204 protein-coding genes, 10 tRNA genes, 9 pseudogenes and 1 riboswitch (1 of these 224 cut by a window edge) are annotated in these 230,686 nt (G+C 62.7%); of the genes and pseudogenes, 106 read left to right on the top strand and 117 right to left on the bottom strand.

The annotated features are described in order from the left end of the window. From VXJ37_RS07140 to VXJ37_RS07115, 6 genes are all read right to left on the bottom strand, one after another. Window positions 1-1,342, bottom strand: the 5' portion of a protein-coding gene (locus VXJ37_RS07140; protein ID WP_331322351.1) for a dihydroxyacetone kinase family protein. Its footprint begins 401 nt before the window's first position; only the first 1,342 of its 1,743 coding nucleotides appear in the window; its start codon is at window positions 1,340-1,342; its stop codon lies off the left edge, out of view. Window positions 1,343-1,722: 380 nt separating this feature from the next. Next, window positions 1,723-2,799 carry a substrate-binding domain-containing protein gene (locus VXJ37_RS07135; protein ID WP_331322350.1) on the bottom strand — a complete coding sequence of 359 codons (1,077 nt, stop codon included), beginning with the start codon at window positions 2,797-2,799 and terminating at the stop codon, window positions 1,723-1,725. A 45-nt stretch (window positions 2,800-2,844) separates the two neighbouring features. Then, a complete protein-coding gene (locus VXJ37_RS07130) occupies window positions 2,845-3,693 on the bottom strand; it encodes an ABC transporter permease (protein WP_331322349.1) in 849 nt (282 codons plus the stop codon). A gap of 158 nt (window positions 3,694-3,851) precedes the next feature. Beyond that, the gene (locus VXJ37_RS07125; protein ID WP_331322348.1) at window positions 3,852-5,387 is read right to left on the bottom strand and encodes a sugar ABC transporter ATP-binding protein; all 1,536 of its coding nucleotides are present in this window, start codon (window positions 5,385-5,387) and stop codon (window positions 3,852-3,854) included. Continuing rightward, a complete protein-coding gene (locus tag VXJ37_RS07120; protein WP_331322347.1) occupies window positions 5,374-6,381 on the bottom strand; it encodes a Gfo/Idh/MocA family protein in 1,008 nt (335 codons plus the stop codon). Before VXJ37_RS07120 ends, VXJ37_RS07125 begins: the two co-directional genes overlap by 14 nt. A 222-nt stretch (window positions 6,382-6,603) precedes the next feature. Continuing rightward, window positions 6,604-7,026 (bottom strand): helix-turn-helix transcriptional regulator, encoded by a 423-nt coding sequence (locus VXJ37_RS07115; protein WP_331322490.1) that lies wholly within the window; start codon window positions 7,024-7,026, stop codon window positions 6,604-6,606. A 620-nt stretch (window positions 7,027-7,646) separates the two neighbouring features. Here VXJ37_RS07115 and VXJ37_RS07110 point away from each other — a divergent pair. The 5 genes and pseudogenes from VXJ37_RS07110 to VXJ37_RS21185 form a co-directional block, all read left to right on the top strand. Beyond that, window positions 7,647-8,621, top strand: a complete 975-nt coding sequence (locus VXJ37_RS07110) for a LacI family DNA-binding transcriptional regulator (protein WP_331322346.1) — start codon at window positions 7,647-7,649, stop codon at window positions 8,619-8,621. A 449-nt stretch (window positions 8,622-9,070) separates the two neighbouring features. After that, entirely contained in the window at window positions 9,071-10,219 is a 1,149-nt protein-coding gene (locus tag VXJ37_RS07105) for a Gfo/Idh/MocA family protein (RefSeq protein ID WP_331322345.1), read from the top strand. Continuing rightward, a complete protein-coding gene (locus tag VXJ37_RS07100; RefSeq protein ID WP_331322344.1) occupies window positions 10,219-11,193 on the top strand; it encodes a sugar phosphate isomerase/epimerase family protein in 975 nt (324 codons plus the stop codon). Before VXJ37_RS07105 ends, VXJ37_RS07100 begins: the two co-directional genes overlap by 1 nt. Before the next feature lie 7 nt (window positions 11,194-11,200). Continuing rightward, on the top strand, window positions 11,201-12,310 hold the full coding sequence (locus tag VXJ37_RS07095) for a serine hydrolase domain-containing protein (protein WP_331322343.1): 1,110 nt from the start codon (window positions 11,201-11,203) through the stop codon (window positions 12,308-12,310). Window positions 12,311-12,463: 153 nt separating this feature from the next. After that, a pseudogene (locus VXJ37_RS21185) lies at window positions 12,464-12,729 on the top strand (IS1380 family transposase); the annotation flags it as partial. On the opposite strand, the pseudogene VXJ37_RS21180 reads toward VXJ37_RS21185, so the two are convergent. From VXJ37_RS21180 to VXJ37_RS07070, 5 genes and pseudogenes are all read right to left on the bottom strand, one after another. Beyond that, window positions 12,730-12,987 (bottom strand): annotated as a pseudogene (locus VXJ37_RS21180) (IS1380 family transposase); the annotation flags it as partial. It abuts the pseudogene before it with no gap. Between the two features lie 410 nt (window positions 12,988-13,397). Then, window positions 13,398-14,648 (bottom strand): fumarylacetoacetate hydrolase family protein, encoded by a 1,251-nt coding sequence (locus tag VXJ37_RS07085; RefSeq protein ID WP_331322341.1) that lies wholly within the window; start codon window positions 14,646-14,648, stop codon window positions 13,398-13,400. Further along, a complete protein-coding gene (locus VXJ37_RS07080) occupies window positions 14,645-15,529 on the bottom strand; it encodes a hypothetical protein (RefSeq protein ID WP_331322340.1) in 885 nt (294 codons plus the stop codon). The genes VXJ37_RS07085 and VXJ37_RS07080 overlap by 4 nt, the downstream gene beginning before the upstream one ends. Then, window positions 15,522-16,730, bottom strand: coding sequence for a homogentisate 1,2-dioxygenase (locus tag VXJ37_RS07075; RefSeq protein WP_331322339.1), 1,209 nt, complete (start codon window positions 16,728-16,730; stop codon window positions 15,522-15,524). The genes VXJ37_RS07080 and VXJ37_RS07075 overlap by 8 nt, the downstream gene beginning before the upstream one ends. Window positions 16,731-16,766: 36 nt before the next feature. Then, the gene (locus VXJ37_RS07070; RefSeq protein ID WP_331322338.1) at window positions 16,767-19,073 is read right to left on the bottom strand and encodes a cytochrome P450/oxidoreductase; all 2,307 of its coding nucleotides are present in this window, start codon (window positions 19,071-19,073) and stop codon (window positions 16,767-16,769) included. 206 nt (window positions 19,074-19,279) lie between these two features. On the opposite strand from VXJ37_RS07070, the gene VXJ37_RS07065 reads away from it, so the two are divergent. The 8 genes from VXJ37_RS07065 to VXJ37_RS07030 all read left to right on the top strand — a co-directional run bounded on the left by VXJ37_RS07065 (window position 19,280) and on the right by VXJ37_RS07030 (window position 27,986). Next, entirely contained in the window at window positions 19,280-19,951 is a 672-nt protein-coding gene (locus VXJ37_RS07065; RefSeq protein ID WP_331322337.1) for an IclR family transcriptional regulator, read from the top strand. Window positions 19,952-20,772: 821 nt separating this feature from the next. Further along, window positions 20,773-22,551 carry an FAD-dependent monooxygenase gene (locus tag VXJ37_RS07060; RefSeq protein WP_331322336.1) on the top strand — a complete coding sequence of 593 codons (1,779 nt, stop codon included), beginning with the start codon at window positions 20,773-20,775 and terminating at the stop codon, window positions 22,549-22,551. 111 nt (window positions 22,552-22,662) lie between these two features. After that, window positions 22,663-23,790, top strand: a complete 1,128-nt coding sequence (locus VXJ37_RS07055; RefSeq protein WP_331322335.1) for an LLM class flavin-dependent oxidoreductase — start codon at window positions 22,663-22,665, stop codon at window positions 23,788-23,790. A gap of 135 nt (window positions 23,791-23,925) precedes the next feature. Then, window positions 23,926-24,918, top strand: coding sequence for a VOC family protein (locus tag VXJ37_RS07050; protein ID WP_331322334.1), 993 nt, complete (start codon window positions 23,926-23,928; stop codon window positions 24,916-24,918). A 49-nt stretch (window positions 24,919-24,967) separates the two neighbouring features. After that, the gene (locus VXJ37_RS07045) at window positions 24,968-25,717 is read left to right on the top strand and encodes a 3-oxoacid CoA-transferase subunit A (protein WP_331322333.1); all 750 of its coding nucleotides are present in this window, start codon (window positions 24,968-24,970) and stop codon (window positions 25,715-25,717) included. Next, window positions 25,711-26,352, top strand: coding sequence for a 3-oxoacid CoA-transferase subunit B (locus VXJ37_RS07040; protein WP_331322332.1), 642 nt, complete (start codon window positions 25,711-25,713; stop codon window positions 26,350-26,352). The genes VXJ37_RS07045 and VXJ37_RS07040 overlap by 7 nt, the downstream gene beginning before the upstream one ends. Window positions 26,353-26,453: 101 nt before the next feature. After that, window positions 26,454-26,933: an NUDIX domain-containing protein gene (locus VXJ37_RS07035; protein ID WP_331322331.1), complete on the top strand. Its 480-nt coding sequence runs from the start codon at window positions 26,454-26,456 to the stop codon at window positions 26,931-26,933. A gap of 129 nt (window positions 26,934-27,062) precedes the next feature. After that, on the top strand, window positions 27,063-27,986 hold the full coding sequence (locus VXJ37_RS07030; RefSeq protein WP_331322330.1) for a LysR family transcriptional regulator: 924 nt from the start codon (window positions 27,063-27,065) through the stop codon (window positions 27,984-27,986). A gap of 27 nt (window positions 27,987-28,013) precedes the next feature. Here the strand turns inward: VXJ37_RS07030 and VXJ37_RS07025 are convergent, their stop codons facing one another. After that, on the bottom strand, window positions 28,014-29,024 hold the full coding sequence (locus tag VXJ37_RS07025; protein ID WP_331322329.1) for an NADP-dependent oxidoreductase: 1,011 nt from the start codon (window positions 29,022-29,024) through the stop codon (window positions 28,014-28,016). A 267-nt stretch (window positions 29,025-29,291) separates the two neighbouring features. Here VXJ37_RS07025 and VXJ37_RS07020 point away from each other — a divergent pair, with 267 nt between their 5' ends. From VXJ37_RS07020 to VXJ37_RS06975, 10 genes and pseudogenes are all read left to right on the top strand, one after another. After that, window positions 29,292-29,837 carry a flavin reductase family protein gene (locus VXJ37_RS07020; RefSeq protein WP_331322328.1) on the top strand — a complete coding sequence of 182 codons (546 nt, stop codon included), beginning with the start codon at window positions 29,292-29,294 and terminating at the stop codon, window positions 29,835-29,837. Window positions 29,838-29,926: 89 nt separating this feature from the next. Further along, the gene (locus tag VXJ37_RS07015; protein WP_331322327.1) at window positions 29,927-31,069 is read left to right on the top strand and encodes an LLM class flavin-dependent oxidoreductase; all 1,143 of its coding nucleotides are present in this window, start codon (window positions 29,927-29,929) and stop codon (window positions 31,067-31,069) included. 146 nt (window positions 31,070-31,215) lie between these two features. Next, window positions 31,216-31,977, top strand: a complete 762-nt coding sequence (locus VXJ37_RS07010) for an alpha/beta fold hydrolase (protein ID WP_331322326.1) — start codon at window positions 31,216-31,218, stop codon at window positions 31,975-31,977. 86 nt (window positions 31,978-32,063) lie between these two features. Next, window positions 32,064-32,864 carry a 2-keto-4-pentenoate hydratase gene (locus VXJ37_RS07005; protein WP_331322325.1) on the top strand — a complete coding sequence of 267 codons (801 nt, stop codon included), beginning with the start codon at window positions 32,064-32,066 and terminating at the stop codon, window positions 32,862-32,864. Window positions 32,865-32,894: 30 nt separating this feature from the next. Next, a complete protein-coding gene (locus VXJ37_RS07000; RefSeq protein WP_331322324.1) occupies window positions 32,895-33,833 on the top strand; it encodes an acetaldehyde dehydrogenase (acetylating) in 939 nt (312 codons plus the stop codon). Window positions 33,834-33,835: 2 nt separating this feature from the next. Then, window positions 33,836-34,867: a 4-hydroxy-2-oxovalerate aldolase gene (gene dmpG / locus VXJ37_RS06995; protein ID WP_331322323.1), complete on the top strand. Its 1,032-nt coding sequence runs from the start codon at window positions 33,836-33,838 to the stop codon at window positions 34,865-34,867. Window positions 34,868-35,101: 234 nt separating this feature from the next. Then, complete coding sequence (locus VXJ37_RS06990) at window positions 35,102-35,416, top strand: hypothetical protein (protein ID WP_331322322.1); 315 nt, start codon at window positions 35,102-35,104, stop codon at window positions 35,414-35,416. After that, complete coding sequence (locus tag VXJ37_RS06985; RefSeq protein ID WP_331322489.1) at window positions 35,410-35,841, top strand: hypothetical protein; 432 nt, start codon at window positions 35,410-35,412, stop codon at window positions 35,839-35,841. Before VXJ37_RS06990 ends, VXJ37_RS06985 begins: the two co-directional genes overlap by 7 nt. A gap of 26 nt (window positions 35,842-35,867) precedes the next feature. Further along, window positions 35,868-35,990: a hypothetical protein gene (locus VXJ37_RS06980; RefSeq protein ID WP_331322321.1), complete on the top strand. Its 123-nt coding sequence runs from the start codon at window positions 35,868-35,870 to the stop codon at window positions 35,988-35,990. 210 nt (window positions 35,991-36,200) lie between these two features. Beyond that, window positions 36,201-36,637 (top strand): annotated as a pseudogene (locus VXJ37_RS06975) (3-oxoadipyl-CoA thiolase); the annotation flags it as partial. Between the two features lie 164 nt (window positions 36,638-36,801). Here VXJ37_RS06975 and VXJ37_RS06970 read toward each other — a convergent pair. Together VXJ37_RS06970 and VXJ37_RS06965 are read right to left on the bottom strand one after the other, a co-directional pair. Further along, window positions 36,802-37,128: a branched-chain amino acid transporter permease gene (locus VXJ37_RS06970; RefSeq protein ID WP_331322320.1), complete on the bottom strand. Its 327-nt coding sequence runs from the start codon at window positions 37,126-37,128 to the stop codon at window positions 36,802-36,804. Beyond that, window positions 37,121-37,858 carry an AzlC family ABC transporter permease gene (locus VXJ37_RS06965; RefSeq protein ID WP_331322319.1) on the bottom strand — a complete coding sequence of 246 codons (738 nt, stop codon included), beginning with the start codon at window positions 37,856-37,858 and terminating at the stop codon, window positions 37,121-37,123. Before VXJ37_RS06965 ends, VXJ37_RS06970 begins: the two co-directional genes overlap by 8 nt. 80 nt (window positions 37,859-37,938) lie before the next feature. Here VXJ37_RS06965 and VXJ37_RS06960 point away from each other — a divergent pair, with 80 nt between their 5' ends. Further along, window positions 37,939-38,379: an Lrp/AsnC family transcriptional regulator gene (locus VXJ37_RS06960; protein ID WP_331322318.1), complete on the top strand. Its 441-nt coding sequence runs from the start codon at window positions 37,939-37,941 to the stop codon at window positions 38,377-38,379. A 383-nt stretch (window positions 38,380-38,762) separates the two neighbouring features. Here VXJ37_RS06960 and VXJ37_RS06955 read toward each other — a convergent pair. Next, window positions 38,763-38,912, bottom strand: a pseudogene (locus tag VXJ37_RS06955) (3-methyl-2-oxobutanoate hydroxymethyltransferase); the annotation flags it as partial. 331 nt (window positions 38,913-39,243) lie between these two features. On the opposite strand from VXJ37_RS06955, the gene VXJ37_RS06950 reads away from it, so the two are divergent. After that, window positions 39,244-39,672: a nuclear transport factor 2 family protein gene (locus VXJ37_RS06950; RefSeq protein WP_331322317.1), complete on the top strand. Its 429-nt coding sequence runs from the start codon at window positions 39,244-39,246 to the stop codon at window positions 39,670-39,672. A gap of 95 nt (window positions 39,673-39,767) precedes the next feature. After that, a complete protein-coding gene (locus tag VXJ37_RS06945; protein ID WP_331322316.1) occupies window positions 39,768-40,118 on the top strand; it encodes a hypothetical protein in 351 nt (116 codons plus the stop codon). A 37-nt stretch (window positions 40,119-40,155) separates the two neighbouring features. Here VXJ37_RS06945 and VXJ37_RS06940 read toward each other — a convergent pair whose 3' ends face one another. The 3 genes from VXJ37_RS06940 to VXJ37_RS06930 form a co-directional block, all read right to left on the bottom strand. Continuing rightward, entirely contained in the window at window positions 40,156-41,670 is a 1,515-nt protein-coding gene (locus tag VXJ37_RS06940; protein ID WP_331322315.1) for a carboxyl transferase domain-containing protein, read from the bottom strand. 2 nt (window positions 41,671-41,672) lie between these two features. After that, entirely contained in the window at window positions 41,673-42,881 is a 1,209-nt protein-coding gene (locus VXJ37_RS06935) for a CaiB/BaiF CoA transferase family protein (protein WP_331322314.1), read from the bottom strand. 82 nt (window positions 42,882-42,963) lie between these two features. Beyond that, on the bottom strand, window positions 42,964-43,842 hold the full coding sequence (locus tag VXJ37_RS06930) for a fumarylacetoacetate hydrolase family protein (protein WP_331322313.1): 879 nt from the start codon (window positions 43,840-43,842) through the stop codon (window positions 42,964-42,966). A 77-nt stretch (window positions 43,843-43,919) separates the two neighbouring features. On the opposite strand from VXJ37_RS06930, the gene VXJ37_RS06925 reads away from it, so the two are divergent. Genes VXJ37_RS06925 through VXJ37_RS06910 form a run of 4 tightly spaced genes read left to right on the top strand, consistent with a single transcriptional unit; the run spans window position 43,920 to window position 47,151 of the window. After that, window positions 43,920-44,669 (top strand): FadR/GntR family transcriptional regulator, encoded by a 750-nt coding sequence (locus VXJ37_RS06925; RefSeq protein ID WP_331322312.1) that lies wholly within the window; start codon window positions 43,920-43,922, stop codon window positions 44,667-44,669. 31 nt (window positions 44,670-44,700) lie between these two features. Beyond that, entirely contained in the window at window positions 44,701-45,960 is a 1,260-nt protein-coding gene (locus VXJ37_RS06920) for a DUF3500 domain-containing protein (RefSeq protein ID WP_331322311.1), read from the top strand. Next, window positions 45,957-46,358: a nuclear transport factor 2 family protein gene (locus tag VXJ37_RS06915; RefSeq protein WP_331322310.1), complete on the top strand. Its 402-nt coding sequence runs from the start codon at window positions 45,957-45,959 to the stop codon at window positions 46,356-46,358. Before VXJ37_RS06920 ends, VXJ37_RS06915 begins: the two co-directional genes overlap by 4 nt. A gap of 28 nt (window positions 46,359-46,386) precedes the next feature. Beyond that, window positions 46,387-47,151, top strand: coding sequence for an IclR family transcriptional regulator (locus tag VXJ37_RS06910; protein ID WP_331322309.1), 765 nt, complete (start codon window positions 46,387-46,389; stop codon window positions 47,149-47,151). Between the two features lie 39 nt (window positions 47,152-47,190). On the opposite strand, the gene VXJ37_RS06905 is transcribed toward VXJ37_RS06910, so the two are convergent. From VXJ37_RS06905 to VXJ37_RS06895, 4 genes are all read right to left on the bottom strand, one after another. Continuing rightward, a complete protein-coding gene (locus VXJ37_RS06905; protein ID WP_331322308.1) occupies window positions 47,191-47,499 on the bottom strand; it encodes a hypothetical protein in 309 nt (102 codons plus the stop codon). A gap of 76 nt (window positions 47,500-47,575) precedes the next feature. Continuing rightward, window positions 47,576-47,683, bottom strand: coding sequence for a DAPG hydrolase family protein (locus VXJ37_RS21120; protein WP_369605606.1), 108 nt, complete (start codon window positions 47,681-47,683; stop codon window positions 47,576-47,578). Between the two features lie 72 nt (window positions 47,684-47,755). Next, the gene (locus VXJ37_RS06900; RefSeq protein ID WP_331322307.1) at window positions 47,756-48,151 is read right to left on the bottom strand and encodes an MFS transporter; all 396 of its coding nucleotides are present in this window, start codon (window positions 48,149-48,151) and stop codon (window positions 47,756-47,758) included. A gap of 256 nt (window positions 48,152-48,407) precedes the next feature. Further along, window positions 48,408-48,746, bottom strand: coding sequence for an MFS transporter (locus VXJ37_RS06895; protein ID WP_331322488.1), 339 nt, complete (start codon window positions 48,744-48,746; stop codon window positions 48,408-48,410). 248 nt (window positions 48,747-48,994) lie between these two features. Here VXJ37_RS06895 and mhpA (VXJ37_RS06890) point away from each other — a divergent pair, with 248 nt between their 5' ends. Then, window positions 48,995-50,614, top strand: a complete 1,620-nt coding sequence (gene mhpA, locus VXJ37_RS06890; RefSeq protein WP_331322306.1) for a bifunctional 3-(3-hydroxy-phenyl)propionate/3-hydroxycinnamic acid hydroxylase MhpA — start codon at window positions 48,995-48,997, stop codon at window positions 50,612-50,614. A 458-nt stretch (window positions 50,615-51,072) separates the two neighbouring features. Here mhpA (VXJ37_RS06890) and VXJ37_RS06885 read toward each other — a convergent pair. After that, window positions 51,073-51,765 (bottom strand): annotated as a pseudogene (locus VXJ37_RS06885) (transposase); the annotation flags it as partial. Window positions 51,766-51,989: 224 nt separating this feature from the next. Between VXJ37_RS06885 and VXJ37_RS06880 the strand changes: the two are divergent. From VXJ37_RS06880 to VXJ37_RS06805, 16 genes and pseudogenes are all read left to right on the top strand, one after another. After that, window positions 51,990-52,937 (top strand): LysR family transcriptional regulator, encoded by a 948-nt coding sequence (locus VXJ37_RS06880; RefSeq protein WP_331322304.1) that lies wholly within the window; start codon window positions 51,990-51,992, stop codon window positions 52,935-52,937. A 186-nt stretch (window positions 52,938-53,123) separates the two neighbouring features. After that, on the top strand, window positions 53,124-53,999 hold the full coding sequence (locus VXJ37_RS06875; protein ID WP_331322303.1) for an EthD domain-containing protein: 876 nt from the start codon (window positions 53,124-53,126) through the stop codon (window positions 53,997-53,999). A 167-nt stretch (window positions 54,000-54,166) separates the two neighbouring features. Next, entirely contained in the window at window positions 54,167-55,711 is a 1,545-nt protein-coding gene (locus tag VXJ37_RS06870; RefSeq protein WP_331322302.1) for a CocE/NonD family hydrolase, read from the top strand. Window positions 55,712-56,140: 429 nt separating this feature from the next. Continuing rightward, the gene (locus VXJ37_RS06865; RefSeq protein ID WP_331322301.1) at window positions 56,141-57,367 is read left to right on the top strand and encodes a substrate-binding domain-containing protein; all 1,227 of its coding nucleotides are present in this window, start codon (window positions 56,141-56,143) and stop codon (window positions 57,365-57,367) included. Between the two features lie 5 nt (window positions 57,368-57,372). Continuing rightward, the gene (locus VXJ37_RS06860) at window positions 57,373-58,965 is read left to right on the top strand and encodes a sugar ABC transporter ATP-binding protein (RefSeq protein ID WP_331322487.1); all 1,593 of its coding nucleotides are present in this window, start codon (window positions 57,373-57,375) and stop codon (window positions 58,963-58,965) included. Beyond that, complete coding sequence (locus VXJ37_RS06855; RefSeq protein ID WP_331322300.1) at window positions 58,962-59,939, top strand: ABC transporter permease; 978 nt, start codon at window positions 58,962-58,964, stop codon at window positions 59,937-59,939. The genes VXJ37_RS06860 and VXJ37_RS06855 overlap by 4 nt, the downstream gene beginning before the upstream one ends. Further along, entirely contained in the window at window positions 59,936-60,958 is a 1,023-nt protein-coding gene (locus VXJ37_RS06850) for an ABC transporter permease (protein WP_331322299.1), read from the top strand. The genes VXJ37_RS06855 and VXJ37_RS06850 overlap by 4 nt, the downstream gene beginning before the upstream one ends. Before the next feature lie 235 nt (window positions 60,959-61,193). Continuing rightward, window positions 61,194-62,696, top strand: coding sequence for a carboxylesterase/lipase family protein (locus VXJ37_RS06845; RefSeq protein WP_331322298.1), 1,503 nt, complete (start codon window positions 61,194-61,196; stop codon window positions 62,694-62,696). Between the two features lie 254 nt (window positions 62,697-62,950). Next, window positions 62,951-64,642, top strand: a complete 1,692-nt coding sequence (locus VXJ37_RS06840; RefSeq protein ID WP_331322297.1) for a thiamine pyrophosphate-dependent enzyme — start codon at window positions 62,951-62,953, stop codon at window positions 64,640-64,642. A gap of 81 nt (window positions 64,643-64,723) precedes the next feature. Beyond that, complete coding sequence (locus tag VXJ37_RS06835; RefSeq protein ID WP_331322296.1) at window positions 64,724-66,199, top strand: NAD-dependent succinate-semialdehyde dehydrogenase; 1,476 nt, start codon at window positions 64,724-64,726, stop codon at window positions 66,197-66,199. 603 nt (window positions 66,200-66,802) lie between these two features. Continuing rightward, window positions 66,803-67,054: a hypothetical protein gene (locus VXJ37_RS06830; RefSeq protein ID WP_440589781.1), complete on the top strand. Its 252-nt coding sequence runs from the start codon at window positions 66,803-66,805 to the stop codon at window positions 67,052-67,054. A gap of 383 nt (window positions 67,055-67,437) precedes the next feature. Further along, window positions 67,438-67,707 (top strand): transposase, encoded by a 270-nt coding sequence (locus VXJ37_RS06825; RefSeq protein WP_331322295.1) that lies wholly within the window; start codon window positions 67,438-67,440, stop codon window positions 67,705-67,707. A gap of 589 nt (window positions 67,708-68,296) precedes the next feature. Continuing rightward, window positions 68,297-69,158: pseudogene (locus VXJ37_RS06820) on the top strand (3-hydroxyacyl-CoA dehydrogenase family protein). 356 nt (window positions 69,159-69,514) lie between these two features. Then, window positions 69,515-70,720 carry a pyruvate dehydrogenase (acetyl-transferring) E1 component subunit alpha gene (gene pdhA, locus VXJ37_RS06815; protein ID WP_331322294.1) on the top strand — a complete coding sequence of 402 codons (1,206 nt, stop codon included), beginning with the start codon at window positions 69,515-69,517 and terminating at the stop codon, window positions 70,718-70,720. Further along, entirely contained in the window at window positions 70,717-71,826 is a 1,110-nt protein-coding gene (locus VXJ37_RS06810) for an alpha-ketoacid dehydrogenase subunit beta (RefSeq protein WP_331322293.1), read from the top strand. The genes pdhA and VXJ37_RS06810 overlap by 4 nt, the downstream gene beginning before the upstream one ends. A gap of 2 nt (window positions 71,827-71,828) precedes the next feature. Further along, complete coding sequence (locus tag VXJ37_RS06805) at window positions 71,829-73,283, top strand: dihydrolipoamide acetyltransferase family protein (protein WP_331322292.1); 1,455 nt, start codon at window positions 71,829-71,831, stop codon at window positions 73,281-73,283. A gap of 717 nt (window positions 73,284-74,000) precedes the next feature. Here the strand turns inward: VXJ37_RS06805 and VXJ37_RS06800 are convergent. From VXJ37_RS06800 to VXJ37_RS06775, 6 genes and pseudogenes are all read right to left on the bottom strand, one after another. Then, window positions 74,001-74,621: pseudogene (locus VXJ37_RS06800) on the bottom strand (3-isopropylmalate dehydratase small subunit); the annotation flags it as partial. Between the two features lie 765 nt (window positions 74,622-75,386). After that, the gene (locus tag VXJ37_RS06795) at window positions 75,387-75,590 is read right to left on the bottom strand and encodes a DDE-type integrase/transposase/recombinase (protein WP_331322291.1); all 204 of its coding nucleotides are present in this window, start codon (window positions 75,588-75,590) and stop codon (window positions 75,387-75,389) included. A gap of 196 nt (window positions 75,591-75,786) precedes the next feature. Next, the gene (locus VXJ37_RS06790; protein ID WP_331322290.1) at window positions 75,787-76,512 is read right to left on the bottom strand and encodes an MFS transporter; all 726 of its coding nucleotides are present in this window, start codon (window positions 76,510-76,512) and stop codon (window positions 75,787-75,789) included. A 95-nt stretch (window positions 76,513-76,607) separates the two neighbouring features. Next, on the bottom strand, window positions 76,608-77,015 hold the full coding sequence (locus VXJ37_RS06785) for a nuclear transport factor 2 family protein (protein ID WP_331322289.1): 408 nt from the start codon (window positions 77,013-77,015) through the stop codon (window positions 76,608-76,610). Then, window positions 77,012-78,649, bottom strand: a complete 1,638-nt coding sequence (mhpA, locus tag VXJ37_RS06780) for a bifunctional 3-(3-hydroxy-phenyl)propionate/3-hydroxycinnamic acid hydroxylase MhpA (RefSeq protein WP_331322288.1) — start codon at window positions 78,647-78,649, stop codon at window positions 77,012-77,014. Before mhpA (VXJ37_RS06780) ends, VXJ37_RS06785 begins: the two co-directional genes overlap by 4 nt. Window positions 78,650-78,770: 121 nt before the next feature. Continuing rightward, window positions 78,771-79,574, bottom strand: coding sequence for an IclR family transcriptional regulator domain-containing protein (locus tag VXJ37_RS06775; protein WP_331322287.1), 804 nt, complete (start codon window positions 79,572-79,574; stop codon window positions 78,771-78,773). A gap of 133 nt (window positions 79,575-79,707) precedes the next feature. Here VXJ37_RS06775 and VXJ37_RS06770 point away from each other — a divergent pair, with 133 nt between their 5' ends. The 4 genes from VXJ37_RS06770 to VXJ37_RS06755 all read left to right on the top strand — a co-directional run bounded on the left by VXJ37_RS06770 (window position 79,708) and on the right by VXJ37_RS06755 (window position 83,120). Next, window positions 79,708-80,916, top strand: coding sequence for a CaiB/BaiF CoA transferase family protein (locus VXJ37_RS06770; protein ID WP_331322286.1), 1,209 nt, complete (start codon window positions 79,708-79,710; stop codon window positions 80,914-80,916). Beyond that, window positions 80,916-81,743: a citryl-CoA lyase gene (locus tag VXJ37_RS06765; RefSeq protein ID WP_331322285.1), complete on the top strand. Its 828-nt coding sequence runs from the start codon at window positions 80,916-80,918 to the stop codon at window positions 81,741-81,743. Before VXJ37_RS06770 ends, VXJ37_RS06765 begins: the two co-directional genes overlap by 1 nt. A gap of 73 nt (window positions 81,744-81,816) precedes the next feature. Continuing rightward, window positions 81,817-82,758: a hypothetical protein gene (locus tag VXJ37_RS06760; RefSeq protein WP_331322284.1), complete on the top strand. Its 942-nt coding sequence runs from the start codon at window positions 81,817-81,819 to the stop codon at window positions 82,756-82,758. Then, the gene (locus VXJ37_RS06755) at window positions 82,755-83,120 is read left to right on the top strand and encodes a hypothetical protein (RefSeq protein WP_331322283.1); all 366 of its coding nucleotides are present in this window, start codon (window positions 82,755-82,757) and stop codon (window positions 83,118-83,120) included. The genes VXJ37_RS06760 and VXJ37_RS06755 overlap by 4 nt, the downstream gene beginning before the upstream one ends. Window positions 83,121-83,844: 724 nt before the next feature. Here the strand turns inward: VXJ37_RS06755 and VXJ37_RS06750 are convergent. The 5 genes from VXJ37_RS06750 to VXJ37_RS06730 form a co-directional block, all read right to left on the bottom strand. Continuing rightward, entirely contained in the window at window positions 83,845-84,822 is a 978-nt protein-coding gene (locus VXJ37_RS06750; protein WP_331322282.1) for a DUF4862 family protein, read from the bottom strand. Next, the gene (locus VXJ37_RS06745; RefSeq protein WP_331322281.1) at window positions 84,819-86,015 is read right to left on the bottom strand and encodes an enolase C-terminal domain-like protein; all 1,197 of its coding nucleotides are present in this window, start codon (window positions 86,013-86,015) and stop codon (window positions 84,819-84,821) included. Before VXJ37_RS06745 ends, VXJ37_RS06750 begins: the two co-directional genes overlap by 4 nt. 69 nt (window positions 86,016-86,084) lie before the next feature. Beyond that, window positions 86,085-87,512, bottom strand: coding sequence for an NAD-dependent succinate-semialdehyde dehydrogenase (locus VXJ37_RS06740; RefSeq protein WP_331322280.1), 1,428 nt, complete (start codon window positions 87,510-87,512; stop codon window positions 86,085-86,087). After that, a complete protein-coding gene (locus VXJ37_RS06735) occupies window positions 87,509-88,777 on the bottom strand; it encodes an iron-containing alcohol dehydrogenase (protein WP_331322279.1) in 1,269 nt (422 codons plus the stop codon). Before VXJ37_RS06735 ends, VXJ37_RS06740 begins: the two co-directional genes overlap by 4 nt. Next, window positions 88,770-89,819, bottom strand: a complete 1,050-nt coding sequence (locus VXJ37_RS06730) for an Ldh family oxidoreductase (RefSeq protein ID WP_331322278.1) — start codon at window positions 89,817-89,819, stop codon at window positions 88,770-88,772. The genes VXJ37_RS06735 and VXJ37_RS06730 overlap by 8 nt, the downstream gene beginning before the upstream one ends. Window positions 89,820-89,874: 55 nt before the next feature. Here VXJ37_RS06730 and VXJ37_RS06725 point away from each other — a divergent pair, with 55 nt between their 5' ends. The 12 genes and pseudogenes from VXJ37_RS06725 (at window position 89,875) to VXJ37_RS06670 (ending at window position 101,960) form a co-directional block, all read left to right on the top strand. Next, window positions 89,875-90,666 carry an IclR family transcriptional regulator gene (locus VXJ37_RS06725; RefSeq protein WP_331322277.1) on the top strand — a complete coding sequence of 264 codons (792 nt, stop codon included), beginning with the start codon at window positions 89,875-89,877 and terminating at the stop codon, window positions 90,664-90,666. A 170-nt stretch (window positions 90,667-90,836) separates the two neighbouring features. Continuing rightward, window positions 90,837-92,228, top strand: a complete 1,392-nt coding sequence (locus VXJ37_RS06720) for an MFS transporter (protein WP_331322276.1) — start codon at window positions 90,837-90,839, stop codon at window positions 92,226-92,228. A 376-nt stretch (window positions 92,229-92,604) separates the two neighbouring features. Next, window positions 92,605-93,564 (top strand): LacI family DNA-binding transcriptional regulator, encoded by a 960-nt coding sequence (locus VXJ37_RS06715; RefSeq protein WP_331322275.1) that lies wholly within the window; start codon window positions 92,605-92,607, stop codon window positions 93,562-93,564. A 91-nt stretch (window positions 93,565-93,655) separates the two neighbouring features. Next, window positions 93,656-94,588, top strand: a complete 933-nt coding sequence (locus VXJ37_RS06710; protein WP_331322274.1) for a ribokinase — start codon at window positions 93,656-93,658, stop codon at window positions 94,586-94,588. A 62-nt stretch (window positions 94,589-94,650) separates the two neighbouring features. After that, entirely contained in the window at window positions 94,651-95,985 is a 1,335-nt protein-coding gene (locus VXJ37_RS06705) for an ABC transporter substrate-binding protein (protein ID WP_331322273.1), read from the top strand. 9 nt (window positions 95,986-95,994) lie between these two features. Beyond that, window positions 95,995-96,951, top strand: coding sequence for a carbohydrate ABC transporter permease (locus VXJ37_RS06700; RefSeq protein WP_331322272.1), 957 nt, complete (start codon window positions 95,995-95,997; stop codon window positions 96,949-96,951). Further along, window positions 96,948-97,853 (top strand): carbohydrate ABC transporter permease, encoded by a 906-nt coding sequence (locus tag VXJ37_RS06695; protein WP_331322271.1) that lies wholly within the window; start codon window positions 96,948-96,950, stop codon window positions 97,851-97,853. Before VXJ37_RS06700 ends, VXJ37_RS06695 begins: the two co-directional genes overlap by 4 nt. 1 nt (window position 97,854) lies before the next feature. Continuing rightward, entirely contained in the window at window positions 97,855-98,352 is a 498-nt protein-coding gene (locus tag VXJ37_RS06690; protein ID WP_331322270.1) for an RpiB/LacA/LacB family sugar-phosphate isomerase, read from the top strand. Window positions 98,353-98,412: 60 nt separating this feature from the next. Further along, on the top strand, window positions 98,413-99,192 hold the full coding sequence (locus VXJ37_RS06685; protein ID WP_331322269.1) for an RraA family protein: 780 nt from the start codon (window positions 98,413-98,415) through the stop codon (window positions 99,190-99,192). A 61-nt stretch (window positions 99,193-99,253) separates the two neighbouring features. After that, the gene (locus VXJ37_RS06680; protein ID WP_331322268.1) at window positions 99,254-100,243 is read left to right on the top strand and encodes a LacI family DNA-binding transcriptional regulator; all 990 of its coding nucleotides are present in this window, start codon (window positions 99,254-99,256) and stop codon (window positions 100,241-100,243) included. Between the two features lie 73 nt (window positions 100,244-100,316). Next, complete coding sequence (locus VXJ37_RS06675; protein WP_331322267.1) at window positions 100,317-101,162, top strand: amidohydrolase family protein; 846 nt, start codon at window positions 100,317-100,319, stop codon at window positions 101,160-101,162. A 232-nt stretch (window positions 101,163-101,394) separates the two neighbouring features. Further along, a pseudogene (locus VXJ37_RS06670) lies at window positions 101,395-101,960 on the top strand (recombinase family protein). A gap of 213 nt (window positions 101,961-102,173) precedes the next feature. Here the strand turns inward: VXJ37_RS06670 and VXJ37_RS06665 are convergent. The 8 genes from VXJ37_RS06665 to VXJ37_RS06630 all read right to left on the bottom strand — a co-directional run bounded on the left by VXJ37_RS06665 (window position 102,174) and on the right by VXJ37_RS06630 (window position 113,750). Next, a complete protein-coding gene (locus VXJ37_RS06665) occupies window positions 102,174-104,150 on the bottom strand; it encodes an RICIN domain-containing protein (protein ID WP_331322266.1) in 1,977 nt (658 codons plus the stop codon). Between the two features lie 477 nt (window positions 104,151-104,627). Then, the gene (locus VXJ37_RS06660; protein WP_331322265.1) at window positions 104,628-107,000 is read right to left on the bottom strand and encodes a glycoside hydrolase family 95 protein; all 2,373 of its coding nucleotides are present in this window, start codon (window positions 106,998-107,000) and stop codon (window positions 104,628-104,630) included. Between the two features lie 9 nt (window positions 107,001-107,009). Next, on the bottom strand, window positions 107,010-107,918 hold the full coding sequence (locus VXJ37_RS06655) for an amidohydrolase family protein (protein ID WP_331322264.1): 909 nt from the start codon (window positions 107,916-107,918) through the stop codon (window positions 107,010-107,012). 46 nt (window positions 107,919-107,964) lie between these two features. Then, window positions 107,965-109,275: an L-fuconate dehydratase gene (locus VXJ37_RS06650; RefSeq protein WP_331322263.1), complete on the bottom strand. Its 1,311-nt coding sequence runs from the start codon at window positions 109,273-109,275 to the stop codon at window positions 107,965-107,967. Then, window positions 109,272-110,315, bottom strand: coding sequence for an aldo/keto reductase (locus tag VXJ37_RS06645; RefSeq protein ID WP_331322262.1), 1,044 nt, complete (start codon window positions 110,313-110,315; stop codon window positions 109,272-109,274). Before VXJ37_RS06645 ends, VXJ37_RS06650 begins: the two co-directional genes overlap by 4 nt. A gap of 261 nt (window positions 110,316-110,576) precedes the next feature. Then, entirely contained in the window at window positions 110,577-111,395 is an 819-nt protein-coding gene (locus VXJ37_RS06640; protein ID WP_331322261.1) for a carbohydrate ABC transporter permease, read from the bottom strand. Continuing rightward, window positions 111,395-112,357 carry a carbohydrate ABC transporter permease gene (locus tag VXJ37_RS06635; RefSeq protein ID WP_331322260.1) on the bottom strand — a complete coding sequence of 321 codons (963 nt, stop codon included), beginning with the start codon at window positions 112,355-112,357 and terminating at the stop codon, window positions 111,395-111,397. The genes VXJ37_RS06640 and VXJ37_RS06635 overlap by 1 nt, the downstream gene beginning before the upstream one ends. Window positions 112,358-112,406: 49 nt before the next feature. Next, entirely contained in the window at window positions 112,407-113,750 is a 1,344-nt protein-coding gene (locus VXJ37_RS06630; RefSeq protein ID WP_331322259.1) for an ABC transporter substrate-binding protein, read from the bottom strand. 446 nt (window positions 113,751-114,196) lie between these two features. Between VXJ37_RS06630 and VXJ37_RS06625 the strand changes: the two genes are divergently transcribed. Then, window positions 114,197-115,261 carry a LacI family DNA-binding transcriptional regulator gene (locus VXJ37_RS06625; RefSeq protein ID WP_331322258.1) on the top strand — a complete coding sequence of 355 codons (1,065 nt, stop codon included), beginning with the start codon at window positions 114,197-114,199 and terminating at the stop codon, window positions 115,259-115,261. Between the two features lie 342 nt (window positions 115,262-115,603). Here the strand turns inward: VXJ37_RS06625 and VXJ37_RS06620 are convergent, their stop codons facing one another. The 5 genes from VXJ37_RS06620 to VXJ37_RS06600 form a co-directional block, all read right to left on the bottom strand. Further along, on the bottom strand, window positions 115,604-117,898 hold the full coding sequence (locus tag VXJ37_RS06620; RefSeq protein WP_331322486.1) for a beta-glucosidase family protein: 2,295 nt from the start codon (window positions 117,896-117,898) through the stop codon (window positions 115,604-115,606). Between the two features lie 26 nt (window positions 117,899-117,924). Continuing rightward, window positions 117,925-119,010, bottom strand: coding sequence for a LacI family DNA-binding transcriptional regulator (locus VXJ37_RS06615; RefSeq protein WP_331322257.1), 1,086 nt, complete (start codon window positions 119,008-119,010; stop codon window positions 117,925-117,927). A gap of 1,710 nt (window positions 119,011-120,720) precedes the next feature. Then, entirely contained in the window at window positions 120,721-121,395 is a 675-nt protein-coding gene (locus VXJ37_RS06610; protein ID WP_331322256.1) for a FadR/GntR family transcriptional regulator, read from the bottom strand. A gap of 77 nt (window positions 121,396-121,472) precedes the next feature. After that, window positions 121,473-122,225, bottom strand: a complete 753-nt coding sequence (locus tag VXJ37_RS06605; RefSeq protein ID WP_331322255.1) for an SDR family NAD(P)-dependent oxidoreductase — start codon at window positions 122,223-122,225, stop codon at window positions 121,473-121,475. Then, complete coding sequence (locus tag VXJ37_RS06600; RefSeq protein ID WP_331322254.1) at window positions 122,222-123,142, bottom strand: fumarylacetoacetate hydrolase family protein; 921 nt, start codon at window positions 123,140-123,142, stop codon at window positions 122,222-122,224. Before VXJ37_RS06600 ends, VXJ37_RS06605 begins: the two co-directional genes overlap by 4 nt. 411 nt (window positions 123,143-123,553) lie before the next feature. On the opposite strand from VXJ37_RS06600, the gene VXJ37_RS06595 reads away from it, so the two are divergent. The 8 genes from VXJ37_RS06595 (at window position 123,554) to VXJ37_RS06560 (ending at window position 132,159) form a co-directional block, all read left to right on the top strand. After that, window positions 123,554-123,760, top strand: a complete 207-nt coding sequence (locus tag VXJ37_RS06595; protein ID WP_331322253.1) for a hypothetical protein — start codon at window positions 123,554-123,556, stop codon at window positions 123,758-123,760. A gap of 207 nt (window positions 123,761-123,967) precedes the next feature. After that, complete coding sequence (locus VXJ37_RS06590) at window positions 123,968-124,498, top strand: SRPBCC family protein (protein WP_331322252.1); 531 nt, start codon at window positions 123,968-123,970, stop codon at window positions 124,496-124,498. A gap of 104 nt (window positions 124,499-124,602) precedes the next feature. Then, window positions 124,603-125,493 (top strand): oxygenase MpaB family protein, encoded by an 891-nt coding sequence (locus VXJ37_RS06585; protein ID WP_331322251.1) that lies wholly within the window; start codon window positions 124,603-124,605, stop codon window positions 125,491-125,493. Beyond that, window positions 125,480-125,962, top strand: a complete 483-nt coding sequence (locus VXJ37_RS06580; RefSeq protein WP_331322250.1) for a hypothetical protein — start codon at window positions 125,480-125,482, stop codon at window positions 125,960-125,962. Before VXJ37_RS06585 ends, VXJ37_RS06580 begins: the two co-directional genes overlap by 14 nt. Continuing rightward, a complete protein-coding gene (locus tag VXJ37_RS06575; RefSeq protein WP_331322249.1) occupies window positions 125,962-126,966 on the top strand; it encodes a hypothetical protein in 1,005 nt (334 codons plus the stop codon). Before VXJ37_RS06580 ends, VXJ37_RS06575 begins: the two co-directional genes overlap by 1 nt. A 731-nt stretch (window positions 126,967-127,697) precedes the next feature. Then, window positions 127,698-131,258: a MobF family relaxase gene (gene mobF / locus VXJ37_RS06570; protein WP_331322485.1), complete on the top strand. Its 3,561-nt coding sequence runs from the start codon at window positions 127,698-127,700 to the stop codon at window positions 131,256-131,258. A gap of 20 nt (window positions 131,259-131,278) precedes the next feature. Then, window positions 131,279-131,821, top strand: coding sequence for a hypothetical protein (locus tag VXJ37_RS06565; protein WP_331322248.1), 543 nt, complete (start codon window positions 131,279-131,281; stop codon window positions 131,819-131,821). A gap of 53 nt (window positions 131,822-131,874) precedes the next feature. Continuing rightward, complete coding sequence (locus VXJ37_RS06560; RefSeq protein WP_331322247.1) at window positions 131,875-132,159, top strand: hypothetical protein; 285 nt, start codon at window positions 131,875-131,877, stop codon at window positions 132,157-132,159. Window positions 132,160-132,267: 108 nt separating this feature from the next. Here VXJ37_RS06560 and VXJ37_RS06555 read toward each other — a convergent pair whose 3' ends face one another. The 8 genes from VXJ37_RS06555 to VXJ37_RS06520 all read right to left on the bottom strand — a co-directional run bounded on the left by VXJ37_RS06555 (window position 132,268) and on the right by VXJ37_RS06520 (window position 140,982). Next, the gene (locus tag VXJ37_RS06555) at window positions 132,268-132,771 is read right to left on the bottom strand and encodes a single-stranded DNA-binding protein (protein ID WP_331322246.1); all 504 of its coding nucleotides are present in this window, start codon (window positions 132,769-132,771) and stop codon (window positions 132,268-132,270) included. Between the two features lie 56 nt (window positions 132,772-132,827). After that, the gene (locus tag VXJ37_RS06550; protein ID WP_331322245.1) at window positions 132,828-133,907 is read right to left on the bottom strand and encodes an ArdC-like ssDNA-binding domain-containing protein; all 1,080 of its coding nucleotides are present in this window, start codon (window positions 133,905-133,907) and stop codon (window positions 132,828-132,830) included. A 163-nt stretch (window positions 133,908-134,070) separates the two neighbouring features. Next, window positions 134,071-134,583 carry a hypothetical protein gene (locus tag VXJ37_RS06545; protein ID WP_331322244.1) on the bottom strand — a complete coding sequence of 171 codons (513 nt, stop codon included), beginning with the start codon at window positions 134,581-134,583 and terminating at the stop codon, window positions 134,071-134,073. Then, window positions 134,570-136,114: a type IV secretory system conjugative DNA transfer family protein gene (locus tag VXJ37_RS06540; protein WP_331322243.1), complete on the bottom strand. Its 1,545-nt coding sequence runs from the start codon at window positions 136,112-136,114 to the stop codon at window positions 134,570-134,572. The genes VXJ37_RS06545 and VXJ37_RS06540 overlap by 14 nt, the downstream gene beginning before the upstream one ends. A 275-nt stretch (window positions 136,115-136,389) precedes the next feature. Further along, a complete protein-coding gene (locus tag VXJ37_RS06535) occupies window positions 136,390-137,748 on the bottom strand; it encodes an ATP-binding protein (RefSeq protein ID WP_331322242.1) in 1,359 nt (452 codons plus the stop codon). An 83-nt stretch (window positions 137,749-137,831) separates the two neighbouring features. Beyond that, window positions 137,832-139,331: an SCO6880 family protein gene (locus tag VXJ37_RS06530; RefSeq protein ID WP_331322241.1), complete on the bottom strand. Its 1,500-nt coding sequence runs from the start codon at window positions 139,329-139,331 to the stop codon at window positions 137,832-137,834. Continuing rightward, on the bottom strand, window positions 139,324-140,640 hold the full coding sequence (locus VXJ37_RS06525; protein ID WP_331322240.1) for a type IV secretion system protein: 1,317 nt from the start codon (window positions 140,638-140,640) through the stop codon (window positions 139,324-139,326). The genes VXJ37_RS06530 and VXJ37_RS06525 overlap by 8 nt, the downstream gene beginning before the upstream one ends. Before the next feature lie 54 nt (window positions 140,641-140,694). Continuing rightward, entirely contained in the window at window positions 140,695-140,982 is a 288-nt protein-coding gene (locus VXJ37_RS06520; protein WP_331322239.1) for a hypothetical protein, read from the bottom strand. Window positions 140,983-141,511: 529 nt separating this feature from the next. Here VXJ37_RS06520 and VXJ37_RS06515 point away from each other — a divergent pair. The 3 genes from VXJ37_RS06515 (at window position 141,512) to VXJ37_RS06505 (ending at window position 144,328) form a co-directional block, all read left to right on the top strand. Continuing rightward, complete coding sequence (locus VXJ37_RS06515; RefSeq protein WP_331322238.1) at window positions 141,512-141,922, top strand: hypothetical protein; 411 nt, start codon at window positions 141,512-141,514, stop codon at window positions 141,920-141,922. 289 nt (window positions 141,923-142,211) lie between these two features. Next, window positions 142,212-143,102 carry a hypothetical protein gene (locus VXJ37_RS06510; protein ID WP_331322237.1) on the top strand — a complete coding sequence of 297 codons (891 nt, stop codon included), beginning with the start codon at window positions 142,212-142,214 and terminating at the stop codon, window positions 143,100-143,102. A 221-nt stretch (window positions 143,103-143,323) separates the two neighbouring features. Beyond that, on the top strand, window positions 143,324-144,328 hold the full coding sequence (locus VXJ37_RS06505) for an HNH endonuclease (protein WP_331322236.1): 1,005 nt from the start codon (window positions 143,324-143,326) through the stop codon (window positions 144,326-144,328). A 422-nt stretch (window positions 144,329-144,750) separates the two neighbouring features. On the opposite strand, the gene VXJ37_RS06500 is transcribed toward VXJ37_RS06505, so the two are convergent. From VXJ37_RS06500 to VXJ37_RS06485, 4 genes are all read right to left on the bottom strand, one after another. After that, entirely contained in the window at window positions 144,751-145,005 is a 255-nt protein-coding gene (locus tag VXJ37_RS06500) for a hypothetical protein (RefSeq protein ID WP_331322235.1), read from the bottom strand. Between the two features lie 195 nt (window positions 145,006-145,200). After that, on the bottom strand, window positions 145,201-145,602 hold the full coding sequence (locus VXJ37_RS06495) for a hypothetical protein (protein ID WP_331322234.1): 402 nt from the start codon (window positions 145,600-145,602) through the stop codon (window positions 145,201-145,203). 93 nt (window positions 145,603-145,695) lie between these two features. Then, entirely contained in the window at window positions 145,696-146,106 is a 411-nt protein-coding gene (locus VXJ37_RS06490; RefSeq protein ID WP_331322233.1) for a hypothetical protein, read from the bottom strand. Further along, a complete protein-coding gene (locus VXJ37_RS06485) occupies window positions 146,103-146,612 on the bottom strand; it encodes a DUF433 domain-containing protein (RefSeq protein WP_331322232.1) in 510 nt (169 codons plus the stop codon). Before VXJ37_RS06485 ends, VXJ37_RS06490 begins: the two co-directional genes overlap by 4 nt. A 259-nt stretch (window positions 146,613-146,871) precedes the next feature. On the opposite strand from VXJ37_RS06485, the gene VXJ37_RS06480 reads away from it, so the two are divergent. Together VXJ37_RS06480 and VXJ37_RS06475 are read left to right on the top strand one after the other, a co-directional pair. Then, window positions 146,872-147,300, top strand: coding sequence for a YDG/SRA domain-containing protein (locus VXJ37_RS06480; RefSeq protein WP_331322484.1), 429 nt, complete (start codon window positions 146,872-146,874; stop codon window positions 147,298-147,300). A gap of 108 nt (window positions 147,301-147,408) precedes the next feature. Continuing rightward, the gene (locus VXJ37_RS06475; RefSeq protein ID WP_331322231.1) at window positions 147,409-147,801 is read left to right on the top strand and encodes an HNH endonuclease; all 393 of its coding nucleotides are present in this window, start codon (window positions 147,409-147,411) and stop codon (window positions 147,799-147,801) included. Window positions 147,802-147,828: 27 nt separating this feature from the next. Here VXJ37_RS06475 and VXJ37_RS06470 read toward each other — a convergent pair whose 3' ends face one another. Then, window positions 147,829-148,662 (bottom strand): hypothetical protein, encoded by an 834-nt coding sequence (locus tag VXJ37_RS06470; RefSeq protein WP_331322230.1) that lies wholly within the window; start codon window positions 148,660-148,662, stop codon window positions 147,829-147,831. Window positions 148,663-149,781: 1,119 nt separating this feature from the next. On the opposite strand from VXJ37_RS06470, the gene VXJ37_RS06465 reads away from it, so the two are divergent. After that, window positions 149,782-150,237 carry a hypothetical protein gene (locus VXJ37_RS06465; protein WP_331322229.1) on the top strand — a complete coding sequence of 152 codons (456 nt, stop codon included), beginning with the start codon at window positions 149,782-149,784 and terminating at the stop codon, window positions 150,235-150,237. 789 nt (window positions 150,238-151,026) lie between these two features. On the opposite strand, the gene VXJ37_RS06460 is transcribed toward VXJ37_RS06465, so the two are convergent. The 4 genes from VXJ37_RS06460 to VXJ37_RS06445 all read right to left on the bottom strand — a co-directional run bounded on the left by VXJ37_RS06460 (window position 151,027) and on the right by VXJ37_RS06445 (window position 154,977). Further along, on the bottom strand, window positions 151,027-151,956 hold the full coding sequence (locus tag VXJ37_RS06460; RefSeq protein WP_331322228.1) for a Shedu anti-phage system protein SduA domain-containing protein: 930 nt from the start codon (window positions 151,954-151,956) through the stop codon (window positions 151,027-151,029). 257 nt (window positions 151,957-152,213) lie between these two features. Further along, window positions 152,214-153,335, bottom strand: coding sequence for a C40 family peptidase (locus tag VXJ37_RS06455; RefSeq protein ID WP_331322227.1), 1,122 nt, complete (start codon window positions 153,333-153,335; stop codon window positions 152,214-152,216). Continuing rightward, window positions 153,335-153,607: a hypothetical protein gene (locus tag VXJ37_RS06450; RefSeq protein WP_331322226.1), complete on the bottom strand. Its 273-nt coding sequence runs from the start codon at window positions 153,605-153,607 to the stop codon at window positions 153,335-153,337. The genes VXJ37_RS06455 and VXJ37_RS06450 overlap by 1 nt, the downstream gene beginning before the upstream one ends. Window positions 153,608-154,077: 470 nt before the next feature. After that, window positions 154,078-154,977, bottom strand: a complete 900-nt coding sequence (locus VXJ37_RS06445) for a hypothetical protein (RefSeq protein ID WP_331322225.1) — start codon at window positions 154,975-154,977, stop codon at window positions 154,078-154,080. 181 nt (window positions 154,978-155,158) lie between these two features. Here VXJ37_RS06445 and VXJ37_RS06440 point away from each other — a divergent pair, with 181 nt between their 5' ends. Next, window positions 155,159-155,488 (top strand): ArsR/SmtB family transcription factor, encoded by a 330-nt coding sequence (locus VXJ37_RS06440; RefSeq protein ID WP_331322224.1) that lies wholly within the window; start codon window positions 155,159-155,161, stop codon window positions 155,486-155,488. An 11-nt stretch (window positions 155,489-155,499) separates the two neighbouring features. On the opposite strand, the gene VXJ37_RS06435 is transcribed toward VXJ37_RS06440, so the two are convergent. Then, window positions 155,500-156,009 carry a hypothetical protein gene (locus VXJ37_RS06435; RefSeq protein ID WP_331322223.1) on the bottom strand — a complete coding sequence of 170 codons (510 nt, stop codon included), beginning with the start codon at window positions 156,007-156,009 and terminating at the stop codon, window positions 155,500-155,502. 193 nt (window positions 156,010-156,202) lie between these two features. Between VXJ37_RS06435 and VXJ37_RS06430 the strand changes: the two genes are divergently transcribed. After that, window positions 156,203-156,532, top strand: a complete 330-nt coding sequence (locus VXJ37_RS06430; protein WP_331322222.1) for an ArsR/SmtB family transcription factor — start codon at window positions 156,203-156,205, stop codon at window positions 156,530-156,532. Window positions 156,533-156,726: 194 nt separating this feature from the next. On the opposite strand, the gene VXJ37_RS06425 is transcribed toward VXJ37_RS06430, so the two are convergent. The 4 genes from VXJ37_RS06425 to VXJ37_RS06410 form a co-directional block, all read right to left on the bottom strand. Continuing rightward, window positions 156,727-157,449 (bottom strand): HNH endonuclease family protein, encoded by a 723-nt coding sequence (locus VXJ37_RS06425; protein WP_331322221.1) that lies wholly within the window; start codon window positions 157,447-157,449, stop codon window positions 156,727-156,729. A gap of 162 nt (window positions 157,450-157,611) precedes the next feature. Next, window positions 157,612-157,881, bottom strand: coding sequence for a hypothetical protein (locus tag VXJ37_RS06420; RefSeq protein ID WP_331322220.1), 270 nt, complete (start codon window positions 157,879-157,881; stop codon window positions 157,612-157,614). Window positions 157,882-157,958: 77 nt separating this feature from the next. Then, entirely contained in the window at window positions 157,959-159,089 is a 1,131-nt protein-coding gene (locus VXJ37_RS06415) for a tyrosine-type recombinase/integrase (protein ID WP_331322219.1), read from the bottom strand. An 87-nt stretch (window positions 159,090-159,176) separates the two neighbouring features. After that, window positions 159,177-159,258 (bottom strand) — tRNA-Leu (locus tag VXJ37_RS06410). Between the two features lie 206 nt (window positions 159,259-159,464). Between VXJ37_RS06410 and VXJ37_RS06405 the strand changes: the two genes are divergently transcribed. Continuing rightward, window positions 159,465-160,070, top strand: a complete 606-nt coding sequence (locus tag VXJ37_RS06405; protein WP_141940978.1) for an ANTAR domain-containing response regulator — start codon at window positions 159,465-159,467, stop codon at window positions 160,068-160,070. Window positions 160,071-160,201: 131 nt separating this feature from the next. On the opposite strand, the gene pyk is transcribed toward VXJ37_RS06405, so the two are convergent. From pyk to hisI, 11 genes are all read right to left on the bottom strand, one after another. Next, complete coding sequence (gene pyk / locus VXJ37_RS06400; protein WP_331322218.1) at window positions 160,202-161,704, bottom strand: pyruvate kinase; 1,503 nt, start codon at window positions 161,702-161,704, stop codon at window positions 160,202-160,204. 64 nt (window positions 161,705-161,768) lie between these two features. Beyond that, window positions 161,769-163,226, bottom strand: coding sequence for a glutamate synthase subunit beta (locus VXJ37_RS06395; RefSeq protein WP_331322217.1), 1,458 nt, complete (start codon window positions 163,224-163,226; stop codon window positions 161,769-161,771). After that, window positions 163,219-167,832, bottom strand: a complete 4,614-nt coding sequence (gene gltB, locus VXJ37_RS06390; protein WP_331322216.1) for a glutamate synthase large subunit — start codon at window positions 167,830-167,832, stop codon at window positions 163,219-163,221. Before gltB ends, VXJ37_RS06395 begins: the two co-directional genes overlap by 8 nt. A gap of 261 nt (window positions 167,833-168,093) precedes the next feature. After that, the gene (gene lgt / locus VXJ37_RS06385; RefSeq protein ID WP_331322215.1) at window positions 168,094-169,260 is read right to left on the bottom strand and encodes a prolipoprotein diacylglyceryl transferase; all 1,167 of its coding nucleotides are present in this window, start codon (window positions 169,258-169,260) and stop codon (window positions 168,094-168,096) included. Between the two features lie 3 nt (window positions 169,261-169,263). Further along, on the bottom strand, window positions 169,264-170,097 hold the full coding sequence (trpA, locus tag VXJ37_RS06380; RefSeq protein ID WP_331322483.1) for a tryptophan synthase subunit alpha: 834 nt from the start codon (window positions 170,095-170,097) through the stop codon (window positions 169,264-169,266). 11 nt (window positions 170,098-170,108) lie between these two features. Continuing rightward, on the bottom strand, window positions 170,109-171,428 hold the full coding sequence (gene trpB / locus VXJ37_RS06375) for a tryptophan synthase subunit beta (RefSeq protein WP_331322214.1): 1,320 nt from the start codon (window positions 171,426-171,428) through the stop codon (window positions 170,109-170,111). A gap of 125 nt (window positions 171,429-171,553) precedes the next feature. After that, complete coding sequence (gene trpC, locus VXJ37_RS06370) at window positions 171,554-172,375, bottom strand: indole-3-glycerol phosphate synthase TrpC (protein WP_331322213.1); 822 nt, start codon at window positions 172,373-172,375, stop codon at window positions 171,554-171,556. Next, window positions 172,375-172,662 carry an HGxxPAAW family protein gene (locus VXJ37_RS06365; RefSeq protein WP_056333411.1) on the bottom strand — a complete coding sequence of 96 codons (288 nt, stop codon included), beginning with the start codon at window positions 172,660-172,662 and terminating at the stop codon, window positions 172,375-172,377. Before VXJ37_RS06365 ends, trpC begins: the two co-directional genes overlap by 1 nt. 105 nt (window positions 172,663-172,767) lie before the next feature. After that, window positions 172,768-173,451, bottom strand: a complete 684-nt coding sequence (locus VXJ37_RS06360) for a Trp biosynthesis-associated membrane protein (RefSeq protein ID WP_331322212.1) — start codon at window positions 173,449-173,451, stop codon at window positions 172,768-172,770. Next, complete coding sequence (locus VXJ37_RS06355) at window positions 173,451-175,013, bottom strand: anthranilate synthase component I (protein ID WP_331322211.1); 1,563 nt, start codon at window positions 175,011-175,013, stop codon at window positions 173,451-173,453. Before VXJ37_RS06355 ends, VXJ37_RS06360 begins: the two co-directional genes overlap by 1 nt. A 108-nt stretch (window positions 175,014-175,121) precedes the next feature. Then, window positions 175,122-175,586, bottom strand: coding sequence for a phosphoribosyl-AMP cyclohydrolase (hisI, locus tag VXJ37_RS06350; protein WP_331322210.1), 465 nt, complete (start codon window positions 175,584-175,586; stop codon window positions 175,122-175,124). Between the two features lie 112 nt (window positions 175,587-175,698). Here hisI and VXJ37_RS06345 point away from each other — a divergent pair, with 112 nt between their 5' ends. Next, window positions 175,699-176,343, top strand: coding sequence for a TIGR03085 family metal-binding protein (locus VXJ37_RS06345; RefSeq protein ID WP_141940969.1), 645 nt, complete (start codon window positions 175,699-175,701; stop codon window positions 176,341-176,343). 126 nt (window positions 176,344-176,469) lie between these two features. Here VXJ37_RS06345 and hisF read toward each other — a convergent pair whose 3' ends face one another. The 14 genes from hisF to VXJ37_RS06275 all read right to left on the bottom strand — a co-directional run bounded on the left by hisF (window position 176,470) and on the right by VXJ37_RS06275 (window position 187,775). Next, complete coding sequence (hisF, locus tag VXJ37_RS06340; RefSeq protein WP_331322209.1) at window positions 176,470-177,246, bottom strand: imidazole glycerol phosphate synthase subunit HisF; 777 nt, start codon at window positions 177,244-177,246, stop codon at window positions 176,470-176,472. A gap of 43 nt (window positions 177,247-177,289) precedes the next feature. After that, window positions 177,290-178,150, bottom strand: a complete 861-nt coding sequence (hisG, locus tag VXJ37_RS06335) for an ATP phosphoribosyltransferase (RefSeq protein ID WP_331322208.1) — start codon at window positions 178,148-178,150, stop codon at window positions 177,290-177,292. 84 nt (window positions 178,151-178,234) lie between these two features. After that, the gene (locus VXJ37_RS06330) at window positions 178,235-178,498 is read right to left on the bottom strand and encodes a phosphoribosyl-ATP diphosphatase (protein WP_009358176.1); all 264 of its coding nucleotides are present in this window, start codon (window positions 178,496-178,498) and stop codon (window positions 178,235-178,237) included. A 102-nt stretch (window positions 178,499-178,600) separates the two neighbouring features. Next, on the bottom strand, window positions 178,601-179,089 hold the full coding sequence (gene ribH / locus VXJ37_RS06325) for a 6,7-dimethyl-8-ribityllumazine synthase (RefSeq protein WP_331322207.1): 489 nt from the start codon (window positions 179,087-179,089) through the stop codon (window positions 178,601-178,603). Window positions 179,090-179,121: 32 nt separating this feature from the next. After that, complete coding sequence (gene ribA, locus VXJ37_RS06320) at window positions 179,122-179,856, bottom strand: GTP cyclohydrolase II (RefSeq protein ID WP_331322206.1); 735 nt, start codon at window positions 179,854-179,856, stop codon at window positions 179,122-179,124. Further along, the gene (gene ribB, locus VXJ37_RS06315; protein ID WP_331322205.1) at window positions 179,853-180,608 is read right to left on the bottom strand and encodes a 3,4-dihydroxy-2-butanone-4-phosphate synthase; all 756 of its coding nucleotides are present in this window, start codon (window positions 180,606-180,608) and stop codon (window positions 179,853-179,855) included. The genes ribA and ribB overlap by 4 nt, the downstream gene beginning before the upstream one ends. Beyond that, the gene (locus VXJ37_RS06310) at window positions 180,605-181,279 is read right to left on the bottom strand and encodes a riboflavin synthase (protein ID WP_331322204.1); all 675 of its coding nucleotides are present in this window, start codon (window positions 181,277-181,279) and stop codon (window positions 180,605-180,607) included. Before VXJ37_RS06310 ends, ribB begins: the two co-directional genes overlap by 4 nt. Beyond that, window positions 181,279-182,418: a bifunctional diaminohydroxyphosphoribosylaminopyrimidine deaminase/5-amino-6-(5-phosphoribosylamino)uracil reductase RibD gene (gene ribD, locus VXJ37_RS06305; RefSeq protein ID WP_331322203.1), complete on the bottom strand. Its 1,140-nt coding sequence runs from the start codon at window positions 182,416-182,418 to the stop codon at window positions 181,279-181,281. Before ribD ends, VXJ37_RS06310 begins: the two co-directional genes overlap by 1 nt. Before the next feature lie 171 nt (window positions 182,419-182,589). After that, window positions 182,590-182,739: riboswitch (FMN riboswitch) on the bottom strand. Between the two features lie 41 nt (window positions 182,740-182,780). Next, complete coding sequence (rpe, locus tag VXJ37_RS06300) at window positions 182,781-183,458, bottom strand: ribulose-phosphate 3-epimerase (protein ID WP_331322202.1); 678 nt, start codon at window positions 183,456-183,458, stop codon at window positions 182,781-182,783. Window positions 183,459-183,527: 69 nt separating this feature from the next. Next, window positions 183,528-185,147: an RsmB/NOP family class I SAM-dependent RNA methyltransferase gene (locus VXJ37_RS06295; protein ID WP_331322201.1), complete on the bottom strand. Its 1,620-nt coding sequence runs from the start codon at window positions 185,145-185,147 to the stop codon at window positions 183,528-183,530. Then, window positions 185,144-186,064, bottom strand: coding sequence for a methionyl-tRNA formyltransferase (fmt, locus tag VXJ37_RS06290; RefSeq protein WP_331322200.1), 921 nt, complete (start codon window positions 186,062-186,064; stop codon window positions 185,144-185,146). The genes VXJ37_RS06295 and fmt overlap by 4 nt, the downstream gene beginning before the upstream one ends. Next, window positions 186,061-186,663, bottom strand: coding sequence for a peptide deformylase (gene def / locus VXJ37_RS06285; RefSeq protein ID WP_331322199.1), 603 nt, complete (start codon window positions 186,661-186,663; stop codon window positions 186,061-186,063). Before def ends, fmt begins: the two co-directional genes overlap by 4 nt. A 74-nt stretch (window positions 186,664-186,737) precedes the next feature. Further along, window positions 186,738-187,598 (bottom strand): cytochrome, encoded by an 861-nt coding sequence (locus VXJ37_RS06280; RefSeq protein ID WP_331322198.1) that lies wholly within the window; start codon window positions 187,596-187,598, stop codon window positions 186,738-186,740. Between the two features lie 105 nt (window positions 187,599-187,703). After that, a tRNA-Val gene (locus VXJ37_RS06275) sits at window positions 187,704-187,775 on the bottom strand. 307 nt (window positions 187,776-188,082) lie between these two features. Here VXJ37_RS06275 and VXJ37_RS06270 point away from each other — a divergent pair. The 4 genes from VXJ37_RS06270 to VXJ37_RS06255 all read left to right on the top strand — a co-directional run bounded on the left by VXJ37_RS06270 (window position 188,083) and on the right by VXJ37_RS06255 (window position 188,612). Continuing rightward, a tRNA-Gly gene (locus tag VXJ37_RS06270) sits at window positions 188,083-188,155 on the top strand. 47 nt (window positions 188,156-188,202) lie between these two features. After that, window positions 188,203-188,273: transfer RNA gene (locus tag VXJ37_RS06265), tRNA-Cys, on the top strand. Window positions 188,274-188,311: 38 nt separating this feature from the next. Beyond that, window positions 188,312-188,383: transfer RNA gene (locus tag VXJ37_RS06260), tRNA-Val, on the top strand. 157 nt (window positions 188,384-188,540) lie between these two features. Then, window positions 188,541-188,612 (top strand) — tRNA-Val (locus tag VXJ37_RS06255). A gap of 50 nt (window positions 188,613-188,662) precedes the next feature. Here the strand turns inward: VXJ37_RS06255 and VXJ37_RS06250 are convergent. The 3 genes from VXJ37_RS06250 to VXJ37_RS06240 all read right to left on the bottom strand — a co-directional run bounded on the left by VXJ37_RS06250 (window position 188,663) and on the right by VXJ37_RS06240 (window position 188,964). After that, a tRNA-Ala gene (locus tag VXJ37_RS06250) sits at window positions 188,663-188,732 on the bottom strand. 51 nt (window positions 188,733-188,783) lie between these two features. After that, a tRNA-Val gene (locus VXJ37_RS06245) sits at window positions 188,784-188,855 on the bottom strand. Window positions 188,856-188,888: 33 nt separating this feature from the next. Next, a tRNA-OTHER gene (locus VXJ37_RS06240) sits at window positions 188,889-188,964 on the bottom strand. Window positions 188,965-188,998: 34 nt separating this feature from the next. On the opposite strand from VXJ37_RS06240, the gene VXJ37_RS06235 reads away from it, so the two are divergent. The 3 genes from VXJ37_RS06235 to VXJ37_RS06225 all read left to right on the top strand — a co-directional run bounded on the left by VXJ37_RS06235 (window position 188,999) and on the right by VXJ37_RS06225 (window position 190,842). After that, window positions 188,999-189,070 (top strand) — tRNA-Val (locus tag VXJ37_RS06235). A gap of 145 nt (window positions 189,071-189,215) precedes the next feature. Further along, window positions 189,216-189,479, top strand: a complete 264-nt coding sequence (locus VXJ37_RS06230; protein ID WP_331322197.1) for an antitoxin — start codon at window positions 189,216-189,218, stop codon at window positions 189,477-189,479. Window positions 189,480-189,633: 154 nt separating this feature from the next. After that, window positions 189,634-190,842 carry a benzoate/H(+) symporter BenE family transporter gene (locus VXJ37_RS06225; protein WP_331322195.1) on the top strand — a complete coding sequence of 403 codons (1,209 nt, stop codon included), beginning with the start codon at window positions 189,634-189,636 and terminating at the stop codon, window positions 190,840-190,842. A 15-nt stretch (window positions 190,843-190,857) separates the two neighbouring features. Here VXJ37_RS06225 and zapE read toward each other — a convergent pair whose 3' ends face one another. Then, on the bottom strand, window positions 190,858-191,895 hold the full coding sequence (zapE, locus tag VXJ37_RS06220; protein ID WP_331322194.1) for a cell division protein ZapE: 1,038 nt from the start codon (window positions 191,893-191,895) through the stop codon (window positions 190,858-190,860). A 214-nt stretch (window positions 191,896-192,109) separates the two neighbouring features. Here zapE and VXJ37_RS06215 point away from each other — a divergent pair, with 214 nt between their 5' ends. The 3 genes from VXJ37_RS06215 to ybaK are packed head-to-tail and all read left to right on the top strand — an operon-like array spanning window position 192,110 to window position 194,024. Further along, a complete protein-coding gene (locus VXJ37_RS06215; RefSeq protein ID WP_331322192.1) occupies window positions 192,110-193,033 on the top strand; it encodes a sulfurtransferase in 924 nt (307 codons plus the stop codon). A gap of 30 nt (window positions 193,034-193,063) precedes the next feature. Further along, complete coding sequence (locus VXJ37_RS06210; protein WP_331322191.1) at window positions 193,064-193,513, top strand: SufE family protein; 450 nt, start codon at window positions 193,064-193,066, stop codon at window positions 193,511-193,513. Between the two features lie 10 nt (window positions 193,514-193,523). Then, a complete protein-coding gene (gene ybaK, locus VXJ37_RS06205; RefSeq protein ID WP_331322190.1) occupies window positions 193,524-194,024 on the top strand; it encodes a Cys-tRNA(Pro) deacylase in 501 nt (166 codons plus the stop codon). Here ybaK and VXJ37_RS06200 read toward each other — a convergent pair. The 3 genes from VXJ37_RS06200 to VXJ37_RS06190 are packed head-to-tail and all read right to left on the bottom strand — an operon-like array spanning window position 194,007 to window position 197,746. After that, window positions 194,007-194,861, bottom strand: coding sequence for an SDR family oxidoreductase (locus VXJ37_RS06200; RefSeq protein WP_331322189.1), 855 nt, complete (start codon window positions 194,859-194,861; stop codon window positions 194,007-194,009). The genes ybaK and VXJ37_RS06200 overlap by 18 nt on opposite strands. Before the next feature lie 40 nt (window positions 194,862-194,901). Further along, complete coding sequence (locus tag VXJ37_RS06195) at window positions 194,902-196,473, bottom strand: succinic semialdehyde dehydrogenase (RefSeq protein ID WP_331322188.1); 1,572 nt, start codon at window positions 196,471-196,473, stop codon at window positions 194,902-194,904. Between the two features lies 1 nt (window position 196,474). Then, window positions 196,475-197,746, bottom strand: a complete 1,272-nt coding sequence (locus VXJ37_RS06190; RefSeq protein WP_331322187.1) for an alpha/beta hydrolase family protein — start codon at window positions 197,744-197,746, stop codon at window positions 196,475-196,477. A 157-nt stretch (window positions 197,747-197,903) separates the two neighbouring features. Between VXJ37_RS06190 and VXJ37_RS06185 the strand changes: the two genes are divergently transcribed. The 9 genes from VXJ37_RS06185 to VXJ37_RS06145 all read left to right on the top strand — a co-directional run bounded on the left by VXJ37_RS06185 (window position 197,904) and on the right by VXJ37_RS06145 (window position 208,016). Then, on the top strand, window positions 197,904-198,395 hold the full coding sequence (locus VXJ37_RS06185; protein WP_331322186.1) for a hypothetical protein: 492 nt from the start codon (window positions 197,904-197,906) through the stop codon (window positions 198,393-198,395). Between the two features lie 59 nt (window positions 198,396-198,454). Then, window positions 198,455-198,916, top strand: a complete 462-nt coding sequence (msrB, locus tag VXJ37_RS06180) for a peptide-methionine (R)-S-oxide reductase MsrB (protein WP_331322482.1) — start codon at window positions 198,455-198,457, stop codon at window positions 198,914-198,916. Between the two features lie 199 nt (window positions 198,917-199,115). Further along, on the top strand, window positions 199,116-200,483 hold the full coding sequence (locus tag VXJ37_RS06175) for a DUF6421 family protein (protein ID WP_331322185.1): 1,368 nt from the start codon (window positions 199,116-199,118) through the stop codon (window positions 200,481-200,483). Continuing rightward, entirely contained in the window at window positions 200,480-201,223 is a 744-nt protein-coding gene (locus VXJ37_RS06170) for an SDR family NAD(P)-dependent oxidoreductase (protein ID WP_331322184.1), read from the top strand. The genes VXJ37_RS06175 and VXJ37_RS06170 overlap by 4 nt, the downstream gene beginning before the upstream one ends. 42 nt (window positions 201,224-201,265) lie before the next feature. Continuing rightward, window positions 201,266-202,363 carry a threonine aldolase family protein gene (locus tag VXJ37_RS06165; protein ID WP_331322481.1) on the top strand — a complete coding sequence of 366 codons (1,098 nt, stop codon included), beginning with the start codon at window positions 201,266-201,268 and terminating at the stop codon, window positions 202,361-202,363. Between the two features lie 58 nt (window positions 202,364-202,421). Further along, complete coding sequence (locus tag VXJ37_RS06160) at window positions 202,422-203,108, top strand: DUF3000 domain-containing protein (RefSeq protein WP_331322183.1); 687 nt, start codon at window positions 202,422-202,424, stop codon at window positions 203,106-203,108. A 12-nt stretch (window positions 203,109-203,120) separates the two neighbouring features. After that, window positions 203,121-204,455: an HRDC domain-containing protein gene (locus tag VXJ37_RS06155; protein ID WP_331322182.1), complete on the top strand. Its 1,335-nt coding sequence runs from the start codon at window positions 203,121-203,123 to the stop codon at window positions 204,453-204,455. A 121-nt stretch (window positions 204,456-204,576) separates the two neighbouring features. Beyond that, window positions 204,577-205,857: a thiolase family protein gene (locus VXJ37_RS06150; RefSeq protein WP_331322181.1), complete on the top strand. Its 1,281-nt coding sequence runs from the start codon at window positions 204,577-204,579 to the stop codon at window positions 205,855-205,857. Next, window positions 205,854-208,016 (top strand): 3-hydroxyacyl-CoA dehydrogenase NAD-binding domain-containing protein, encoded by a 2,163-nt coding sequence (locus tag VXJ37_RS06145; RefSeq protein ID WP_331322180.1) that lies wholly within the window; start codon window positions 205,854-205,856, stop codon window positions 208,014-208,016. Before VXJ37_RS06150 ends, VXJ37_RS06145 begins: the two co-directional genes overlap by 4 nt. A gap of 4 nt (window positions 208,017-208,020) precedes the next feature. Here VXJ37_RS06145 and VXJ37_RS06140 read toward each other — a convergent pair whose 3' ends face one another. The 11 genes from VXJ37_RS06140 to VXJ37_RS06090 all read right to left on the bottom strand — a co-directional run bounded on the left by VXJ37_RS06140 (window position 208,021) and on the right by VXJ37_RS06090 (window position 223,128). Next, window positions 208,021-209,637, bottom strand: a complete 1,617-nt coding sequence (locus VXJ37_RS06140; RefSeq protein WP_331322179.1) for an ABC transporter ATP-binding protein — start codon at window positions 209,635-209,637, stop codon at window positions 208,021-208,023. Then, window positions 209,630-210,418 (bottom strand): energy-coupling factor transporter transmembrane component T, encoded by a 789-nt coding sequence (locus VXJ37_RS06135; RefSeq protein WP_331322178.1) that lies wholly within the window; start codon window positions 210,416-210,418, stop codon window positions 209,630-209,632. Before VXJ37_RS06135 ends, VXJ37_RS06140 begins: the two co-directional genes overlap by 8 nt. Before the next feature lie 11 nt (window positions 210,419-210,429). Further along, window positions 210,430-211,320 carry an ECF transporter S component gene (locus tag VXJ37_RS06130; RefSeq protein ID WP_331322177.1) on the bottom strand — a complete coding sequence of 297 codons (891 nt, stop codon included), beginning with the start codon at window positions 211,318-211,320 and terminating at the stop codon, window positions 210,430-210,432. A 145-nt stretch (window positions 211,321-211,465) separates the two neighbouring features. Further along, window positions 211,466-212,491 carry a nucleoside hydrolase gene (locus VXJ37_RS06125; RefSeq protein ID WP_331322176.1) on the bottom strand — a complete coding sequence of 342 codons (1,026 nt, stop codon included), beginning with the start codon at window positions 212,489-212,491 and terminating at the stop codon, window positions 211,466-211,468. Between the two features lie 6 nt (window positions 212,492-212,497). Continuing rightward, entirely contained in the window at window positions 212,498-213,475 is a 978-nt protein-coding gene (locus VXJ37_RS06120; protein ID WP_331322175.1) for an aldo/keto reductase, read from the bottom strand. Between the two features lie 9 nt (window positions 213,476-213,484). Beyond that, window positions 213,485-214,045, bottom strand: a complete 561-nt coding sequence (locus tag VXJ37_RS06115; protein ID WP_331322174.1) for a hypothetical protein — start codon at window positions 214,043-214,045, stop codon at window positions 213,485-213,487. Beyond that, complete coding sequence (locus VXJ37_RS06110; RefSeq protein WP_331322173.1) at window positions 214,042-214,662, bottom strand: DUF402 domain-containing protein; 621 nt, start codon at window positions 214,660-214,662, stop codon at window positions 214,042-214,044. Before VXJ37_RS06110 ends, VXJ37_RS06115 begins: the two co-directional genes overlap by 4 nt. Next, window positions 214,659-216,632 carry a 1-deoxy-D-xylulose-5-phosphate synthase gene (gene dxs, locus VXJ37_RS06105; RefSeq protein WP_331322172.1) on the bottom strand — a complete coding sequence of 658 codons (1,974 nt, stop codon included), beginning with the start codon at window positions 216,630-216,632 and terminating at the stop codon, window positions 214,659-214,661. The genes VXJ37_RS06110 and dxs overlap by 4 nt, the downstream gene beginning before the upstream one ends. Window positions 216,633-216,774: 142 nt before the next feature. Further along, a complete protein-coding gene (locus tag VXJ37_RS06100) occupies window positions 216,775-219,600 on the bottom strand; it encodes an aconitate hydratase (protein WP_331322171.1) in 2,826 nt (941 codons plus the stop codon). Window positions 219,601-219,766: 166 nt separating this feature from the next. Beyond that, a complete protein-coding gene (locus VXJ37_RS06095) occupies window positions 219,767-221,155 on the bottom strand; it encodes a class I SAM-dependent RNA methyltransferase (protein ID WP_331322170.1) in 1,389 nt (462 codons plus the stop codon). Continuing rightward, window positions 221,152-223,128, bottom strand: coding sequence for an APC family permease (locus tag VXJ37_RS06090; protein WP_331322169.1), 1,977 nt, complete (start codon window positions 223,126-223,128; stop codon window positions 221,152-221,154). Before VXJ37_RS06090 ends, VXJ37_RS06095 begins: the two co-directional genes overlap by 4 nt. A 119-nt stretch (window positions 223,129-223,247) precedes the next feature. Between VXJ37_RS06090 and VXJ37_RS06085 the strand changes: the two genes are divergently transcribed. Both VXJ37_RS06085 and VXJ37_RS06080 read left to right on the top strand, forming a co-directional pair. Continuing rightward, the gene (locus VXJ37_RS06085; RefSeq protein WP_331322168.1) at window positions 223,248-223,922 is read left to right on the top strand and encodes a potassium channel family protein; all 675 of its coding nucleotides are present in this window, start codon (window positions 223,248-223,250) and stop codon (window positions 223,920-223,922) included. Beyond that, on the top strand, window positions 223,919-224,677 hold the full coding sequence (locus tag VXJ37_RS06080; protein ID WP_331322167.1) for a potassium channel family protein: 759 nt from the start codon (window positions 223,919-223,921) through the stop codon (window positions 224,675-224,677). The genes VXJ37_RS06085 and VXJ37_RS06080 overlap by 4 nt, the downstream gene beginning before the upstream one ends. A gap of 95 nt (window positions 224,678-224,772) precedes the next feature. Here the strand turns inward: VXJ37_RS06080 and VXJ37_RS06075 are convergent, their stop codons facing one another. From VXJ37_RS06075 to dut, 4 genes are all read right to left on the bottom strand, one after another. Next, the gene (locus VXJ37_RS06075; protein WP_331322166.1) at window positions 224,773-225,540 is read right to left on the bottom strand and encodes a DUF3159 domain-containing protein; all 768 of its coding nucleotides are present in this window, start codon (window positions 225,538-225,540) and stop codon (window positions 224,773-224,775) included. After that, a complete protein-coding gene (locus VXJ37_RS06070; protein WP_331322165.1) occupies window positions 225,537-225,920 on the bottom strand; it encodes a hypothetical protein in 384 nt (127 codons plus the stop codon). The genes VXJ37_RS06075 and VXJ37_RS06070 overlap by 4 nt, the downstream gene beginning before the upstream one ends. After that, window positions 225,892-226,608 (bottom strand): DUF3710 domain-containing protein, encoded by a 717-nt coding sequence (locus VXJ37_RS06065; RefSeq protein WP_331322164.1) that lies wholly within the window; start codon window positions 226,606-226,608, stop codon window positions 225,892-225,894. Before VXJ37_RS06065 ends, VXJ37_RS06070 begins: the two co-directional genes overlap by 29 nt. A 110-nt stretch (window positions 226,609-226,718) precedes the next feature. Continuing rightward, window positions 226,719-227,234 carry a dUTP diphosphatase gene (dut, locus tag VXJ37_RS06060; RefSeq protein WP_331322163.1) on the bottom strand — a complete coding sequence of 172 codons (516 nt, stop codon included), beginning with the start codon at window positions 227,232-227,234 and terminating at the stop codon, window positions 226,719-226,721. Window positions 227,235-227,349: 115 nt separating this feature from the next. Between dut and VXJ37_RS06055 the strand changes: the two genes are divergently transcribed. The 3 genes from VXJ37_RS06055 to VXJ37_RS06045 all read left to right on the top strand — a co-directional run bounded on the left by VXJ37_RS06055 (window position 227,350) and on the right by VXJ37_RS06045 (window position 230,040). Further along, the gene (locus VXJ37_RS06055) at window positions 227,350-227,838 is read left to right on the top strand and encodes a DUF3093 domain-containing protein (RefSeq protein WP_331322162.1); all 489 of its coding nucleotides are present in this window, start codon (window positions 227,350-227,352) and stop codon (window positions 227,836-227,838) included. Between the two features lie 152 nt (window positions 227,839-227,990). Beyond that, on the top strand, window positions 227,991-229,316 hold the full coding sequence (gene sepH, locus VXJ37_RS06050; RefSeq protein WP_331322161.1) for a septation protein SepH: 1,326 nt from the start codon (window positions 227,991-227,993) through the stop codon (window positions 229,314-229,316). 118 nt (window positions 229,317-229,434) lie between these two features. Beyond that, window positions 229,435-230,040: a dihydrofolate reductase family protein gene (locus VXJ37_RS06045; RefSeq protein WP_331322160.1), complete on the top strand. Its 606-nt coding sequence runs from the start codon at window positions 229,435-229,437 to the stop codon at window positions 230,038-230,040. 171 nt (window positions 230,041-230,211) lie between these two features. On the opposite strand, the pseudogene VXJ37_RS06040 reads toward VXJ37_RS06045, so the two are convergent. Further along, window positions 230,212-230,686, bottom strand: a pseudogene (locus tag VXJ37_RS06040) (HNH endonuclease signature motif containing protein); the annotation flags it as partial.

Genomic DNA, 230,686 nt, shown 5'->3' with positions numbered 1-230,686 from the left:
TGCCCCACAGGGCGCCGGACGTACCGCCGGCCTTGTCCGCCCAGGCGTCTGCGGCGAAGTAGAGGGTGGTGGCTGCCCCGGCGCCGCGGGCGACGGCGTCTGCCGCGGCCTTCACGGCGGCCCCGACGCCCCGTTCCATGCCGATGCCGTGGTCGCCGTCGCCGGCGACCGCATCGATGCGGCCCAGTTCAGCCGCGTTGGCGTCCACCACGTCCTTGGCCGCGCCGAGCGCTGCGAGGACGCGGGCGGCACCGGCGCGGGACGCGGCAGTCGCCTCGGGAATGGGAAGTTCGACGTCGGCCACCTCATCGACCGTCTCTTCCAGCGCTTCGGCCGTCACGGCACCGCGGCGGAAGGCCGGGGAGTCGGCAGGGGCGTTCCAGAGGGCCTCGAGTTCGTCGTCGAGCCAGAAGAGGGTCAGGGACGTGCCGGCCATGTCGAAGCTGGTGACCAGCTCGCCCACCTGCGGATCCACCGCCTGCAGGCCGGCCTCGGCGAGGAGCTGCGCCACGCGGCGGTAGACCACGAACAGCTCTTCGTACTTCACGCTGCCCAGGCCGTTAAGGATGGGAACCACCCGTGCACCGCGCACCTCAACGCCGGCCGGCACCTCGGTCAGGAGCTTGGCGACGAGCAGCCCGGCGAGCTCATCCGCCGTCGGAATTGCCGTTTCGCCGATGCCGGGTTCTCCGTGAATGCCCATGCCGACCGCCATCCGGCCCTCGGGAACAGAGAACAGCGGCTGGGGGGCTCCCGGCAGGGTGCACCCGCTGAAGGCCACCCCGAAGGAACGGGTGCGGTGGTTGGCGCGTTCGGCGATCTCCACCACCGCGTCCATTCCGTAGCCCGCTTCCGCGGCGGCAGCCGCCACCTTGAACACGGTCAGGTCCCCGGCGATGCCGCGGCGCTTGGTGTGCTCTTCGATCGGGGCGGAGGAGACGTCGTCGGTGACGGCGATGCTGCGGCAGTCGATGCCTTCCCTGCGCAGCTTCTCCTGGGCCTGGGTGAAGTGCAGGACGTCGCCGGCGTAGTTGCCGTAGCCCAAGAGCACCCCGGCGCCGTTGTTGGCCGCCTTGGCCACGTTGTAAACCTGCTGCGCCGACGGCGACGCGAACAGGTTGCCCATCGCGGCACCGTGCGCCAGGCCCTGGCCCACCAGGCCGGCGAACGCAGGATAGTGCCCGGAGCCCCCGCCGATCACCAGTGCCACCGTGTCCGGGGTGCTCTTGGTGCTGCGGACCACGCCGCCCGGAACGCGTTTGACCCAGCGTCCATGGCAGGCGACGAAGCCCTCGATCATTTCGTCAGCGAAGGCTGAAGGTTCGTTGAACAGGCGGGTCATGGGGAAAACTCCTGGACTTTATTGGGGACGTTCGCCATATGGATCCTGGCTGCGCCAAGAAATGTGCGGACTGTACTGGTTCGGAAGTCAACGACGTCCGGATGTAAACGCCAGCCGTAAAGCGGCATCTGATGAGACTTCACCGATCTGGAACCTATCCGTGACAGCGGCGCCAGGCACATCATAATGAAGTTGGTCAAAACCACGTCGGCTTCTGTACCCGGGGTCCAACTGGTGCTGAAGATTCAGTGCCGACATTTTTTGTACCGGGTCATCTGTGGAACTGACCTCGGCAAAAGGACTGCCGAGGTCTATTTGCCGATAAAGGATCGTGCGTGGGGAGGTGGGGTGAAGCAGTACTTAACCCCACCTCCCCAGCATTACTTTGCAGGCGGCAGGATGGGCGTCTCTTTGAAGTCATAGCTCTTCCACAACGCGTCCATCTCATCTGGTGTGAACCGACCTTCGCCGCCATTCTTGGTGACGAGGTCGAATCCCGTGGCGGTGACGCTGTCGAATTTTGCACCGTGACGTACGATCTGGTCCAGTACCTGCGCTCCCTGGTATCCCCAGCCGTAGTACTTTTGACCGACGAGGCCCTGAGCGAGGCCGTTACGCACGGCTTGCATTTCCGGCTGGATAGTGTCGAAGGCCACGACGGTCATGCCACCGTTCTTGGTTCGGTCGACCAAGGTGGGCAAGTTTGAGTCTTCAACGAGGAAGGGCCAAGGTCCGTCGAAGAAGAATCCGTTGATACTTGCATCACCCCTCAGGGTCGATTCCACGGCATCTACTGACTTGGGCACGTCGTCATTGCCCGGAACTGTCTTCACGATCTCGAAATCGACTCCTGCTTTCTTGAGTCCTTCTTCAAAGCCCTGATCCCGTTCGGTGAGGTTTTGAGAGCCAAGTACTCCGGTCAGGATGGCGATGCGCTGCTTGCCTTTTCCTTTTACCGCTTCTGCATACAGCTGCCCTGCTGTCTGTCCTCCGGCTTTGTTGTCGGATCCTACGTAAGTGAGGCGCTTGCTGTCGGGGCAGTCTGAATCAAAGGTGATCACTGGAATTCCGCGGGCTATCGCTGAATTGATTGCTTCGCAAACAGAGGGGCCGAGGCTCGATACCATCAGGCCATCTACTCCGCGTTGAACGTACGATTCGATGAGCTGTACTTGCGCTGCCGCGTCGGGCGCCGAGGGCGCCGTTACTTCGACTTTGATGTTGCCGATCTCCTTGGCGCGGTCCTCCATTCCCTTTTTGGCCGCTGTGACGCCGGCGTTGCCCAGCGCTTTGAAGATTGCGACGAAAGTTAGTTGGTCGTTCGGGCCCTTGGATTGGCTGCTGGCGGCTGGTGAACCGGAGCTGCATCCGGCCAGGACGAGCATGACAGCGACAGCGAGGGCAACTATGCCCCCATGCAGTTTGCGCCTTGACGTTGCGGGGTTTCTTTTCTGCATGGCTATTCTCCTTCGGATAGCGGTGATTTTTTCGGTGTGAACGGGTCAGCGAAGGGCGGTTCGTGTGCGGACCCGGTCGATGATGACGGCGATTACGATGACGGCGCCGATGACAATCTGCTGCCAATAACTGTCGACACCCAGAAGGGCCATGCCGTTGCGGACAATGCCCAGTAGCGCGGCCCCCCAGATGACTCCCGTTACGTTCCCGATCCCGCCGGCAAAGCTTGCTCCGCCGATGACTGCAGCGGCAATGATGTCCAGCTCGTATCCTGTACCGATGGTGGATTCGGCCACGCCAAGCCTGGCGGTGAGGAGTATCCCGGCAATCCCCGCGAAGAGCCCGGAAATGACGTATGCGAAGGCGGTGACGGTCTTGACTTTGACTCCAGATAGCCGCGCGGCCTCTTCATTTCCTCCGATGGCGTACAACTGCCGCCCGAAGACGGTCCGTGTCATGACCCACCACATGATTCCGGCCAGGACAAGCATGATGATGACAGGCATCGGTATGCCCAGGATAAAGCCCTGTCCGAGGGACTTAATGAATGGGTCCAGGCCCGTTACGGGGTAGCCCCCGGTGAGAGCCACGTCCGCTCCTCGGACAACGTTCAGCATGCCGAGCGTCACCATGAAAGAGACCAAACCAAGTCCGGCGATAAGTGATCCATTGAAGACCCCGACGGCCATTGCCGCGGCGATGCCGCCAAGGAGGGCCAGCCAAGTGGGCATTCCGGCACCTGACATCAGGGCGGTGACGATGCCGGAGAGTCCGATAACCGAGCCGGAAGAGATATCGATGCCGCGGGTCAGGATGACTACGAATTGCCCGATGGCCGCAATGGCGATGAAAGAGAAGGCCCGGGCGACGAGACTCAGGTTATCCAGCGTCAAAAATTGAGGAGTCGTGATGGACAAGAAAACCGAGACCAGGATTACCGATACGACAGCACCGGATGAGGGCGATGACAGAAACCCATTGGTTATTCTTTTGGCGCCGGCACCCGCGCTTGAAGAAGTGCCCTCGGTGATCGGGGGGGTTTTTACAATGCTCATGACACGCTCTCCAATTGGCTCGCCAGCTTGAAAATGTAGGCCTGCGAGACTTCTTCTTTTTCCAGGACGCCTTGAAGACGTCCTTCCGCCATAACTGCGATTCGGTCGCTCATTCCGATCAGCTCCTCCATATCGGAGGAAATGAGCAGGACCGCAACCCCTGATCGTGCGATTTCGTCGATCGTTGTATAGATTTCCTGCCTGGCGCCGACATCGACGCCACGGGTGGGCTCGTCAAGGATGAGCACCCGCCGCGGCACAGCCATCCACTTGGCCAGAACAACCTTCTGCTGGTTTCCACCGGAGAGCGTTCCAACCGCCTGACGATAGGACCTGGTCCGAACCCGAAACGAGCCGATAGCGTCTTCGGCCTTTCGCGCGAGCTGGCGCAGCGACAGGACACCCCCGGTGCTCCACTTTCCGAGATTGGGTAGTGACAAGTTCATTTCGATGTCCTGTCCGAGGACGAGCCCGTCACGCTTCCGGTCTTCAGGGATCAACCCGAGCCCGTACTTCACTGCGTCGCGCGGGCCGCGAATTTTGCATTCCCGCCCGTCAACTCGTATACGTCCGCGTTCGAGGGGGTCGCAACCGAAGACGAGGCGGGCCAGTTCCGTGCGTCCTGCTCCAACCAACCCCCCCAGACCGAGGATCTCGCCTTCACGGACTACGAGGTCGATGTCCTGGACTATTCCCCCGGAGATACCTTGCAGCTCAAGCGCAACTGCCCCAACGTCGGTTCGTTTGGTCGGGAAAAGGGTCGTCAGTTCGCGGCCGATCAGACTGTTGACGATCTCTTCCTTGGAAGTTTTCCCATCGTTTGGGTCATACTCAGCCACTTTGTTGCCGTCGCGCATCACAACGATGCGGTCGGCAACAGCGAAGGCTTCTGGGATCCGGTGTGTCGTAATCACGACAGCGAGCCCGGCATCGCGCAGTTTGTGGATCAAAGTCATCAGGTCTTGCGCCTGCTCTTCCGGCAGCGAACTGGTGGGCTCGTCCATGAGAACGACGCGGACTTCGTCCTGAGCCAGGGCCTTGGCGATTTCGACCTGTTGTTGCTGGGCGAGGGACAGGCGGCCCACGAGGGTGCGGGCATCGACCTTTGAACCAACCTGTTGAAGTGCGTCCTGCGCTTGGCGTGCACTGGCCTTGCGGTCCACGACAGCGGCAAGTCCTGGGCCTCTCGCCGGTTCCCGCCCCAGGGCGATGTTTTCCGCAACGGACAGATTATCGACCAAGTTGAGCTCTTGGTGCACCATGGCAATACCATGGGACCTTGCCTGACTGACAGAACCAATGCTTACCGGCTCGCCGCCAACGGTGATGTTCGCCGAGTCGGGACTGTAGACGCCGGCGAGTACCTTCATCAGGGACGATTTTCCTGCTCCGTTTTCCCCGAGGAGTGCCACAACCTCGCCCGGATACAGCTCCAAATCAACGTTTTTTACGACGGCGACGCCGCCGAACGAAACACGCACATCAGTCGCCGAGAGTACCGGGACTTTGCGGAGATCTTCAGTCCGCGGCATAACGTACCCCCATCTGCCGGCGAATCTCGTCCATGATCCGGAGAGTTTTCAACGTAAGCGCATGCGGAACAACGGGGCTTTCGCCTAGGCCCGCACGGACGCAGCGCGCCACTTCAAGGGCTTCGAATCGCCATCCCATCCCGCCTTCTACCGCCCCAATGAAGTCCTCAACCTTTTCGCCGTGGGCGGGATTGCCTTCTCCAAAAGTGACGATCCGTAGATCCGAGGGAATCATATAGTTGTAGCCGAGTTCGATTCGCCCGCGCGTGCCATTCACACTGGCGCGGTTCGATGATTCAGTGGACAGCGAAGTGTTGATGATCCCGTGTCGTCCCGCCGCGTCGCGCAGGATTGCAGAGGACTCGGCGTCGACCCCTGTGCCAGTGAGTGTCCCGAAGGCACTGATGTCTGTGATGTCACCCAAGAGGCTAGCGACCAAGGACACCGGATAAACTCCCAGGTCCAGGAGCGCTCCTCCGCCCAGGGCCGGGTCGAACAGGCGATGCTCGGGGTGGTCGGGGTCAAAGCGCAGCCCATGATCGGCGGACACGGAGACGATTTCTCCGATCGCCCCGGATTCCACTACGTCCCGAAGCTTCACCATGTGCGGAAGGAACCTCGACCACATGCCTTCCATCACGAACACGTTTTCCCGCATGGCGAGTTCGAAAATGGACTCGGCCTGCTGTGCATTCAGTGCAAACGGCTTTTCGACAAGGACAGGTTTGCCCGCACGAATCGCCAGTTCCGCCACTCGCGCGTGTTCGCTGTGCGGCACAGCTACGTAAACAAAGTCGACCTCCGGATCCGCCATCAGGTCCTCATACGAGCCATGGGCTCGCATCGGGCCCCGCTCGCTAGCAAAGCGTTCCGCCTTCGCGAGATCCCTTGAGCCGACTGCCGTGACGGTCGCTTCATCAGTGAATCCAAGGTCCCAGGCAAACATTCCGGCAATAAATCCTGCACCGGCGATGCCCCAGCGATTTTGCGTCATTGCAATTTCCTTTCGATGTCTTACCGACCGGGCGGCTGTCCCGGCGACATTAGTTTCAATTGTGTGGCCTTTGGCAACTGGATACTTGTCCGTCAAGGACTCGATTTTGACTGCCCGAGACAAGCGGCGTCGTGGCCTACGCGGGTTGATGACGCTGTCCCGTGCAGGTCAATCATCGCGCGCCTACCGTCTTTGCGGGGGCCTGACGGAGGAGCAGGAATTTCAGGCGAAAACGCGGCTACCGGCCTCAAGCTGGTGCGTGAAGTCCTCCACGCGACGGGGTTCACCTGCCCTGAACTTTCGGGGGGACTCACCGAAGCGAGCCTTGAATAAGCGACTGAAATGGGCCGCGTCTTTCAGGCCCCATTGCGCTGCAATGGCGCCCACCGATAGGTGGTGGAAGTTAGGGTCCTGAAGATCCCGCCTGCAGCGGTCTAGCCGTCTCTCGCGTATCCACAGGCTCACCGTGGCGCCTTGAGCCCGGAATGCACGATGGAGCGTCCGGGTTGAGACGTTTAGCCGCGTCGCCAGGTCCTCAGCGTCCAAGGTTTCATCCCATAACCTATTTTCAATAACTTCGGTAGAAGCCGTGAACAGGGCATGCACATCGCTGCGTCCCGTTGAGGCTTGCTCAGCACAAGCCATGCGAACGATCGCGGTGACGTGATCACAAACTCGCCGTCCATGTTCGCTGAACCCGTTATGGTCATCTTCAGCCAGTCCGCGGAGGACGTGGGCCAAAATGCCGGATGTCGATCCGCGACGGACACTAATGAGGAGCCTGCCAAGTGATCCCGTTGGAAAGGAAAGGTCCCCGGCTCCACCCGGCAGCAACACGGCAATGGTCCGTGAGACATCCGGGACCGTGATGGTTAGGGATCCGGAACTACCAACCACGAGCATGCGGTGTTCTTCCAGGAATTCGGCAGAAGAGCCGACACTCGCGGTTGCTGTTCCGCGGTCCGTCAAAATGACCCAGACTCCGTCCGGCCAGTCCGATCTTTCATCCAGCAACCATCTTCCCCGGCCCAGCCGGTGGATGCTGATGGTGCCCGACGCGCGCTCCATCACTACCTCCTCGTAGTTTGGTTACAGGTGTAAACACGAATATAATTACACGTGTAACTAGGTAGGTCAAGGGATAGGTTGATAGCCAACTGTCGTCCCCAAGCAAATTTCTGACACAAAATTCACAGAGCCCGGAGCCGTGTACTAAGTAGTCTTAGGGGATGCCCTGCTCACGGGGGACGGAGGTGAGGAGAACGGTGAAAGACGAACGCGAGGGCCGCCGTCGAGCCACGAGCACCGATGTTGCCCGCGAGTCGGGGGTTTCCAGGGCCACCGTCAGCTACGTGCTTAACGACACACCGAATAAGCACATATCGCCGGCCACGCGCGAACTCGTTATACGGACCGCCCGCCGCTTGGGCCATGTCCCCAACCCTCAGGCGAGAGCTCTAAAGACCGGAAACAGCAACATTGTTCTGTGCCTCGTACCAGCGCTGACGCTGGGATTCGTGTTTGATCACGCCCTTGATGCTCTTACGAGAGAGCTAGCGCGCCGAGGGTACGTCCTATTAGTTCATCGCATTTCTCAACGGGTGGATTCCCGGGCTGTTCGCGACATTTGGAAATACCTGACTCCGACCCTGATTGTTACCATCGGCGGGCTGCCGCCTGCAGAGACAGCGGCTCTTGAGGAGCACGCCCCTGCCCCGGTGGTGAGCGATTACGGAATTGTGGAGCATGGGCGCATCGGTCAACTACAAGCAGACTATTTGATTGACCGGGGTCACCGCCGTATCGGCTTTGTCATGCCTAGCGACCCAGCGCTACACGCCTACGCGATGGATCGGGCGGCGGGCGTAATGCGGGCATGCGAAAAGGCCTCCCTTGCTCCCCCTGTTGTCACGACCGTTGAAGAATCGTTGAAGAGCTACGCCACTTGCCTTGACGTATTCGAGCGTTCAGGCGTAACCGCGGCGTGCGGGCACAACGACGACGTGGCGCTAATGCTCATTGAAGCCCTGCGAGCTCGTCGGCAATCCGCGCCCGAAGACCTGGCTGTTATCGGATCAGACGACATTCCGCTTGCCGAACGGGAACTCACCACAGTTGCCTTGAACGCGGAGGTGTGTGCTGCCAGTATCACCTACAAAGTACTTGTCGCTCTGGAAGCCGCCAACAACGTATCCGTCAATGGCCAAATGCTCACCTTAATCCGTCGAACGTCCGCCTGAGAACTCTTGCCTCCTGTTCGGGCTCTTTCGGCTCTATGGCCCGCAGATCTTCGCCCTCTCGTAGAAATCTGTCAACGCTGAACAAGAAGAGGTCCCCGGCGTACAAGTATGGCTTCCCACAAGTAGCGACCATTGAGGTGTGTCAGCAGTAACAGCGCCCGCCGGCACTTCGTCCAGCGACCGTCACCCAGGGCAGCCATGCGTTCGAAAGCGAGGCGAGTTCAATTCGTCTGCCGCAGAAGCGGCGTTCGACCCCTTAGGCAGCAGCTCACCCAGACGCAGACGGCATTCTTCTGAGGGGCTAGAGCCTGCTTCGGGCGACTGTCGTTTAGGCAGTTGACGAAGCAGAAAGGAGTCTTGTTGCTCCAACCATTCGGGATGACGGCCGGCGGCACCGAAATTTTAAGAAGCAGATTACCCAGATCAATAGATATTGGAAGGACAGTTTAATGAAGGAAATTAGAGTCGCACTTATTGGTGGTGGCGGATTCATGGGTCGCGCGCATAGTTTGGGCTATTCCGTCGCCACTCAACTTTCGGACGTAAATTTCCGCGTGAAAAAGGCGATGCTTGTCGACGTCAATGCGGACACCGCAGCGCTGGCGGCCAGTGCTCTGGGGTGGGAGGCCAGCTCGACGGACTGGAGGTCAGTAGTGGCCTCCCCTGATATCGACGCAGTAGATATCGTTACGCCGCCAGGACTCCATAAAGAGATCGCTCTGGCGGCCATTGCGCACGGCAAGCACGTCTTTTGCGAGAAGCCGATTACCAATGACGTCCCGGGGGCTCTTGAGATGTGGGATGCTGCCCGCGAGGGAGGGGTAATCAACCAAGTAGGCTTCAATTACCGCCACATTCCCGCAATCTCCCAAGCCAAAGAACTTCTGTCGTCCGAACGGCTGGGAACGCCGCTCCAGTTCCGCGGAACCTATCTTCACGACGCACTCTTCTTTATAAGTGACTTCGGATGGAGGGGCAGTAAGGCAACAGGCGGCTCCGGAGCGACAGGTGACATCGGTTCGCACCTTATTGACATCGCCGAATACCTCTGCGGTCCCATTGCACGGGTTTCTGCGCTGCAGGTCAGCCGCGACCGGTCCGACGCCGACGGTGGCTGGCTCGACAGCAAGGACAGCGCCGCACAAAATAGTCTCGACGAAGCCGCGACATGGATCGCTGAGTTCGAGAACGGCACTATCGGCACTTTCTCGGCCGGCTTCTATTCGCCAGGAAAGAAGAACGCACTTACGTTTGAGGTTGACGCTACACGGGGCGGCGTCGCCTTCGACTGGAACAACCCCGATCAACTTGTGGTCGATATGCTCGATGATCCCGCAGACATCGCAGGACCGCGTACCGTCGAGGTGGCACAGAACGTTCAAAAAGACGTCTGGTACCCCGTGCCAGGCCTTGGCCAGGGCTACATCGACGGAATGGCCCTCCAGCTACGTCGATTCCTCCAAGCCATTGCAGACGAAACACCTGCGCACCCGAACTTTGGGGAAGCGGTCCGCATCCAGCAGATCATCGATGCGATTGAACAGTCAGCCACCACAAACGCCTGGGTCACCATGCCCGACCGTCCTAAGGGAATCTGATGAGCACCAACCGCCGCATCAGACTTGGGACAGACCTGATCACATTCTTCGACCTTTCATACTGGGGCATTGCCAAAGAGACCTCATATGAGGAATGGGTCCGCATCGTTGAGGCCGACCCCCACCGCTATTTTGAAGGAATGTTCGACGGATGCGTCGAGGCGGGTGTGGAAGGCATCGAATTTGCACCGCCACCTGGCGGACTCACTACAGCACTGGCGGCGTATGGATCAGCCGCCAGACTCGCGACGGCGCTTCGTTCGCGGAAACTCACGGTCAGCTCAAGTTTTACCTTCGGTGCGCCTCTGATTCTCGGCGCGATCGAAGATGAGGGGTACCGGTCCACGGCTGACGACGAGATCCGCAGACACGCAGATTCATTGGCTGAACTCGGATGCGGGCTCATCGTCATGGGGGCTGTACCACGTTCATCCCTCACCGGAGGTGATCCAAATGGCGTTGTAGACCGATCAGACCTCTCCCGGGTAGCCGAGCAACTAGACCTGCTTGGCGCCGCCGCCGCACCAGCGGGCGTACGCCTTGCACTACACACCGACGCCTACTCCGTCTGCTCGCGGTTGGAAGACATTTCGGAAATCCTCGCGCAGACATCTGCGGACACCGTCTCACTCTGCCTTGACGCAGGACACGTCACTCTCGACGGCGGTGACGCTGTGGAAATGCTGCGTGTCCATGTTGATCGGGTTCCGATAATGCACTGGAAAGACTGCATCGGCCCCCTCGACGGGGCCAGGCTAAAAGGTCCAATCATGGAACGCCATGCCGAAATGTTGACCTACTTTCGCGTTCTGGGAACCGGGATCGTCGACTGGATGGAGTGGCAGCGTGTCCTGAAGGAAGCTAGGTGGTCTGGCTGGGCAATCGCTGAAATCGATATGTCCCCCGATCCCATCGGTGAGATCCGTTCTGGCATCGACTTCTTCGAGCGCAAACTTGCGCCCATCCACAAGTGAGCCCGTGATGCGTCGCGTCGTCGTCAATGGGTACACGACCCAGGGGTTTGAATCACTCGCAGACGTTTTCGGAAGGCTGGGATCAACTCAGCCAGCGGGTGGAGCAGCCCTGTGCGTCTATCAAAACGGGAAATGCGTGGCGGACTTGTCTTTCGGAGACTACTCAACTTCCTCACGCCAAGTCGTCTTCTCTGTCTCCAAATTATTGATTGCAATTGCGATCCACAGGGTCGCGGAGCGAGGTTCCCTGAATCTGGAAACTCAACTGGCCAAGGCCTGGCCGGACTTCGGCTCGGCCGGCGGGGCGAACATTCTTATACGCGACGTTATGGCCCACCGGACCTCGCTGGCCGCACTCAACATTGCCATAACGGCCGAAGATGTTCTGAACGGCGGCGACCGACGCGCTGTCCTCAACGCCGCACCTGGCGCCCACCGGACGGAGAGCCACGGCTACCATGCGGTGACCTACGGGACCATCCTCGAAGCAGTCATCGAAGAATCTCTCGGGATCAGTGTCTCCCAGCTCCTTAGGGATGAAATTGCTGCGCCACTCGGTGCAGACGTGAATCTCGGCGCCGGGGTGTCCGACGTTCATCCCCTGTTGTTCTCGGAACCAGCCGAGGTCCTCATCCCGGGCCTTCCCGCCCAGCGACGGGACGGTCTCCTCGCGGCCCTCGTGAATGACCCTGAACTCTTCAATTCAGCTGCCTTTCTGACGGCAGGACTTGCATCTATGGGAGTCGTCACAACCGCGGCGGCGCTGGCACAGGTGATGGCATCCACAGTGGGTGATGTGGGTGGCGTCCGGCTTCTGGCCCCAACGACGCTCGACGGGATGATTCAAGTACGCTCGGCCGGTGTAGATAAAGTGCTAGGGGTTTCGACAAGTTTCGGATCTGGTCCGCAGCTCGCCTTTCCTCGCCTGCCGATTGGTTCCAGGGCCTTTGGACACGAAGGAGCCGGAGGCTCTGTGGCTTTTGCCGATCCAGGGCTAGCCCTGGGAGTGGGATTTTCAACAGACCTGTTCCCATCCGCCCCGGGGGCAAGTCCCCTTTTCCTAGGGCTCCTTCCAACGCTGAAACAAGTTGCGCGCGCGAATATCGAAGGGTCCTGAATTGTCCGAACGGAAGGGCTGGCACGCGCGAGTCACTACCGCCAGAGTCCGCTGTCGCACGACCAACCCACCGGCTCCAAAGCTCAACAGAGCCGCCAACCAACCCAACATTCGCCCTTCGGCAGGCCGAGCCGATACTTCGTTTTCCCGTCCCTGCTGGTCAGTTTCATCGGCCAGTCGCTGATCTCCCACGCCGGTGTTTCGGTGCTCACCGGCTCCTGGACGTCCTAAGCTCCGGCAGGCTGTGCGAGGACAGGCTTGGGCAGTTTGTCGGCTCTTCGTGGAGTGAAGCACCGGCCTGGACGACTGGTTGGATCTCTGACCGCGATGCTCGCCGCCGGCGCGGTGAAAATGCCTCGGATCTGGACATCCTGCGGTCCTCGCCCAGGTTCTTCGGTCAGCTTCCCTCGAACGCGACGCGGGGCGAACCCGTGACCGTGTTTGTAGGTGCCAGCGACGTCTTTCTTATCGGAAGCGACGTTTTCCCTATCGGAGTGGGTCACCAGGGTCGCGTCGATGTCGATAACGAGCGGGACGGCGGCGGTTACGGCCAGCGCCGGGCTTCTTGCCCCGGCGGCCTTCCAGACCCGGGTGCGCAGTTCCCGGGCGATGGTCTCAAACCCGTAGCCGAACAGCTTCGGGTTCATGGCGGTGCGTTCGAAGAACCGGGACACCGTCGGCTCTTCGCGACCGCAGGGAAAATCATCACCCGCGGCCGCCGCAACCAGCTCTTCCTTCCGGAATCAGCGCAGGAGAAGACCTTCAGAAACTGCTCCTGCAGAACACCCGTCATCTGAGACAGCTTCTCCCTGCCAGCTCAGGCTGAGCAGGCACCGACCCAGTCCCGACGACCAGCCTCATCGCTGGAAGTGGAACCGGCGCCGAAACCAGGCGACCCGACAGGCCACAGCCAACTGCCCGAAAACAGAAAACAGAAAACAACCGCAGTTCAACAGCCGCCACCAACCTGTCGCCGTTCCCGCCTGCCATGAAAAATTGAGGCCAGCTCGGCCGTTTATTGTGCCGCAGCCATCCATCGGAGCCCTCTTGCCTGGCCTTGTGGGCACACGAACCGTGGATCTTCGGGTTATGTAGCTGTCGCTGGACGGATGCGTCCGCTTACTTCGCCGAATTCGATAGGGGTTCCGGAAGGGCCGGGGGCTGTTGCGCGGATGACGATCTCATTACCGTCTTCGAGGAACCGGAAGTCGCGGCCACCTGGAAGGAGCAGTGGTTCGGTCCCGTTCCAGCTCAGTTCGAGGAATGATCCACGCTGGTGTTTTTCGGGCCCGGAGACTGTCCCGGAAGCGAAGAAGTCTCCAGAACGCAAGCTCGCACCGTTGACGGTCATATGGGCGAGCATCTGTGCTGGAGTCCAGTACATCGAGGCAAACGGGGGGGTGGACACCAGATCCCCGTCTACGAAAACCTCAAGGGAGATGTCCAGCCCAAATGGGGGGCTTGAATCGTCGTTCAAGTACTTTGCCAGGCCTTGTTCTCGTTTTGGAGGCTTTACAAATGCCGAGGCAAGGGCGGCCATCGGCATGACCCACGCGGAAATTGAAGTGGCAAAGGATTTCCCGAGGAAGGGACCCAAAGGTACGTATTCGTAGGCTTGAATGTCGCGGGCGGACCAGTCGTTAACGATGACGGCCCCGAAAATGTGCCGTCCGGCGTCTTCGATCTTCACTTCGCCGGCCGGAGCGCCGCCGCCAATGACGAATCCGATTTCTGCTTCAATGTCCAGCTTTCTGCTGGGCCCAAAACTCGGTTGCCCGCCGGGCTCCGGTCGCAGACCTTTAGGACGAAGAATTTCAGTACCGGAGGGGACGATCGTCCCGGCACGGCCATGGTAGCCGATGGGCAGATGCTTCCAGTTCGGCGTCAGTGGCGCCTGATCGGGCCGAAAGATCCGTCCCACGTTGGTCGCGTGATGTTCTGAGGCGTAGAAATCCACGTAGTCGGCCACGGTGAATGGCATGAAGAGCTTAACGTCGTCGAGACTATAGATCTCAAGGCCTGCGGCGACCCCCGCTGAAGTGACTTGCCGGGTAATCAGCAGGCGCAACTCGTCCCAAACTTCCCGGTCAGCCTCAAGGAGGGCATCCAGGTTAGGCCCCCCTACAACGCGCAAGAGTTCCGGCGACCCGCCGCGGTCGATCTGGACCAGGGCGGCAACATCCAGCACCTTCTCGCCGATCCTCACCCCCAACCTTGGGCCGGCACCATTGGGCGCGAACGATGCGTAGGGAAGGTTCTCGACGCCGAAGCCAGGGCTGGAGTATTTGTAGGCAATACTTCCCGGCTCCACCAAATGGGAAGCAGGTCTAGAGATCATGACTGGACCGCTTTCTGTAAGGAAATTGCCAATGCGCTGGCTCCGGGTGACAGTATGTCCATCTCTTCCAACGTCTGAAGGGGCTCTGTGATACTGCAGGTGCCAAAGGAAATGAAGCTCTGGCGCCAGTCCGGGGAGACGCTGGCGAACATCTCCGCGAGAACAGCCTCGTTTGTCTGTTGCAGCACGGATTGGAGGGTGGCCTCCGTTGCCCCGGACCGTGCCAGGGCCGTGGCTATGCTGATGTTTAAGAAGCCATGATGGGTGAAGCCCGTTTCTGGGTCCGTGTACCGCGCTGCCCGGTGAAGACCGGCGGTGAGTTTGAAGGGAACTTGTTCCTCCGTAGCCGCGGCGAGAACGAAAGCTACCTGCGCGGGGGTCGGAAAGAGGTCCGGTTCGATGCCGCCTGTGCGATATTTCAGCCGGACACCGGTTCCCACGAGCATTTGCAGCGCACCCCTCTCGATTTGGTCTGCTGCGAGCTCGACGTAGAGCTGACACGGTTCTGTAGTCGAGGCAGCACTCAGGAGTTCCCCAGCCCAGTCCTCGTCTAGTGGGCTGGTCTTAAGTTCGATTGAAACGATGTCGATGAAAGGTCGGGCTGAGGTGACAGCCGCAAGGGCATCTTTTAAATGTCCTGCAGGAGTGACGATGCTCGCTGTTATGGGCCCGGCTGCGAGGTCGAGCCCAGTTGCTAACTGTCTGGCCTCGGAAAGGTCCTTCAGTGGTAACACCAGAGGCCCGACCGCTGCTGCAAGCGCGGTCTGGCGGCGGGAGATGTAGCCTCTCAAGGCCGCTTCCAGTGGTGCGCGACCCGGCGGGAATACGGCTGCGTCATCGAAGAAGTGGAAAAACGATTCTGGCAAGGCGTAGTCAGTCATTGTTCCAGCGTCCACCCGCCCATGAGCTTGCGTAGTGGCCATCGTCGGATTTTACGGCTGCCTCACCCAAATCAAGGGGCCGGAAAGTATCGACCATGACGGCAAGTTCGTCAAAGTACTCCATGCCGAGGCTCGCCTCTACTGCTCCAGGCTGAGGGCCGTGCGCGTGGCCACCAGGATGAATCGAAATTGACCCCTTGTTTATGCCTGAGCCCTTTCTGGCCTCGTAGTCTCCATCGACGTAGAACATGATTTCATCCGAGTCGACATTGGAATGGTAGTAAGGCACCGGGACGGATTCCGGGTGGTAGTCCACCTTTCGTGGCACGAAGTTGCACACCACAAAGTTGGCGCCTTCGAACACCTGATGCACGGGCGGCGGCTGGTGAACCTTCCCGGTGATCGGCATGAAGTCGTTGATATTAAACACATACGGGTAAAGACAGCCGTCCCACCCAACTACATCGAACGGGTGCTCAGGGAGTATATGGACAGTACCCGCGAGGCCGTTGGGACCATGGCCCCGATGCTTGATGTAGACCTCGACGTTCTGGCCTTCCGCCAACAATGGCTCCTGGGGGGCGCGGAGGTCACGCTCACAATACGGTGCGTGTTCCAAGAGCTGGCCATGCTTTGAGAGATACTGCTTCGCGGGACCGATATGGCTGTTGGCCTCAATGAAGTAGAGCTTCGCCACTTCGCCGGCTTGGATCACCCAGCGGTGAGTCGTTGCACGCGGGATGATGATGTAATCACCTTTAGTCACGGGCAGGACGCCAAAGACGGTCTCGACAACGGCGGAGCCGTCTTCAACGTAGACACATTCGTCACCGGTGGAGTTCCGGTAAAGAGGCGACGTCTGACCGGCCCAAGCGTAGTTGATGCGGACGTCGTTGTTCCCTAGAACCAGCCGACGTCCGGTGACCGCGTCTACAGTGCGGGCCTGATCGTCTGCGAAGAGGCCGTGGAGCTTCAAGTGACGTGGCAGCAGTGGCGCGTTCGCCGTCAGGGACTGATCCGGCAGTTCCCATACCCGCGCTCCTACGAGCGCAGAGGGAATATTGCGGTGATACAAGAGTGAAGAATCTGAGGAGAATCCTTCCTCACCCATTAGCTCTTCGTAGTAAATAGCTCCCGAATCAGCCCGGAACAGTGTGTGTCGGGTCTTCGGAATTTTTCCTAGTTGGCGGTAGTAGGCCACGTGAGATTCCTTCGATTATGGTTCGTGCGGTGGAGGTTATAGGTCAAGCGTCAGTCGGTCGCCACAGGAGCGGGAGCAGCAGGTGAGCATCAGGTTGCCTTCCTCCCGCTCGGTTGCGGTGAGAACTGCATCGCGATGGTCGATGTCTCCGCTGACTACGCCCACCTGGCAGGTACCGCAGAGGCCCTCTTCGCAGTCGCTGGGCACGTTGATTTTGGCTGCTCGCAGGGCCTGCAAGACGGTTTGTGTGGCCTCAACCCGCACGGTGATCCCTGAATTGTTCAGTTCGAGGTCAAAGGCGCGCTCGATCGCGGGGTCCAAATCTACGAGTCTGGAGGTGAAGTGCTCGATATGCAGCGTATTGTCAGGCCAGTCAGCGGAAATGCACTCCAGGTCAGCGATCATCCGTTCCGGACCGCAGCAGTAGACTTGAACGCCTTCCGGGACATGGGCCAGGAGTGCGGCCATGTGGGCCCGTCGTCCTTCATCGCTGACCCACAAGTGAAGCCGGTCGCCATGAATTGCCTCCAGCTCTTCGACCATGGCCATGGAAGTCCGGGACCGGCCGACATAATGAAAATCGTAGGCCGCTCCACGCCGCTGGGCATCGCGTGCCATGGCGCTGATTGCGGTAACTCCAATCCCCCCGGCGATAAAGATGTACCGCATGGCGTTTGTATCAAGGCGGAAGTGGTTCCGCGGGCCGCGGATTTCCAGGCGGGAGCCAATAATTGCCTCGTCGTGAACCCACGCCGAGCCGCCACGGCCATCGGGTTCGCGCAGCACTGCCACTTCCAGACTCATCCGGTCCGTGGGGTCCCCGCATAGCGAGTACTGACGGGATTGGCCAGTGTCACCGCAGACGACATCGATGTGCGAGCCTGGGCTCCACGCTGGAAAGGGTTTGCCGTGAATGGACTCAAGCCGAAGCCGGACGACACCTTTGGTGAGTTGCGTGCGGCGTGTGACCACTACCGGACGGGTGATCTGCTTCGTGGCGCCCGGCTCGATGCTGACCGGGGCGGAAACCGTGAGGATGGAGGGGTCTGCGCGTTCGGGATTCAGCTCCGGGTCCCAGGAAACTAGGAGGTGCTCCGGGCCGCGGAAGGAGGTATTGCGGACGTAAGAAAAATTCTGCGGGCTGAGCTGCAGATGCGGGATCCGACGCGTCAGCTCCTCAAGGATGATCTGCAGTTCCATCCTGGCAAGGTTCTTACCCATGCACTGGTGGGCACCGTATCCGAAAGTGAGGTGCTCGGAAGCGCCCACCCTGCGGATGTCCACCATCTCTGGATCTTCGAAGTATCGCTCGTCGTGGTTTGCCGAAGACTGCATAATGAGGAGCTTGGCGCCCTTCGGGATCTGGACACCGCCCACAGTCGCGTCCTCTGTCGCGATGCGCCTCCAGGCAGAAACGGACCCGTCAACCCGCAGACATTCCTCCACTGCGTTGGGGATGAGGGTCGGGTCAGCGCAGATCTCCTCCCAGACCTCGCGGTTTTCCAGCAGCAGCTTGACCGCGTTGGTTGCCGCGATGGCTGTGGTCTCGTGCGCCGCTACGATGCCCGCCATCATCATCGAATGAAGAAACGAATCCGTGACGATTTCAGGGTGCTCGGGCTGCATCCGGAGGGCGAACTTCATCCAACCCGGGCCGTCCGGGTTACGGCGCATCTTATCCAGCACTTTGCCGGAGTACTGCCAGAACTTGCCCACCGCCTCAGCCACCGCCACCTGCTCTGCAGGACGCGGGCGGCCCCAGATATTCACTGTATGAGCAACGGAGTACTGCCGCAGCACGTCCATGTCGTCCTCAGGAACGCCTAGGAAATTAAGGGCAACGGTAAGTGGCAGCTCGAAGAGCATCTCATCAACCAGGTCCGCTGCCCCTTTGTCGATAAATTGGTCGACGAACTCGCGGGCCAAGCGACGGACCATCGGCTCATGATGTGCCAGGTGTCCGGGTTCGAACGGCTCGATGAGCAAACGACGACGTGGCATATGCGCTGGCTCATCCTCGTTGACCAGCGTGCGCTTCAACCCAAAATCGTAGGAGCTGAGTACGGCCTTGGCCTCATCGCTGGCCGGGGTAATGTTCTCCAGCGCCACGGACGGGCTGAAAGTGATGTTGTCGCGGAAGATCGCCTGCACATCGTGGTACCGCGTAACCACCCAATAGCCAAGCTTTGGACTATAGAAGATTGGCTCCTCTGACCGCGCCCAGGCGACGTAGGCGGCCGGATTCTGTTGGTACCCGTCACTGAAGGGGTCAAATTCCGCTGCTCTCCCCGTGACTGGGCATCCGCTCGAGCCAGAGTCCTTTATTGAGGTTGCGCCCGTCATCGGGCACCTTTCCATTTCCTGGACCACCATCGCTCCATATTTACTAATAACGAACAAGTTGTTCTATTTATCGGACAACTATAATGTAAGGGTTGTTCGAACATGCCGTCAAGGTTTTGCCTCCACGTACCGCAGAGAGTCAGTTGGTCCCGTCCGTATCTCGCGGTGAGCCTTAGCTCCCGATCTATGAAAGGAAAGGACTGCCCGTGACCACGCTTCAGACACTCGACCGCGGGATTCGCGCCCTGTCGGTCGTCGCTGCCAAATCGGGGGGCATCTCGGTTGCAGACCTGTCCGCCGAGATAGGTGTGGCCCGCGCTATCGGCTATCGACTAGTGGCCACGCTTGAGGAGCACGGGCTCCTGACCCGGGATCCGGGCGGACGGATCTACCTTGGCGCTGCCATTCCCGCGCTTGCTTCAAGATACTGGCCAGGCTTGTTCTCCTTGGCCACCCCGATCCTGCAAGAGCTTGCCGACCAGACGAACGCAACCGCGTTCCTGTCTGTAGCGGAACACGACGAAGCTGTCGCAGTACTATCCCTGGACTCCTCCGCAACTTCCGTTCTCCGGATTGGATATAGGGTTGGTAGCCGACACCCCCTGACTCGAGCTGCGGCAGGTATCGCCATACTCGCTGCACGTCCTCCCGCGCCCGATGATTCGCCCGAGGTGGTCACTGCCCGAGCGCAGGGCTACTGCATTACTCACGGTCAACTACAGCCGGGTGCCGTTGGAATTGCCGCTCCCCTGCGGCTCGCTGGATCGCTCATCGGCGGACCCGAAGCGTCCATCGGTCTCGTTGCCCTACAGGACTTCAACGCGGAGGCCGCCAGCAGTTCACTCTTGGAAGCAGCACGCAAGATCAGCGCTAAGTAGCTGACGACCCGGTCGACGCTTCACGGAGTTGCAGGCCTTCCAGTCGATCCATTCTCTGCCTGGCCATTCAGATCTCCAGTCGGTTGCGTCAGACCCCAACCTGACACGTCCAAGACTACTTACAACCGCAGAAAGCAGTTGCTGTCTACTCTGGCCGCCAGAACAATCGGAATCGGTTCCTGACTCCAGCGCGAAGAGGTAATGCTGCCCCCGCCCTCAACCCGGGACAATTCTCAATCATGGTTTATCCACCGCTACTGCTGCTGCCAGGGAGCTACTCCAACGGCTCCCAATCCCCGGTCGTGGATAGGGCAATTGCATTCCGCCAACGTCGGCTCAAAGTCACCCGGGTGCGCATCGTTCGACAGGCACGGCAGTGTCCGAGCCTAGAAAAATTGACGGACCGTCCATTATCGACGATAAATGCGGGAGTAGAGAAGTAGCTGCGAAAGTCCCCTAGCGCTGGGTCCCTGGCGCGCGCACCGCGTGGGCTCCCGACGCAGACCGTCAAACGGCGATGTCAGTTGCTAGAGCGATTCCACGGATTCCCGCGGTGCCAGTATCGCCCCGACCTTGGGCTGCTCAGCGCGGCCGCAGATACTACCAAGTGCGGTATCCGTAACGTGTTGGTGGCAACATGCTTTGGTCGCATGTGATTCCAAAATCTGTGCACTGGTGATCTGAATTCAGCGTCTAGCCACCTCCGGGCTGTCATGTGAATCTTCTAACAGTGGTACCGACAGCCCCACCCGCACGACGGGCCGGCTGCTGTTGTTAGCCGCTCTCTGAGCTTACGCGCACGAAAATTTGGAGTGACCCTGATGCAAGAAATCGATGTTCCTGTCTTGATTGTCGGTGCGGGACCCGCGGGTCTGACCACCGCGCTTGCGCTGCGTCAGTATGGGATCCAGTGCCTGCTCGTGGAAAAGTATTCAGGTACCGCTCACACGCCACGCGCGCACATCATCAACCAGAGGACCGTCGAAATCATGCGGCACTTGGGCGTGGATAAGAAGCTCATGGCGGTAGCGACGCCTCCCGAGCTGATGCGCAATAACCTATGGATCACGACGTTGGCGGACCCTGAAGTCGGACGTCTGGAAGCGTGGGGCACCGGGCATGACCGTGCGGGCGACTACGCTGCAGCAAGCCCGAGTCCCATGCTCAACTGCCCACAAACAGTCCTCGAACCACTGCTGATGGACGCAGTACGGGAAGCTGGCTGCGACGTGAGAATGCGGCACGAATTCGAGTTACATGAGGAAGCAGCGGACGGGGTCATCAGCATTGTCAAAGACCTTGAAAACCGAAAAGTTCTCCGAATTCACTCGAAATATTTGGTAGGTGCTGACGGGGCCCGCGCAACGGTCCTGTCCCAAGCCGGACTCACAATTACGGGGGAAACCGCCATTGCGCACGCTCTCAACATCTGGTTCCGCGCGGACCTTACGAAGTACCTCGCACATCGACCTGGCGTTCTTGCCTGGAACCTGGCTCCCGGCCCGCTCCCCACTGGCCGTCTTGGAACACTGATATGCCACCGCCCCTTTACAGAATTTGTACTTGCCATCAACTACGATCCGGCAAACGAAGACCCTACGGCATTCGATAACGAAGCACTCATCGCCCGTGTCCACGCCGTCATTGGCGACAATGACGTAGAAGTTGAAATTTTGGGGAGCGCTCCGTGGATCGTGAATGCCCAGGTCGCCCCCAAATACTCGACTGACCGTGTTTTCTGCATGGGTGACTCTGTACACCGCCACCCGCCAGCCAACGGACTAGGACTCAACATGTCCGTGGCAGATGCCTACAACCTGTCGTGGAAGCTGGCGTTGGTCCTGAAGGGCAAAGCCGGGCCTGGCGTACTGACCACATACTCCGCAGAGCGTCAGCCAATTGGTGCGGTTGGGGTAGCACGGGCCCTGCAAAGCCGAAAGGAATTCGCAGCCGTGTCTGATGCGCTCGGTTATGAACAGGGGCAAAGCGTTGCGGAGGGACAGCGACGGCTCGACGAACTCACCCAACCCGGACCGGTCGGTGACCGGCGGCGCAGATTAATCCGCGAAGCCATTTCGCTGACAAACTACCAGTTCAATGCCCACGGCATAGAACTGGGATATCGCTACCGCGCTGGAGCACTCATCAATGATGACTTCCCTCAGGCGCCTCAATCCGATGATTCGCAACTCTACTATCGGCCCACGACTGCACCGGGAGCCCGCGTGCCCCACGCCCGGTTAAGTCATGGCGGTTCGGAATGTTCAACGCTTGACCTGGTCGAGGGAACGCGCTTTTGCCTGCTTACCGGCTTCGGAGGTGAAGGCTGGCGTGAAGCAGCCTCAGTAGCAAGCGCCACAACCGGCATAGACATTGATGTTCACCTCATCGGCGATCCCGAAGGATTCCGGGACATTTACGGAGAATGGGCACTGCGGCGCGAAATTGGTGAGAGCGGTTGCGTTCTGGTGCGCCCGGACCGTCATGTTGCCTGGCGCTCTGAACTGTACATGGCTGAGGCTTCCGATGTCCTAACACGTGCGCTCAATCAGATACTTGCCCGGACTGCCGTTCCACAACTCATCGGCGACCCGCACTGAACACGAGGGCGGCAACCAACTCAGGCGACTTGACTGCGGGGCCCGTGCGCCAGGCGCACATCCGCCGACTGTAGAACCCAAAGCAACACCACCAAATCAAAGGAGATTGACGTGAAAATTGGACTGTTCTTTGCACCAGCACACCCGCCGGAGCGTACCCTGGAGCTCGGTGGCTATAAGCGCATGTTCGACTGGGATCTCTCAGTTATCAAGCACGCCGATATGTTGGGCTTTGAAGAAGTATGGTACGGAGAGCACTACACCCACATCTGGGAACCAGTCCCTTCGCCAGATCTCATCCTGCAAACGGCCGCGCGTGAAACCACCAACATCAAGCTTGGCGCTGGCACGTTCCTCCCGCCCTTCCATCACCCAGCCGAACTAGCTTCGCGTATCTCCTACCAGGATCAGCTCCTTGAGGGGCGCTACATGGTGGGATTTGGTGCAGGGTCCGTACCAAGCGACCTCAAGATGTTCGGCATCGACGGCTCCACTGGCGAGCATCGGGACATGAACCGCGAGGCGGTTGAAATCATCGTCAAGTACTGGACGGAAAACGGGCCCTGGCGCTACGAAGGCAAGTACTGGACATGTGAGAAAGTCGCTCCGGATGCTTTCAGCATCGTGCCCGGCACGCTCGGGGATCACCTCCACCCGTTTCAGAGTCCACACCCGCCCATCGCAGTGTCGGGACTCAGCCCGAACTCCCCGTCGCTGGAATGGGCCGGTGAGATGGGCTACCTCCCTATCTCGCTCAACATGAATAACCGCTTTATGGCCGGGCACTGGGAGACTGTCGAGCGCGGTGCGACGAAGGCCGGCCGGGTGGCGAATCGGGACGACTGGCGCATCGCACGGGAGGTGTTCGTCGCCGACACGGACGAAGACGCGCTTGAGAACGTACGCAACGGTTTTTACGGCAGGTTCTACCGCGACCAGTTGCTGCCCGTGTTCAAAAACCTCGGAGGATACGCAGACAACTGGAAGCATGACGACTCAGTAACCGATGACGAGCTGACGCTCGACTACCTTATCGAGCATATGTTCATCGTTGGTTCTGTCGAGACGGTCACCAAGAAGTTGGAGGACATGCAAAGGGAGTCCGGCGGATTCGGCACGCTTCTCGTGGAAGCCATGGATTACGAAGACCGGAAGGACGCCTGGTTCCACTCGCTGGAACTTTTGGCCACCAAGGTTCTGCCCCGCGTGAACGCCGCTGAACTCGCAACGGCTCGGTAGGACGCCAACCTTGAAGAATCCTGGTGGCTGCATTTACTTCCATGAGTGCAGCCACCTGAAGCGGCGCTCCTACACGCCCGTTTCCCCTTCCACAGCCCGCCCCACCGAAGTCCTTGTCCAGAATTGAGAAAGACCATGACTATCAACTATCAGATCGATGCTGCCTATCCGGAACCAAACTTCGATATCGCACAGCTTGCCAGTGTCGAGATGTTCTCCCCACGAGTCGATGAGAGCGTTTGGTTCTTCACGGAACTTCTCGGCATGTCGGTGTCCGGCCGCGACGGTGATTCGGTTTATCTCCGGGCTTACGAGGACTGGTATCACCATTCACTCAAGATCACCTATCGTCGCGAGCCTGGCATGGGCAGAACCACGTGGCGCAGCAGTTCCCCGCAGGCTCTTGGCCGCCGCATTGATGCGCTGGCAACCAGTGGAGTTGCCGTCAACTGGCGGGAGGGCGATCTTGGACAAGGTCCTACCGTCGACTTCGTATCACCATCCGGACATTCCCATTCCATCCTTTGGGAGGTCGACTACTTCAAGGCATCCGAAGAACAGTCCTCACAACTACTCAGCCGGCCGCAGAAGCGTCCGCTCAAGGGTGTCCCCGTTCGACGGCTCGACCACGTCAACCATTTGGTCGACGACGTCACAGAGAACCGCCGGTTCCTGCAGGATACGCTCGGTTTTCGTCTCCGTGAGAACATCGTGGTTCACGGGCGAGAGGCCGCCGCGTGGATGAGCGTGAGCCCCCTGGTGCACGAGATCGCCAACCTTGCCGACCGCACTGGCCACTCGGCAAACGGGCAGGGCGGCCTCCACCACCTCGCGTTTTGGTACGGCTTCCCGCAGCACCTGCTCGACGCTGCAGATATGTTCACCGATTACGGCCTGACCATCGACCTTGGCCCTGGAAAGCACGGAGCGACACAGGCGCAGTTCCTCTACGTATTCGAGCCAGGCGGCAACCGAATCGAGCTGTTTGGCGACACGGGTTACCTGATCTTCGACCCCGCGTGGAAGCCACTCACGTGGACAGAGGACAACTTGGATAGATCGCTCATTTGGTACGGGTCACCCCTCGCACGCGAATTCACCATTTTCAACGACCCTGTAGCTGGCTGATGCGGCGCGCTCATCAGGCGGGACGGCCCGAGATCATGCTGGCTCTGCCATGATCTCGAAGATCAGGACAGATGTAAGGGACGCGGTTGCCGGTATCCCTATGGGAGCAACAATCATGATTGGCGGTTTTGGCCGCGCCGGGCAGCCCATCGAGCTAATCGACGCACTCATTGAGCAGGGCGCCGGTGATTTGACCATTGTGAGCAACAACGCCGGAAGCGGTGACACCGGTATCGCCGCGCTCCTTGCTGCGGGACGGGTGCGAAAAGTTGTCTGCTCGTTCCCGAGGCAAAGCGACTCTTGGGTATTCGACAGGTTGTACCGGGCAGGCGAGGTCGAGCTCGAACTCGTACCTCAAGGCAATCTGGCGGAGCGTATCCGTGCCGCGGGCGCCGGCATCGGCGCGTTCTTCAGCCCGACGGGCGTAGGCACGGAGCTTGCAGCCGGGAAGGAGCACAGGGCGATCGGCGGACGTGAGTACGTGCTGGAATACCCTATCCATGCTGATGCCGCCCTGATCAGTGCATTGCATGCTGACCGTCATGGCAATTTGGTCTACCGCAAGACGGGTCGAAACTTCGGTCCGATCATGGCGACCGCCGCAACCACCACAATCGCCCAAGTGGACACCTGTGTTGAATTGGGTGCGCTGGATCCTGAAACCATTGTCACCGCCGGGATCTTCGTCGATCACGTTGTGGCTGTCGGCGAGCGGTCCTGGCTCGCCGACGGCCGCTTCGTCGGAGGGACTGACCCGACCGGGATACCCCTGCCTCCGAGCACAAAGGAGATATGTTGAGACGCCTGCCCACCCGCAAGGAACTCGCAGCTCGCATCGCTGAGGACATTCCCGAAGGCGCCGTCGTCAATCTCGGCATAGGGGCACCCACCCTTGTGGCGAATTTCATCCCTGAGGGTCGGGAAATCATTTTTCATAGCGAAAATGGGATGCTCGGCATGGGACCGGCGCCGTCAGCCCGGCGGCTGGATCCCGACCTTATCAACGCCGGAAAGCAGCCAGTCACGGAGAAGGCCGGCGCGGCCTATTTCCATCATGCCGACTCTTTCGCCATGATGCGCGGAGGGCATCTGGATTTATGTGTCTTAGGCGCGTTCCAAGTCTCCGAGAACGGCGACCTCGCTAACTGGTCGACCGGGCAGCCCGGCGCTGTCCCTGCCGTCGGTGGGGCCATGGACCTGGCTGTGGGCGCGAAAGAGGTCTACGTCATGACCGACCTCTTTGCCAAATCTGGTGAACCGAAGCTCGTCGACAAGTGCTCCTACCCGCTGACGGCCCCCCGCTGCGTCAAGCGTATCTATACCGACCACGCCATTTTTGATGTGACACCGCACGGCTTCCGTGTGCGTGAGATATTCGGGAGGCTAAGCCCACTTGACCTTGAGGCCAGGACTGGGCTGAACTTGCACGATTGACAACTCAAGGCCGCCTCTATGGAGCAGGATGACACCTGCGTCCGGACAGCTGTGCCGCACTCAACGTCCCATGTGATCCACCCTGGCCTAGGGGAAACTGTATGAGCAATACCGCGACTATTTCGGGCGATGCGACGGCCATCCCGCACTCCCGAACCGTCATAGCCGTTGTCGTTGAATGGCGGGGAAAGCTCGCCCTGTTCAAGAGAAGCCAACGCGTTGATCACGACCAAGGCCTTTGGCACTGTATTACTGGGTTCATGGAAGAAGGAGCATCTCCGAATCAGCAGGCTGCGCAGGAACTCCAGGAAGAAACGGGTCTCCGAACGGAAGACTTGCTCGGCTTCCGTCAAGGCCAGAATGTCGTTGTCATTGATAGTCAGCAATTGCCCTGGATGATCCACACCTTCGTGGCGATCTCGAGCACACGCCGAATAACGATTGACTGGGAGCATGACGCCTACCGGTGGACTTCGGTGGGGAGAATCAAACGCTTCGCGAACCGGGTGTCCTGGCTTGACTCGGTACTCAGTGCGACGGGATATGTATCGGACAATGCCAGCCCGCCCCAACTACGCTAAGAGTTGATAACTCCCTGCGGGCCCACGAAAAGTGCGGCACTGTCTGTGATATCATTCCGCAACGTCTAGGACCTCGATGAGGAGGTCATATCGGTTGCCGATCAGACGTTCGTAAAGAAGGAATCAAACATGGACCTACGGCAGCTCCGATATGTGATTGCTGTGGCCGAGGAGGGCGGCTTCCGCCCAGCCGCACGCCGGCTCTATACGGCCCAACCGCCCCTCTCCACCGCTGTCCAGCAGTTGGAGTCCGAGCTGGGCGTGAAGCTTTTCGAACGAAGCACCCGAGGAGTCATCCCTACGCAGGCGGGGTGGGCGTTTGTCGATCGCGCCCGCGAGATTCTCGCGCAGGTCGATTCAGTGCGCGACGCCGTGCGGAGCAGCGTTGGCGTTCAAAAGACCATACTTAGAGTGGCCGTGCTGAACGGGGAACTTGCTGCCGGCGAGCTCACCTCGCCGATCATCCAAGCCCTTCGCAACGGATTCGAAGGCGCGGAAGTCGTCCTTCACGAAACGACATTTGTCGACCAAGTAGAGGCATTGCGCACCGGCGAGGTTGATATTGCCTTCGTCCGTCCCCCAATTTCCGGCACAGAATTTGCGGTCCTTCCCATCGCCCAGGAGCCCCGGTGCCTGATAGTCGGCAGCCAGCACCCCTTGGCTGAGGCCGGGCAACTGACTGCAGACGAGGTACTACGATTACCGATGCTCGGCCTGTCTGCTCCGCCCGAGTGGGCCAAGACATGGCAGCTGGACGACCTCAGGGGCGGTTCGCTTCTCGACGCCTCCACTGGACCGGTGCGCACCGTGTCCGGCGCCCAGCTCGCGCTGACAACCAGCAATGCTGCCATAACCATGTCGAAGTCGACGACACGGCTCTCGCCATCGGCGGGCGTCCGCTCTCTCGACGTTGATGGCCTGTCGCCATCGGTATTCTCTGTCGCCTACCGCCGTTCAGACACCCGTCGGATAACTCAGAAAATGATCGACGTCGTTGCAGCAGCCGCGAGGCAGCATATAGACCTGCTCCCCGAGGGGAAACTCCTGGTCTAGGGATTGCCCCTTGGGGCGCCCATGCGGCTAGTCCGGGAGCCGGATGATCATTTTTCCGATGTTGCCGCCGGCGTAAAGCAGACTTACCGCCTCCGGGGCACTGTCCAGCCCGTCGAGCACATGTTCGTGGTATCGAATCGCGCCACTGGCCAGGAGAGGGACGAGGCGGGCGAGGACTTCCTCAGACTCATGGGCATGGTCCTGCAGGAGGAATCCCGTCATGCTGGCACCCTTCGTGAGGAGGTGCCGGTGAACGCGCGGGCCGGAAGGCCATGAATCCCAGGACTCGATAGCAGCCGTTCCGCAGACCACTACACGGGCGCCACGTGCCAAGTGCTGCATGACCGAATCACTGATAGGCCCGCTCGTGTTGTCGAAATACACGCCGACGCCATGCCCGCATGCATCTTCAAGTTCCGTTTGGAACTCAGGTGCCCGGTAGTTCAACGCCACGTCGAAGCCGTAGTCGTCGACGCAGACATCCACTTTTCGCTGGCTGCCTGTAATGCCGACGGTGCGGCACCCCGCCAGCCGGGCCAGTTGCCCGACGACAGAACCCACCGCCCCGGCCGCCGTAGAGACAACGACGAGTTCACCCGGAAGCGGACAGCCAACACCAAACAACCCTAGCCATGCGGTAATGCCATTGGCACCGAGCACGCCCAGTGCAAGTGACGCTGGCAGGGATGTGTTGACCCTGCGCACATCTGCCGTTTCGGAAACGAGCGAATACTCCTGCCAGCCGAATCGGCCGACCACTTGGTCACCGGGCTGCAGACGGGTCTGATTGCTCGCGACGACGGTGCCGACGGCTGATGCTCTCATCACACCTCCGATGGGGACAGGCGCCGCGTAATTTTTCTCATCGCTGACCCAGCCCCGCATGGCAGGGTCCACCGACAAGTATTGGTTTCTGACGAGGAGTTGGCCCGGCTCCGGATCGTCGATAGTCGAATGCCTAATGGCGAAGTGTTCCGGACGGGGTATTCCGCTCGGTCGCTTTGCCAGGATGATTTGACGATTTTGTCGGCGCGCCATGATCCACGTCCTCACACATTGAATATGGCCAGCGGCAATGCTGGCCTTTAGTTGATTCTCTGGTGGGAGGCAGAGCGCGTCCAATACTTCTAGCGGATCAGCCGGGATATCAGAACGGTGGCACCACAGCGATACGCGCGCGGTTGCAGGGCGATACGGAATCGCCGTCTAGTCGGCTTTCCTTGGCCGTGCGAGCCTGAACGTGTCGACACGCCCGTCGACGGACGGCCAAGCCTTCCACTGTTGCGGGACTCAAAGGAGAGAACAATGACGATGACCAAGTCCAGGACAACGACGTCGAAATTGCACACCGTTGACGGTGATCCAATGTTCGTACGCAAGACCTTTGCGCAGTTCCCATCAGGCGTGGTTGTGCTTGCAACTGAACAGGAGGGCCAGAAGCATGCCCTTGTCGCGTCTTCGTTCATGGTGGGGGTTTCACTGGAACCCTGTTTGGTGGCCGTCGCTGTGCAAAAGTCGTCCGAGACGTGGGCTTGGATCAAGAACTGTCAGTCTGTCGGCGCCTCCGTCTTCAGCCAGGGCCAAGGAAACCTCACGCGTCAGCTCGCAAGCAAGGACCGGGCTGCCCGCTTCGAAGAAGTTGCCGTCGAGGTCGACGACTCCGGCGCGGTGTTCGTCGAGGACGCTTCGCTTTGGTTCGAATGCGTGCTCTACAACGAACTGGACGCGGGCGACCACTGGATAGCCCTCCTCGAAGTTAAACAGATGGGGGTCTCGGACAATGAGCCGCTCATCTGGCATGGCGCCGGTTTCAGGGGCCTTGCAAAGCCAGGCTCAATCGCCTCGTCGTAGCTTCCAGCTCACGCCGATTGCTTCGCTGCGGCCTTGAGCGCCAGCACACCGAAGAGCAAACCCAGCAGCAACACTCAAAGGAGAGAATCATGAAGCTCGGACTATTCCTCATGACTGGCCACCGTCCATCACAATCCCAGGCCCCCGGCGGATACAAGAAGGGCTTCGAATGGGACCTTGAGATGATCAAGACGGCTGACCGTTTGGGCTTTTCGGAAGCGTGGGTGGGAGAGCACTTCACGAACCTCTGGGAGCCGCTTCCGTCGCCCGACTTGTTGATTCAAGCCGCATTGCGTGAAACGAAACAGATCGTATTGGCGGCAGGGGCCCACGTTCCCGGTTTCCATCACCCCGCAGAACTCGCAGCGCGCATCTCCTACCAGGACCAGCTGTTCGAGGGGCGCTACATGGTTGGAATCGGGTCGGGCGGAACTCCTACAGATGCCCAGATGTTTGGCATCGACATGTCAACAGGCGAGCACCGGCGGAAGGCAGCCGAGGGGCTGGAAATCATGCGGAAGTATTGGACTGAGGAGGGACCATGGCGCTTCGAGGGCGAGTACTGGACCTGTGAGAAGGTCGAAGCCGATGCTTTCGCAGCGGTTCCTGGTACGCTCGGCAACCACCTGAAGCCCTACCAGGAACCCCACCCCCCTATCGCCGTCGCCGGCCTGAGTGCAAACTCGGCTACCCTGAAGTGGGCAGGCGAGGAAGGATTGCTCCCGATTTCGCTGGGCATGAACACACGTTTTATGGCTGGCCAGTGGGATACATACAGCACTGCGGCCGAAAGCCGAGGACGCACAGCGGACCGGAACAACTGGCGTATTGCCCGCGAGGTCGTGGTCGCTGACACCGACGAAGAAGCCCTTGATATGGCTCGCAATGGGTACTTCGGCGAGTTCCTCAACGAATTCCTTCTCCCAATTTTCAAGTTCCTCGGCTATAGCGAGAACTGGAAACACGACGACGCCGTCAATGCTGCTGAAATTGACCTCGAGTATCTCCTGCGGCATCAGTTCCTCATCGGATCGGTCGAAACGGTCACCGAGCAGCTGCTCAGTATGCAGGAGGAAACCGGTGGCTTCGGCACGCTTCTCATGGAGGGCGTCGACTACGAGGAGGACAAGGACCGATGGTTCCGCTCCATGCAGCTGATGGCTGAGGAAGTCGTGCCTGCTGTAAATGCAGAACTAGCAAAAAAGGACTCGCCTTTGGGGGCCGTGGCGTGAATCGTGCAGTCATAGATCCCACCGCCGCAGTTTCCAGAGATTATCAGAGGCCTGGAACGGCAAATTCCAACCTCGAGCGAAGCTCAACACGGTACATCACCGTGTCTACGGGAGACATCCACTACCACGATGTAGGCCAAGGACCAGTGCTCGTGCTTCTACACGGCAGCGGCCCCGGCGCGACGGCATGGAGCAACTTCGGTCCGAACATCATGACGCTGTCGAGTCAGTTCCGGGTTTTGGCCATCGACATGCCTGGCTGGGGTGAATCCCATCCGATGCGGGTACGCGACCGCGACCATGCAGCCACCCTCGTCGAAATCCTCGACAAACTGGAAATTGAGCGTATCGCCGTCGTCGGGAATTCAATGGGAGCGGTTACCTCGCTCGCGTTTGCGGCGCGCTATCCGGAACGTGTCACTCACGTGGTAACAATGGGGGCCGCAATGGTTGGTCAGCGCATGCTGTTCGGTCCGGCCGATGGCCCCTCTGAGGGGTTAAAAGTCCTGTTCCAGGCCTACCGTGATCCCTCTCCGCAAAACATGGCGCGACTGGTCGACGTCATGACTTTCGATTCAGGCAGCGATTCGCAAGACGTTGCGATCGAGCGATCGCGAAATACGCTGAAGTATCCGCAGCATCGAGAGAATTTCGTTGCCGACCTCGACGAGCACCTGCCGATCATCCTCAAGCCGGCCACCCAGGACGAGATCGCGAGAATCAAGGTGCCGGTCCTGCTGATTCACGGCAGGGACGATCGCGTTCTGAACGTCGAACACTCGCTACGCCTGGTTGGTGCCATCGAAAATGCCCGGCTGGTGATCATCAACCGGTGCGGCCATTGGGTGCAACTGGAGCACGCCGATGAATTCAACCGGACTGTGGCCTCGTTCATTGCTCAGCAATAGCATCTGCCAGTCGGCGCCACAGCACGATTCAGCTGTCTCGATTCTGCCCGGCACGACCGGAAATCTAAGAATGTATGGAGGTTCTTGTGAGTCGCACCGTCAAAGCCGTCCTCGAGCATTTCGCTGGCGAACTGCTCGAAGCAACCGAGTCGCTGGTGCCGGTAGCTCCGTTACGGGACCGGTTCGAGGGAATGACGCTGGCAGATGCTTACCGCGTCCAGACTGTGCAGCTCGAAAACCACCTTGCTACCGGGCGGGTGCTGGCTGGACGGAAGGTCGGCTTAACATCCCTGGCCATGCAGAAGCAACTCGGGGTGGATTCTCCGGATTTTGGCTTCTTCTTTGAGGACATGGTGCATCATGATGAGGCCCGCATTCCTACGGCCCACTTCATCCAGCCCAAGGTGGAACCGGAATTCGGTTTTGTTCTGAAGGAGTCCCTTGAGGGTCCGGGTGTCACGGTGGAGCAAGCCGCGGCCGCTGTCGGTGCCATCTACCCTGCCATCGAAATCATTGACTCCAGGATCAGGGACTGGGACATCAAACTGGTCGACACGATCGCCGATAACGCCTCCTGCGGCGCTATCGCCGTCAGCGCCCAGCCGCTGGAGCTGGATCCCGCAGATCCCACTGGTCTTCTGGACGTCACCTGTTCGCTGGTGATCGACGGCGAAGTCACCGGCGCCGGCACCGGCACGGATGTAATGGGCAACCCTGTCGCTGCACTCGCCTGGCTGGCTAATGTCCTCGGCGAGCAGGGTGTGGCTCTGGAAGCCGGTCAGCTGATCCTTCCCGGGTCCTTCACCAAGGCCGAGCCAGTAACCGCCGGAAGCACCGCTGTGGCGGACTTCGGTCCGTTGGGCAAGCTCACCATTCACTTCATCTGATTCCGCCAGGAAATACCAAAGGACACCACCATGGCAAAGAAGACGGCCGCGATTGTCGGCTCAGGAAACATCGGCACTGATCTGATGTTCAAAATCATGCGCCACAGCACCAACCTCGAAGTCAAGTACATGATCGGCGTTGACCCCGACTCTGACGGGCTCGCCCGCGCCGCCCGCCTCGGCATCACTACCTCCGCCGGGGGCGTGGACTGGCTCCTGGCCCAGGACGAACTCCCCGACTTCGTGTTCGAATGCACCTCCGCAAAAGCCCACGAGGTCAACGCCCCCAAGTACAAGGACGCCGGGATCCATGCGATTGACCTGACCCCCGCCGCCGTCGGACACTACCTCTGCCCCGTGGTGAACCTCGACGCCCTGCAGGATGTCCTGAACGTGAACATGATCACCTGCGCCGGGCAGGCCACCACCCCCATAGTCGCCGCGATCTCCTCCGTCGTCCCCGTTGACTACGCCGAGATCGTCGCTTCGATCGCGTCCAAGTCCGCCGGGCCCGGCACCCGGGCCAACGTGGACGAGTTCACCGAAACCACCGCCAAAGCCCTCGAAGAGGTCGGCGGCGCCAAACGCGGCAAGGCCATCATCATCATCAACCCGGTGGAACCGCCCATGATCATGCGCAACACCATCTACGCCGCGATTCCCGCCGACGCCGCCGAACCCGGCGAGCAGCAGGACAAGATTACGGCTGCGATCCACGACGCCGTCACCAAGATTCAGGACTACGTCCCCGGCTACTCCCTGCGCGTGGACCCCCAGTTCGACACCGCCCGCGAGGACTGGAACGGCAACGGCCGGGTCGGTGTCTGGGTCCAGGTCAAGGGCGCTGCTGACTACCTGCCTGAATACGCCGGGAACCTGGACATCATCACCGCCGCCGCCACCCGGACAGCTGACCTGCTCGCAGAACGCATGGACGCCGCCACCCCGTCGACACCCGTAGGAGCATAACCATGACCGCGACAAACGGCCTGAGCGTCCGGCTTACTGACACCACCCTGCGTGACGGCTCCCACGCCATGAGCCACAAATTCACCGAAGAACATGTCCGTACGATCGTCCGGGCCCTGGACGACGCCAAGGTCGAGGTCATTGAAGTCACCCACGGTGACGGGCTCGGCGGTTCCTCCTTTAACTACGGTTTCTCCCTCACCCCGGAACTGGACCTCGTCCGCGCCGCCGTCGACGAAGCCAAAAACGCCAAGATCGCCGTCCTCATGCTTCCGGGCCTGGGCACCATTCACGACCTGAACCAAGCCCATGATGCCGGTGCCACGGTGGCCCGCATCGCCACCCACAGCACCGAAGCCGATGTCTCCATTCAACACTTCGCTCACGCCCGGAAACTCGGCATGGAAACCGTCGGGTTCCTCATGCTCTCCCACCGCACCACACCGGAAAACCTCGCCAAACAGGCACGCACCATGGCCGACGCCGGCTGCCAGTGCGTCTACGTCGTCGACTCCGCCGGTGCCCTCATCCTCGAAGACGTCTCGGACCGCGTCACAGCGCTCGTGACCGAACTCGGCACCGACGCCCAGGTCGGGTTCCACGGCCACCAGAACCTGTCCTTCGGCGTCGCGAACTCCGTCTACGCCGCCCGCGCCGGAGCCCAGCAAATCGACGGGACGCTCCTCGCCCTCGGCGCCGGCGCCGGGAACTCACCTACAGAAGTCCTCGCCGCCTCCTTCGAACGCCTGAACATCCACACCGGTGTCGACGTCCACGGCGTCATGGCCGCTGCGGAAGACATTGTCAAACCCATCATCACCCGCATGCCCATCATGGACCGCGCCTCCATCATGCAGGGATACGCAGGGGTCTACTCCTCCTTCCTCATCCACGCCGAACGCGCCGCCGAACGCTACGGCATCCCTGCATGGCAAATCCTCGAAGAAATCGGCAAAGCCGGCTACGTCGGCGGACAAGAAGACATGATTGTCGACGTCGCCGTCCAACTCGCCTCCGGCACACGCGTCGCTTAGATCACCGCCCAGGACAGATTATCATGACCAGCCCCTGTACAACGTCGTCTACGGGGCCCATCCACCGCGTCATCGCAACACAAATGCTTCCTCGGCGGGGAGTCCCTGAACGTCAAGGGACTCCCCGCTCCGCTGTCTACGCCGGAGCGATCGGGCCTCTCGTGTGCAAGCAGTAGAATTCCCTGTCGCAGTATCACCTCAGTTCCAGCAAGTTTAAGAACGGACAGTTCAATCATGACGACCACAGTTGATCAGCGTGCAACGGTCTCCGATTACTTTATGTTGGATGACCGCCCCGCACCCGAGGAGATCGCCGTTCGGGACAAGGTCCGTGCATTCGCCGAGCAGCGTGTCGTGCCTCGGCATCCATTCCAACCCTGCGTGCGAGCCCTGAACATCCTCGCTAGCCCCGAGCAAAAGGAACGTTGCCTCCCGGCCCTGGCCCGCATTGAAATGACCGGAGCCTCCGCCCTGACCGAACCCGAGCATGGCTCGTACTCCGTTGCCCTGGAGAACAGCACCGCCGCGACGGGGACCACTGGATCCTGAACGGCCACAAACGGTGGATCGGCAACAGGCACCTCACGGACGTCATGGTCCTCTTCGCCCGTAACACCGGGGACGGGAACGTGAACGCGTTCGTCATCGAAAAGGACGACGACGGCCGATACCCGACGCGCTACTCCCCCACCGTAAGCACCGGCAAGGGGGAACGCGCCATTTTCCAGGCCGACATCGTCATCGAACAAATGCGCCTGGCCGCAGTCAAGAGCCTGGAAGGCTTCCCTCGTTCCGTGACGTGTCCCGCTTGCTCCAGTCAACCCGTGGCGGGGCGGCCAGGGAGGCGGTTGACCAACCCATTCTCTTCTTTTGAGATCGCCGCCGACTACGCCCAGACCCGCCACCAGTTCGGCAAACCCGTTGCTTCCTACCAGCTGGGCAGTCACGGTTGGCGAGCATGCTCAGCGAGCTGACCACCATGTAGCTGCTCAGCACCCGCATGGCCGAACTCGCAGACCGGGGCCAACTCACCGTCGCCCAGGCTTCGACGGTCAAGTTGGCTATAGTCCAGAAGGGCAAGTGGATCTGCAACCCGGCACGTGACCTGCTCGGCGGCAACTAGCTCCTACTGGAAAACCATGTCAGCCGCCACATGGCCGATATGGAAGTCGTCTCTACCCAGAGAGCACCGAATCCATGCGGGCACTCATCGTGGGCCCTGACTTTACCGGCATCCCCGCCTTCAAGTAACTCGCCCCATCGGATACATCGCATCGCGGCAGCAAGACCGTGACGAAAACTCGCGTGAAAACGAACAAAGGAAAGCAACAACATGGCTGAGGCATTTCTCGTTGGCGGCGCCCGCACGCCCGGGGGCCGCTGCGGCGGCTCCCTCTTCTGCACGCCGGACGACCTCGCTGCACTCACGGTCCGCGCCGCCGTCGAAGACGCCGGCATTGACCCGGCCACCGTGGAGGAAGTGATCCTCGGCATCGCCTAGGGCGCCGGCGAGGAGAACTGCAACGTGGCACGTGTGGCCAAGTTGCTCGACGGCTACCCCGGACAGTGCGCCCGGCACACTGATAACCGGCTCTGCGTCTCGGGCCCGTCAGCCATCATAATGGCGAGCCACAGAATCAAGGTCAGCGCCGCGGACATCGTCGTCGCCGGCGGGTGGAATTGATAAGCCGTGCCCCGTGGGTGATGGAGAAGCCGGGCAAGACGTTCGCGAAGCCCGCCGCCGTGTTCGACACGTCCGTCGGCTGGCGTCAGACATTTATTAAAAGGGCTAACTTTGGCCAGAGTCTTCAGGGTGGGATGCAAAACAAAATGGTGCTGTTCAACATCGCCGACTGCTGTCCGTCGGATCCCCCGATGTCCTTACAAGCGGGCTGACGGATTGAGCTCGAAGGGCATGATTTTTCGAAGAAGGCTCACATGAGGTTGACCAGTGCAACGTAGCTCAGCGTCCCCAGGCCGACGCTTAGAAGCGTTCGCCGCCCGCCAAGAAAGTGTGCGGCAGTAGTCACGGCAACCCCGAGCAACGCAGGCAGCAAGTGCCCGGGATCCGCGACGGCCTCGCCGCGCAGGGTGGATGCGGCCAGAATGACGAGGATGCCTGCCGGCAACCAGAGCGCCAATTTCCGGACTAAGGCTGATTTACGAAGCGGCCGCAGGGCCGCGAATGGCAATGCCCGGAGCGCGAGCGTGATAGTGAAGACGAACACCAGAACGGCGATGATGTAGCAGGTATCAGGCATTGTGGGCTCCATTCCGACGCGCCAGCGTGTAGCGCCCAATCAGCAGCGCGACGAATGTCAACAGTCCGGCGAACGGGGCAACGTCAGGCACCGTTGCAGCTGCCGCAATGAAAGCCGCAGCCCCCAACATGAGCGAGGGAAGCTGCTGACTCAACATCACGGCGTCGAGCGTCAACGTGACGAAGAGCGCGCACAGGGCAAACTCAAGCCCTTCGATGCGGGCTGGCAGCAACGAGGCGATGGCGATTCCCGCGAGTCCGCCACCCACCCAGTAGGCCTGGAACGCCAATTGCAGGCTGATCAGTCGGCGGCCGGTCCACGTCCCTTTTGACGCTGCCGTGACGGCATAAGCCTCATCGATCATTGCGTAGACGGAGTACGCCTTGGCCCAACGCGATTTCACCACGTGCATAGGGAACGAAAAGCTGTAGAAGACGTGCCGAAAGTTGACCAAAAGTGTTGTCAACGCGATCGTGCCCAGCGGGGTCATCTCCTTCATCATCCCGACGAGCAACATTTCGAGGGAACCCGCGAAGCCCGCCAAGGACAGTGCGGGGGCTACCCACCATGGCAGGCCAGATTGGACAACAAGAAGCCCGAAGGCGATTCCGAGCGGAAACATACCCAAGCCGGCCGCGAAGGAATCCTTGAGGCCTGATCGAATCTCGTCGATAGGTCGGGCGGCGAGTGGGGCGATGAGAAGAGATGAAGTTTGTAGAGGTTTGTTCACGTCTTCAATGCTCCCTGAGTGGCCAAGCCATGCGATTGCCAATATTGCACAAATTAGCGGTCTTCATGCAATATTTATTTATGGATAAGATTGATCGTGCAATAATTGCCGAACTACTGCGGGATGGGCGTATTTCCAATGTCGATCTTGCGGACAAAGTGAACCTCACCCCGGGGCCATGCCTTCGGCGTGTGCAACGGCTCGAGGAGTCCGGGACCATACTCGGATACCGGGCCGTCGTCGACCCCGCAGCACTCGGCCGGACGTTCGAAGTCATCCTCGATGTCGACCTGAACGCTTTCGACCGCCACAGCGTCTACGGCTTCGAGGACGCCATGGCGAACTTCGACGAGGTGACCGAAATCCACCGAATGTTCGGTTCCCCCGACTACTTCATCAGAATCGCCGTCAACGACCTTGCAGCCTATGAAGAGTTCCTCAGCGAACACATCCTGACCTTGCCGGGAATCCAGAAAGTCGCCTCGCGTTTCACCATGAAAACAGTCAAATCCCCGACCTGACGGCGTAAGCGGATGTCTCCTAGGCTAGTTAGTTCGAAGAATTCAACGTCCAGCAACAGCATCGCGAGCCTACTAACTCAAGGTTATTGGCAATTACGGGGGCACATCGTTCACGGCAGCCGCACCGACGCAGCAGAATGTGGAGCAACAGCGCACGTACGTAGCGCTCAGCCCGGCCTTTGCCTCCGATATCCAGTATGCAGGGGCCACTGCACGCGAAACGTTACTGCCGGACACGAAACCCCCGTTTAGGGAACCAAATCTCTGGTCAAGCCGGCCGCGCTCGGAGGCCTGCCTGACCAGTCGGGGCATTCCCTCAATCGCCTGCTCGGCGCTGAGAGATCTGACCTAAACTTCCCTTCTAACCATGCTGAGATTTGCCCACGGCCGGAGCCTACTTCCTCGCCGTAGGCGGTGGCAGCACAGGCCAGGATCACCCGGAGATCGGCGTACTGTTTGACGAACTTCGCCGTTTTTCCGCCGCGTACGCCTGCCATGTCCAGCCAGACCAGAACTCTTCCAGTGGTACAACCTCGGATTCCAAGTCATCGAGTTTGGCCCGGAGCCCGCGGCAACGACAACGGTAGACGCCACCGAAGCCTACGGCCAGTGATTCGATGCCCTCGGCGCCGACGCCCTACTCGTCCGTCCCGATTTCTATATCTACGGCGTCGCCCAGACTGACGGCATTTCCGAGCTGGTAAGGGACTTTGGCTCCGATCTGGGCGCACGCGTCGAACTTGTGGAATCCTCCTGCCTAAGCGCTGCCAAGCGATGACACCCCGTTAGGTCTTCGGCAGCACATTGGCGCTGCCAGAGATCCGCCACACTATCGAGGAGTCCCTTGCCCGCTACTGCAGAGCAATGGACAACCAGGACCCGGAAGCAGCCGCAGCCCCGCTCGTAGACGCCGAGCTGCACTTCAAGAACAACCCGGCAGTAAGCGGCAGCAGCGATATCACCTCGTTCTTCGCCTCCATCTTTCCCCACCCGCCCCGCACCCGTCACCTCGTCACCAACCTGACCCTGGAACCGGGCACGCACTCCATCGAATACAACGCGATCTATCAACGCTGGTCCGTGGCCGACCCCGCGGCCCTGTTTGTGAAGCGATCGGCCGCTACACCGGCCACTTCACACACACATCAAACAACCTCATCTGGTCAGATCACCGAGTCAAAACGAACTAAATACCAAGGCACAATAACGTGCCACCACTTCCCCAAGGACCCACCATCACGGCAACCCATGCGGACCGCTCCACCCGGCCTTACCTATCGAACGCTGTGGTAGTCATCCTCTGCATGCTCGTCACGGTCATGGAAGGCTACACCTGATTGTCTTCGGCGCAGTCGTACCCCTCCTGCTTCAGGGGCCCGGCCTCGGCATTGAACGAACAGACGACCAGCATCGTCGGCGGCGTTGTCTACCTCGGCGTACTGGCGGGTGTCATGCTGGGCGCCCTGTCGCGCCGCTTTGACCACGACATTGGTCATGCCGACCCGTCTCAACGCCTGGTATGGGGCACGCTCTATGAGGAAATATGCCGCGCACTGGCCATCGGCCTCCCACGCGCATCCAGATACGCAGCAATGGCCCTGACCGACATCGGCCGGCACCGGCATGAGCTGACAGGCATAGCCTTTGCCTCTGATCCGGACCGTTCCGGACCGCCAATCAATATCATCATCTGTCAGCTCTGCGACTTCACGGGCCCGCAGACCCAAGCGAACCAGTAGCAGCAGTGGCGCGCCGCCAAGGTGGTCGCACTGCCAGTCAGAGGACGCCCAGGTTTCCGTATTTCCGTCCGCGGGCTGCCAACAGTTCGGGAATGGGGACGCCCGCCACAGACGCGAGCTCGTATTCGATCGCATGTGCCATCCGGGTGCAGAACTCGCGGGGTTCTCGTGCGGCGTCGTCGCGTTCGTCCACGATGTGGTCCACCAGGCCGTTGGCGTAGAGGGATGCCACGTTCACGCCCTGTGCCTGCGCCATGTCAGGGGCGAAGACTGTGGTGCGATGAACGATTGCGCTTGCACCCTCGGGCGGCAGCGGCGAAAGCCAGCTGTGCTGCGCCGCGATGGTGCGGTCCGCCGGCAGCAGCGCCAACGCCCCTCCCCCGCTACCCTGGCCCAACAGGACCGAGACCGACGGTGATTCGAGTCCGATCAGGTCATACAGCGACCGTGCAATCTCGCCGGCCAGTCCGCCTTCCTCCGCCTCCTGCGACAGTGCGGCGCCGGCGGTATCAATGACCGTGAGCAGTGGCAGACGTAGTTCCTCGGCGAGCTTCATCCCGCGCCGGGCTTCCCGGAGGGAGCCTGGACCCATGCCGGGTGCGTCCTTCCGCAGTGGGCGCGAGTGGCCCAGGACGATGCAGGATTGGGTGCCGAACCGGGCCAAGGCGAGCAGCAGCCCGGGATCCTTCTCCCCCTGCCCGGTTCCGTTTAGGGGCAGCGTGTCGGTGACACCGTACTTGAGGAGCTGGCGGAGGTCCGGCCGCCGCGGCTGGCGGGAGATTCCGATGGAGGTCCAGGCGTCGACCTCGGCGGGGCTGACGGACAGGGTGGACGGGGCGGCTGGCACTGAGACGGTGTACCGGCAGGGCATGAGGATGCCCAGTGCCCGGTCCACCAGGTCAGCCAGGTGGGCTGGGTCCACCACGCCATCGATCAGTCCTTTGTTGAAGAGGTTCTCCGTGACCTGCACGTTGTCCGGGAACGGTTCGCTGTGGAGCGCTTCGTACACGCGGGGGCCAAGGAATCCTAACAAAGCGCCCGGTTCGGCAACGTTGATGTGCCCCAGGGATCCCCAGGATGCCATGACGCCCCCTGTGGTGGGGTGACGAAGATAGACAAGGTAGGGAAGCCCGGCCTTCCGGTGGGCCCGTACAGCGCCGGTGATCTTCACCATGGACAGGAACGCGAGCGTCCCTTCCTGCATCCGCGTTCCTCCTGAGGCGGGGCCGGCCAGCAGCGGCAGTCCCTCCGCGGTAGCACGCTCGACGGCGGCAACAATCCTTTGGGCCGCCGCATGGCCGATTGACCCGGCCAGGAAAGAGAAGTCGCTGACAATCAGGGCCACCCGTCGGCCGCGGATGAGCCCCGCGCCGGTGATCACGGACTCGTCGACGCGGCTGCGCTCACGCGCCGTGGCCAGGTCGCGGGCGTACTCCGAGGATGTCACCGGCTGCTCGGGCTCTGTGTCCCATGAGACAAACGAACCCTGGTCCACCACCGCGTTCAGCAGTTCGGCGGCAGTCAGGTGCCGCACCTTTTCTGTCGTCGCCATGGCTATTTCACCCCGGGCGCTGCGGCCAGGCCCAGCCATTCCCGGATCGCCGGCCCGTCTTCATCGAGTAACGGTGGCGCGTCGTGTTTGGTCAGGGTGGTCTCCGCGGTGTCGCCGGGTGCGAAGAACCGCAGTGGCGGGCCGGGCAGGCTGACCTTGCCGAGCAGGGGGTGGTCAACGTCCACCACGAGGCCTTGGGAGGCAACCTGCTCCCAGGCGTACACCTCGTCCAGTGAGCGGACCTTCCCGGCCGGGATCCCGGCGTCGTTCAATTTCTGCAGCAGTTCGGACGCGCCGTAGTCGGCAAAGACGCGTTCGACGGCGGCAATCACCCCGGCCCGGTTCCGCACTCTTTCGGCGTTGCTGGCAAAGCCGGGCGCGGCGGGGTCCAGGCCTAAGGCGGCGGCGAAAGAGGCCCAAAGCTTTTCGCTGCCCACGCTGATCTGGACGCTGCCGTCGCGGCATGCGAACAGGCCATAGGGGGTAATGGACGGATGGTGGTTTCCCTGGGCCTGAGGCACTTCGCCGGCTACGGTGGTGCGCGTTCCCTGGAAGGCGTGCACGCCGATCAGCGATGCCAGCAGCGACGTGCGCACCACCTGGCCGCGTCCGGTCCGCTCCCGCTCCACCAGCGCTGCGAGCACGCCGAACGCACCGTTCATACCGGCCAGCAGGTCCGCGATAGGCACGCCCACACGCTGCGGGTCGTCCGGCCCGGAACCGGTCAGCGACATGAGCCCGGCCTCGCCCTGGAGGATCTGGTCATAGCCGCTGCGCTGGGACTCCGGCCCATCGTGCCCGAAGCCGGTGATGGACAGGATCACCAGCCGCGGGTTGAGTTCGTGCATGGCGGCGGTGGAGAAACCCAGCCTGTCCATCACGCCGGGACGGAAGTTTTCGATCACGACGTCGGCGCGCTCCAGCAGCCCGCGGAGCACCGCCTGGCCGTCCCCGCTCTTCAGGTCCAGTGTGATGGACTCCTTGTTGCGGTTGCAGGACATGAAGTAAGTGGACTGCAGGTCGTCCTCGGGGCCCACGAAGGGCGGCCCCCAGCCGCGGGTGTCATCACCGGTTCCGGGGTTTTCCACCTTGATGACGCGGGCACCAAGGTCAGCCAGCATCATGCCGGCGTGCGGTCCGGCCAGGGCCCGGCTGAGGTCGATGACCGTGTGGCCCGCCAGCGGGCCTAGTGGGTTGTCGGTTCTGTTCATTCCGCGGCACCTTTGCCGATGAGCAGGCTAGAGGGCCGGCCTGACGCAGGGACTGTGACAGACGGCAGGATGAGCTGGACCCTCACCGCAGTGCTCCCTGGATCTCGCGGGCGGCGGCGTGGCGGGCTTCGTTGCCAACGATGGTGTTGCGCAGCGTGCCGATTTTCTCGACCTCAACTTCGACGGTGTCCCCGGGCTGGAGGAGCCACTGGGGGGTGCGTGCGTAGCCAACGCCGGAGGGCGTTCCGGTGGCGAGCAGGTCACCGGGGCGAAGGGTGAAGGTTTTGGAGATGTGCGCCAGAGTTTCACTTACGGTGTAGACCATCTCGGTGGTGTTCCCGTCCTGCACGGTCTCGCCGTTGACTCGGGTCTGGACCCGCAGGCCGTCGCGCAGGTCGCCGACCTCAGCAGCGGGGACCATGGGTCCGACCGGACCGGAAAGATCGGCGTTCTTGCCCAGGATCCACTGTGAGGTGAGTTTTTGGGCCCGGCGGGCGGTGAGGTCGTTGAAGACCGAATAGCCGACAACAGCGTCGAGTGCTTCCTCCGGTGAGGCGTCCACGAGGGTGTCACCGACCCAGGCGACGATCTCGCCTTCCCAGTCCAGACCATCTTCCCCGGATGGGACAGGAACCGCGGCACCGTCCACGGTGAGGGACTGGGTCCACCGCGCGAACAGGGTCGGGTGTTCGGGAAGTTCCTGGTCCTTGAAGGAGCCTTCGGCGACGTGTTTGAGGTAGTTCAGGCCAATGCAGATCACGCGGGCGCCGGGCAGCACCGGCGGGACGAACTCCACACCGGCGGCGGGCAGGGTTTCCCCGGATGCCTCTGCTCCAAGGTGCCGGGCCGGTGCGGCCCAGAACTGCTCCAGCCCGGCCAGCACGGAGACGGTCTGCCCGTCCTCGGAGAGTGCGGCGACCTCTACGGGTCCAGCATTGCGGCGGATACCGACGATTTTCATGGGTCTTCCCTTCACGCTTCGACAGCCACTGTCAAAAAGAGCTAAAACGTTCGCACCTTTTGTGCTTCAATAGGAGCATGACACAGATCTCCGGCGCCGTACAGCCCGCCGTTCAGCATTCCGGGACACCTCATAATGCTGCGGCTGCAGGATTAAATCTGGCCGCGCCCCGTTCGCGGGCTGAACATCTGGCTGCCGCCCTGGAAGAGCGGATCCGTGCCCAGGGTCTTGAGCCGGGAACCCTCGTGGGGACTCTGCCGTCGCTGCGGGAAGAGACCGGTTATGCCCGCGCGACGGTCAGTGAAGCGGTCCGGCTTCTGCGGGAGCGAGGGGTGCTGGAGATCCGTCCAGGCCGGACCGGCGGCCTGTTCGTCGCCGAAACCAGCCCTGTGGTCCGGTTGCGCCACACGCTCCTGACGGTCGGGGAACAGCCTTCTGCCGTGATGGATGCTATTGAACTGCGGGACCACCTCGAAGAACTGATTGACGTCGGGGCTGCCCGATGCCGCACCGACGAGGACCTCTCGGAGCTGCGCCGTCTCGTGGCCAGCATGGAATCCTCCGCGGGCTGGGACGGGTTCATGCGGGCGAACTGGGCGCTGCACGAGAGGATAGCCTCGATCTGCCCGAACGCGATGGCGCGGGCGGTATACATCGGCACGCTTGGGCATCTGTCGTCGTCGGCTTCATCACGCTTCGATGAGGATGAAGCCGCGGCGGCGGCCTACAGGGCTGACCGTCTGCGGGTGCACGCCGAACTCGTGGAAGCGATCGCCAGTGGCGACATCGCCACTGTCCGGCAGGCCGTCACCAACCACAACCACTGACCCGATTACCCGAGCACGAAGGAGTGCGCCCATGAGCACAGCAGAATTCCGCCAGTATCTTTTCCCGCAAGGCCATCCCCGCATCGAGGATGTGAAGGGCCTCGATGCGTACGCCTACCGCCAGGAGGCCCGGACGGAGGGGACCTTTACCGGTGAGCTGGTTAAGGGGTGGACACCTCTCTACCTGAATGAATTCCGTGGAGTCACGGAAGATGGCCTCCTGCGGGAGGGCCTTTACCCTTTCGCACCGGCATTGCCGGGCGAGGAGGCCCCGGTTGCCGCCATGGTCGAGGCAGCCGAGGCTCTGCTGGCCACGCTTTCCGCTGAGGACCGGGACAAGCTCACCTACCCGGTGGATGCCGTGGAGTGGCAAACCTGGGCCAACCCCGAATTCATGCAGTTCGATACAGGCCTCAGGCTCGAGTGCCAGCCCCGGGACGTCCGTGAAAAAGCTCTGGCGCTTGTAAAGGCGTCCCTAAGCCCGGAAGGCTATGAGCTCGCACACGGCATGATGCTGATCAACGGTTTCCTGGGAGAAGTCGTGGGACTCCAAAGTGTCCTGAACGAGTTCAGCTACAACTTCGCCCTGTACGGGACACCCCACCAGAGCGCACCGTGGGGCTGGCAGTTGTACGGGCACCACTGCGCAGTGAACTGCCTTGTCGTTGATGGACGCATGTCCCTCAGCCCGGTCTTCTTCGGAGCAGAGCCCAACGAGATCGACGAAGGACCCCACGCCGGTACTGCCGCCTTCGGAGACCGGATCCAGCTTGGCACCAACCTCATGGCCGCGCTGCCCGCCGACCAACAGGCCGCCGCGACGGTCTACCAGCAGATGGTCGACCCGGCCATGCCGGAGGGACGTGTTCACCCCGGAGACGAAAGGCACCTTGCCGGCGCGTTCCAGGACAACCGGGTCATCCCCTTTGAAGGGATCCGGGTGGCGGACATGCCCGCCGAAGCACAACAAATCGCGCTTTCAATCGTCGAAAAATTCGTCCTCCCCTTGCCGGAAGGTCCCCGTGCGGCACGGATGCGCGAGGTCAAAGAGCACCTGGAGGAAACCTGGTTCTCCTGGATCGGCGGGCACAAGCCCGGCGATGTCTTCTACTACCGGATCCAGTCCCCCGTTGTCATTGCCGAACTTGACCATCACTGCGGAGTGTTCCTCGACTACCGCACGCCCAAACAATTCCATGTCCACACTGTTCTGCGGACCCCACACGGCAACGACTATGGCCGGTCCTGGGTCCGTCAATGGCAGGCAGCACATTCGGAGGTAGCCCGATGAGCATTCAACCCGCCGAAGCCAGACACCATATCGCAAATCTCCTGCACACGTACGTCGCCATCGCAGACCGCAAGGACGTAGACGCCGTGGTGGACATGCTGGGAAACAGCCACGTCCAGTTTCCCACTGCCACGTCCACGAATCCGGCAGGGGCACGTGAACTGTTCACACGATTGTGGAGCAGCCCCGACGGGCACCGGCACGACGTGAGCAACCTGATCGTCAACCCCGGACCTGAGGAGGGCCAGTGGCGTGCCTCTGCCCATTACACGCGATGGCTACTTACGGGCGGCACTCCACTTGTGCACACCCTTGGCCAGTACGAGCTCCTGGTGAACAGCGGGGATTGGTCCCTTCGGCACTTGACCGTCAGCCGCATCTGGACGGCCGGAACCTAAGAGGCAATGATGTTCCGGTGATGAAGCCGTGACGACCCTTTCCCGTGTCAGTCTGGTCCTGGACGCCCTCGCCGAAAGCCGGGGGCGTCTTAGCCTGTCTGAACTCGCTGCCCGCACAGGCCTTCCCCGATCGTCCGTGCACCGGACCATCCAGGACCTGGAGGACGAGCTTTACGTTGTCCGCACACCAGGCCGCCCCGGGTACGCCCTGGGCCCGGGCGTGCTGAAATTCGGCATGGCCGGCCATCTTCACCTGCTAAGCGCCAACCGCGGTCAGCTTGTCGCCCTGGCGCGGGCGACAAACGAGAACGCCGAGTTGGCCATCTTCAGTGGCCGCGAAGTTGTCATCGTCGACCAGGTAGCCTCCCCTGAGCGCCTCAAGGGTGTCACCAAGGTCGGCAGGAGCTTCTCACTACACGCCAGCTGCGTCGGCAAGGCCCTGCTGGCGGCGCTTCCACCGGCCCGGGCCGAGGACCTCCTCCCCCAGGAACTCGAACGATTCACGGACACCACCGTCATCAACAGGCTGGAGCTTCAGGACGAAGTGCAACTCGTTCGACGCGTCGGCGTGGCCGTGGACATTGAAGAACATGATCTGGGCATCTGTGCCCTCGCCACAGCAATGACCGGTCCAACCGGTGCACTGCAGGCCATCGCTGTCGTTATGCCGACAAGCCGCTTCGCCGCCAAAAGCCCCGCAGCCCTGGAGGCCCTGAAGGAGCTCAATCCGGTCATTGACCTCCCGGGTGCCAGGGAGCATTTGGAGCGCAAGAAGCGGGCCGGACTCGGTTGAGTCCGGCCCGCCTATTTGTGGCGGTTGTTGTGGACTTTTTTACCAGGGCCGCGGGATACTCATGCCCCGGTTTTCTGCGACGTAGAGCGGCGGCAGGATCCGTGAGAGGAACGTGAGCTGGTCGTAGGCGTGCTGGAGGGGGTTGGGCCCGAGCGCCTCGTGGACTTTGGCGGTGACTTGGTCAGGGGACATTCCGGTTCCGGGGAGGTCGTAGCCGAGCAGGATGTGGCTGCGTAACACCAGACCCCATTCGGTGTCCCTGCCGCTATGCAGCAGACGCCCGCCCAGCACCGAGCCGTCCTCTCGGCGCGGGGCGTCATGGCCGAACCCCATGTGCCCGGTAATCACCGTGGAAATGGCGCCGCTTTCACGCGCGGCCGAGCAGGCGGAGCGGTGAAGAACTCGGTCGGCTCCGGTAACTCTATCACATCTCGCCGGTGCATGCGTGCATATCAGTCTGTGCGGCGACGTGCAGGACACCGGAGTCAAGACGGCGGAAGCCTGTTTCGAGGGTCATCGGTGCGGGATCCAGCAGCCGGACGGCCCCCGGAACCAGCAGCCCTCCAGTACGTGCAGGGTTCAGTGGGGGTGTGCTGTAACAGTGTCATGCGGGAACCTCCGAAGGGAAAAGCGGCTCGCCATGGCGGCCCTGCGGGTGACGGAACGAAGCGTGAGTATTTTTCCGGTCAGCCACGTATAGGCCCGCCACCGCGACCAGGCACACAGCGGCAGCCGTCGCGAAGGTGCTAAAGGCATTGAACGATCCACCGGTGGCGATCGCGATCCCGCCTAGGGTCGAGCCGAGGAAGGCGCCGATGAAGGAGGTGCCGTTTGACCAGCCCAGAGCGGTTGCCCTGGGCGAGAGCGGGTAGATGTCGGAGGTAGCGGTGTGCACAGGGTTCATTGTCGAGGGCCCGCCGATGCCCATAAGCCCCCAGGCAACAGCCACCAGTGCCGAGAAGGGCAGGGCCAGGATGCCCACGAGCCCCAGAAGGTGCATGCTCCGGTGCGAACGGCCGCGAGGGAAGCCCCGTTACCCAGCGGTCGGCGATCCAGGCGGTCGCGAAGGAGCCGATTACAGCTGCCCCGGTTAAGACAAAGCTGAACAGCAGGGCTGCCTGCAGGTTCAGCCGAAGCCCGATCATGGCTTCGTCAACCCATGAGTTCAGGCCCTACCAGGCGACCATGTTCGCGATAGCACATCCAGCAAGGATCAGCGCCATCACTGCCCAGCGGCCCGAGAAGACGGCCCCAGCTTATGCCGGGTTGTCCAAGCACGGCCCGGCCACTTCGTCTTCAGTGGTGACCGGGAACTTCGTCAGAAGGACGGCAACCAGGATCGCGAGGGTACGGGCAATACCGATGAAGAACATCGGACGCCATCCGGAGGCCGGCAGCATAGGAACGGCGATCAGAGGCGCAACAACGCCGCCGAGTGGAATCCCGGCCATGGTGATGGTGACGACGAGGGATCCCCGACTCGCGGGAGCGTTGTTCCGTGCCACGGTCATGGCTGTTGTCAACGCTGCTCCGACGCCAAGACCGGCCACGAAGCGGCCCGGGCACCATGACGAGGCCGCCCGGGGAGAGCCCAGTCAGCGCGGCGGCTGAGGCGAACAGGGTCTCCAACTGGGCCGCACCTCCTTCGACGGCGTTCCATGGCGTTACTGGGGGACCAGTGTGTGAGCTGAACAACATAGCTGCCCTGAAATCAGGAAGAGTGTTTCTTCAGGCAATTGCTGTCCCGCAAATCGGGACACTCTGTGAGTCGAATCACGTTGAATTCCTTACGGTTGATGCAGTGATGCCTCGAAGCAGAGGCGTGAGATCGAAAGGTATGTCAATGAAGACCATCGGCGGCTCAGGCCTGCAGAGTGCAGACGTAACCATCGTCGGTTTCGGGCCCGTGGGGAAGCTGCTCGCGCTCCAGCTCGGACGCCGGGGGCACCGGGTGCTCGTCGTCGACCGCAAGGAAACGGGATATCCGCTTCCTCGCGCCGTGACGCATTGCTCGGATTTTGCGCGGATCCTGCAATCCGTGGGGCTCGCCCCCGACAGCATCCCTGACGTGACCCAGCCCTATGACGACATGTACATCTGGCGGAACGGTCAAGGGGAAACTCTTGTCGAGGTTGATTGGAGCGGGCGCGGGGAATCGGGTTGGTACAACACCTACTTCTTCAACCAGCCTGCGCTGGAGGACCGTCTTGACGCACTGGTCAAGGAACTGCCCACGGTCACCGTCCTCCGTGGTTGGGAAGCCGGGGACATATCCCAAGACAAGGACAGCATCCGCGTCAAACTGACCCGGACCAGCGACGGAGAACACGTTACCGCCTTGTCCGGCTGGCTTATCGGTGCCGACGGAGCCAACAGTGCGGTCCGCCAGCATGCCGGGATTGAATGGCATGACGAGGGTTTCTTTTACGACTGGCTCGTAGTTGACGTCAAGCCGGGACCTGGCCTCGATTTTCCCCACGTCGCCTCTCAGTTGTGCGATACCTCCCGCCCGGCGACGATGGTCCCCGGCGGGCCCGGGCGGCGCCGCTGGGAGTTCATGCGCCTCCCGGGGGAAACCCGGGAAGAACTCAACCGCACGGAGAAGGCGTGGGAACTGCTGGCCCCTTACGGCGTCACAGCGGAGAACGCGAAGCTCGAACGGCACTCGGTCTACACCTTCCAGGCATGCTGGGCAACCGAGTGGCGCCGGGGGCGAATTCTCCTTGCCGGCGACGCGGCCCACCTCATGCCCCCGTTCGCCGGTCAGGGGCTGGGAGCTGGCGTCCGCGACGCCATGAATCTGGCCTGGAAGCTGGCTGCAGTCGTCGACGGCCTCGCTGATGACTCTTTGCTGGACACATACGGCCCGGAGCGTTCCCAGCATGCCACCGCCTTCGTGAAGTTCTCAATAAGTCTTGGTCAGGTCATCTGCCTCACCGAGCCGGGGGAAGCAGCGGCACGAGACGGGCGCATGATCGCTGAATGGGGAACCACCCGGAAAGCACCGGCCCCTCCCCGCCCCGGGCTAGGTCTTGGCCTGCACACCGGCCCGCACGGTGGAGAACTCGCCATTCAGGGGCGGGTGGCCGGGCCCGGCAAGACGACCATGCTGTTGGATGACCTGCTGGGCGGCCCAGGCGTACTTCTCACAAAGCGCAGCTCCATGCTCACGGGCATCTCCTTGGAAGACCAGAGGCGCCTCGGGCTCATCGGGATCCGCCTGGCCAGCTTCGAAAAGGACAGCGTTGTCTCTGACGGCGTGGAGATCATCAATGACATCGATGGAACGTACCACCAATGGCTGGACACCCTCAGCACACCCGAGTCCCCCGTCGACGTCGTACTGATCAGGCCGGACTTCCATCTGTACGGGACAGCCACCGGCGTTAGAACCAAGGAGCTCACCTCGGGCTTCCTGGCAGGACTTCGCTCCCGGCATCTCGCAACCGCCTCTAAGGTGTGATTGATGCACCGCGTACTGGACTGGAGCGCTCTGCCCGGTATGGGGGTGGAAATTCGCCAAGACGGGTTCAGCGTCTGCCGTGGCCTTGTTGATGCTGTCACTCCAAACGGTGACATCCTTTGGGTCCAGCAACACAGCGGCGGCAGACGGCTCTACGACAACGCCTCACGCTACGAAGCGTGGACCGTGGAAGACCGGCCAGGCTTGGTATATAGGACCTCTACGAGCGGTACAGCAATTTCGCTCGGAACTTACCCGCCTCGCCCTTGACTGCGGCGGGGCAGAATGACGGCCGTCCGGGCCGTCGGAAATCGCAACGGCAACTGCCCCGCCGCTATCAGGAATAGTGTGACGGCGTCCTACAGCGGGCTTACCTGCACTCTGGCTGCCCCCGGTTGGGGCGTGCCTCACTGGACGAACTGCCTGTCGCCGGCGAATGTCGCGGCAATGAAGTCGTGTTAGGCATTGACCTGGTCCTTCCAGAAACGCCACCCTCTGCCGCGACTCGTACCAGAGGGCAACGATGTTAGGGAGCTGGCGGCGATCGGATGTGTGCCAGTGGCCGGTGACCAGCACCAGCCGGCGAGTTCGCGGGCGATAGCGACGTTGGCGATGACTGGACGCTTGCGGCGGTCGAGGTAGCTGATCCAGCGCTCGTGCAGGCGCCGGTTCCCGGCGTGACCCCGGGTTCGTGCCTCTGAGGTGGCTTCTTCCCAGCGGGACCGTATCAGCCGGGACGGGTTGTTGTAGGGTCGGCGGTGGTGCCAGGCGGCCTCGACAAGCAGCCGCCGGGCGTGGCCATTGCCGATTTTGGGGATGGAGCCCAATGACCGGGACGCGCCGGAGGCATGCTCTGCCGTGACCAGGCCCCGATAAGCGCCGATCCTGGAGCCTGTAAAGCGGTCCCAGTCACCGATCTCCACGGCCAGGCCAAAGGCGGTCAGCGTCGAGATGCCGCGCAGGCACGGCAGCGCACGGACCACGGTTATGTATTCACTGCTGCATACCATCCCTGTGATCGCTTCGTCGACGCGGTCACGGCGGTCCGAGATCTCATGCATCGCCTCAAGGGAAGAGTCGTAGGTCAGCTGCCGGTCCGGGGTATCGAAGCGCTGGCGGACCAGCCAGAGCTCATGGGCGCCAGTCCAGGCCCCTTCAGAAGGACCAGCCCCGGGGGCACTCACACGAACTGCCGCCTCCTGCTACATATCTCTAGACCAGCCAAAAACTCGAAATCCGATCGAGACCGTAGCCGCGAATCACGAAGGGCCGGGAGACCAAAATGAAAAAGCAGCCAGCCTGCAGGCCTATAGGTCTGGCGGGCCAGCTCAAAGGTTCCTATTCTTAAGAGAAGTTTAACGTTTCAGGAGTGGCCGTGGCTGAACCAAGCACCATCGCCCTGCGTGCTTTTGTCGCAGTGGCGGAGCACCTGCATTTCACGCGTGCGGCGCAGTCACTTCACATGACGACTCCTGCGTTGAGTCAGCAGGTCCATCGATTGGAGTCTCTACTCGGGGCGCCGCTCTTCGTCAGGTCTTCCCGACGCGTTGAACTCAGCGTGCAGGGAACTGAACTGTTGCCCCTGGCCAAAGAGGCTATTGACGCAGTCGACCGAATTCAGTACTGGTCCAACAAGCGCCTGGAAAAAGTACTCAGCGTAGGCTTTGTGCACGTGGGAGCACCGGACAGGCTGGCCGGCATCTTCACGGAGGTGCCCGAGCGTTTGGATGGCGCCCGCTTGGAGTTCCGTCATATCGACCGGGACACCATCCTTGGCGCGTTGCGTGACGGCAGCATCGACGTCGCCTTCAGCTGGGGCCCCAACTGGTTCGACGGAGTGACCACAAGGACCCTCTCAACGGCTCCCCGCGCAGTCCTCTTCAGCGCAGACACATCTCGTGATCTCATTCAGTCAAGCCACGACCAAATTTCCATAACTCAGCTGAGCAGTAAGCCGTTCCTCGTCCCGGCGTCCGCGGACGAGCGGTACACCAGTTGGGCGTTGGCGGATCCTCGTCCGGATGGCAGCCGACCTAAGCGCGGACCCCGTGTGCACAATCTGGACGAGGCATTGGCGATGGTGGTCACCGGATTAGGTGTCTGCCTCGTCCCTGAACCTGTGGCTCAGGCCATTCAACACCCTGGGGTGTTCTGGGCAACGGTGAATGACATTCCTGCGGTGACATTTAACGTATGCACCTGGCAACGCCCCACATCCTCACTGGGGGAACGCTTTGCCAGGCTAGTAAGCGCAGAATTCGCCCAAGACAGTACCGAACCCGATGCCGTAGGTGAGGGCTTACCGCGTCCAGCTGCACCCTAGCCAACAGCCGCTTAAGCTCCTACTCCAGGGCAACATGGCATGCTCCCGGTAAGCAGTCAAGAACTATTAACACGTAGTTAACGATCGCCGCCGATTTCGACATGGACGAAAAGTAACTGGTGTCACATGCTTTAGGTAGACCAGAATTCCTGAAGGGCTCTGGGACCACCTAGGTAAGGATCAAAGATGATCAACTTTTGGCTTGCTTCCCGTCCAAAGCCGGGTGCAGACCGCGACATGTTCGACTTTGAGTGGGGCGTAATTCATGTCGCCCTCATGCTGACAACCCCGAGCGTGATGGCGGGTTTCGCAAAATACTCCCAACATCGTGCCGTCGACAATGTACCGGATAGCTGTTTCCCTTATGGGCGGCATGAAAAGGGCTGGTATTCGATTGCGAACCATGTCATGCCGGATGTTCATGCTTTGGAAGCGATTTTCGGAGGAGAGGACTACCCTCGCCGGATGCAGCCGCACTCGTTTGGTGACAAGGAGTTCGTTATCGAACTCACCTCCGTGGTCACCGACCACTCATTTGGTCCCGGAATGAAGCCGGGCCATGGGGTGAAGGTCGTCAATTTCGTCGCCCCGGCAGAGGGCGTGGATCGTGACACGTTCGAGCATGTGGGACGCGGTGAGTACTCGGCGCGTATCGCTGAACTTGCCGGCGAGGGCGAAGACCTCCGCCGCTACGTGCAAAACACTCAGCTGCCCCTGGACGCAGCGATGTTCAAAGGCACCCTGTTTGAAGCGGGTGGTGTGCAGACCTACTCCGGAATCGAAGAGCTTTGGTTTCCCGACCGGGAGGCAGCACGCCGCTTCAGGGAGCGCCGGGAGGCTGACCAGAAGTGCAGGGAACTCGAAAGCAGCATTATTGATGCGGGGCGCAGTTTCTCTATGACGGTGGTAGAGCGAGTGGTGTGGGATTACACCGGCCCGGATGCTCTCCCGCGCCCAGCGGTGGAGACGCCCGGCAGTGTCGAGGCGGGAACGCTCGCCACGGAGCGCAATTGGGGGCAGTGGAATACAGAGATCCCTGCCAAGGATGGAGTACTGACATGACAGAAACGACTACGGCACGCACAGGCCCGGCTTGTTCAGCGGAGGAACAAGCCCAAACAGACGCACGCCTCGGGCGCACCTACCGCCCGGGCAGGGCGCCCTCCCAGCCTCTGCCCGGCGCGGAGCCTCACCCGGGTTTCGGCTACCGGCGGGAGGAACACGGCAACATGCTTATCGAACGTGACGTTGCCATTCCAACCCGGAGAGGGACCGTCTACGCTGATGTATTCCGGCCGCGCAACGCAACCCAGGTTCCGGTCATCGTGGGCTACGCACCTTTCGGTAAGCACCCCCACCTCGACATCGAAACGCTCTGGGCCGGGTCCGGCATCCCGTTCGAGACGCTTTCGGATTTTGTGCCCTGGGAACAGTTCGACCCCGTTCCCTGGACGGAATGGGGCTATGCCATCGCCATCGTCGATGGCGTGGGCAACTGGTACTCCGAGGGGGACGCGACCTACTTCACGCCTGAAGAGGCTTGGGCCGGTCATGACATTGTCGAGTGGCTCGCCCAGTGCGACTGGTCAACGGGCAAGGTGGGCTGGGGCGGAGTATCGTACTTCGCCATGACGGCCTGGTCTGTCGCGGCAACAAAGCCGCCCCACCTGGCTGCTATCCTGCCCTGGGATGCTGCCAGTGACTGTTACCGCGAGGCCTTCCTGCACGCTGGCATCCCTTCTTTTCCTTTCATCCACGGCTGGATGCAGCTCACCGGCACCGGCCAGCAACGCGTCGAGGACATGGAAGCAGGGATGCGCGACCACCCAACCTTCGATGAGTACTGGCAGTGCCGGGTCGCGGACTGGAAAGCAGTGGACGTACCCACGTACGCCGTGACCGAATTCCCCAACAACCTTCACCTGCGGGGAACAGTCGAGGCTTGGAGAGGCATTAGTTCTCCGGACAAGTTCCTCGAGATACGCGGGGATAAGGAATGGGAGGGCTTTTACCAGCCCGAGTCCGTCCAGCGCCAAAAGGAGTTCTTCGACCGCTACCTCAAAGACGTCGACAACTGCGTCAGCGAGTGGCCTCGGGTCCGCATCGGCGTGCGCACCCGCGAGGACCAGTGGACCTTCCGGGACGAAACCGATTGGCCCCTGCCCGACGTCACGTACGAGACATTGTGGCTGGACGCGGACGCAAGGGCACTAAACACCCAACGACCCGAAATGCCCGCGGCCGTATCGTATCCGTCAACTGACGACAACGGAGCCGCTACATTCGATATCCGCTTCGACGAGCGCGTTGAGATGACCGGCAACGCCAAGCTCAGGCTTTGGATTTCGACTGACCTCAGCAATGACGCCGACCTTTTCGTTGGAGTCGAGAAACTCGATCAGGACGGGAAACGGGTACCCTTCACGTTCTCCCAAATGTATGACGACGGGCCGATGGGCTTCGGCTGGCTGCGGGCCTCCCATCGCGCACTGGATGAGGAGCGGTCCACGCCGGAGCGCCCCTGGCACTCGCACGCCCGGCGGGACTGGCTTGTCCACGGCAAACCGGTGCCCGTGGACATCGAGATCTGGCCCAACAGCGTCCTTTTCGAACCCGGCGAGAGCCTCCGCGTCATCGTCAAGGGAACGCCCGTACAACGCTACAGCGGACGGTTCGAAATCGTCTTCGCGCCCCTGCACAACGCCGGCAACCACACGATCCACACCGGCGGAGAGTTCGACAGCCACCTCTACCTCCCCGTCATCAAACGCTGAACGGCCTTTGACTCACCTCCTGGAGGGCGGATATCGTCCGCCCTCTAGGAATACATACAGAAACATTTGACCGTGTTCCTCGCCAACAGGCCGCGGGTCATCACCCCACAACTCCCAAATTCTGGTCCACGGCGACAACTCGCCGACTCGCAGACCTTTGGCGTGCCCTTCGAACGGAAACAAGTCAAGGTAACCCGCCTAATTCCCGGGGCAGCAACCCGAGCGAACCGGCCCCCTCGCGGATCTGGTCATCACCAGGATCGGTAGGTCGACGATTCACCCTGTCCGACCAGGGCCACGGGACGCAACGTCGCCCTTACAGCTTCTTTTCAGCCGTCTCAGGAGCGCTTTCCCAATATCAGAGAACCAACCGAAGTGTCACACCCACCCAAAACTATCTTGCAAATCAAAGGAGATTTGATGACTACCATGACCTTGACCCGCAGGGCAGGCATTCCTGCGCTGGTAGGAATTGTTGCCCTCGGGGCTATTTTGTCCGGCTGCGCGGCCGTAGCTCCAGCGGGACAATCGCCGTCAGCGATTGAAACGGCCGCCGAAGGGCAATGTGGAAGCGTCCCGTCAACGCCGCTGAATGATCCGGAAGGGCTCATGTCAGGCATGGACGCTGCCGCCAAGGCGGCGTACACAGGATTCTCGGGGGTCCTCAAACCCAGTTTTTGGAGCAAGTGGAAGCCAGCCACGCCTCCGCCCTATGACGTCGCCATCGTTTACTCGACAGAAACTGTGCCCTACCAGGCAACGCTACTGAAGACTGTGAAGGAAGCGCTTGAGAAGAGCCCGCTCATTGGGAAAGTCACCGTGTCCTTCGCCGAGAACAGCCTTCCGACACAGCTGCAGCAGTTCCAAGCGGCTATCCAGGCCTCCCCGGACCTCATCCTCTATCAGCCGCTGGCGCCTGATCCTTTCGTGCCGCTCAGCGAGCAGGCAGCGGCGGCAGGCATTCCTTCCCTCACCATGCAGTCGGTCGTTCCGTCCGACAAGGTTATAAATGTTTCCCCTAATTCCTTTCTTCTTGGAGCCAGGCCAACAGCCGAAGTCGCAAAATTGATGGGGGGCAAGGGGACGATGCTGGGGGTTCGCGGTGTCAAGGGCGTCTCGATCGAAACGGAGACCTTTGAAGGAATCAAGAAGGTCCTCGAACTGTGCCCTGGGATCACTTTGGATGACTCTGTAGTCGGCGCCTATAACCCGACAACCGCAAAGACGGAAGTACTCAAGTGGCTGAGTACCCACCAGACCGACCTGGGCGGTGTCGTCCAGGCGTCCATCATGGGCAACGGAGTCATCAGCGCCTTTGAGCAGTCAGGCCGGCCGATGCCGCCCATGGCCGATGCCGCGGCGAGTGAAGGAAGCCTCGCATACTGGGAGAAGAACGCCCCCGAAGGCTATAAGGGTGCTGCAACCGGGCAGGGTCCTCAAGCCATGGGCAGTGTAATCGCTGATGTTGCCCTTCGGGTTTTGAATGGTGACGGTATTAAGGTGAACACTGTCCTGCTTGAGCCGGCGCTGATCACAGACCAGAATCTGGCTGACTGGGCTGTCCGTGGAGCCGAAGTTTCGTCGGGCAAGTCCGCGGAGCCGCCGGCCGGTACCTTTCCGCCTGCGGGCTTCATTGACCAATTTTTTGCGAAGTGACCGCGATGATGCTCGTAGACCCAGACAGCGACGGCAGCATGAGTTCGCAACTGGGGGGCAACGGATCCACCGCCGTGAAATCGGTGACCCCGGTACTCCGCGTTGAGCAGGTCTCCAAATCCTACGGCCAGACCCGTGCCTTGACAGCTTGTGATGTGGAACTGTTTCCCGGCGAGATCCTCGCCGTCATGGGCGAAAACGGCTCGGGGAAAAGTACACTCGTGAAAATCCTGACCGGGGTGCAAAATCCCGACGATGGAACGCTCTCAATGGACGGCGAGCGGCTGCGCCCTTTCTCCAACCCGGTGGACGGGATAAATGCAGGCATCGTCGCAGTTTTCCAAGAGGTACCCATCATCGAAAACCAAACCGTACTGGACAACATATGGGTTGGTTATGACGGAGTGTTCAGAAATAGGCTTCGAAAGGCTGAGAAGCGTCAAATTGCAGATACGGTGCTGGAGGAACTCTTGGGCCGACAGGTGGACCTTGACCAGCGCACTGAATCACTGTCGTTGTCCGATCAGCAGGCCTGTTGCATTGCCCGCGCCCTCGTCAAGAAACCGAGAATACTCATTCTCGATGAATCGACATCAGCACTTGATATCGCCACACGGGATCGTCTCTTCAAAACCTGCAGCCAGCTAACCGGCCAGGGCACAAGCATCATCTTCATCTCACATCGCATGGATGAAGTAACGGCCATCGCTGACCGGGTCACAGTGCTGAGGTCGGGCAGAACGGTCGGCCACTTCGCCCGCGTCGAAGTAACCCCCGAAGTCCTTGTCAGTTCAATGACCGGAAAGACGTTGTCCAAGACCGAAGAATCGGTTGACGTACGAACGGCAGGACGGGATGACAAAGTCCAGCTGGAGACGCAGGAACTCAAGCTGTCGGCATCGTCAAAAGGCATCAATTTCCGTTTGCGGAAGGGCGAGGTCGTCGCACTGGCGGGGCTCGAAGGCCACGGCCAAGACCACTTCCTCAGGGCCCTATGGGCCTTGGAACCTGTGGCCGGCGAGGTCGTCGCTTACACCAAGACTCAGGCCCAGAAGATCACTTCGCCCGCAGATGCCGTGAAGGCCTCCATTGTTTACGTTCCTCGAGACCGCCGGACGGAGGGTATCTTTGCCAATCAAGCCATTGGAGACAACTTCTCTATAGCAACGCTGTCGCACGACGTGCAGTTTGGTGTAGTAAAGCCGTCTCGGTCCCTAGGGCGATTGAAAGCCTTCAAAGAGACGCTAAAGATCAAAATGAGCAGCGACCGAAACCCCATAACAACACTCAGCGGAGGCAACCAGCAAAAAGTTGTCCTTGCCCGCTGGCTGGCTGCGGAACCGGACATAGTTCTCCTCAACGACCCGACCAGAGGAGTGGACCTCGGCGCAAAACGCGACATTTACGCTCTCATGAGGCTAATGACTCAGCAAGGCGTGTCATTCATTGTTCTTTCCACAGAAGTGGATGAAATCCTGGAAATTGCAGATCGCACCCTGGTTTTCCGGGAAAATAATGTCTTCGTAGAACTTGATCGGACGAGGACCACCAGAGAGAAACTGGTTTCGAGTTTCTTCGGACATGAGGATTCCCAGTGACAAGGACCAATAAAATATCGAGGTTATGGCAACGCCCCTACGCCATTGCCGCGATGCTGACAATAGCTCTGCTTGCAGCTAATCTCATCGTCAATCCCGCTGCGTTCTCGCCCCAATACATGCCGCAGACCATTGCTGCATTCGCACCCTTTGCACTGGCTGCCATGGCGTCAACACCTGCGATTCTCGGAGGTGGAGGCGGCATAGACATATCCGTGGGCCCAGTCATGTCGCTTGTCAACATCGTCATCGTCACTCTACTGCTGCCAAGCCAATTGCTGGACGGACCAGTTATGGGAATTACTGCCGCGCTGGTTCTCGGCCTTGGAATAGGGGCGCTGAACGGTGTCCTGGTCGCAGTGCTCAGGTATCAGCCCATCATAGCTACCCTTTGCGCCATGCTGATCCTCATCGGTGTCAATATTCGGCTCGCCCCTTCTCCCATGCAGGCCGGTGACAACTGGACAGACGCCGTCAACAGCTCCTGGGGCCCTGTCCCTGTCGCGGCAGTCCTCATTCTTGCTCCTCTTGCGCTTTGGGCGCTCCTGGGCAAGACGGCCTGGATGACAAACCTCTACTCGGTGGGCGGAAGCGACACCGCAGCCTTCACCTCTGGCGTGAATGTCACGGCCGTGCGGGTCGTTGCATACGCGACGGGCGGGCTCTTCGCGGGAATCGGAGGCATAGCGCTGACGGGAATCCTACGCTCGGGCGACAGTACCGTGGGCATGCAGTACACGCTGATCGCAATCACCGCCGTCGTACTAGGCGGGACTTCCATGACCGGCGGCCGAGGGGGCATGGGAGGTTCCCTCGCGGCGGCAGCGGCCATTTTCCTGTTCCAGATACTGCTCTCCGCCATGCGCGTGCCAACGCCCTGGCTGAACCTAACATACGGAGCAATGCTAATTGGAGCCATCATCGTGACAGTCCGGACCTCAACGGCTAACAAAACCAAAGGAAAAGTGGCATGAGCTCCCCCACCAACGCCGTCTCAACGGACAATCCACGGGCGAAAACCGGAAGGATCCGTGACGTTCTTACCCGGGGCAACGGCCGCGTGCCGATGCTGCAACTCGTTATGCTCGCGACGCTGATAATCCTGGGTGCTTCGCTCATACCCGGGTTTACCCGCTTGAACAGCGTCTACTCCATGCTGATAATCGCAAGTTTTCTTGGACTTGCAGCACTGGGACAAACGCTTGTCGTTCTTTTGGGGGGCCTTGACCTATCAGTGCCAGCGTTCATTGTGCTGAGCGCAATGTTAACATCCGAACTGTACGGTACCTATGGCTGGCCCTTCCCTGCCATTGCAGCACTCATAGTGCTCGTATCCCTTGTGGTCGGCGGAACCAGTGGCTATCTTTCCCACAAGTATCGCGTCCAACCACTCATAGTAACTCTGGGAGTTGGAACAGTAGTGACCGGGGCGACTCTTATTTGGATCGGCGGCAAACAGCCAGGCTCCGCGCCCGCCTTTCTTTCAAATTTTGTATCCCCCGTCGGCACAACCTTTGGTCTCAAAATACCCCCGGCTGTGGTGCTCTGGTGCCTACTTGCAGTGGGCATCGGATTTATTCTGCGGCACACAAAGTTCGGGAAATCTGTCTACGCAACAGGATCGAGTATCCGTGCAGCAGAATTGGCCCTCGTCCCCACCCGCAGGATCTGGGTATCAGCATTCTCCCTCAGCGCCCTTTCCGCCGCCGTCGTAGGCGCCTTACTGGCAGGCTTCAGCGGAAGCGCGGATCTCACAATGGGTGACCCCTACCTGTTCCAGAGCCTAACTGCGGTCATAGTCGGAGGTACAGCCTTTGGCGCCCGGGGAGACTACTGGCATACCTTCATCGGCGCGTTGCTTCTAACGGTACTGTCGACCACTCTCATTGGGGTGGGATTTTCCAGTTCAGATCAGACGATCATCTACGGGATCCTGATTCTCGTCGTAGTCGCTGGGTACAGCAGGGACCGGGCCCTCCGTGACCGGGTTTAATCGGCAAGATTTGATATCAATCGCAACCTGGTTCCTGATGGGTACACCATGTGGACAGAGGCGCCGCTAGTTGGGCCTCCGCCAAGCCGCCGGCCTCGGCGGACAACAGGCAAGCCTTTGTCCCAGCGCCTACAGGACGCGACGGGGAGGGCCCCAGTAGCCACCGCATAGCCAGCTCTCGTCGCCGCTTCGCAGGCCCATATTCGAAGCAACGAAATAACGAAAGATCAATCCCATGCTCAACCCAGTTCCAACTCAATTAGGTCCAGTCCAAGGCCGTGAAGATAGCGGCGTCCGCAGTTGGCTTGGCATCCCCTACGCCGCGCCGCCCTGGGGTCAGTACCGCTTTGCGCCGCCTCAGCCACCTACCCCATGGAACACTGTTCGTGATTCCTGCTCCTACGGGCCCCCGGCACCCCAGGGTTTGCAGCTGCCGGGCTCGGACATCGCACCGTCAAACGATCCCACACCAGACTGTCTGACCGTAAACATATGGGCCCCAACGCCAACGCCAGAGCCATTGCCGGTCATGGTATGGTTCCACGGCGGCGCTTACCTCGCAGGTGCAGGATCAGAAAAGGCGTACAACGGAACGTCGCTGGTCCGCGAAGGTGTCCTGGTGGTCACCGTGAACTACCGGATGGGTGTGGACGGGTTCGGACAGATCGACGGGGCCGTCTCCAACCGCGGGATCCTTGACCAGATCGCGGCACTCGAATGGGTGCGGGACAACATTGCCGCCTTCGGCGGTGATCCTACGAAGGTCACTATCTTCGGAGAATCCTCTGGAGCAGGGTGCGTTCTGGCCCTGCTCGCCATGCCACGCGCCCGCGGCCTGTTCCACCGTGCCATCGCCCAAAGTATTCCGCGAATGTTCCTCTCCCAACCGCTCGCGCACTCGGTCACCCGGGCCATCGCCGCCACAGCTGGCATAGAAGGAACAGTAGATGCAAGCTCCCTTGAGAAGTTGAGTCCTCAGGCTTTGGCCGACGCAACGCGGCTGGTCATGAGCACTATGAGAGACTGCGCAGACCTCTGGGGTCCCCTTGCCCACTCTCCCTCGCCCTTTGGGCCGATCGTGGATGGGGACACCCTGCCTGAGGACCCCTGGACGGCGCTGCGGGGTGGCGCCGCCCGTGATATTCCAATGATCACCGGCCACACCCGCGATGAATACCGTATATTCACCGCCCAGCAGAAGCGGTTTAAGATCACGCGCGAGGAAGCGGACACCGCTCTGCAGATTTTCGCACCAAACGGAGACGCCGACAGCTATCGCGTCATCATGCCGCAGGCAGAACCCGGGGAGGTATACGAGAAGGTCATCACCGACTACCTGTTCCTTGCCCCGACGATGCAGGCCGCCACCGCCGCCGCCGAGGCCGGGGGACACGTTTTCGTTTACGAACTGTGCATCGACCCGGTTGGGGGCATGGGTTCACCGCACGCCATCGACTTGCCCCTGACCTTCAACACTCTAGACACCGGAATGGGAGCGCTGATCCCGGAACCAACTGACTCAGTGATCGAATCGGGCGTCAGGATGCGCAGCGCGTGGACCCGCTTCGCCGCAACCGGAAACCCGGGATGGCCACAATGGGGACCAGACCAGTCGGTACAGATATGGGGCGGCGAGAATCCTGTGACGCGCTACCCCGAAGCCGAACGGCTTGAACTGTCCCTCAAAGACACTTGCGGCGCCCTCGAGCTATTGCAACACCACGAGCTGAGCCGGTGAACCGGCCCTTAGTTTCTAAACCTGGTTAGGTACTGCTGCCTCGGGGAAAGGGAAGCCCTCCAAACCAAAATCCGGGAGCCGGCCTTCCATATCGAGTAGCCCTGCTTGGCTACCTAAGCGCCCAAAATAGACAAGGAAAAGTAAACAATGAAGCTCCTCTGCAAGACAGACGATGCGCTCGTTACCGCGGTTGAGCTGGCTGGTCACCCTGCGCGGGCTGCAGTCGGTAACCTGAGCTCACGGCTCGGCCAATCATGACGAACGGGTCAGGCCTGGCAGTATCATCACCACCGGCCCATGTATACAAAAGAGCCCGGCTGAAGTCCGCCGGCCACGTCATCGTAGACTCTCTGGTTGCACACGGCATCAAGCGGACGCACGTTGTCCCTGGTGAAAGCTTTTTGGATGTCCTTGACGGGCTCCGTGATTCTGAGATCGAAACGATCATCTGTCGCCACGAGGGTGGTGCTACCTATATGGCCGAGGCTGACGGCAAGATGAACCAGGTACCCGGTATTGCTATGGTCACTCGCGGTCCTGGAGCGGCCAATGCCCACGTAGGACTGCACACTTCGTGGCAGGATTCCACCCCCATGGTCCTGTTCGTGGGGCTGATTCCTTTCGCCCACCGGGACCGCGAGGCGTTTCAGGAATTCGACATTAAGGCCTGGTTTGACACCGGCGCCAAGCGCGTCATGGTTCTGGATCATGCAGAGCGGGCCTCAGAGATCGTTGCGGAAGCGTTGTTCGCAGCAATGAGCGGGCGGCCCGGCCCTGTCGTCGTCGGCCTGCCCGAAGACGTCATCCGCCAGCAGATCCCCGCCGAACTGCATCCGCCTATTCCCGTAGCTACCGGCGGAATGACAACAGCGGACTCCGCAGCACTGGCAGAGGCTTTAGCCGCTTCCCGCAAGCCCCTGTTCGTGACCGGTGGAAACGACTGGACCCAGGAAGGCGCCGACCAACTCACGCACTGGCTGGAGAAGCACCACATCCCCGCCGCAGCGGAATGGCGCACCGAAGGTACAGTCCCCTTCAGTTCACCTTCGTACGTCGGTCCCATCGGCTACGGCCGACCACGCTCGACCTATGACCTGCTCGAGGAGACTGACTTGCTGATCTTCGTGGGCACTGTCCCGGGCGATGTTATTACCGACGGCTTTCTTTGCAGGCAGGACTGGAAAAAGAAGAACTTTCTTGTCACCATCGACCCGTCCCTCCGCGGCCGGTCAGGCCCAGTTTCTTACCAAATCGTGGCTAAACCTGACGTGTTCGTCCGGGACCTGGCGAAGATTGACCTGCCAGTCAAGGACGAATGGAAGAAGTGGACGGCAAAAATGCGGGCCGAACAGGAAGCCTTCGCCGCCCTTCCCCCGGCGGCGCCCTCGGCCGGGCACGCAAGAATGGACACCCTGATGGCCAACCTCGTTCCTACGCTGCCTGTCGATGCAATGGTGACACTCGGGGCGGGCGAGCATACGAACTGGGCCCACCGATACTTCCCCACCCAGCGTTACGCATCCATGCTCAGCGCCCGCAACGGCTCCATGGGCTACTCCGTCCCCTCAGCCATCGCAGCGTCTCTGGAATATCCTGGCCGGCGGGTGGTCACCATCGCAGGTGACGGGGAATTCCTCATGAACGGCCAGGAACTTGCCACCGCAGCCCAGTACGGGGCTACTCCTCTAGTGGTTGTGATGGACAACCAGGAATACGGCACCATCCGCACCCACCAGGAACGCCACTACCCTGACCGGGTCTCCGGCACCCAATTGAAAAACCCGGAATTCGCCCTCATGGCCGATGCCTTTGGCGGCTTCGGCATCAAAGTTGAACGCGACGCCGACATCCCCGCAGCCGTCGAAGGGGCGCTTAAGGCCATCGATGAGGATCACGTGTTCGCGCTCATCCACCTAGTGGTGGAACAAAGGGTCAAAGCATACTAAGGCCCTGCGGCAGGAGTCCTGGTCCGTAGTGACGCCACCTTCGAACTTACCGCATTTCAACTGCTTTAGAACGGAAAACCCATGTCTGTCCCCGCGCTTTTCGAACTCGACTTGTTGGATGCTGTCCCCACCGGCCTGCTGATCAACGGCAAGTGGGTGGATGCGTCCGACGGCGGCACGTTCGACGTGCATGACCCGGCCACCGGGCAGGTCCTTGCCACCCTCGCCTCCGCAACGAGTGAGGACGCGATCGCGGCGCTGGACGCCGCCGACGCAGCCCAGGCCTCCTGGGCCCGCACCGCGCCCCGGGTACGGGCGGAGATCCTGCGCCGGGCCTTTGACCTGGTCACCGAACGCGCCGAGGACTTCGCGCTCCTGATGACCCTGGAGATGGGCAAGCCCCTGGCGGAGGCCCGCGGTGAAGTCACCTACGGCGCGGAGTTCCTGCGCTGGTTCTCCGAGGAAACCGTCCGCGACTATGGCCGCTACCTCACCACCCCCGAAGGCAAAAACAAGATCCTGGTCCAGCACAAACCCGTCGGTCCCTGCCTGCTCATCACCCCCTGGAACTTCCCGCTCGCCATGGCCACCCGCAAAGTCGCGCCGGCGGTCGCCGCCGGCTGCACGATGGTCCTTAAACCCGCCAAACTCACCCCACTCACGGCCCAGTACTTCGCCCAGACCATGCTCGACGCCGGCCTGCCCGCCGGAGTCCTGAACGTCGTCGCCTCCGCCTCCGGGATCTCCGGGCCGCTCCTCAAGGACTCCCGCCTCCGGAAGGTCTCCTTCACCGGCTCCACCCCCGTCGGCAAACGCCTCATGGCCGACGCCGCCCACAACGTCCTGCGCACCTCCATGGAACTCGGCGGGAACGCACCGTTCATCGTGTTCGAGGACGCTGACCTCGACAAAGCCGTCGAAGGGGCCATGGCCGCGAAAATGCGGAACATGGGCGAAGCCTGCACCGCCGCCAACCGGTTCCTGGTCCACGAAACCGTCGCCGCCGAATTCACGCGGAAGTTCGCCACGGCGATGGGCGCCCTGGCCACCGGGCGCGGCACCGAGGCGGCCACCCAGGTGGGACCGCTCATCGACGCCGACGCCCGCGACGACGTCCACGCACTGGTATCAGCGGCCGTCGAGGCGGGAGCAACCGCGGTCACCGGCGGGGCACCCGTGGACGGGCCCGGCTACTTCTACCAGCCCACCGTCCTGGCCAACGTCCCCAACGACGCCGCGATCCTGGGCCAGGAAATCTTTGGCCCCGTCGCCCCCATCACCACCTTCACCGCCGAGGAGGAAGCCATCCGGCTCGCCAACAACACCGAGTACGGTCTCGCGTCCTACCTCTACAGCAAGGACTTCAACAAACTCCTGCGCGTCGCCGAGCAGATCGAGTTCGGCATGGTCGGGTTCAACGCTGGCGTCATCTCCAACGCCGCAGCACCCTTCGGCGGCGTCAAACAATCAGGCCTCGGCCGCGAAGGCGGATCCGAAGGCATCGCCGAATACACCACCACCCAATACATCGGCATCACCGACCCCTGCACGAGCTAATGTGCGCTGCCTGCAATTTGCCGGGCGTCGGGCCGCTACGGCTGCCAACCTACAGTTAGTGTCCTGGCTCAGTCGTCCCGGAACTCGAAAACCCTGAATCGAGGCATCGGCAAACCTGTATAGCCCTTGTACCTCCCCGCCTGGGAACTGCAGGGCCGCCGCATAATCAATGCCCAGGATCAACTCCTTGCTAACAACGTCGCCCCTCAGTCCATCTCGATATTGCCTCATCATGACATGACGTTCTCGTAAGTAGCACGAAATATGGGGACCTCGGAAATGTTGAGTTCCGAATGACAAAGCACTTCACATACCCAGCGAAAGGACAGTTTGGTGTCAGAGCCGCAGCAGCGCGACCCCGCAGACGAAGAGCATCTTAGCGAGGGAGAGAAACACCATTTGTTGATCTGGACTAGTTTGGCGCGGGGCGACGTCGTGTCCCTTCAAGGGAACAACGCTCAAACTTATGGGGGGATCATTGAGTCCAAGACGAGCGACGGCCTCATCATCTGGATAAGAGACGAGCTAAACGATAGAAAACTGGTCCATGTCCGCGACTGTCGATCCGTCCACGTAATCCAGTGACTTTGGCATCTCTTCGTACTGAGGGTTGGCCAAATCGGAGCGGTGGCGCTGAATGAGGCATTTGCCGCGCAACCTCTTGCTTGCATACGGCGACTGGGCTTCGATCCCGAGACTGTTAAGAACGACGGCGGAGCTATCGCTTTCCCTTTGGGCGTTGACATCCCGCTGGCAGGCGCCCTCCTGCAAACCGTTCAGTGGGAACGCCATTTTCTTCGGCGCAGCTCCGCGGTGAGCAGACTCTTCTGGCCCTTGGCAAATGAGCCTGGTTAGGCCGGTCTGAGGAGATCGCCGCCGGGCTGCGGTTTGTCGGTTCGCCGTGGTGCCGTGGGAAAGACGTCAGGGCCTCTTTGAATTGGTAGCGACCGAGCAACCAAAACCAAAAGGAGACCCTGACATGACTAACCACATGCCTTGTTCCCATGGCCAGTAGTGCGCGCAGATGCGCTGTTCGGTGTCAAGGGCGTCCACGTCAACTCCGTCACGAGTACCGCGTCAGCCTGCTTCTGCACGTCGAGACCCGTGGTGATCTTGCTGGCTTCCCTGGCTGGGGTGTCGTTGTCGTGGGCCACCGACGCCGCCAGGCCCCAGCTCCACGACATTCCCCGTACGTCCAGCATGCGCGGCTGCTCTGGGCTATGCGTGTCTGGCGCCGGATGACAGGCGTGAATGCGCTCGGTGTCGATGAGTACGTCTGGTCCCAAACTGGCCCGCCTGGCACCGGAATGGTCACCGGGATCGTGGGCCATGCCCGCGACGAGAATGTCGTGCACGCCAGGTTGCTGGACCTCGTCCCGGGCGGGTCCGGGAGGGCCTACGCCGACTGGCTCAAAGACCGCGGAACCGGATTCACCGCCGGCATCAAAGCGGCAGCGCTGGATCCATTCCGCGGCTACGCCAACGCGATCCACGACGAACTGCCCTAAGCGACCAGCGTCCTTGACGCGTTCCACCTCGTGAAGCTTGGTTCAGCCAAGGTCGATTAAGTCCGGCGCCGGGTCCAGCAGAACACCCTCGGACGCGGAGGCCGAAAAGGGAGACCCGCTCTACGGGATCCGCAGGGCTCTGCAGATCGGAGCCGAACACCTCACCGAAAAACAGTAGGCCCGACTCGATGCCAATCTCACCGCCGGGATCTTGACCACAAAGTCACCCTGGCGTCGCAGTGCTGCCAGAAGCTCCGCAATATCGACGCCAGACCGGAACGGGGCAGGGAACTCGTCAGCGAAGTCATGGCCTCGTCCGCGACGTGGCCCGAAAAGACTGCAATCCTGGCCTACTTCGACACGAATGGTGCCTCCAACGGGCCCGCCGAAACGATCAACGGCGTTCATCGGAATAACCCGCCGCATCGCCCGCAGCTTCACCAACTCAGATGCGTACTCGCAGCAGGCGACGACCGAACCTACCGAATCAAACCGACCATGCCTAGATGTGAACGGCAACTTTTCTCGATTGGACATGGGAAGGACGCGAACAAGAAGCTTTTCGCAGAGATAGGAAGGACAACGACCTATGCAAGACTCAATTCTTCCCAGCGGACTTCCCGCCTTAGTCGGTGTTGGCGGCGGAAAAATGGGCGCAGGGATTGCTCACGCATTCCTGATCAAGGGCGCCGACGTCGTTATCGTGAAGCGGGATGAAGAGTCAGCTCCAAGCTGCCCGAGCCCGCGTTCAATCCGCCGTCCTAAAGAGCGTCGAGAGCGGCACCATTGACCACTACAACCTGGAAGTGCTGACATCCAAGCTCACAATAGGCCTCGATTACGACAGATCTATGGATGGGAAGTTAGTAGTGGGAGGCAGTCCCAGAGGACTGCGACTGGAAGGTCACCGCTCTTCAAACAATCGAGGTACGTCATATTTGGCGTCCAGTACGGCTTCTCTTTCCATTAATGATCTCGCGCACCATCTGTTTCGACCAAAAACTTCTTAGGCCTGCACTTCTTCAATCCGGCTCCCGCCTCAAAACTCATCGAAGTAGTAGTCGGAACGCGCACATCCGTCGAACTGGCGCGTACGGCCAGAGGGTTGGTTGAAGCGCTGGATAAGGTTGCAGTAACGGTCAGGGACACACCAGGTTTTCCATCGTCACGTCTTGGCATAGCGATCGCGCTTGAGGTAATACGCAATACGCATGCTGGAAGAGGGCGCGGCATCAGCAGAAGATATCGACGTCTTTATCGTCCTCGGCTACAAGCCTGCCGTTGGGCCTCTAAGAACAACGGACCTTGTGGGGCTGGACGTGCAGCTGGGGATAGCAGAGTACCTGCATGCAACCTTTGGCGAGCGTTTCGCCCTCGCAGATCCTGAAATCAGTGGTGGCCAGGGCAGAACTTGGACGTAAGGCCGGTAGGGATTCTTCGACTGGGCATAACCCCAGGGCGCTTTCAGCAATTTCCCCTATATAGGCGCCTTACTGACGACGCTTTGTAATCTCGGCTGGTCCCACGGAGGCATGTGAGGCCTCTCCGACAGCAGCATCAGTCCGTCAGCGATAACTCCAATAGGAATGTTCCGTCAATCACACTGACTCCGCGTCTATGTGACGGGTTGAGTAGGTCTAGATTTCTATTTGTCTGAGCTTCCTGCCGCAAGTGGGGCCATTTATCCCGTTCGTCTTTAGATCCCCCGATAGGGCGTGCAATCGTCCATAGTTTGTCTTGCCTACTGCCCAACAGGTTCACAACATTGCATGGTTAGTAGACATACTGATTTACGAAGGACGGAACAATGACGATCTCCGCAAACCATACGGTGCCCGACATGGCACCACCCGTGTCCCCGGAGGGACCAATTGCCGAGTCGGTGCGCAAATTTGGGATCTCGGTGGAGGACTACCTGCTCCCAGCACAACACCCAATTCAAATGGTGGACCCCAGCGGTGCCCTGATCTCCTTGAAGGATCAGGGTAGTCAGCCTGGTCATGAGTATCCAGTTCCAGGAGACCAGGAATTGCTCGCCGCCTACGAGCAGCTGGTCATCGGACGCCGTGTCAATGATCAGAATTCCGCCCTGGTGCGTCAGGGTCGTATGGCTGTATATCCATCGAGCCACGGCCAAGAGGCCTGCCAAGTAGCAGCAGCCGTCTGCCTCTCAGACGGGGACTGGATGTTTCCGACCTACCGGGATTCAGTGGCCATTTTGGCCCGCGGCGTTGACGCCGTGGAGGTGATGACCCTTTTTCGCGGTGATTGGCACGGCGGGTACAACCCTAACGACCACAAAGTAGGAATTCAGTCCACACCCCTGACCACGCAGCTTCTGCATGCTGTGGGAGTCGCCCACGCAGCCAAGCTGCGCGGTGAGGAAACGGTTGTTTTGGCCATGTGTGGGGACGGAGCAACTAGTGAAGGGGACTTCCACGAAGCATTGAACTTTGCAGCCGTCTTCAAACTCCCCGTCATCTTCTTCGTACAGAACAACAAGTACGCCATTTCCGTGCCCTTGGCACAGCAGTCCGTTGCCCCGTCCCTCGCGCATAAGGCAGTTGGTTATGGGATGGCAGGCGAGCGCGTGGACGGCAACGATCTAGTTGCTCTGCTGGCCGTATTGGGACGTGCCGTAAAACTGGCCCGTGACGGTACGGGTCCCCTTCTCATCGAAGCTCATACATACAGAATGCAAGCCCACACCAACGCGGACGACGCCACCCGCTACCGCCAGGACAGCGAGGTTGCCGAGTGGCTTGCCAAAGATCCCCTGTCCCGGATGACGACCTATCTCACAAATAAGGGACTCCTTGATGAGGATCTTAAGGCTCGGATAGCAGAAAGGGCAGAAGCCGTTGCTGCACAGCTTCGCGAAGGGCTCAGCGAGGACGTCGCCGTCGACCCGCAGGATCTATTCAAGTACGTGTTCTCATCCCCCACACCGCAGCTCGAGGAACAGTCCGCTCTGCTCGCCGATGAAATCTCCCGGGAAGAAGCCACGAAATGAACCCCACCATCACAACCGCCGATGAAGCCCCCAGTATCAGTGACGGCGGAACAACAACCACGGCTGTTGTTCGCTCTGCCCCGTCCGATACACGGCAGCAGTCAGTGACCCTTGCCAAGGCGATCAATACGGCCATGGTTGATGCAATGGATGCGAACAAGTCAGTCATTGTTTTCGGCGAGGACGTTGGAACGCTTGGCGGGGTCTTCCGCATTACTGACGGGCTGACCAAAACTTTCGGCGAGCAACGGTGCTTTGACACTCCCTTGGCAGAATCAGGCATCGTGGGCATGGCCATAGGTATGGCCATGAACGGTATGCGACCTGTCATCGAAATGCAGTTCGATGCCTTCGCCTACCCCGCATTTGAACAGATCGTCAGCCATGTGGCCAAAATGCATAACCGAACGAAGGGTGCGGTAAAGCTGCCGATGGTGATACGCATTCCTTATGCTGGCGGGATCGGGGGTGTCGAACACCATTGCGATTCCTCCGAGGCCTACTACGCCCATACCGCCGGCCTCAAAGTGTACGCACCTGCAACGGTCGCTGACGGGTATCGCATGCTAAGAGAAGCTATTGACTGCGATGATCCGGTCATCTTCCTGGAACCTAAAAAGCTCTACTGGTCAAAGGATCAGGCGGACCTGCGGACCTTGCGTGACCAGCACGCTGCCAATGCGGAAGCGGGGACGTCAAGTGAAGGGAGGGCGGCTGTCGCGCGCCCTGGGACTGACGCTACTCTCATCGCCTATGGCCCGTCCGTGCCCACCGCCTTGGCTGCAGCCGCTGCAGCCGCCGAAGAAGGACGTTCTCTGGAAGTCATCGACATCCGCTCAATCGTCCCCTTCGATGACGAGACAGTTAGCGCTTCGGTCCGCAAAACGGGTCGGGCAGTAGTCATCGCCGAAGCCCACAGCTTTGCCTCCGTGGCCTCCGAGATCGTAGCCCGGGTTCAAGAAAACTGCTTCCATCACCTCATCTCGCCGATCCGGCGTGTTACCGGGTTTGACGTTCCCTACCCAGCACCGAAACTTGAGCACTACTACCTGCCCGGCGTGGACCGCATCCTCGACGCCGTGGATGACCTCCAGTGGAAAGACTAATTATGAGTGAACCAAACGTATTTCTCCTCCCCGACCTGGGCGAGGGCCTCACCGAAGCGGAGCTGGTCACCTGGCTCGTATCCGTCGGTGACGAAATCTGCGTCGACCAGCCGATAGCAGAAGTAGAAACCGCGAAGTCGATGGTTGAAGTGCCGTCGCCCTACGCCGGAACTGTGGCCGTCCTGCATGGCGAGCCAGGCCAGACCCTCGACGTGGGCAAGCCCCTAATCTCCGTGAAGACCGCCGGAACTGCGGGTGTTCCTGCCAGCATTTCTTCAGCCAAGGAAAACACCGTACCGGCCGCAGATGCTGCAGCAACCGCCCACCGGGACGAAGAAAAGTCCGGTTCCGGCAACGTCCTGATCGGCTATGGCACTCCCGGAGGGCACGGTCAATCACGCCGCAACCGGCCACGCCGAGCCGCAACTAATACTGTTGCTGCTAACCCGTCTGCACAACCCACAGCCCCGACCACGCAGCGACAACCCGGCGTCGTAAGTTCTCCCCTCGTGCGTAGGCTGGCTCGAGAAAACGGAGTTGATCTCAATTCAATTCACGGAACTGGAACTGGAACTGCGGGTTTGATAACACGCCGAGACGTGGAAGCGGCCATATCAGCGACATCCCCGCAAACCGTCCCGGATTCGGAGCGAACCAATGGGGCTCTTGCGGCAACAACACTAGCGACCGTCGTGAACCATGACCTCGGTGGTACAGACTTGGACCCCAGAACCGGCCTATCAATTGCAACAAGGACGCAGGTCAAGGGCGTACGTAAAGCTGTGGCAGCGAATATGACCCGCAGCCGAGCAGAAATTCCTGAGGCAACTGTCTGGGTCGACGTTGATACCACTGCACTACTAGAACTCCGGGCTGCTATGAAGGGTGAGAATGCCGACGACACCCCTGGTTTGCTTGCGTTCATCGCCCGATTCGTCGTCTCCGGTCTCAAGAAGTACCCGGAGCTAAATACACGATTCCAAAGCGTCCGGGAAGCGGAAGACAGCGATCTAAAGGAGATTATAGGTTTTAGCGGGATAAACCTTGGGTTTGCCGCACAAACTGACAGGGGCCTCGTAGTTCCGTCCATCCGCAATGCCGACAGACTCAGCGCCCGGCAACTCAATACCGAAATCAGGCGCCTCAGCAAAGTAGCACGCGAAGGAAAAGCCTCACCTGCGGAACTCGGCAGTGGCACCTTTACCCTAAACAATTACGGCGTTTTCGGTGTTGACGGGTCGGCCGCGATCATCAACTACCCCGAAGCCGCCATACTCGGCGTGGGTCGTATCATCGACAAGCCCTGGGTCTTCAACGGAGAACTAGCCGTCCGCAAAATCGTTCAGCTGACACTTGTATTTGACCACCGCGTTTGTGACGGCGGAACGGCGGGAGGATTCCTACGATACGTAGCCGACGCTGTAGAAAATCCCTCCTCAGCATTGGCCGACCTTTAATCCGGAGCCGCCACCAAGGGTAGACCCAAATCACCCCCGTCCCACAACAGAGCGGTGCCCTCAACAGGGCGGTTTCAGGCCAGTCGAGGGCCGTCTCCCGCTCGCTCAGGCGGAATACCCCGTTGGTGACCTTGCCCAACTGCGCGACCGCGGGTGGATGTCAGGTTCGGCATCTACCCTGTGCCGACCGTCTGCCCTGACACGCCAAGTCGCCGCAGCTAGTTCAACAAAATCGGAAAGCGCTCAAACCCGAACGCAAACTTCCTCGCTCTAGCAAAAGGCAGTACCACGAAGATTTCAAGTGAGTGGCTCTGTTCTTCACGGCACCCCGGGGTGGCTGCGGCGAGCACCAGCCGTCACCAGTTGTTGTTTCGTTGGGCGGTGCGTCTGATCGGCCAATCCTGTTCTATGGCGATAAGTTCGGATCGACAAGCCTGTATTATCCGTCGCTTTCAGAGTACAGGCGGCGTTCGCCCAGGTCATCGGCCAGGAGCCAAAAGGAGGGAGCCGTCAGGAGCTACGTCGCCGACGGTACCGGAAAGCCGGGCCGGTGGGTTTCCGGTACCGAGCAGTAACACGTGCTCGCCCGGGATGAGTTGGGACCAATTGGCCACGACGGACCGGCGGAAGCCGTAGTGAGTGGACCGGGTGACCTGCTCGGGCGTTAGGGGGCCATGGTTTGGCTATTTGTCTCCTCTGTGTCATCGTGTGAGGTTTCTGTTGTTGTGCCGCTCCCTGGACGGGAAGGGTGGATGGCAGCCGAGACGGGCCGCGATGCTCAAAGGCGGTGATCATCCCTTGATCGATGAGCGTCGGATTGATGTCGTCCAGTCCGTTCATCAACCGCCACCTGGTGTCGTCGTCGAGTGCAAAGTCAACGCTGAGATCTCCTGCAGTGAGCGCCCGGCGGTCCAAGTCGAGGGTAAGTTCCGCCAATCGGTTCACTTCGACTGCGTCCCATAACTGGAGGACGGCTTCTCGCTTACCTGGGCCTGCGAGAAGGCCGACTTTGCCTGCATTACCGCGAAAGATGTCGGCGGATCTGGGCGAAACGACCGGATGGAAACCGAAGTCAATCATGGCCCAAACGGCGTCCAATGAGGACCCTATCCCAAAGCCCGGGCCTGGGCCTGGGCCTGGGAGGAGAATCGTGGTCCCGGCGTATTCGGGCCGGTTTAGCTCGAGTTCCGGGTCCCTTCGCCAGTCGGCGAAGGGACAATCTTCAAAGCCGGTCCGAGTGATCCGTTTCATATAGACCGCCAGGATGGTCTGATCGGTGTCTATATTGCTACGCCGCAGGGGAAAACCCGTTCCCCCGATGACAGTGACGGCCCGGATTGGAATCCGCTGGCGCCTTAGAGAGCCACGGAGGGGTAGTCCTTGCCCAGCCAGTGGTCCAGCTTCCTGGCAAATTCCTTCTGGAAGGACAGGGAACCATGTTCTCTGGTTGTAGTCCTCTTCAAAGACAGTGACGAAGAGTGTCAGCGAAAGAAGAAGTAAGCGCCGTTTTCGAACAACCAGACGTTGTCGTAGTTGACCAGTGCATTGCGCTCCTCGGCAGGCCAGCCAAGAAGTCTTCTCGACCTCGTTGCGCCAGATGCCGACGTCTTTTCCCACGGCCGGCCACTTCCTGCTACATATCGTCTACCTTGCGCCCTGAAGACTTGAGGTGTGTCAAGGATGTGAGACGATCGGGTAGTTTCTTTTCGGTCAGGCTGCAGCGGGAACCTGCCGGTTTGTTGTAGTGAAGTTGGCCATTGCCGCCGCTGGTGGCAAGCCCTCGTTGTGGGTGTGGGGACGCCAGCGGTTGTAGAACACTTCGATGTAGCGCATTGTGCCCGTCTGGCGTCTTGCCGGGTGGCGAAGCTGTGGTGATGTTAAAACTCGTTTTTCACCGATGAGAACAGCGATTCCGCCACGGCATTGTCCCAGCACAACCCGGTGGCGCCCATGGACTGCCGGACACTGTTCCCGGCGCACCAGGCGCCCAGTCCGCGGGATGTGTACTGCGTCCCGCCGTCGCTGTGAAAAATGGCGTCGGCTCTGAAGTGGCCCGGTCCCCGGCCACTTCAGAGCCCCGGTAACCAACGAGGCACGCATGTGCTACGTAATTGCCCAGCCGACGACTATCCGGGTGCACAGATCGATGGCGGTAGCCAGGTAGAGCCAGCTCTCATTGGTGCGTAGGTAGGTGACGTCCGCGACGAGCCGTGTCCCGGGAGCTTCTGATGTGAAGTCCCGGCCGATGAGGTCTGCGAAGACCTTATCCGGATTCGACGGGATGGTGGTGCCCTTGAAAGCGTGCATTTGGCCGTCCACCCGTTCTCGACCATGATTCCCGCCACTGTGCCCACCGACACCTCGATGCCGGCGGCGACCAGTTTGGTGTGCACCATGCGGTGGCCGAAGATCCCGTCGGAGGCCTCGAAGACAGTCTTCGCTGATCCGTCAGCTCCCGACGGTGGAGCGCTGTCGGGGTCCCCTCCGCGTGGAGCCATCGGTGTTACGTGGCCCGCGGAAGCTGCAACTGCCTGCACATCCAGGCCACAGGGAAGTCTGCGTTCTGCTCCTGAACAGGGCGGTACAAGTCCTCTACCGTTGTTCTCTGGCGAAGAAAGCCGAAACTCTCTTTCAGGAAATCGTTCTCCCTCTCCGGCTCACGCAGCCGGGTCTCCAAGACCTTGTATTTCGCAGGATCCACCGGATCATCGGGCGCCGCGCCCGCAACGAATGAGCCCAGTACAGCGGCTCCGGTGAGGGCAAAGACGAACAGCAGCGCGGTTGTCAGGTCGAAGCCGAGTCCTTTCATGGCTTTGGCGAGCCAAACGTTCATGACAAGGCTGGCGCGGCCCTGGGGTGCATGGTTGCGGGCCAGAGTCATGGCTGTCGTGATGGCTCCGCCTACACCGATGCCGGTGACGAATCGGGCGACGCCCACGAGTCCGGGGTTGGGGGCAAGGGCGGCTGCGACTGCGCCGATGGCGAAGATTGCGGCTGAGGCAGTCATGACTTTGTGGCGGCCGATCCGGTCAGCGAGGCTGTTGCCCAGCAGGATCCCGGTGAGGGCCCCGATGTAGACGATTCCGCCGACGATGCCGGTCGTTTGTTCGTCAATACCCATGCCCTTGTCCTGCAGCAGGAGCGGAACGACTGCGCCGAAGACGATGAGATTGTAGCCTTCCATGACTGTGACGAGCATGCAGATGATGACCACAGCGTTGTTGGACAACAACGGTCGCACGCAGCGGCGGGTCGCTTGCTGGTGTGAGGAGGCTCTCAGTCGGTCCTACATGTCGGTTGGGCACTTCGTTGCGCCGCTTATCGTCAGGTGGTGAGGACTCGGTGCTCGACCCAGATCAGGCCGGCTTCGGTGTGGGTGAAGCGTCCGGTGTAATGGCCGAAGGCTTCACAGACGGGTGTCATGGGATCAGCCACGGACCATCGCTGGTAGATGGCGCTGTAATGGGTGGCATCCTGCCCGGGGGTGGTCATCAGGTTCGAGATGATGTGCCGCGTGCGGGATGGGTTTGGAAAAGCAGAGGCGTAGAAGGCGCCGATGTCGGCTCTCCCGTGCAGAGGGGGGGTGTCTTTGAAATGCAGGTCTGCCGTGGCGAGGAGCTGTGCCGCGGCCTCCGGGTCCTGGTCGTCCATGGCTTTGGTGTAGGCGGCGAGGGTGTTCGCGATGGCGTCGTGGACACTGGTCGTCTGCCCGGAGGCCGGGTTCTTAGTCACAGCGCTGCGGTGCTAAGGCCCTGGCGGCTTTCTGAGGCGTGGGTCCCGCCCGTTGCCGTAAAAAAGTCATGGACAAGTGTTGCCAGGTCTTCTGTTCTGGCAACACCGAAGATATAGAAGTCCGGGCGTACGAGAACTGCGTCCGCGCCCAGGGAATCAAACCATTCCCCGTAGGCTCCGGTGCTGTCTACTGCCACCACGTCTGCTCGGGACGGGCCGAAACCGATGACAGCGAACCCCAAACTTTCCAGGTCTTTAATGTCCTCTGACGTTAGCCGGCCCCGGTCGGCCTCGTTGCGCAGCAACAGTGTGCCCGAGGAACCAAAGACGTTATCGAAGAGTGCCTGTCCCGAATCTGTTCGTACAGGCGCCTGGATCGAGAGTGTTCCGCCTCCTGCGTCATCGCGATGCAGGCCGGCGCCGAGCCTTGGAAGGGGACGGGGAGGCATGGAGGTGCCATCGGAAATGTCTTTCGCCATGGCGGCGTCCCGGTTGGCTACAGCCTCTTCATCGGTGAGGCAAATAACTTCACCGAGTTGCATGGAGCGGTCGATGAAGTGGCGGACGTGTTCGGAGCGCTCGGGACCATAAGTGTCCAGGATGCTGTCGGGTACCAGGCCGCGGAGGACGAGGTCCAGCTTCCATTCCAGGTTGGCGACGTCCCGCAGGCCCGAGCACATTCCCTGTCCGGCGAAGGGCGGCATCAGGTGGGCGGAGTCGCCAGCCAGCAGCAGCCGGCCTCGCCTCCACTGGTCACACCAGCGGGCCTGGAACGTGTAAACGGTGTGCCGTTCCATCGTGGCGGTCTCTGATGTCACCCCCCAGTTCTTGAGTAGTTCCCACGCCCGGGATTCGGTGTTGAGCTCTTCTTTGGTCTCGTGTTCGAGGCGCATGAATTCGAAGCGCCGCCGGCCAGGGCCTCCGGGCACGACGGTAGTGGGCCGAGCCGGGTCGCAGAACTGGGAAGCCGGAGGGCTTATCTCCAGGGGAGTGGAAGGGATCAGGTCAACGACGAGCCAGTCGTGGAAGTACCCGAGGTCGCTCATCGGGGTGCCGATCCAGTCCCGTACCTTGCTGTTGGCCCCGTCAGAGCCAATGACATAGCGGGCGCTGAGGGTCATGCGTTCGTCGGCGGAGTTACGTACCTGAAGGTGGACGCTGTCTTCGAATTCTGCATGGGTGATAGCTTCCCAACCCCGCAGGACCGTGACGGTGTCCAAGGCCATCACCTTGTCGTCGAGGAAGTTTTCCATGCCGGGCTGGTGGAAGAAGTTGCTGACGTTCCAGCCCGACGGTCCTGCACCGCGCCAGTCAAGGTGCAGGATCGTTTGATTGGCCGCGTTGCGCCACTCATAAAAGTCATCGTAGGGCTCGACGACGTGGGACATGGTGTCCGGGGCGGCGCCCACAGACTGGAAGATGCGTCCGATTTCATCATCGAAGTGCACCGCGCGGGGAAGCGGGTAGACCCGTTCCTGGCGCTCAATGACCGCTACCCGGTGGCCTCGAAAACCCAATTTCAGTGCCAGCAGACGGCCGACGGGCCCATATCCAACGAGAATGACGTCATATTCGCCGTCGACAGAGTTGGGGGCTTCGAAGGCGGGGGCGTCGTTGCCCTGTTGGTAACTCATGCTAGCTTCATCTCCTGAATTGTCCGCCAGGCGGACACATGTACGATGTTCTGAGATGATGGTGACAGAGCCCACCGCGGGTGTCAAGCGCCACAGTGGGGAGGGGCTGGGAGATGCAGTCCTAGACCTTGAGGGACTTCACTGGGCGGGACTGCCACCGGGCCCAGTCACGTCCCGCGGCCAGGGCGGCATCTCGGAGCAGGGGTAGGTATTCGCCGGTGAGCTTCTCCAAGCTGGTTTCCTGGGCGTGCACGGTGACGTTCATTGAGGCCCGGACGATGTTCTCCCCATCCGTGACCCCTACGGAAATGGAGCGTACGCCGGGCGCGAGTTCCTCGTCGGCCAGCGCCCAGCCCTGGGTCCTGACCTCGTCTAGAATCGTCAGGACGCGCCCCGGTTCCATCTCCCCGGTTTCCGGGAGCCCGGAGCGGGAGGGCTGGGCCAGCACCTTCAACGCCTCCTCGGGCGGCAGCGCCGCCAGGAGTACCTTGCCTTGGGACGTGCGCATGGCGGGGAATCGCGTGCCAACATCCACGCGGAGCGCGATGAGCTTGGGCACGGCGACGCGCGCCACGTAGATGATGTCAGACCCGTCGAGTTGAGCCATCGAAGACGATTCGCCGGTGCGGTGGACCAGGTCTTCCAGGTGTGGCCGGGCCATGTCCCAAAGACCGAGCGCGCCAATGTAGGCCATGCCAAGCTCCAGAACTTTCGGCATCAGGGCGAACGTGCCGTTAACCCCCCGGACATAACCGAGCTCCTCCAGCGTTAGAAGGATTCTTCGGGCGGTGGGTCGCGCCAGGTCTGCCGCCTGAGCCACCTGACTCAGGCTCATGCGCGGCTGCTCCGGCGAAAAGCAGCGCAATACGTCCAGGCCCCGCGCCAGCGCCTCGATGAATTCCGGACCTACGCCTCGCTGCGCCATTCAAGTTCTCCTCTTATGCGTCCCCGTAACTCTTGACACGTCTGCGCCAGAGCCTTCATTCTATAAATATCCCATTTTCGGACGAGTGTCCGCACAACGGACAATATGATTGTGACCCCGAAAGGAACTACCTGTGATCAGCCACTCCGGGACGGAAGCCGTCAAGGCACCGGCCCGACCCCTCGACGGGATCGTCATCGCGGACTTCTCGCGTGTGCTCGCCGGCCCATACGCCACCATGTTGCTGGCGGACATGGGGGCCGAAGTTATCAAGGTGGAGAGCCCGGCCGGCGATGACACTCGCTCTTGGGTTCCCCCTGTCCGCCCGGACGGCGTGTCCACGTATTACTCGGCGATCAACCGGAACAAGAAATCTGTCGTTCTCGACCTGAAAAACGACGACGACTTGGCGGCTGCCAAAGAGCTCGCGGCAAGGGCCGACGTCGTCATCGAAAACTTCAAGCCCGGCGGGCTAAGGCGCTTTGGACTGGACTACCATTCGGTGCGGGAGCGCAACGAGGCAGTTATTTACTGTTCCATCAGCGGCTTCGGGACCGCCGAAGGCGCCTCCCTGCCCGGTTACGATCTCATCGTTCAGGCAATGTCCGGGCTCATGAGCCTTACCGGTGATCCTGACGGGCAGCCGTACCGGGCAGGTATCAGTGTTTTCGACGTCATGGCCGGGCTGCATTCAACCATCGGCATCCTTGCTGCGCTGCACCACCGTGACCGCACCGGCCAAGGTCAGAACATCGAGACTAGCCTAATGGCCTCAGCTATGAGCGGGCTGGTTAACCAGACGTCCGCCTACGTCGCCGGCGGGGTTACCCCGTTCCGGATGGGCAATGCCCACCCCAGCCTGTTTCCTTATGAAGCGCTTCCCACCGCCGACGACGATCTGATCGTCACTGCTGGCAATAATGCCCAGTTCCGGAAACTGTGCCAGGTTCTTGGCGTCCCGAAACTTGCCGATGATGAGCGGTTCGCCGAGAACTCCAACAGGACCCAACGGCGGGAAGAGCTGCGCCCACTGCTGGTGGAACGGCTGAAAACCCAGACCGCGGAGTACTGGTTTAACAAACTGAACGAGGCAGGCATCGCCAACGGGCCCATCAACACAATCAAGCAGGGCGTGGAATACGCGCAATTGCTGGGGCTGGAACCGGTGGTCCAAGTCGGCAGCGGCACGAAGACCGTACCCGGCGTCCGAAATCCGATCACCTTTTCCCAAACCCCCGCCCGCTACGATCTGGCACCCCCGGAACTGGGCGAACACACTGAAGAAGTCCGCGCGTGGCTGGCCGCCTCCGCGGTACCTACGAACGCATCCAAGGGAGCATGATGACGACGACAGCAGAGACCCGGGTCTTGAACTTTCCCACCTCTCTTGGTACGTCCACCGCTACGGAAATCCGGCTGCTGGGCCACGACCTCGCAGCGGACCTGATGGGGAAGGTCAGTTTCGGTGAGCTGGCCTTCTGGCTTGTCGCCATGCGCCGGCCCACCCCCGGTGAACTGCGCGTGTTCGAATCGGTCCTTGTCGCCCTGGCAGACCACGGCTTCACCCCCACGGCCATCGCAGCCCGCCTGACATACCTCAGCGCCCCCGATTCGCTCCAGGGCGCCATCGCCGCCGGCCTGCTTGGAGGGGGGTCACGCTTCCTGGGCGTCACCGAGGACTGCGGACAGTTCCTCGCAGCGACCCTGGCCGCGCACGAGGGCCAGCTGCCGGACTCCGATGATGGCTGGGATGAGATGGCCTTTGCCGCCATCACCAGCCAGCGGGAAGCCGGGAAGTTCGTCCCAGGACTTGGCCACCCGAACCATAAGGACGGCGACCCACGCACCCCGACTCTGCTGCGCATCGCCGAAGAAGAAGACCAGCGCGGGCCTCACCTTCGTCTCTTCGAAGCCATTGGCCGCATGAGCGAAAAGGCTCTAGGTCGGAAGTTGCCCCTCAACGGCGCCGGCGTATGCGGTGCCGCCCTGGCTGACTTGGGATTGCCCACCGACCTACTCAGGGGCTTCGCCCTCCTGGCCCGGGCCGCCGGTCTGCTGGGGCAAATCGCCGAAGAACGACGGAACCCCATCGGCATGGATGTCTACATGGCGGTGGACCGCAACGCCGTCTACGTTGACCCTGACACCGCCGCCCCGGCAACAAGCTAACAACCCAGGCCGGAAGGCCAAGCCAGCCCCCGGGCCGCAATGCAGCGGCCCCGCCAAGTCGAAGGAGAATCCGATGGCTGATCTGACAGCCGTACTGGCCAGCACCCACCACCCGTTCTACCTCAAGGCCACCACCGCCCCGCCCGAAGAACGCACCCCGCAGGCGGATGAATGGAAGCGCAAAGTCGAGGCGTACCGCGAGACCCTCACAGCGGCCGAGCCCGACATCCTGGTCATGGTCGGCGCCGACCACTTCCACCAATTCTTCCTGGACAACTACCCGACCTTCCTGATCGGCAAGCAGGAAAAATACGACGCGACCTTCTACAACGAAGAACGCGAATTCGGCATCCCCAAGTACGTACTCGATGGGGACGTTCCATTTTCCGATTTCATGCACAGGGGACTGATGGAGCGCGGCTTTGACTTCTCCTTCAGCCATGAACTGAAGATTGACCACTCCATCATCTGCCCCATCATCACCGTCCGCCCGGACGCCGACCTTCCCGTCATCCCGATCTACACGAATATCTTTGCCCCGCCGCTGCCCTCACCCAAGCGGTTCTGGGACCTCGGACGCGCAATCCGCTCAGTCATCGACGAATACCCCACAGACAAAAAGATTGCCGCGATCGGAACCGGTCATCTCTCCCTCGAACTCGGCGGCCCCCGCCAGTTCGGTGAACACGGACCGGACCCCGAGTTCGACCGGCAAGCCATCGAATGGCTGTCCACCGGCAATATCGAAGCCATCCTCGAAAATGTGACGCACGAGTCCATGTCCGGGTCCGGGAACGCAACCCACGGCTTTATGGACCTGATCCTCATGATGGGGATCGCCGGTCCCGAAAACGCCGACTACGTTGACCAGCTGGACCTGTACCACACACGGGAAATGTTCATGACCTGGTACCCCAACAAGACCGAAAAGCAGGCAGCCGCCGCGGAGCATGCAGCGGCGGTCTCCGGCGGAACCGCTGGCCCGGTCACCGCCAAGGAAGGTGTCACAGCATGAGCAAGTACTACGTCAACAAGTTCCTGTATACCGTGGACCGGGACCCGCGCTGGGTCACCCGCTACAAGGAAGACGCTGCGCGCGCTCTCGAAGACTGGGAGAAAGAAGCCGGTATCTGGCTCAACGACGTCGAGAAGACCTCATGGGTCTCCTTCACCGATGAGGAACGCCAGGCACTGACCAACTACGACTACGTCTGGCTGTTCGAAAACGGCGCCCACTTCTTCCTCTCCCTCACCCTCTTCATCGCCATCTTCGAGGAGGACTACACCAAGGAACACGGTCCCCTATCCTTCCAGCAAGAATTCGCCAGGAAACTGAACCACTGGCTCGGCCGCGACTACCCCTCCGTAGCGCTTTAGATCCCAAATGCCCATCAAAGCCCTCACTGTCATAGAAGGCACCGGAGTTCCTGCCGTGCTCCAGCTGTGAGACAGCATCGAAACGCAGCCTGCACAGCGCTCTGTGTGGACCTGGAGTCACGCACTCTAACGATGGGGTCGCTCAGCTTCCCATGTGCACTCGACTATGACACGCGCTGGCGCCTGATGAACGGGCTGGACGACATCGACCCTACCCTCCAGCACGACCCGCTGATTAGGGCATTCGAGTCCCGTCGCCCGACCGGGGTCCTTACGACCACTCTCCCAGATTCAAAGGGAATCTTAATGATGTTGTCAACGGATTTGGGGGCGTAGCCGGTAAACGCAAACACTCTAGGAGTCCAGCCGGGGTAGGGGTTTCCGGTTCGCGTCGGGGCAGGTGGGCGGCGGCGCGGGGAGGTCGTCCGGGCCGCCGGACTTCCCGGAGCTCCAGTAAAAGAACATGCTCGGTTTCGCTCGCGCGGGGTATGCCTGACGTACCGGCGTCCCTCTCCCCACCATGTTTGCCTGCTGGAGAAGCATCGCGTAGCTGTGCCCGACGGAGCCGGGGCAACCCGAAAGGCAAGCAGCGAATGGATTGGGGGAGGAAATAGGCGCACCACCGACGCAAGGCTGTCCGGTGCGCTAGCGTCCGCCGGACGGATGAGCCCCTAAAGCAGGCACGTAAGATCCCAGGACAGCAGTGATGCTCGATTCGACGTGCTCAGGGCCCGTTTTGAGGGATAACGTCGGTCACGGCTGCGAGCATGGATAGGCCGAGTTGGAGACGGTCCAGGCCGCGGGAGCCGGCGGGCGCACCTGCTTTGATCCCCAGGAAGGACAGTCCCTTCGGAAGCTTCTCCACAGCTCTTCGTATACCGTCTTTGGTGAGCAGTGACGCCGGTTCGTCTGTGGCGAGGCCTAGGTGCACGTCCTCCCATGCGGTGCTGCGGCTGCTGGCGGTGGGCCCAGCTCCGGAGAAGGTGAATGCGCCCAGCGCTGCCCCGAGTGTGTCAATGTGCTCGCCGGGGGTGGTTGGGCTTCGACCTTCAATGGCTGATCTGCCCCAGTTGAGCAGGTGCCGGATTCGACGAGCCCCGGAGTCCGTGACTGATTGCACAGCCGCTATTTCGTCGGCAAGGGCGAGGTAGCCTTTCTGCGGCTTCTGGCCTGGAATGCGCGCGTCCGAGTGCTCAACGAGCAGTTCGATATTGCCCCAGTCCCAGCCGGCGATTTCTTGAAGGGAGTCGGTGAAGGCTCCCACGCTGGATCGGTCTGCGAGCGGGGCAGATTGCAGAGCGAATGCCCGCACGGAGTGTGACCCCAGCCGTTGCTGCAGGCGCAGCGTCTCCTCGTGGGCAGAAGTGATGTCGTCCAGGGCACGCCGGCGGCCGGTATCCTCAGTAGACGCGAGGCCGTACCAGGGGTCCACCGTGGACGCGGCGAGGGTCACCGACATCGCGCTGACGGTGTTGGACCAGGCCGGGTCGAGCAAGCTCACCAGCCTGTCCAATCCCTGGGGGTGAAGTTCGCCGTTAAGGACTGGGAGCTCCAGCCCACCGATGCGGGACTCCGACCTGAGGGCCGCATACCAGAGGTCTTCAGCCGCTTCGTCCGCCGTGAGCCCTGCAGGCGCGGCATTGTAGGCGGAATACACGACGCCCGGCGCTCCGCTGCCCCGGCCCCAATCATCACTGTTCATCCTGCTGAGAAGACGTCGCGCGACTCTTTGATCCGGTCCTGGGCGAACTCGATACCGAAACCCGGGCGTGTGGGCAGGGCAAAGCTTCCGCCGACCGGGGCGGGGGTGTCCACCTCGAAGTAGTGCCGTTCGGGCATGTGGTGGAAGAGGTATTCGACGCGGGGGCAGGTTTCCGGGGATTGGCTGGCGACGACGTGGAGGGCTGCGTGGATGCCGTGGCCGTGCGGGATGACATGGACGCCGAATGTTTCGGCAAGGGAGCACATTTTGACCAGGTCGGTGACGCCTCCGCACCATTCAGGGTCGACCTGCAGGACGCTGAGCAGTCCGCGCTGGAGGAAGGGAAGGATGTCGTGGCGGTCGTACAGGTGTTCGCCGGTGGCGAGCGGGATTGAGGTAGTGGCGCGCAATTGCGCGAATGATTCGATGGCGCCGGTGGGGAAGGGCTCCTCGAGCCAGTCTGGGTGGAGCTGTTCGACGCGCGCGGACCAGCGGCGGGCGTAGGTGGGGTCCCAGCTCATGAAGGCGTCGAACATCAGCTCGGACCGGTACCCGACTGTTGCACGGGTTCGTTCCACGAGGGCTACGTTGCGTTCCATTCCTTCGGCGCCTTGGGCGGGGCCGTCAGCGAAGAACCATTTTTGGGCGGTGTAGCCTTCGTCGAGGAGACGAGCGGCTGTTTCTTCGACTTCGCCTTCCCCGTGGAAGGTTCCGAGGGTGCTGGCGTAAGCGGAAATGCGCGTGCGCCCGGATCCTCCAAGCAGCTGCCACACGGGCACCCCGAGGAGGCGGCCCCGCAGGTCCCACAGGGCGTTGTCGATGGCACTGATGGCGATCTTGCGGTTGCCGTGGCGGGAGTGCCGGTTTCCCCGTTGGAGCATGTCCCAGACAAAGTTGTTAGCGAGGGCATCGAGGCCAAGGATGGAGGCGGCCATGCCCTCCTGCAGGGGTGCGACTGCTTCCTGGTCGATGGGGCCGTAGCGACCCGTGATGCCAGCGGTGGTGCCGATTTCGAGGTAGAGCGAGGTCTTACGGTGGGGAGTCGAGGGAGGCGGCCATCCCTCAGCTGGGTGGTACTGCGTGTAGACGCTGATGGGTCGTGACTGCGGCGGGAATCCGCGGTCCGTAGCCTCTACCGGGAGCAGAGCCGACAGCTCGATCATTCGGACCGAGGAAATTTTTGCCTGGATCATGAAAAGGCCTTTCAAATCTGGTCAGATGCAGAATCCCTTGAACACGATTCTGCACGGGCGTGCCTGTGCCTAGAGGTCGATTCCGATGTATTTTTCTTCGAGGAACTCGAGGATTCCTTCGGAGCTTCCTTCCCTGCCGAGTCCGCTTTGCTTCATTCCGCCGAACGGGGCGGCGGGATCGCTGAGGACGGCCCGGTTCACGGCTACCATTCCTGCGTCGATCCGCTGCGCGACGGCGAGAGCCGGCGCTTGTTCGCCGTAGACGTAGGCGATAAGTCCGTAGATGGTGTCGTTGGCCATCCGTACCGCGTCGTCGACGTCGTCGTATTCAATGATTGAGGTTACCGGCCCGAAGATTTCGCTCTGGGTGATGGTGCTGTCGTGCCTAACGCCGGTGAGCACTGTCGGTGCGTAGAAAGCTCCTTGTTCGGAGGATTCGCCTCCGGTGAGTAGCCGCGCCCCCGCTTGGACGGCGCCGCTGACGAGTTCGGCGACCTTGTCGCGTTCGTGGACGGAGACCAGTGCCCCGAGCTGGTTGGCCCGGTCCGAGCCGGGACCGACGCGCCAGGTGGCGAGTTCGGTGGCCATGCGCTCTGCGAATTCCGTGGCCAGCGAGGAGTGGACGTAGAAGCGGTTGGCGGCTGTGCAGGCCGAGCCGCCGTTGCGCATCTTGGCGATCAGGGCCCCTTCGACGGCTGCTTTGAGGTCGGCGCCTGGGAGGATGATGAAGGGCGCGTTGCCGCCCAGCTCCATGGAGGCACTGACCACGTTGTCGGCGGCCTCGTGCAGCAGGACGCGGCCCACTTCGGTGGAGCCGGTGAAGCTGATCTTGCGGACGTCCGGATGGTGGAGCATCCGCGCGACGGCGGGCCCGGTCGGGACGGGCGTGACGAGGTTAACGACCCCGTCCGGGACACCGGCGCGGCGGAGGGCGTCGACGACGAACGCCGCGGTGAGCGGTGTCTCGCGGGCGGGCTTGAGGATCACGGTGCACCCTGCAGCGAGAGCGGGTGCGATCTTCCGTGTTGCCATGGCGGCGGGGAAATTCCAGGGGGTGATGAGGAGCGCGACGCCGATGGGCTGGTGGGTGACGACGATGTGCTTGTCCCCGCTGGGCGAGAGGCGGAAGTCGCCGCGGACGCGGACGGCTTCCTCGGCGAACCAGCGGAAGAACTCGATCGCGTAGGACGCCTCGCCCATGGCGTCCGCGTAGGACTTGCCGTTTTCGAGCACGATGGTCTCGGCCAGCTGTTCCTTTTCCTCGGTAAGGATCTCAAAAGCGCGCCGGAGGATCTCCCCGCGTACTCTGGGCGCCGTGGCGGACCAGGCCGGTAACGCCGCGGCAGCGGCGTCGACGGCGGCGTCACAGTCGGTTTCGTCGGCGATGGCGAAGGACGCCAGTTCGGCACCTGTTGCGGGGTCGATGACGGGGAATCTTTCGCCGGTGGATCCGGGGGTCCAGCGGCCGTCGATAAAGAGGTCGGATATGTGGTTCACTTGCTCGTTTCGCTTTCGTTCGAGGCGGTGGCGGGAAGGGGTTTGAGAGCGGTGCGGTCGCCGTTGAAGGCGGCCCGGACGATGCGGTGGAGGTTCTCCTCCGTGGGGTCAATGACGGAGTTTGTGACCAGCCGCCGTACTGTCAGGGACAGCTCCACAACGCGGGGAAGGTCCGGTTCGGTGACGCCGATGGCGGCCAGGTCCGTGGGGAGGCCAATGTCCGCCATGATGGCGGCGACCTCATCGATCGCATTTTGTGCGGATTCTTCGACGGAGGTTGCGGCAACACCGAGGGCACCGGCGACGTCGGCGAGGCGGTGGGCACCCGTGGGCAGCAGCGCCTGCATGACATAGGGCAGCAGCATGCCCGTGCCCAGCCCGTGAGGGGTGTGGGTCAGGGCGCCTACGGGGTACTGGATCGCGTGGGACAGGTGGGTGCCCGCGGTGCCGAATGCCATACCCGCCAGCAGGCTAGCGTATGCCATGCGGGAGCGGGCTTCAAAGTCTTCGCCGTCTCTGACCGCATCGCGAAGTGACAGTCCGATCAGCCGGATCGCCTCCAAGGCCAGGGTTGAGCTGAGCAGGTTCTCGCCGACGAAGACCGGCAATTGGCCGGCCCACTCCGGTGCGTGGTTGTTGGCGGTGTAGGCCTCGATGGCGTGGACCAGTGCATCTGCGCCGGCGCTGGCCGTGACAGCGGCTGGGGCACCAACCATGAGCCATGGGTCCACCACGGCAGCCCTCGGGATCAGGTAGGGGCTTGAGATGCCGACCTTCAGTTCACGGTCGGGATCGGCGAGTACCGCGACCGGGGTGACCTCGCTGCCCGTGCCCGATGTCGTGGGCACGGCGACGAGCGGGATTACCGGTCCGGGGACCTGGTTTTCGCCGTAGAAGCGGTTGAGTGGGGTTCCGTGCGCCAGGCCCAGGGCGATGAGTTTGGCCAGGTCCAGGGCGCTGCCGCCCCCGAACCCAACAATGACCTCCGGGGTGCTGGTCTTGGCCCGTTCGATCGCGTCCTCGACCACGGTGACCGGAAGTTCGGGAACGACCTGCGTGTCGACCGTGACCGTCACGTTCAGGGCTTCGAGTTCGGCCAGCAACGTTGTGAACGCCTCCGTCGTGGACAGGAACGGATCGCAAACCACCAGTGCACGGTTACCCAGGGAAGCAACGGTCCGGGCAATACCCGCACGGCTGCCATCGCCGAAAGCAATCGAGTCGGGAAGCCTCAGCAGCCCGAAGGAATTGGAAATGTCAGTCATGGGAAAGTCCTTCCGCGTATTTAAGGGCAAGAGCCCATACTTCGTCATCAATCGGCACACCGGTTGCGGCGCGGCCGTCACGGGTGCGCCGGGCCCGGTCGCCCGGAACATCTGCCGGGCCTGATACGCCGCTGTCCCTGACATGGTCCAAATAGTCGGTCAAGGCGGGCAGCATGCCCATCAGGCCGAGCCTTTCCAGGCTCACGCTGATCAGGAGGTCGCCCTTCGTGGCGGGGAACTGGGTGTCGAGGGTTCCCACCACGTTCGTGCCGAACGCGGTGGCTGTCACGGTGCCCACCAGTGCTTCGAGCGCGATCCCGAGGGCGTATCCCTTGGGCCCGCCAAAGGGCGAGAGCGCACCTTGGACTGCTGCTGGCGCATCGGTGGTTGGCCTGCCCAGCGCGTCGACCGCCCATCCCGGCTGGAGCGGCCTGCCCGTGGCCGCGTAATCAATGATCTTCCCCATCGACACGGAAGCTGTTGACATGTCCAGGACAAGCGGATTACGTGCTGTCGGGACCCCGATGCCAATTGGATTGGTCCCAACGCTCGCGCCCCTGCCACCCCAGGCGTGCACCAGTGCTTCGCTGGTGGTCAGGAGCACGGCCACCTGCCCCAGCCGGGCGATCGACTCAACGTACGGTGCCAGCATCCCGATGTGGCTTGAGTTCGAAATAGCAGCCATCGCTATCCCGGTTTCTTCGGCCCTGGCAACTACTTCACTGATGGCCCGGTAGGCCACGACCGGCCCGAAACCCCGGTTCCCGTCAACCCGAAGGACGCTGGGAGCCACCCACTCCAGGTGGGGCTCCGCGTCGGCGACGATGAGGCCGCGGCGCATCCGTTCGACCAGCACGGCCAGCCGCCTGATGCCGTGGGAGGCGTGTCCGCGCAACTCTCCCTCGACCAGATTTTCGGCCTGGACGTCGGCGTTGGGCCTCGATGCCCCGTTCGCCGTCAAAGCATCACTGATGACCTTCCTGAGATTGTCGCTCGGTACGACAATTGCGTCGGAGGCACTTTCCTTGGCGCTTGTTTTCACTGATCCCTCCTCTGTATAACTCCTAAGATCATCCACACAGGAAAGGCGGCCTCCCATGCCCCGTCCCGCAGAGCAGGACGCCGGTTCCGCGTCGTCATTGTCCCGCGGCCTCGCGCTGCTCGATTTGTTCACCGCACCCGACCAGGTACTCAGCATCAGTGAAATCGCCCGCCGGTCAGGTGTGCCCAAGTCCACGACGCACCGGCTGATCCTGGACCTGATCAGCTGGGGTGCCCTGGAACGCGGCGCCAACGGAGTCAGCCTGGGCGTGCGGCTTTTCGAGCTCGGCTCCCTCGTACCGTCGTCGAGCACGCTGCGTGACCTGGCGCTCCCGTTCGCGCACAACCTCAACGAAGTCACCAAGCTCACCAGCAACATCGCCATCCGCGAGGGGAACGAGGTGCTCTACATCGAAAAGATCACCACCAGGACCCTGAAAGTTCCGCACTCACGCGTCGGCGGCCGCGCCACCATGCACGCCACCGCGTTGGGAAAGGCGATCCTGGCCTTCAGCGATCCCGAATTCGTAGAATCCGTCCTGAGCGGCCCGCTGCTGCAGCAGACCGAAAAGACCGTCACGGATCCCGCGGAATTGCGCAGGGAGCTGGCCACGGTGCGCGCCGAGAGGGTGGCCTACGACGTCGAGGAGTCCCGGCTGGGGCTCTTCTGTGTCAGCGCCCCGGTCTTCAACGGCCAGGGCGGACCCGTCGCAGGAGCCATATCAGTAACCGGCGCCACCGAACTGGCCATCGCCAAACGCTACGCGCCGGCCGTACTGGCCACTGCGATGGCCCTCAGCAGCGCAATCGGAACCGCCAAACGGCCCCGACGCTCAACCGTTGCCTGACACTCAGCTCAGCCACTAGCGGGACACCCGGAGACGGCTGCCCGGCCCGGATACCGGGACGCCTGCATGAAACGTCCCGCTATCCGGGATGCGAGCTCCCGTCCAATGCGGGAAGGGCGTATTCAATTACGTACCGGCCCTTTTGTGGGCCACGACACAAAGGAGTGACCGTGACTGACATACGCAGTACGGCGACCGGCGCCCAGGCGTCGCCGTTATCGGAATTTTCGGCCGCCGAGAAACGCGCCACCATCCGCAAAGTAACTTTGCGCCTGGTGCCGATCCTCGCAGTAGCCTACTTTTTCAACTCACTGGAAAAAACCAACATCGGCCTTGCCGCGTTGCAGATGAACCAGGCCCTGGGACTGACCACCGCCGCCTTCGGCCTGGCATCCGGACTGCTGTTCGTCGGCTACGCCGTCTTCGAAGTCCCCAGCAACCTCATCCAATACAAGGTCGGTGCACGCAAATGGCTGGCACGCATCATGATCACCTGGGGCGCCGTCGCCGCAGCAACCGGCTTCGTTAACAGCGAAGCAAGCCTCTACATCCTCCGTATTCTCCTGGGCGTCGCCGAAGCCGGGTTCTACCCCGGCGTCATCCTCTACTTCACGCTCTGGGTGCCCAAGGAATACCGCGGAACAATGCTGTCGCTGTTCGTCCTGGGCGGCACGCTCTCGACCATTTTCGGCTCCCCCCTCACAGGACTACTGCTCACACCGGACCACTACTTCGGTATCGAATCCTGGCGGGCAATGTTCGTCATCGAAGGTGTCCCGGCCATGCTCGTGGGCGTCCTGTGCCTCTTCAAACTTGTAGACCGGCCTGCCGACGCCACCTGGCTGACCACCCGCGAACGGGACTGGCTCGAAGGTTCGATCGCGGCAGAACACGCTTTGGTGGAATCCGGCCACTCGGTCAGGGGTGTCTTCCGATCGATGGGCGACATCCGCGTCCTCATGCTCTCCTTCATCTACTTCTGCCTGAAATTCGGCCAGTACGCCCTCGCATTCTTCCTCCCCCTCATGGTGGTCGCGTTCCAGACCCAGGCCGGCATCAAGATGTCCACCTTCCAGGTAAGCCTGATGGTCGCAATCCCGGCCGTTGCCGCCGTCGTCCCGGCAATCCTCTGGGCACGCCACTCAGACAAGACCGGTGAACGCTACTGGCACGCCACCGTCCCCGCCATCCTGGGCGCCGTCGGCATCTGCGCCTCCGCAGCATTCCACCAGCCCATCCTCATCATGATCTCCATCTGCGTAGCCACCATTGGATTGAGCGCCCAGAGCGCACCGTTTTACCAAATCCCCGGATACTTCCTCACCGGCGCTGCCGCCGCCACCGCTTTCGGCCTGATCAACTCCCTCGGCAACCTCGGCGGCTTCGTCGCCCCCACCGTGTTCGGTGCACTGAAAGACGCCACCGGGGACTACACGCTGCCCAGCTACCTCATGGGCGGAATCCTTATCCTCGCCGCCCTGCTCACGGCAGCCCTCCCCCGAATGTTCAAATCGCTCAAACCCCACCAGCACGCTGCACAGCCGGTTATGGCTTCGAAGTAGGCGCCCCAGAGGGATCGGCAGTACCTGTTCCGCCCGGCCAGATGGCCTTGTGCGATGGGGGTCCCGGCAGGGACCCCCATCACCGCGAGAACCAAGGTTCGGTCCAGCTCGACCCGCAACAGGCCACCGGACATAAGCCCCGGGCAGCACCGCGGCACTATCCGGTTCCGACTCATGCCCACACAACGGCATAGGGAAAGGAAGACCACACCATGGATCCTCGAATCTTGAACCGGCATTCGCTCGAATAAAGCGGCGACGTCGAAGTCATGGACAAAATCGTCGTCATTGCAAGCGGCCGGGTCGGCGACTTTGCAGAAGACCGCTAGGTTCTATGGCTGATCCCTGTTCCCGATAGTTGCCGTATGGTCTGGATATGACTGTTACCCGCAACGACGTGGCCCGAAAGGCCGGAGTGTCCCCAGGGCTTGTTTCTTACGTTCTCAACGGTGGCCCCCGGCCCGTGTCGGATCATGCGCGCGCCCGGATCGAGGCTGCCATCGAAGAACTGGGATATCGCCGGGATGGCGTTGCGAGATATTTGAAAACCGGCAAGACGGATTCGATTGGCCTGGTTCTGCCAGAAATCGGGCTTCCATATTTTGCAGAAGTTACCAGGGAACTTAATGCCTGCGCTTTCGAGCACGGCCATCAACTGCTGATTGCCACCAGTGAATTCGATCTCGCCAGGGAGGAAACGCACTTGGAAAGCCTCGCGGAGCGCCGAGTCGATGGAATCATTCTCATGAGCATTGATCCGGACCGGGACATGTCCTTGCTGGAACAGCTGGGCACCCCCGTCGTGGTCGTAGACCGGCCTGAGTTCGCTGTGGAGAGTGCACGTGCCGCCACGGAGCACTTGATTGCCGACGGTCACAAGAGGGTCGGATTTGTGGGAACCGGCCCGATCAGTGCTTCCCGCCGGCGCTTGAACGGATGGTCAATCGCATACGATGATTCCGGTCTGGAACATAACGCCGGCTGGGTTGTGACAGCCCCACCTACGCGGGCCGGCGGTTATTTGGCCGCCCGGCAAGCCATGGGCGGCAAAGATCGTGCTTCTGCTTTTGTCGTAGAGTCCGACGCCCAGGCCTCCGGGTTCATCCGGGCGATCAAAGATCTGGGCCTGAGGATTCCAGAGGATGTGGCCCTCGTTTCCCTCGAGGGAACCGACCTCGGCCAATTTTCCGTTCCGTCTCTGACGTCCGTCGTGCAACCCGTCCACGATATTGCGCAGGACGCGATCAGAACCGTCCTCTTGAAGGACGCCGGCCCGGTGCGGCGAGTAAACAATGTCGGCTTTGAGCTGGCCCTTCGAGAGTCTTGCGGCCACTAAAAAAATCTTCCGAAAAAACTCTTGCCACCGGAGTCAACTCGTGTTGATATGTATGTGTTCAACACGAGTTGATTGACGAAGTGGAGCAAGGATGCCCGTCGTACCCGAACACAAAGTGATGGTGGTTGGTTCTGTGAACCAGGACATCATCCTGTCTGTCCCGGCTCTGCCGCAGGCCGGGGAAACTGTCCTTGCAGTGTCGAGCCGGGTAGCGACCGGAGGCAAGGGTGCGAACCAGGCGGTGGCAGCCGCCCGATTTGGTGCCTCGACTGTGTTTGTCGGCTCGGTAGGTTCGGATGCAGCTTCCGGTGAACTGCGTACAGCACTTGAAGGTGAAGGCGTACAAGTCCACACCTATCAGGGAAGTTTGCAGCCTTCTGGACAGGCGGTGGTTTTGGTCGACGAAACAGGTGAAAACTGCATCGTCGTTGCCCAGGGAGCGAATGCGGATTTGCCGGCCAGCTACGTGTTCGATTGTTTGGAGGACCTGGAAGCCGGCGACGTTTTGGTCATCCAGGGTGAGGTCGCACAGGAAGCGATCGAGGCCGCGCTCGTAGCAGGTGATGCGGCTGATTCACTCGTCATCCTGAACCTTGCACCGTTCCGGGAACTCCGCGAGGAGGCACTGACGAAAGCAAACCTCATCGTGGTGAACGAGGGGGAAGCAGCAAGCCTGGCAAAGTCCGGGCCCCCACTTTCGGACCCTGCCGCAGTCGCAGAACACATCGCCCAAACCTATGGGTGCTGGTGCGTGATTACGCTGGGCGGCCGCGGCAGCCTTGTCACCCAAGGTGCCAGCACTGTTGCAGTACCTGCAATGCAGGTCCCTGTGGTCGTTGATACCACAGGAGCCGGTGATGCGTTTGTCGGTGTGCTGGCGGCGCGGCTGGCGGAGGGTGACGACCTGCTTATGTCCGTGCGCACGGCTACCGCTGTGGCGGCACGCACCGTCATGTCACTTGGAGCCCAGTCCTTTCCCACCCTTCAAGAACTCAGCGAGTCGTTTGCTGGGCCCGCCGCATAGCCGGCCTCCCTTCCAATTATCACTACCCGAGCACGAGAACTCTCAATGTCGAGGAGATTCCTTTGAAAAAGACCCACCTTGCGAGCCGCCGTAATTCTCTGATGATGGCCGCGACTGTCATGACCATTGGACTTGCGGTAAATGGCTGCGGCAACGCCGGCCCGTCAGCAAACGGCGCTGCACAGGCCACAGTTGGCGGCGCGATCACATACTCGTTTTGGGGCAGTCCTGCCCGCGCTGACAAAGTAAACAAGGTCATTGATCTGTTCCAGAAGCAGCAGTCTGGCACTCAGGTGACCGGTGAAGTTGCCGACTACAACTCCTACATCGAGCGTCTGACCGTCAGGGCGGCCGGCGGCCAACTTCCTTGCGTTATTGGCACGCAGAGTACGTTCTACTCCACCTATGCCAATAATAAGGTCCTGATGCCGCTGGACGATTTGATCAAGAGCGGGAAGATCGACACCTCCGACATTCCGCAGTCCGTCCTGGACACGGGAAAGATTGACGGCAAGCAGTACATGATCCCAACCGGGACCTTCGTCCGGCTCGTTGCGTACAACGAGGAGATGGTCAAAGCCGCCGGCCTGCAGCCACCCACCAATGACATGACGTGGGAACAGTACGCAGCGTGGCTCAAGAATCTGCAAAAGTCTCTCCCGGCAGGCGTTTATGCCTCGGAAATTGAAGCTCCCAACATGTTCAGCCTGACCTCCTGGGTCATCGGCCATGGGCAGGAGATGTTTAAAGACGGAAAGCTCGGTTTCAGCAAGGAGTTGCTGCAGGAGTGGTTCCAGTACTGGATCGACCTCACCAACCAGGGTGTTACCGTCCCAACGGCCAGCATCCCGGAGCAAAACGGGGCCTTGGAGTTGACTCCGATGGCTGTCGGAAAGGCCGTTGCCGGTACCCGCGACATTCCACACATCCCGATCACTGAAAAAGCCCTCCAAGGCGCCGGCAAACCGTCGTCAATCAAACAGATTTCGGTCCCCAGCGAGGACGAAAAGCAGTCGGCGAATGTGTTGGGATCAAACGGGATGTCAATTCCGGCTAACTGCCAGAACCCGGGTACGGCAGCGGCGTTCATCAGCTTCTTCGCAAACAGCCCCGAAGCCGGGGTCGCCTTCCAATCCGACAACGGAATTCTTACCGCATCCAAGGCCCAACAGGCGCTTCTCGCGGACAAGGACACACCGGGCGCTGTCAAGCAGAACGTCGCCACCCTGCAGGATCTAACGAAGTCAGGCGACCTCACCCACACGACCTATCCGGACGGGCTTCAGTCCCTGACCACCGAGCTTTCGCGCCAGTACCAAGCAGCCGCGTTCGGTCAGACTTCCGTGACTCAGGCCGTGGACCAATTCTTCAGCAAAGCTGCAACGACCCTGAAGTAGGGGAATCCAATGAGCACTCTCACCCCCACCCAGCCGCGAACCGGCCCCCCGTCCCAGGCAGCAACACCGCGGCGCCGGTCACTGGGCCGCAACAATCTGGCCGGCTATCTGTTCCTGAGCCCTTGGCTGCTGGGTTTCGTGGTCATCATCGCAGGACCCATGGTCGCCTCGCTGTGGCTATCTTTCACCGATTACTCCATCCTCGGCACCCCGGAATGGATTGGAACCAAAAACTATGAGCTCATGTTCAGTCAGGACGACCGCTTCTGGCACGCCCTGGCCGTCACGCTTACCTACCTGGTGCTGTCCGTGCCCCTGGTCCAGGTATTCGCGCTCTTCCTCGCCGTCATGGTCAACCGCGGAGTCCGGGGACTGACCATCTACCGAGCTGTCTTCTATGTGCCCTCCCTCATCGGCGGAAGCGTCGCAATAGCGATACTTTGGCGCTTCCTCTTCGAAGGCAACGGACTGCTCAACAACGCGTTGGGCTTTCTGGGCATCCACACCAGCTTCTCGTGGATCGGAGAACCGGGGACCGCGCTGAACACCCTGATCATCCTGAACGTATGGCAGTTCGGCGCAGCGATGATCATCTACCTGGCAGGTCTACGGCAGGTCCCCGTGGAACTTCACGAGGCGGCAACGATGGACGGGGCATCACCCATCCGAAGATTCTTCTCCATCACCTTGCCGATGCTGAGCCCAATCATCTTCTTCAACGTGCTGATGAACATGGTGGGAGCCTTCCAGGCATTCAATACCGCCTACATCGTCAGCAACGGAACCGGCGGTCCCGCCGACTCCACCCTCTTCTACACCCTCTACCTATACCAGCGCGGTTTCGTCGATTTCGACATGGGCTATGCCTCAGCACTTGGCTGGGTCCTGCTGGCAATTGTCGCTGTGGCGACAGGACTGCTGTTCATGCTTGGCCGGCGAATCGTGTTCTACGGAGATGAGCGATGACCGACACCATTACCCCCCAGCGGGCAAAGCGAACGCTGCGAGGCGTAAAGCACCATGGCGCGCCACAGGCAACTCCCCGGGCGCGTTTCCTTCGCCACCTGTTCCTGATCGGGATGGCTGTTGTCATGTTCTACCCGCTGGCGTGGATGATCGGAGCGTCATTCCGCTCGGATGCCCAGATCTCAGACCCCGGAATCTGGCCCGGTGCCGGGTTCACAATGGATGGTTACGAGACAGGGTTTAAGGGCGTAGCGGGCGTTGGCTTCTGGCAATTCATCCTGAACTCGGTGCTCGTCGCGGTCCTCTGCGTCGCGGCCAACCTCATCGCCTGCTCGCTGACCGCCTATGCGTTTGCCAGGATCGATTTCCGGTTCAAGAAATTCTGGTTCAGCATCATGATCGGGACACTGCTACTCCCCCATCACGTGATCCTCATACCGCAGTACCTTCTGTTCCGTGATCTGAACTGGATCAACACCTACCTGCCCTTCGTCGTCCCAAAATTGCTCGCCACGGACGCCTTCTTCGTCTTCCTCCTTGTCCAATTCTTCCGGGCAATTCCCAGAGAACTGGACGAAGCAGCACGGATCGATGGCTGCGGACATCTGAAGATCTTCTTCCGGATCATGCTCCCGCTGGCGAAACCTGCCCTGGCCACCACGGCGATCTTCACCTTTATCTACAGCTGGAACGACTTCTTTACGCCACTGATCTACTTATCCGATCCCCGCCTCTACACCGTGCCGCTGGCCCTGCGCGCGTTTATTGACACGACATCCGGTTCAGCCTTCGGAGCGCTCTTCGCGATGTCCGTGGTGTCGCTGCTCCCGGTGCTCGGCGTATTCATCGCTTTCCAGAAACTCCTTGTTGAGGGAGTTGCCACCACAGGAATGAAAGGCTGACATGAAAATAGCACTCGCCAACGACCACGCAGGCTTCGCACTCAAGGGTGCAGTCGTCCAGAGCCTTCGCGACGCCGGCCACGAAGTAGTCGACGTCGGTACCCAAGACGAGGCCCCGGTCGACTTTCCCGTCGTCACGCAACGCGTCACCAACCTTGTCCTCCAAGGAGAAGCCGAGCGTGGAATCCTGGTCTGCGGCACGGGCGTCGGCGCCTGCATCGCAGCCAACAAGGTGCACGGCATCAGGGCAGCCGTCATCCACGACGCATACTCGGCGGCCCAGTCGGTAGAACACGATGACGTGAACGTGGCCTGTCTTGGGGCCTGGGTTGTCGGCCCCAAGACTGCACGCGTTGCCCTCGACGCGTTCCTGTCCGCGCAGTTCAGCACGGACCCGGACTTCCGACGCCGAGTCGGTCAGCTCGCGGAAATGGAGCGTGCCAGCACTCCATCCGCGCACCTCGCCCGTGAAGGGAGGCCAGGTCACGTCGTCAACTGATTGAACACGAATCCAACTCGTGCCCAACAAGCAACTCGTCAATATGAAAGGCATTAAACCATGGCACTGGACAACGCACGCAAGAAAGAAATCCTCGACACCGTCAAGCACCTGCGCGTCACCGACATCCGCGACGGGATGGACTGGGTAGGCCTGCACCACTTCGGCACAGTCTCACCCGAAATCCGTCCCCTCTGGCGGACCAAAGCTGCAGGCTTCGCACTCACTGCCCGCCACATCCCCACCAACCGGCAGGTACCCACAATGTCCCCCGAGGACTACACCAAATGGGCGTACGAATACTGGTACGGCCAGGTCTTCAAGAACGACATGTCCGAACACATAAATGACACGACTTTTCTCGTTGTCGACACGTGCAACACTCCAACGCCGGCCGTCGGATCGATGGACTCCATGATCTGGGCCGCGCTCGGCGCCCGCGGTGTCCTCACCAATGGCGGCACCCGCGACTCGGACGAAACCCTGGAACAGAAGGCCATCCCGATTTGGTCCCGGTGGATCGTCCAGCCCATGTACCAGGGCCGCGTCGAATGGGGCGGCCACAGCATGCCGGTCGAAATCGGCGGCCAGCGAATCAACGGTGACGACCTCATCGTTGCAGACGGCGACGGCGCCATTGTCGTCCCCGAAGATGTCATCGACGACGTCCTCAAGTACGCCATCCAGGAATCCGAAAACGACAAAATCGCTCGCGGATACCTGTTCGACGCCCTGGGCATCCCCCGCGGCGAATCCACCGAATCGAAGTTCGACGTACCCGCCCACCCGTTCGAGATCAGCCGCGAAGACATGCAGCGGATGGTCAAAAAGTCCTTCTAACCGTACACAGCGGGGGCCGGCGTGTTCGCGCTGGCCCCCGCGCCTGGGGAAGGACCTGACCATGCCAGTAACACGGAACGACGTGGCCAAGGCAGCCGGGGTTTCCCCCGGCGTCGTATCTTACGTCCTCAACTCCGGGCCCCGGCCTGTCTCAGCCGATACCCGCCAACGTGTCCTCAACGCCGTCGAAGTCCTCGGATATAAAAGGGACGGGCTCGCCCGCTCCCTGAAGACCGGACGCACTGACACACTCGGAGTTATCCTCCCTGACGCATCCAACCCCTTTTTTGCCGAACTGGCCCGGGCTATCGAAGGCCACGCCTACTCCGCCGGAAAGAGCGTGCTCGTCTGCAACAGCGCCGACGACACCGATCGGGAACGCTCTTATCTGTCCACCCTCTTGGAGAAGCGGGTAGACGGCATCATCCTCGTCAGCGCCTCCGGCGAGGAAGACCTAACAGATGTCCTCAGCAGGGGAATCCCTATCGTTGCAATGGACCGGTACCGCGCACACACCGGCGTTTCAACCGTCCGATTCGACAACCGGCACGCCGGATACACCGCCACCCGCCACCTGATGGAGCACGGATACACCCGGATTGCCCTCATCACCGGCCCTGGATCCGTGCCCGTGTCGGATGAACGACTCCAAGGCTATGGAGAAGCACTCACGCAAGATCCCGGGCACCCTTCCTACATACAGGGCGCCCCGTTCACCTTCGCCGGCGGGTACGAAGCCATCCAAACCCTCCTGAAGCACAGCAGTCTTCCGTCCGGGATCATCTGCTCCTCCGACGTCCAAGCGGTTGGGGCCACGGCGGCCCTCGTTGAACAAGGCCTACTCATGCCCGGCGACGTCGCCCTGGTGTCCATTGACGGCACCGCCCTCACAGCATTCACAAACCCATCACTGACAACCATGGGGCAACCCATAGCCCAAATGGCACGGCTCGCCATCGAAGCCGTCCTCCATGGTGGAACTGCAACCCACGCAACACTCAAGGGTCAGCTCACCATTCGCCGCAGTTGTGGCTGCGCGCCCCACACCTAGACCTGCCAGGATCCGGAACCCCTTTTCGCTCTCCTGCAGCCCATCTTTCCCGTCTCAACGTAACGGACAATCTATGCACAACACCATCGATGCCCATCACCACTTTTGGACCGCCGCGCCCCCGGGGCACCCCCGACAATCAGCCGTCCACACCGTCCTCGACCAGAACTACGGGCCAGAGGACCTTATTGGGAAGATGCAAAGTGCCGGAGTCGACGGCACCGTCCTCATCCAGTCCAGAAACGAAGCGTCGGAAAATGACCGGCTTAGCGCCTACGCAACGTACGACTTCGTGCGGGGCGTCGTGGCGTGGCTTCCCCTTGACCATCCAGAAGCCGCGTACAGGGAGCTCGACCGGCTGGATCCGTCAAAGCTATGTGGGGTAAGGCACCTCGTAGCAGACGACCCACTCGACTGGGCAAATCGGGCATCAAGCATCTCTCTTTTCAGGGACATCGCCCGCCGAGGCCTGGCATGGGACATCGTCGCCGTAACGCCTATGCAGGTCGTGAACGTCCTGAAACTGGCCGCCGCGGTGCCCGAACTGATGATCGTCATCGACCACTTGGCCCGGCCCCCACTCGGCTCGAAAGGACGGGAACCCTGGGCCCGGCAAATCAAAGACCTGGCACAGTGCCCAACTATTGCCGTGAAAGTGTCTGTCGGTATCAACTCGCTCCTCGAGTGGCCAACTTGGACAAACAATGAACTGCTACCCTACATCGACTGGGCGTGTCTTCACTTTGGCCCTACCCGGCTTATGCTGGCCAGCAACTGGCCGGTCGTGCTGCTTAGGGCCAACTACGACGCAGCCTGGAACGGCCTCGTATCAACAATCTGCCAACTCCTGCCTGCGCAGCAGGACCAGAACTTCCTCAGGGGCGAAACCGCTCAAAACTGGTACCACCTGCACCCCTGACATCGCCTTCAGATTCCCCTTCATACAGGTCCAAGCAGCCCTGATCCATACGGCATGACATACGAGCGAACTAAGAAAGCGTGCGCATCAGTGGCCTTTATCATCACCCGCGTTAGTGAGCGGTGCGTCTCGTAGAATCGCACCCCAACCTGACAATGGAACGTCCAGAGGCTTGACTTCTTTGTAAGACGGCTCTGGAAGTCAACCTCACAAGCGGACGTTTGGAGAAGCAGTGGCCAGACGGCGGATCGGGTACGTGCGCGTGAGCAGGCTTGACCAGAAGGAGAAGCGCCACCTCGAAGGCAAGGTCCTGGACCGGGTCTTCACCGACAAGGCCTCCGGCAGAGACACTGCCAGGCCCCAGCTCACCAAACTGCTGTGGTTCGCCCGCGACGGTGACACCGTCGTAGCGCACAGCATGGACCGGCTCGCCCGCAACCTCGACGACTTACGTGCTCTCGTCCAAGGCCTCTCGCGCAGAGGCGTGCGGGTGGAGTTCTTTAAAGAGAGCCTGGTCTTCACCGGTGAAGACTCCCCCATGGCTAACCCCATGCTCTCTATCATGGGTGCCCTCGCCGAATTCGAACGTTCCCTCATCAGGGAACACCAAAGGGAAGGCATCGCCCTGGCCAAACAGCACGGCGCCTACAAAAGCGTAAAAAGGCCCTCACACCAGAACAGGCCGCTGAAATGATCCGGCGCGCTGGCAACGGTGTCCCGAAAGCCGTCTTCGCCCGGGTCTACGGAATCAGCAGGGAAACGGTCTACCAGTACCTGCACCACGCCAAGCTGGAGTGAACCGCTCCCCTGCCGGCGCCGTCGCTGTGTCTTGCCCCGCGGCCGTAGCTTTACGGAAGGTGCAATATCGGCCTTTAATTAGGGCTAGTAGAAGTAGATGAGAAAATTATTCTAAAGGCTGGTCAGATAAGACGGCAGTTATGCCTGCAAGGAAACCCGGCGGCCTTCCCGCACGATCGTGGGAAGGCCGCCGGACCCATTCAGGCGCTTATTTCAGTCACCAGCGACCTGTACCAACTGCCACTGCTGGTTCGCGGATCCGTCAGGGGTCCACTGGATGGCAGGGGCACCGTCTGCGGTGGAGCCACCCTGGATTCCGAGCAGAAGCTGACTGTTGGAATTCTTGATCGTGTAGTAGGGACCTGAAGGGGTCATGGACCACTGTTGGCTGGAGGCCCCAGTCCCCGTGGATTGTACGGCCGCTGCACCGGGAGACGTGCTGGCCTGTTGGATACTGAGAACCTTGCTGCTGTTCTGGTCAGTGAACGTCAACGACCCGTTTGCCAGCCGGCCTATCTTCCAGGCTTGGTCGCTGGCCCCGGTGTCGGACCACTGCACGGCTGCGGCACCGTCCGCCGTGCTCCCCGCGTTGATGCCCAGCACCTTACCCGAGCCGTGATCGACCAACTTGAAAGCCGCGTCTGCGGTGGTGGTGAAATCCACGACGAGCTGCCACTGCTGCCCTGTGTCCGTTGTCGCTGCCTCCAAGTCGACGCTTCCTGCTGTGGCACTGGTGGCATAAAGAGAAGTATTGGCTGTGGACTGGATTTTCACGTATCCGGCGACCGTGGAAACGAGGTTCCAAAGCTTATCACTGCCACCGTCGTCAACCCATTGGGCCAGCTGGCCCCCCTGAACGGCGTTTCCCTGCCAGATGCCCATAGCGCGCCCGCCGGTTTTGTTCAGCAGGGTAACGCTGTTGCCCTTACGGGCCAGATGCCACCATTGGGACGCATTTGCGTCGTTCCTGGTAAGCCCAGTGATATCCGGGATGTTCCCCGTGAACTGTGCGTCCTGTGTCTTGCCGGCCTGAGGGCTGAGGGCCTGACCGGTTTTCCGGTTGATGAGTGAGTAATAGACACCTTTGGAATTGCCGATGTCTACCTGGCCGTATGAGACCGGGCCGGTTCCCCACGGAGCGGTCAGTATTTCGATGCGGCCCGTTGCCGTGACGTACTGAAGGTTGCGGCTGTAACCGGCGGGCATCGACGTGTGGTATTCCTTCCAGCTCCCTGTACTGCTGCCCGAGTCGTTGACCCAGAGGTCGCTGCTGCCTGCGGCATTATATGCGATTCTTCCGTCGGGCAGGCGGACGAGCACGGGGCTTCCGCCCTGCGCGAGCAGGTTGGAACCTGGGGTTACGGGGATCGACGAAATCGGGTTGCCCGCTGCGTTGTTGTCCGAGTAGAACTTAAGTGGATCGTCCGCGATCTTGTAGCGGACGTTATCCCCGCCTCCCCAGTACTCGTAGGTCAGCATCCACTTGCCGTCCGAGGTGGGGACCACATTGGTCATGCCGGGGCGGCCGTAGCCGATCTCGGTCTTTCCACCGCCCATGTCCTGGGTCGGTCCCGCGACGTCGACGACAGGTGTGCTCCAGAAACCTGTCCCGTTCCAGGTCTTGTGAGCGAGGATCTGCCCGCCGGAGTCGGTTGCGGTGGCATTGTTTGGGTCGAGTGTGGGGGCTCCGGTAGTGGTGTTGTAGCTGAGGTAGTCGTTTTCGTCAGAGTAGTAGGCCACGAGCTGGCCCTGGTACATCATCAGGTACGGCTCCCAGACCGGGTCCTGTGCCTGGTTGGGTCCTGACGCAATAATGTTGACGACGTTCCAGGTCTGTCCGCTGTCCGTACTTTCGTAGAGGGCGATTGCGACGGGTGTTCTGTTCGACCCGTTTGTGCTCTGGTCCGGGCCTGACACTACTGAGGCGAGGAGCAGGGTGCCGGCTTTCAGGCTTCCCAGGTCCTGGGGCAGGACGTAGAAGTAGGGATTGGTCCAGTTGCTGGTGTATGCGGCGTAAGCCGGGTCGCTTGAAAGAGACGCCGGAGGAAGGACGTCGCTGAGCTTTTGCCAGGTATCACCGTGGTCATCGCTTTTGTAGATCGGCAGCTTCTGGCCCACCACGGAGCCTTCGCTGTCTTCGAAGCTGGCGACCAGGCGTCCGCTGGGGAGTTCAGTGGATTTTGGGTACAAAATGCAAGGACTCTTATTGCAGCTTGAGGGGTTTTGGGCCACGTAAAGGTCATGCTGGACGGGCTGATATGCAAATGCGCTGCCCCCTACCAGGCTCAGGGCTGCCACGGCCCCCAGTCCCGTGGCGGCAGCGACTGCCTTTAGTAAAAATCGCATCTTCGCGGTTCTCCTCTGTGATGATCCGGGTGTCCGGACAACCAAGTTGATCAGATTCACTACGCATTTTGGCCTATACGGAAAACTTTTCTCCGGCGAATTGTTGGGCCAGAGGCGTCAGTAATCAGCACGCAAAAATCGCGCCGACGGCAATAGGCCGACCACGTTTTATACGAACGCGTGTCAGCGGGTCGCTACTGCGCTCTCCGGTGGGCCCTGGCTAAAGCCTTAAGCGCCTGGAAGGGAGACATCGCTGGAATCGTGCCACCAAAATCAGGCGGACCTGTATCACCGGGAACGCCTCCAAGAAATGGATGCAGTTCAGTTGAGAAGCTTTACAGCGTATTTATGTCCTTTTTCCGCGTTCCATTCAATTTTTTGTCCTTGGTCGGGAGTTGCTTCCATGCGTTTATTTTTCAGAGGGGCTTTGCCTTCATCATGAATTTCTATAACGTCTTTTTGCCCGACGCGTATGTCGATGGCCAAGGGCCCGCTCTTCCCGGCCAGAATGGTGCACCCGGTCAGGTGCCCGTTGTTCCAATCCAGGTCAATGATGTGTCCTCCTCGGGTGCGTAAGCCCGTTGCGGTCCCCTTGGTCCAGTCAGGCGGCAACGCTGGGAGCAGCGTGATCCGGTCATCATGGCTCTGCACGAGCATCTCGGCCATTCCGGCCACTGCTCCGAAGTTGCCGTCGATCTGGAAGATGTAGCCTCCGGGCCATTCCGGATGCGGATGAAGGTCGAGCAGGGACTCCGAACAGAGTTCGTCGGCGAGGGTGTCGAGAGCCTTGGCGGCCAGTGAGGAGTCACCGAGTCGGGCGGCAAGGCAGAGCACCCATGACTGACTCCATCCGGTGTAGCCGCTTCCTGCATCAAGTCTTAACCGGAGGGCAGTGCGAGCCGCCTCAAACTCGGCTGGTGCCTTGCTGCGTGTGATTCGGTTACCCGGGTAGACGCCATAGAGGTGGGAGAGGTGGCGGTGGCCTGGTTCCCCGGGTTGCCGCTCGTCAGTCCACTCGAGCAGCTCGCCGGCCGATCCGATCGATGGAAGCCGTAATTTGACGAGGGCTGCGGTGGCCCTGTCCTTGAGGCTTTCAGGGTCGGGGTTGTCGGCTTCTTCGCTGGCGTTTAGAGCGATATATCGTTGCAGCGTTTCGTGAACAAGTTCCTGATCGATGGAGGATCCGGCGGAAACGGCTGCGGTTCCTCCCTGGGCCAAGACGAAATAGTGTTCCGGTGAGGTCGAAGGGCTGAACACGAGTTTCCCGTCGGAATCCTCGCTCAGCATATCCAGTGCAAACCGTGTGACCGAGTCGTAGACCTTCTTGGCCTTAGTGCGGGCGCCGGGACTGCTCGGATCGAATTTGTGTCGTTCCCAGAGGTGGGCCGCCAGCCACATCAGCGCGGAGGGCCAGTTCGCGTAGGCCGGCTCCCCCAAAACCGGTGTACCAAACCTCCACAGGTCGGTGTTGTGGTGGATCGCAGCGCCGGCAGCCTGGTAGTACTGCTTCGCGATAGGCTGGCCTGTTTTTGCCAGATCGATAATCAGCTCCGTGAGAGGCTCCACCATGTCGGAGAGCCCGGTAACTTCGGCTGGCCAGTAGTTCATCTGCAGGTTGATGTTGGTTGTGTAGTTGCAACTCCATCCGGGACGGACGTCAGTGTTCCAAATCCCTTGGAGGTTTGCCGCCTGGGTGCCTGGGCGGGAGGACGAGATGAGGAGATAACGGCCGAAGTTGAACAAACGTTCGGACCTGGCTGCTCGTTCGCGCTGGAGCCTATCGTCACCCGAGATCGAAAGGGAGGACCTCTTGTAGTACTTCCGGTGGTCGGTCGTATGTTCAGCCAGGAGGTCGCATGTTTTGCGGCGCGCAGCTGCCCGCACCCGCTCTTCCGCCTCGGAGGCCAACGCAGCTGCATCTGCACTTGGCCTGGCGCCATAGCCTCTGAAACCCGATACAGCGGAGCTGATGAGGCGCACTGAGTCCGGGCCCGTCCTCTGAGCCACAGCTACCAGCGCGAAACCCATACCCCTGTCGACACGCCCGTTCTCGTCGGGCGCGTCCATGGCGTAGCGGACAGGATTGTCATCCTCGACGTAGTTGGGGGTGACATGAGCCGGAGCGCGGCCGGTGGCGGTGAGCCACTGACCTTCCGCTTCATCCAGCGTCCTGATGCTCACGCCGGGGTGGTCAGTATGAAAGGCAAGCCGGCCCTCGCTGACTCCTTCGCCGGAAGCCTCCAAGACGATTACCCCAGTCACAGAGCTGACAAATGAGGTGACCGCGACCGCCCCGGCGGCAGTGTGGTAACTGGTCGTGGCGGTGGCGGATTCGAGGTCCAGGACTCTTCGATATTCTCCGTCTCCTGCGTTCGCGTGCTCCCAGTCAAGCCAGCCCAGTGGCTGGTACGAGTCGCTGAAGCCCGGTCCCTGCAGCGCTTTGGACAGCTCTTCTGCTGTTGCGAAATCGGCGCGCGCAATCGCTGCCCTCAGGCATTCAAGTGTCCCTTCCGCTGCCTGCCGCGATGGCTCGCCCAGAGGGCCACCGGACCAGAACGTGTCGACGTTGACGTCGATGCGTTCTCTCCGAGGACGACCATGTATTGTCGCCCCCAGCCAGCCGTTTCCGAGGGGAAAAGCGTTGATGAAACCCGAGGCGGGTTTATCGAGCTCCAGTTCGTTTGTGGAGGACATGTAATCCTTTCAGATCAGGGCGGCAGTCGAGGATAGCGCGGGGTGCAGCTCGTGCTTCGCAGCGGCCAGGTGCCGTGAGCTCAGCCGGTAGAAACTGGTCGCGGTCCCGCCGAGAATCGAAGTGCGCTCCGCCTCGGAGTAGTCTGCGAAAACGGTGTTCAGACCATCCCAAACACGGTCGTAGCCCCCGGCAGTGATGGAGATCGGCCAGTCTCCCCCGTACATGAGCCGCTCGGACCCGAAAACCTCGAGTGCACGATCGACAAATGGCCGCACCGTCGCGGCGGTCCAGTTATCTGGAGCGCCTGATGCCGAGTAGAGCCCGGAGATCTTCGCGAAAACGTTCGGGTTTTGCGCAGCGCGTTCAATGAGGCTCCACCATGGTTCCGCATCTTCACAGCCGATGGGAGGTTTTCCAAGGTGGTCGAGGACGATACGCAGGCGAGAATGGCGTCGGGAGACTTCCGACACGATTTCGAGATGGCGTGGAAGAACCCCGACCAGGTCGAAGGTCAAGCCTGAATCCTCGACCAGGCTTAGGCCGTCACCGACCTCGGGGAGGAGGAGCCAATCGGGATTCGGAATGTTATGGATCAGGTTGCGAACACCAACAGTAAGGTCGCTTTGCAGGAGCTGGTCAAGCCGCTCCCGTGCCCGGGCAGGGTTCTCAAGGGGTACGTAGGCGACAATACCGGTGACACCGGGGTGCTCCTGTGCAGTTTCGAACATCAGGTCGGTGTCCTCGTCGTTGTCAGCAGACTGCACGAGAACTGTTGCTTGCACGTTGGCGCGGCGAAGGCTGGGTACAACGTCGCCGAACTGCATCTTGCGGTTAATCGGTGCGAGAGAATCATTGAGCCAGGGGTAGCTGGCCCGCTCCGGGTCCCACACGTGCTGGTGGGCGTCGATGACCATCATTTTCCTAGCCTCGGTGTGACGTTGCTTTGGCTCTGATCTGTGGGCTTCACGCTGCCGGTTCGTTGACGGCCACCCAGTAGGTGCCGTGGGGAAAAGAATATTCCTCTACCGTCGAAGCGTGCATTTCGGCACTGTACCCTGGAGCGTTTGGCAGCTGGTAGGCGCCATCCCGCACGATACAGGGGTCAACGAAATGCTCGTGGAGGTGGTCTACGAATTCCGTGACCCTGTTTTCGAGGGATCCGGAAACTGCAACGTAGTCAAAGATTGACAGATGCTGAACGAGCTCGCAGAGGCCAACGCCGCCAGCATGCGGGCAGACTGGGACGTTGTACTTTTTGGCCATCAGGTAGACGGAAAGGATTTCGTTGATGCTGGCTAGGCGCGCCGAATCCAGCTGGCAAAAATCGATGGCCTCGGCTTGAAACATCTGCTTGAAGAGCACGCGGTTCATTCCGTGTTCCCCCGTGGCCACCCCGATCGGGGCGACGGCCTGCCTGACTGCTGCGTGTCCGAGCACGTCGTCCGGGCTTGTAGGCTCTTCGATCCACAGCGGCTTGAACTCGGACAGCGCGCTCACCCAGTCGATGGCCTGGGGGACGTCCCATACTTGGTTTGCGTCAATCATGAGAGCTGCATCCCAGCCGATGACCTCACGGGCGATGCGGCACCGTCGGATGTCGTCTTCCAGGCTCTGTCCCACTTTGAGCTTGATGTGGCGATATCCAGCGTCTATTGATTCCTGGCATAGGCGGCGGAGCTTCTCGTCGGAGTATCCCAGCCAGCCCGCGCTGGTCGTGTAACACGGATACCCCGTGCTGGTGAGCTCATCAATGCGCTGCTGCCGGGTCGGTTCGCATTCGGCAAGCAAGGCCACTGCCTCATCATGCGTCAGTACGTCTGAAAGATAGGTCAGGTCTGCTGTGGCAGCGAGCTGTTCGGGACTCATCTCGGCCAACAGGCGCCACAAGGGTTTTCGTGCCCGTCGAGCTGCCATGTCCCAGAGTGCGTTCATGACGGCGGCCATTGCCAGGTGTTCAACTCCCTTTTCCGGCCCCAGCCAGCGCAACTGGCTGTCTGATTTCAGCTCACGATAGGCCGTGCCCAGGTCATCGAGCAGTTCGTCGGCGTTCCTGCCGATCAGCGGCTTCGCACGTTCCTGGGCGGCGAGGGCGCAAATGTCATTGCCACGGCCAATCGTAAACGTGAAGCCGAATCCGGCCAGGTCCGCATTTGTCCGGAGAACAACGTAGGCAGCAGAGTAGTCTCCGTCCTTGTTCATGGCGTCTGAGCCGTCGGCGGTGAGGGACGTGGGGAACCGGATGTCGTGGACTTCGACAGCAGTAATGGTGGTCACGCGCTGATCTCCAAAAGATTTTGTGGGGATGGTGGAATGAGGCCGAGTTCTTCGAGTTCGTTCCAGAGGCTCTCCGGCACAATCTTCCGGTATCGCTCAGTATTGCCGGCGGCTTGGTTCCCGGTGCGTGCTCCAAGCACCACTGACTTAACTTGGTGGAACCGAAGCGGATAGGCGATGGCGGCGGCCGGAACGGACGTGCCATGTCTTTCGCAGGCGTCAGCTATAGTCGAGGCCCGCGTGACAAGGTCCTGGCCGGCCGGTGAATAGTTGAAGTTGGCACCTGGGACGACGGTGTCTGAGCCGAGGATACCGGAGTTGTAAACGCCTGCTGCTACGACGGAGATGTTCCGGGCAGCGGCTGCAGGCATGAGATCCTCAAGCGCGCTCTGGTCCAGGAGGGTGAGCCGGCCGGCAACCATGACGACATCGATGTCGGTTTCCTGGATGAATCGTGTGAGCGGCGCTGAGTCATTCATTCCAGCACCGACGGCCCGGACCATCCCCTGCTCCCGGAGGCGGATAAGTTCCGGGAGGGCAGTTTCGATGGCTTCGGTTTCGAAGCCATCGGGATCGTGCAGATAGAGGATATCGATTCTGTCGGTCCCAAGTCGTTCCAGGCTTTCCTCGACGGACCTTCGGATTCCCTGGGCGCTTAGATCGAAGACGCGGCGGTAATCAGCGGGCACGTCGAAGCCTTCTTCGTCGCGTTTGCGATCAGGGTTTGGTGTGGGTACGAGGAGCCGGCCGACCTTGGTGGAGATGACGTAGTCATCCCTGGTGTGTTCTGTGAGAAGGCGCCCCAAACGCTTTTCGGACAGTCCAAGCCCGTAGTGTGGCGCGGTGTCAAAGTAGCGGACACCCGTCTCCCAGGCAGTGCTGAAGGCCTCGGTGGCTTCGCGATCCGTGGTTGTCCGATAGAGGTTTCCCAGCTGGGCTGCGCCGAAACCCAGTTCTGAGACGGCTACTCGGTGCTCTCCTAGAGCGCGGGTTTGCACGTTGTCTCCCGCGTCGCGGCCGGAGATCAGTATCCTCTCCATTCCTGCCTTTCATAGGTGCAGCCGAACGGGACCTCCGGGTGAAGCTCGATTGTGAAGTCGTACGCGGTGTGCCTGGTGATCAGGATTCCCCTGTCCCCCGCTGACAAAGCTGCTGCCCGGATCTGCAGCACACAATCTTCCAGTTTTTGGTCCAGGTCTGCGCGATCTTCAACCCGGATGGTCAATTTCCGGGGTGCGAGGGCTGTGGCTGGGTTCATTGCTTGCCTTTCGTGGCCGCGTGAGCGGCTGCATTTTGCTGGTTCACTTCCCGCCGACGCCGGTCAGGCCCGCGATAAGAGTGCGGCGGGCAAAGATGTATACGAGGAAGATTGGAATGATTGTCAGGACGATGGCGGCCATGAGTCCGGGTACGTTCAGGCTGAAGTTCTGTTTGAACAGGTTCAGGCCGATGGTCGCTGCCATGACGTCTTGCGAACGCGTGAGGACGAGGGGCAGGAGGAACCCGTTCCAGGCATTGAGTGCAGTGAAGACGATGATGGTGGCGATCCCGCCGCGGGAGAGCGGAACCACGAGCTGCCAAAATGTCCTCCATGAAGACGCGCCGTCGAGAGCCATTGCTTCGTAGAGTTCGTTGCTGATTTCCCTCATGCTGCCCGTGAGGATGAGGGTGCTGACGGGGATTGCGAACGCCGCGGTCGGAAGGATCACGCCGAGGAGCGAGTTGTATAGGCCCACCTGCGCGATCAGGTAGTAGACCGGAAGGACGACGACCTGCGCGGGGATCGCCAGGCCGATCAGCATGAGCCGGAACACCTGCCGGACAAGGGGGTTTGTGCAGCGCACAATAGTGAATGCAAGCGGAGGGACAAGGAGAAATATGATCGCGACTGTCCCCACCGTGATGAGACCCGAATTCACGAGGTACTTTCCAAACCCGATTTCGAAGGCGTAAGCGAAGTTGTCCAGCGTGAAGGTTGTAGGAAGCCCGATCGGACCCGCCTGGGAGTATGCGGCCTTGGTTTCGAACGCGGCGCGAAGCATTAGATAGACGGGCAGTGAGATGATCAAGAGCCAGATGGCGGCGAAGAATCCGCCTACGACGTTGGGTTGGGGCTTCATCAGATTCCTTCCTGGGTCCCGCTCATTTTGTCGAAGCCCGTAACTTTCGTCATGACTATCGAAATGAGGGCGCATAGGACAACGAGGGTCATGGCGATGACGCTTCCATATCCGAGGTCGAAGGAGCTGAATCCTTGTTCGTACATGTAGTAGGGCAGAATTGCAGTTCCCTGGCTGGGTCCGCCTCCGGTGAGGATGAGGATGAGGTCGAAGGTAGTAAAGGTGCCGACCACGATCAGGATGACATCGGTGACGATCGTGTTCCTGAGCAGTGGGAGTGTGATGGCGAAAAATTGACGGACTCTTCCTGCACCATCAATTTGAGCGGCCTGGTAGAGGGTCGGGGGGATCGCCCTTGCGGCCCCCTGATAGATGAGCGTGTGCAAGGGGGTTGCCCCCCATAGGTAGATGACTGCGATTACGGCTAGTGCGCTCCATTGGTGACCGAGGAGGTTTCCGTCCCCGAAAAGCCAAGGCATTGCGGCGGGCAGTCCGAAGTTCGGGTCGATCAGCGACGACCAGAGAACGGAAACCGCGGCTGTTGACATCAACAGCGGGATGAAGAAGATCGAGAGGACGACCGCGCGTCCGCGTTGGGGGCCTGCTGCCCACACGCCGATGAGGAGTGACAAGGGAGTTTGCGTGGCTACCGCAATCACCACTAGTGCCAGGGTAATTCCTAGGCTGCTGGCGGCCTGGGGATCTTGAAAAAGACGTACCCAGTTATCCAGGCCCACCCATTTTGGTGAGCTAAGCCTGATCCCGTTGTAGTACGTGAACGACAAATAGATTGCGAACGCGAGCGGAACCAGGGCAAAAACGGTGAAGAAAAGCACCGCCGGGGCAGCCCAGACCAGTCCTGGACGCCCGGCTTGACCGAGGCTGGCGCGTTTTCTGCCGCTCCGGAGGGAACCTGACGGCGGTGACGCCGTGGCCCGTTCGATGGTTGTCGTCTCTGTCATCGTAAAAAATCCCTCCGGAGCGTGCAGTGCTAGATTTTTCTGGCGTGGATCAGTCGTGCTTGAGCGACTGCATCAGGCTGATGAATTGGTCCTGATTCATCGTCTTGCCGAAGTACGCGGCAATTCCATTGTTCAGTGTTTCCTTCGACTCAGCGGCGATGGCCTGGTCCCATGAAAGCTGGAACGAGGGGGCATCATGCATGATGCCGAGCTGGAAGTTCAGGAAGTCTTTGCCGCTGGCAGTCAGTGTCGGCACCTGCTTCAGAAGGTCACCCGCATTCGTGGTGGGGGGAAGGTTTCCGATGGACAGCTGATCCTTGACAAATTCGTCGCTGTAAAGCGTGGCAAGGAATTTGGCGACAGTGTCCGGGTAGCGGGTGTCGGCTGCCACGTTGTAGTAGTTGCTCAGGTTTCCAGCGAGTTCTCCGGCCTGGCCGTTACCGTTCATCGACGGGAACGGAATCCAGCCGAGATCCTTTTCAGCGAAGGCGGGGTCGTCTCCGGCGATCGTCGAGTAGTTCCAGTTGCCCATCAATTCGAAGGCAGCCTTGCCCGTCGAGAGTAGCTTCGGGGAGCCGTCACTGCCATATTTCACCGACTCGTAGGTGGTTCCGAAGGCTCCGCCATCGATGAGCTTGGTGAGGCTGGAGAGGGCGTCCTTGGACTGCTGGCTTTCCCACACCGTCTTGTCGCCGGCAAGCCCCTTGGCCACTTGGTCATTGCCTGCGAGGCGCGAGTACAGGTATTCGAACCACATCAGGTCCGGCCACTTGTCGGCGCCTCCGAGAGCAATCGGCGTCACGCCAGCAGCCTTGAGAGTGGCAACCTGCGACATGAGGTCATCGAAGCTCTTAGGAGGCTGCAGCCCGGCCTTCTGCAGGACGGCCTTGTTGTAGTAAAGGACGACAGGGCCAACGCCGCGCATGGGGATGCCGTAAGTTTTTCCATCAACTACTTCCTCGCCAAACACCGATGGGAGGAAGGAGCTCTTCAGCTTGGGGTCTTTCGCGATGGCGTCATTGAGGTCCATCAGCGCGCCGGCTTTGATGTAGGGCTGGATGTTTGCCGCGCCCCAGCTCATAAAGATGTCCGGCGAATCTTTGGTACCGATTTGGGACCGGACCTGGTTGATGTAGTCGTTGCCAGCGGCAGGTCCATTGTCAACGACAACCTTCACGGACGAGGTCTGGTTGAAGCGGTCGGCCGCTGCCTTCTCGACCCTGGCTGCGGCATCCCCGAAGACTTTCACGTGGATTTCGTCTGCCGGACGGTCATTATTGGGTGCGCCTGCCGTGGCCCCGCCTCCGCCGGAGCACCCGGCGAGGAGGGTCATGGCCGTCAGGAATGCGGCACTGACGGCCACCATCCTGCCCTTGCGTGGTGCGTTCATCATCGAACCTTTCCGCCCGGTGAGCCGAGCGCAGAAGAGGGGAGTTTGCTAATTACGTGTCTGAGATGCAGCGGAGGGAAGGTGGTTTCGGCCTACTTGAAGAACCCACTTCCAGCGCTTTTCCTGGAATGCGGAGAGTTGCACTGTACAAGCCCTCCTTACCGGTGCGTCGTCTTTATTCGCCTGACAAGGCGCTCCGTTCAACGGAGCCCTCCAAACGGATACCGCAATTATTCGTTTCGGCGCTCAAGTAGAGCAAGACTTTAGAAAAGTTTTCGTTGAATATCCATTTTCGTATCTCCGATCATCCCGTTGAAACGGCTGAAAACCGCCAACATGCGGGGGTTTCGGACACGAAACCTTTCCTAGTTCTCGATACGCCTTTCTGCTAATCTCGGCACTAGATGTTGGGGTGGTTGGTGCGCACAGCTCAGGGTGAAGGGAGACCTATGGGTAGGAAAACCCTGCAGGCCACGCCGGCGGGAAGTAACACAACGCTCGCCGATGTCGCCGAGCACGTCGGGGTTTCAGTGGGAACCGTGTCGAAGGTGATAAATCAACGCGCGGGCGTTTCCGCACCTGTGAGGGAACGCGTCCGGGAGGCCATCGCGAGCCTTGGCTACGTGAGCTTCGGAGAGCGAAACCAGATCGGCCTTTCGTCGGCGGAGGCGACTATCGAGGTCGTCGCAGACCCTGAGGACATGACGAACCCTTATCTGAGCGCCTTCCTAGGAGGAGCGCTAAGGGCTGCGACCCGCTTGAACGCAGCCCTTCTGCTGCGGGATCCAGCGACCTTGGGTGCTGGCTCGGAGAAGTCCTGGGCGGAATCACTATCACTTTCTGGCCGGCTAGGTGTCATTGAGGTCACCAGCCAGTATTCGATCAAGCGGGAACGGGCACTCCAGGCTGCCGGGATTCCGATGGTTCTGGTTGACCCGATAGATGTTCCCCGGACATCTGTCCCGAGCGTCGGAGCATCCAATTGGGCAGGGGCCTACGCAGCGACAAAGCATCTGTTGGAACTGGGCCATACACGCATCGCTTACATAGGTGGACCCGTGGGGGCAGCATGCGATGTCGTTCGAGCCCATGGCTGGGCGGCCGCCATGGCAGAGGCCGGCCTGACAGTAGACCTGGAGGGGATTCCGCGGCGTGGGTACACCTACGAGCACGGACTGCAGGCGGCCATTACCTTGCTGTCAGCAGTACCCCGTCCTACGGCAATTTTCGCTGGCAGCGATATATCCGCCATGGGTGTCATTGAGGCCGCGCGCCGGCAGCGGATCCTCGTTCCCAGCGAACTGAGCGTGGTCGGATTCGACGACACCTACCTTGCAGGGGCTGCCACGCCGCCTCTGACAACAGTCCATCAACCCATTGCCGAGATCGGGGCTGCAGCCGTTTCGACGATCGTGAGGCTCTCGCGGAAGGAAGAGCTGCCATCAGCCCGGGTTGAACTTGCGACGGAGCTGGTCGTCAGGGCATCAACGGCCCCTCCAGCGGAGCGCACCTAGCGTAATACCGGTTTTGGGCTTTGCCGCCATTGGCCCCGAAATGCCTTCAGCCGCCATACAGGCAGGGCACCGGCGGTGGTGCAGCATGGGCGCCGTGTTTCGCTCTCAACCAGTCGGAAACTATTGACGGGTACTGCTACGGCAGCGGTAATCACAGCCAGGTATATGTCGACGTCAGCGCGTACTGCCGGGAACGGCCGCGGCCGCGCCGTTCCCGGCAGGACTGCCTACATCGCGGGAGCAATGGGGCAGTCCTGCCGGGGCCGAAGAGCTTGTTGGACTCGTTCTGTCAGGCAGAAGACCTACGGATAATTGTCATGTCCCTACTTTTAGCGAAGTGAATCAGTAGACGGTGGCCGCCGTGTCAAAAGCCCGCGTGTGATCGACGAAACGTGGGGCGTCACCACGGAGGCTTACCTGGACTGGCTGTCCAGCGTCGCCTGCGTGGTCCGCAACGGTGAAAGTGACCGCACCCGGCTCGACCCGCCGGCGGTAGTCCAACCCCACGAAACTGGTCAGGTCTGCGTGGACGTCGAACCTGACAGTTCTGCTTGTCCCTGCGGGGATCAGGACGCGGGTAAATCCGATGAGGCGCCTGAGCGGCCGGGTCACCGTGGCCGCGTTGTGAGTCAAGTACAGCTGCGGAACATGGAAGGCATCCCGGTCACCGGTGTTTGAGAGGGTGGCTGTAATCTCGACGCGGCCGTCCAGGTCGATTTCTGCCGCGTTCACGCTAACTTCTTCGATGACTACCGTCGAATAAGAACGTCCGAAGCCGAAGTGATACGCCGGCGTCGGATCAATGTTGCTCACACCGTCACTCTTCAAAGCCAGGGGAGGCGCTAAGTAGGTGCTTGGGTGGGTTGACGCGGTACCGGGAATCTGGACCGGGAGCCGCCCGGAAGGTTCGGCTTCGCCGGTAAGTACCGAGACGATGGCAGCAGCGCCTTCCTCTCCGGGAAAGAAGACCTGTACGGCCGCTGCAGCCCTCCGGGCGAAGTCCCCAATGGCGTAGGGCCGTCCCGAAACGCAGACTAGGACCACGTTATCCGAGGCTTCCAGTACTGCATCGAGGAATTCTTCCTGAACACCCGGAAGGTGCAGATCCAAGGCGTCGCAGCCCTCGCCGGAAGTCCCGTGGCCGAACATGCCCGAACGATCTCCGACCATGACGACGGTCAAATCCGACTCCCGGGCGAGGCGGGCGGCTGCGGCAATTCCCGCCGTCTCCGTCCCCGCGATGTCAACGCCGCGCGCCGTCCTAAGTGCAGAGGCAGGAAAAGCGCGCTGGACAGCTTCTACGAGGGTCGGGGCACTGATGCCATTAGGGGTACCCGGGTGGTTTGTAACGACATGGTTGGGGAATGAATAGCAGCCGAAAAAGCAACCACTGTCGTCGACGCCCGGGCCCACGAGCGCGATGGTTTGGGGGGGCGAAGCAATGGGAAGAATTCCCCGCGGGTTCTCGAGCAGGACGATGCTTTCCTGAGCAAGTTGCCGTGCCACGGAGCGGTTGCCTGGAGAGTCAAGGTCGATGGTTTCCCTGCTGTGCTGTGTTGCGTCCCAGTCAGCGTCCAAAAGCCCAAGTTCGGCCTTCTGGGTCAGAACACGAAGCGCGGCCCGGTCGATGGCGGCCAGCACGTCGGGTTCCTGCCCGAGAAACTCCGGCAGGTAGGCGAGCGTCTGTGGAAGTTCGACGTCAATCCCGGCGGTAAGAGCAAGGCGTCCCGCCTCTGCCGTTGTTGCTGCAGTACGGTGCATCGTCTCCAAGAAGGGGATGGACCAGTAGTCCGAAACAACCGTCCCTTCGAATCCCCATGCCTCCCGCAAGACCTCATGGAACAGGTAGGCATCGGATGCGGCAGGAACTCCGTCTGTGTCTGTGTATGAGTTCATTACTGACCTCACACCCGCAGCCACGGCCTTTTCGAAAGGCGGAAGAATAACGTCGTGAAGTTCGCGCCGCCCCATCGCCACGGGTGCATGGTTTCGAGCGCCTCTGGAGGCTGCATAGCCTGCGAAGTGTTTCAGCGTGGCAACGATACCGGCGGATTGAAGTCCCACGACGTAGGCCGTGCCGATTTGCCCTACAAGGTAGGGGTCTTCGCCGAGAGTCTCTTCAACCCTGCCCCAACGGTAGTCCCGGACAACATCCAACACCGGCGAGAGGCCTTGGTGGACGCCGACCGCAGCCATGTCGCGACCAATTGCCGCGGCCATGCGTTGGACGATGCCAGGATCAAAGGTAGCCGCCCAGGCAAGGGACGTCGGATATACGGTCGCGGTCCACGTAGTGAATCCAGTGAGGCATTCCTCATGCGCAATAGCAGGAATGTTGAAGCGATTGGCTGCTTGTACTTTCTGCTGAAGCTCAGCCAGACGCGCGGCGCCGTCGAGCGGGCTAATGGGCGCTGTCCCGAATGCACGCGTGATGTGGCCGAGGCCATCTTTAATTTCGTCTTCGAAGGCCCTGGCCCTCAAAACGGTCTCCTGCATTGGGGCCACGTCTCCGCCCGCGTCATCACCGCCGGGCCACGAACTTCCAAGCTGCGCGACTTTCTCAGCTGTCGTCATTTGAGCCAAAAGCGCTTGGGCACGCTGGGCAGGTGGCCGGTCTTTTGATTGCCACGGGGTCATTTCCGGGGCCCTCTCTGTGATGGTGGTCATTGATACTTATTCCTCTCTAGGCTGGGCGGCGGGGCACAAGAAGCCCGGATGGCCAGTTCTGTGGCCAACTCCATCCGCTTTGCGGGGATGATCTCGCCTCGTGAAAGTCTTAGGATCGCGGAGACGGCTGTGGCTCCGATTTCGGCGATGGGCTGGCGGACTGTGGTGAGCGGTGGTGTCGACGTCTGTGCCAGCATCGTGTCGTCAAAGCCCACCACGCTAAGTTGTTCAGGAACCTGGATCCCCAGACGCCGTGCAGCTTCAAGGATTCCCATGGCTGAAATGTCGCTGCCAGCAAAGACGGCGGTGGGGCGGTCAGGAGCCTTCAGGAGCTGAGTGCCGGCCTGCAGGCCGTGTTCGAACGAGTAGCTGTGATGGGGAATCGTGGCGAGGTCGGCGGAGAGGCCTGCCTCACTCATCGCTGCGGCCCATCCATGGGCGCGGACGATGTCGCAGGCGGCTCCGTGAGGTCCACCCACGTAGCGAATCAGTTGATGGCCTAGCCCTATGAGATGCTTGGTCGCTGCATAAGCTCCGGCCCAGTTCGTGGCGCCGACGCTTGGAACGGAAGTCCGCGGCACATCTATGGGATCAATGAGAACCATGGGAAGACCGACGCTTTTGAGTGCACGCTCCCGGCGCGGCGAATACCCGCTGGTGACCTCGATGACGCCAAGGCGTCCCGCCCGGGCAACTGCCTGAGCCCATTCAAGGGGCGTCTGTTCCTGAATGGAGGCGACGTCGCGGAGGAAAATGGCTGCATTGAGTCGCGAAGCGGCGCGCAATGCTCCGCCAATAAGCGTGCTGAGGTAGGGATTCGAGACGTCGTCGGGCTGAACGACAACTTCGATTGTGGCCTCTGCCAAGACCTTCACAGCACTTTGACGTTCCCCTAGGCTGACGTAACCGAGGCGCGATATGGAGTCGGATACTGTGCGGCGGGTCTCCTCGGAGACCCCGGTACGCCCATTGACCACCTTTGACACTGTCGCTATAGACACGCCCGCATCCTTCGCCACGGCGGTAAGCGTTGCCCGGCGTCCGCTGCCGGCCGAAACGGGTTCCCTTTCAAAACGTTGCATGCCTTCAGCTCCCGCTACTGGGCGAAGGCTGGGACTGCAGCGGTGAACAGGGCATCGTCGCTCTTTCTTGTGGATTCGGTCTGAAGCAGTGAGGTTGGCCTCGCAATCACGCTAACTGAGTGGAAAAAGACGTACAACAAGTTGGAAAACTTTTCGCGAAATAGAACGTTGGATCTGGACGTGCCGTGGGGTTCAATCCTCTTGCTGCGCGTAACTAACGATGCGAAAACTTTTCCTTTTCTCGCAAACTCCTTGTGATTTTATGTGCGGCTACGCGACGATAGGGCCAGTGCATGAATATACGACCGTGAAAAAACTGCGCATCCGCGCCCGCCCAGGGCGCGGATCAAGAAAAAGCTTGCCGTGGGACGCTAGGACCGTGGCCGCGTCAGATCGACATCCTTGACCGAGCAGGCGGGGGGCGGATCCTTCGTCCCTGGCTGTGCACCCGGTTTGCTCGCTTCAAGAGGACTGGTTGCAGCCTTGGAACTCGGGACCGCTCATGGCGCGCTTGCTATGACAAAACCCGGCGGCGCTTCCTACACCCTGGCCCCATGAGGTGCAGGAACTCGCGGCAGGCGCGTCCAACCACTGTCCGATGAACGGGCAGGTGGAGCAGTCCCGTCATGATGCACCCTGCCGAGAACTTGAAACAGGTCTTAAGAATAGGAAATACAACGACCATGAACACGTTAGAAGTAGTCAAGACGACACACGACACTTTTGTCACCGCAGATCCTTCCGGACACGTTCACGCGCATGTCCGTGTCCAGGCGCAGGAGATTATCGATGAAATCCTCAGGGGAACCGCTCCAGCGGAGGCTACTGCTCGAATGCAACTGCGCAGCACAGTTGCACATAATCCTGGTCGGCCTGAACGAGCGCTCCTCCTCCACCTCATGACGTTTTCCCGACCATAAGCGCGCCCGAAATGAGACGCGCTCGCGCCTTCTTCTAATCCGTCTCCGCGAACCAACGCTGGGGCTTGCGCACGCCTGAACCTATGAACAGCTCAGCGGGCTTAAATTGAACGGAAAACAACTTTAGGAAAACATGCCTCCATGCAGCCCCGGCGAGAATGTGCCCCACTTATCTTCCCCATGGGAATCAGTTGATGACTGGTCCCCTCTCAAGGGCCAAAACGTTGAGATCCACTCAGGTGGAGGGACGGCAGATCGAGGGCAGGTGGATGACGTCCTGGATGACGGATCCCTGCTCTGGCTGAGGGCCGATGGCGCGTCGGGGCGGCGCATCATCGAAAACCAGCCAGGAACCTTTGTCCGGATTAGCAACACATAGAAGGCAGGACCGGGCCAGATGCCAATTCGTTTGGGCATCCGCTGCCGAACCCCTCAAATATCATCGTCATCCCTCGCACGGTCCCGTGGATAGGTGGCTTCGCACTTGCCGGATGTACGAAAGCTCAAGGTTAGCCGACGGTCTCGCTGGTAGTTTTTTACCGCGAATAGCACTATCCGAGGCAGAGCCGGACAGCAGAACGCTACGGAAACGTATTTTGGTTGCGAGAATGTCAAAGACCACTACATTAACTAAGCCCACCCAGCCGTCCCTTTGGGTGGATCCGACGTATTGGTTGAGCAGTCTATAGAATGCGGCCGTGCCGGGTACCTCGGTAGTGCTCCCCTTGCTCGCGGCCGAGTGGCCAACCAGCCGGGGAGACCATATGATGCGCTGGAGTGATCCTGGGCTTTAGTAGGCAGCCTGACGAACCCAATTTTCGACACCGCTGATGTGGACAGTGACCAAAGCGCGCACAAGTTCAGCGTCACCGCGCTCCATGGCGTCAACGATGGACTTGTGCTCATTCAGGGTATGGGAGACGGCCTTTTCCTGGGTCAGTCCGCGCCATATCCTCGCGCGGACTGTCCGGCTGCTGAGCGCTTCAAGAAGACTGATGAGATACGCGTTACCGGAAGCCTGGGTGATCAGACCGTGAAACTCCAGGTCGTGGTTGACGAGAGTCTCTATTGGCGTGTTTTCGTCTATCCCCTCCATGGCGGCACGCAGGGCGGCGATGCCTTCCAATGACATTTTTGCCGTGGCGGCAAAGGCCGCAGCCGGTTCCAAAATTCTGCGTACTTCGAAAAGTTCCAGAACGGACCTGTCTTGGTGCAGCTCGACAACGAAGCCCAAGGCTTCGTTCAGAAGTTTCGCGTCAAGACTCGTGACGTAGGTTCCATCCCCCCTTCGTACATCCAGGACCCGAATCAACTCAAGTGCTTTGACTGCTTCCCTCAAAGAGTTTCGGGACAGGCCCAGACGCTCGCTGAGCTCCTTCTCAGGTGCAAGTCGGTCCCCTGGGCGGAGTTCCCCGCTGAGAAGCATCTCCTTGATTTTGCTTATCGCCTCATCTGTTACCGCCACTCATCCATGCTACGTCATAAACATCCGATGTATGGAGGAGGTAATGTTTCCACTGCGTCCAGAAGACTTCTTTGCGGCTAGGAGGATCTTGGGCGAACCCTGAGTCCTTGCATTCCTCCGTCAACGGCCAGCGCGGCTCCGGATGTAGACCCTGCAGACGGACCGGCAAGGTAGGACACGGCTGCTGCAACTTCCGCGGCTTGCACTAAGCGGCCGTGAGGCTGTCGGGCGTTTAGTGCGGCGCGTTCGGCAGCAGGATCGGCGGCCGACTGGAGCAGGCGGTCCACCCAAGGTGTGTCTACCGTGCCAGGGTTGACACAGTTCACCCGGATGCCCTCTGCTATGTGGTCCGCGGCCATTGCAAGCATGAGGGACTGGACGGCCCCTTTCGTTGCGGAGTAAAGCGCGCGCTGAGGTAGGCCTGCTGTGGCGGCGATTGAACAAATGTTGACGATTGCTGGAGCCGTCGAGCGTCGCAGGTGCGGAAGTGAGGCCCGACTTACCCGCACGACCCCCAGCACGTTGATGTCTATGACCCGATGCCATTCATCATCTGAATTCGTGCTGACATCGCCCTGGGCACCGATGCCGGCGTTGTTGACGACAATGTCCAGCTGGCCGAACCTCCGGACGACATCGTCAATGGCCGCCTGCACTGAGACGTCGTTGGAGACATCGCAGACAATGCCAAGATGCTCGGAACTGCCCGGGTTGAGATCCAGGACCACAACGTGGGCGCCCTCTGCGGAAAGTTTGTCTGCGATGGCCGCGCCAATCCCGGAGGCGCCGCCGGTCACAAGCGCCACAAGGCCGTCGAGTTCTTGGGTCATGGCGAAACCCTTTCGTTTTCTGACAATTCCGATCCTTTGGGGACGGGCCGCGCTGCTCTGAAATACTCCTGCCGCTGCCGGCCAAGAGCACCAATTTCGACTTCGGCAACGTCTCCGGGCTGCAGGTAGGGGAACCGTCCGGACAAGGCCACACCTTCCGGCGTGCCTGTCAGGATGACGTCTCCAGGTTCCAGCAGCATGTATTGGCTGACGTGATGAACAACTGTCGGAGGATCGAAGATCATGTCACTCGTCGTCGAGTCCTGCCGTACATCTCCGTTGATCCAGCTCCGCAGACGCAAGTCAGCGGCGTCGATCTGATCCGCGGGAACCAGCCACGGTCCCAATGGTGTGGATGCCGGCAGGGATTTGCCCTTCGTCCACTGTCCTGCAGCACCCGGTAGCTGGTACTCGCGTTCTGACAAATCGTTTGCGGCCAAGTAGCCGGCGATGCAGTCCGCCGCCTCCCTGGTCCCGGAAAGATAGGAGGCGGTCCGGCCAAGAACAATGCCGAACTCCGCCTCCCAATCGTAGTGTGTGGAATCCGGCGGGATTGGGGCAGCGTCGAACGGTCCTGTGACCGTGTTCGACGGTTTGAGGAAGACCACTGGGATGGTGGGTGGCGCTGAGCCTGACTCCGCGGCATGGGCGATGTAGTTCATGCCAATGCAGATCACGGAACCAGGCCGGGCAACGGGGGCGCCGACTCGAAGCCCGTGGATGGAAACTTCCGGCAGGGCGCCGGAACGGAGTGCTGCACGCGTGCGAGCCACCCCTTCCTCGGCCAGAAATGAGCCATCGATATCCTGCGTGAGTGGCCGAAGGTCAAACCAACGTTCTTCGGATTCCGGTCCAATGTTGCCTACGACGGGTCGTTCGCAGGAAACGTCGCCGACCCTTGCAAATCTGAGATCCATTTTCAATCCTTCGCTTGCTAATCATCCGATTTATGAGTGGCCAATTGTCCTCAATTGTACGAAAGTTGCGCTGCGTTGCAAGCTATACATCCTATGTTTGCCGTTGAAGTACTACCTTCTTTCAGGGCCTGGTCTGACTTTTCCCCTTCGGGTGCTCCCACCCAAGGGGCACGACGAGCGTAATTTCCGCGGAGACATCCTCGATGTCAGGTTTCGAACCTCTCCTCATCTCGATGGATCCGACGTAATGAGCCCCCATCCGGGTCGCACAGCTACGTACGTAGTTTCCCGGACTGACGCCGGTGACAAGTATGAGGGACATGGCCTCGATTGAACCGTCGGGCGCCACTGAAGTTCAGGCTTCAGCTAGGTCAAAGTCAAAGTGGGCGTGGACCTGGAGGATCTGGCCGCATGATCGAGTTCGTTGACCACTTTCAAGAAGTCTTTGCAACACCCGTAGACGGGCATAGTGGCTTCTACTGGCCACCATCCGCAGCCGGTGCAGAAAGCGAAATGCTGCCCAACGCGCTGACCGCCTTCGTCTACCCGGGCGGACAGGTCTGGAGCGCTGACGCCGACCCAGTAGCACTGGCCGAGCTCAAGTATCCAGCGAAATGAGACGTGTAACCTGCAGCCATGTGGACCGACAAATTGGACGACATTGCTTACCTGACGTACACTCCAACCTGGTGTCGGGCAGGAGCGCCGACTCCGTCCGAACAGGGTCGATGCATTTGTCAGTACCAGAGCCTTTAACTCAACCCTGACAATAGCCGGGCAGATGAATCGGCATCCCCTGCTTCGCGGAGGTGCCAAGATAACAACATGGAGTCGCGTCTCTTCGACCTCAATTCCACCTGGCACCTCCCCGCGCCCGCAGCAGATGTGTGGGCCATAATCGCGGACATCGACATGAGCTGGCCGCAGTGGTGGCCCGGTTGCAGTTTCGCGGCGCCTCTGGAGCGTTGGCCAGCCGGGGGTACGTCCCAAGCAGACATCCTTAAGGCAACCACCGCGCACCTCAGCTTCAAAGCATTTTTGGGCTACACGCTCACCATCAGCATCCACCCCACAAAGGTGGCTGCATCACGAGATATAGAGTTCGACGCCGGCGGTCACCTGAAAGGCAAAGGCCAGGTAACGCTCATACCCGAAGATCGAGGGCAGGCAACCCGCATGGACATCGAGTGGCGCGTACGACCTACTCAGCGCTGGATGAACCTACTGACACCTGTAGCAGCGCCGGCCTTCACAGCCGCCCATGCTCTGTTGATGCGCCAGGGCGAGAAAGGGCTGATCAAGGCCCTGACGGCGGTACCCAAAAATAGCCCTGTGGACCCGTCTACGTCTCCCTAGTCAGGGAATTGCAACAGTCCTACCATAGAACCAGTCGCCGAGCTGGGGAGCCGTGCCACCCTCAACTTTGAGCGCTCTCTAGCGGCAGGAAGAATGGGGGGACAATGATCATCCACACAAGTCTCGCCGCAAGTCAGCGCCGCCGGGAGCGTGCCGCCCCGGAGGACTGGGAAGAGACATTCCGGCATATGGTCCTCTTCGACCTGGCAGCAGACATGGAGCTGGGCTTCTTCCTCTCCTACTACCGAAACTTCGCCATTCCAAGCATCGCGGCCACTCTTCACGCCAACGGCGAGATACAACAGCGGCCAATGAAGCGTTCCTACGACACAGCGATCGTCATCTACGAGCTCATCGCGTCCGGCCTCGATAGCGACCGAGGGCGCGAAATGATCGCTCTTCTCAACCGCGCGCACCGCAACGTCCCCGGCAGCAAGGAAGACTTCCTCTACGTCCTCCTCACCCTGCTGGTAGTGCCCATCAGATGGACCCAGCACCATGGCTGGCGACAGCCAACGTCAGCTGAACTCGCTGCGGCTTCGAGCTTTTTCACCGAGCTTGGCGCTCGGATGAACATTGCTGGAATTCCCGCTACCTACGCTGAAGCCGAGCAGTTCTTCGACCGCTACGAGGCAACCCACGTCGCTCCATCAGCTGAAGGCCAACAGTTAATGGACGCAACACTGCAGGTCTTCCAGAGCCGGTTGCCGCGCCCGCTGCGGCCCTTCGCCAGCCACATCATCAGCGTGATGCTTGACGACGAGCGCCTTGTCGAAGCACTCGGACTCCCCCGCCCGAGCCCGGTCTCATCAGGCCTTATGACGCGTGGGCTGGCCATCCGCAATGCCATCCGCCGGCGCCGGCCTCTCGGACAGAACCCTCATTTCACTCCGGGCAAAGCCGGCTCATCGTTGTACCCAGGCGGATACTCCCTGGATCAGATCGGTCCCGACAACGTTCCGCAGCCGAAAACCGCCAGCCATGAATTATCGTGACGCGCGAAAGATAGCCCGTAAGGCGGAGAAATCCTTCGGCTTGCCGGGCGACGCCACCCTGCAGTTCATCCAGAACAAACTGGAAGCGCAACGCGGCACGAAGATACAAATTGATGAGCTGCCCGGCTTGGCTGGAACGGAGCTCTGCGGCATCTGGCTGGTCTGCACGGACCTGGACATCGTCCTCCACGCGCCAGTGAAGTCCGCCTGGCACCGGCAGCAAATAATCCTGCACGAATTCAGCCACATGATCCTCTGCCATGACCTACAGAGAACACATGAGGAACTCGCGGCCGCCCTCCTCCCCGATATCGACGTGGATGTCGTGCGCGCCCTTGGTCGCAGCAGCTACACCGATGACGCGGAGCTAACAGCTGAGGCCCTCGCCGACCAGCTTGCGACGCGGATAATCAACAGCGAAACCGAGCCTACGACCGAACCCCTAGCGTTTCGGCGCGTATTCGGCTGATGGAAGCGGTACCGGCCGCCGCACTTTGGGTGTTGACCATCCTCAGGCTGCCTGCCGCATTGGATCCCGAGCGCGGAAGCGTGTTCCGTGCAACCATCTTGGCCGCGATCGCTTGTACGCTCTATGTTCCTGCCGTCTACTACTGGGGCGATCCCCTCCTCGGCGGCCACAACCGCATTGGCCTGGTCACCCTCCTGTCTCTCCTCCTTGGGTTCTGGCAGTTCCGAACAGCAATGTTGCTCGCGGCAGTACCGGACGCAGGAATACGACGGCGGCAACTCGCCTTGGGTGGTTGGGTTACCTTAGCTGCGTGCATCGCGGTAACGGCAGGGTTTCTCGGGAGCCGTGTGGATACGACGGATCCCAACTTGCCGCTGAGATATGGCGATCAGCCGGGCATGGCGGTCTTCCTTTGGACGGGATCTGCATTCATTATGTGGGTGTGTCTCGACATAGCCAGGGTCTGCCGCAGCCACATTCCCCGCATGGGCGCGAAAGTCTTCCGCTCGGCGTTCATTCTTATCGCCGGCGGCTGTGTTTTGTTTGCCCTGGTCCTCCTCGACCGTCTGCTGTATGGGGTTGTAACCGGAACCGAAGGCGCCGATAGCCCCGCTGCCATTGCCCTGACCAACCTGTATTGGATAGGCGAAACCTTTGCTGTCCTGCTTGTCAGCTTCGGCCTACTCATCCCCCGGATGGCTGGCCGCCTCAGGCACGGCATCCTCGGGCTGCGTGCGCGGGTGATGCTCGTCAAGATCGGCCCCATCTGGAACAACGTTGCTTATGGCCGGCATGAGCTGGTGCTGCAGAACCGGCGCGCCACTCCGCTGCTCTTCTTTTGCCGCCACGCCCAAACGCAGCTTCATCGGCGACTAGTGGAGATCCGCGATTGCGAGATGGCCAACCCCGTCGCAGGACAGCGACTCAGCGCACGGGACCATTTCATTGTCGAAAGCGCCGAACGAGAGCTTGAAAGCCGCAGCAGAACCCAGATGGCACCATAAGGCGTGCATCACCACCAGCCATCCAACGCTTAGAGCCGCGTAACCTCATCACCGGCTACAACTGTCCGCCTACGAAACCTATCAACGTGCCACCCCGCTGTCTCAAGCCCTCAACCGCAGCAGTACCTTCCCTCACACCTCTGGCATCCAAGGCCGTCAGCGTGAGCCGCGACCCACGGCCAGTCATGTTGCCGTTGGCGTCGGCCTTGATGAACGGACGTGAATACAAAAACTTGTGCTGACTGCAATTGCTCGTTCGATCCCTCACGGACGAGTCAAAGATTCTGTTCCACTCGTTGCGCCAATCGGCACCGGGACCGCAAACGCCGGCTCGCCAGTCGTTCAGCAGTGGCTCCGGCACCGAAAACGACTGCCCCTCACCTCAAAGCCCAACTCCAAGCAATCAAAAGTCAACTGGACGCCACGACAACCTCGTGTCAACGCCAGCGAGACATACTCACCTCCAAGCTCCGCGCCCAGGCCTCCGAAATCGACAGACTCGAGGCCGAGAAGTCCGAACAACTCCGGGGCAACAACATTTTGCAGTCTGAAGTTGCCCGCCTGAAACGAGCACAAAGGACCAATGTCCAGGATCTGGCACATATCGCGGCGTGGCTTGTCTCAGTTGCCCAGGCAAAGGGAGTCGCGCTTGACGCTAAGACATTGGAGATCATGCGCCGGCGTGGATGGGATCCTGCGAACCGGCAGGCAGGAGTCCCCCGGACGTGACGATGTCCATCGCGCGGCTCTCGGCACAGTCGGGCCTCCGCTACCTTTTCAAAACGACAATGATGAATGATCTTGCCGTTTCTCCCGCAGATGCAACCACTTACTACCTGAACGCCGGCACACCCGAAGGACGATGGATCGGTGCCGGGCTCAGAGGCATCGATCGCACGGCCGGGGTGCCGGTCACTGAAACCGACGCCAAGGCAGTGTTCGACTCAGCCGTGCATCCTGAGACATTGCATCCGCTCGGCCGTCCTCACAACCAGCCCTCCGTCGTCGACAACAAGACCGGTCCCCCGACCCTACGTCACGCCGTCGTCGGCTTCGACCTAACCTTCAGCGTGCCAAAATCCGTGTCGGTTCTTTGGGCCCTCAGCCCTCGCCTCGCTCAGGAACAGATCCTGCAAACCCATCGTGAATCGGTAGCAGCGACACTGTCATGGCTCGAAGAGAACGTCATTCACACCCGGGCCGGACGGAACGGCGTGGCCCATGTCGGCACCATGGGAGCCATCGCAGCTGCCTTCGACCACTGGGAATCTCGCACGGGTGACCCGCAGCTGCACACGCACTTGGTCATCGCCAACCGGGTCCAGCGCGTCACTGACGGAGCGTGGGTAACCCTCGACTCCCGCACGCTGTATAAGGCCGCCGTCGCTGCAAGCGAACATTACAACGGACTCCTGTTCGATGCCTTGGACCGGAAGCTCGGAAGCGCCACCGAAATCCGGTCCCCGTCCGCCAATACCCGTAACCCCAGCCAGCAGCTGACCGGGATAGATGACGAACTAATCCGAGAGTTTTCCAATCGTTCCCGTCTCATCAATCTGGAAACAGACCGCCTCGTAGCGGAATGGACCACCGGGCACGGCCATCCGCCGACCGCAGCAACAATAATCAAGCTTCGTCAGCAAGCCACCCTCGCCACGCGAGCCCCAAAGGCAGACCTCCCTACTCCTTTGCGCGAGCTCTCAAGGCAATGGCGGGCGCGGTCCATAGCCAGAGGATTCCAACCGGCTGACGTTATCGCCGCCGCCGTTCAACGCTCCAAGGGTTCACCGTTCCGCTTTACGGACTTCACCGCTGATTGGATCTGCTCCGTCGCCACGGTTGCTCGTGAACGCGTCGCCGCCAGGCGCTCTACCTGGAACCGCTGGAACCTACTCGCTGAGGCTGAGCGGGTCTGCGCCCAGATCCGCTGCCGGACGGCTGCGGACCGGAGTGCACTGATCAGCGCCCTTGCCGACGCGGCGGAACAACAGTCAGTACCGCTGAACGAATACCGCTACAGCCTCCCTCCGTCCGCAGCCGCGGACCTCCGGCTCCGGGAACGCAGCGTCTTCGACTTTCACGGATCCCGGCTGTATACCGACACGTCAACGCTCGCGTGGGAGGACACGATCAGGGGGGCAAGAAACGACGGCGGCGGCCCGGTGGTGCGTGCCGACGTCGTCATGGATTCCCTTGAGCATGTCAGACAGGCAGGCAGGCCGGAGCTTCACTCCGATCAGCGCGCCGCAGTGGCCGACGTCATTCTCAGCGGGCACCGGCTGGATGCCCTGGTTGGGCCGGCCGGCACGGGCAAGACCACGACACTGAGCGCGGTCAAGGCCGCGTGGGAGGCAGAGCACGGCGCCGGAAGCGTCGTCGGGCTTGCTCCGGCAGCTGCGAGCGCGGATGTGCTGGGGCGCGAACTCGCTATGGCTACCGAGAATGTCACAAAGTGGCTGCACGAGTCGGCGGGGCAAGGAGCCTGTTTCAGGGCCGAGCGCTTCTTCGATATACAGGCCCAGCTGAAAATGTCTCACGTCGGCGAGCGCCGGAGCATAGCGTTCGCCCAGGAAGCTGCCCGTCTCGCTGCCACTCAGGAGCGGTGGTGTTTCCGGGCAAACCAGCTGATCATCATTGATGAGGCTTCGATGGTTTCCACTTCCCAGCTTGCCGCCCTGGTGCACCAAGCGCGGGAGGCCGATGCAAAGATTCTTTTGGTGGGCGACCCGGGCCAGCTGGACGCGATCGATGCCGGCGGTGTCCTTGGCTGGCTCGATCGGGAAGGAAAGGCAATGCGGCTTACCACCGTCTGGAGATTCCATGAAGAGTGGGAGCGTGCATCATCGCTGAAGCTCCGGAGGGGTGAGTACTCAGCCATTGCCGACTATGCCCGACATGGGCGGATCCGGCACGGTAGCTACGTGGATATGGCTGACAAGGCGTACCTCGCGTGGCAGATAGATACTCGAGCAGGAAAGTCATCCATCCTCATCGCCGCCGACAATAAAACGGTCGGCTTGCTCAATGAACGGGCGCAGGCGGATCGTGTTGCCCAAGGTGAAGTGGATCCCGAGCACACACTGCTTCTCAGCGATGGCCTACGAGCGGGTTCCGGTGACACGGTCATCGCCCGCGGAAATAACCGAAAGCTAATCGACAGCGACGGTAATTTCGTGAGTAATGGAACGCTGTTCGACGTCCAACAGATTTATCTTCGCGACGGCTCGCTGCTGGCTCGGCGGCGGGACACCGGCGCGACTGTCATACTCCCCCGAGCGTACCTGGAGTCATCTGTCGAGCTGGGCTATGCGACAACGGCACATCGCTCCCAGGGCGTTACGGTGGACACCGGCCACACGGTGGTCACTCAGGGCCGGCTCACCCGCGAGCTGCTGTACGTGAGCATGACCCGTGGCCGCGCCGGCAACTTTGCCTACGTCAGCGAAGGTGACGACGACGGCCACCCGGCTGTCGATCCATCACTACAGCTCTCATGGCAGGGCATTCTTGGCGAGGTGCTCGCGGCTGAAGGTGCCGAACGGACCGCACACGAGGTACGCGACGCCGAACTCAGAAAGGCTGACAGCCTCGAGCGGCTCTACGGAGAGTATGACTATCTCGCGCAGATCGCCGCAGGGCTGGACCTAAAACAGTGGATGGATGAGAATGCGCCCGGAGCGTCGCAGGAATTCGAACAATCTCCGTCGTGGGGCGCAGCCGTCGCGGCATGGCGGAAGGCCACAGCCATCGGCCGCTCGAGTGCGGAACGCATACTGGCCCAGGTCGGCTACGACACCACCCGTGCCAACGACCGGTGTGCTGTTCTCAGCACACGCCTGCGCCGCTTCGTGAAGGGGATGCCGTCAACGGCTGTTGGACCCATGACCGAGAAACTTACGCCCAGCCGCCCTGACTTGGCGGAGATGATCGAGCAAGTCAAGGCACGCATAACAAAGAGGATCGAGTCCGTGAACCTGTCAGCTCTGACAGGGGACCCTGAATGGAAACGTGCTCTGCTCGAAGCCGTCGGAGAGAGCAGCAGCCGCGAAACCTGGCAGCTGGTCCGTGACGTTGCCGTATTTCGCGACAGGTGGGCGCTGCCGGACTCTCCCCTGCCCCTGGGCCTGCCTCCGGCCGACTATGAGTGGGAACAAATTGCTCAGCGTGAACTACTCAATCAGGCCATCGACAACGCCCACTCCCGTGTAAAACCTCCTCACCCCGGACCCAGTTTAAGGGAATTGCTCTCTCCACAGCACGTCGTCCTTACCAGCGCAGGCTGGCAGCTCTAAGCTGATAAAGGGACAAGACGATGGTCGAAAATCCGGTGATGAAACCCAGAGTTGCGACAGTCGCCCTGGTATCGACCAGTGCCGGCGTCTTGATACTCCTCGTTCTCTTTCTGGCACTTTTCCCGGCCGTCAGCCTCCCGCTTTCGGTGACTGTGATTGTCTGCGGCATTTGGCTGGCAGCTGCGCTTCTCCTGGGCCTGCTCTGGTGGAAGCGCATCTCTGAATCCCGCCAGTGGCAGGCACATGCCGAAGAGCGCTGGAGAGTCTTTAACAGTCTCAAACTGGCGAGCGGCACCACGACAGAGGTGACTCTGCTGAATGTTGATGCGACTCAACCGACCGGGTCTTGGGTGACCATCCTGTGGAACCGCTTCGACCATGTGCAGCGCGCCTGGATAGAAGCGCTGCCGGAGCCCGTCTGGCCAGGATCCATCCTGCTCATCACCCCCGACCCGGCACAAGTCAGGCCAGGGGCCCCGTGGCCGGATGCTTACTTCATTAGCGCCGCCGACTGCTTGGCTTGGGCACCCGCGGAGGGACGACCAGCCCAGCTGCAGCAATGACACCACGGAGACTTTCGGTGAACGCATTCGAACATATGTTCTAAAATGGCTTCATGATCAAGTCCGGCTCCCCTGAAGATGTCGAGCGAATGATGATTCGCATGGACGCCGAAGCCAGCCGGCCCATAGACGACCCTGCACCTCTCCGGGATTTCCCGAAGTATGGCCGTCCGCTTGTGTATGTAGGCGGGATCTACGGCAAGGCCGTTGGATGGACGCACCAGTACGGCCTCATCGAATGGCTGGATTCTTCCGGCAAGTACCACATGGGGTGGGCGCATTCCTCGAGCATCAGGCGGGTAAAGCCTGAAGAGTGGAAGGGCAGCAGTGCGCTGTAGTGAAGCTTCCGCGCACGGCGATGGCCTGGTCCCCAGAGGACCAGGCCATCGCAATTTGTAGACCTGTACCAGGCAATAGAGCTGCTTCCTGAGCCCGCTGGTCCCCGGTCAGAGGCTAATCTCAGCCCGGGCTGGTCCGCCTAAAGGGGGCACGGCCACCGGCCCTTTTGTCGAGATGCTGTAGGCGGGCTGGGCAGCCTCCGGTGCCGCTTGCACACCCGCATCTACCGCAGCTTCCGGGCCTGCTGCGGCCCGGGGAGAGCGCTGGTATGCTGCAGTGCCGAAGCGAAGGTCAGGACCAATGGTTTCAGCAACAATCCGACGGGCTTCCCGCCGCTCTCCGTCCTTTTCGAATGCGCGGAATTCGAGTTCACCCGATACCGTGACGGGATCCCCCTTCTTGAGCGAATTCGAGGCATTCTCTGCGAGCGCCCGAAAGGCGGAAACGTTGTGGAAGACTGGATCTCCATCGTGCCAGGCGCCATCTGCTCCTTGAATCCGCTGGTTCACGGCCACGCGTAGTTTGGTATGCGCGACCCCGGACTCACCGTAAGTGAGCTCAGGGTCCGCGACAAGGTTGCCGGCGATGTTGACCGGGATCTTAGTACTCATAGCTTCTGCCCTTTCTCTTGCAGACGGGGCTCTCCCGTCCAACACTTCTGTCGCCCCTACGGGCCGGAAATCTCCAATCCTCGAGAAGGCCCGGCCAGATTCTGCGGGCCAGCGCATGAGTCCTGACCTTGCAGCCGAGGCGAGGCTTCACCGGGCGGAACCTTCCCGCCCAAACCCGGAGGATTCGTAGCTTCGAGGATGTCCTTGCTTGCCGCCGTGACACGGCCTAGTACTGACTTCGCAATGTCGACCCGCGAGGCGGGTTGCCTCGGAGAATTGCGAGCCGCGACTGAATGCTCTGCTTCAATCACCGCGTCAGCCCAACCGGACAAGTAGCTGGCGGATTGGGGACCCCGGTCAATGCCATGAGCCTTGAGGATCGTGTACGCCACAGACTCGGCTTCGACTTCGGCAAGCCCGCGATGCTCCACGCTGCTCCCGTACAGCTTTCCCACCTTGTCGTCGGGTCCATGCAGCAGGACATGGCCGAGCTCATGAGCCAGCACGGCGACGCGCTCCTCCGCAGTCAGCCAGCCCCCTACTTGAACCTGGTGTTGTGCAAAATCGGTAAAACCGCTCGTCAGGCCGAACTGCGCATCGGTGACTTGGATCGAGAAGCCGTGAGTGCGTGCAACCCGGGCCAATGAATCCCATAGCTGCGGAGCGTCGAGGGCCGAGGCTTCACTCGGTCTGGGCACCAGCAGCGGCTCCCCCTGGGTCTGCGAGACGTCGAAGACTGCCTGGCCGCGCCAACCGGTGATGAGGGTCTTCTTCCCCTCGTCGATAGCACCGTTGGGTGGTTTGTCGCCCACAGGAATGCGCTGGCGCGTACCGTCGGGCAGGAGCATCTGCTGCACACGGGCGGTCCGGGGTGCAATGACCCACAGGGCATGCTCGCCCCGAAGAACGGTGCGGCCCTGTCGTTCCCATTCCTTGTACCCCGCGACCAGCGTCGGCTCATTTGTCCCCCTCTGCGCCATCTGCATCATGAGCAGTGCAACGTTGCCGCCGGAGTACCGCCACAAATTGGCCGATGCATCAAGCAAGACCTGCCAATGTGAAGGTGACTCGACGGCCTCTTCCAAGATGGAGTGCAACCCTTCCATCAACGAGACAATGCGTTTCTCAGCGGCCATGCGGCGAGCGCTTTGACCGGCTTCCGGGGAGCCTTGGACAGACAAGTTGGTAAGGGGAACTTCAGGTGTAGCGGCCACGACAGCCACCCTTCATGCTTCTTCGGACCGCAGCATTGCTGCGCAGACACCCGTTCATGGCCAAGCACTACAAGAGCGACATGACTCAAAAGTCAGCAATCAGCTGGTGAGCAGCCTTGCGCCACTCAACAAAGGCGGGATCATCATCAGCCAGGATTCGAGGTGCAGGCTCCTTGTGCGCCTGCAGCCCAACGCATCCCGCCGTCCGGGTGTGCATCCTCAGACGTTCGATGGCGTGCGGGAGCCGTTCATGAAAGGCAAGCGGGCCGAAGCCCGGGTCATCTTGAGTGTAGGAGGCGAGCTCCGCGCGGTGGAGCGCGTACAGCTCAGCCACGATTTCAGGGTGGCGCCACCAGCAATCGGGAACGACCGACGTCGTCAGTTGGTAAGTGGCCACAAGCCATCTCACCCACGAGGTGAGGACACCCCAGACTTCCTGCGACTGTTCAGGCGTCATCTCCCGCCAACGGCGGGTGACGCTTTTGGAGGCGGAAGGCCCACTAAATGCAGACCGGAAGAGCTGAGCGGTGATTTCATCGTCCCCAAAGGAGCTGGCCGACTGGACGTCGAACTCGTCCGTCTCGTCATGGCTGCGCATCCGGCACCCCTTCCGCCTTCTGCTGGCGTTCCCTGTGTCCGTCGGCCAATACGCGCTCCATCTCGGCTTTCAGCCGGCGCAGCTCCCCTGCGTCCTTGCGCTTGTGCCACTCAAGAAGGTCCAGAAGGATCGGTCGAGTACGCCGGCCCAGCATGAGCGCCGTTCCCGCGGGCAGCCGCCGTATTTCATCCAGAGCGATTACGGGGCTTTCGCGTATCTGCTCGCCGTCCTGCCTGCCCTGGGATGACCAGGACCTGGTGGTGAGGGTAAGACTGCGTTCACCCAGCAACCCTGCAAGGGAGCGCAGATCCTGCTCGTCGGATCCGCCCCCGAAAATTACTTTGATGATCGCCGAGTCCCAGATGGTCGACGCCTCATCAATGGACCAACCTGAACGGGCCTGCGACAACGACTGCAAAACGACGAGCGTTGAGATTCCGATGCCGCCGCCGTCGGACAGTGCCACAGGCAGCCCGGGCCAAGGGGCGAGATTAGCGATCTCGTCCAGGATCAGGGAAAGGGGCGGCTCCAACCGCCCGCCCGGAGAGACGAAGGCCATCTCCCGCGCTGCATTGTCTATGTCATCGATCAGTGCTGACAAGTAGGGCCCCGCGGCAGCCGCGCCGGCGCGGGTTCCGATGAGATAAAGCGTTCCCCGATCCCGGATGAACGTTTTCGGGTCGAACTCCTCGGACTCATCCTGCGGATTGAGCGCGGCCAAGACTTTCGGCGAGGACAAAGGTGCTACCGCCGCCGAAACCCCAATCCATGAGTTCGAGGTGTTCCTTGGGTCATCCTCCAGTATGCCCATCAGATCTGCCTGCCATCCCAGCGCAGCCCCCGGCCGGCCTAGAATCTCGAGAGCTTCCCTCGCCAATACGGAGCTGGATGACCAACGGCGGAATGCCGTCACTCCTTCCCCAGATAAAGCTGCAGCATGAAGCAGACATTGCAGAACGATCAGCGAGCGCTTCTGCCAGGCAGCGTTCTCGCCTTTCATCTCAGTATCCGCAGTTATGACCAGGGCTCGCCGGGTGGCGATGTCCGGGTCCTCGCAGCCACGGACTGGCGACCAGCGAAGTGATGACGGGATCCCCGACATACCCTGTGGGTCAAAGACCGTCACGGGTCGCCCACCGGTGGCCCGCGCCTTCATCGTCACCACCAGGTTGTCCGCACGCGTGGATGTCGTGACAACTGCCCCGGGCGCGTCAAGAATCGCATTGATGACGACGTACAAGCCCTTACCGGAACGCGGAGCACCCTGGATCACCATCGACTCCTCTGTGGAGACATGAACGGTGACGCCGCGGGAGCGGCCCAGCGTCCACGACACGTCCTGCACAGAAGGGTTTTCAAGGCCTGGCCTGGTGAACTTTCCTCTTCTCCGCACAGCCCTTGCCCCGAAGTCGTGGAGGATCTCGGCACGGCGGGCAACGCCGTCGCGGTTCAGAATGTCCTGCCGCAGCCATCCGCCGGACTGCTTCCACCGTTGCCATATGACGACGGCACCTACGGCGAGCGAACCCACGAGAAGCAGCGCGGGGGCCAGGACCCACCAGACAGCGTCGGTGCTTACTGAACAGCCTGAGCGTGGCGCCACTATCCAGTCCATCCGGTTGGCGAGAAGTCCGACGGCGGCTGCCGGGTTGAAGGGCGACGGCGGTGTAGTGCCACATCGCCAGGACAAGACCACGTGCCCGGCAGCTTGGATGACAGCACAGAGGCACACGTACGCCGCCGCCCCGATGAGCCCAGCGGTGACCAGCGGGTTATCGCTTGCGGCCCGAGGGCCGCCTGGCCGCTTCACAGCATCCTGTCATCTGTGCCGAACACGGCAAGCTCGTCAGTGGTCACGCGGTTAGCCACGATGAACGAGCGGTTCCCTACTTTCCAGAGCCCGACACCTTTCGGAAGGTTCTCAACGTGTTCACATTCCGCTTCGGTGAGGCCGAGCGCTTCCTTTGTCAGCCGCATGGCGTCGTGCTTTTGGCGGTAGATGATCCTGGTGTCCGCCTCAGTCAGCAGACCCAATGCCTTCTGCCGGTGTCCGCTGGTGCTGTCTCCGATCTCGTTGAGGTCGGCCACCTTGTGCATGATCAGCAGGTTCGCGATCCCGTACGTTCTGGCGAGCCGCCACTGTTCGCTCATCTTCGCCAGCATGTAAGGGTCGGCTAGCATTCGCCACCCCTCGTCGTACACGACAAGCCGCTTTCCGCCGTCGGGGTTCGTGATGGCCGCCTCCAGCCAGGTGGCACCGCAGGCGGCGGCCAGTGACAGCGCCTGCTCTGATGCCCCGATCAGGGCGGAGGTGTCCATCACCATCATGGGAGCATCAGCGTCGAAAGCGACTGTGGAAGGTGCATCGAACATCCCTTCGAGGTCACCGGACACGGTGCGCCTCAAGGAATGGCTGACTGCCGTTCCGCCCTCTGTGCCGACAAGCGCGATCATTTCCTTCGAGGGTTTCAACAGGTGGTCCAGCACCATGGGCAATGTGGGATTCGAGTTCTCAGACATGGTCTCCATGAGCGCGATGTCCAATGCCGTGTGTTCCACGGGGCGAAGGGGCGTGCCTTGGCGCATGAGGGAAACCAAGGCGACAAGGAGATACCTCCGACGCTGCCTCACCACTGCTTGCCACTGTGCTTCGGCGAGGGCCCTGGGGCGCGGGCCGGCGTCGAGAGGGTTGACTCTTGCGGGTCGGCCCGGGCCAACGCTGATGACCTTTCCACCTACGGCTTTGGCGACGGCGACCCACTCGCCTTTGGGATCCGAGGCAACAGCTGCCTTCCGCCCCAAAGTGATGGAGCGTGCTACCAGGGATTTGCCGCACATCGATTTGCCGGTGCCCACGGTGCCGATCACAACAATGGATGGGCCGCTGATGATGCCCTTGTCGTAGAGGATCCAGGGGTCGTACGAGAAGGCGCCGGAGCCAAAGACGTCGGTGCCGATGTAGGTTCCTTCGTGCCCAAGACCTGACTCAGTAAGGAATGGGTACGCGGCGGCGAAGGTCATCGTTGAGGCGCGGTGCGGGGCAGGACGCAACCGGTGAGGTCCCCGCAGGGAGTTCGGCTCCTTGCTGCCCCAGTCCCCGCCGAGACTGAAGGCCTCAAAATCGAACCGTCCCTTGGTGAGTGCTGAGTCCGTCCCCGTGGCCACGGACGATGGCGTGCGCCGTCGTGCTTTCCCTTCCCTCCCCTTTTTCCCGGAAGGAAGATACTCAAAGCTCTTCATGGCCGGCTTCACCGCAATCCTCTCCCTAGGGGCAGTCCACCGGCGACAAACGCCGCCCATTGCTGCCCGTACAGAAGCCGCAGTTCTACGAACGCCCCCGCAGCAGCAGATTCCAGTTCCTGACGGTGCCGCGCCAGGTCTTCCAACGAGGTTGCCGTGACGGTCAGGTAGGCCGCCGGGCGAACGTCACCGTGGCCGGCAACTATCTCTTCCTCCCTTTGGGCCACTTCTTCTTCCTCGGCCTTTTGCTCACGGGTGAGCGGCCTGTCGAAGCGCGCATTGATGCGGCGACGGGTTTCGTGGGCCTCCTGCGCGGAGCGAATGTCCCGCAGTGCTTCAGCCGTCGGCACCGCTCGGACAACTTCAGTGAAGGTATGGCGGAACTCGCCGACATAAATTAACGGATGCAGGAAGCCCGGGAAGACTTTCTGTCTCGGCCATTCGGCGACCCAAAAGGTTTGGTGGAACCCGCTGTCGGTACGCAAATAGGTCCAATGTTCCTCGACGCCCATCGGCCCCTGCAGGTGACGGTGAACCGCCTCGGCAGTGGCTGAACCCTCCAGCAGAGGGACAGTGGCGAAGGACGATTTAATTGGAGGTAAAGAAGCAGGATCGAATGCTGCTCGTATGGTTCCCAGCAGCTCCGACTCGTCGATCCATTCCTCGACCTTCACACTGTGGGTGCCTAACGACGTGCGCAGGGCTTCGACTTCCAGCCGGAGGACGTGTTCAATACCGCTGAGCCCTCCACCGGACTCCTTGATCCGCCGTCGTGCCTTGCTTGTGTCCAGCACGACCGCGACGAGGAGTTCGTGGCTCATGGTTGCCCCGGCTGCACCCAAGAGATCCTCATAGGCGCGCCGTCCCCAGCTCAGCGTCTCGTCGCCGTTCGCAGCCTGCAGCGCATTGTCGCGGTAGAAGTCCCACAATGCAGAGGACGGATAAGGCACCGTGTAATCCTGGATTGCAATCCGGGCTACGCTTTGCCGCTGGGCCATCCCGGCTTGAACACGCGACCACGCTTGAACGGCCCACGCCTTGTCGTCAGAATCCAACAACGCAAAGGACGTGGTGCTGCAGCGCAGGACTGCGATCGCTTCCCTGCCATGGCGGTCAACAATGAAGCATTCGCCGTTGGCCGTCGTCCGGACTTCCAGGTTGCCCAGCCCGCCGGGAAGGGCAAGCCGGCCGGCAAGCTGCGGAGCCTGAGGCTTGGCGAGAAACCGTGTCTGATTTGCTGCTGCCCGGCAAAAGAATACAGCGATCTGTTTTGCCCAGACCGGATAGGGGATGCGGGAGTACTGCAGGATTCCGAGCAGTACAAGCCCGAGCCACATAGGCCCGGAGGTAAACAATCCGGCGGGGCCGTGACTCGCAGAAGCCACGACGGCGACCGCAACTCCCCCGCTCACGATCAGCAATTGATACCACTTGAGCCCTAGGAAGAAGCCGCGGCGTTCATATCTGGGGAACTTGACGGCTTCGAGGGCACGCGCGTCTTCAGACATCAGGGGTTCCGCCCTTCGGAGGATCAATTCTTGGTGGCTGGGGTTTCGGAGGTTGCATTCTTGCTTGGCCGGCAGCGCCTCCGTTGCGCTGCGCTCGCGGTGCGCGCTCCCCCGAAGGGGTCCGTCCTACAGGCGTTGGCGGGGCCGCGTCTTGGCTTTGGGGTATTACAGTCACGAACCCCTGGTCCGCAGGTTGCGGGATTTCTTGGGATGTGGTGGGGGACGCTCCGTTTAGGGCTCGCGACTCTGCGCCGGATCCCGACGGGAACGCCGTGGTGGGCACAGTGGGAGCGGAAACTTGGGTCGGGAAGATGCTGGGGCGTGAGCTGACGGGCCTTGTCATCGCGGAGCGACTCACCAGGCTAGCGAGGGTGAGGCGGCCACCCGCCTGCCGACTGATCTGGCGGGCTGCCACACTGCTGCTGCGCGACAGGATGTGGCCACCTCCGGCTGTCTGGGCTGCTGCGGCGAGTTCGCCGCCGGCGAAGCTAACCAAACGCATGGCCACTAGCGGCGCACCACAAGCCAAGGCCATGCCGACAGTTCCGGCCGCCAATCCGGCGAAGGACTTCGAATCGGCGAAGAGCTTCACGGCGACCGCAAGGACCGTTCCGGCAAGAGGCTTGGCCATGACCAATGCGATGACGCCCTCGCACCATCGACGTGCCCATGACTTCGTCTTATCCCAAGGCAGCAGCATGAGCGCCACGGGTGCCACGGCGGCCAGGACAACAAGGGCGAACGAGCGGAAAATCATCGAACACATCAGAATGAATGCAAGTATCCATACGACAACGACGGCCATCATGGTCACGATGACCGCGCCCGCCGGCCCTCCGGTGTTTCCGGGAGCAAGTGAGACTAGGTTCCATTCCCGACCGCTTCCTGCTGGCGCCCGCTCGAAGCCGAAGAGCCTCATGAACACCAGATAGGGATCCGAACCGATGGATTGCAGCAGAGCAGCAGAGGCTAGGTCAGTCGCCCGCGTAAGCTGCCGGACGAGATATACGGCTGCACCAACCAGGGGAATAGCAACGGCCCCTCCAATCATGGCCCTTCCGATGCGTCTCGGTTGCTGGCTTATAAGCCCTGACAGGATCTGAAGGATCATCACGACGACAAGTGGTGTCAGCATCACGACCACCCACCAACTGGTCAGCCCCTGAATAGACAACCACTGGGATTCATCCACGTTCGACACGGTGAACGCGCCGGTGATGAAGGCCCAAAGCCAGGACGCCATATTCTGGAGGATGTTTGCAAACAGTGCCGTGACTGCACCGAGGGCGTCGTCGTTCGCTTGTGACACGAGGCCGCAGCCTGGTGGCCACCATCCATTGAGATCGCACTCAACGGGCATGACCTAGAACCCGAGAGGAAAAGCGGTCTGCGACCAGAGGATGTAGCCGTTGATACCGCCGAGAATGGCAGCCACTGGTCCTGTCCACAGAAGGATCACTCCCCCACTTGAGGCAAGACGCGAGGACTGGCTCAGCTTGCCGGCCAGCAGCAAGGCGGCGCCAATGATCGCCACGATGGCGATGATGATGAAGGCACCGACAAGGATGCCGCCGCCAATTTGTTTCAGTGATTCAAGGAAAGGGAAACTCGCGTTCGGGGTAATCCCCGGGTCCACCGCTGCAATGTACATGGGTGCTCCGTCCGTCGTATTCCATGGAGTGAGCAGATGAGCTCAGTGGTTCATGGTTGAGTCGGGTCCGAGCGACATGACTGACGTTTTCAAGACGAGGTCCGCAGTCCTCGGAGTCTTCCCATAGTCCCCGGCCAAGGCTCCGAAAGTATCTGTCGTCACCACTCATTGCACCTCGTTGACAGCATTCTGCTGCTACGACGATGCAGGCGGCTGAGGAGACTGCTGGAAGCAGCAAGGCTGCCCGGCAGGTTCGAACCTCGTTTGGTCAGGCATAACCGATATGCGGTTAATTCAACATCGGAGACTGCTTGCAGGAGAACCTACATCGCCGCGTCGGAGTCGAACTACCTCGCCGCCGGACTGAAGGCATCAAACCGGCCGGCATTTAGATCCTAGTTCCCGATTAGGGAAAATGTGGCCTGCGAGCGCACATACCGGGCAGGCCGGTCATCTTTCAGAGACAGTCCACGGGATGGGGCCGACGACCGGCAGAGACAGAGCCGCCCGTTGGCATAGGCTTTATCGGGTGACCTGCGCAAAGTGTTGGATTATCTTCCTGTACGGCCTTTCCGCCGTTCTGCCCTTGGTCGGCTTCGGCCTCTCTTTTGGCAAACATCGCAGACGTATCCGCATTGAAAAGAATCGCGCAGCCCACATTGCTTGGCTCGACGAGCGGCGAGATGGGCTCAGACAAGCCGCTAACAATGAGGAGGAACGCAACAAAGCCGAGGAGTGGTACGCCGGAGAAAATGCCAAGAAGGACCCGAGCGGAAAGCCTTACAACATAAGGGGCGGTGTCCTCTTTGCTGACGACTCCATTCCGCGCCTAAACGAAGACTACAAACAACTTCAAGCAGACATGACGTTCGTAGGCGCAGCCGTGATCTGCGGTGCAGCCGCGAGCATCTGGTCAATGCTGCTGCCTCCAGGGGCTTGAACAGGTTCAGGGCCGTTTCCTGATCGACGTGCCTACAAGCCGACAGCCCGAAGTAGGTCCCGCCCCGTCGATAAATCAGAATTTCTTTCAGCGAACACCCTGCATGCACGACCAAAACGCAAACCTTCGTGGACACCCGTAGCATTCTCCTGTGGCTAGTGGGGACACGCCCCTCCACCTGAGATTTGAGGACACGGATATGTCTGCACCAACTGCCTCTGACAACCCGCAAGGCGAGGCACGTTTCTTGTGGAGGACGCTCGCGCTTTGGGCCCTAACGTTCGCCCTGGTGAGCCTCACGGCACTTGCGATTGTGGCAACCATAACCAAAGCGGACGCCCTATCTGTCGTCGCGCTTGCACTCGCTGTATTGGCATTCGTGGTTCAGATTATTGTCTTCATAGTCCAAGGCAACGCAGCCTCGCAGCAAGCAGCCGATACTGCAGCTTTGAATGCCCAAACTCTAAGGGCACTCGCGACAATCGAAGAGAAATCCGAGGGAACTCGCGAAACCGTCGTCAAAATGAACGACCGCCTGTTGGATTTTGCTTTCACAAAGGCACGATTGGAAGCAGAATCAGCGGAGTCCGCGAATGGGAACGACTCGATCACAGGGCAGGTGCTCGAGAGGGCCAAAGAGATTCTCCACGGGAGTCAAAGTGCGGCCAGTGGAAGTGGAAGCATAGCGGTAATCCAGTCCGCCCACCGAGCCCCAACAAAAGGCACAGACGGAGGTTCTAAACCTCGCAGCGTAGAGCCGTCTTTTTTGGACGGACCGCTCACGGTTGCCGAGATCGCAGAGGTTGAAGAACTCATAAAAACACTAGACGCCAGTGGTAATAGGCTTCCCATTCTGTCGCTTCACCGACTCGGACAGGACCTCCGGCAGGCGGAGAAAGCCGGCCGCCCCGAGCAGGCGGGCATGAGTTCAATTAACGTGCCCAATCTGCTTCACGAGCATGGACTCCTTCGTCGCGTCAAACCTGACTGGACTGAGAAGCCTGTGTTCGTTCTCACAGAGAAGGGGAAGCTCGTGGCTAAGGCACTCTTGATATCACCGCCACCCTTGAGTGACCTCGTAGTCAACGCCCGGAGATACATTGAAGATTTCAATGCGTCCATTGCCAAAGACCGCGCCGCCGCGCAACGCCGAGTAGAAGACATCCCTATAGAAAGCTGACTGTGCCCCAAACAACCTCGGGGGCCCATGATTTCTGTCAAGCACGGTAGAGAGTCCAACTCCTGTCTCTCACAGCTTGCTGTCCGGCGCGGAAGCCTCATAGAACCTTAAGGTGGGTTCATCCAGGTAACGGCCCTTTCCCACTGGGTCCGGGTCAAAATCTGTGAGTACGCGGATATACCGCTATTCTCATACTTGAATTGTTCTAGGGGGAAACGCCGTTGCCTTACATCATCGCTGGCGGAATCTTGATAGTCGCGATAGCACTCTTGATTTCGTTCTGGTACATCGTCTTGCCGATTGGGCTCGTTGCTTTAGCTGCTGTGCTGCTGCCCCGACTGATTCGGCGTATTCGCAAGAAGCGTTACTTCGGAAGCGAAGAGTTTCTGGCTCGTAAGGCGGAGATCGCCTCGGTCGTCCGTGAGCACAATGAAATCGCAGACTACACCTCGGAAATTCGGGGACGCGGCGCGTTTCAGCTTGGCACATCGGCCACAGGCGTTCACTCCCACTTGGCGTCGTTCGAAAATACAAGCAGCCACAACTACCGCCGGGATCGCAACCTCGCGACCTATCAGGCCCCGAACGTACATAATTGCTCACTGCAAATGGTACGCAATGCAAGCTCTGATCCCATCAAGTACCTGATGAGATACTTCAACATCAAAGCAGACGAAGCAAAGCTTATTGATGTGGAGAATCTGGGCGACGAAATTGCTCGACTCGAAGATGCAGTCGAGAACTTAAAACAGCGCGAGGCGAGCATCACTGCTTCCTTCGCCCCTCCCCCCTTCATCTTGAAGTACTACGAAGACGAGTTTATGGAGCATGTCGGAGTGGAGCTGTCGCCGATCAACGTTCCGTATCCTGAATATGTCTTCGAATATGTAAGCGCTGGTGGCAACAGCGCCCAGCGAACGACGGTCACACTGAATACAAAGACGATCGATGCCCTCATTGAGACACTTTCCGAAAAAATCCGGTTCGCCAAAAGTGCTGCTGGACAGCGAGCGCTAATGACTGCCAAGCTCCGTCACTTCATCAAGTCAAGGGACTTCCACACTTGCCAACAGTGCAGCGTGTCGCTCGCCGCGGAACCCCACCTACTTCTCGAAGTGGACCACGTTGTTCCGGCCTCTAAGGGCGGCTTGTCAACGCCAGAGAACCTCCAGACCCTCTGCTGGCGATGCAACCGGACTAAATCGAACAAGATCTTGCCCGTGTAGGGCTTGAAGCGTACTCAAAGTTGGGCCCGGGCCAATTTGGAATCGCAATACATGGACCGCCCCACGGCTCGGCCCTCCAAATCGCTGGTGCGCGCGCTTGCTGCGGGCGCACAGGCCCCGGTTTGAAGCACATCGCACAACTGCTTATGCATCTGTAAGACGTTAGAGAGGGCGCTTATGACTTCGTCGAAGAACGACCCGAATATCAGCGGCTGGAAGGCAATCCTTCGGCCGATAGAGTTAGGGGTGCCCTTTCCCTAAGCCACCGGAATGCCCGCGTGTATGTCGAAACCTCAACCTAAGACCAGAGATTACTCCGGCTAATCCTCCACTTCCTGGCGGGTACGCTCGAACACCAACCTAGACCTGTTGGGCCGGACCAAGGTGCCCCTCACCGGTCGCTAAAGCTCCCTTCGCATCAGCTAACCAGACCTGGCCCAGATCACTTTTTCCCCAAGGTCTTCCAGCCGGCGCTTCAGCTCGAAGCCAAATGTGATCAGGGCCCAGACGTCGTGGGCCCCAATAATGGAGCCGTCAAAATCACCCCGCGGGAGAAGTATTTGCTGAAGGGCAGATGTTATTTCCTGAGGCTCGCTTTTAGTCGAAATGCGTTCCTCAAGTCTTGTTGCTAGGTCTGCGAGGTATGGATTCTGTCCCGGATTTTCAAAGACATTCATGAATCCCGCAAGAATAATGCTGTGAGCCGATCGCTCAGCGTAGGGAGCAAGAACGGACGCCCATTCCCGCCGGATGGTCCAGTAGCCGTGCTTTCTGGAATCGAATAGATGCGACTGCCCAGCAACCTTAACTGAAGCCCATACGTTTATCTGCCGCAGCTGGGGCTCCTCCGCGAAGACGTAGTTGACTACTCCTCAGAAATCGACAAGGTAGACGACCTGGTCATAGGGCTCCAGCCTGTATGGCAGCCTATCCTTCGCCGTGGTATTGCCTAGCGTGCTGCTCAGTTGCTCGATCGCTATAGGCCTCAGCCCCATAGCGAAATCTGAATCAGTCGAGCCCTCCACCCTGATGTCCAACTTGGTGATGGTGGCGGCGGTTCTTCCCGGGTTTTCAATGACAATCTTCGCCAGTTCCACCCCGGTTGGATCATAATTCATGGGGTTCAGACCCCAGGTGCCTTTGTCGTTGGCTATGAGGGCGCGTGCCCGGTTCAGGAGGGCCGTGTTCATCTCGACTACGACCTGACCTGCGGCCTTCCGGAATAAAACGACGGTAACCAAAATATTGACGCCGGTAAGTAGCAACGCGGCCATTGCATGACGAATGACAGAGTAGGGTCCACAGTTTAACTACTCTTTCCTCGGTGACAGGTTGCGTTCCGTCCCGCCGTCCGTCGTCCCCGCTCGCTAGACGGGCTCAATTTCAGGGCCCCGCTTAGTCCTGTGCGCAGCAGGCTTCAGCCTGAAAATATGCGGCCGCTCGGCGTCGCAGTCAAGAAAGTACGGCAGCCCCGAAATCACCATTGCGGCGACAGCCCCCAGGCCGTGCAACCCAGGCTCATTGAGCTGCGGAACACCGATCCAGTGCAGACCGGCAGATCGCAAGCCTGTACGCTCGTCTGGGTTACTTAGCTGGTTAGCGTCCTGAGTGATGATGGCGTCGAAATCCCGTTCCGCCAGGCATTCAAATAGCTCTACGTCCTCCACACCTCTCAAAGTTTCCTGTCCCGGGTGCCGGAAGACATGCTTGCGGAAGAGCTTTGTAAGTGGCTCCACCATGGCGCCATAGGGAAGGTTTTCGTCGATGTAGATCTTCAACTGGAAACCCGCCGCTGCTGAACAGAGTAATCGAAGTCCGCGGCATCCAATGCTGCCTTTGCAGAGACCTCCGGATAGTAGTGATGAGCCTCCTCCGGCTCGACTGAGCCGTCACTAAGGAGGAGAGCGACAGTGTCATAACGCAGGCGCGTGCCGGCGATAGTGGGCCAGCCCCCCATGCGCTTCTCGCGGACTTCGATGTTTTGCCGGGGCCGGCGGAAGTCCACAACGTCTTGTCCTTGCAGGTTTGTAAAAGGGGCAAAAACGTCTGCCATCGACAAGAGAACGGTTTGACCTCGCCGTTTCACGAGGTCCACCATGTCTTTTCCCTCGTCGTCGACCAGGTAGACCGTCTTTGAGTCGGTGACCAGTTGGTAGCTGGACGGATGGTCGGTGAGGTCGTAATCCTGCAGAGTGCTCAGCGCCGTACGGATGCGCTGGAGGGGAAGTTCTCGGCGCAGCCGAACAAAGGTCCGCAGCGCGACAACGTCGCGGAACGAGTACAAAGCCCTGGGCTTCGAAGCTACTTCCGGAGCTAGGAGTGCGGGCGCGGAGCGCCAGTGGCTCAGCTGCGACATGGAGGCGCCAGTAAGGACTGATGCAAGCTCGGACGGGAACGTCACTTAAGCCACCAGCCTTTCTGTAAAGAAACATGGAAGTTTGCCGCAGCGGAGGCGCGCCCCGTCTACTTCGCACTAAATCTAACAGCCTCCGCTCCAATGCCAATTCCAGTTCCGCCCGGCGGGTCTTGATTTCAGGCTTTCCATCCTCACCCCTATCATCAAGCTTGCGTCTGAATCGAGCATATTTGGGGAAATCGAGGGCGTACCGGAGGGTATGCCTTTTGTGGATCGTGATGATGTCCGAGCAAAAGGGCTGCACCGTCACAAACAAGCCGGCATTTCCGGAACCTACGAGGATGGCGCGGACGCCATCGTTGTTTCCGGCGGCTACAAAGACGACCGCGACCACGGCGACTGGATTCTGTACACCGGCCAAGGCGGAAGGGACAACAACACCGGCCGCCAGGTTAAGGACCAGACGCTTACCAAAGGGAACAAAGCCCTTGTGCTGAGTGAGGAAAGGGGCCTGCCGGTTCGGGTCATCAGGGGCGCCGGCGGCGACCCTGCGCACTCTCCGAAGAAGGGCTATCGGTACGAGGGCCTCTTCTACATCGTCCGGCACTGGGTATAAGACAGCTACGACGGTCCACAGATTTACCGCTACGAACTTCGCAAGCTGGACGGCCAGGGTTCATGGACCCCGCCGGCGGACTCTAAGGCGGGCAGCAATGGCGGCGGGGTGCCACCGGAGGGCAGCAAGAACCCTGGGCGCCAGGCATCCGTCGTCCAGCGGCTCGTCCGGAACAGCGCAGTAACGCAGTACGTAAAAGAGCATTACGGCTACACCTGCCAATTCTGCGGCATCCGCCTGGAAGTTGATGCCGGCGCTTATGCCGAAGGCGCTCACATCCGCCCACTGGGCGGAAAGCATGGGGGTCACGACACCACGAGCAACGTTCTCTGTCTCTGCCCCAATGACCATGTGCTCTTTGACAAAGGCGGTCTATATCTCGATGACGACCTCCGCATTCTTGAAAAGGCAACTGGCACAGTTCGCGGAAAACTGAAGCTCAGCCACACCGTAGATGCTGCCAACGTTTCCTATCATCGGGAGCACGTAGCGGGCGTCTAAAGCGACGACGCCATGGGCGCCCTCCAATTACGTATCTGTCCGTAAAGCCTTTTTCGTTGAGGCAGCGTCGCCCTTCTTCTTACGTGCTCGCTCGAACCGCCCAAGTGCCAGCATGGACTCATAAGGCCAGTCCTGACGCTTTCCGCCCTGCGGCATCTCCCAGGGCTCAGCTTCGCCTATAGGCATGTAGCCCCACAGCCACCGATAGACCCGGGCGAATACCGGAACGCCTTCCTTTCTTCTGAACCGCCACATCAAGTATTTGTTTGGAATATCGCCCAGTAACCACTTCAGCACCGGCAACTGCGCCAGGAACTGAAAGGCGAGTGACCTTGCCGACGGTGGTCCGGGCTCCTTGAAAAGGGCTCCCGTCTGGGAAACGCGAACCCATCGGACGCCCGTGGCGTCCGTGAATCTGAGCACGGCGTAGTCCCAGCCAAGCTGCTCGTCGTGAACCTCCACTTCCTCGCCCGGCCTAAGCATGGAGTCGGAAAGATGAATCGGCTCGGCATTGTCAGTAGTTGTTGACGCCCGCTCTGTCCCAGCCACATAGGCCTCCCAGTGCCGGGACCAGTGCAGCGTTACCCATCCGGACAAGGTCACCGGGAGTTCCGAATCATTCCGCAGTCGAACGGAGCGGGAGATCCTGCCGTAGCCGCCGCCCCCAGTGTCGACCCAATGCTCCTGAACGCTCAGATGTATGCGGCTTGCTTGCACACGTTGCTGGTCCGCCCGGCTTCGCCGTCTATCGGCAAGCCCTTGCCCGAGAAGGTAAACAGCAGTGGCGGCCACGACAACGTTTCCAATATCGCCAGCCGTTTGCCAGGCCTCAGCCACCGGATCAACAACAGAATCAGTCATGCAACTGATTCTGCCTTGCCGGTTAGCGCAACCTCGGGCAGCGGCGTGCCCCCTCCCCTGTTTCCTCTGTGGCGAACAGGGCTGGGTTTACAGGTGCTGGTCCAGAGAATAGACGCAATGACAGAAATGCCACCCTTTAGGCGTCGGAGACTTTCGGCCCCAATGTCTGTGGATTATCTGTAGTCCCGTCCAGACAATGAAACCGTGAAAAGCCCAGACGCTTGACCCTCAATGGTCCTGGCCCTTGGGGGCCTGGACCTCCTCCCCCAAATCCACGGACCTTTGCCGCCCCACGGGTTGTCTATAGGTAAGAACGCTTTCCCGCCAGGGCCCCGCCCGTTAGCGCCCAAGTTCCCGCGCCAGTAGGGGAATCGCGAGGAAAAGGGCGGTGAGCAGAATGCACAAAACCCTTCAAAACGAGCATCAATTCATAGGAGAAAGATTGCCCAAAACACCGCTGAGGACTTGCAGCCAACCAGGCTGCACCAGGCCGCATCACTCTCATGGGCTCTGCGCTCCACATGCGCGCAAGCGACTTCACGGCCTGCCAAAGTGCGAAGAGCCAGGTTGCTCCGCTGAGGCCATCAAGCTGGGCTACTGCCGGCGCCATGAGGGACGGTTGCTTGACCAACTGCCTGATGGCGAGCTGGACGCCATTCTGGAGGATGCGGCAGCGCACATAGTGGCTGACCGATTACGGGCTGCTGGTTATGGACCGGCAGCGTGGAAAGCGAGGGCTACGCACACTGCAAGGTCAGCGGTAAGGACTGGCTGGTTCACCGCCTGCTGTATCTGGTTTTCATCGGCCCCCATCCGCAGACTCGTCAGCTTGACCACCTGTGCGGCGGCCCTTCTGCTCACGGGCAGACCGAGTACGACCGTCGGCGCTGTGTCAACCCCCGTCACCTACAAGCGGTGACGGCGCGAGTCAATGCCAAGCGACGAGTCCGCAGGGCCCGCCACCCGGGAGCCGAGTTCTGGATGGACGCGGACGACCACGGCAAGACGTCCATTCCGCTCATGCTCTGGGCAGCCCGCCACGGGCTGCCAGGAGCCGTGCCAGGGCACTGGAGAACCCGAATCCCGAGCAACAGAAACTAAAACCAAAGGAGAAGGAAATTGACTGACAAGGCAGATCGGTATGAATACTTCCGCCCCGTGAAGAGCGGCAGTGAGCGTATTGCCGATGCCGAAGCGGCGTGGGACCCTACCCCGCCGCCCGACCCGGAAACCATCGACTGGAAGCCTACCGAAGTTGCCCCGGGGTACTGGAAGACGCCCGGTGACGCCCGGACCTTCCGCTCGGAAGATGATGCCCGCCGTGCCGGGCTGAGTGTCTACGCGCGGGCACAGCGCGACTACGCCAACTACGTGAATGCCCTCATCGTGCCCGCGAAGACGCCGGGCCAGGAAGAGGCAGAAGAGTATGAAGCGGCGAAGGCAAAGGCCATCGCCGAAGGCGTCAGCTCTGACGCCTGGAATAACTCGCCGGATGTCCGCGCCAAATATCTGCCCGACAGCAGGACCGGCGCGGAACTGTGGGAAGAGCACAAGCGCAAGAACCACATGAGGTAGCTCTCCCCCGCCAGACGGGCCGGGCCGCTGGGGGCCCGACCCGTTACTTCCGAATCCGTACAGCAACACAGGCGCTAACACCCCCGGGGCGAATGAGCCAGGCCGATGGGGGTCCTCCCCACCCCTTTTAATCATCCCTCGATCCGCCCCCTCCCAGAAAAGGAACAACCCCGAAATGCTCTTAGTCTCGAACCGACTGATCACGCTTCACATACATACAAAGCAGCAGCGTAAGGCCGCTTCTGCGGCTGCTGCCGCCATGGACGCTAACTGCCGGGCCTTGGCGGCCCTGCTGGATACCGCCGGAATTTCTCACCAGTCAACGGGCCACAGCGGCAAGGTCCGGCGCGTCGTCATTTACTACGCTTCATCTGACCGGGCAAAGGTGCAACGCTTCGCTGCCTTAGTCGGAGCTGTCCTGGGGTGCACTCCGCCCGCAGTTGGCTACAGCAGCCCGAGGGTATTTCAGGTGAAGGTGGCAGGAAATAAGGCTGAAACGATGTATGCGTTGCTCCACGATTACGTGCTGCCGGAAACCGCAGAGCGGATGGAGCGAGCCTTAGCCTTAGTCCGTGCGACCCGCCGCGCAGCGCCTTCGAGGGCCTCCGGCGCCCCCGCCCATGAGACCGCATCCGCCGCTGAGAGCGGTTCAAGATCCGATTGACCCTTTCCCCACTGCCGATCCCTCGCAGCGCCAAATAAGGCGCTTGGAGGGCCTTTAGGGTGCTGAATGCGGAAGCCTCAGAGGAGGTGAAGGCGCAAGGTGCCCTGCCCACATTGACGGGAACGCTACTCCAAACCCATCGAGCGAATGTATGACCTGTTTGGATCATGTTTGGATTCCACTTCTTGCCAGTACTTCCAGCGCCCGGCGAGGTAGGCTCGGCGTTCCTCACTCATCATGACTGAGCGATCTAATGCCTCAGTCGGATCGCCCAATATTTTGGCATCGAGTCCCGTCTCAGCATGCGTGCTGTACATGGGCGAGAAGGCAAAGGGTTTGGGGCCCTTAGCAGTCATAGTTACCGTCACGGAGTTGGCGTGATCATATCTGGGCCTTAAGGCATCGAACGTCATGAAGAACTCGTCAGCCGCCCGCCGTGAATCCCGCTTGTGCCGCATTTCATCGGGGCTTGCGTGGCCTCCGCCCCACCCAAACTCACTCTCACGCCCGTAGATGAGCAAGAACTGAGGCTTCAACGGCCGATTGTTATGGAGATCGTCGAACATGTACCGCTGTCTAAACAGCGCCTTATTAGAGTCCTTGTCAAACCACGAGCGCCAGTCGTTGAGTTGGTCGTGGGCGGCGGTGAACTCGGCACTGGGGCGGCCTGACTTGAGGAACCAGCGCTTAGAGGGTTTCTCGATCTCGATAACAATCGGCGTGATTAGGCCGGAGGATTTGGTGACCCACATGAAGTCTGGTTCGAACGCGCGTCCGGCTCCGGTCAGAGTCGGCAGCCGAAAGACTGCCGAAAGTTGAGAACCATGGTGACCACCGGGACCGATGTCGCCGCTTCCACCCGGAATCATTGCGGGGTGAAGCTCCAAGAACTTCTGAACTGCCGGCTCGTCAGGATCCGTGCTAAGCAACGCGTACCACTCAGACATCACTTGGTCGGAGTAGTTGGTCCATTCCATAGGGCGTGGACGCTGAGGCGTGCTGTCTGGCTCCGGAGCCATGGGGAAAGCGCTCATGGCGGGTTCTTCCTCGATCATGCCTTGATCCTAGCGACAGACTGATTCGACATAGGACCGGCCCACCGTTGGAATGAGTTGAGGTTGCAGCGCCGAAGGAGTTCCTGTCTTTCAACCGATGAGATATTGGACGGCCTCTTGAAGCTAAGGCATTCGGTCCGGGCAGCCCCGTCATTTGCCTCGCTTCTATGTCTCACAAGTGGCGAAGCGTAAAAGGTCACATCAAGACGTTGCAAGACACGGCTCCGGAGGGCGTCGGCTGAAGGGGTCAGAGGTATTCAGCGCTCTAACAAGTTGTAGTAGGCCGTGCCATTGTTCCAGCTAACTGGATGCAGCAACGTTCCCACCGCAGGGTTGAGTGCACTCCACATCATTCCGTCCCCGGCGTAAATGCCGACGTGACCCCAGCTATCGGGGCCCTGCGGATTCTGAACCACCAGGTCTCCCGGCTGCGGGTCATCTGTTCGAACACCCGCACGCCACTGTTCCACTCTTGGCAGCTCGATGCCGGCCTGCCTGTAGATCCACTGAACATACCCAGAGCAGTCCCAAGCCTTGAAGGCCGTGCCGCCCCAGACATATTTGCCGCCAAGGCCCTCCTGCGTGAACCGCAAGATGTTCTGGCGCAGCTGGCTTAAGTTTCGCACCTGTCCAACTTTTTGATTCCCTGCAGCAGGACTCAAACAAGATGCAGCAGCTGTGTCGGTTTCCAGGGCGGCAAAAATTGCTGTCGCTGTCGGCTCCCACTGTGCATACAACTCCGGAAAAGCAGAAACCTGAACCGCCTGCGCAGCCCGCCCCTTATCCATGGCCTGCCACCCGGGGACATCCAACAGTCCACGTGGGCTTCCATGGTTGGGACCTGTCGGTCCGCCGTAGAACGCGCGGGCATTGTAGGAGGCGTCCATTAGCTCGGATACAGTGCCCCACCCCGCAGCCGGGCGTTGTTGCGCCGACCCAATTGAATCGTGGTCCGTTCCCATACCGTCATTGGGGAGATTAAGGGAACCAGGCACTCCCGGATTCGCAAGCATGCGAAGGCCAGATTCCTGAAGCGCCATCATGATCGAGATGATTTGTCCGGAACGCGGCACACCCAGTTGCTTCCCCACCGAAATGTAAGCCCGCGCGACGCCCTCTTGACGAGGCGTCAATACGTAGAGCAGTTTGCCAGCGTCGCGGACTTCCACGCCCCCAGTAGTTCCCGCGGTCACTGCACGACTGTCCGCGCTACCCGGAGTACAAGCAACAGCACGCTCTCCAGTCGCCTCGGCAAGTACAGCCACGACGCCAACAAAGGCGATCAGCCCGCCGAGTACGACGACAGCAACAACGGCGGTAACGATCTTAAGTAAAGCCCGTCGTCGTGCCACGACGGCAATCGCTGCCAGAGCCGGCATCAGTAGACGATCCGCTCGGCGGTCGCATAAAAACCAACCATGGCGCATCTGTCAGCCGGAGCGGTGACCGCTGGCGGACAATTGACCATCACGGTAACTGGCGCTGCGTAAGCATTCTTGCCCGCGGTCGACTCGTCCACAACCTGGACGGTCACCGTGCACACGTGGAGGCCCTCCCAAGGGGCCGGGTACTCCTTGACCTTGGCCAGTTCGCGGTCGCAACGGACGGCTTCAGCGGTACCGGTTCGCCGCGCAGACTGTCCAGTCAGCACAGTGAAGCTCCCTGCGGTCACGCCAGTCCCCTCGAACTCCCGCACCAGTGCGGACAATGGATTGGACCCATCAGGGAGAAGCGCCCACCAGGACCGCACCCGCGCATACACGTCGGAATACGACGACGAGCGACTGTCCCAGGTGTAGATTCCCTGCGCCGCCGCCAAAGCAAGTGTCCTGTAATCCCTTGTGCTCGGCAGCTTGCCATCCGTTGCGGCAACCGATGATTCCCCTTCGATCGGAGCAGCGGTGGATTGGACGTGAACTGGCGGCGTAGCTGATGGCGCCCCCACTGCGGGCGCAGTTGCCGACGCCAACGGTGCCGCCTCCCTGCCAGAGTGATCAGACGGCCAGAGCAGAAAGATTGCGCCGCCTGTAAGTAAGGCAACGATCCCCACAGCGAACCAACGTTGACGGCCAAACTCTCGAATCGAATTCATCGTCCAGCTCCGATGATGACAGGCATGGCCTACACCACGGGTCTATTCACTTCGTGCTGGAGGACACGCCAAGCGGCACGATACAGCTGCCGCGCAAAGCCGATATTCACGGCGATGTATCTCTCGGTGACGCCCAGCTCAGCCGCCAGATCGGCCATTTGCACGGATCGGTCTGGTCCCCGCAGTCCGGGACGCACAATGGAACCAGCAACTCGCCGAAGCACAACGGTGGGAAGGCAGTCCGCGGCCATTCGGCAAAGGTCATCAAGGCCGATCTCAGGGTTGGGACGGCAGTTCAGAGCCGTGTTGATAGTCTGGGCGGTCTGCCGGACGACCGTTACGGCGTGCCACCGCCGCCGGTCCTGGGGAGTCGGAGATCCATAGTGGCGCGGCCCGACAAGACTGGACACAGCGAGCTTCCAGGTTTCCTCAGCCACGCTTCGATGGACCAGATCCAACATCGCGTGCGCCCACGCCTGGTCGACACATCCTTCGGTGCTGCCCAAAAGCGAGCCAGTATCGATGACGGCGAGAACCTCGGGCGGGGTTTCCGTGGTCGTGAAATCTATGAGCAACGGCAAAGTCCGGTGACTTAGTTCTCGCCGGATGTGCGCAGCACAGATCTTGTTGCAGACCCCCTGAACCCAGGCTTCAAAAGGAATTCCGGGAAGTTCTCGGTATTTTCCCTTTGCTACCCCGTCCCAGACAGCGACGCGGATGTCCTGCATGACGTCGTCAACATCGCAGGATCGTCCGATTCGTCCCAGACGGGAAATGACGTAGCGGTTCACGCCATCCACGGCGACCAGAATCCGGTCGATTGGGACGACGGGCTCCCCCGCCTGAGGAGCGCCTCGCAATGAGACATCCACTCCGGAAGGAGTTGTTGGGTGACTCTTGACTTGATGGGCCTCGGATTCAATTTCCATGGCTTCACCGCTTTGATGTTCAGATCGAGTATGGGCGGCGCCGTGCAGGCGGCTCCGGTGCGTGGATTCGTAGATCCAACAACGATCAGCAGAAGCTATGGAATTTATTGTCAAAGATACTTAAGATATCGTCAAGAGTGCTGTTCTTACTTTTTCGTATTTCTTGGGGAAGAATGGCGCTATGCCGAGAATCACGCGACCGCACGACGCAGCCTGGTCGGCCGATGTCGAAGCTGCCGTCGCGACTTTCGGCAACAGGTCGCGCAACGAGATCCTCCGATTCCTTACCGCCGGCGGGCCTGCAACCCGCGGCGACATCGTCGCGGCTGTCAGCGCGGGAGACCCCAGCGTGGCCAAGCATCTCGCAGCACTGGAGGCAGCGGGTGTGGTGTTGGTCGACGTCGAACCCGGGCGCAGGCATGGACGATCACCTCGGTACTCCGCAAACCCTGCCCGGATCAAGGAGCTGCTTGACGCACACCTAAAGTACTTGCTGGAGGAACACCAGTAGCCGAAAAGCGATTAGCCGGACTGCTCGGGCGGTTGTGACGATTCGGACTGCGACGAAGCCGCTGCACGCTCGCCCTCCGGCCGCCGGCTGATGTCCCTGTTCAGGTACTCCGTGATAGCTCGCAGTGTCTCCGGCGATACGTCCCCAAGGGTTCGGGTCGCAAAAGTCTTCACCCTCGCAGCCCGCAGGGACCGGACGAACTCCAGCTGCGAATCGATGCGCTGGGGCAATTCCCCAGAATCCGAGTCCAAGAGATACGCAGGATCCACGCCGAAAATTTCGCATAATGCGTGCAGCAAGGTGGGGTCGCTCACCAATCGCCCGGTCCCGTCCTTCATGTAGAACCAGCGCGCCCTGGAGAGCTTGATTCCTCTGTCCGCCAGCTTCTCGTGAACCTCGCGGAATGTAATTGGCTGCCCTCGTTCTGCCACGGCGACGTCGAGAAGCAGATTCAGGCGCCGGGCCAGCTCAGCTTGAGGAGACAAGGCAGTACCAGAAGGGCGTTCGTCGTCGCCGGACACCACCCACCTCCCCTCCACTGCGATACCGCATCGAGACTGTACGTGATGCTCAGTATTCCGTTGCTCTACCTCTTGTGCAACGAGAGCCTTCAACGTCTTCCGCGGGCTCACTTAGGGGCGTATTGTTCTGCTGTAGACCCGTCTACAGCGTGTTCCTCAGAAGTGAGTTTTCATCACCAGGGTTATGGTCTCCATGGCGAACATCATGATGCACCGGACGCGAAGCCAGATCATTCGCTTCTTGATTGCCCATGGGCCAGCAACGTGCCACGACGTGGCTGCTGCTCTGGATGTTCCTTCGCCTTCCTTGCACAGTCACCTAGCCATCCTTCGTGAAGCGGGCATCCTGACATTTGCGTCAGAACAGTACGGGGCCGAGATTGAGGAAATCCAGAGGCACCACGAACGCTTTGCAGCTGAGCTTCAACCTTCGGGCACGGGCGACAAGAATGTCGTCGCAGAAGTCTCTCACCATTCGATGTCGCCATCCCGCTCCGAAAACTGTCCCGGAACATCGAAGTGATCCGGGTGAAAGAGGTCGGACTTAGGTCACCCCAAGGCACCAAAACCGTCGGGGCGCCGGCTGGCCATCCATTGCTAACGGCGACGGAAACTGCAAGTGTTCGCGACAGCGTCGACGGCCCCCAATATCTGTAATGGCAGCCCCGGTCGGTGCGGACCCCACAAGACAGGCCGGTTAGAGTGGGCGTACGTCCTCTATTTACAGCCCTCGAGGATGCCGGCAATAGAATCATGCTCCGCCTGGGTGACCCAAAGACTGTACTTGGCCTTGACGGAAGTTTGGCGGGCGACATACTCGCACCTGAAGGCTTTGTTCGGCGGCAGCCACGTCGCTGCGTCACTGTCGCCCTTGGCGGCATTGGTCGGTCCATCCGCAGCCATGAGGTTCAGCGGGTCGTTGGCGAGCTCCTCGCGTCGCTCGCCGCTGAGCTGCTGCGCACCCTTCTGCCACGCATCACTCAGCGGTACGACATGGTCAATCTGGACCTTCGAGCTCGTGTCCTGGCCGCGGACGAAGGTGATCGTTGCGCCGGTGTACTTGTCGGCCAGGGTGCCGCTGGCAACTACACAGTTGTTGGTGCCAGCTTTGAAGGTCTTGTCGATGAGGTCCCGGGCAAGAATGTCATTGCGGGTATCACAACCGTTGTGGTCAATATCCGCCCAAGCTGGCCCGAACTGATCGCGGGTATAGCCAGTCTTGGGCGCCCGACCTTTTACCTGGATGGTCTCCAGTTGGACGAGCGCCCTCGCTGCGTCGCCGGCAGCTTCCGGAGCTACCGTCGCCCGCCCCGGGATGCCTGGAGCAGATTGGGCGGCTTCGAAGGCGTGGGCTGTGCCATCGCAACCTACTAAGGACGCAGCCAGCATCAATGCGGTGGCGGCAGTCAGAACTTTGGCGGGCAAGCAGGTGGTCTTCATGGTCCTCTGGGTCAAAGGGGTCGTTCCACGCTAGCTTCGACCCACGCCTTCCGCGGGTAACCATCTCCGTGGTGCCTGCCACACAGGAGTGGCCAGTCACCATTTGGGACCATCCGCACTGGCGCACTGTGCACCTCCCGGACAGGAAACCGGCCCGCTTTCTCAGTTGGCCGTAGCCAGCCTGACTTTGGAGCGGGTACCGATCAACCGTTCCTTTGACACGGGCAGACTTGCAGGAAGCGAACCAGTGCTGCCGGGAAGTATCTCGCTGAGCTTGGCAATTTCGAGGATGTGCTCGGAGGTGAAGATGATCTTTCCTTTGCCCCAGCACGCGTGGGGGAACCGTCCGCTGGTTGCGCCGTCCCGAAGCCATGACTCTGTGCAGCGCATGAGAGCAGCAGCTTCGGCCGGTTCAAAGAACTCGATGTCCACGGAAACCTCCAACAGAATGGGGACCTGTTTCCATGTTCATGCCAGCAGGAAGACCCTCCGACATGACCTGAGGGCGGTCACCGCTGGAAGGCAGTGACCGAGCGCTCCGTGGCATCAGCACCAGCCTGCAGCGCCTCCGGCATCAAGTGCCCATAAACCTGTTCAGTGGTCCTCGTGGACGCATGTCCCAGTCGGCGCGAAATGGTAAACAAGGGCACGCCATCCTGAATTAGCCATGATGCGTGAGTATGGCGGAGGTCGTGGATCCGAGGGTCTTTAGTTAGGCCGTTCCCCTGGGCCGTGCGAACGGCTGGAACCCAGTAGTGATGCCAGTACAGCTTGTGGATAATGCGCTCACCCTTCGGCGTCGTGAACACCAGCTCCTTACCCGGCCGACTCGCGACCAGCGGGATCAGCAACTCCACAAGCGCAGGATTGAGCCCTATCGTCCGCTTACCGGCGCCTGTCTTCGTCGCCCCGATGTAGAACTGATTCTGGCCGTCCCGCTTCCACGCCTTGTTGATCCGGGCGGTAGGCGGCTTGGACAGCAGATCAACGTCCGCCACGGTCAGCGCGGTGGCCTCGCCAAAGCGGGTGCCAGTCATAACAAGGAAATTGGTGAAAGCCTTGTACCGCTCCCCCATGCCCTCCATGATGAGGCTGAACTCCGCATGGGTCAGGAACATTGCCTCGTCCTCGGCTTTCTCAATTCCGGGAAGCTGCACGCCGCGGCAGGGGTTCCGCGTGATGTAGCCGAGCATCTCCGCGGTATTCATGGCTGCCGAGATCAAGCCGTGGATGTTGTGGATCGTCTTGGGTGCCTTACCGTTGGCCATCATCGACTTCACCCAGTGCGCGATGACGCGATAGTCGAGCTTGTCCACAGGAACGTGCCCGATGACTGGCCGGATGTGGAGCTCCAGCATGGTCTGGTACGTCTTGACCGTTCCGCTCGATGGGCGGACCAGCAGGTCAATGTGTTCCTGGATGACTTCAGCCACAGTCGGAGGGCGTTTTTCATTCGTCAGGATGGCGTGTTGGGCAATTTCGAAGGACTGCCCGTTGGCGTCCAGCAACCTCTTTAGGGTTTCAGCTTCGACGAGACTAGCGACTGTGAGGCCCTGCTGTTCACGACTCTTCGGGTCCCGCCACAGCACCATGTAGGACGATGAACCGTCCTTTTTGGTGCGTTTTCGAATGCTGGCCACACAAAAAACGGTACGCCGCTGTCAACACTTTCGGCAGATTTGTCAACACCCTAAGGAGAAACAAACCCCTGACCTGCGGAAACACTGTGCCCGAGGTGGGACTCGAACCCACACACCTTTCGATACCGCATTTTGAGTGCGGCGCGTCTGCCAATTCCGCCACTCGGGCGCGGAATACGTGGAGAGCAACCCGCTACGCCCACAGCTGACTGTGAGCAACGCGATCGCTTCACGTACGCGGAATTACTCTACATGCAGATAGGCTGAATTCCAGAATCGCGCCGCCGTCGCCGCAAACGAACCCCTGCAAGCCAAGTACAGCCGCGGTGGCACCTAAGATAGTGATGTCCCGCCGTACCTTTTCAAGGAGATCCCGTGACTGAACAGACGGAGTCCAAGCCCACGTCCCAGCCGGCGCGCCGCGTCATTGTGGCTGAAGATGAAACCCTCATCCGCCTCGACATCATCGAGATCCTGCGCGGTGAAGGCTACGACGTCGTGGGCGAGGCGGACAACGGCGAGAAGGCCGTCCAGCTTGCCGAGGAGCTGAAGCCGGACCTGGTCCTCATGGACGTCAAGATGCCCGTCATGGACGGCATCTCGGCCGCCGAAAAGATCGTCAAGGCCCGCATCGCCCCCGTGGTGCTGCTGACCGCCTTCAGCCAGAAGGAACTGGTGGAGCGCGCCCGCGACGCCGGCGCCATGGCCTACGTGGTGAAGCCGTTCACGCCCGCCGACCTCATCCCCGCGCTGGAAATCGCGCTCTCCCGCCACGAGGAAATCAAGGCCCTGGAGGGCGAGGTTTCGGACCTGCAGGAGCAGTTCGCCACCCGCAAGCTCGTTGAACGCGCCAAGAGCCTGCTGACCACCAAGATGGGCCTGACGGAGCCGGAAGCCTTCCGCTGGATCCAGAAGACGTCCATGGACCGCCGCCTCAGCATGCGCGAGGTCGCCGAAACCATCATCAACCAGGTCAACTAGCGCCGGGCCGGGCCGGATCGATTACGACGACGGCCCGGAACCACAGCAGGAACCGTCCCCACAGCGAACGGCCACCACAGCGAAAAAGGACCCCTGCCAAAAGGCAGGGGTCCTTTTCGTTTACCTGAAGACTAGGCCTGGACCTGTGTCTTTTTCTTCTTTTCCGGCCAGGGGCCGAGCTTTTCCTTGTTGCTGGTAACTTCCCCGGCGCGGGTGGAGTCGGCGAGGTCGCCCACCTTGTGCACCTTCAGGGAGTTGGTGGAGCCGGCCTTTCCGGGAGGCGAACCGGCGGCGATGACCACCAGGTCACCATCCTCCACCAGGCCCATTTCCTCGAGGCTGCGGTCAACCTGTGCGGTCATGGCGTCCGTGTGGTCCACCATCTGCACCAGCACCGGCTGGATGCCCCAGGTGAGGGCCATCTGGTTCCAGACCTGCTCCACCGGGGTGAAGGCGAAGACCGGCTTGATGGGCCGCAGGCGGGACAGGCGGCGGGCGGAGTCGCCGGACTGGGTGAACGCACAGATGTACTTGGCGTCCAGCTGGTCGGCGATTTCGACGGCGGCACGGGTGATGGCACCGCCGCGGGTCCGGGGCTTGGTGCCCAGCGGGGGAACGCGTTCCAGGCCGTGGACCTCGGTGGACTCGATGATCCGGGCCATGGTCTTCACGGTTTCGATCGGGTACTTGCCCACGCTGGTCTCACCGGACAGCATCACAGCGTCGGCACCGTCGAGGACGGCGTTGGCGCAGTCGGAGGCCTCGGCGCGGGTGGGGCGCGGGTTGTCGATCATGGACTCGAGGACCTGGGTGGCCACGATGACCGGCTTGGCCCAGCGGCGTGCCAGTTCAACGGCGCGCTTCTGCACGATCGGCACTTCCTCCAGCGGCAGTTCCACGCCGAGGTCGCCACGGGCCACCATGATGGCGTCGAACGCATCGATGATCTCGGGCAGCTGCTCCACTGCCTGAGGCTTCTCGATCTTGGCGATGACCGGCACGCGGCGGCCTTCTTCATCCATGATCTCGTGTACGCGGGTGATGTCCGACGCGTCGCGGACGAACGACAGCGCCACCAGGTCCACGCCGCGGCGCATTGCCCAGCGGAGGTCGTCCTCATCCTTTTCGCTCAACGCGGGAACGTTGACGGCCACGCCGGGGAGGTTGATGCCCTTGTTGTTGGACACCATGCCGCCGACGGTCACCTCGGCGACGACCTTGACGTCGTCGACCTCGATGGCGCGCAGTGCAACCTTGCCGTCGTCGATCAGGAGGGCATCGCCCACCTTGACGTCCTCGGTGAGGCTCTTCAGGGTGGTGGAGCAGATTTCCTGGGTACCGGGTACGTCCTCTGTGGTGATGGTGAAGATGTCACCCACGGCCAGGGCGTGCGGGCCGTCCACGAAACGGCCCAGGCGGATCTTGGGGCCCTGGAGGTCGGCCATGATGGCCACGGCCTTGCCAAGGTCGGACGCTGCCTTGCGGACGTTCTCGTAGGTGTTGTCATGCACGGTGTAGTCACCGTGGCTCATGTTCATGCGGGCGACGTCAACGCCGGCTTCCAGCACCGCGAGGGTGTTTTCGTAGCTGGCAATTGCCGGGCCGAACGTAGCCACAATTTTTGCGCGTCTCATATACCTACCCTATTGGTCACTTGCATTGGTTAAGTTGTCGGCGAGGTGAACCCTCGGTGCAGTCCTAGAGGACGGCGATGGCGCGGTCCGTCGGGGCGACGGGTGCGGGAAGGATGGTGCTTCCCATCAGGTACTTGTCCACTGCGGCAGCGGCTGCGCGGCCCTCGGCGATGGCCCACACGATCAGGGACTGTCCACGCCCGGCATCACCGGCAACGAAGACGCCTTCGGTGTTGGTCATGTAGTAGCCGTCGCGGGCCACGTTGCCGCGGCCGTCGAACTCGGCGTGGACCTGCTCAGCGATCCCGGCCGGTTCCGCGCCGGTGAAGCCGAGGGACAGGAACACCAGGTCGGCGGGGATGATCCGCTCAGTGCCGGCCTTGGGGAGGCGCTTGCCGTCGACGAATTCGGTTTCAGCCACCTTGACGCCGGTCAGCTTGCCGTTCTCGCCAACGAACTCGACGGTGGAGGCGAGGTAGGTGCGTTCGCCGCCTTCCTCGTGGGCGCTGGCCATCTCGAACAGGGTGGGGAACGTCGGCCACGGCTGGTGGCTGGCACGCTCCGACGGCGGCTGCTTGCCGATGGCGAGGGTGGTGACGGACGCTGCGCCGTGCCGGTGGGCCGTGCCCAGGCAGTCCGCACCGGTGTCACCGCCGCCCAGGATCACCACATGCTTGCCATGGGCGTTGATCTGGTTTTCGATGGTCTCACCGGCGACGGCGCGGTTGGCGGGCACCAGGTAGTCCATGGCGAAGTGGATGCCGTCGAGGTCCCGGCCCGGGATGGGCAGGTCCCGCGGTACGGTGGCGCCGGTGGCGATCACCACGGCGTCGTACCGGCGGCGCAGCTGCTCCCAGGTCACGTCCGTGCCAACGGCGACGCCGGTCCGGAAGCGGGTGCCTTCCGCTTTCATCTGCTCGACGCGGCGGTCCACCTGCTCCTTTTCCATCTTGAAGTCGGGGATGCCGTAGCGCAGCAGGCCACCGATCTTGTCGTCCCGCTCGTAGACGGCAACGGTGTGTCCAACGCGGGTGAGCTGCTGGGCCACCGCGAGGCCGGCAGGGCCGGAGCCGACGACGGCAACGGTCTTGCCGGTAAGGCGGGTGGGCGGCAGCGGGCTGACCCAGCCGTTGTCCCAGGCCTCATCGATAATCGAGACTTCCACCTGCTTGATGGTCACGGCAGGCTGGTTGATCCCCAGCACGCAGGACGCCTCGCAGGGCGCCGGGCACAGCCGGCCGGTGAACTCGGGGAAGTTGTTCGTGGCGTGCAGCCGCTCAATGGCTTCCTCGCCCTTGTCCCGCCACGTGAGGTCGTTCCACTCGGGAATGAGGTTGCCCAGCGGGCAGCCCTGGTGGCAGAACGGGATGCCGCAGTCCATGCAGCGCCCGGCCTGTGCCTTCAGCGTGCCCTTTTCCTGCGCCTCATAGACTTCCTTCCAGTCCATGATGCGCACGGGCACGGGACGGCGCGGCTGGGTTTCCCGCTGGCGTACTTTCAGAAATCCGCGTGGATCAGCCACCGGTCACCTCCAGGATTCGAGACCATACTTCTTCGCCGTCGGGGTCAAGGCCCTCTTCGATGGCGTCGAGACGGGTTTGCAGCACGGCCGCGTAATCGCGCGGCAGCACCTTGGTGATGCGGGCGGCGGTGTCATCGAAGTTCTCGAGGAGGCGCGCAGCCAGCTGGGAGTCAGTTTCTTCCACGTGCTTGACCAGCAGGCCGTGGACGATGTCGCGGTCCTCGGCATCCAGCTCGCGGAGCTGGAGTTCGCCGGACTGCAGGGCTTCCTTGTTGACCTTGGCAGTGTCCAGGTCAAGGACGTACGCGGTGCCGCCGGACATACCTGCACCGAAGTTGCGGCCAGTGCGGCCGATGATCAGCGTCTGGCCACCGGTCATGTACTCGCAGCCGTGGTCGCCGATGCCTTCGGCGACGGCGGTGGCTCCGGAGTTGCGGACCAGGAAGCGTTCGCCCACCTGGCCGCGCAGGAACATTTCGCCGCTGGTGGCGCCGTAGCCGATCACGTTGCCCGCGATGACGTTGGTTTCCGCCTTGAAGACATTGGTGCGGTCCGGGCGGACGATGATCCGCCCACCGGACAGGCCCTTGCCCACGTAGTCATTGGAGTCGCCGAACAGCCGCAGGGTGATGCCCGCCGGCAGGAAGGCGCCCAGGGACTGGCCGGCGGTACCGTTCAGCGTGACCTCGATGGTGTCCGTGGCCAGGACGTCGGTACCGAAGGTCTTGGTGACGACGTGGCCCAGCATGGTGCCCACGGAACGGTCGGTGTTGATGACGTCCACAGTGATCTTCACCGGGCTGCGGTCGGTCAGGGCCTCGGTGGCCATGGTGATCAGGCGCTGGTCGAAGTGCTTGTCCAGCTCGTGGTTCTGCCCGGTCATGTTCCGCAGCGGCGCGTCGTCGTCGAACTCCAGGCCGTGCAGGATCGGGTCCAGATCCAGCCCGTCGGCCTTCCAGTGGTCGATCGCCTCACGGCTGTCCAGCACCTCGGCGTGGCCAATGGCCTCCTCAAGGCTGCGGAAGCCAAGCTCGGCCAGGATCTCCCGGACTTCCTCGGCGAGGAATTCGAAGAAGTTGACCACGAACTCGGGCTTGCCGCTGAAGCGTGCGCGCAACTCGGGGTTCTGGGTCGCGACGCCCACCGGGCAGGTGTCGAGATGGCAGACGCGCATCATGATGCAGCCTTCCACCACCAGCGGGGCGGTGGCGAAACCGAACTCCTCGCCGCCCAGCAACGCTGCGATGACAACGTCGCGGCCGGTTTTGAGCTGGCCGTCCACCTGGACCACCACGCGGTCGCGGAGGCCGTTGAGCATCAGGGTCTGCTGCGTCTCGGCGAGGCCCAGCTCCCACGGAACACCGGCGTGCTTGAGCGAGTTCAGCGGTGAGGCGCCGGTGCCGCCGTCGTGTCCGGAGACAAGTACGACGTCGGCCTTCGCCTTGGTAACGCCGGACGCCACGGTGCCGATCCCGACTTCCGAGACCAGCTTCACGTGCACCCGTGCCGAGGGGTTGGCGCGCTTGGCATCGTAGATGAGCTGAGCGAGGTCCTCGATGGAGTAGATGTCGTGGTGCGGGGGCGGGGAAATGAGCCCGACGCCGGGGGTCGAATGCCGCGTGCGGGCCACCCACGGGTAGACCTTCTGCGCCATCAGCTGGCCGCCCTCACCGGGCTTGGCGCCCTGTGCCATCTTGATCTGGATGTCGTCGGCGTTGGTCAGGTAGAGGCTGGTCACGCCGAAACGTCCGGACGCAATCTGCTTGACTGCAGAGCGGCGCTTCGGATCCAGGAGGCGGTCAACGTCCTCGCCGCCTTCACCGGTGTTGGACTTGCCGCCCAGCTGGTTCATGGCGATGGCCAGCGTCTCGTGGGCCTCCTGGGAGATGGAGCCGTAGCTCATGGCCCCGGTGGAGAACCGCTTGACGATGCTGGAGACCGGCTCCACTTCCTCGAGGGGGACGGAGGGCCGGTTGCTGTTGAACTTAAGCAGGCCGCGCAGGGTCATCAGGTTGGTGGACTGGTCGTCCACGCCCTTGGTGTAGGCCTTGAAGATGTCGTAGCGGCGTTCGCGGGTGGCGTGCTGCAGCCGGAACACCGTCTCCGGGTTGAACAGGTGCGGCTCGCCGTCGCGGCGCCACTGGTACTCGCCGCCGCCCAGGAGCGGGCGGTGCGGCTGTTCGATGCCGCCGTCCGGGTAGGCCATCTGGTGCCGTGCGGAGACCTCGGCAGCGATGACGTCCAAGCCCACGCCGCCCAGCTGGGAGTGCGTTCCGGCGAAGAATTCGTCCACCAGTTCCTGGCCCAGGCCCAGCGCTTCGAAGGTCTGGGCGCCCGTGTAGGAGGCAACGGTGGAGATGCCCATCTTGGACATGATCTTCAGGACGCCCTTGCCCAGGCCCTTGATCAGGTTGTAGACGCCGTCCTGCGGGGTTACCCCGGTGACGTCGCCTGCAGCGATGAGCTGCTCCACGGATTCCATGGCCAGGTACGGGTTGACGGCGGAGGCGCCGTAGCCGATCAGGACGGCAACGTGGTGCGTCTCGCGGACGTCGCCGGCCTCGACCACAAGGGCGGTCTTGGTGCGGTTGGCGCTGCGCAGCAGGTGGTGGTGCACGGCGCTGACCAGCAGCAGGGACGGGATGGGCGCCCACTGTGCATTGGAGTCACGGTCGGAGAGCACGATGTACTGCACGCCGCGGTTGATGGCGCCTGAGACCTGCTCGCAGATCTCCGTGAGCCGGGCGCGCAGCGCATTCTCGCCGCCTTCGGGGCGGTACAGGCCGCGGACCTTCATGGCCACGCGGTTGCCATCGGCGTCCTCGATGTTGGCGATCTTGGCCAGCTGGTCGTTGTTGATTACCGGGAACGGCAGCTGCACCTGCGGCTGACGGACCTGTTTGGTGTCCAGCAGGTTGCCGTTGGGTCCGATGGCGCAGGTCAGCGACGTCACCAGCTCTTCGCGGATGGCATCCAGCGGCGGGTTGGTGACCTGCGCGAAGGACTGCACGAAGTAGTCAAAGAGCAGGCGGGGGCGCTTGGACAGCACGGCCACCGGAGTGTCCGAGCCCATGGCGCCGAGGGGCTCGGCGCCGGTGCGGGCCATGGGACTCAGCAGGATCTTCAGTTCCTCGGTGGTGTAGCCGAAAGTGCGCTGGCGGATGTTCACGGACGCGGCAGTGTGCACCACGTGCTCGCGCTCGGGCAGCTCATTGAGGTCGATCAGGTTGTCCTTGACCCACTCCGCCCACGGGTTGGCGGCGGCAACTTCGGCCTTGACCTCTTCGTCGTCGATGATGCGGCCGGCCTCGGTGTCCACCAGGAACATCTTGCCCGGGGACACACGGCCCTTCTTGACCACCTTGGAGGGTTCGACGTCGATCACGCCCACCTCGGAGGCGAAGACGATCAGGCCGTCCTCGGTGATCCAGAACCGTCCGGGGCGCAGTCCGTTGCGGTCCAGGGTGGCGCCGACCAGGTTGCCGTCGGTGAAGGAGACGGCCGCGGGGCCGTCCCAGGGTTCCATCAGCAGCGAGTGGTACTCGTAGAAGGCACGGCGTGCAGGATCCATGGTGGCGTGGTTTTCCCAGGCCTCCGGGATCATCATCATGATCGCGTGCGTGATGGGGCGCCCGGACAGCCAGAGGAGCTCGGCTACCTCGTCGAAGGACGCGGAGTCGGAGGCACCGGGGGTGCAGATGGGGTACAGCTCTTCCGGCGAGTCGCCCAGCAGCGGGTTGGCCAGCTGGGACTGGCGGGCGCGCATCCAGTTCCGGTTGCCCTTGACGGTGTTGATTTCACCGTTGTGGGCAATGGTCCGGAACGGTTGCGCCAGCGGCCAGGACGGGAAGGTGTTGGTGGAGAAGCGCGAGTGCACGATCGCGAGCTTGGTCTTGAACCGCTTGTCGGAGAGGTCCGGGTAGAACGGCTCCAGCTGGGCAGTGGTGAGCATGCCCTTGTAGACGATGGTGCGGGAGGACAGCGACGGGAAGTAGACGCCGAACTTGTTCTGGGCGCGCTTGCGGATGCGCCAGGCGCGGGCGTCGAGTTCGTTGCGGTCCAGTTCCCTGCCGTCAGCGGCTGCAAAGAACGGCTGGGAGAAGTAGGGCATGCAGGCACGCGCCATGGCGCCCACCAGGTCGGCCACCACGGGCACTTCACGCCAGCCAAGGACTTTGAGTCCCTCGTCGGCGGCCAGCCCCTCGATTCCGGCCTTGGCAGCCGCGGCCTCGCGCTGCTCGGCAGGAAGGAATGCGGTGCCGGCAACGTATTGGCCCGGAGCGGGCAGTTCGAACTCGGTGACCGCACGGAAGAACTCGTCCGGGATCTGCATGAGGAGACCGGCGCCGTCACCCGTGCCTTCGTCAGCGCCTACGGCGCCGCGGTGCTCAAGGTTGCGCAGCGCGGTCAGTGCGGCGTCAACGATGTCATACCCGGGCTCGCCGCGCAGGGTGGCGATGATCGCCAGGCCGCAGGCGTCCTTCTCCTGTTCCGGGTTGTACAGCCCGGCAGCCTCCGGCATGGCGGCAAAGCGCTTGAACGGCGACATTGCAGCCTCAGGCTGATCCGGTTCGGACCAGCTGGGAGTGTTAAGAGTTTGGGTCATGGGAGACGTCCTTCCTCCTGATCGTGCGTATGGAAGGGACACCGTTGGCCCCACTCGTCGGCGCCGTTGCAGGGGCACAACAAAGTGTTGATTACTGGAAATTGTAGGTCAGCGCAGCCTGCTGAACTAACGGTTACGCAGGCCCCTGCCCGGGGCACCACCGGACAGCAGCTTCACGCTGTCAAGAGAATGCCCCATGCCACGACGTTGTGGTTTCGGGCCCTTCGAGCGGTGGCTCTGCTGCCCTGCCTGGCCGGCGTCCTACTTGCCGGTGCCGGCCTCCGGCGCGGCTCCGGTGGCTGTGCTGCCGGAGTGTCCGGCAGCCGTTGCATCCGGTCCGGGCTTGACGCCCGCCGGTGCAGCCTCGGCCTCTTCCGTGGGGTCGGAAGCATGCCTGGAACCGCTGTGGTTATCAGGGAGATTACCACGCGAATCACTATCTGAGACAACAGTGTCCGGATCACGGACCTTTGTGACTGTCTCAGGATCCGCGTTCCTGGCGGGCTCGGTGTCCGGCTCGTGGCCTGGGAGGTAAACGCTGTCCGGTTCCGGGCGCCCCTTGAAACCAAGCAGGATGAACGCGGCCAGGGCGGCCAGGAATACGAAGATGCTGGTCCACACGTTCAGCCTGGTGGTGATGCCGAAGATGCTGATCTGCTCCGCGTCGTCGATGCGCAGCAGTTCGATCCAGACGCGGCCAAGAGTGTAGTACATGGCGTACAGCCAGAAGAGGCGGCTGCGGCGGAAGTGGAAGCGCCGGTCCAGGGCGAGCAGGATGAGCACGCCCGCGAGGTTCCACAGCGATTCGTAGAGGAATGTGGGGTGGAACAGGGTGTCCGCGGGCATGCCCGCCGGGAAGTTGGGGTTGTTGGGATCGATCTGCAGTCCCCACGGAAGCGTGGTGGGACCGCCGAAGAGCTCCTGGTTGAAGTAGTTGCCCCACCGGCCGACGGCCTGGGCGAGCAGCAGGCCGGGAGCCGCGGCGTCAACGAAGGCACTCAGCTTGACGCCGCTGCGGCGGCAGCCGATCCAGGCACCGATGGCACCGAGGACGACGGCGCCCCAGATTCCCAGCCCGCCCCGCTGGATCTGCGGGATCAGGGAAAGATCCCCGGTGCCGTCGAAGTTGGGACCAAAGTACGCATCCGGCGACGAAACCACGTGGTACAGCCGTCCGCCGATGATGCCGAAGGGGATGGCCCAGATGACGATGTCCCAGACACTGCCTTCAGGGGCGCCGCGTTTGGCCCAGCGGACGGAGGTCAGCCACAGGCCCACGACGATTCCCGCCAGGATGCACAGGGCATAGGCGTGGATCCGCAGGCTGCCCCACGGCAGGGGGATGTCGAACCCGGACCAACCCGGGCTGGGGATGCTGGCTGGCACCAAAGCGGGTGACAGGGCGGCCGCCTGAAGGAGTGCCTGCATGGCTTACGCCCCGGCTTCCTGCGCGGAGCCGGCTTCCCTGGTGAGCCCGGTGCTGAGGTCCTTGGTGAGGCTGGCGACGGCGTCCACGCCGCCGTCGCCCAGTGTCTTGACAAGGGCGGTGCCTACGATGACGCCTTCCGCGTAGGCAGCGATTTCGCGGACCTGGTCGGCGTTGGATACGCCCAGGCCGACGCAGACGCGCTCCGCGCCGGCACCGTGCGCTGCGGAGACGACATCCTTGGCGGCGGAGCTCACCGAGGAGCGGGCGCCTGTGACACCCATGATGGACACGGCGTAGACGAAGCCGCGGCTTGCATCCACGGTGCGCTGCATGCGTTCGGGAGTGGAGGACGGTGCCACGAGGAACACCCGGTCCAGGCCGTACTTGTCAGAGGCTTCCATCCACTCGCCGGCCTCATCGGGGATGAGGTCAGGGGTGATGAGCCCGGCTCCCCCGGCCTCGGCCAGCCTGCGGGAGAACTCGTCCACGCCCATGCGGACCACCGGGTTCCAGTAGGTCATGACCAGGACGGCTGCGTCGGTCTGGCTGGTGATGCCTGCAACAACGTCGAACACCTGGCTGACATGGAACCCCTTGGCCAGCGCCTCGGTGGTGGCGGCCTGGATGACCTGCCCGTCCATTACCGGATCCGAATAAGGAATGCCGATTTCGATCAGGTCCGCGCCGTTCCGGGCGGCCGCGATGCCGGCCGCAATGGAATCCTCGACGCTGGGGTACCCGGCGGGCAGGTAGGCGATGAGGGCGGCGCGCCCCTGGGAACGGGCCCGGTCGATCGCCGCTGCTGCCTTGCTGGCCGTCTCTGCGTGGCCGGACATCTCTGCGCTGCTCACAGCTGCTCCCCCTCTTTGCCGATCTCAGATTCGGCGGAATTCTTGTCCAACAGGTCAAACCATTCGGCTGCGGTGGCCACATCCTTGTCGCCGCGGCCTGAAAGGTTCACGATGATGATCTTTTCGCCGGCCGAAGCCGCGTCCTCGGCGGCGAACCGCTCGCCCACCTTGATGGCTCCGGCCAGGGCGTGCGAGGACTCAATCGCAGGGATGATGCCCTCGGTGCGGCACAGGAGGCGGAACGCGTCCATGGCCTCACTGTCCGTGATGGGCTCGTAGCTGACCCGTCCAATGTCCGACAGGTAGGAGTGCTCGGGGCCTACGCCGGGGTAGTCCAGGCCGGCGGAGATGGAGTGCGACTCGATGGTCTGCCCGTCATCGTCCTGCATCAGGTAGGAGCGCGCACCGTGAAGGACGCCCGGCTTGCCCAGCGTAATGGTGGCAGCGTGCCGGCCGGTCTCCACCCCGTCGCCGCCGGCTTCGAAGCCGAAAAGCTTGACGGAAGGGTCGTCCAGGAACCCGTGGAAAATGCCGATGGCGTTGGAACCGCCGCCGATGCAGGCGCAGACGGCGTCCGGCAGGCGGCCTTCCTGTTCCAGGATCTGGGCGCGGGCTTCCTCGCCGATGACCTCGTGGAAGTAGCGGACCATGGCGGGGAACGGGTGGGCGCCAGCGGCGGTCCCCAGCAGGTAGTGGGTAGTGGAAACATTGGCCACCCAGTCACGCAGGGCGTCGTTGATGGCGTCCTTGAGGGTCTGCGATCCGCTGGTGACGGGGATGACCTTGGCGCCCAGCAGTTCCATCCGGGCGACATTCAGTGCCTGGCGGCGGCAGTCCTCCGCGCCCATGTACACCACGCATTCCAGGCCCATGAGGGCGGCAGCGGTGGCGCTGGCCACGCCGTGCTGGCCGGCGCCGGTCTCGGCGATGATGCGGGTCTTGCCCATGCGCTTGGCAAGCAGCGCCTGGCCCAGGACGTTGTTGATCTTGTGCGACCCGGTGTGGTTCAGGTCCTCACGCTTCAGGAATACCCGGACTCCCCCGGCATGCTGGGAGAACCGCTTGGCCTCGGTCAGCAGCGACGGGCGGCCGGAGTAGTTCTTGTTCAGGTCAGCGATCTGCGCCCGGAACTCGGGATCGTCCTTGGCCTTGTTGAACGTTTCTTCAAGTTCATCCAGGGCGGCAATGAGCGACTCAGGCATCCATCGGCCGCCATAGTTGCCGAAGTACGGCCCCGGGGCGTGGCGGAGGGATCCGCCCTGCAGGAATGCTTCCGCGGTGTTGTTGTCAGCGTTTCCTGAGGGTGCTTGAGCCATCAGTCCTGTCCTGTTCGAAGTTGGCGGTCAAAAAGTGCTGTTCCGGCGCATGGCCGGAACGGTGGCCGTGTCCTGCGGGGCCAGCGTGCCGCTGCCCCTGCAGGAGGCCGGATGGTGCGGTGGCCTCAGCTGCGCGCTGCGATCGCGGCGGCGCCGGCGGCCGTGAACTCAGCGATGCGCTCCCGCGGCGTGGCGTGGCTTACCAGGGCCTCGCCCACCAGTATGGCGTTGGCGCCGCTTGCGGCGTAATGCGTGACGTCGTCCGCGTTGCGGACGCCCGACTCGGCGACCACGACTGCCTCGGCGGGGATCAACCCCGCCAGCGAGGCAAAGACGGAACGGTCGACGTCGAGCGTCTTGAGGTTGCGGACGTTGACGCCGATGATCCGGGCGTTGGCCGCGACGGCCCATTCGATCTCTTCCTCCGTGTGTGTCTCCACCAGCACGTTCATGCCGAGTTCCCGGCTGAGCGCGCTGAAGTCGGAAAGCTGAGTGTCCGACAGGGCGGCCACGATGAGCAGGATGAGGTCGGCGCCGTGGGCACGGGCTTCCCAGATCTGGTACTCATCGAGCGTGAAGTCCTTGCGCAGCAACGGGACGTCGACGGCGGCCCGCACGGCGTCGAGGTCCGCCAGGGACCCGTTGAACCGGCGCTGTTCAGTGAGGACGCTGATGACGGAGGCACCGCCGTCGGCGTACTGCCTGGCGAGCGAGGCAGGGTCGCCGATGCTGGCGAGATCGCCCTTGGAGGGGCTGCGGCGCTTGATTTCGGCGATGACCTTCAGCTGTTCCCGGGTTGGCGAGGTGCCGCCGAGGGCCGCCCAGGCGTCACGGGCAGGTGCCGCGGCCTGGGCCAGGTCCTTCAGCTCAGCCAGCGAAACGAGCCGCTTCCTGGCCTCCATATCCTCCCTGACACCGGCGTTGATGTCGTCGAGAACAGTCGCCATCAGTGGCCGGAGTTCTTCAGCTTGCTGCCTTCGACGCCGTAGCCTGCCTTGCGCATGACATAACCGAGGATCAGGCCGATGACCATCACCACGGCACCGCCGATGAAGATGGGGGTGCTGGCGATGACGAAGGCGATGGCTGCGATGAGTGCGCCTACGAGCATGACAATGACGCAGGTCCAGGCGGCCGGGCTGTTGCCGTGGCCCAGTTCCTGGCTGTGGTCAATGGCGCCGGGGGCAACCGTGCGGGTGCCTGACTTGGAAACGGACGCAGGTGCTTTGCTCATGGAAAATCTCCTCAGGATGGATACTGCTTACATTCTGCCATTTTTTGGCTGCCGCCCGCGTACCGCCGGACCCGGCGCCCGTAGCGGCGCTGGTGGCCGTTGGCCCTACGTGGGGTCCTCGCCGCGGGAAAGCCGGTCCCAGCTGTCGATCTCGTCCATGGGGCCCGAGGCTGCAGCGGTCCCCGCCGCCGCGGGCGCGTCATATTTGGTGCGCGTCTTCCAATAGCGGGACGCCGGCAGGAGCAGCAGTGCGGCCAGGGCCAGCAGGCAGCCCGCGACGACGGCGAGGACCGGGAAGGCGGTGACCTCAACGTGCGCCTGGCTGCCGGAGACGCCGGTGGCGCCTGCGATGGTTCCCTGGGCGGCTGCGAGGGGGTCGGCCAGGACGGCTGCCGCGGCCGTGACCACACCGGCGGAAGCAACGATGATGATGGCCGTGATGACCCAGCGGGCGATCTTGCCCGCGATGGCCGCGGCAAGGCCGCCGGCCAGGGCCACGAGGGCCAGGGCCGTAACCGTGGTGGCGGCTTTGCTTCCCTGCACCGGGATGCCGCTTTGGGCTGCTGCCTGACCCACCAGGCTGGGGTCAAGGGTGGCGGTCAGCCACGTCTGGGTGGTGGTTCCGAACGCGGCAAGCGCCAGGAGGGTGATCAACAGCACCAGGTTGGACTTGCGCGCCCACACCGGCGTGGAACCCTTGGCCGCCCGACCCGCCTTGGCTGCCTTCCCGGTCTTGCCTGCTTTGCCTGCCTTGTTCGGGTGGCCTGCGGCTGCTTCCGGATCCGGCATCAGGAGTCCGTCCCGCCGGGGAGGGATTCCGCCGAGATGTTGTGCAGTGATCCGGCCGTGTGGACGGCGCGCAGCGGGGCGGCCGCTTTGTTCACGGTCTCCAGCGCCTCGGTGGGATTCACGGAATCGGCCACGATGCCGCCGCCGGCCTGGACGTACGCACGCCCCTCGCGAATCAGTGCGGAGCGGATGGCGATGGCCATGTCCATGTCGCCGGCGAAATCGAGGTAGCCCACCACACCGCCGTAGATGCCGCGGCGGTGCGGTTCCAGCTCATCGAGGAGCCGCAGGGCGCGCGGCTTGGGGGCGCCCGAAAGGGTACCGGCCGGGAATGTGGCCTTCAGGACGTCGTACGCCTTGGCCTGGGGCGCCAGCTGGCCCACCACCGTGGACACCAGGTGCATGATGTGGCTGAAACGCTCCACCTCCATGAACTGGGTGACGTCCACGGTGCCTGCCACGCAGACTTTGGAGAGGTCGTTGCGGGACAGGTCCACCAGCATCAGGTGCTCTGCGCGTTCCTTCTGGTCCGCCAGGAGTTCCTCGGCGAGGGCCTTGTCAGCTTCCACCGTCTTTCCACGGGGGCGGGAGCCGGCGATGGGGTGCGTGATGACTTCCTGCCCCGTGACCGTCACCAGCGCTTCCGGCGAGGACCCGACAATGGAGTACTCCCGGCCATCGGCGTCCGCGAGGCTGAAGATGTACATGTAGGGGCTGGGGTTGGTGTTGCGCAGTACCCGGTAGACGTCCAGCGCGGAGGCCTTGCACTCCATCTCGAACCGGCGCGAGATGACCACCTGGAAGACTTCGCCGTCCACGATGGCCTCCTTGCCGCGGTCAAGGGCTGCCAAGTACTCCGCCTCGTCCCAGCGTTCCTGCACGCTCGACGCGAAGTCCAGGGCGGCAGGTGCCAGCACGGAGACGGGCTGCACCACGGGGGCGCTGATCCTGGCCAGGAGTTCCTTCACGCGGGCCACGGCATCGTGCCAGGCCTCATCAACCCGCTCGGAGCTGTTGTCGAAGTTGATCGCGTTGGCGATCAGCAGGACGGTGCCGTCCACGTTGTCGTGCACGGCCATGTCGGTGACCAGGTTGAGGGCCATTTCCGGCAGCTGGAGATCGTCTTCCGGAGGGCTGACCAGCCGCTCCCAGTGCCGGACGGTTTCCCAGCCCAGGAAGCCCACCAGGCCGGAGGTGAAGGGAGGCAGCCCGTCGAACCGGTCAGTGCGCAGGGCGTCGATGGTGTCGCGGATGGCGTCCACGGGGCTGCCGCTGACCGGCACGCCGGCGGGCGGTTCACCCAGCCAGTGGGCCTCGCCGTCCTTGGTGGTCAGGGTGGCGCGGGACCTGGCGCCGATGAAGGAGTAGCGGGACCAGGCGCCCCCTACAGCGGCGGATTCCATGAGGAACGTGCCTGGCTGGCCCTGGGCCAGCTTCCGGTACAGGCCGATGGGGGTTTCGGCGTCGGCCAGGACCTTGAGCCTGACGGGAATGACGCGGCTGTGGCCGGCGAGTTCCCGGAATTCCTCGAGGCTTGGGCTGATGGTTCCGAGGTCCTGCATGGCTATGCTTGTCCGCCTGTTCTTCGAAAGGCCCGGCAATGCCGGCGCCTTGGGTGTGCTTGCTGGGTGGGCCGGCCTGGCATGGGCCGCCGGGGCAGCGGGCTTGGCTTAGCCTGCGTGGCCTGCCACCACGTCCAGGTCCCTGCCGTCGAAGCAGGTCCGGGTGCCCGTGTGGCAGGCGGCACCCACCTGGTCGACGCGCACCAGCAGTGCGTCGCCGTCGCAGTCCATGGCCACCGATTTGACCCACTGGACGTGCCCTGAGGTGTCGCCCTTGCGCCAGTACTCCTGGCGGGAGCGGGAGTAGAAGGTGACCCGGCCGGTTGTCATGGTGCGGTGGAGGGCTTCGTCGTCCATCCACCCGAGCATGAGGACCTCGTTGGTGTCATACTGCTGCACCACCGCGGCCACCAGGCCTGCGGCATCGCGCTTGAGGGCCGCCGCCAGCTCTTCGGGAAGGGGGCTGGACGGGGGCGCGGCGGGTGAGGATTCCGCGGACGACGACGGCACGGACTGCGCGGGTGCGGACACGGCGGATCCTGCGGTGTGGACGGGGGTTGGCTGCTCAGACATCGGGTCAAGTCTAGTGCCTCTGCGGGGCCGGCCTCCTGTTGTGAACAACGGCACGCCACCGGCCCCTCCGATGCTGCCCAACTTCACAGCTCTCGTGCTAGTTTCACAAGTGATGCATTTCGTCGAACCGTCCCGAGAAGTCCTGGCCGAAACCCTGCTTGCGGCCGGCCCTGATGCGCCCACGCTGTGCAAGGGCTGGCGCACCAGGGACCTTGCCGCGCATCTGTACCTGCGCGAGCGGAAAGCCGCCGTCGGGCTCGGCCTGGTCATCAAGCGCCTGGCCAAGGCATCGGACCAGGCCACCGCAAAGCTGGCGGCCAAGCTCACCAGCAACGAGGACTACGCCCGGCTGGTGAACACCTTCCGCGCCGGGCCGCCGGCGCTCTCGCCGATGAGCATCAAAGCTCTGGACGAAAGCGCCAACCTGATCGAGTACTTCGTGCACACCGAAGACGTCCGCCGCGCCGTGGACCGGTGGGCCCCCAGGGCCCTGGACGAGGCCTACTCCGATGCGCTGTGGGACGAACTGGTCAAGCGGGCCGCCATCCTGTACCGCGGCGTTGACCTGGGTATCGTCCTCGTCCGCCCCTCCGGCCCGCGGCACGTGGCCAAGCGCGCCCCTGTTTCGGTGGCGATCGTCGGCGAGCCGGGCGAACTGCTCATGCACGCCCACGGCCGCACCCGTCATGCCCTGGTCACTTTCGAAGGCCAGCCCGACGCCGTCGCGCTCCTGCAGTCAGCCGAAGTGGGGCTTTAGTCCCCACCGGCTCCATAACCTCGCAAGCTCGGCCAGGGAACCCAGCCGGCGTGGGCCCTCCCACCGGCTCCATAACCTCGCAAGCTCGGCCAGGGAACCCTGCGGGCGTGGGCCCATCCACCCGTCCTAGCGGACTTCGTAGCCCGCTTCCCGGATGGCGTCCTTGACCTGGTGCATCATGTTGTCCGGTCCCCAGTGGAAGATGGACGCGGCGAGGACGGCGTCCGCACCGGCAGCGACGGCCGGCGGGAAGTGGGCGGGCTCCCCCGCACCGCCGGAGGCGATGATAGGAACCCTGACGGCCGCCCGGACCAGTTTGATGAGTTCGAGGTCGAAGCCGTCCTTGGTGCCGTCGGCGTCGATGGAGTTCAGCAGGATCTCCCCCACCCCCCGGTCAGCCGCTTCCCTGGCCCATTCGATGGCGTCGATTCCCGTGCCCGTGCGGCCGCCGTGGGTAGTCACTTCAAACCCCGACGGCGTGGGCTGGGAGCCCGGGCGGGTACGGCGGGCGTCCACGGACAGCACGAGCACCTGGGACCCGAAATGCCGGGTGATCTCGTCAATCACGTCGGGCCGGGCCACAGCGGCGGTGTTGATGGAGGCCTTGTCGGCGCCGTACCGCAGGAGCTTGTCGACTTCAGCCACGCCACGGACACCGCCGCCCACCGTGAGCGGGATGAAGACTTCCTCGGCGGTGCGGCGGACCACGTCGAACGTGGTTTCGCGGTTGCCCGACGACGCGGTGACGTCGAGGAAGGTCAGTTCGTCGGCGCCGGCGTTGTCGTACCGGTGGGCGAGTTCCACGGGGTCGCCGGCATCCCGGAGACCCTCGAAGTTGACGCCCTTGACGACGCGTCCGGCATCGACGTCGAGGCAGGGAATGACGCGTACTGCTACTGCCATGGGAACTCCTGGAATTCGGTGCTGCTGGGGTGGGGTGCCGGCGTCAGATGCGGCAGGCGTGGATGCTGCTGACCAGGATGGCGCGGGCGCCGAGGTCGTACAGCTCGTCCATGATCCGGTTGGTTTCCTTCTTGGGCACCATGGAGCGTACTGCCACCCAGTCTGAGTCGCGCAGCGGGGAAACCGTGGGTGATTCCAGTCCCGGGGTCAGGCTGGCTGCTTTTTCCACCAGCTCCTTGCGGATGTCGTAGTCCATCAGGACGTACTGGCGGGCCACGAGGACGCCCTGAAGGCGGCGGATGAGGACGTCGATTTCCTTGGCCGTGCCGTTGGCGGCGCCGCCGTTTCCGGTGCGCCGGATCAGGACGGCCTCGGACTTCAGGATGGGGTCGCCGAAAATTTCCATGCCGGCGGCCTTGAGGGTGTTGCCGGTTTCGACGACATCGGCGATGGCATCGGCAACGCCGAGGCGGACCGACGATTCCACCGCGCCGTCGAGCCGGACCACCTTGGCGTTGATGCCGCGTTCGGCGAGGTAGTTGCGGAGCAGGCCGTCATAGCTGGTGGCAAGGCGCTTGCCCTCAAGTTCCGTGGCGGAGCTGAAGTCCCCGACGGGCCCGGCAAAGCGGAACGTGGAGGCGGCGAAGCCCAGCGGCAGCAGCTCTTCGGCTTCCACCTCGGCGTCCAGCAGCAGGTCGCGGCCGGTGATGCCGACGTCGAGCGTGCCCTGGCCCACGTACACCGCGATGTCGCGGGGGCGGAGGAAAAAGAACTCGATGTCGTTGTCGGGGTCCACCATGACCAGCTCGCGGCTGTCGCGCCGCTGGCGGTATCCGGCTTCGGAGAGCATGGCGGAGGCGGCTTCGGACAGGGAGCCCTTGTTGGGGACGGCTACTCGCAGCATGGGGATTTCTTTCTGGGTGGAAGGTCTTGGTTTTCAGGCAGTGCAGGCCACGGCGGGCCCGGCGGCAGTGCGCCGGACCGGTGGCTACAGATGCTTGTAGACGTCTTCCAGGGTCAGGCCTTTGGCGAGCATCAGAACCTGCAGGTGGTACAGCAGCTGGGAGATTTCCTCTGCCGCGGCTTCATCGGATTCATATTCGGCAGCCATCCATACTTCGGCTGCTTCCTCAACGACTTTCTTCCCGATGCCGTGAACACCGGACTCCAATTCAGCGACGGTGCGGGAGCCTTCCGGGCGGGTGGCTGCCTTCTCGCTGAGCTCAGCGAACAGCGTCTCGAAATTCTTCACGCCCTCCAGCCTACTTGCTGCGGCGGCGCAGGCGCTTCCCGGGCCGTTGGATGACGGGCGCGATGTGAGCGAATACACACCGCACCCGCCGCTGGTCCGCTGTTAGCTGCGGAACTGCTTGAGGACGACCGCGGTGGCCAGCGCCGCCGTCACTGCCTCGTGGCCCTTGTCTTCCTTGGAGCCGGGCAGGCCGGCGCGGTCGAGGCCCTGCTGTTCGTTGTCGCAGGTGAGGACGCCGAAGCCCACCGGCACTCCGGTGGACACGCTGACGTCGGTGAGTCCCGACGTCGCCGCCTGGCACACGTAGTCAAAGTGCGGGGTACCACCGCGGATCACGACGCCGAGGGCAACGACGGCGTCAAAGTGCGGTGCCAGCCGCGCGGCGGCAACGGGCAGTTCAAAGCTGCCGGGAACCCGCAGCACCGTGGGCTCGGCGATGCCGGCGTCCTTCGCTGCCCGGAGGGCGCCGTCCAGGAGGCCGTCCATGATCTGCGTGTGCCAGCTGGCTGCGACGATGGCCAGCTTCAGCTGCGAAGTCTCCGCCGGGTTGAGGGTGCTGAGGTCGATGTCGGGTGCGCCGTGTCCGCTCATGTGTTCTTGTGTTCCGTTCGTCTTCTGGAAGTTCAGTCTTGTTCGTGGTCGTAAGAAGCGTCCGGGGCCGTGACCGGCACCGGAGCGTTATGGGTGTCCAGCAGCAGCCGGTGTTCCATGCGGTCCTTCTTGGTACGCAGGTACCGGATGTTCTGCTCGCGGGACGGCACCTCGGTGGGGACCATTTCCACGACGTTCACCCCGGCCTTGGCCAGCCGGTTCTGCTTGTCCGGGTTGTTGCTCAGCAGCCGCACCTCGTGCAGGCCCATCTCGGCGAGGATCTGGGCTGCTGCCTTGTAGCACCGGGCGTCGACGGGCAGGCCCAGCTGCTCGTTGGCTTCCACGGTGTCGAAGCCCGCCTCCTGCAGCGCGTAGGCCTTGATCTTGTTGGCCAGGCCGATCCCGCGGCCTTCCTGCCCGCGCAGGTAGAGGAGGGTGCCGCCGTTGTCCCGGATCATTTCCAGGGCGAAGGCGAGCTGTTCGCCGCAGTCGCACCGGTAGGAGCCGAAGACATCGCCGGTCAGGCACTCGGAGTGCAACCGGACCAGGGGCGCCTTTCCGTCAGTGGGGGCATTGGGCGAACTGACGGCCAGGTGTTCCACACCGGTGGCAAGGTCAGTCCACGCCTGCGCCACGAAGTCGCCGAAGGCGGTGGGAAGCTGCACAACCGGCCCTCCGCTGACGGGATGGGGCGTCTTGCCGGACACCGCGTGGGGCTTCCGGTGGCCGTCCTGGTGGCTGTCGTCGCTGGCTGCCGTTGCCGTCATCGCTTCTCCTTCTCTTCGCCCGGGCTTACCCGGACATCCTCATGCGGAGCTCCCCCGGCCCCGGCTTCAAGATACGCCACCAGGGCCTCGATGGAGATCAGGGGGCACCCATGTTCAGCTGCGAACGAACGGAGCCCGTCCAGGCGCATCATTTCGCCGTCGTCGTACACCACTTCCGCAATCACTCCCACGGGCTCAAGGCCCGCAAGGCGGCACAGGTCCACCGCGGCCTCAGTGTGGCCCTGGCGTTCCCGCACACCTCCGTCAACTGCCCGGAGCGGGAAAATATGCCCCGGCCGGGTTACCGAGGCAGGACCGGCGTGCGGATCTGCCAGGATGCGTGCGGTCAGGGCGCGGTCAGTGGCGGAGATTCCCGTGCTGACACCGGTGGCGGCGTCGCAGGAGACGGTGTACGCGGTGCCTTTCGCGTCCTCGTTCACGGCGGTCATGGGCGGGAGGGCCAGGGCGTCGGCGCGCTCTCCGGTCAGCGGCACGCAGATCACTCCGGAGCTGTACCGGATGGTCCAGCCCATCAGGGCCGGCGTGGCGTGCTGGGCGGCGAAGATAATGTCGCCTTCGTTTTCGCGGTCCTCGTTGTCCACCACCAGCACGGGCCGGCCGGCCGCCATGGCACGCACGGCGTCCTCAATGGAATCCAGCCCCCTTGCCGGCACGGCCGCGGGGTGGGCGGCCACAGGTTCCGTCGCGGCGCCAGGGGCAACGGCGGCGTCCACGCGCACTGCGGCGTTCACCGTGCACCTCCCGCGCTTGCTGCGTCACCGGCAACGGCTGCGGCATCTGCCGGGACACCGTCGCCACGGAAGGCAAGCAGGCGTTCGGTGTACTTGGCCAGGACGTCGACTTCGAGGTTGACGCGGCCGCCGGTGGTTTTGGTGCCCAGGCCGGTCTCGGCAAGGGTGGTGGGAATCAGGCCTACTTCGAACCAGGGTTCCTGCTCCCCCGCGGGGCTGACTGCCGTGACGGTGAGGGAGACACCGTCGATGGCAATCGACCCCTTCTCCGCGATGTAGCGCGCCAGGTTGGCAGGGACTCCGAAGCGCAGGCGCTCCCAGTTGCCCTGGGGTTCGCGTTCCAGCAGGACGCCCACGCCGTCGACGTGTCCCTGCACCACATGCCCGTCAAGGCGTCCGCCTGCGGGAACGCAGCGCTCCAGGTTGACCTGGTCCCCGGCACCAAGCTCGCCGATGGTGCTGCGGACCAGCGTCTCGCCCATGACGTCCACGCTGAAGTCCTTGCCGTCGATTGCGGTCGCCGTGAGGCAAACGCCGTTGACGGCGATGGAGCCGCCCAGTGCCAGGCCCTCGGTGGAGCCGGGTGCGTGCAGCCGGAGGGTGGCGCTGGTGTTACCGTCCCGTTCCACGGACAGCACCTGCCCCTGCTCGGCAATAATTCCGGTGAACATCAGTAGCCTCCCTGGGCTTGTTCCGCGCTGTCGCGGGTTGGTGGTTGGTCAAGTGCAACTTTCCGTTGCGGTCTTAGGTGAAGACGCAGGTCCCGTCCCAGCGTCCGCACAGCGCCGCCGTCGGACGCGTCCCATTCCCATTGCTGGGCGTCCGGAAGGCTGTGGATGCCGAGTCCGTTCAAGGACGGGGTGCCGGATCCCAGGAGGGTGGGCGCCAGGTACACGATGAGCTCGTCCACCAGGCCCGCAGACAGGAAGGAGCTGAGGATGCTTGAACCGCCCTCCACCATGACGTGCCGGGTGCCGGCTTTATACAGCAGGGACAGGGCTTCGTGCGGGTCGCGGGTGGGGAGGTGGACGGCCAGGCCGTCGTCGCCATGGATGGCGGCGTCGTCGGGGATCGCCCGCAGCCCCATAACGGCACGCACGGGCTGCCGTGGCGCGGGGTTGCCGTGCGGATCCCGTGCTGTCAGGCGGGGGTTGTCCACCAGCACTGTCTGCGTGCCCACAAGGATGGCATCAATGCGGCTGCGGATCCCGTGGTTGTCCGCGAGCGACTCCGGACTGGAAATCCACTGGCTGGTGCCGTCTTCCGCGGCGATCCGGCCATCCAGGGTCTGCGCGATGTGGAGGGTGACGAACGGACGCTTGGCGGCAACCGCTTCGAACCACTGGCGGTTCAGGTCCAGCGCCTCCTCTGCACCCAGGCCGCTGCGGACGCGGACACCGGCAGCGCGCAGGGTCGCGGCGCCGCCGGCGGCAGGATCATGGGGATCGTCCACCGCGTACACCACATCAGTGATTCCGGCGGCAATGATTGCTTCCGTGCAGGGGCCGGTACGGCCCACGTGGTTGCAGGGTTCCAGCGTAACCACCATGGTGCAGCCGGTGAGGTCCAGGCCTGCGGCGGCCGCCTGCGCAATTGCGTCAGCCTCTGCATGTGCCGTGCCGGCGCCGCGGTGGTAGCCGGTGACGAGGTGCCGGCCCTCAGGACTGACGACGACGGCACCCACCAGGGGGTTCGCGCCGCGCGGGCCGTGCAGGGCTGCCTGGAGGGCCTGTTCCATGGAACGGGTTTCATCAGGAGTAAAGGCAGTGACCACCCCGGCAGCGGGCTGCAGTTCCACGGCGCCCGTCATGCGGTTGCCGATGCGGAGCGGGTACCTGCCCTGGAGGCGGCAGGATTTTCGGCGTCAAAGAGCCATCGCTGGGGGTTCATTCGTGTGTCGTTCCTTCCCTGTTGAACCGCGATGGCTCCGGGGATACGACAGCAGAACGCTGCGCGGCCCAATGGCTGCGCAGATACAGCTGTACGTGCTTCTCTCATCCAGACTTTAACTGTCGGTACCGGAATTTCACCGGTTCAACCGTCCGCCGGAATCCCCATGAAGAGGACACCGGCTCGCGGGTCGCGGACTGTCACCGCCGGTTCGGACTTACACCGACCCCGGAGCACGTATGTGTGTTTTGTTATTGTGCCATAACCGGCACGAGGTCCCGGTTATTCCGTCGCCGCACGTAACGTCCGGCTGCCCTCGCTGCGCAGCAGGTCGATGGCCGCCGCCGGATCGTCAGCACCGTAAACAGCAGAGCCCGCCACAAAGACATTGGCACCGGCCTCGGCGGCGCGGGTAATGGTTTCTTCGGTGATGCCGCCGTCCACCTGGATGGCCACACCCAGCCCGGAGCCGTCCACGGCAGCCCGCGCACGGCGGATTTTGGGCAGGGTGATGTCCAGGAACGCCTGGCCGCCGAACCCCGGTTCCACGGTCATGATGAGCAACATGTCCAGTTCAGGCAACATGTCCAGGTAGGGCTCAACCGGAGTTGCGGGGCGGAGGGCCATCCCGGCTTTTGAACCCCTGCTGCGCAGTTCCCTGGCGAGCTTGATGGGTGCAATCGACGCTTCGGCATGGAAGGTGACCGAGGCCAGGCCGGCATCGGCGAACCCGGGCGCCCACCGGTCAGCATCGGCAATCATGAGGTGGGCGTCGAGCGGAACAGGGCTGACTGCCTGGATCCGCTGCACCACGGGCAGCCCAATGGTCAGGTTAGGGACGAAATGGTTGTCCATGACATCCACGTGCACGGCGTCGGCGTTGCTGATCCGCTGCAGTTCTGCTTCAAGGTTGACGAAGTCGGCGGAGAGGATGCTCGGGTTGATGCAGCATTGCGTCACGGATGTGCCTTTCGCTGAAGGTGCGGGTGTCTTACGGACGAAGCGCATTCCTGCGCAGGACCGCTTTGGTCAGGACTTCTTTTTGATGAGCGCCAGGAACATGGCATCCGTGTGGTGGATGTGGGGCCAGAGCTGTGCCGTCGACTCATGGCCGGCGCCGAGGCTTCCCGTCAGGCTGACCGCATCCAGGGCCGCCCCGGCGTCGATGAGTTCCAGGTCATCCCGCTTGCGCAGGACGTCGGCCACAACCGCGGTGGTTTCCGCCGGATGGGGCGAGCAGGTCACGTAGGCCACTACTCCCCCGGGCCGCACTGCTGCCAGGGCGGAGCCCAAAAGTTCGCGCTGCAGAGGCCCAAGGTCCGCAATATCCTTGGGCGAGCGCCGCCACCGGGACTCCGGCCTGCGCCTGAGCGCTCCGAGGCCGGTACAGGGAACATCGGCCAGCACGCGGTCGAACCCTTCCGGCTGTTCGGCGCCCACGTCCCGGCCGTCGCCGGTACGGACCTGCCAGCTGCCGCCAGGGACAGCAGACAGTGCCTGGCTGACGAGCTTGGCGCGGTGCGGAGCAGGCTCATTGGCGAGGAGCGTTGCACCGCGCTGGTGCGCCAGGGCACCGAGGAGCGCCGCTTTCCCGCCGGGGCCGGCACAGAGATCGAGCCAGGCCTCGCCCGCACCGGATGCCTCGGCGTCAGCACCGGTCCGCTCTGAGGCCGGGCCCAAATCCACGGCGGCCAGCGCCCTGGCCACCAGCTGGGAACCAACGTCCTGCACCCGCGTGGTGCCGGCGCGTACGGACGCCATCCGGCCCAGATCCCCGCCGCTGGAGAGTGCGGATCCTTCCACCAGCTCTCCTGGAGTGGCGCCGTTGTCCAGTGCTTCGTCCAGGCTGCCAAGGCCGGGCAGGGCCACCAGGTTGACCACCGGGGCCGCATTGTCCGCTTCCAGCAGGCTGTCGATCTCTGCTGCAGGCCGGCCGTGCGCCACCAGCGACTGCCGCATGGCGCGAACGATCCATTCAGGGTGGGCATACCGGAGTGAGGCAACCTTCGTCGCGTCGGTTTCGCCCTCCACCAGCAGGTCCAGCCATTCCTCAAGGGTCCGGGCGGCCACTTTGCGGAGGACGGCGTTGATCAGGGCAGAGGGGCCGGCACCGATGACGGCCCGTGCCAGCCCTACCGTCTGGTCCAGTGCCGCGTGCGCCGGAACCCGCATGGCCAGCAACTGGTGCGCACCAATACGCAGGGCGTCGAGAACGGCAGGGTCCAGCTGGGCCAGAGGCCGGTCCACGCAGCGCGCCAGGATGGCGTCGTACGTGCCCTGCCCACGCAAGGCTCCATAGCTCAGCTCGGTGGCGAAGCCGGCATCCCGCTTGTCCAGGCGGTGGTGCCGGATCCGCGCGGGCAGCACCAGGTTGGCATAGGCGTCCTCCTCCGCCACCGCGCGCAGCACTTCGAAAGCCACCAGGCGGGCGGGATCGGCACGCCGGGTCCGCTGCGACGGCGCCTGCTCCGTGAAATTCTGCTGCGGGCCCCGGTTGCGCTCCCGTCCCTTGGCGTTGCGCTTGCTGGCATCCCGTGGTCCGCCATTGCCGCGTCCGCTGCCCGCCTGTCCGCCGTGGCCGCTCTTCCCGGCGCTGCCCCGTCCCCCGGCACTGCCACGTCCGCCTGCGTTGCCGCCGGACCCGCTCATTCGAACACCACACTCTCCAGAGAATTCATACCGCGTGCCCAATCGGCTGCAGCCATCATCTTTTTCCCGGCGGGCTGGACCCGGGTGAGTTCCACCGCATGTGATCCCGTCCCTACCAGCACGCTTTTCCCCTGCAACTGCACGGCGCCGGGGGCAAGTTCGGAAACGTCCGGCCGGAGCAGGACAGGCTCGAGCTTCAACCGCTGCCCGTCCAGCAGCGTCCAGGCGCCGGGTTCCGGGGTAACACCACGGGCCTGCCTGGCGATGGCAAGTGCAGGGTGGGACCAGTTGAGGTGGCCGTCCTCCAGGGTCAGTTTCGGTGCGAGCGATACCTCGCCGGACTGCGGCTGCGGCGACGCTTTCCCGGCCTGGATCGCCGACAACGTCTGAGCCAGCAGGACCGCACCACTGTGGGAGAGCCGCTCCAGCAGATCGCCCGCAGTGTCCCGGGGTTTAACCGCTTCCGTCAGGGTGCCAAAGACCGGACCAGTGTCCAGTCCCTCCTCGAGCCGGAAGGTGACGGCACCGGTGACGTCGTCGCCGGCCATGACGGACCGCTGAACGGGGGCCGCCCCGCGCCAGGCGGGCAGCAAAGAGAAATGCAGGTTGACCCAGCCGTGCCGCGGTATGCCCAAGGCTGCGGGCGGCACCAGTCCCCCGTAGGCCACGATGGCGGCCACGTCCGGCTGGACAGCGGAGATTTTGGCGACCGCCTCAGCATCGACGCGCGCGGCGCGGATAACCTCAATGTCCAGTTCCGCAGCGCGCCGGGCAACCGGTGACGGCGTCAACACCCGTTTCCGGCCTACGGGGGCATCGGGACGGGTCAGGACTGCGACGACGTCGAATCCTGCTTCGACGAGGGCATCCAGGGACGGGACAGCGACGGCGGGAGTCCCCGCGAAAAGGACCCTCACCCGGCTGCGCCGAAGCTGGAGCCGGGGGCGCTGCCGCCACCAAAGCTGGCGCCGCCGAAACTCGACCCCACGCTCTTGGCACGTTTGGCGGTGGTGCGTTCGGTGACGGCGTCGTAATTGGCATTGCGGATGGACCGCAGCGCCGCCTTCCGGTCCTCGCCCTCCAGGCGGTCGGTGTAGAGAATGCCGTCCAGGTGGTCGTTCTCATGCTGGAAGCAGCGGGCCAGCAGCCCTTCCCCCTCGATGGAGACCGGGTTGCCGTGCATGTCCACCCCGGTGACCTTCGTGGTGCGGAAGCGGCGGACCGGGAAACCGAGGCCCGGAATGGAGAGGCAGCCTTCCACGTGGTCCGGCTGGTAGTCCCCGCTGTTCTCCAGGACAGGGTTGATGATGTGCCCTTCCACACCGTCGATGCGGTAGGTAAAGACGCGCTTGCTGACCCCGATCTGGGGCGCGGCAAGGCCCGCGCCGTCCACATCCTCCATGGTCTCGGTCATGTCGGCGACCAGTTTGGCAAGCTCGGGTCCGAATTCCGTCACGGGATCGGCGACTGTGCGCAGCACAGGATCCCCGATGATGCGGATATTCAGAATAGCCATGCGCTGTTTGTCCTCACGGTTGGTGGCAAAGGGAACCTATCCAGTTTAGGTGCAGTCACCCCGGCTGGACCGACCTAGGCGGTGCGGGCCTGTGCCAGCGGCGGAGGGGCAATGGGCAGCAGGGCCGTGCCGGCACTGACGGTGTCCGCGGACAGCTCCCAGACGCGGCGCAGTGCGCAGAACTTCCACCAGTGGTGCTTGAGGACCTCGGGGTTGGCGCGGACTGGCCGGACCTCCGTCTCGCCGATGGCAACGGCCAGCAGGACCGGGTTTTCCCCGTACTTCCACGGTTCCCACGTTCCGGCCTCCGGGTCCACCAGGCTTTCCTCGGCCTTCATGCCGGCCACCAGTTGCATGACCACCTTGTCGTCCAGGGGCTTCACCAGCCCGTCCCGGGTGGTGCCCTTGGTTTTGTAGTCGATCAGGCAGATGCGGCCGTTGATCCGTGCCACGAGGTCAAGGGTTCCCGCATAGCCCACGGAGTTGTTCCAAACAGTTATTTCCGGGGCGATGGGCTCAACCCTGAAAAGCTCCCACCATTCGTCGAAACGGACGGCGAAGGCTTCCTCTCCGTTGGCGCCGAGCGCTTCCCGGGCTTCCTTCATGGCGTGGGGGCGCCCCAAAGCACGCAACGCCACCTGCTCGCAGTAGTAATGCACCCGGTCCCCGCGCCGGGCGGCGTCGTCCCGGTAGGTTTCGGCAGCCTTGGCCGCACGGTTGATGGCCTGTTTGATCTTCGCGGGGCTGCCCAGGCAGTCCGACAGCAGGGGGTCGTTGGCCAGGCTGCTTGCCCCCATGTAGCCGAACCAGCCGTCGAGGCCGTGTGGCTGCTGGCTGATGACCGTAGTGATGGACGGTACGGAGAACTGCTCAGACGTTGACCGTGCGTACATCCGGCCGTATTCGGTGGCGTGGGCGAGAAGCGGATCAGTCATGGAAAAGACTCTTTCACAGGGGGCCGACAAAAGCTCCGGAGGCAGGAGCTGCACACAAAAAAAGGTCCGTTTCCGCTGCTGATGAGCGGAAACGGACCTCTGCGGTGGGCGATACTGGGTTCGAACCAGTGACCTCTTCGGTGTGAACGAAGCGCGCTACCACTGCGCCAATCGCCCCGATGCATTTGAATGCTAGCCCACCTCTGCCCCAATTCAAAAATCGGACATTCCGCAGCCGGCAGCGCTGCCTGGAAGCGGGCCGCGGGACGCGGAACCGCCTGGACCGGCCCCTTTAAGCCCCCTCGCCGCCGTCGCGAATTACACGTCTGTAACTTGGCAGAACCCGCGTGAATGCTGGGAAGCAGGCGGGTTGACGGTTCCCCGGGCCGGCCCGATTTGGAGATTCCCGGAACCTCCTATATTGTTTTTACTCGTTGGAACGCGAGGAAATGCCGGAAACGGCAAGGATTCAACCCTCCAAAATGCGGACGTAGCTCAGCTGGTAGAGCACCACCTTGCCAAGGTGGATGTCGCGAGTTCGAATCTCGTCGTCCGCTCGCAGGACACTGTCACAGCAAACATTCTTCGGAATTGACGCTAACACGGTGGGTTGGCCGAGAGGCGAGGCAGCGGCCTGCAAAGCCGTATACACGGGTTCGAATCCCGTACCCACCTCGGTGAAAACCATGGTTTCCGGATCTTTCGGATTCAATGGGCGATTGGCGCAGCGGTAGCGCGCTTCCCTGACACGGAAGAGGTCACTGGTTCGATCCCAGTATCGCCCACTGGCAAGGCACCTAGCCCGCAGTACCCCGGTGCACCGGGACCACCTGCACGCGGACGTAGCTCAGCTGGGAGAGCACCAGCTTCCCAATGTGGATGGCGCGAGTTCGCATCTCCTCCTCCGCTCTCTTTTATCGCACGTCACGGTCGTCCGGGTCCGGGCGATTGGCGCAGCGGTAGCGCGCTGCCCTGACACGGAAGAGGTCACTGGTTCGATCCCAGTATCGCCCACTGGCAAGGCAACTTGCCCGCAGTACCCCGGTTCACCGGGACAACCTGCACGCGGACGTAGCTCAGCTGGTAGAGCACCACCTTGCCAAGGTGGTGGTCTACCAGCTGAGCTACGTCCGCGTGCAGGTGGTCCCGGTGCACCGGGGTACTGCGGGCTAGTTGCCTTGCCAGTGGGCGATACTGGGATCGACCCAGTGACCTCTTCCGTGTCAGGGAAGCGCGCGACCGCTGCGCCAATCGCCCGGAACCGGACGACCGGTAAGTGGGATAATAGAGAGCGGACGACGAGATTCGAACTCGCGACATCCACCTTGCCAAGGTGGATGTCGCGAGTTCGAATCTCGTCGTCCGCTCTCTTTTATCCCACTTACCGGTCTTCCGGTTCCGGGCGATTGGCGCAGCGGTAGCGCGCTTCCCTGACACGGAAGAGGTCACTGGTTCGATCCCAGTATCGCCCACACGAACAGCAGCTCTCCGGAGCTGCTTTTTTGTTGCCCGGACATCCGCTCCCGGCGAACGGATTTCCCTTGGCACGCCTGCAGCCCCCCGATAGGATCGAATGCGCGAGGAGCGACCTGGCTCCGCGACAGAAGGGAGGTGCCCGTGGGTTTGATTGACGATCTAAAGGGCAAGGCTCAGGGTCTCATCCACGGCAACGAGCAGGCCATCAAGGACGGCATCACCAAGGCCGGCGATTTCGTCGACACCAGGACCGGCGGCAAGTACGCGGGACACGTCGACAAGATCCAGGATGGCGCTTCCAAGCTCATTGACAGGAACGGAACCCCGGGCCAGGCACCTGCCGCCGGACCGGTTCCCCCGGCAGTTCCTGGAAATCCGGTTCCGCCGGTTGACAGGGTTCCGTAGAGGATTTGGCCAGGGCATTGCCCCAGCACGTCAACGGGGCGCGGGTCCCGCCGGGAGGCGGCGCCCGCGCCTTTGGCGTTTAAAGGGCGGCACAATGCACGACGGCGGCCGTCCCAATTCCCGCTTCCCGCAGGCACCCCGATAACCTGCCGGTATGCCCAACTCCCCCGCACCGTCACGGACAGACAAGGCCGGAGCGCCCCGGATCGATTCCCGCCCGGTCATTGCCGGAAGCGTCACCGCGCTGGTGGGCTTCACCTCCTCATTCGCCGTAGTGCTGGCCGGGCTCCGGGCGGTTGGTGCCGATGCCGGCCAGGCCGCGTCCGGCCTGCTGGCACTGACCCTCGCCGTCGGACTCGGCGTCCTGCTGCTCGCATGGCGCTCCAAAGTTCCGGTGACTTTGGCCTGGTCCACCCCCGGCGCGGCACTGCTTGCGGCGTCGGGAATGCCCGACGGCGGGTGGCCGGCCGCCGTCGGCGCCTTCCTTGCAACGGGGCTGCTGCTGGCCCTGGCCGGCCTGGTGCCGGCGCTCGGCCGGCTGATGGCCCGCATTCCGTCGTCGCTGGCCCAGGCGATGCTTGCCGGGGTACTGCTGCAGCTGTGCCTGGCCCCGTTCAAGGCCCTGGGTACGGTCCCCCTGTTCGTGGCGCCGGTCATTCTTTGCTGGCTGGTGATGATGAAGTTCGCTCCGCGGTGGGCTGTCCCCGGGGCCTTGCTGGTGGCTTTGGCCGTCATCGGAACGTCGCTCGCATCGGCGGGGACAACTGTTGAGCCTGCAGCCCTGGTGCCCGCCCTCGCCTGGACCACACCCGCGTTCACCCTGCAGGCCGTTGCGGGAATCGCCATTCCCCTGTTCGTGGTGACCATGGCCTCGCAAAATGTTCCGGGCGTAGCCGTCCTCCGGTCGTTTGGATACGAAACTCCGTGGCGACCGGCGATGCTGGTCACCGGGGCAGGAACGGTCCTGGGGGCACCCTTCGGCGGCCACGCCATCAATCTTGCGGCACTCAGCGCGGCCTTGGCCGCAGGAGAGGAAGCCGGCGCGGACAGGGGCAGGCGGTGGGTGGCCGGCTTTACCTCCGGCCTGGCCTACCTGGTGCTGGCCGCCTTCTCCACGGCCCTGGTATCGGTGGTCAGCCAGGCCCAGGCAGGAATGCTTGAGGCCGTGGCCGGGCTGGCCCTGTTGGGAACCCTCGCCGCGGCGGTCTCGGCCGCCCTGGCAGACCCGGAAGACCGCATCGCGCCCGCCGTCACCTTCCTGATGGCGGCTTCGGGCCTCGCTTTCGCCGGCGTCGGCTCGGCGTTCTGGGCGCTCCTCGCCGGGCTGGCAGTGCGGTTTGTGCTGAAGCCGCGGGCAGCGTGAGGTGCAGGGATTCCGTTACGACGGTTCGTGGTTCTGGCCCTCACGGGCCAGTGCGGTGAGGCGGGAAACGGCACGGAAGTACTTCTTCATGTAACCGCCGGCCATCATTTCCTCGGTGAACAGTTTGTCGAAGGGGACACCGCTGGCCAGGATGGGAACGTCCTTGTCGTAGAGCCGGTCCGCCAGGACCACAAAGCGCAGCGCCACCGCCTGTTCGTTGATGGTTTCCACGTTGCGCCACACCACAGCGTCGATGCCATCGATCAACTGCCGGTACCGGCTGGGGTGCACGCCGGCGAGGTGATGGATCAGGGTGGAGAACTCGTCCTGGGCCACCGTCTTGCCGTCGAACTCGGCCTTCATGTGGGAACTGAGTTCGCTGTTCTTCAGCGGCTGGGGCGCGGCGGGGAGGCCGCGGTGACGGTAGTCCTCACCGTCGATGCGGATGACGTCGAACTGGTCCGCCAGGACCTGGATCTCGCGCTGGAAATCGACGGCGGCAAAGCGGCCCTCCCCGAGCGAGCCCGGGAGCGTATTGGAGGTGGCGGCGAGCTTGACGCCGGCGTCCGAGAGTTCGCGCATGAGACGGGACATCAGGACCGTGTCCCCGGGATCGTCCAGTTCAAATTCGTCGATGCAGACCAGCTTGTAGGTGCTCAGTGCCTCCACGGTCTTCCGGAAGGACAGCGCACCCACCAGGTTGGTGTACTCCACGAACGTACCGAAGGCTTTGGGGCCCGGGGAGGCGTGCCAGAGGGACGCCAGCAGGTGGGTCTTGCCCACGCCGAAGCCGCCGTCCAGGTAGATCCCGGCCCGGGATTCGTCTTTCTTCCCAAACAGCTTCCTGAAGAGGCCGCCCCCGTTACCCGACCCCACGCCGTCGGCAAATGCTTCAAGGGCACGTACGGCCGCAGCCTGGCTGGGCTGCTTGGGGTCCGGGCGGTAGCTCGAAAAGGAAACCTCCCCGAACCGCGGAGACGGAAAGAAGCCTTTGAGGAGTTCATCCACCGAAACTGCCGGAGTGCGGGCGGCAAGCTGTTCGATCTGTACCAAGGTGGTCCGTTCTGCTGGTGGTTGGTCCCCAGAAAGGATACCGGCAATGCGCGGCCTCCCCCTTCCGGGCGACCGCCTTCTGCCGTCCGCGTGACCAAGGCAACATTTCGTCCTATTAACGGAATACGGACAACGCGACGGGCGCTGGTTAGGGTGGGAAGAGGTTCCAATGCCGGTTCCACGGTTTCCCGTGCTCTGAATGAAAGGCCAAACCATGCCCTACCCGGTTGAACAGAATGAGAAGTTCGCAGCCTACGCCCACCCCGAGCGGCTCGTTTCCACTGAGTGGCTCGCGGCTGCCATCGAGAACGGCGCGGTGGCAAACGGCGAGCTGGTGGTTGTGGAGTCCGACGAGGACGTGCTGCTGTACGAGACGGGCCACATTCCCGGTGCCGTCAAGATCGACTGGCATACGGACCTGAACGATGAGGTTTCCCGCGACTACGTTGACGGCGCGGCCTTCGCGAAGCTGGCGGAGTCGAAAGGCATCTCCCGTGACAGCACCGTGGTCATCTACGGTGACAAGTCCAACTGGTGGGCCGCCTACGCCCTGTGGGTCTTCACCCTTTTCGGCCACCAGGACGTCCGGCTGCTGGACGGCGGCCGGGACAAGTGGGTTGCCGAGGGCCGTGAACTGACGAAGGACAGGCCCGCCCCCGCCGCCGGCAACTATCCGGTGGTGGAGCGCGACGACGCCCCCATCCGCGCGTTCAAGGACGACGTCCTTGCCCACCTGGGCAAGCCGCTCATCGACGTCCGCTCCCCCGAGGAATACACGGGCCAGCGCACCCACATGCCGGCCTACCCGGAAGAGGGCGCCCTGCGCGGCGGCCACATCCCCACCGCCGCCTCCATCCCGTGGGCCCGCGCCGCTGCCGAGGACGGAACGTTCCGCAGCAGGGATGAGCTGGAGGCGATCTACCTGGGCGAGGCCGGGTTGACCGAAGGTGACGACGTCGTTGCCTACTGCCGCATCGGCGAGCGTTCCAGCCACACCTGGTTTGCACTCAAGTACCTCCTGGGCTTCGAATCCGTGCGCAATTACGACGGTTCCTGGACCGAGTGGGGCAACGCCGTCCGGGTCCCCATCGTCAAGGGCGCCGAGCGGGGTTCGGTTCCCGTTGCCGTCGGAGCCTGACGCAGGCCTGCCCCGCGTAGACTTGGAACGATGACTACTCAAGCTTTGCCGTCCGCCCTGGCGGCCATCGTGGACGATTTCCAGGCCCTGTCCGAGCCCGAAAGACTGCAGCTGCTGCTGGAGTTCTCCGAAGGGCTGCCGGAACTTCCGGACCGGCTCAAGGACCATCCCGAGCTCCTTGAGCAGGTGGTGGAGTGCCAGTCGCCGCTGTTCCTCACCATCGAGACTGGGAACCACGACGACGGCGCCGTCCACCTGTTCTTCAAGGCACCCGCCGAGGCACCCACCACGCGGGGGTTTGCGGGGGTGCTGCACGAGGGCCTGGACGGCTTGACCGCGGACGAGATCCTCGCCGTGCCGGACGACATGCCGGAACTGCTGGGACTCACCCGGGCCATTACGCCCCTGCGCATGCGCGGCATGACCGCCATGCTGGGCCGCATCAAGCGCAAGGTCGCCGCGTCCCGCAGCCAGGCCTGATCCCGCCTTCATGGCACGCAGGAACAGCACCCAGGGAACCCCGGCCACAGCGGTCCTCACCGCCGCCGGGGTTCCCTTTGTGCTTCACCCCTACACCCACGATCCGTCCGCCGCGAGTTACGGCGCCGAGGCTGCTGAAGCCCTGGGCATCGATCCGGCCCGCGTCTTCAAGACGCTGATGGTGGAGGTTGAGGGCAGGCTCGCGGTCGGCATCGTTCCGGTGAGCGGCACGCTGGACCTGAAGGCCATGGCCGCTGCGCTTGGATCCAAAAAGGCTGCGATGGCCGATCCCGCCGCGGCCCAGCGGCGCACCGGCTACGTGCTCGGCGGCATTTCCCCGCTCGGCCAGCGCCAGCCGTCCCCCACCGTGCTGGATTCCAGCGCCCTGGAACTTGGCACGCTATTGGTGTCGGGCGGCAGGCGGGGCCTGGACATTGAACTCGCCCCGGCTGACCTGGTCCGGCTGACGGACGCCGTCGCGGCGCCCATCAGCTCACTGACGGCCGGGTAGACCTCCGCGGTTCGCAGAGTTTTCAGGGCTATTGGCACGGCCGGTGAAATTGTCCATGGTCCGGTTGACTCCGAGGACGTCCAGGAGCCGGTCAAAGGCGTCGACCGGAAGGATGCGGAGGACCGGCAGCAGGTTCACGAGCGGCGGCAGGACCAGCTTTCGTCGGCCGGCCTCGATGGCATCGAGGACCTTGGTTGCCACGTCCTCTTCCTGGAGGATCGGGAGGAGCATGGGCCAGCGGGTCTGGACGCCGTCGAACATCCCCGTGTCGATGTAATACGGGCAGACCACCAGCGTGTTGACGCCGAGTTTGGCGGCACGGACCTCGGCGCGGAGCGACTCGTTGAAGCCGAATGCGGCGAATTTGCTGGCGGAGTAGTCGGTCTGCCGCGCGACCCCCACCAGCGCGGCGGCGCTGGCAACGGTGACCACGGTTCCGTGGCGCCGGCCTGCCATCCCGGCGAGGAAAGCACGCGTTACCCAATACAGGGCCATGACATTGACGTTCATGGTCCGTTCGATGGCCTCATCGGTGGCATCAAGGAGCGGTTGGCCGCTGACCACCCCGGCGTTGTTGATCAGGACGTCCACGGGGCCGGCCGCGGCGGCGGCAGCAGCCACCGCTTCCTTGTCGGTAACGTCCACGGCCTGGGCCTCGGCTGACCCTCCGGCAGCCCTGATCTCGCCGCAGACCGCTGCGCCGGCTTCAGCATTCACATCCCAGATGACCACGCGGCTTCCGCGCCGTGCCGCTCCCAGCGCCATGCGCCGGCCCAGACCGCTTCCACCGCCCGTGACCAACAGCGTTGCACCGGAAAGACGGGTTCCTCTGGCCATATCAGTTCTCCTGTAGTTGGTGCGACAGGGGCAGGTGTGATTACCGGCCCCGGGGAAGACGGCCCATCAGGGTGATGGCGCCCTTCATGATGCGTGAATAGGTGCGGTTGGACATGCCCGGCGCAGGCGCCACCCGCAGCAGCCTCTGCACGGCAATGGTCTGCGGTTCGGTGTACTTCAGGATGCCTTCCCGGCCGTGGCGCCGGCCGGCGCCGGAGTCCTTCATTCCGCCGATGGGCGCGTCATGGGATGCCCAGGTGGCGGCGTAGCCTTCGTTGACGTTGACGGTGCCGGTACGGAGCCGGCGCGCAACAGCCTCCCCGCGCCGGGCGGACCAGACGCTGGCGTTCAGCCCGAAGTCGGAGTCGTTGGCCAGGGCTACGGCTTCGTCGTCGTCGGCTGCCCGGTACACGGCAACCACCGGCCCGAACGTCTCCTCCCGGGCAAGGAGCATGTCCGCCGTAACTCCTGCCAGGACCGTTGGTTCGTAAAACAAGGGCCCCAGGTCCGGCCGCCGCCGTCCGCCGGCCAGCAGCTGCGCCCCTTTGGCCAGGGCGTCCTGGACGTGGCGGTCCACCCGCTCCACCTGGGCAGCGCTGATCAGGGAACCCATGCCGATGTCCCAGTCCGGGCCCGGACCCATCCGGATCCGCTTTACCTCCGCAGTAAAGGCCGCCAGGAAGCTGTCGTAAACGTCGGCGTTCACGTAGATCCGTTCGATGCTGACGCACAGCTGGCCGGAGTTGGAGAAGCAGGCGTGCACCGCGCCGCTGGCCGCCTTGCCCACCTGGGCATCAGCCAGCACCAGCATGGGGTTCTTGCCGCCGAGTTCGGCGGAGAACCCGATCAGCCGTTCGCCGCACTGGCGGGCCACGGTTTTGCCTGTTTGGGAGGACCCTGTGAACATCAGGAAGTCGACGCGCTCGATCAGGGCCGGACCTATCGCAGTGCCGGGGCCGGTGACGATCTGGAACAGCTCCGTGGGAAGGCCTGCCTGCCGGAGCAGCTTGAGCATCAGCAGGGCGGTAAAGGGCGTCTGCGAATCCGGCTTCAGGACGATGCTGTTTCCCGCCAGGAGCGCGGGAATCGCGTCGGAAACAGCGAGGGTCAGGGGATAGTTCCAGGGGCTGATGACGCCCACCACTCCCCTGGGCCCCCGGTACTCGGTGGCACGGGTGAGCACGGGGGCCGCGCCCTTTCGGCGGCGTGGCCGCAGATACCGGCCGGCATTCCGCTCGTAGTAGTCGGCCGTCAGCACAACGTCGGCGAACTCTTCGAAGGCGCTGAGCCGGGATTTGCCGCTCTCCGCCTGGACCAGGTCCAGAATGTCCTGTTCCCGGTCCAGCAGCAGTCCACGGAAGCGGCGAATCACGGCCCCGCGTTCAGCGACGGGCAAACCTGCCCAGTGCCGCTGGGCCACGCGGGCGCGGGCTACGGCAGAGTCCACGTCGTCGGTGGTGCAGACAGGCACTTCGCCTACCAGCGAGCCATCGAAGGGAGCGTTGGACGCCTGGGTTGGCCGCCCTGCTGCCGCGGCCACCAGTTCCGGAAGGCCCGTTGCCAGGTCGCGGCCCCGGTCGGTTACCGTCGCTCCCCCATGCCGTAGCGCCATGTCATGCCCCCGCGGGGGTTTGCCGGGCCGGGCTGCCCGGCACGAGCCCGGCGCCCGGGTTGAGGCGTGGGGCAAGCTGCTGCCGGAGCCACGCCTTCACGAGGCGCTCCCATCGTTCGGGGTCCACGTTCCACTCCTTGGTGTGCCGCGCGTGGTTGAAGGTTTCGAACGTCACCATATCCGGGTTGCGTTCGGCGAGCAGCGCGGAAGGCCCGTACGGCACGTACTCGTCGTCGACGCTGTGGATGATGAGTGTAGGCGTCCGCAGCTCCACAGCCCGGGACACCCAATCCATGACTTTGAGGTCCACCGGGGCCGAGAGGCCGGTGAGCCGGCGTCCCAGCGGGTGGCCCAGCATTAGTTGCCCGTACCGGCCCACGAGCGACGGGATGCGGTTCAGCTGCGCGTGGTGTGCCAGCACCGTGACCCAGTCGGTGACCGGCGCATCGAGCACCATGGCCCGGATGAGATGGCGGTGGCGGGAAAGGTCCGCCGTCTGCAGGCAGATGGCGCCCCCCATGGACCAGCCAAAGAGGACAATCTCTTCGGCTCCGTGGGCCAGCGCGTACTCGATGGCGGCTTCAATGTCCTGCCACTCCGTTGACCCCAAACCATACCGCCCATCGTCGGCCGACGGCGCCAGTCCGTCGTTCCGGTAGGACACCAGGAGGCTGGTCAGACCCAGTTCCAGGGCCGGCCCCACAGCGCGGAGTGCCTCCTGCCTGGTAGCCCCGCGCCCGTGCACCATGATGGCCCATGTCCGTGCGGTGCCCTTTGCCCGGACCAGCCACGCGGGCGCTTCGCCGCGCTCCACGGGGATCATCACGTCCTCCGCAGGAAGTCCGACGGCGGCCGGGTCAGGATACGTGGCCCCGCTCCACCATCCCCAGCGTGCCGTAGAGAGGTCGCCGCTGTAGACCGCCTCAACTTCGCGCAGGACTGTCCGTTCGGCAGGCGAGTAGGAAATGATGCGTCCGATCCGCGCGTGCCCTTTGCCGCCGTCGAAAAAGAACCCGTAAACCCCGTCCACGGTGGTGTCCTCATTGGCAGCAAAGATCACCTGCTGCTTCTGCCCGTCCCGGATGACGGCCAGCACTTCCTTGTCCGCGGCCCGCTGCCGGGCCGGAGTGATGACGCGCCGCGCAAAATAGACGGCGAGCGCCGAGGAACCCATTCCCAACAGGCTCGCCACCGAACCGCCGGCGATCGCCCCGCCAACGGCCCACTTTGCCCCGGGCGACATCACGCCTGAATCCCTGGTGGGTGCAGTCATTGCAGGGCGCGCTCGCCGGAAAGGTGCCATGGCACTATTCTTACCGGCCGACCCCCCGATGCCCGCATTCCCGGGCGCTTCCGGCACGTCGCCGCGCCGTCTGCCGCCAGTGTCCCAGGCGTACCGTGGAGGCAGCTCCGGGCGCTAGGCTAAGGCCATGAGTGATCCCATCGTCATCCTGACCGAAGAACCCCTGGGCGCGGACGACCGCGTGAACATTGAACGGCTGGTGGATGGGACAGACAGCCGCCTGCTGGTCCTGGTGCCGGCAAACACCGAGCGGCACCTGCTGGTGGATTTCCTGGAGAACCTGTCCATGCTGGACGTTGCCAAGGCGTTCCGCGAACTGGCCGACCGAAACCCGGACGTGGCCGCTGAGCGCGCCCATGCGGACGAGACCCTTGCCGCCTCACTCGCTGCGCTGGGGGGGCTGGGCTCCGGTGTAACGGGACAGGTAGTGGAGGGCAAGGCGGTGGACAGCCTTGTGGCCAAGGTCAGGGAAACAGGAGCCGGCCAGGCCGTGGTCATCACGCGGCCGCATGCCGTGTCGGACACGTTCCACACCGACTGGGCCAACAAGGCACAGGACCAGCTTGGCGTCCCCGTTCTCCACCTGTATGCCGGCTCGGGATTTATCGGCGACTCCTGAGCGTTGGGAATGCTATGAGCATCTTTGGAAACAGCATCTTCGGTAACAAGGCAACGGACATGGTTGGCGGCGCCCAGGAAAACACCGCAGCGGCCAACACACTCCAAAAAACCGATGACCAGTGGCGTGAGGAACTGACTCCGGAGGAGTACCACGTCCTTCGGCAGGCCGGAACTGAACGGCCCTACACCGGTGAGTACTGGGATACGCATACCGAGGGCGTGTACCAGTGCCGGGCCTGCGGCGCCGAATTGTTCACCAGCAACGAGAAGTTCGACTCGCACTGCGGCTGGCCTTCATTTTGGGCCCCGTTGACTGAGGGCAAGGTGCGGTACATCCATGACCGGACCCTGGGCATGGACCGGGTCGAAGTGCGGTGCGCCTCCTGCGACTCACATTTGGGCCACGTTTTTGAGGGCGAGGGCTACGGCACTCCCACGGACCAGCGCTACTGCATCAACTCCGTCTCCCTCCGGCTGGTGGCCAAGGACGACGCCGGTGAAGGGCAGTCCCGGGACTAAACCGCCGAAAGACCTGCCAGGCACATGGCCGGGGCCGCATGCCCCGGCCATGCTGATGCCACAGCAGGGGCTGGTCTCGACAGCCCGGGAAAATCCTCCAGCCTAAGCTTTTCTTATGGATCGCCCTTTTTGGCATAAGACCTGCTGGTTGCTTGTTACGCTCCCCAGAGAAAGCAAGCAACCAGAAAGGCAGCCGACGATGACAGAGACCCTGACCACCGCCGTAACCGGGATTTCCGCGCAGAACGAGGACTGGCTCCGGCTCAAGGCCGCAGCAACCGCCCTGCAGGCCCTGCAGGCCCAGGACGGTTCCGTCCCCGACGCCGAAAACCACGCGGAGGCAGCCGGGCATGTGAAATCAATCGTTGCCGCGGTCCAGACCCTGGCCCCCGCCTTTCCACACGACCGCGAATACCTGGGCGCCGCCTGCGCAGACTTCGAAGCCTGGGCCGGCGGCGGCTTCGCCGTCCCCGACTTCCTGTCCTCCCTGCTGGCGTTCCAGCCGCAGGAGCAGCGCCGTGACGGCCTGCAGCACCTGGTGGTCTTCCCCATGTACACCCAGAACGGCAGCAGCAACCGCCTGGTGGAGGCCGTCCTGGTCGAGGTGATCTGGCCGGAGTTCATTGCTGGGCTGGAGGCCGGCGAGTACTCCAACAAGCTGTTCGTCCCCATCCGCTTTATCGATTTCACCCCGGGCTACGACACGAACTCCGCGGTCCTCTTCCCCGAGACCGTAGCGGTCAGCCGTACCCCCACCTTCACCTGGGGCGCCATCTTCGCCGACAGGGAGGCCGCCCGGTTCCGCCGCGTCCTGAAGGCTGCCGCTGACATCACCTCGCTGGAGCTCCCTGAGGGCGCTGCGGAACTGCTCGCGGACCAGGACCTCACCGAGGCCACCTTCGTGATGTGGGACCTGATCCATGACCGGACCCACATGCGCGGCGACCTGCCGTTCGATCCGTTCATGATCAAGCAGCGCATGCCCTACTTCCTGTACTCGCTGGAGGAACTGCGCTGCGACCTGACGGCGTTCCGCGAGTCGGTCCGGATTGAAAAGGATGACGACGCCGACCCCGAAGCCCGGCGCCACGCGAAGCTGGTGCAGTACGCCATCCTCTTCGACCGCATCTTCCGCTTTGCCATCACCGGCACCCGGGTGCGCAACTACGACGGCCTGGGCGGCCAGCTCCTGTTCGCCTGGCTTCACCAGCAGCACGTGCTGCACTGGACGGATACGCGGCTTACCATCGACTGGGATGAAGTGGCGGACGCCGTCATCGCCCTGGGGGCCAGCATCGACGAGCTGTACTGGCGTTCCATCGACCGGCCCAAGACCGCGCACTGGCTGGCGGCCTACCAGCTGGTCTCGGCAACCGTCACCCCCAACCCGGCCTCCGTGTGGGCCAAGGGCCCGGATGCGCTGCCGCTTTCGGGAACGCCCCGAGGCCTCACGGACCAGGTGCTGGACGACGAATTCCCGCTGTCCATGTTCTACGAGGCATTGGAGAAGAAGATGCGCCCCGTCATTGACTCAACCGCCGGAATCACCGGCCGCACCGCACTGTGACCGGATCCCAAACCGGGGCCGGACACGGGCCCGGCCCCCTCACCGTCCTGGTGACGGGCGGCAGCGGCGCGTCCGGGATTGCCACCGCCCGGGCACTGGCCGCGGCAGGCCACCGCGTGGCCACGGTGGGCTCTGATCCGACGAGGATCAGGCAGGCGGCAGAAAAAGCGGGCGACGGCGTCACCCCCTTCACGTGCGACCTTGCGGTTCTGGAACAGGTCAGGCGGCTGCGCGACGACGTCACCGCCGCCTTCGGTACCGTGGACGGGGTGATCCACCTGGTGGGCGGCTGGCGTGGCGCCAAGGGAATCACCGACCAGACCGACGACGACTGGGACTTCCTGGAGCGTGGGGCGGTCACCACACTGCGGAACGTCTCGCGGGTCTTCTTCGATGACATCGCCGCCTCCGCCACCGGCAGGTTTGCCATGGTGTCCTCAACGGCCCTCGCGAAGCCCACCGCGGCGGGGGCCAGCTATGTCGCCGCGAAGGCGGCAGCCGAAGCATGGACCCTGGCCGTGGCGGATGGCTTCCGGCGGGCCGCCGAAGCCGGGACCGGCCAGGCAGCAGCCAGCATCCTGGTGGTCAAGGCACTGGTGGACGATGACCTGCGCCGGGCCCACCCCGAGCGGAAGTTCCCGGGGGCGACGGACGTCGCTGACCTGGCTGCCGCCGTCGTGCGGCTTTTCGGCACGCCGTCCGCAGAACTCAACGGCACCCGGCTTCTCCTGGCGGCCTGAAGCCGCCAGGACTGTACCTACACTGAAAGCGTGAGCAATCCCATGACGACAACAGCAGAAACAGGCGCTGCGCTGCGGCTCCACGACCCCAGCGTCCGCGGCTTCGCCTCCGACAACTACTCAGGCGTCCACCCGGAGGTCCTGGCGGCGCTCGCTGCGGCCAACGAGGGGCATCAGGTCTCCTATGGCGAGGACGACTACACCGCGCGCCTGCAGGAACTGATGGTTGAACACTTTGGCCCCGGCATCGAATGCTTCCCGGTGTTCAACGGCACCGGCGCCAATGTCCTGTCACTGCAGTCACTGCTCCCACGCTGGGGCGCGGTGGTGTGCGCCTCCACCGCACACATCAACATGGACGAGAACGGCGCCCCGGAGCGCATCGGCGGCCTCAAGCTCCTGCACGTCCCCGCACCGGACGGCAAACTGACCCCCGAGCTGATCGACCGTGAAGCGTGGGGCTGGGGAGACGAGCACCGCGCCCAGCCGCTCGCCGTCTCCATCACCCAGACCACGGAACTGGGCACCTGCTATACGCCGGACGAGGTGCGCGCCATTGCCGAGCACGCGCATGCCAAGGGAATGAAGCTGCACATGGACGGTGCCCGGCTGGCCAATGCGGCAGCCCACCTGGGCGTGCCGCTGCGCGCCTTCACCCGGGACGCCGGGGTGGACATCCTGTCCTTTGGCGGTACCAAGAACGGACTGCTCTTCGGCGAAGTGGTGGTGGCCCTGAACCCGGAAGCAGCGCACGGCCTGGTCTACCTGCGCAAGATGGACATGCAGCTGGCCTCCAAGATGCGCTTCATGTCCGCCCAGTTCATCGCCCTGCTCGAAGGCGACCTCTGGCTGCGCTCGGCGTCGCATGCCAACGCCATGGCCACCCGGCTGCGCGCCGCCGTCGACACCATCGAGGGCGTCCGGCCCACCCAAAAAACCGAATCCAACGGCGTCTTCGCCATCCTGCCACCCGGCGTGGCCGACAGGTTGCGCAGTTCCTTCCGGTTCTACGACTGGGACGAAGCCGCAGGGGAAGTCCGGTGGATGTGTTCCTTTGACACCACGGAGGAGGATGTTGATTCCTTTGCTGCCGCAATCCGCCATGAACTGCGGGATTACCGGGACGGCCAGGCCCGCTGACCGGCGGCCGACGGCGAGCCTTCCGGCCCCGCCCCGCCCCGGCCCGTAATCTGCCAAGGTGAACGCACTTGACCAGGTTCCCCCGGAGTTTCTCCACGCCTTGGGAACCCTCAGGAAAGCCCGCTGCCGCAAGGAACTGCGTCTCGCAGAGATTCCTGCCCCCGCGCGGCTGGCACCTTTTGCCGTCGCGCTGGGCGCCGAAGTCATGGCGCCCGGTTCCGGCACCCCTTCCACCCCCGTGCACGGGCCGGCGGCACTGGCTTTCGCAGCCGCGTCCGGAACCTCCGCCCCCACCCCGGATGACGACGAAACGGAGCTGGCAACGGGCCGCTTCATCCTGCTGCATGACCCTGACGGCTCAGCAGTCTGGGACGGGGAATTCCGGATCGTCACCTACATCAGGGCTGAACTGGAACCGGAAATGGGCAACGACCAGATGCTGGGAACAGTGGCCTGGACCTGGCTGGTGGAGGCGCTGGAAAACCACCATGCGGACTACCGGGCAGCAGGCGGCACTGCCACCCGGGTCCTGTCCGAAAGCTTCGGCACCCTGGCCGAAAGGCCGGGCTCGATCGACATCGAACTCCGCGCTTCCTGGACCCCCGCCTCGTCCGACGTCCAGGCCCACCTCGAAGCATGGTCCGACATGGTGTGCACCTTCGCCGGTCTCCCGCCGCTTCCCGACGGCGTAACCGCCCTCCCGCCGCGGCGCAGGCAGCAGAACGGTTATGGAAGTGGCCGGTAAACTGGGGGCATCATGACCCCAAACATTCCGGAAAACACCACAGCCGGCGTCCCGGCTGCTGCTGCCGCACCCCACATCACGGTGGAGGGCTTTGACAGCCCCATCCCCGAAATCATTGACCTGAACTCGCCCCGGGACGGCGTTCCGCTGGTCATCGAGACCCAGTCCGGCCTGGAGCGGTGCGCCGCCGCCATCGCCGCGGGCACCGGCCCCGCCGGCGTGGACGCGGAGCGCGCCTCCGGATTCCGCTACGGGCAACGCGCATTCCTGGTCCAGATCCGGCGAGAGGGAGCCGGGACCTGGCTGATTGATCCGGAACCGTTCGGGAACCTGGGGATCATCAACGACGCCCTCCGCGGCGTCGAATGGATCCTGCACGCCGCCACGCAGGACCTGCCGTGCCTCTCCGAACTCGGCATGTGGCCGGACAAACTCTTCGATACCGAACTCGCCGCACGCCTGGCCGGACTCCCCCGGGTGGGGCTCGCCGCCGTCATCGAACAGCTGCTGGGTTTCGGGCTGGCCAAGGAACACTCCGCGGCCGACTGGTCCACCCGCCCCCTGCCGGAGCCCTGGCTGCGCTATGCCGCGCTGGACGTCGAGGTCCTCACCGAGCTGCGCGAGGAACTGATTGAGCTGCTGCAGGCCGACGGGAAGCTCGAGTACGCCGAACAGGAATTCGCCGCCATCCTGGAAGCGGGCATCGCTCCCCCGCGGGTTGACCCATGGCGAAAGACCTCCGGCCTGCACCAGATCAGGGACCGCCGGCAGCTCGCCGCGGTCCGCGAACTGTGGCTGGAACGCGATTCACTGGCGCAAAAACGGGATGTGGCGCCGGGCAGGCTGCTTCCCGACTCCGCCCTGGTAGCGGCCGCGAAGGCCATGCCCGCCACGGTCCCGCAGCTGCTCACCACCAAGGGATTCCACGGCCGTGCCGCCCAGCGCGAAGCCCCGCGCTGGCTGCGCTGCATATCGGCGGCCCGCGCCCTTGAGGACCTGCCGCCGCTGCACCTGGCCACCAACGCCCCGCCGCCGCCGCGGGTCTGGGCAGACCGCGACCCTGAAGCGGCCGCACGCCTCGGCACCGCCCGGCCACTGCTGCAGGCAAAGGCCGAGGAACTGAACCTTCCGCTGGAAAACCTGCTGACACCCGACTATCTCCGCCGCGTTGCGTGGCGGCCGCCGGCAGAGGTGACCGAAGAGTCCATCTCCGCTGAGCTGCGGGCATTCGGCGCCCGGCAGTGGCAGGTGGAGCTTACGGCCCCCCTGATCACAGCCGCGTTCCTGAACCCGCAGCCGCTGCCACCCAAGGAGTCCAAGGCCTCCGCAGCCGCGGGGACCCCGTAGGCCGTTCCGGCCGCCTCTTGCGGGCTAAGTTACTCACGAGTAACATCAGTGTGACCCACGTCAGGTTGCTGCCGCCTTCCGGCATGCACCCGGCGCGCTACGTCTCAATGAGGAGTAACACGTGAGCCAGCACGGAAACGGCGCATCCCCGCGCACTGTCCGCGACGTCGTCTTTGTGGACGGCATCCGCACACCCTTCGGCAGGGCCGGCGAGAAAGGAATCTACGCCGGAACCCGCGCCGACGACCTGATCGTGAAGTGCATCCGCGGCCTCCTGCGCCGCAACCCGTCCCTGCCGGCGGAGCGCATTGACGAAGTGGCCATTGCCGCCACCACCCAGACCGGTGACCAGGGCCTTACCCTGGGGCGCACCGCCGCCCTGCTGGCGGGCCTTCCGCGCACGGTCCCCGGCTTTGCCATTGACCGGATGTGCGCCGGTGCCATGACCGCCGTCACCACCACCGCAGGCGGCATCGGCTTCGGCGCCTACGACGTGGTGATTGCCGGCGGCGTGGAGCACATGGGCCACCACCCCATGGGCTCCGGTGCCGACCCCAACCCGCGGTTCATGTCCGAGCGGCTGGTGGACCCCGCTGCCCTGAACATGGGAAACACGGCCGAGAACCTGCATGACCGTTTCCCCGCCATCACCAAGCAGCGCACGGACGCCTACGCCGTTGCTTCGCAGGACAAGCTTGCCGCCGCCTACCGGGACGGGAAAGTCCAGTCCGACCTGGTCCCGGTTGCGGCCCGGAAGCCCGGCGAGGGCTGGACCGTGCACAGCAAGGACGAACCTCCCCGTCCCGGCACCACCCTGGGTGACCTCGCCGGCCTGCGCACGCCGTTCCGCGCCCATGGCCGGGTCACAGCCGGGAATGCAGCGGGACTCAACGACGGCGCCACGGCCGCGGTCCTGGCATCCTCAGACGCCGCCGCCGAACTGGGACTGCCCGTGAAGATGCGGCTGGTCAGCTACGCCTACGCCGGCGTGGAGCCGGAGGTCATGGGCATCGGCCCCGTACCCGCCACCGAGAAGGCCCTGCGGAACGCGGGACTGACGATCGACGACATCGGCCTGTTCGAGATCAATGAGGCGTTTGCCGTCCAGGTGCTGAGCTTCCTTGACCATTACGGCATTCCCGACGACGACCCCCGCGTCAACCGCTACGGCGGCGCCATCGCCGTGGGGCACCCCCTCGCGTCCTCCGGCGTCCGTCTGATGATCCAGCTGGCACGCCAGTTCGAAGAGGACCCGTCCGTGCGCTACGGCATCACCACCATGTGCGTGGGCCTGGGCATGGGCGGCACCGTGATCTGGGAAAACCCGCACCACCCCGACTACAGCGGCACCCCATCGCACGACACAACCACCGCTGCCGTTTCCGAAGGAGCCCTGGCATGAGCGCCGCAGATTTCCGCAAGTTGGCGGACCTTTTCCCCAACGAAAACGTCACCCACTCCTACGTCCAGGACATTGTCCTGCCCGCAACGGCAGGCAAACCAAGCCCCGGCACCTTCGCCCTGGTCACCCTGGACAACGACCTGGACCACACCAAGCCCACCACCCTCGGCCCCAACACCCTGCTGGAACTCGGCACGGTGCTGGAGGGCCTGCGGGAGCGCGCAGCGCGCGGCGAAATCGTGGGCGTTGGCGTGACCGGCAAACCCCACTACCTGGTGGCAGGGGCAGATCTTTCCGCCGTGAAGTCACTGGAAAAGCGCGAGCACGGGCTGTGGATGGCCCAACTGGGACACGACGTTTATGCCACCCTGGCAAACCTGGGCGTGCCCAGCTTCGCCTTCATCAACGGCGCTGCCCTGGGCGGTGGACTGGAGATCGCCCTCCAGTCCACCTACCGCACGGTGTCCACGGGTGCAGGAGCACTGGCGCTGCCCGAGGCTTTCCTGGGCCTGGTTCCCGGCTGGGGCGGCGTGTACATCCTCCCCCGCCTGGTGGGGCCGGAGAATGCCGTCAAGGTCATGATCGAGAACCCGCTCAGCAACAACCGCACCCTGTCCGGCGGCCAGGCATTCGGCCTGGGCATCGCCGACGCCCTCTTCGAGCCGGCCGACTTCCTGGAGCAGTCGCTTGCCTGGGCTGCGGGCGTCATCTCCGGCGAGGTGGTCCCGGAGCGCGCCAACGCCGTCGACCCCTCCTCCCCGGACAGCGAAGCCCGCTGGACCGCCGCGGTGGAAGCCGGCCGCAAATTCGTCGAGTCCAAAACCTCCAATGCCTCCCCCGCGCCCGCGAAGGTCCTGGACCTCCTTGAGGCCAACCGCACCATGACAGCAGCGGAATCAGCGGGGCTGGAATGCGAAACCCTGGCCGACCTCATGCAGACGGACGAGTTCCGTTCCACGGTCTACGCCTTCCTCGACCTGGTGCAGAAGCGCGGCAAACGGCCCGCCGGCGCCCCCGACCGCAAGCTGGCGCGCCCCGTCACGAAGGTGGGCGTGGTGGGAGCCGGCCTGATGGCCGGCCAGCTCGCCCTGCTGTTCGCCCGCCAGTTGAAGGTGCCGGTGGTCCTGACCGACATCGACCAGGCGCGGGTGGACAAGGGCGTGGCCTACGTCCACGGCGAGGTGGACAAGCTGCTGGCGAAGAAGCGCGTCAGCCAGGACGCTGCCAACCGCACCAAGGCGCTGGTGACGGGGTCGGTGTCCAAGGATGCCTTCGCCGACGCCGACTTCGTGATCGAGGCGGTCTTCGAGGAACTGCACATCAAGAAGCAGGTGTTCGCGGAGCTGGAAGGCGTCGTGGCGCCGGAGTGCATCCTTGCCACCAACACGTCCTCCCTCTCGGTGACGGAAATGGCGGCTGACCTCAAGCACCCCGAACGCCTGGTGGGCTTCCACTTCTTCAACCCAGTCGCCGTCATGCCGCTGCTGGAGATCGTGCGCGCACCGCGGACCGACGATGCGGTGCTCGCCACCGCCTTTGAGCTGGCCAAGGCACTGAAGAAGACGGGCGTGCTGGTCAAGGATGCCGCCGCGTTCGTGGTCAACCGCATCCTGCTCCGGCTCATGGGCGAAGTCACGGCGGCTTTCGACGAGGGCACCCCGGCAGAGGTGGCCGATAACGCGCTGCGGCCCATGGGCCTGCCCATGACGCCCTTCACACTGCTGGCCATGGTGGGCCTGCCGGTGGCACAGCATGTCCAGGAGTCGCTGCACACCGCCTTCGGCGACCGCTTCCCCGTCTCCAGCAACCTGAAGAAGCTCATCGACAACAACGTCAAGGCGCTCTGGGAGGCAGCCCCGGACGGCTCCCGGGCCATCCCGGAAACGACGCTGGCGCTGATGTCCTTTGGCTCCAGCCCCTCCACGGGAGAGCAGGTGCTGCTTCGCGTCCAGGATGCCCTGGCTGAAGAAATCGGCCTGATGCTTGACGAGGGCGTAGTGGCCGGCCCGGAGGACATCGACCTCTGCATGATCCTCGGGGCGGGCTGGCCTATGTTCCTCGGCGGCATCACCCCCTACCTGGACCGGGTGGGCGCCTCGGAGCGGGTGAACGGCAGGCGGTTCCTGGCAGCGGGCATCGCTGCCCCCGCCAAGGGCTAGCCGGTCAGGCCGGCAGCAGCCGGCCCCCGTCGAGCGCCACAACGCGGTGCGCCGCCGAGCGTGCGTAGCCCAGGTCATGGGTGACCAGCACGACGGCGGCGCCCTCCGCGGCTGCCGACCTTACGGCTGCGTCGAGCAGGGCCAACCCGTCCCCGTCCAGCGCCACCGTCGGCTCATCGAGGGCCAGGACGGCCGGTTTCCGGGCCAGGACGGTGGCCAGCGCCAGAAGGCGCTGGGCGGAGGCCGGCAATTCCGCCGGGTGCTCTTCAGCCATGTCAGCCAGGCCCACTGCCTGGAGTGCTGCGGCCGCCCGCTCCTCTGCCGTTGCCCGGCCAGCCAGGTGTTCCAGGCCGAACCCGACCTCCCGGCGAACGGTGCGCTCGAACAACTGGTCGCGCGGCTGCTGGAACAGCAGGCCCACCGACGCAGCGGCGCGGCCCACCGGGGTCCCTGCAATGTCCGTGCCGCAGACGGCCACCGTGCCCGAGGTGGGGCGCAGCAACCCGTTGAAGTGGCGCAGGAGCGTTGACTTGCCGGCACCATTGGGGCCGGTAATGGCGACGATTTCCCCGGGGTGCACGGCCAGGGAGATGTCCTGCAGGACCAGCGGTTCCCGCTGACTGTTCCCGGCCGGCCGCTGCTTCCGACGTTTTCTTCCACTTGCCGGCGCTTGCGGGTATGCAAAGGACACGCTTCGAAGCTGCAGCGCCGGTGCCCCCGGCCCGTGCGGTGTGGGCCTGCGCATGCGCGGCGACGCCCCCTCCTGCACTTCTGCGCTGCCCTGCCCGGCGGCGCGCCGGACCGCGGCGGGCAGCACACCTGACGTGGGTCCCATTGCCGCCGGGGGCCCGCTGGCCAGGACGGTCCCGCCGGACAGCACCACCCAGGTCCCGGCTTCCTTGAGCAACGGTTCAACCGTCTGGCTGAGGATCACGACGGCGGTGCCATGCCTCAGGAGGTCACGGACCACGGCGGCCAGGTCATCCGCCCCTGCGGCGTCCAGGGAGGCAAACGGCTCGTCCATGACCAGCACCGGAGGTCCTGCAATGATGGCGCAGCCAATGGCGAGCCGCCGCAACTGGCCGCCGGAAAGCAGCGCGGGGTCGTGGCCCAGCTGTCCCGTAAGTCCCAGCAGCCCGGCCGTGCGGACCACCGCAGCCTGCATCACTGCCCGTTCCGTGCCGGCATTTTCCAGGCCAAACGCCAGTTCTTCTGCCACCGTCGCACGGACCGTCGAGAGGACGGCAGCCGGCTCCTGCGGGACGAAACCAACCTGCCTGCCCCACTGGGCCGGGTTGATCCGCGGGTCCTGCGGGCCGCCGTCGAACTCCAGCCGGATGCCGGACAGCTCAAGGAACCCTGCCAGGGTGCCGTGGGCGCCCGGGGGCAGCCAGCCGGCAAGCAGGCGGCCCAGGGTGGACTTGCCGCTCCCGGAACCGCCCAGGACAGCCGTGAGGGAACCTGGCGCAAAGGAAAGAGCGACGTCGCGTAGTGCCGGGACGCGCCCGTCGTGGAAGGAGAAGTCCCGGATACCGGCAGCCAGCACCGGCCTGGGTGAGGCGCCCGTGTTGCCGGTCCGGGCTGCGTTCTCCGGACCGCCCGCTGTGATGCTCTCAGGCACCTGAGGCCGCCTGCACCACGCGGAGGACCACTGCTGCCAGTGCCGCCAGTACCAGGACGGCCCGCACCGTGCGCTGGGCGGTGGAATCGGGCACCTCCCGGTAGCTGGTCCGCGGCCCGGGGCTGCTCAGCCCACGCGCCTCCAGTGCGGCGGCCCGGGTCCCCGCATCCTCGATCAGGGCCAGGACCAGTGGCACGGCCTGCAGGCGGAAGGCGGCCACCCTGGACACCAGGCTCCGGGAGATGACCAGGCCGCGGGCTTCCTGAGCCTGCCGGATCCGCCGCGCCCGCTGCCCGATGGCCGGCAGCAGGGTCAGGGTGGACGCCAGTACGAAGGCGAACCGGCCCTGCACCCCGCGGGCCGACAAGGCCGCTACGAGGTCCGGGACGCTGACGCTGAACGAAAACAGGAGCAGGGCCATGACCACGGCGGTCAGCTGCAGGATGCGCTGCCCGGCGAAGTCCAGTCCCTCTGCAGTGATGCGGGCAGGCCCCCAGGCCGCCAGGATGGTCCTTCCTTCGGGGAAGAACAGCCCGTGCAGCGCCAGGAGTGACAGGCCCAGCGGGACCATGACCGCCGCGGCGGCCGGCACCACGCGGCGGGCGTTGCCGCCCGCCACCGACAAGCCAAGGCAGGCGGCAATGACGGCAACTGACAGCGGCCAGCTTGCTGCCGCCGTCGTAATGACCGCAGTGCTTCCGGCGGCGGCCAGCCGGGTCAGCGGATTAAGCCGCTCCCGGCTGGCCGGCGCCGGGGCGCCTCCTGCCGCGGATACTGTCATGGTGTCCCGCGTCAGCCGTGGCGGGCAGACCCGTGGGCTGACCCCTGTGCCGGGCCGGAAGCGGTGCCGCTGGCCGGCTCGTTCAGCCCGGTTTTCGGAGCCGCACTCTCACCGGCGAGGACCCGGTGGCGCCGGATGAAGGGGAACTGCTGGCGTACCCGCCGGGGCAGCGCGTAGACCAGGAGGGCCGCGACGGTGAACACGATGGCCTTGTCCATGGGGTCGGAGATCAGTGCCTGCTTGGTGATGGCGGCCAGGAGGGTGTCGCCCATGGCGCGGAAGGCGCTGACGATCGCGCCGGTGGCCACGCCGGAGGTACCGCCGAAGACGAAGGCGGCCACGGGCGCGGACACAACGCCGGCAATGATTCCGGTGACGAAGCCGGCGACCGGTGCCAGGTAGAACCGGCGGAAGAGGCCGTACCGTGCTGCCAGCCCGGCCAGGCATCCGATCAGCGCAGCGCCTGCGGCGAACGGAAGCACGGTGGGGTTGAAGAAGGACCAGACAATGCTGCCCAGGGCGCCGGTTGCGGCGCCGGCGGCCGGGCCGGCCAGGACCGCGATCAGCACGGTGCCAATGGCGTCAAGGTAGAACGGCACCAGCGTGCTGCCAACGAACTGGCCGAGCACGATGTTGAGGACCAGGGCCACCGGGATCAGCACCAGGGTGGAGGCCGGCAGGGTGGGCAGGACGGCGACGATCAGCAGCACCGCGCCGGCGAGGAAGCCGGTAAGGGCAATCAGGGCAGAGGCGCTGCCAGGGCCGCCGGTGATGTCTGCAGGCTGGTTGAGGACCAGGTAGACGTAGGTGGCTGCGATGGCCAGCGCGCCGAGGATTTCCAGCAGCCGGCGGCGGGCTGCCGGCCGTTCCTGGGCCGGGAGCGTCAGGGAGGACGATGACATGGGGAATGTTCCTTTGGGTGCGGGCAGTGGCCCGGCTGTACCGGGCTGGGTGTCGCTGCCTATGTCACCTCGGCAGCAGCCGGCGGCAACTGCGCCGGGCCGGTCCGCAGCCCATTCTACCGGCGATTTCCCCGCCCGGGCCCTCTCATCCCACGCGCCGGGCAAGGTTCCCGACGGCGGATACCAGCTCACGGAACGCCTGCTGCGGATTGTTGCCGGACACGATCCTGGCGTTCGGCGCGGCGCCCCACAGGCCCCGGAAGTCCGCCACCGTGGTCCCCACCAGGAGCGGCGAATCCGTTTCGACGTCCACGGTGGCAGGGCGGTCGGTGTACTCCACAGTGCCGGCGGCTACTCCGGCGGCGAAAAAATCGTGGACGTGCGCGAGATACCCCTGGTCGTAGAGGCGGTGGAACTCGAAGTAGAAACGCAGCGCGTCCGAAAGGTGCCTGATGAGGGTGTTGTCGGACGCGCTGCGACGGCCTTCCGGGTCTTCAGGGAGTACCAGTTCCGGGACGGCGGCGCCCGCTGCTTCGGCGAGGGCCTTGATGTGGGCCGGGTGCAGCTCCACGCGCTCGGTGGTGTCCAGGGAGCAGACGATGGGCAGTTTCTCCAGTGGCAGGCCCCGGTACGCGGCGTAGACCTCCTTTGCGGCATGGGGATCCACGTGGGTGTTCCACTCGGCCGTGGGGGTGGTGTTGCCCTGGTGGTAGAAAGCGCCGCCCATGATCACCACCTTGGCCAGGAGGCGGGGAAGTTCCGGTTCCTTCCGCAGCGCCAGGGCGAAGTTGGTCAGCGGGGCCGTGATGAGCGCCGTGAGCTCCCCCGGTCTGGCCCTGGCATGTTCGATCCAAAGATCCACCGCGTTCCGGGGACTAGGCCGGCCGGACGGTTCAGGCAGCACCGCGTACCCGATGCCTTGGGGTCCGTGCGTTTCAGGCGTGGTCAGCAGCGGAATGGACAGTGGCTTTCGCGCACCTATGGCCACCTGCACGCCCGGCCGCCCGCACAGTTCCAGCAGCGCCAGGGTGTTGCGTGCCACCTGGTCGGCATCGACGTTGCCGGGTGTCGCCGTGACGGCCACGAACTCGGTGTCCGGGAGCGCGGCAAGGTAGGCGAGGGCCAGCGCGTCGTCGATGCCGGTATCGACATCCAGCAGGTAGGCGGGCATGGCTGCCTAGAAGAGTGCCACCTTGGGCACTGCGGGGAAGATGTCATCCAGGGCGGCGAGGTCTTCCGGTGTAGGGACCCAGTTGGCCGCCTCCGCGTTCTGCCGGACCTGTTCCGGCTTGGTGGCGCCGGCGATGACGCTGGCCACCGATGGCTGGGCCGCGAGCCAGGAAAAGGCAACCTCGATCTCGGTCAGGCCGTGTTCCTTTGCGAAGGCGCTGTACTTTCCCAGCTGGTCCCAGTCGGCATCGTCGACCATGTTGGTGCGGGTGTGGCTGAGGCGTGATCCTTCGGGGGCGTGGCCCGGCGAGTACTTGCCGGTGAGCAGCCCGTTGGCCAGCGGGAAGTACGGCAGCACGCCCAGGCCAAACGCCTCGGCGGCCGGGGTCACTTCGAGCTCGGCGCGCCGGTCCAGGAGGTTGTAGTGGTTCTGCGACGAAATGAACCGGGACGTGCCCAGTTCACGGGCCACGTACTCCGCCTGTGCGATCTGCCAGCCGGAGCGGTTGGAATGCCCGATGTAGCGGACCTTGCCGCTGCGCACCAGGGTGTCCAGGGCTGCCAGGGTCTCGTCGATGGGCGTCAGCGGGTCAGGGGTGTGGAACTGGTAGAGGTCAATCCAGTCGGTGCCGAGCCGCCGCAGCGAGGCCTCAACCGCCTGGATGATGTACCGCCGTGAGCCGCGGGCACCGAAGTCGGGACCATTGGCGCCCTTGGCGTCCATCCCGAACTTGGTGGCCAGGACCACGTCCCCACGACGCCCACCGAGGGCCTTCCCGAGCATGGTCTCGCTGAGGCCCGGTTCCCGTCCGTACGTGTCGGCAACATCGAACAGGGTGATCCCGGCGTCGATTGCGGCGTTGACGACGGCGTCAGTGGCCTCCTGCGACTCGGTGGCGGTGTTCGCCCGGCCCAGGTTGTTGCAGCCCAGGCCCACGCTGGAGACGCTGAGTCCCGATTTTCCGAGGCGGCGGTAACTGGTCAAGAGCGTCTCCTAAAGGCTGAAGCTGCTGGCGGGCTTGGCTGAGTGCTTGAGTTTGTAGCGGTCCGGGTCACTGTGCGGCGCGGCACCGATGCTGAGCTTGGTGAAGTCCAGGTCCTCACCGCGGATGCAGACCTTGATGGCGTTGACTGCCTTGTTCACGTCCGGGCACAGGCAGAAGATGTTCAGCATGTAGTCGGTGAACTCCGAGCGCTCCACGGTCCCCAGGCCGCGCCACGCCAAGTGGCTGATCAGGGCGTCCTTGGCCTTTTGCTCCAGGTAGCGGTCCCGGTCGGTGCCTTCCCTGGTCTTGAGCGCGAACTGGGCCACCACCCAGAACTGCTCTTCGGCCGGAATTTCGGCGAATCCGTCCTCGGCGCACTGTGCGGCGAAGGCGTCCAGCAGGCCCTCGGCAGCAGCGGCATCGGGGACGTCCGTCTCTTCGGTCTTGCTCTGGTGCCCCACGGCACCGAAGTTCATGACGAACTGGGAGTAGTCCTCGTCGAACCACGCCTCCCGGAACTGGAGGGCGCCCTCGTCGTCGCGCTTGTAGACCCTGACTATGCCGCTCATATATTGCGTCCTTTGGTAAACCACTCAACGTCGGTGCCGTCGAAGGGCGCTTGCTGCGCCGTCACTGCATGGAAAAGATCGTCCGCGGCGGCCTGGATGTCCTGGATCAGCCGTTCCGGGTAGTGCATCGAGACGCTGTGCTCCGCGAATTCGTCCTGGTCATCGATGAAGACGCCCCGGGCGGCGGTCCGGATGACGTCCAGGTCCATATCGATCACGTGGAACTCGGTAACAGTGGGCCGGATGTGGGTCCACTCGTGCCCGACAGCGAGGTCGATGTAGACCCGCACGCCGGCCGGATGCGCCGAGTCGTAGAACGTCGCTACCCAGTCTCCCTGGCGGGGCACCAGGAGGACGGCGTCCGAGCGCGTGTAGAAGGCGGCGCCGGGGCGGGAGCAGAACTCGTTGGTGCCCTGGAAGATCCACCACCCATGCCGGTCCTCGCCCAGGTACCGCCCGGGCACCACCCAGTGGGCCTTGCCATTCCACTTCCTGTTGCGGGAGACCACCAGCTGGCCCGGCTGCAGCCCGTTGGGGACGCGCGTGGTGGTGGTGTGCAGAACCGGTCCGGATTCCCCCGCAGGGCCGGGGTACTTCAGTTCGTCTTCGTCCCTCACAGGATCGGAAGGCTGCCGGTGGTGGGGTGCTGCTGCCCCGGCAAGGGCCGCGCAAAGGGGACCTTTGTTCCCAAAACCTGCGCCACGACGTCGTACGTAATCTGCTGCGCGGTCAGTCCCACCCGCTCCAGCACCTGGTTGCGGGTGCCGTGATCCAGGAACTCGACGGGCAGCCCCACCTCGTTCAGGGCGGTGTCCACGCCTGCGGCGCGCATCTCCTGCCGGATGCGCGAGCCAACGCCGCCGGCACGCACGCCGTCTTCGATGCAGACCACCAGCCGGTGGTGCGAGGCCAGCGCGATGATGGAGCGGCGGACAGGGAGGACCCACCGCGGGTCCACCACGGTGGTGCTGATGCCCTGCGCACCGAGCCTGTCGGACACGTCAAGGGCCAGTTCGGACATCGCTCCGACGCTGACGATGAGCACGTCGTTTTCAGTGGAGCCGGAGGGACGGCGGGCGAGGACGTCCACGCCATCGCTCAGCCGTTCGAGGGCCTCAACTTCGGGGCCGACGGATCCCTTGGAGTAGCGGACCACGCTGGGGGCATCGCTGATGGCCACCGCCTCGCGCAGTTCCTCGCGGAGCCGGGTGGCATCACGCGGGGCGGCAAGGTGCAGGCCGGGTACGATCTGGACCATGGCCATGTCCCACATGCCGTGGTGGCTGGCGCCGTCCGGGCCAGTGACGCCGGCCCGGTCCAGGACGATGGTGACGCCGGCCTTGTGGAGGGCGACGTCCATGAGCAGTTGGTCGAAGGCCCGGTTCAGGAAGGTGGCGTAGACGGCCACCACGGGGTGCAGGCCACCGAAGGCCATGCCCGCGGCTGCGGTGAGCGCGTGCTGTTCGGCGATGCCGACGTCGATGACGCGCTGCGGGTGCTTGGCTGCGAACTTGTGCAGCCCCACCGGGATCAGCATTGCACCGGTGATGCCGACGATGTCGTCGCGTTCATCGGCAATTGCGGCGATCTCGTCCGCAAAGACGGACGTCCACGACTGCGCGCCGCCTGAGCCGGTCGGTTCACCGGTCTCGGGGTCGATGATGCCGACGGCGTGGAACTGGTCGGCTTCATGGGCGCGGGCCGGCGCGTAGCCGTGGCCCTTCTCCGTCATGGCGTGGACGATGACCGGGCCGCCGTAGTTCTTGGCGGTGGACAGGGCGTGCTCCATGGCCTGGAGGTTGTGGCCGTCCACGGGTCCGATGTACTTCATGCCCAGGTCCTCGAACATGCCCTGGGGAGCCCACCAGTCCTTGATGCCCTTCTTCATGGCATGCAGGCTCTTGTAGGTGAACTGGCCCAGCGGGCCGCCGTTCTGCAGCCTCTTCTTCCACCAGTCCAGGGCACCTTCATAGGCGGGGGCGGCGCGGAAGGAGTCGATGGTGGGGCGCAGCGAAGCGAGATAGTCGGCGAATCCGCCCACAGTGGGGGCGTAGGACCGGCCGTTGTCATTGACGACGATGACCACGCGGCGTTTCTTGTCCGCTGCGATGTTGTTGATGGCTTCCCAGGCCATTCCACCGGTGAGGGCACCGTCGCCCACAATCGCGACCACGTGCCGGTCCCCTTCACCCGTCAGCCGGCGGGCACGGGAGATGCCGTCGGCCCAGGAAAGGGAGGAGGAGGCATGGGAGCTTTCGACGATGTCGTGCTCCGACTCCGCGCGGTCGGGGTAGCCGGAGAGACCACCCTGCTGCCGGAGGGTGCTGAAGTCCTGGCGCCCGGTGAGCAGCTTGTGGACGTAGGACTGGTGGCCCGTGTCGAAGACGATGCTGTCACGGGGCGATTCGAAAATGCGGTGCACGGCCAGCGTCAGTTCCACGACGCCGAGGTTGGGTCCGAGGTGGCCGCCCGTCTGGGAGACGTTCGTGATCAGGAACTCCCTGATCTCCGAGGCCAGCTGATCCAGCTGCTCCTCGGTCAACTCGTTCAGGTCCTGCGGATTCCGGATTTTGTCCAAGATTCCCAATGACCCCTCCTTCGGGTGGTAGACGTGCCGTTTAACTCTAACGCCTCGGTCCGCGGGGCCGGACGTGGCTGAAAAGCCGAAGCCCCGGCTGGTCCGTGACCGGCCGGGGCTTCGGGAGGATGCTGCCTGCTGGCAGAGCCTGCTAGTTCGCGGAGATCTGGCGCAGGACGTACTGCAGGATGCCGCCGTTGCGGTAGTAGTCCGCTTCACCCGGGGTATCGATGCGCAGGACGGCGTCGAACGACTTCGAGGAGCCGTCCTCGGCGGTGGCCGTGACCTTCAGGGTCTTGGGCGTGGTGCCCTCGTTCAGGGCGGTGACGCCCTCAACCGAGAAGGTTTCCGTGCCGGTCAGGCCCAGGCTGGCGGCGTTCTCGCCGGCCGGGAACTGCAGCGGGAGGACGCCCATGCCGATCAGGTTGGAGCGGTGGATGCGCTCGTAGCTCTCGGCGATGACGGCCTTGACGCCCAGCAGCGCGGTGCCCTTGGCGGCCCAGTCGCGGGACGAACCGGAACCGTACTCCTTGCCTGCCAGGATCACCAGCGGGGTGCCGGCTGCCTGGTAGTTCTGGGCGGCGTCGTAGACGTAGGCCTGGGGGCCGTCCGCCTGGGTGAAGTCGCGGGTGAAGCCGCCTTCAACGCCGTCCAGGAGCTGGTTCTTGATGCGGATGTTCGCGAACGTGCCGCGGATCATCACTTCGTGGTTGCCACGGCGCGAGCCGTAGGAGTTGAAGTCCTTGCGCTCCACGCCGTTGGCCAGCAGGTACTGGCCGGCGGGGGTGTCGGACTTGAACGAACCGGCCGGGGAGATGTGGTCGGTGGTGACGGAGTCGCCAAGTTTCAGCAGGACGCGGGCGCCGCTGATGTCCGTGACCGGTTCCGGCTTGGCCTGCATGCCCTCGAAGTACGGGGGCTTCCGGACGTAGGTGGACTTCTCGTCCCAGGCGAAGGTGTCGCCGGCGGGGGTGTCCAGTGCCTTCCAGCGGTCGTCGCCGTCAAAGACGCCCTCGTAGCCCTTGGCGAACATGTCCTTGTCGATTGAGGAATCGATGACCTGCTGGACCTCGACCGGGTTGGGCCAGATGTCCTTCAGGAAGACGTCGTTGCCGGCCTCGTCCTTGCCGAGCGGGTCGGATTCGAAGTCGAAGTCCATGGAACCGGCCAGGGCGTAGGCGATGACCAGCGGCGGAGAAGCCAGGTAGTTCATCTTGACGTCCGGGTTGATCCGGCCTTCGAAGTTGCGGTTGCCGGACAGGACGGCGGTTACGGCGAGGTCGTTGGCCTGGATGGCCTCGGAGATCTCTGCTTCGAGCGGACCGGAGTTGCCGATGCAGGTGGCGCAGCCGTAGCCGACGATGTAGAAGCCGAGCTTCTCCAGGTAGGGGGTGAGGCCGGACTTCTCGTAGTAGTCAGTGACAACCTTGGAGCCCGGTGCCACGGAGGTCTTGACCCACGGCTTGGCGGTGAGGCCCTTTTCGACGGCGTTGCGGGCCAGCACGGCGGCGGCCAGCATGACCGACGGGTTGGACGTGTTGGTGCAGGACGTGATGGATGCAATGGTGACTGCACCATGGTCCAGTTCGAACTCGCGGCCGTCAGCCATCTTCACGGGCACCGGGCTGGTGATCCGGCCTGCGCCACCGTGCGCTGCCGAATACTTCGGCGGTTCGCGGTCGGTATCGGAGACGTGGGTTGCGCCGGTGGTGAAGGACGGGGCATCGGAGGCCGGGAAGGTCTCTTCGAGTGATTCGTCCAGGGTACCTGCGTTGGCGTCGTGGGAGACGTAGTTCTTGAGGTCGTGGCGGAACTCGTCCTTGGCCTCGGTCAGCTCGATGCGGTCCTGGGGACGCTTGGGGCCGGCGATGGACGGGACAACGGTGGACAGGTCCAGTTCCAGGTACTCGGAGAACTTGATCTCGCGGGAGGCGTCGTGCCAGAGGCCCTGCTCCTTGGCGTAGGACTCCACCAGGGCGACGTTCTGGTCGGACCGGCCGGTGAGGCGCAGGTAGTCCAGGGTGACGTCGTCTATGGGGAACATCGCGGCGGTGGAACCGAATTCAGGGCTCATATTGCCGATGGTCGCGCGGTTGGCCAGCGGAACCTCGGCAACGCCTTCGCCATAGAATTCGACGAACTTGCCCACTACGCCGTGCTTGCGGAGCATTTCGGTGATGGTGAGCACCACGTCGGTGGCGGTGGCGCCAGCGGGGATGCTGCCACTGAGCTTGAAGCCGACGACGCGCGGGATGAGCATGGAGACGGGCTGGCCGAGCATTGCTGCCTCGGCTTCGATGCCGCCCACGCCCCAGCCGAGCACGCCGAGACCGTTGACCATGGTGGTGTGCGAGTCGGTGCCCACGCAGGTGTCAGGGTAGGCGCGCAGGGCACCGTCCACTTCGCGGGTCATGACGGTGCGGGCCAGGTACTCGATGTTGACCTGGTGCACGATGCCGGTTCCCGGGGGGACAACCTTGAAATCATCGAATGCGGTCTGGCCCCAGCGCAGGAACTGGTAGCGCTCACCGTTGCGCTGGTACTCGATCTCCATGTTGCGCTCGAGCGCGCCGGCGTTGCCGAAGGCATCGATCTGGACGGAGTGGTCGATGACCATTTCGGCCGGTGCCAGCGGGTTGACCCGCTTGGGGTCGCCGCCCAGGTCCTTGACTGCCTCACGCATGGTGGCGAGGTCGACCACGCAGGGAACGCCAGTGAAGTCCTGCATGATCACGCGTGCCGGCGTGAACTGGATTTCTGTATCGGGCTCCGCATTGGGATCCCAGCCTGCCAAAGCGCGAACGTGATCGGCAGTGATGTTCGCGCCGTCCTCGGTCCTCAACAGGTTTTCAAGCAATACCTTGAGGCTGAACGGAAGGTTTTCTGCACCTTCAACGGAGTTCAACCGGAAAATTTCGTATTCGGTTCCGGCTACATTAAGTTTGCCTTTTGAACCGAAGCTGTCCACAGTGCTCATCGCAGGACTCCTCTCGCAACAGTTTCATCTTTGTCGCGCGGTTGACCGCCTGCTAGTTAGGAGGCCCTAAGTAGTTTCCAGGGCCCGAAAATTGCACACGGCCGGCCGAGAATTCGGGCGCGACGTGGGACTACTACGGCCATCGTAGTCCAAAACACGGCCGGGATCATGGACCCGGCGTCAGCAGCGCCACCGTCTCGAGGTGGTGCGTGTGGGGGTACAGGTCGAAGGCGCGCAGTCCTGCCAGTTCCCAGCCGGAGCGGCGGAAGTAACCCAGGTCACGGGCGAACGACGCCGGGTCACAGGACACGTAGGCGACCGCGCGGGGCTGCGACGAGACGAGTTGGCCCACGACGGCCTTGCCCGCTCCCGCCCGCGGCGGGTCGAGGACAATCGCGTCGAAATTCCGCGGCTTCTGGCGCAGGACCCGCTCAACGCGGCCCTGGACAACCTCCACCTGCGGTGCCGAATGCAGGTTCTTCCGGGCGTCGCGGCTGGTGCCTGGGGCTCCCTCGACCGAAAGCACGGACCCTGTCTCCCCCACTGCATCGGCCAGGACACCGGTGAAGAGTCCGGCGCCTGCGTAAAGATCGGCAACCACAGCGCCGGCGTGGAGGAAGTCCCCGTGCTTCAGGAATTCTGTGACAGCCCCCACAAGGGTCCCGGGCGCGTCGCGGTGGATCTGCCAGAAGCCCTCGCCGGTCACCCGGTACTCATGTCCCGCGGCCGATTCCTGCACCCACGTGCGTCCCCGCAGTTGGGTTACCTCTCCGGATAGCGGATCGAAAGCGGCGACGGAAGCGTCGCCCCGGACGTCCGCGGCGACGGCCCGCAACCTCTTCTCCTTGGTTCCCGGCGCAGGTGCCAGCAGGACCAGCGGCCTGGAGCCGTTGGCCGGCGCCGCCACCTCCACCCGCTCGACGCCCTGCAAGTCCAGGTCCCACAGGCGCAGCCCATTGATCGCCTCGCTTGCCAGGGGCATCTCCTGCACGGGGACGATGTGGTGGGACCGGTGGGCGTGCATTCCCAGCTTCCCGCCGGGCGTGACCGAAAAGCTTGCCCGCGTGCGCCATCCAAGGCCCGTGCCGCCGTCGTGCCCTTCCCCCACAGCCTCCACGCTGCCGGTCCACACGGACGGCACGTCCTCCAGGCCGGCAAGCCGGGTGAGCTGCTCAGCCAGGACCTCCGCCTTCAGGCTCCGCTGCCGGGCAAGGGTGATGTGGCCGAACTCCGCACCGCCCACGGGCGGGTGGCCGTGGGCCCAGGCGCGCAGGGAATCAGCCGCGCGCCAAAAATGCTCCACCCGGTCCGGGGACGCCTCAAGCACCTCGATGACGTCCGCCCGCCAGAACTTTGCGTCGTCGCCCGCGTCGGTCAGGCGGACCCGGACCTTCTCCCCCGGAATGGCGTGCCGGACAAAGACCACGCGGCCCTCGTGGCGCGCAACGCAGTGCCCGCCGTGGGCTACGGGCCCGACGTCGAGCACGGCCTCCTCTCCGGCGTGGCCCGTTTCATCGGTTGCCGGCACCGCGGTGGTGGAGGTTCTTGCGGTCACTGGACGTCCTGGAGGTTCTTGGCTTCTTCGGATGACTTCAGCTGCCACGGCACACTGGCCACCATGACACCCGGTTCGAAGTGCAGGCGGGTCTTGATGCGCAGCGCGGTCTGGTTGTGCACCAGCTGCTCCCACCACTTGCCCACCACGTACTCGGGGATGTACACGACGATGAGGTCCCGCGGGGAGTCTAGCCGCATCTGCTTGACGTATTCCATGATGGGCGTCACGGTCTCGCGGTAGGGGCTCGCCAGGACGGTCAGCGGAACCGGGATCTCAAGCTTTTCCCAGTCGGTAATCGTGTGGGCCGTTTCCTCCGGATCGATGTCCACGGTGATGGCATCCAGCCGGGAAGGACGGGATGCGCGGGCGTAGGCAAGGGCCCGTAGCACGGGCTTGCGAACATGGGACACCAACAGCACGGCGTGTACGCGGGTGGGCAGGGCGCGCGGCGAGGAGTCCTCGTCCACGGCAAGTTCCTTGGCAACGTTGTCGTAGTGCGCCCGGATGCTCCACATGATCAGGAACAGGATGAACATGGCCAGCAGCGCGATCCAGGCGCCCTGCTCGAACTTGGTGATCAGGACGATCACCAGCACCAGGCCCGTCATGCCGAAGCCAATGGTGTTGATGGTGCGGGACTTCATCATCCGCCGCCGGACGGCCTTGTCCTTGGCGAGTTTCAGTTCGCGGCCCCAGTGCCGGATCATGCCCAGCTGGCTCAGCGTGAAGGAGATGAAGACACCCACGATGTAAAGCTGGATGAGCTTGGTGACGTCCGCGTTGAAGGAAATGATCAGCACCAGAGCGCCCGCAGCGAGGGCGAGCACGCCGTTGCTGAACGCCAGGCGGTCACCGCGGGTCCTGAGCTGCCGGGGCAGGTAGCCGTCCTGGGCAAGGATGGAACCCAGGACCGGGAAACCATTGAAGGCGGTGTTGGATGCGAACACCAGGATGACGCCGGTGGCAGCCACCACGACATAGAAGGGAATGGAGCCTTCCCCGAAAATGGTCTGCGCGATCTGGCTGATGGCCGGGTTCTGGATGTAGCCCTCAGGCAGCGGATTCCCGTTCAGCAGGAATTCCTTGGCGGGGTCCAGCACGATGTGGACCTTGGTGGCGTTGGCCAGGTAGATGATGCCGGCCAGCATCGCCGCGCCGATGACGCCGAGCAGCAGCAGTGTGGTGGCCGCGTTCTTGCTCTTGGGCGGCCGGAAGTTGGGGACGCCGTTGCTGATGGCTTCCACGCCGGTAAGTGCGGCGGCACCGGAGGAGAACGCCCGCAGCAGCAGGAAGGCGCCGGTGAGGCCCACCAGGCCCTGGTCGAAGCCCTCCGCCGGGACAATGGTGAAGGCCGCCGATGGCGCCTGGCCCAGTTGTCCGGTGGCGGCCTGGAACATGCCCACCGCGGTCATGCCCAGGATGGATGCCATGAAGATGTACGTGGGGACAGCGAAGACGCTTCCCGCTTCCTTGATGCCGCGCAGGTTCACCAGCGCAAGGATGACGACGCCGATGGTCGCTATGACGGCCTGCTCACCGTGCAGTGAGGGTACGGCGGTGGTGAGGTAGGCGGCGGCCGAGGACATGGATACGGCCACTGTCAGCACGTAGTCCACGAGGAGGGCCGATGCGACCGTGAGGCCGGCAAACTTCCCCATGTTCTCGTTGGCGATCTCGTAGTCGCCGCCGCCTGAAGGATAGGCGTGCACGTTCTGCCGGTAGGACGCCACAACGGTCAGCAGCACCACCATCACGGCCAGGCCCACCAGCGGTGAGACGGTCACGGCACTGACCCCGGCCAGGGCCAGGGTCAGCAGGATCTCATCGGGCGCGTAGGCCACGGATGACAGGGCATCGGACGCGAAAATCGGGAGGGCGATCTTCTTGGGGAGCAGGGTATGGGAGAGCCGGTCATTCCGGAAGGGCCTGCCCACCAGCACGCGTTTGACGGCGTTCAGTATTGTCAACACCCCACAAAGCTAGTCTGATTCGCGGAGGATGTCATGACGGGCGCCCGCCAGGCCGCACCAGTGCCGTACCGGTAGAGTTCTAGCTGCACGTTCGTGACGCAGATACAAGAGGAGATACGGTGGCGCATTTCGTGATCATGGGATGTGGCCGGGTGGGGGCAACACTGGCGCACACGCTGGAGGATGCCGGGCATTCCGTGGCCATCATCGACCAGGACGACCGTGCCTTCCGCCGGCTCCGCCAGGGCTTCACCGGCAGGAAGGTCACCGGCATCGGCTTTGACCGGGACACCCTCAAGCAGGCCGGGGTCAGTGAGGCCTATGCTTTCGCTGCCGTGTCCAGCGGTGACAACTCAAACATCCTGGCCACACGCGTTGCCCGCGAAACCTTCCACGTCCCGCACGTGGTGGCCCGCATCTACGACCCGGGCCGCGCCGAGATCTACCAGCGCCTGGGCATCCCCACGGTGGCTGCTGTCCGCTGGAGCGCGGACCAGGTGCTGCGCCGCATCCTTCCCGAACAGCACCTTGCCGGCGACTTCCGCGAGCCGTCCGGCCGGCTGGTCCTGGCCGAACTGGACCTGGACGCCGGCTGGATCGGGCACCGGATCAGCAGCATCGAAAAGGCCGCCGACGTCCGCGTGGCCTACGTCACCCGCTTCGGCGAGGGCCTGTTGCCTGACGCGGGAACCGCGTACCAGGACGGGGACACCGTGCACGCCATGCTTCAGGTGGACCGGAGCGCCCAGATCGCGCAGATCCTCGCCAAAGCCCCTGCCAAGGAGTACCAGTGAAAGTCGTTATCGTCGGCGCCGGCAGCGTCGGATCGTCCATCGCCCGCGAACTGCTGGCGCACAAGCATGAGATCCTCCTGATCGACCTCAAGCCGGAGGTGATTGGCCGCAGCGGCCTCCGGGGGGCCCACTGGCTGGTGGGCGACGCCTGCGAGCTCTCCACGCTGCAGGGCGCCAAGGTGGAGGACGCCGACGTGGTGGTGTCCGCAACCGGCGATGACAAGGTCAACCTGGTGGTGTCCCTGCTCGCGAAAACCGAGTTCGGCGTTGGCCGCACCGTGGGGCGGGTCAACAACCCGAAGAACGACTGGATGTTCAATGACTCCTGGGGCGTCGACGTCGCCGTCAATACCCCGCAGCTGATGACCGCCCTGGTGGAGGAAGCAGTGGAGATCGGCGACCTGGTCCGGTTGCTGACGCTCCAGACCGGGGTGGCGTCGCTGGTGGAATTTACCGTTCCCCACGACTCCCACGTCATCGGCATGACTGTCGGGGACATCCACTGGCCGGAGGACGCCACGCTGGTGGCCATCCTTAGGGACCAGGCACCCATCACGCCCAGCCGGGACGACGTGATCGACGGCGGGGACGAACTTTTCTTCGTGACCACCATCGCTGCCGAGGACGGACTGCGGGAGCTGCTCTCTTCCGCGCCGGGGAGCATCGACAGCGGGCAACAGCCGGAGGCCGGCGGCCTGCCTGCCGTTTCCGGAGCCCACGGGCATGCAGCGGACGACGACGGCTTCGACGGCTAGGTCAGCCGCCGCGCCCTAACCGAGGGTGCTTGGGCCCGGGTGCGTGGACCCCAGGGCCCGGGCGTCCGGTGCTTGGGTCGCGGGAGGCTGCTGCGTCAGGGGGCGGAATCTGTCTCAGGTTCAGCCCTGGCCGGCCGCGTGACCAGCCACGCGACCCAGATACCCAGGATGTACAGGGGCGCGCCCATGATGAGGCGCGTGGTGGCGAGGGCGGCCAGGCCGTCAGTGCCCATCAGGTAGAGGGGCACCTGCACGACGAGCCGGAGCGCCAGGACCGCGACGATGATCCAGGTTCCCAGCCGGTAGGCCTTGACCCGGTCCGGTTCCTTGCGCCAGTCCAGGCCCTCGTTGCGGATGAAGCCGAAGAGCAGCCCGGCCACCGGCCATTTAAGGGCAATGGACACCACCATCGCCAGGATGTACGCGGCGTTGGTGAAGAAGCCGGGCAGGTAGAAGTCCTCGGCCTTGCCGGTGGTGTTGGCCAGCCATGCCGAAATGCCGACGCCCGCCACACCGGCCAGCGCCTGGGTCAGTGGACGACGCTGCACAAGGCGGACAACGGTGAAGACCGCAGCCGAGGCCAAGGCCGCCACCAGTGACAGCGTGAGTTCGCGGGTGATGGTGAAGGCCACCAGGAACACGAGTCCCGGAACGATGCTTTCGGCAATGCCCTGCACTCCCCCGGCGCTGCGCAGGACGTCCACCCGGCCGTCATGGGTGCGGTGCAGCCCGGCCTTGGCGGCGTATTCGGCTGCGAGCCCTGCCACCGTAGGCTGCCCGGCGGCCTGTGGGCCGGCCTGCTGCCGGCCGCCGTTGGCGGGGTTGGCAGCGCCGGATGGCTGGTCGGGCTCTTGGGCAGTCATTGATGCTCCTGGCTGGACAGTATCTCGTAGCGGGGATTGAAGAGGGTGGGCATGTCCTTGCCGCGGGCCAGCATTCCCTCCACGCGGATCTGTGCGCCTGCTTCGATGCCCTGCACCCGCCGCCGGCCAAGCCAGATGACGCGAAGACGTGCCGGCCTGCGCCGGGCCGGCCCTGAGGCCGGGCGTTCGGCGTCGTCCTCGGTAAGGATGGCGCTGAACTCGGGTGTCCGATCGGGAGGAACGAAGGTGACCGACTCAATGTGGCCCTGGCAGAGGACCCGCCCCTTGTCCGGCAAGTGGCCAAGTGGCGTTACTGCGCCGGCCGGCTTCGGGGTCCCGCGGTGCGGGGACTCAGCCGATTTGGGTGATTTCGGGACCACGTTCGGGCTCCTCCAGGGTGGGCGCGGCAGGCGGAGGTGCAGCCGAGGCATCCTTGGGCAGCCGCAGCTGCAGAAGGTCGCGGGGCGGCATGGGGCTGTCCCCGCGAACTACGACGACCTGCCGGAACAGGGACTCCAGCGGCTCTGCAGCGGGCCGTTCCAGGGCTGCGGGTCCGCCCAGGACGCCGCGCAGGAACCAGCGGGGCCCGTCCACGCCGATGAACCGGGCCACCCGGTAGCCCTGGCTGCCGTCCGGAAGGCCGGCCGGCAGCTTGGCCACGAGTTCGGTGCCGAACGAGCCTTCCACCTCTTCGACCTGGCCGCCCTGGGCGCCCACGGACTGGCCAATCTGTTCGCGGATCTCGTCCCAGAGGGTCTCCGTCTTGGGCGCGGCGAAGGCCTGCAGCTGGAGGCTGGAACCGTTCAGGTCCAGGGTCACAGCCACAACCCGCTGCGTTGCCTCTTCCACTTCGAGGCGCAGCTGGAGGCCCTCGCTCGGAGTGATCAGCAGGGCACCGAGGTCCACAAAGCCGTCGCGGCTGGTGATCTCAGATTCGTCGAACGGGCCGCCTGCGCGGCGCGCGTCCGGGGCGCCGGCGTCTTCGCCGGCCTCAGCGAGCGTCAGCTCTTCGGCCGGCTCTGCCGGCGGCTCGTCATTCTTTGATTTCCTGCCGAACCCAAAGACCATGGGTGACTCCTTAATTCTGAAAGTGTGCCAGTTCTCAACCCTGCCGGCGGGAACCCTGGGGGCCCGCCGTCGTGCATGCCGGCGTGGCAGCGGACGCTGTGTGGCGCGTGTCAGGCTCCGGGAACGGTGAACCCGCCGGTGGAGCCGAAGCCACCCGTCCCGCGCACGGATCCGCTCAATTCGCTGACAGGAACGAACTGGGCATACTCCACCCGCTGGATGACCATCTGGGCAATTCTATCGCCGCGCCGCAGCTCAATCGGCTGCGAGGAGTCGGTGTTCAGGAGGGTTACCGAGATCTCGCCCCGGTAGCCCGCATCCACGGTGCCGGGAGCGTTGACGATGGTGAGGCCGTGCTTGGTCGCCAGGCCGGAGCGGGGGTGGATCAGGGCCACGAACCCGTCCGGAAGTGCGATGGCGACTCCCGTAGGGACCAGCTTGCGCTCACCCGGCAACAGGACCACGTCCTCGCGGGCACGGAGGTCCGCGCCGGCGTCGCCCGGATGCGCGTAGGAGGGTGCTTCCAGTTCCGGGTCCAGCATCTTCAACTGAACCTGCAGGGTTGGAGCAGGAGCGGATGATGCTGCATTGGGGACAAGGTCTACCGTGGCGGGATGATCAGTCACAGTCACTCACTCTAACCCGCGCTCCCAAATCACTCCTAGGCAGCCGTTGCCCGGCCAACCGGCAAACAGCCGCGACCAAGATGAAATACCCGGCCAAAGGTGGAAAGCTTGGGCTATGCCCGAATCAAGCCCGCACGCCTCCGTTCCCAGCACGCCCTCCACAGGGGCACCCGTTATCTACCGGGAGAAGCTGTGGCCGAACGCCTGGATGTGGATTATCGGAGCCGGCGTCTCCGCGGCAGGAATCCTGGTGTTCGCCCCCATCAGCATGGCGGCGGGCTACACGGCGGCTTTGGTGCTCTTCGCCATCATCGCTGTCCTCCTGGTCCTGTCAACGCCTGCCATTACGGTCTCGGAGAACGCCCTCACGGTTGGAAGGGCCACCATCGAACGCCGCTTCGTTGGCGCCGTTCAGCAGTTCACGTCCGGCGAAGCGACGGCGGAACGGGGCACCCGCCTGAATGGGCTGGCGTACCTGTGCATCCGCGGCTGGATCGATCCCGTGGTGAAGATCGAGATCACTGACCCGGCGGACCGTACCCCCTATTGGCTGGCCTCCACCCGCCATCCGGACCAGCTCACGGCAGCCCTGACCCGCCGCTGACTCCTGCCCGGATCCCCGGGGCCTGGCGCTTCAACCGCCTCTGAGCCCTGGAATCCAGCGGAAAATCACGGCGCGCCCTGCTCCTTGAGCCAATTCCGCGCCGGCGGGTGGCAGAGTTTCGGTTGATAGTAATGCCAGGGTGGAGGATTTGTATGCAGGATCTACGGCTTGTAGGCGTGCACGACGACGGGACGCATCTCCTGTTGAGCGGGGCCGGCGGCGAGATGTTCCAGCTGCCGATCGACGAGGCACTCAGGACGGCCAGCCGGTCCAAGGCCAAAATGCGGGAGGAACGGGCCGCCGTTCCAATGTCCCCCAGGGATATCCAGGCCCGCATCCGTGCCGGGGCCACCGCCGCCGATGTCGCCGAGCTCTCCGGGATGCCGTTGGCCAAGGTGGAGCGCTATGAGGGTCCGGTCCTGGCGGAACGCGAGTACGTTGCCCAGCAGGCCCGCAAAGTGGAAGTCGCGGCGCCCTCCCCCGGACACGACATCTACCGCTCTGCCTTCGGGGACAACCCCGCAACCCTGCAGGACATGGTTGCGCACCGCCTGTCCGCCCACGGTGTTGACCCTGCCACCGTGGAATGGGACTCATGGCGGCGCCAGGACGGGACATGGACCGTCTCCGCAAGTTTCGAGGCCAAGACCGGCGGAACGTCCGGTATCGGGGAGGAACCTCCGGCTCTGTGGACGTTCAACCCCGCCCGGAAGACGCTGCAGAACAACAACCGCTGGGCACAGCAGTTAAGCGAGCTCGAGCCGCTGGACGGCCCTGTTCCCGCACGCCGGCTCACTGCCGTTTCCGACCGCCCCTTCGATTTCGAGACCGACGCGGACGCGACCAAGGCGTCCTCCGGCGGCCAGGGCCACGTCCAGGACTCCGCCAAGGAGTCGGACGGTCTGCTGGACATGCTCCGGTCGCGGCGGGGCCAGCGGCTGGGCGTGGACGAGGATTCGGACGACGCCCTGGCAATGCTGCTGACGCACGGAGTGCCGGCTGCACATCCCCGGCCGTCCGAAATTCCCGCCGAGCCCGAGCCGCAGGAACCCGAACCGCAGGACGAGCAGCCTGACACCCCCGCGGCGCACCAGGGTGACTCCTTCATCAAGCGCCGGGATGCCAGGCCTTCCATGCTGTCCAGGCTCAGCCTTCTGCCGCCACACCGGGACAACCACGACGACGCGTTGCGGCTTCACGACGGCGTCAGCACCGACACCAGGGAAATCACCATCGCAGCGTCCCCGCAGAAGCCCTCGGGCGCCACGCCTGGAGCTGGATCCGGCGGGGCAGGATCCGGCGGAGCCGGGCTGGACGAGCTGCTGGGGAGCAATCCCCGCCGCTCAGCCAAGCAGGACGACGCGTCCCCCTCCACAGGCCAACTGCCGGAGACCGGAGCGCCGGAACGTCCGGCGCGGCCGAAGCGCTCCAGCGTGCCGTCCTGGGATGAAATCGTCTTCGGCACCCGCAGCGACTAGTCACCCAAAAGGCTTCCGGGCAGCGGACCTGCGCGTATAGGCAGAGCCGTGCACGGGTGCTAGGATCCGCAGAACCACCACGCCCCCATGCAAGGCGCAAACACCCGGGAGGTACGCCGTGCCGGACACCACCTGCCACATGTCGATGTCGCTTGACGGCTTCGTCGCCGGGCCTGACCAAAGCCGTGAGAACCCCCTGGGCAAGCGTGGACTGGAACTGCATGGCTGGCACATCGGGGACCCTCGGGCCAATGACGCCGACAGGACGGCCACCGAATGGCTGATGCGTCCCCGCGGAGCTTACGTGATGGGCCGGAACATGTACGGCCCCGTTCGGGGCGGCTGGGATGAGGACTGGAAGGGCTGGTGGGGCGACGAGCCGCCTTACCACGCGCCGGTTTTTGTCCTCACCCATCACCCGCACGACCCCATCCGGATGGAGGGCGGGACAACTTTCCACTTCGTCACCGGAGGCTTTGACGAAGCCTATGCCGCAGCCGTGGAGGCCGCCGGGGACAAGGGCGTGGATATTGCGGGCGGAGCCTCCACTGTTCGGCAGGCGCTGGCCGCCGGTGTGATCGACGAGCTCACCCTGGACATTGCGCCGGTCCTGCTGGGATCGGGTGAACGGATTTTTGACGGAACGGAAGCGTTCGGTTTCGAGCCCGTCGAGGTGCTCCACTCGCCGCTCTCCACCCACATCCGCTACCGCCGGGTGGGCTAGCACAAAGCAAACAGCTACCGAATCAACGGAGCACGTGAGCAACGGAACACGTGGGCTGCCGCGACCAGGCCAGCGGCGAGGACGTGGATAGCCCGCCAGCTGGGCCTTCGCCACTGGCATCCGAAGGTCTCCAGCAGCATCCAACGGTCTTTACCAGCATCTTGAAGCCGGTCAGGCGTGGGCGCGGAGGAACCGTTCCAGGGCATCCTCCCAGGGGGACCCGCGGTGATGAACGACGTCGATGCTGCCCGGCCACCTTCCATCCGGCCACAGTCGGTCCGGCCACTGTCGGTCCGGCCAGTGGGGTGGTTCCCAGTCCTGGTGTTCACTTTGGTAGTGCCGGCCGGTGGGTGAGGTCCAGCCGGGTGGTTCGTCCTTGCTGGCCCGGCTGGGTCTCCAACCGGTGGTGTGGCGGAGTTTGTGGTGTTTCGGGCACGGTTGTCCGAGATTGCTGATCCCGGTAGTCCCGCCGTGCGCCCAGGCCAGGATGTGGTCGGCCTCGTTGTCCAGGGAGTTGTTGCTGCACCCCGGGAACGGACACTTGCCGTCCCGCAACCGCAGCCAGGCCCGCATCGCACCGGTCACCCGGTAGCGTGTCCTACCGATCTCCAACGGCGCCCCATCCCTCGGATCCACCAACACCCGG

Source organism: Pseudarthrobacter phenanthrenivorans (assembly GCF_036455295.1).
In the GTDB taxonomy this organism is placed as follows: Bacteria; Actinomycetota; Actinomycetes; order Actinomycetales; family Micrococcaceae; genus Arthrobacter; species Arthrobacter phenanthrenivorans_C.
Note: the sequence above shows the minus strand (reverse complement) of the source record. Positions and strands in the feature narration are given on the sequence as shown.

What these genes read in the sequence shown, in the direction of transcription:
- VXJ37_RS07135 (WP_331322350.1), bottom strand. Translation starts at nt 2,799, where the DNA reads ATGCAGAAAAGAAACCCCGCAACGTCAAGGCGCAAACTGCATGGGGGC.
- VXJ37_RS07125 (WP_331322348.1), bottom strand. Translation starts at nt 5,387, where the DNA reads ATGCCGCGGACTGAAGATCTCCGCAAAGTCCCGGTACTCTCGGCGACT.
- VXJ37_RS07120 (WP_331322347.1), bottom strand. Translation starts at nt 6,381, where the DNA reads ATGACGCAAAATCGCTGGGGCATCGCCGGTGCAGGATTTATTGCCGGA.
- VXJ37_RS07115 (WP_331322490.1), bottom strand. Translation starts at nt 7,026, where the DNA reads ATGGCTTGTGCTGAGCAAGCCTCAACGGGACGCAGCGATGTGCATGCC.
- VXJ37_RS07105 (WP_331322345.1), top strand. Translation starts at nt 9,071, where the DNA reads ATGAAGGAAATTAGAGTCGCACTTATTGGTGGTGGCGGATTCATGGGT.
- VXJ37_RS07100 (WP_331322344.1), top strand. Translation starts at nt 10,219, where the DNA reads ATGAGCACCAACCGCCGCATCAGACTTGGGACAGACCTGATCACATTC.
- VXJ37_RS07095 (WP_331322343.1), top strand. Translation starts at nt 11,201, where the DNA reads ATGCGTCGCGTCGTCGTCAATGGGTACACGACCCAGGGGTTTGAATCA.
- VXJ37_RS07085 (WP_331322341.1), bottom strand. Translation starts at nt 14,648, where the DNA reads ATGATCTCTAGACCTGCTTCCCATTTGGTGGAGCCGGGAAGTATTGCC.
- VXJ37_RS07080 (WP_331322340.1), bottom strand. Translation starts at nt 15,529, where the DNA reads ATGACTGACTACGCCTTGCCAGAATCGTTTTTCCACTTCTTCGATGAC.
- VXJ37_RS07070 (WP_331322338.1), bottom strand. Translation starts at nt 19,073, where the DNA reads ATGACGGGCGCAACCTCAATAAAGGACTCTGGCTCGAGCGGATGCCCA.
- VXJ37_RS07060 (WP_331322336.1), top strand. Translation starts at nt 20,773, where the DNA reads ATGCAAGAAATCGATGTTCCTGTCTTGATTGTCGGTGCGGGACCCGCG.
- VXJ37_RS07050 (WP_331322334.1), top strand. Translation starts at nt 23,926, where the DNA reads ATGACTATCAACTATCAGATCGATGCTGCCTATCCGGAACCAAACTTC.
- VXJ37_RS07045 (WP_331322333.1), top strand. Translation starts at nt 24,968, where the DNA reads ATGATCTCGAAGATCAGGACAGATGTAAGGGACGCGGTTGCCGGTATC.
- VXJ37_RS07040 (WP_331322332.1), top strand. Translation starts at nt 25,711, where the DNA reads ATGTTGAGACGCCTGCCCACCCGCAAGGAACTCGCAGCTCGCATCGCT.
- VXJ37_RS07035 (WP_331322331.1), top strand. Translation starts at nt 26,454, where the DNA reads ATGAGCAATACCGCGACTATTTCGGGCGATGCGACGGCCATCCCGCAC.
- VXJ37_RS07030 (WP_331322330.1), top strand. Translation starts at nt 27,063, where the DNA reads ATGGACCTACGGCAGCTCCGATATGTGATTGCTGTGGCCGAGGAGGGC.
- VXJ37_RS07025 (WP_331322329.1), bottom strand. Translation starts at nt 29,024, where the DNA reads ATGGCGCGCCGACAAAATCGTCAAATCATCCTGGCAAAGCGACCGAGC.
- VXJ37_RS07020 (WP_331322328.1), top strand. Translation starts at nt 29,292, where the DNA reads ATGACGATGACCAAGTCCAGGACAACGACGTCGAAATTGCACACCGTT.
- VXJ37_RS07015 (WP_331322327.1), top strand. Translation starts at nt 29,927, where the DNA reads ATGAAGCTCGGACTATTCCTCATGACTGGCCACCGTCCATCACAATCC.
- VXJ37_RS07000 (WP_331322324.1), top strand. Translation starts at nt 32,895, where the DNA reads ATGGCAAAGAAGACGGCCGCGATTGTCGGCTCAGGAAACATCGGCACT.
- dmpG (WP_331322323.1), top strand. Translation starts at nt 33,836, where the DNA reads ATGACCGCGACAAACGGCCTGAGCGTCCGGCTTACTGACACCACCCTG.
- VXJ37_RS06990 (WP_331322322.1), top strand. Translation starts at nt 35,102, where the DNA reads ATGACGACCACAGTTGATCAGCGTGCAACGGTCTCCGATTACTTTATG.
- VXJ37_RS06980 (WP_331322321.1), top strand. Translation starts at nt 35,868, where the DNA reads ATGGCCGAACTCGCAGACCGGGGCCAACTCACCGTCGCCCAGGCTTCG.
- VXJ37_RS06970 (WP_331322320.1), bottom strand. Translation starts at nt 37,128, where the DNA reads ATGCCTGATACCTGCTACATCATCGCCGTTCTGGTGTTCGTCTTCACT.
- VXJ37_RS06960 (WP_331322318.1), top strand. Translation starts at nt 37,939, where the DNA reads ATGGATAAGATTGATCGTGCAATAATTGCCGAACTACTGCGGGATGGG.
- VXJ37_RS06950 (WP_331322317.1), top strand. Translation starts at nt 39,244, where the DNA reads ATGGACAACCAGGACCCGGAAGCAGCCGCAGCCCCGCTCGTAGACGCC.
- VXJ37_RS06940 (WP_331322315.1), bottom strand. Translation starts at nt 41,670, where the DNA reads ATGGCGACGACAGAAAAGGTGCGGCACCTGACTGCCGCCGAACTGCTG.
- VXJ37_RS06935 (WP_331322314.1), bottom strand. Translation starts at nt 42,881, where the DNA reads ATGAACAGAACCGACAACCCACTAGGCCCGCTGGCGGGCCACACGGTC.
- VXJ37_RS06930 (WP_331322313.1), bottom strand. Translation starts at nt 43,842, where the DNA reads ATGAAAATCGTCGGTATCCGCCGCAATGCTGGACCCGTAGAGGTCGCC.
- VXJ37_RS06925 (WP_331322312.1), top strand. Translation starts at nt 43,920, where the DNA reads ATGACACAGATCTCCGGCGCCGTACAGCCCGCCGTTCAGCATTCCGGG.
- VXJ37_RS06920 (WP_331322311.1), top strand. Translation starts at nt 44,701, where the DNA reads ATGAGCACAGCAGAATTCCGCCAGTATCTTTTCCCGCAAGGCCATCCC.
- VXJ37_RS06915 (WP_331322310.1), top strand. Translation starts at nt 45,957, where the DNA reads ATGAGCATTCAACCCGCCGAAGCCAGACACCATATCGCAAATCTCCTG.
- VXJ37_RS06900 (WP_331322307.1), bottom strand. Translation starts at nt 48,151, where the DNA reads ATGCACCTTCTGGGGCTCGTGGGCATCCTGGCCCTGCCCTTCTCGGCA.
- mhpA (WP_331322306.1), top strand. Translation starts at nt 48,995, where the DNA reads ATGAAGACCATCGGCGGCTCAGGCCTGCAGAGTGCAGACGTAACCATC.
- VXJ37_RS06875 (WP_331322303.1), top strand. Translation starts at nt 53,124, where the DNA reads ATGATCAACTTTTGGCTTGCTTCCCGTCCAAAGCCGGGTGCAGACCGC.
- VXJ37_RS06870 (WP_331322302.1), top strand. Translation starts at nt 54,167, where the DNA reads ATGCTTATCGAACGTGACGTTGCCATTCCAACCCGGAGAGGGACCGTC.
- VXJ37_RS06865 (WP_331322301.1), top strand. Translation starts at nt 56,141, where the DNA reads ATGACCTTGACCCGCAGGGCAGGCATTCCTGCGCTGGTAGGAATTGTT.
- VXJ37_RS06860 (WP_331322487.1), top strand. Translation starts at nt 57,373, where the DNA reads ATGATGCTCGTAGACCCAGACAGCGACGGCAGCATGAGTTCGCAACTG.
- VXJ37_RS06850 (WP_331322299.1), top strand. Translation starts at nt 59,936, where the DNA reads ATGAGCTCCCCCACCAACGCCGTCTCAACGGACAATCCACGGGCGAAA.
- VXJ37_RS06845 (WP_331322298.1), top strand. Translation starts at nt 61,194, where the DNA reads ATGCTCAACCCAGTTCCAACTCAATTAGGTCCAGTCCAAGGCCGTGAA.
- VXJ37_RS06840 (WP_331322297.1), top strand. Translation starts at nt 62,951, where the DNA reads ATGACGAACGGGTCAGGCCTGGCAGTATCATCACCACCGGCCCATGTA.
- VXJ37_RS06835 (WP_331322296.1), top strand. Translation starts at nt 64,724, where the DNA reads ATGTCTGTCCCCGCGCTTTTCGAACTCGACTTGTTGGATGCTGTCCCC.
- VXJ37_RS06825 (WP_331322295.1), top strand. Translation starts at nt 67,438, where the DNA reads ATGACAGGCGTGAATGCGCTCGGTGTCGATGAGTACGTCTGGTCCCAA.
- pdhA (WP_331322294.1), top strand. Translation starts at nt 69,515, where the DNA reads ATGACGATCTCCGCAAACCATACGGTGCCCGACATGGCACCACCCGTG.
- VXJ37_RS06810 (WP_331322293.1), top strand. Translation starts at nt 70,717, where the DNA reads ATGAACCCCACCATCACAACCGCCGATGAAGCCCCCAGTATCAGTGAC.
- VXJ37_RS06805 (WP_331322292.1), top strand. Translation starts at nt 71,829, where the DNA reads ATGAGTGAACCAAACGTATTTCTCCTCCCCGACCTGGGCGAGGGCCTC.
- VXJ37_RS06795 (WP_331322291.1), bottom strand. Translation starts at nt 75,590, where the DNA reads ATGCACGCTTTCAAGGGCACCACCATCCCGTCGAATCCGGATAAGGTC.
- mhpA (WP_331322288.1), bottom strand. Translation starts at nt 78,649, where the DNA reads ATGAGTTACCAACAGGGCAACGACGCCCCCGCCTTCGAAGCCCCCAAC.
- VXJ37_RS06775 (WP_331322287.1), bottom strand. Translation starts at nt 79,574, where the DNA reads ATGGCGCAGCGAGGCGTAGGTCCGGAATTCATCGAGGCGCTGGCGCGG.
- VXJ37_RS06765 (WP_331322285.1), top strand. Translation starts at nt 80,916, where the DNA reads ATGACGACGACAGCAGAGACCCGGGTCTTGAACTTTCCCACCTCTCTT.
- VXJ37_RS06760 (WP_331322284.1), top strand. Translation starts at nt 81,817, where the DNA reads ATGGCTGATCTGACAGCCGTACTGGCCAGCACCCACCACCCGTTCTAC.
- VXJ37_RS06755 (WP_331322283.1), top strand. Translation starts at nt 82,755, where the DNA reads ATGAGCAAGTACTACGTCAACAAGTTCCTGTATACCGTGGACCGGGAC.
- VXJ37_RS06750 (WP_331322282.1), bottom strand. Translation starts at nt 84,822, where the DNA reads ATGAACAGTGATGATTGGGGCCGGGGCAGCGGAGCGCCGGGCGTCGTG.
- VXJ37_RS06745 (WP_331322281.1), bottom strand. Translation starts at nt 86,015, where the DNA reads ATGATCCAGGCAAAAATTTCCTCGGTCCGAATGATCGAGCTGTCGGCT.
- VXJ37_RS06735 (WP_331322279.1), bottom strand. Translation starts at nt 88,777, where the DNA reads ATGACTGACATTTCCAATTCCTTCGGGCTGCTGAGGCTTCCCGACTCG.
- VXJ37_RS06725 (WP_331322277.1), top strand. Translation starts at nt 89,875, where the DNA reads ATGCCCCGTCCCGCAGAGCAGGACGCCGGTTCCGCGTCGTCATTGTCC.
- VXJ37_RS06715 (WP_331322275.1), top strand. Translation starts at nt 92,605, where the DNA reads ATGACTGTTACCCGCAACGACGTGGCCCGAAAGGCCGGAGTGTCCCCA.
- VXJ37_RS06710 (WP_331322274.1), top strand. Translation starts at nt 93,656, where the DNA reads ATGCCCGTCGTACCCGAACACAAAGTGATGGTGGTTGGTTCTGTGAAC.
- VXJ37_RS06700 (WP_331322272.1), top strand. Translation starts at nt 95,995, where the DNA reads ATGAGCACTCTCACCCCCACCCAGCCGCGAACCGGCCCCCCGTCCCAG.
- VXJ37_RS06695 (WP_331322271.1), top strand. Translation starts at nt 96,948, where the DNA reads ATGACCGACACCATTACCCCCCAGCGGGCAAAGCGAACGCTGCGAGGC.
- VXJ37_RS06690 (WP_331322270.1), top strand. Translation starts at nt 97,855, where the DNA reads ATGAAAATAGCACTCGCCAACGACCACGCAGGCTTCGCACTCAAGGGT.
- VXJ37_RS06685 (WP_331322269.1), top strand. Translation starts at nt 98,413, where the DNA reads ATGGCACTGGACAACGCACGCAAGAAAGAAATCCTCGACACCGTCAAG.
- VXJ37_RS06680 (WP_331322268.1), top strand. Translation starts at nt 99,254, where the DNA reads ATGCCAGTAACACGGAACGACGTGGCCAAGGCAGCCGGGGTTTCCCCC.
- VXJ37_RS06675 (WP_331322267.1), top strand. Translation starts at nt 100,317, where the DNA reads ATGCACAACACCATCGATGCCCATCACCACTTTTGGACCGCCGCGCCC.
- VXJ37_RS06660 (WP_331322265.1), bottom strand. Translation starts at nt 107,000, where the DNA reads ATGTCCTCCACAAACGAACTGGAGCTCGATAAACCCGCCTCGGGTTTC.
- VXJ37_RS06655 (WP_331322264.1), bottom strand. Translation starts at nt 107,918, where the DNA reads ATGATGGTCATCGACGCCCACCAGCACGTGTGGGACCCGGAGCGGGCC.
- VXJ37_RS06645 (WP_331322262.1), bottom strand. Translation starts at nt 110,315, where the DNA reads ATGGAGAGGATACTGATCTCCGGCCGCGACGCGGGAGACAACGTGCAA.
- VXJ37_RS06640 (WP_331322261.1), bottom strand. Translation starts at nt 111,395, where the DNA reads ATGAAGCCCCAACCCAACGTCGTAGGCGGATTCTTCGCCGCCATCTGG.
- VXJ37_RS06635 (WP_331322260.1), bottom strand. Translation starts at nt 112,357, where the DNA reads ATGACAGAGACGACAACCATCGAACGGGCCACGGCGTCACCGCCGTCA.
- VXJ37_RS06630 (WP_331322259.1), bottom strand. Translation starts at nt 113,750, where the DNA reads ATGATGAACGCACCACGCAAGGGCAGGATGGTGGCCGTCAGTGCCGCA.
- VXJ37_RS06625 (WP_331322258.1), top strand. Translation starts at nt 114,197, where the DNA reads ATGGGTAGGAAAACCCTGCAGGCCACGCCGGCGGGAAGTAACACAACG.
- VXJ37_RS06620 (WP_331322486.1), bottom strand. Translation starts at nt 117,898, where the DNA reads ATGACCCCGTGGCAATCAAAAGACCGGCCACCTGCCCAGCGTGCCCAA.
- VXJ37_RS06615 (WP_331322257.1), bottom strand. Translation starts at nt 119,010, where the DNA reads ATGCAACGTTTTGAAAGGGAACCCGTTTCGGCCGGCAGCGGACGCCGG.
- VXJ37_RS06605 (WP_331322255.1), bottom strand. Translation starts at nt 122,225, where the DNA reads ATGACCCAAGAACTCGACGGCCTTGTGGCGCTTGTGACCGGCGGCGCC.
- VXJ37_RS06600 (WP_331322254.1), bottom strand. Translation starts at nt 123,142, where the DNA reads ATGGATCTCAGATTTGCAAGGGTCGGCGACGTTTCCTGCGAACGACCC.
- VXJ37_RS06595 (WP_331322253.1), top strand. Translation starts at nt 123,554, where the DNA reads ATGATCGAGTTCGTTGACCACTTTCAAGAAGTCTTTGCAACACCCGTA.
- VXJ37_RS06590 (WP_331322252.1), top strand. Translation starts at nt 123,968, where the DNA reads ATGGAGTCGCGTCTCTTCGACCTCAATTCCACCTGGCACCTCCCCGCG.
- VXJ37_RS06585 (WP_331322251.1), top strand. Translation starts at nt 124,603, where the DNA reads ATGATCATCCACACAAGTCTCGCCGCAAGTCAGCGCCGCCGGGAGCGT.
- VXJ37_RS06580 (WP_331322250.1), top strand. Translation starts at nt 125,480, where the DNA reads ATGAATTATCGTGACGCGCGAAAGATAGCCCGTAAGGCGGAGAAATCC.
- VXJ37_RS06575 (WP_331322249.1), top strand. Translation starts at nt 125,962, where the DNA reads ATGGAAGCGGTACCGGCCGCCGCACTTTGGGTGTTGACCATCCTCAGG.
- mobF (WP_331322485.1), top strand. Translation starts at nt 127,698, where the DNA reads ATGTCCATCGCGCGGCTCTCGGCACAGTCGGGCCTCCGCTACCTTTTC.
- VXJ37_RS06565 (WP_331322248.1), top strand. Translation starts at nt 131,279, where the DNA reads ATGGTCGAAAATCCGGTGATGAAACCCAGAGTTGCGACAGTCGCCCTG.
- VXJ37_RS06560 (WP_331322247.1), top strand. Translation starts at nt 131,875, where the DNA reads ATGATCAAGTCCGGCTCCCCTGAAGATGTCGAGCGAATGATGATTCGC.
- VXJ37_RS06555 (WP_331322246.1), bottom strand. Translation starts at nt 132,771, where the DNA reads ATGAGTACTAAGATCCCGGTCAACATCGCCGGCAACCTTGTCGCGGAC.
- VXJ37_RS06550 (WP_331322245.1), bottom strand. Translation starts at nt 133,907, where the DNA reads ATGGCCGCTGAGAAACGCATTGTCTCGTTGATGGAAGGGTTGCACTCC.
- VXJ37_RS06545 (WP_331322244.1), bottom strand. Translation starts at nt 134,583, where the DNA reads ATGCGCAGCCATGACGAGACGGACGAGTTCGACGTCCAGTCGGCCAGC.
- VXJ37_RS06530 (WP_331322241.1), bottom strand. Translation starts at nt 139,331, where the DNA reads ATGTCTGAAGACGCGCGTGCCCTCGAAGCCGTCAAGTTCCCCAGATAT.
- VXJ37_RS06520 (WP_331322239.1), bottom strand. Translation starts at nt 140,982, where the DNA reads ATGTACATTGCAGCGGTGGACCCGGGGATTACCCCGAACGCGAGTTTC.
- VXJ37_RS06500 (WP_331322235.1), bottom strand. Translation starts at nt 145,005, where the DNA reads ATGAATGTCTTTGAAAATCCGGGACAGAATCCATACCTCGCAGACCTA.
- VXJ37_RS06495 (WP_331322234.1), bottom strand. Translation starts at nt 145,602, where the DNA reads ATGGCCGCGTTGCTACTTACCGGCGTCAATATTTTGGTTACCGTCGTT.
- VXJ37_RS06470 (WP_331322230.1), bottom strand. Translation starts at nt 148,662, where the DNA reads ATGACTGATTCTGTTGTTGATCCGGTGGCTGAGGCCTGGCAAACGGCT.
- VXJ37_RS06460 (WP_331322228.1), bottom strand. Translation starts at nt 151,956, where the DNA reads ATGATCGAGGAAGAACCCGCCATGAGCGCTTTCCCCATGGCTCCGGAG.
- VXJ37_RS06455 (WP_331322227.1), bottom strand. Translation starts at nt 153,335, where the DNA reads ATGCCGGCTCTGGCAGCGATTGCCGTCGTGGCACGACGACGGGCTTTA.
- VXJ37_RS06445 (WP_331322225.1), bottom strand. Translation starts at nt 154,977, where the DNA reads ATGGAAATTGAATCCGAGGCCCATCAAGTCAAGAGTCACCCAACAACT.
- VXJ37_RS06440 (WP_331322224.1), top strand. Translation starts at nt 155,159, where the DNA reads ATGCCGAGAATCACGCGACCGCACGACGCAGCCTGGTCGGCCGATGTC.
- VXJ37_RS06430 (WP_331322222.1), top strand. Translation starts at nt 156,203, where the DNA reads ATGGCGAACATCATGATGCACCGGACGCGAAGCCAGATCATTCGCTTC.
- VXJ37_RS06425 (WP_331322221.1), bottom strand. Translation starts at nt 157,449, where the DNA reads ATGAAGACCACCTGCTTGCCCGCCAAAGTTCTGACTGCCGCCACCGCA.
- pyk (WP_331322218.1), bottom strand. Translation starts at nt 161,704, where the DNA reads ATGAGACGCGCAAAAATTGTGGCTACGTTCGGCCCGGCAATTGCCAGC.
- gltB (WP_331322216.1), bottom strand. Translation starts at nt 167,832, where the DNA reads ATGACCCAAACTCTTAACACTCCCAGCTGGTCCGAACCGGATCAGCCT.
- lgt (WP_331322215.1), bottom strand. Translation starts at nt 169,260, where the DNA reads ATGCAGGCACTCCTTCAGGCGGCCGCCCTGTCACCCGCTTTGGTGCCA.
- trpA (WP_331322483.1), bottom strand. Translation starts at nt 170,097, where the DNA reads ATGTCCGGCCACGCAGAGACGGCCAGCAAGGCAGCAGCGGCGATCGAC.
- trpB (WP_331322214.1), bottom strand. Translation starts at nt 171,428, where the DNA reads ATGGCTCAAGCACCCTCAGGAAACGCTGACAACAACACCGCGGAAGCA.
- trpC (WP_331322213.1), bottom strand. Translation starts at nt 172,375, where the DNA reads ATGGCGACTGTTCTCGACGACATCAACGCCGGTGTCAGGGAGGATATG.
- VXJ37_RS06365 (WP_056333411.1), bottom strand. Translation starts at nt 172,662, where the DNA reads ATGAGCAAAGCACCTGCGTCCGTTTCCAAGTCAGGCACCCGCACGGTT.
- VXJ37_RS06360 (WP_331322212.1), bottom strand. Translation starts at nt 173,451, where the DNA reads ATGCCGGATCCGGAAGCAGCCGCAGGCCACCCGAACAAGGCAGGCAAA.
- VXJ37_RS06355 (WP_331322211.1), bottom strand. Translation starts at nt 175,013, where the DNA reads ATGCAGGACCTCGGAACCATCAGCCCAAGCCTCGAGGAATTCCGGGAA.
- hisI (WP_331322210.1), bottom strand. Translation starts at nt 175,586, where the DNA reads ATGTCTGAGCAGCCAACCCCCGTCCACACCGCAGGATCCGCCGTGTCC.
- VXJ37_RS06345 (WP_141940969.1), top strand. Translation starts at nt 175,699, where the DNA reads ATGCATTTCGTCGAACCGTCCCGAGAAGTCCTGGCCGAAACCCTGCTT.
- hisF (WP_331322209.1), bottom strand. Translation starts at nt 177,246, where the DNA reads ATGGCAGTAGCAGTACGCGTCATTCCCTGCCTCGACGTCGATGCCGGA.
- hisG (WP_331322208.1), bottom strand. Translation starts at nt 178,150, where the DNA reads ATGCTGCGAGTAGCCGTCCCCAACAAGGGCTCCCTGTCCGAAGCCGCC.
- ribH (WP_331322207.1), bottom strand. Translation starts at nt 179,089, where the DNA reads ATGAGCGGACACGGCGCACCCGACATCGACCTCAGCACCCTCAACCCG.
- ribA (WP_331322206.1), bottom strand. Translation starts at nt 179,856, where the DNA reads ATGACGGCAACGGCAGCCAGCGACGACAGCCACCAGGACGGCCACCGG.
- VXJ37_RS06310 (WP_331322204.1), bottom strand. Translation starts at nt 181,279, where the DNA reads ATGTTCACCGGAATTATTGCCGAGCAGGGGCAGGTGCTGTCCGTGGAA.
- ribD (WP_331322203.1), bottom strand. Translation starts at nt 182,418, where the DNA reads ATGACGGGCGCCGTGGAACTGCAGCCCGCTGCCGGGGTGGTCACTGCC.
- VXJ37_RS06295 (WP_331322201.1), bottom strand. Translation starts at nt 185,147, where the DNA reads ATGAGCGGGTCCGGCGGCAACGCAGGCGGACGTGGCAGTGCCGGGGGA.
- def (WP_331322199.1), bottom strand. Translation starts at nt 186,663, where the DNA reads ATGGCTATTCTGAATATCCGCATCATCGGGGATCCTGTGCTGCGCACA.
- VXJ37_RS06280 (WP_331322198.1), bottom strand. Translation starts at nt 187,598, where the DNA reads ATGACTGATCCGCTTCTCGCCCACGCCACCGAATACGGCCGGATGTAC.
- VXJ37_RS06225 (WP_331322195.1), top strand. Translation starts at nt 189,634, where the DNA reads ATGCCCAACTCCCCCGCACCGTCACGGACAGACAAGGCCGGAGCGCCC.
- VXJ37_RS06215 (WP_331322192.1), top strand. Translation starts at nt 192,110, where the DNA reads ATGCCCTACCCGGTTGAACAGAATGAGAAGTTCGCAGCCTACGCCCAC.
- VXJ37_RS06210 (WP_331322191.1), top strand. Translation starts at nt 193,064, where the DNA reads ATGACTACTCAAGCTTTGCCGTCCGCCCTGGCGGCCATCGTGGACGAT.
- ybaK (WP_331322190.1), top strand. Translation starts at nt 193,524, where the DNA reads ATGGCACGCAGGAACAGCACCCAGGGAACCCCGGCCACAGCGGTCCTC.
- VXJ37_RS06200 (WP_331322189.1), bottom strand. Translation starts at nt 194,861, where the DNA reads ATGGCCAGAGGAACCCGTCTTTCCGGTGCAACGCTGTTGGTCACGGGC.
- VXJ37_RS06195 (WP_331322188.1), bottom strand. Translation starts at nt 196,473, where the DNA reads ATGGCGCTACGGCATGGGGGAGCGACGGTAACCGACCGGGGCCGCGAC.
- VXJ37_RS06190 (WP_331322187.1), bottom strand. Translation starts at nt 197,746, where the DNA reads ATGACTGCACCCACCAGGGATTCAGGCGTGATGTCGCCCGGGGCAAAG.
- VXJ37_RS06185 (WP_331322186.1), top strand. Translation starts at nt 197,904, where the DNA reads ATGAGTGATCCCATCGTCATCCTGACCGAAGAACCCCTGGGCGCGGAC.
- msrB (WP_331322482.1), top strand. Translation starts at nt 198,455, where the DNA reads ATGGTTGGCGGCGCCCAGGAAAACACCGCAGCGGCCAACACACTCCAA.
- VXJ37_RS06175 (WP_331322185.1), top strand. Translation starts at nt 199,116, where the DNA reads ATGACAGAGACCCTGACCACCGCCGTAACCGGGATTTCCGCGCAGAAC.
- VXJ37_RS06165 (WP_331322481.1), top strand. Translation starts at nt 201,266, where the DNA reads ATGACGACAACAGCAGAAACAGGCGCTGCGCTGCGGCTCCACGACCCC.
- VXJ37_RS06155 (WP_331322182.1), top strand. Translation starts at nt 203,121, where the DNA reads ATGACCCCAAACATTCCGGAAAACACCACAGCCGGCGTCCCGGCTGCT.
- VXJ37_RS06145 (WP_331322180.1), top strand. Translation starts at nt 205,854, where the DNA reads ATGAGCGCCGCAGATTTCCGCAAGTTGGCGGACCTTTTCCCCAACGAA.
- VXJ37_RS06135 (WP_331322178.1), bottom strand. Translation starts at nt 210,418, where the DNA reads ATGACAGTATCCGCGGCAGGAGGCGCCCCGGCGCCGGCCAGCCGGGAG.
- VXJ37_RS06130 (WP_331322177.1), bottom strand. Translation starts at nt 211,320, where the DNA reads ATGTCATCGTCCTCCCTGACGCTCCCGGCCCAGGAACGGCCGGCAGCC.
- VXJ37_RS06125 (WP_331322176.1), bottom strand. Translation starts at nt 212,491, where the DNA reads ATGCCCGCCTACCTGCTGGATGTCGATACCGGCATCGACGACGCGCTG.
- VXJ37_RS06115 (WP_331322174.1), bottom strand. Translation starts at nt 214,045, where the DNA reads ATGAGCGGCATAGTCAGGGTCTACAAGCGCGACGACGAGGGCGCCCTC.
- VXJ37_RS06100 (WP_331322171.1), bottom strand. Translation starts at nt 219,600, where the DNA reads ATGAGCACTGTGGACAGCTTCGGTTCAAAAGGCAAACTTAATGTAGCC.
- VXJ37_RS06075 (WP_331322166.1), bottom strand. Translation starts at nt 225,540, where the DNA reads ATGACTGCCCAAGAGCCCGACCAGCCATCCGGCGCTGCCAACCCCGCC.
- VXJ37_RS06065 (WP_331322164.1), bottom strand. Translation starts at nt 226,608, where the DNA reads ATGGTCTTTGGGTTCGGCAGGAAATCAAAGAATGACGAGCCGCCGGCA.
- VXJ37_RS06055 (WP_331322162.1), top strand. Translation starts at nt 227,350, where the DNA reads ATGCCCGAATCAAGCCCGCACGCCTCCGTTCCCAGCACGCCCTCCACA.
- sepH (WP_331322161.1), top strand. Translation starts at nt 227,991, where the DNA reads ATGCAGGATCTACGGCTTGTAGGCGTGCACGACGACGGGACGCATCTC.